The 230,686-nt window shown below is 34.8% G+C and carries 229 protein-coding genes, 2 other RNA genes, 8 pseudogenes and 1 other annotated feature (2 of these 240 only partly in view); of the genes and pseudogenes, 156 read left to right on the top strand and 83 right to left on the bottom strand.

From position 1 onward, the window contains the following. The 4 genes in view from rph to BHY08_RS06060 are tightly spaced (at most 31 nt apart) and all read left to right on the top strand, a layout consistent with a single transcriptional unit that may run on beyond the window. A protein-coding gene (gene rph / locus BHY08_RS06075; protein WP_071457027.1) for a ribonuclease PH crosses the window boundary here: on the top strand, nt 1–886 show its 3' portion. The gene continues 473 nt to the left of window position 1, outside the view; 886 of the gene's 1,359 nt are visible here — the last part of the coding sequence; its start codon lies off the left edge, out of view; the stop codon is at nt 884–886. Further along, nucleotides 886–1,404, top strand: coding sequence for a metallophosphoesterase (locus BHY08_RS06070; RefSeq protein ID WP_071457026.1), 519 nt, complete (start codon nt 886–888; stop codon nt 1,402–1,404). The genes rph and BHY08_RS06070 overlap by 1 nt, the downstream gene beginning before the upstream one ends. A gap of 31 nt (nt 1,405–1,435) precedes the next feature. After that, entirely contained in the window at nt 1,436–1,909 is a 474-nt protein-coding gene (gene cbpB, locus BHY08_RS06065) for a cyclic-di-AMP-binding protein CbpB (protein WP_071457025.1), read from the top strand. A 17-nt stretch (nt 1,910–1,926) separates the two neighbouring features. After that, on the top strand, nt 1,927–3,054 hold the full coding sequence (locus tag BHY08_RS06060; protein WP_071457845.1) for an N-acetyldiaminopimelate deacetylase: 1,128 nt from the start codon (nt 1,927–1,929) through the stop codon (nt 3,052–3,054). 46 nt (nt 3,055–3,100) lie between these two features. On the opposite strand, the gene BHY08_RS06055 is transcribed toward BHY08_RS06060, so the two are convergent. Beyond that, entirely contained in the window at nt 3,101–3,994 is an 894-nt protein-coding gene (locus BHY08_RS06055) for a mechanosensitive ion channel family protein (protein WP_157093639.1), read from the bottom strand. Between the two features lie 119 nt (nt 3,995–4,113). On the opposite strand from BHY08_RS06055, the gene BHY08_RS06050 reads away from it, so the two are divergent. Both BHY08_RS06050 and BHY08_RS06045 read left to right on the top strand, forming a co-directional pair. Then, entirely contained in the window at nt 4,114–4,542 is a 429-nt protein-coding gene (locus tag BHY08_RS06050; RefSeq protein ID WP_071457024.1) for a DUF948 domain-containing protein, read from the top strand. 37 nt (nt 4,543–4,579) lie between these two features. Continuing rightward, nucleotides 4,580–5,017, top strand: a complete 438-nt coding sequence (locus BHY08_RS06045) for a YtxH domain-containing protein (RefSeq protein ID WP_071457023.1) — start codon at nt 4,580–4,582, stop codon at nt 5,015–5,017. Nucleotides 5,018–5,046: 29 nt separating this feature from the next. Here BHY08_RS06045 and BHY08_RS06040 read toward each other — a convergent pair whose 3' ends face one another. Further along, nucleotides 5,047–5,481 (bottom strand): GNAT family N-acetyltransferase, encoded by a 435-nt coding sequence (locus BHY08_RS06040; protein WP_187363562.1) that lies wholly within the window; start codon nt 5,479–5,481, stop codon nt 5,047–5,049. A 68-nt stretch (nt 5,482–5,549) separates the two neighbouring features. Here BHY08_RS06040 and BHY08_RS06035 point away from each other — a divergent pair, with 68 nt between their 5' ends. The 34 genes and pseudogenes from BHY08_RS06035 to BHY08_RS05885 all read left to right on the top strand — a co-directional run bounded on the left by BHY08_RS06035 (nt 5,550) and on the right by BHY08_RS05885 (nt 32,479). Continuing rightward, nucleotides 5,550–6,470, top strand: coding sequence for an alpha/beta hydrolase (locus BHY08_RS06035; protein WP_071457022.1), 921 nt, complete (start codon nt 5,550–5,552; stop codon nt 6,468–6,470). Nucleotides 6,471–6,751: 281 nt separating this feature from the next. Beyond that, complete coding sequence (gene alaS, locus BHY08_RS06030) at nt 6,752–9,397, top strand: alanine--tRNA ligase (RefSeq protein WP_071457021.1); 2,646 nt, start codon at nt 6,752–6,754, stop codon at nt 9,395–9,397. A gap of 105 nt (nt 9,398–9,502) precedes the next feature. Further along, nucleotides 9,503–9,869: a transfer-messenger RNA gene (ssrA, locus tag BHY08_RS06025) on the top strand. 274 nt (nt 9,870–10,143) lie between these two features. Beyond that, nucleotides 10,144–10,617 carry an IS200/IS605 family transposase gene (gene tnpA / locus BHY08_RS06020; RefSeq protein ID WP_071457020.1) on the top strand — a complete coding sequence of 158 codons (474 nt, stop codon included), beginning with the start codon at nt 10,144–10,146 and terminating at the stop codon, nt 10,615–10,617. Between the two features lie 642 nt (nt 10,618–11,259). Beyond that, entirely contained in the window at nt 11,260–11,595 is a 336-nt protein-coding gene (locus BHY08_RS06015) for an ArsR/SmtB family transcription factor (protein ID WP_071457019.1), read from the top strand. Further along, the gene (gene arsD / locus BHY08_RS06010) at nt 11,592–11,951 is read left to right on the top strand and encodes an arsenite efflux transporter metallochaperone ArsD (protein WP_420855302.1); all 360 of its coding nucleotides are present in this window, start codon (nt 11,592–11,594) and stop codon (nt 11,949–11,951) included. The genes BHY08_RS06015 and arsD overlap by 4 nt, the downstream gene beginning before the upstream one ends. Next, a pseudogene (gene arsA / locus BHY08_RS06005) lies at nt 11,945–13,666 on the top strand (arsenical pump-driving ATPase). The gene arsD and the pseudogene arsA overlap by 7 nt, the downstream one beginning before the upstream one ends. 65 nt (nt 13,667–13,731) lie before the next feature. Continuing rightward, the gene (gene arsB / locus BHY08_RS06000; protein ID WP_071457017.1) at nt 13,732–14,787 is read left to right on the top strand and encodes an ACR3 family arsenite efflux transporter; all 1,056 of its coding nucleotides are present in this window, start codon (nt 13,732–13,734) and stop codon (nt 14,785–14,787) included. A 2-nt stretch (nt 14,788–14,789) separates the two neighbouring features. Next, nucleotides 14,790–15,197, top strand: coding sequence for an arsenate reductase (thioredoxin) (gene arsC / locus BHY08_RS05995; protein ID WP_071457016.1), 408 nt, complete (start codon nt 14,790–14,792; stop codon nt 15,195–15,197). Nucleotides 15,198–15,418: 221 nt separating this feature from the next. Next, nucleotides 15,419–15,755, top strand: a transfer-messenger RNA (tmRNA) gene (gene ssrA / locus BHY08_RS11505). A 285-nt stretch (nt 15,756–16,040) separates the two neighbouring features. After that, complete coding sequence (locus BHY08_RS05990; protein WP_071457015.1) at nt 16,041–16,787, top strand: NADPH-dependent oxidoreductase; 747 nt, start codon at nt 16,041–16,043, stop codon at nt 16,785–16,787. A 30-nt stretch (nt 16,788–16,817) separates the two neighbouring features. Beyond that, nucleotides 16,818–17,726 (top strand): YitT family protein, encoded by a 909-nt coding sequence (locus tag BHY08_RS05985; protein ID WP_071457014.1) that lies wholly within the window; start codon nt 16,818–16,820, stop codon nt 17,724–17,726. A gap of 218 nt (nt 17,727–17,944) precedes the next feature. Next, a complete protein-coding gene (gene fabT, locus BHY08_RS05980) occupies nt 17,945–18,385 on the top strand; it encodes a fatty acid biosynthesis transcriptional regulator FabT (RefSeq protein WP_071457013.1) in 441 nt (146 codons plus the stop codon). Between the two features lie 18 nt (nt 18,386–18,403). Further along, nucleotides 18,404–19,375, top strand: a complete 972-nt coding sequence (locus BHY08_RS05975) for a beta-ketoacyl-ACP synthase III (RefSeq protein ID WP_071457012.1) — start codon at nt 18,404–18,406, stop codon at nt 19,373–19,375. Nucleotides 19,376–19,395: 20 nt separating this feature from the next. Continuing rightward, the gene (locus BHY08_RS05970) at nt 19,396–19,641 is read left to right on the top strand and encodes an acyl carrier protein (protein WP_071457011.1); all 246 of its coding nucleotides are present in this window, start codon (nt 19,396–19,398) and stop codon (nt 19,639–19,641) included. Between the two features lie 65 nt (nt 19,642–19,706). After that, nucleotides 19,707–20,681, top strand: a complete 975-nt coding sequence (gene fabK / locus BHY08_RS05965; protein ID WP_071457010.1) for an enoyl-[acyl-carrier-protein] reductase FabK — start codon at nt 19,707–19,709, stop codon at nt 20,679–20,681. A gap of 3 nt (nt 20,682–20,684) precedes the next feature. Further along, nucleotides 20,685–21,629: an ACP S-malonyltransferase gene (gene fabD, locus BHY08_RS05960; RefSeq protein WP_071457009.1), complete on the top strand. Its 945-nt coding sequence runs from the start codon at nt 20,685–20,687 to the stop codon at nt 21,627–21,629. Further along, nucleotides 21,630–22,364, top strand: a complete 735-nt coding sequence (gene fabG, locus BHY08_RS05955; RefSeq protein WP_071457008.1) for a 3-oxoacyl-[acyl-carrier-protein] reductase — start codon at nt 21,630–21,632, stop codon at nt 22,362–22,364. Nucleotides 22,365–22,374: 10 nt separating this feature from the next. Continuing rightward, the gene (fabF, locus tag BHY08_RS05950; protein WP_071457007.1) at nt 22,375–23,613 is read left to right on the top strand and encodes a beta-ketoacyl-ACP synthase II; all 1,239 of its coding nucleotides are present in this window, start codon (nt 22,375–22,377) and stop codon (nt 23,611–23,613) included. A gap of 1 nt (nt 23,614) precedes the next feature. Further along, nucleotides 23,615–24,067 carry an acetyl-CoA carboxylase biotin carboxyl carrier protein gene (gene accB / locus BHY08_RS05945; protein WP_071457006.1) on the top strand — a complete coding sequence of 151 codons (453 nt, stop codon included), beginning with the start codon at nt 23,615–23,617 and terminating at the stop codon, nt 24,065–24,067. An 11-nt stretch (nt 24,068–24,078) separates the two neighbouring features. Next, nucleotides 24,079–24,507: a 3-hydroxyacyl-ACP dehydratase FabZ gene (gene fabZ / locus BHY08_RS05940; protein WP_071457005.1), complete on the top strand. Its 429-nt coding sequence runs from the start codon at nt 24,079–24,081 to the stop codon at nt 24,505–24,507. Nucleotides 24,508–24,511: 4 nt separating this feature from the next. Further along, nucleotides 24,512–25,873, top strand: a complete 1,362-nt coding sequence (gene accC / locus BHY08_RS05935) for an acetyl-CoA carboxylase biotin carboxylase subunit (RefSeq protein ID WP_071457004.1) — start codon at nt 24,512–24,514, stop codon at nt 25,871–25,873. 21 nt (nt 25,874–25,894) lie between these two features. Further along, entirely contained in the window at nt 25,895–26,761 is an 867-nt protein-coding gene (accD, locus tag BHY08_RS05930; protein WP_071457003.1) for an acetyl-CoA carboxylase, carboxyltransferase subunit beta, read from the top strand. After that, nucleotides 26,754–27,542 carry an acetyl-CoA carboxylase carboxyltransferase subunit alpha gene (locus BHY08_RS05925; protein ID WP_071457002.1) on the top strand — a complete coding sequence of 263 codons (789 nt, stop codon included), beginning with the start codon at nt 26,754–26,756 and terminating at the stop codon, nt 27,540–27,542. Before accD ends, BHY08_RS05925 begins: the two co-directional genes overlap by 8 nt. Before the next feature lie 82 nt (nt 27,543–27,624). Continuing rightward, nucleotides 27,625–27,966, top strand: a complete 342-nt coding sequence (locus BHY08_RS05920) for a metal-sulfur cluster assembly factor (RefSeq protein WP_071457001.1) — start codon at nt 27,625–27,627, stop codon at nt 27,964–27,966. 291 nt (nt 27,967–28,257) lie between these two features. Further along, the gene (locus BHY08_RS05915) at nt 28,258–28,566 is read left to right on the top strand and encodes a hypothetical protein (RefSeq protein ID WP_071457000.1); all 309 of its coding nucleotides are present in this window, start codon (nt 28,258–28,260) and stop codon (nt 28,564–28,566) included. Nucleotides 28,567–28,633: 67 nt separating this feature from the next. Next, nucleotides 28,634–28,702, top strand: a pseudogene (locus BHY08_RS11460) (hypothetical protein); the annotation flags it as partial. A gap of 72 nt (nt 28,703–28,774) precedes the next feature. Beyond that, nucleotides 28,775–29,599, top strand: a pseudogene (locus BHY08_RS05910) (transposase); the annotation flags it as partial. A 259-nt stretch (nt 29,600–29,858) separates the two neighbouring features. Then, nucleotides 29,859–30,266 (top strand): MarR family winged helix-turn-helix transcriptional regulator, encoded by a 408-nt coding sequence (locus tag BHY08_RS05905; protein ID WP_071456999.1) that lies wholly within the window; start codon nt 29,859–29,861, stop codon nt 30,264–30,266. A 288-nt stretch (nt 30,267–30,554) separates the two neighbouring features. Next, nucleotides 30,555–30,761, top strand: coding sequence for an MDR/zinc-dependent alcohol dehydrogenase-like family protein (locus BHY08_RS05900; RefSeq protein ID WP_157093638.1), 207 nt, complete (start codon nt 30,555–30,557; stop codon nt 30,759–30,761). 162 nt (nt 30,762–30,923) lie between these two features. Then, on the top strand, nt 30,924–31,097 hold the full coding sequence (locus BHY08_RS10965) for a hypothetical protein (RefSeq protein ID WP_157093637.1): 174 nt from the start codon (nt 30,924–30,926) through the stop codon (nt 31,095–31,097). 79 nt (nt 31,098–31,176) lie between these two features. Continuing rightward, on the top strand, nt 31,177–31,815 hold the full coding sequence (locus BHY08_RS05895) for a nitroreductase family protein (RefSeq protein WP_071456997.1): 639 nt from the start codon (nt 31,177–31,179) through the stop codon (nt 31,813–31,815). A 14-nt stretch (nt 31,816–31,829) separates the two neighbouring features. After that, nucleotides 31,830–32,117 (top strand): putative quinol monooxygenase, encoded by a 288-nt coding sequence (locus BHY08_RS05890; protein WP_071456996.1) that lies wholly within the window; start codon nt 31,830–31,832, stop codon nt 32,115–32,117. Nucleotides 32,118–32,119: 2 nt separating this feature from the next. Then, entirely contained in the window at nt 32,120–32,479 is a 360-nt protein-coding gene (locus BHY08_RS05885; protein ID WP_071456995.1) for a DUF1304 domain-containing protein, read from the top strand. 138 nt (nt 32,480–32,617) lie between these two features. Here the strand turns inward: BHY08_RS05885 and BHY08_RS11355 are convergent, their stop codons facing one another. The 4 genes from BHY08_RS11355 to BHY08_RS05865 form a co-directional block, all read right to left on the bottom strand. After that, complete coding sequence (locus BHY08_RS11355) at nt 32,618–32,842, bottom strand: transposase (RefSeq protein WP_276325595.1); 225 nt, start codon at nt 32,840–32,842, stop codon at nt 32,618–32,620. Nucleotides 32,843–33,650: 808 nt separating this feature from the next. Then, complete coding sequence (locus BHY08_RS05875; RefSeq protein WP_071456993.1) at nt 33,651–34,664, bottom strand: aspartate-semialdehyde dehydrogenase; 1,014 nt, start codon at nt 34,662–34,664, stop codon at nt 33,651–33,653. Next, on the bottom strand, nt 34,661–35,983 hold the full coding sequence (locus BHY08_RS05870; RefSeq protein WP_071456992.1) for an aspartate kinase: 1,323 nt from the start codon (nt 35,981–35,983) through the stop codon (nt 34,661–34,663). Before BHY08_RS05870 ends, BHY08_RS05875 begins: the two co-directional genes overlap by 4 nt. Beyond that, complete coding sequence (locus BHY08_RS05865) at nt 35,976–37,115, bottom strand: homoserine dehydrogenase (protein WP_071456991.1); 1,140 nt, start codon at nt 37,113–37,115, stop codon at nt 35,976–35,978. Before BHY08_RS05865 ends, BHY08_RS05870 begins: the two co-directional genes overlap by 8 nt. Before the next feature lie 83 nt (nt 37,116–37,198). On the opposite strand from BHY08_RS05865, the gene thrC reads away from it, so the two are divergent. Genes thrC through BHY08_RS05845 form a run of 4 tightly spaced genes read left to right on the top strand, consistent with a single transcriptional unit; the run spans nt 37,199 to nt 40,231 of the window. Next, nucleotides 37,199–38,689, top strand: a complete 1,491-nt coding sequence (gene thrC / locus BHY08_RS05860) for a threonine synthase (protein ID WP_071456990.1) — start codon at nt 37,199–37,201, stop codon at nt 38,687–38,689. Further along, entirely contained in the window at nt 38,689–39,573 is an 885-nt protein-coding gene (gene thrB, locus BHY08_RS05855) for a homoserine kinase (protein WP_071456989.1), read from the top strand. The genes thrC and thrB overlap by 1 nt, the downstream gene beginning before the upstream one ends. After that, a complete protein-coding gene (locus BHY08_RS05850; RefSeq protein ID WP_071456988.1) occupies nt 39,555–39,899 on the top strand; it encodes an ACT domain-containing protein in 345 nt (114 codons plus the stop codon). Before thrB ends, BHY08_RS05850 begins: the two co-directional genes overlap by 19 nt. Then, complete coding sequence (locus BHY08_RS05845; RefSeq protein WP_071456987.1) at nt 39,893–40,231, top strand: ACT domain-containing protein; 339 nt, start codon at nt 39,893–39,895, stop codon at nt 40,229–40,231. The genes BHY08_RS05850 and BHY08_RS05845 overlap by 7 nt, the downstream gene beginning before the upstream one ends. Nucleotides 40,232–40,278: 47 nt before the next feature. On the opposite strand, the gene BHY08_RS05840 is transcribed toward BHY08_RS05845, so the two are convergent. After that, a complete protein-coding gene (locus BHY08_RS05840; RefSeq protein WP_169817671.1) occupies nt 40,279–41,673 on the bottom strand; it encodes a pyridoxal phosphate-dependent decarboxylase family protein in 1,395 nt (464 codons plus the stop codon). 314 nt (nt 41,674–41,987) lie between these two features. On the opposite strand from BHY08_RS05840, the gene BHY08_RS05835 reads away from it, so the two are divergent. The 4 genes from BHY08_RS05835 (at nt 41,988) to rlmN (ending at nt 46,187) form a co-directional block, all read left to right on the top strand. Continuing rightward, nucleotides 41,988–43,310, top strand: a complete 1,323-nt coding sequence (locus tag BHY08_RS05835) for a polysaccharide deacetylase family protein (RefSeq protein ID WP_071456985.1) — start codon at nt 41,988–41,990, stop codon at nt 43,308–43,310. 144 nt (nt 43,311–43,454) lie between these two features. Continuing rightward, complete coding sequence (locus BHY08_RS05830; RefSeq protein ID WP_071456984.1) at nt 43,455–44,645, top strand: coenzyme F420-0:L-glutamate ligase; 1,191 nt, start codon at nt 43,455–43,457, stop codon at nt 44,643–44,645. Between the two features lie 28 nt (nt 44,646–44,673). Continuing rightward, the gene (locus BHY08_RS05825; RefSeq protein WP_071456983.1) at nt 44,674–44,994 is read left to right on the top strand and encodes a hypothetical protein; all 321 of its coding nucleotides are present in this window, start codon (nt 44,674–44,676) and stop codon (nt 44,992–44,994) included. Between the two features lie 125 nt (nt 44,995–45,119). Next, nucleotides 45,120–46,187 carry a dual-specificity RNA methyltransferase RlmN gene (gene rlmN / locus BHY08_RS05820; RefSeq protein ID WP_071456982.1) on the top strand — a complete coding sequence of 356 codons (1,068 nt, stop codon included), beginning with the start codon at nt 45,120–45,122 and terminating at the stop codon, nt 46,185–46,187. Between the two features lie 41 nt (nt 46,188–46,228). Here rlmN and BHY08_RS05815 read toward each other — a convergent pair whose 3' ends face one another. Further along, nucleotides 46,229–47,050 (bottom strand): FUSC family protein, encoded by an 822-nt coding sequence (locus BHY08_RS05815; RefSeq protein WP_169817670.1) that lies wholly within the window; start codon nt 47,048–47,050, stop codon nt 46,229–46,231. A gap of 240 nt (nt 47,051–47,290) precedes the next feature. Between BHY08_RS05815 and BHY08_RS05810 the strand changes: the two genes are divergently transcribed. From BHY08_RS05810 to BHY08_RS05785, 6 genes are all read left to right on the top strand, one after another. Continuing rightward, the gene (locus BHY08_RS05810; protein ID WP_071456980.1) at nt 47,291–47,713 is read left to right on the top strand and encodes a MarR family winged helix-turn-helix transcriptional regulator; all 423 of its coding nucleotides are present in this window, start codon (nt 47,291–47,293) and stop codon (nt 47,711–47,713) included. A 99-nt stretch (nt 47,714–47,812) separates the two neighbouring features. Next, nucleotides 47,813–48,376: a 5-formyltetrahydrofolate cyclo-ligase gene (locus BHY08_RS05805; protein WP_169817669.1), complete on the top strand. Its 564-nt coding sequence runs from the start codon at nt 47,813–47,815 to the stop codon at nt 48,374–48,376. Next, nucleotides 48,363–49,091, top strand: a complete 729-nt coding sequence (locus tag BHY08_RS05800; RefSeq protein ID WP_169817668.1) for a rhomboid family intramembrane serine protease — start codon at nt 48,363–48,365, stop codon at nt 49,089–49,091. Before BHY08_RS05805 ends, BHY08_RS05800 begins: the two co-directional genes overlap by 14 nt. Before the next feature lie 70 nt (nt 49,092–49,161). Continuing rightward, complete coding sequence (locus BHY08_RS05795) at nt 49,162–49,371, top strand: YqgQ family protein (RefSeq protein WP_071456978.1); 210 nt, start codon at nt 49,162–49,164, stop codon at nt 49,369–49,371. Further along, nucleotides 49,371–50,342: an ROK family glucokinase gene (locus tag BHY08_RS05790; RefSeq protein WP_071456977.1), complete on the top strand. Its 972-nt coding sequence runs from the start codon at nt 49,371–49,373 to the stop codon at nt 50,340–50,342. Before BHY08_RS05795 ends, BHY08_RS05790 begins: the two co-directional genes overlap by 1 nt. Nucleotides 50,343–50,364: 22 nt before the next feature. Continuing rightward, nucleotides 50,365–50,757, top strand: coding sequence for a rhodanese-like domain-containing protein (locus BHY08_RS05785; RefSeq protein WP_071456976.1), 393 nt, complete (start codon nt 50,365–50,367; stop codon nt 50,755–50,757). A gap of 33 nt (nt 50,758–50,790) precedes the next feature. On the opposite strand, the gene bsh is transcribed toward BHY08_RS05785, so the two are convergent. From bsh to BHY08_RS05770, 3 genes are all read right to left on the bottom strand, one after another. After that, complete coding sequence (bsh, locus tag BHY08_RS05780) at nt 50,791–51,765, bottom strand: choloylglycine hydrolase (protein WP_071456975.1); 975 nt, start codon at nt 51,763–51,765, stop codon at nt 50,791–50,793. An 84-nt stretch (nt 51,766–51,849) separates the two neighbouring features. Continuing rightward, nucleotides 51,850–52,437, bottom strand: coding sequence for a uracil-DNA glycosylase family protein (locus BHY08_RS05775; protein ID WP_071456974.1), 588 nt, complete (start codon nt 52,435–52,437; stop codon nt 51,850–51,852). A gap of 61 nt (nt 52,438–52,498) precedes the next feature. After that, complete coding sequence (locus tag BHY08_RS05770; protein ID WP_071456973.1) at nt 52,499–52,666, bottom strand: DUF3042 family protein; 168 nt, start codon at nt 52,664–52,666, stop codon at nt 52,499–52,501. 131 nt (nt 52,667–52,797) lie between these two features. Here BHY08_RS05770 and BHY08_RS05765 point away from each other — a divergent pair, with 131 nt between their 5' ends. The 6 genes and pseudogenes from BHY08_RS05765 (at nt 52,798) to BHY08_RS05740 (ending at nt 58,817) form a co-directional block, all read left to right on the top strand. Further along, nucleotides 52,798–53,523, top strand: coding sequence for a glycerophosphodiester phosphodiesterase (locus BHY08_RS05765; RefSeq protein WP_084657188.1), 726 nt, complete (start codon nt 52,798–52,800; stop codon nt 53,521–53,523). Then, nucleotides 53,516–54,454 carry a tRNA (adenosine(37)-N6)-dimethylallyltransferase MiaA gene (miaA, locus tag BHY08_RS05760; protein ID WP_071456971.1) on the top strand — a complete coding sequence of 313 codons (939 nt, stop codon included), beginning with the start codon at nt 53,516–53,518 and terminating at the stop codon, nt 54,452–54,454. Before BHY08_RS05765 ends, miaA begins: the two co-directional genes overlap by 8 nt. A 15-nt stretch (nt 54,455–54,469) precedes the next feature. Continuing rightward, entirely contained in the window at nt 54,470–55,714 is a 1,245-nt protein-coding gene (gene hflX, locus BHY08_RS05755; protein ID WP_071456970.1) for a GTPase HflX, read from the top strand. After that, on the top strand, nt 55,698–56,948 hold the full coding sequence (locus tag BHY08_RS05750; RefSeq protein ID WP_071456969.1) for a methionine gamma-lyase family protein: 1,251 nt from the start codon (nt 55,698–55,700) through the stop codon (nt 56,946–56,948). The genes hflX and BHY08_RS05750 overlap by 17 nt, the downstream gene beginning before the upstream one ends. A gap of 109 nt (nt 56,949–57,057) precedes the next feature. After that, nucleotides 57,058–57,390: a MerR family transcriptional regulator gene (locus tag BHY08_RS05745; protein ID WP_071456968.1), complete on the top strand. Its 333-nt coding sequence runs from the start codon at nt 57,058–57,060 to the stop codon at nt 57,388–57,390. A 32-nt stretch (nt 57,391–57,422) separates the two neighbouring features. Further along, nucleotides 57,423–58,817 (top strand): annotated as a pseudogene (locus tag BHY08_RS05740) (glutamine synthetase family protein). 49 nt (nt 58,818–58,866) lie between these two features. On the opposite strand, the gene BHY08_RS05735 reads toward BHY08_RS05740, so the two are convergent. Continuing rightward, nucleotides 58,867–59,193 (bottom strand): heavy metal-binding domain-containing protein, encoded by a 327-nt coding sequence (locus BHY08_RS05735; RefSeq protein ID WP_071456967.1) that lies wholly within the window; start codon nt 59,191–59,193, stop codon nt 58,867–58,869. 166 nt (nt 59,194–59,359) lie between these two features. Between BHY08_RS05735 and BHY08_RS05730 the strand changes: the two genes are divergently transcribed. The 15 genes from BHY08_RS05730 (at nt 59,360) to BHY08_RS05660 (ending at nt 73,873) form a co-directional block, all read left to right on the top strand. Then, complete coding sequence (locus BHY08_RS05730) at nt 59,360–59,872, top strand: GNAT family N-acetyltransferase (protein WP_071456966.1); 513 nt, start codon at nt 59,360–59,362, stop codon at nt 59,870–59,872. A gap of 140 nt (nt 59,873–60,012) precedes the next feature. Beyond that, entirely contained in the window at nt 60,013–60,573 is a 561-nt protein-coding gene (efp, locus tag BHY08_RS05725; protein ID WP_071456965.1) for an elongation factor P, read from the top strand. A gap of 82 nt (nt 60,574–60,655) precedes the next feature. Further along, nucleotides 60,656–60,910: a hypothetical protein gene (locus tag BHY08_RS05720; protein ID WP_071456964.1), complete on the top strand. Its 255-nt coding sequence runs from the start codon at nt 60,656–60,658 to the stop codon at nt 60,908–60,910. 101 nt (nt 60,911–61,011) lie between these two features. Then, nucleotides 61,012–62,058 carry an LCP family protein gene (locus BHY08_RS05715; RefSeq protein ID WP_245729973.1) on the top strand — a complete coding sequence of 349 codons (1,047 nt, stop codon included), beginning with the start codon at nt 61,012–61,014 and terminating at the stop codon, nt 62,056–62,058. An 87-nt stretch (nt 62,059–62,145) separates the two neighbouring features. Further along, the gene (locus BHY08_RS05710) at nt 62,146–63,000 is read left to right on the top strand and encodes a DegV family protein (protein WP_071456963.1); all 855 of its coding nucleotides are present in this window, start codon (nt 62,146–62,148) and stop codon (nt 62,998–63,000) included. A gap of 70 nt (nt 63,001–63,070) precedes the next feature. After that, nucleotides 63,071–64,210, top strand: a complete 1,140-nt coding sequence (gene alr / locus BHY08_RS05705) for an alanine racemase (RefSeq protein WP_071456962.1) — start codon at nt 63,071–63,073, stop codon at nt 64,208–64,210. Beyond that, on the top strand, nt 64,211–65,152 hold the full coding sequence (locus BHY08_RS05700) for an AEC family transporter (RefSeq protein ID WP_071456961.1): 942 nt from the start codon (nt 64,211–64,213) through the stop codon (nt 65,150–65,152). A gap of 48 nt (nt 65,153–65,200) precedes the next feature. Continuing rightward, nucleotides 65,201–66,547 carry a DEAD/DEAH box helicase gene (locus tag BHY08_RS05695; RefSeq protein WP_071456960.1) on the top strand — a complete coding sequence of 449 codons (1,347 nt, stop codon included), beginning with the start codon at nt 65,201–65,203 and terminating at the stop codon, nt 66,545–66,547. 82 nt (nt 66,548–66,629) lie between these two features. After that, complete coding sequence (locus tag BHY08_RS05690; RefSeq protein ID WP_071456959.1) at nt 66,630–69,401, top strand: sigma 54-interacting transcriptional regulator; 2,772 nt, start codon at nt 66,630–66,632, stop codon at nt 69,399–69,401. A 69-nt stretch (nt 69,402–69,470) separates the two neighbouring features. Then, a complete protein-coding gene (locus tag BHY08_RS05685; protein WP_071456958.1) occupies nt 69,471–69,896 on the top strand; it encodes a PTS sugar transporter subunit IIA in 426 nt (141 codons plus the stop codon). Between the two features lie 11 nt (nt 69,897–69,907). Further along, a complete protein-coding gene (locus BHY08_RS05680) occupies nt 69,908–70,378 on the top strand; it encodes a PTS sugar transporter subunit IIB (RefSeq protein ID WP_071456957.1) in 471 nt (156 codons plus the stop codon). A gap of 1 nt (nt 70,379) precedes the next feature. Further along, the gene (locus BHY08_RS05675) at nt 70,380–71,219 is read left to right on the top strand and encodes a sugar phosphate isomerase/epimerase family protein (protein WP_169817667.1); all 840 of its coding nucleotides are present in this window, start codon (nt 70,380–70,382) and stop codon (nt 71,217–71,219) included. A gap of 13 nt (nt 71,220–71,232) precedes the next feature. Further along, nucleotides 71,233–72,021: a PTS mannose/fructose/sorbose/N-acetylgalactosamine transporter subunit IIC gene (locus BHY08_RS05670; protein WP_211267898.1), complete on the top strand. Its 789-nt coding sequence runs from the start codon at nt 71,233–71,235 to the stop codon at nt 72,019–72,021. Next, nucleotides 72,005–72,829 (top strand): PTS system mannose/fructose/sorbose family transporter subunit IID, encoded by an 825-nt coding sequence (locus tag BHY08_RS05665; protein WP_071456955.1) that lies wholly within the window; start codon nt 72,005–72,007, stop codon nt 72,827–72,829. The genes BHY08_RS05670 and BHY08_RS05665 overlap by 17 nt, the downstream gene beginning before the upstream one ends. Nucleotides 72,830–72,868: 39 nt before the next feature. Further along, nucleotides 72,869–73,873: an SIS domain-containing protein gene (locus BHY08_RS05660; RefSeq protein WP_071456954.1), complete on the top strand. Its 1,005-nt coding sequence runs from the start codon at nt 72,869–72,871 to the stop codon at nt 73,871–73,873. 56 nt (nt 73,874–73,929) lie between these two features. Here BHY08_RS05660 and deoC read toward each other — a convergent pair whose 3' ends face one another. Beyond that, nucleotides 73,930–74,577 carry a deoxyribose-phosphate aldolase gene (gene deoC / locus BHY08_RS05655; RefSeq protein WP_071456953.1) on the bottom strand — a complete coding sequence of 216 codons (648 nt, stop codon included), beginning with the start codon at nt 74,575–74,577 and terminating at the stop codon, nt 73,930–73,932. A gap of 168 nt (nt 74,578–74,745) precedes the next feature. Beyond that, nucleotides 74,746–75,000 (top strand) — a binding site (T-box leader). 65 nt (nt 75,001–75,065) lie between these two features. Here deoC and BHY08_RS05650 point away from each other — a divergent pair. From BHY08_RS05650 to sufB, 9 genes are all read left to right on the top strand, one after another. Continuing rightward, on the top strand, nt 75,066–76,094 hold the full coding sequence (locus tag BHY08_RS05650) for a methionine ABC transporter ATP-binding protein (RefSeq protein ID WP_071456952.1): 1,029 nt from the start codon (nt 75,066–75,068) through the stop codon (nt 76,092–76,094). A gap of 1 nt (nt 76,095) precedes the next feature. Next, a complete protein-coding gene (locus tag BHY08_RS05645) occupies nt 76,096–76,785 on the top strand; it encodes a methionine ABC transporter permease (protein WP_071456951.1) in 690 nt (229 codons plus the stop codon). A 19-nt stretch (nt 76,786–76,804) separates the two neighbouring features. Beyond that, the gene (locus tag BHY08_RS05640; RefSeq protein WP_071456950.1) at nt 76,805–77,653 is read left to right on the top strand and encodes a MetQ/NlpA family ABC transporter substrate-binding protein; all 849 of its coding nucleotides are present in this window, start codon (nt 76,805–76,807) and stop codon (nt 77,651–77,653) included. Nucleotides 77,654–77,885: 232 nt separating this feature from the next. Next, nucleotides 77,886–79,067, top strand: a complete 1,182-nt coding sequence (locus BHY08_RS05635) for a cation:proton antiporter (protein ID WP_071456949.1) — start codon at nt 77,886–77,888, stop codon at nt 79,065–79,067. A 192-nt stretch (nt 79,068–79,259) separates the two neighbouring features. Continuing rightward, nucleotides 79,260–80,033: a Fe-S cluster assembly ATPase SufC gene (sufC, locus tag BHY08_RS05630; protein WP_071456948.1), complete on the top strand. Its 774-nt coding sequence runs from the start codon at nt 79,260–79,262 to the stop codon at nt 80,031–80,033. Between the two features lie 17 nt (nt 80,034–80,050). Then, nucleotides 80,051–81,340, top strand: a complete 1,290-nt coding sequence (sufD, locus tag BHY08_RS05625) for a Fe-S cluster assembly protein SufD (protein ID WP_071456947.1) — start codon at nt 80,051–80,053, stop codon at nt 81,338–81,340. Continuing rightward, nucleotides 81,341–82,573, top strand: a complete 1,233-nt coding sequence (locus BHY08_RS05620) for a cysteine desulfurase (RefSeq protein ID WP_071456946.1) — start codon at nt 81,341–81,343, stop codon at nt 82,571–82,573. After that, on the top strand, nt 82,560–83,033 hold the full coding sequence (gene sufU / locus BHY08_RS05615; RefSeq protein WP_071456945.1) for a Fe-S cluster assembly sulfur transfer protein SufU: 474 nt from the start codon (nt 82,560–82,562) through the stop codon (nt 83,031–83,033). Before BHY08_RS05620 ends, sufU begins: the two co-directional genes overlap by 14 nt. A 14-nt stretch (nt 83,034–83,047) precedes the next feature. Beyond that, nucleotides 83,048–84,442: a Fe-S cluster assembly protein SufB gene (gene sufB, locus BHY08_RS05610; protein ID WP_157093636.1), complete on the top strand. Its 1,395-nt coding sequence runs from the start codon at nt 83,048–83,050 to the stop codon at nt 84,440–84,442. Nucleotides 84,443–84,534: 92 nt separating this feature from the next. Here the strand turns inward: sufB and BHY08_RS05605 are convergent, their stop codons facing one another. From BHY08_RS05605 to BHY08_RS05595, 3 genes are all read right to left on the bottom strand, one after another. Continuing rightward, complete coding sequence (locus BHY08_RS05605) at nt 84,535–86,061, bottom strand: class I adenylate-forming enzyme family protein (RefSeq protein ID WP_071456943.1); 1,527 nt, start codon at nt 86,059–86,061, stop codon at nt 84,535–84,537. 98 nt (nt 86,062–86,159) lie between these two features. Further along, nucleotides 86,160–86,645, bottom strand: coding sequence for a DNA-deoxyinosine glycosylase (locus BHY08_RS05600; RefSeq protein WP_071456942.1), 486 nt, complete (start codon nt 86,643–86,645; stop codon nt 86,160–86,162). An 85-nt stretch (nt 86,646–86,730) separates the two neighbouring features. Further along, nucleotides 86,731–87,252 carry a hypothetical protein gene (locus BHY08_RS05595; RefSeq protein WP_071456941.1) on the bottom strand — a complete coding sequence of 174 codons (522 nt, stop codon included), beginning with the start codon at nt 87,250–87,252 and terminating at the stop codon, nt 86,731–86,733. 152 nt (nt 87,253–87,404) lie between these two features. Between BHY08_RS05595 and BHY08_RS05590 the strand changes: the two genes are divergently transcribed. The 9 genes from BHY08_RS05590 to glyS all read left to right on the top strand — a co-directional run bounded on the left by BHY08_RS05590 (nt 87,405) and on the right by glyS (nt 97,780). Beyond that, the gene (locus BHY08_RS05590) at nt 87,405–88,217 is read left to right on the top strand and encodes a helix-turn-helix domain-containing protein (protein ID WP_071456940.1); all 813 of its coding nucleotides are present in this window, start codon (nt 87,405–87,407) and stop codon (nt 88,215–88,217) included. 561 nt (nt 88,218–88,778) lie between these two features. Next, nucleotides 88,779–89,732 carry a PhoH family protein gene (locus BHY08_RS05585; RefSeq protein ID WP_071456939.1) on the top strand — a complete coding sequence of 318 codons (954 nt, stop codon included), beginning with the start codon at nt 88,779–88,781 and terminating at the stop codon, nt 89,730–89,732. Nucleotides 89,733–89,760: 28 nt separating this feature from the next. Next, a complete protein-coding gene (locus BHY08_RS05580) occupies nt 89,761–91,932 on the top strand; it encodes an HD family phosphohydrolase (RefSeq protein ID WP_071456938.1) in 2,172 nt (723 codons plus the stop codon). A 2-nt stretch (nt 91,933–91,934) separates the two neighbouring features. After that, a complete protein-coding gene (gene ybeY / locus BHY08_RS05575; protein ID WP_071456937.1) occupies nt 91,935–92,411 on the top strand; it encodes an rRNA maturation RNase YbeY in 477 nt (158 codons plus the stop codon). Further along, nucleotides 92,395–92,793, top strand: a complete 399-nt coding sequence (locus BHY08_RS05570) for a diacylglycerol kinase family protein (RefSeq protein WP_169817685.1) — start codon at nt 92,395–92,397, stop codon at nt 92,791–92,793. The genes ybeY and BHY08_RS05570 overlap by 17 nt, the downstream gene beginning before the upstream one ends. Nucleotides 92,794–92,808: 15 nt before the next feature. Continuing rightward, the gene (gene era, locus BHY08_RS05565) at nt 92,809–93,714 is read left to right on the top strand and encodes a GTPase Era (RefSeq protein WP_071456935.1); all 906 of its coding nucleotides are present in this window, start codon (nt 92,809–92,811) and stop codon (nt 93,712–93,714) included. Between the two features lie 45 nt (nt 93,715–93,759). Then, a complete protein-coding gene (gene recO / locus BHY08_RS05560) occupies nt 93,760–94,563 on the top strand; it encodes a DNA repair protein RecO (protein ID WP_071456934.1) in 804 nt (267 codons plus the stop codon). Between the two features lie 243 nt (nt 94,564–94,806). Then, nucleotides 94,807–95,712 carry a glycine--tRNA ligase subunit alpha gene (gene glyQ / locus BHY08_RS05555; RefSeq protein WP_071456933.1) on the top strand — a complete coding sequence of 302 codons (906 nt, stop codon included), beginning with the start codon at nt 94,807–94,809 and terminating at the stop codon, nt 95,710–95,712. Next, entirely contained in the window at nt 95,705–97,780 is a 2,076-nt protein-coding gene (glyS, locus tag BHY08_RS05550) for a glycine--tRNA ligase subunit beta (RefSeq protein WP_071456932.1), read from the top strand. Before glyQ ends, glyS begins: the two co-directional genes overlap by 8 nt. Nucleotides 97,781–97,829: 49 nt before the next feature. Here the strand turns inward: glyS and BHY08_RS05545 are convergent, their stop codons facing one another. Further along, nucleotides 97,830–100,199 carry a transglycosylase domain-containing protein gene (locus BHY08_RS05545; protein ID WP_420855299.1) on the bottom strand — a complete coding sequence of 790 codons (2,370 nt, stop codon included), beginning with the start codon at nt 100,197–100,199 and terminating at the stop codon, nt 97,830–97,832. Between the two features lie 168 nt (nt 100,200–100,367). Between BHY08_RS05545 and tyrS the strand changes: the two genes are divergently transcribed. From tyrS to glmS, 28 genes and pseudogenes are all read left to right on the top strand, one after another. Beyond that, on the top strand, nt 100,368–101,630 hold the full coding sequence (tyrS, locus tag BHY08_RS05540) for a tyrosine--tRNA ligase (protein WP_071456931.1): 1,263 nt from the start codon (nt 100,368–100,370) through the stop codon (nt 101,628–101,630). Nucleotides 101,631–101,930: 300 nt separating this feature from the next. Then, the gene (locus BHY08_RS05535; RefSeq protein ID WP_071456930.1) at nt 101,931–102,662 is read left to right on the top strand and encodes an amino acid ABC transporter ATP-binding protein; all 732 of its coding nucleotides are present in this window, start codon (nt 101,931–101,933) and stop codon (nt 102,660–102,662) included. Nucleotides 102,663–102,799: 137 nt separating this feature from the next. Next, entirely contained in the window at nt 102,800–103,468 is a 669-nt protein-coding gene (locus tag BHY08_RS05530) for a transporter substrate-binding domain-containing protein (RefSeq protein WP_420855336.1), read from the top strand. A 20-nt stretch (nt 103,469–103,488) separates the two neighbouring features. Then, nucleotides 103,489–104,133, top strand: coding sequence for an amino acid ABC transporter permease (locus BHY08_RS05525; protein ID WP_071456928.1), 645 nt, complete (start codon nt 103,489–103,491; stop codon nt 104,131–104,133). Between the two features lie 16 nt (nt 104,134–104,149). Next, entirely contained in the window at nt 104,150–104,803 is a 654-nt protein-coding gene (locus BHY08_RS05520; RefSeq protein WP_071456927.1) for an amino acid ABC transporter permease, read from the top strand. Between the two features lie 104 nt (nt 104,804–104,907). Next, a complete protein-coding gene (locus BHY08_RS05515; RefSeq protein ID WP_071456926.1) occupies nt 104,908–105,807 on the top strand; it encodes a deoxyribonuclease IV in 900 nt (299 codons plus the stop codon). Between the two features lie 90 nt (nt 105,808–105,897). Continuing rightward, complete coding sequence (locus BHY08_RS05510) at nt 105,898–106,128, top strand: YneF family protein (protein ID WP_071456925.1); 231 nt, start codon at nt 105,898–105,900, stop codon at nt 106,126–106,128. A gap of 86 nt (nt 106,129–106,214) precedes the next feature. Further along, a complete protein-coding gene (locus tag BHY08_RS05505; RefSeq protein WP_071456924.1) occupies nt 106,215–107,966 on the top strand; it encodes an ABC transporter ATP-binding protein in 1,752 nt (583 codons plus the stop codon). Continuing rightward, nucleotides 107,966–109,747 (top strand): ABC transporter ATP-binding protein, encoded by a 1,782-nt coding sequence (locus tag BHY08_RS05500; RefSeq protein WP_071456923.1) that lies wholly within the window; start codon nt 107,966–107,968, stop codon nt 109,745–109,747. Before BHY08_RS05505 ends, BHY08_RS05500 begins: the two co-directional genes overlap by 1 nt. Nucleotides 109,748–109,924: 177 nt before the next feature. Next, the gene (locus tag BHY08_RS10730) at nt 109,925–110,125 is read left to right on the top strand and encodes a hypothetical protein (protein ID WP_084657186.1); all 201 of its coding nucleotides are present in this window, start codon (nt 109,925–109,927) and stop codon (nt 110,123–110,125) included. 3 nt (nt 110,126–110,128) lie between these two features. After that, entirely contained in the window at nt 110,129–111,199 is a 1,071-nt protein-coding gene (locus tag BHY08_RS05495; RefSeq protein WP_084657185.1) for an ABC transporter permease family protein, read from the top strand. After that, nucleotides 111,144–111,458, top strand: coding sequence for a hypothetical protein (locus tag BHY08_RS10725; protein WP_338062359.1), 315 nt, complete (start codon nt 111,144–111,146; stop codon nt 111,456–111,458). Before BHY08_RS05495 ends, BHY08_RS10725 begins: the two co-directional genes overlap by 56 nt. A gap of 13 nt (nt 111,459–111,471) precedes the next feature. Continuing rightward, nucleotides 111,472–112,146 carry an ABC transporter ATP-binding protein gene (locus BHY08_RS05490; RefSeq protein WP_071456922.1) on the top strand — a complete coding sequence of 225 codons (675 nt, stop codon included), beginning with the start codon at nt 111,472–111,474 and terminating at the stop codon, nt 112,144–112,146. Nucleotides 112,147–112,311: 165 nt separating this feature from the next. Further along, nucleotides 112,312–112,719, top strand: a pseudogene (locus tag BHY08_RS11455) (PASTA domain-containing protein); the annotation flags it as partial. 449 nt (nt 112,720–113,168) lie between these two features. Beyond that, a pseudogene (locus BHY08_RS11450) lies at nt 113,169–113,294 on the top strand (PASTA domain-containing protein); the annotation flags it as partial. A gap of 42 nt (nt 113,295–113,336) precedes the next feature. Beyond that, nucleotides 113,337–113,804 carry a PASTA domain-containing protein gene (locus tag BHY08_RS05480; RefSeq protein ID WP_071456920.1) on the top strand — a complete coding sequence of 156 codons (468 nt, stop codon included), beginning with the start codon at nt 113,337–113,339 and terminating at the stop codon, nt 113,802–113,804. Nucleotides 113,805–113,933: 129 nt separating this feature from the next. Then, complete coding sequence (locus tag BHY08_RS05475) at nt 113,934–116,255, top strand: cation-translocating P-type ATPase (protein WP_071456919.1); 2,322 nt, start codon at nt 113,934–113,936, stop codon at nt 116,253–116,255. 119 nt (nt 116,256–116,374) lie between these two features. Further along, nucleotides 116,375–118,210, top strand: coding sequence for a DNA primase (gene dnaG, locus BHY08_RS05470; RefSeq protein ID WP_071456918.1), 1,836 nt, complete (start codon nt 116,375–116,377; stop codon nt 118,208–118,210). Nucleotides 118,211–118,240: 30 nt separating this feature from the next. Continuing rightward, on the top strand, nt 118,241–119,359 hold the full coding sequence (gene rpoD, locus BHY08_RS05465) for an RNA polymerase sigma factor RpoD (protein WP_071457838.1): 1,119 nt from the start codon (nt 118,241–118,243) through the stop codon (nt 119,357–119,359). A 162-nt stretch (nt 119,360–119,521) separates the two neighbouring features. After that, nucleotides 119,522–120,532: a DUF1002 domain-containing protein gene (locus tag BHY08_RS05460; RefSeq protein WP_071456917.1), complete on the top strand. Its 1,011-nt coding sequence runs from the start codon at nt 119,522–119,524 to the stop codon at nt 120,530–120,532. 285 nt (nt 120,533–120,817) lie between these two features. Next, on the top strand, nt 120,818–121,975 hold the full coding sequence (locus BHY08_RS05455; RefSeq protein ID WP_071456916.1) for an efflux RND transporter periplasmic adaptor subunit: 1,158 nt from the start codon (nt 120,818–120,820) through the stop codon (nt 121,973–121,975). Next, nucleotides 121,975–122,682 (top strand): ABC transporter ATP-binding protein, encoded by a 708-nt coding sequence (locus BHY08_RS05450; protein ID WP_071456915.1) that lies wholly within the window; start codon nt 121,975–121,977, stop codon nt 122,680–122,682. Before BHY08_RS05455 ends, BHY08_RS05450 begins: the two co-directional genes overlap by 1 nt. Then, a complete protein-coding gene (locus BHY08_RS05445) occupies nt 122,675–123,895 on the top strand; it encodes an ABC transporter permease (RefSeq protein ID WP_071456914.1) in 1,221 nt (406 codons plus the stop codon). Before BHY08_RS05450 ends, BHY08_RS05445 begins: the two co-directional genes overlap by 8 nt. Before the next feature lie 194 nt (nt 123,896–124,089). Beyond that, nucleotides 124,090–125,526, top strand: coding sequence for an NCS2 family permease (locus BHY08_RS05440; protein WP_071456913.1), 1,437 nt, complete (start codon nt 124,090–124,092; stop codon nt 125,524–125,526). A 189-nt stretch (nt 125,527–125,715) separates the two neighbouring features. Then, nucleotides 125,716–126,615 carry a diadenylate cyclase CdaA gene (cdaA, locus tag BHY08_RS05435; RefSeq protein ID WP_071456912.1) on the top strand — a complete coding sequence of 300 codons (900 nt, stop codon included), beginning with the start codon at nt 125,716–125,718 and terminating at the stop codon, nt 126,613–126,615. Continuing rightward, nucleotides 126,605–127,576, top strand: a complete 972-nt coding sequence (locus tag BHY08_RS05430) for a CdaR family protein (RefSeq protein WP_071456911.1) — start codon at nt 126,605–126,607, stop codon at nt 127,574–127,576. Before cdaA ends, BHY08_RS05430 begins: the two co-directional genes overlap by 11 nt. A gap of 42 nt (nt 127,577–127,618) precedes the next feature. After that, nucleotides 127,619–128,974, top strand: coding sequence for a phosphoglucosamine mutase (gene glmM, locus BHY08_RS05425; RefSeq protein WP_071456910.1), 1,356 nt, complete (start codon nt 127,619–127,621; stop codon nt 128,972–128,974). Nucleotides 128,975–129,552: 578 nt separating this feature from the next. Further along, entirely contained in the window at nt 129,553–131,361 is a 1,809-nt protein-coding gene (glmS, locus tag BHY08_RS05420; RefSeq protein ID WP_071456909.1) for a glutamine--fructose-6-phosphate transaminase (isomerizing), read from the top strand. A 392-nt stretch (nt 131,362–131,753) separates the two neighbouring features. Here the strand turns inward: glmS and BHY08_RS05415 are convergent, their stop codons facing one another. Beyond that, entirely contained in the window at nt 131,754–133,853 is a 2,100-nt protein-coding gene (locus BHY08_RS05415) for a Na+/H+ antiporter (RefSeq protein WP_071456908.1), read from the bottom strand. Nucleotides 133,854–134,042: 189 nt separating this feature from the next. Between BHY08_RS05415 and BHY08_RS05410 the strand changes: the two genes are divergently transcribed. Together BHY08_RS05410 and BHY08_RS05405 are read left to right on the top strand one after the other, a co-directional pair. Continuing rightward, entirely contained in the window at nt 134,043–134,795 is a 753-nt protein-coding gene (locus BHY08_RS05410) for an ABC transporter ATP-binding protein (RefSeq protein WP_071456907.1), read from the top strand. Then, nucleotides 134,785–136,659: an ABC transporter permease gene (locus tag BHY08_RS05405; RefSeq protein ID WP_071456906.1), complete on the top strand. Its 1,875-nt coding sequence runs from the start codon at nt 134,785–134,787 to the stop codon at nt 136,657–136,659. The genes BHY08_RS05410 and BHY08_RS05405 overlap by 11 nt, the downstream gene beginning before the upstream one ends. A 41-nt stretch (nt 136,660–136,700) precedes the next feature. Here the strand turns inward: BHY08_RS05405 and proC are convergent, their stop codons facing one another. Further along, entirely contained in the window at nt 136,701–137,486 is a 786-nt protein-coding gene (gene proC / locus BHY08_RS05400; RefSeq protein WP_071456905.1) for a pyrroline-5-carboxylate reductase, read from the bottom strand. Nucleotides 137,487–137,612: 126 nt separating this feature from the next. On the opposite strand from proC, the gene BHY08_RS05395 reads away from it, so the two are divergent. From BHY08_RS05395 to thrS, 3 genes are all read left to right on the top strand, one after another. Then, the gene (locus BHY08_RS05395; RefSeq protein WP_071456904.1) at nt 137,613–138,365 is read left to right on the top strand and encodes an ABC transporter ATP-binding protein; all 753 of its coding nucleotides are present in this window, start codon (nt 137,613–137,615) and stop codon (nt 138,363–138,365) included. Next, the gene (locus BHY08_RS05390) at nt 138,358–139,986 is read left to right on the top strand and encodes a hypothetical protein (protein ID WP_071456903.1); all 1,629 of its coding nucleotides are present in this window, start codon (nt 138,358–138,360) and stop codon (nt 139,984–139,986) included. The genes BHY08_RS05395 and BHY08_RS05390 overlap by 8 nt, the downstream gene beginning before the upstream one ends. 320 nt (nt 139,987–140,306) lie before the next feature. Next, complete coding sequence (thrS, locus tag BHY08_RS05385; RefSeq protein ID WP_071456902.1) at nt 140,307–142,241, top strand: threonine--tRNA ligase; 1,935 nt, start codon at nt 140,307–140,309, stop codon at nt 142,239–142,241. A 40-nt stretch (nt 142,242–142,281) separates the two neighbouring features. Here thrS and BHY08_RS05380 read toward each other — a convergent pair whose 3' ends face one another. After that, nucleotides 142,282–143,415: a trans-sulfuration enzyme family protein gene (locus tag BHY08_RS05380; protein WP_071456901.1), complete on the bottom strand. Its 1,134-nt coding sequence runs from the start codon at nt 143,413–143,415 to the stop codon at nt 142,282–142,284. Nucleotides 143,416–143,638: 223 nt separating this feature from the next. On the opposite strand from BHY08_RS05380, the gene BHY08_RS05375 reads away from it, so the two are divergent. The 16 genes from BHY08_RS05375 to BHY08_RS05300 all read left to right on the top strand — a co-directional run bounded on the left by BHY08_RS05375 (nt 143,639) and on the right by BHY08_RS05300 (nt 159,801). After that, nucleotides 143,639–143,998 (top strand): Rid family detoxifying hydrolase, encoded by a 360-nt coding sequence (locus BHY08_RS05375; protein ID WP_071456900.1) that lies wholly within the window; start codon nt 143,639–143,641, stop codon nt 143,996–143,998. Between the two features lie 76 nt (nt 143,999–144,074). Beyond that, on the top strand, nt 144,075–145,496 hold the full coding sequence (locus tag BHY08_RS05370) for a cation:dicarboxylate symporter family transporter (protein WP_071456899.1): 1,422 nt from the start codon (nt 144,075–144,077) through the stop codon (nt 145,494–145,496). A 117-nt stretch (nt 145,497–145,613) separates the two neighbouring features. Beyond that, nucleotides 145,614–146,519 (top strand): RluA family pseudouridine synthase, encoded by a 906-nt coding sequence (locus tag BHY08_RS05365; RefSeq protein ID WP_071456898.1) that lies wholly within the window; start codon nt 145,614–145,616, stop codon nt 146,517–146,519. 199 nt (nt 146,520–146,718) lie between these two features. After that, complete coding sequence (gene pyrR / locus BHY08_RS05360; RefSeq protein WP_071456897.1) at nt 146,719–147,258, top strand: bifunctional pyr operon transcriptional regulator/uracil phosphoribosyltransferase PyrR; 540 nt, start codon at nt 146,719–146,721, stop codon at nt 147,256–147,258. Nucleotides 147,259–147,395: 137 nt separating this feature from the next. After that, complete coding sequence (locus BHY08_RS05355) at nt 147,396–148,688, top strand: solute carrier family 23 protein (RefSeq protein ID WP_071456896.1); 1,293 nt, start codon at nt 147,396–147,398, stop codon at nt 148,686–148,688. Nucleotides 148,689–148,703: 15 nt separating this feature from the next. Beyond that, nucleotides 148,704–149,630, top strand: coding sequence for an aspartate carbamoyltransferase catalytic subunit (locus tag BHY08_RS05350; RefSeq protein WP_071456895.1), 927 nt, complete (start codon nt 148,704–148,706; stop codon nt 149,628–149,630). 10 nt (nt 149,631–149,640) lie between these two features. After that, the gene (locus BHY08_RS05345) at nt 149,641–150,924 is read left to right on the top strand and encodes a dihydroorotase (protein ID WP_071456894.1); all 1,284 of its coding nucleotides are present in this window, start codon (nt 149,641–149,643) and stop codon (nt 150,922–150,924) included. 4 nt (nt 150,925–150,928) lie between these two features. Further along, on the top strand, nt 150,929–152,011 hold the full coding sequence (locus tag BHY08_RS05340) for a carbamoyl phosphate synthase small subunit (protein ID WP_071456893.1): 1,083 nt from the start codon (nt 150,929–150,931) through the stop codon (nt 152,009–152,011). Beyond that, the gene (gene carB, locus BHY08_RS05335) at nt 152,004–155,183 is read left to right on the top strand and encodes a carbamoyl-phosphate synthase large subunit (protein WP_071456892.1); all 3,180 of its coding nucleotides are present in this window, start codon (nt 152,004–152,006) and stop codon (nt 155,181–155,183) included. Before BHY08_RS05340 ends, carB begins: the two co-directional genes overlap by 8 nt. 15 nt (nt 155,184–155,198) lie before the next feature. Then, nucleotides 155,199–155,978, top strand: coding sequence for a dihydroorotate dehydrogenase electron transfer subunit (locus BHY08_RS05330; protein WP_071456891.1), 780 nt, complete (start codon nt 155,199–155,201; stop codon nt 155,976–155,978). Further along, entirely contained in the window at nt 155,975–156,895 is a 921-nt protein-coding gene (locus BHY08_RS05325) for a dihydroorotate dehydrogenase (protein ID WP_071456890.1), read from the top strand. Before BHY08_RS05330 ends, BHY08_RS05325 begins: the two co-directional genes overlap by 4 nt. Continuing rightward, on the top strand, nt 156,892–157,614 hold the full coding sequence (gene pyrF / locus BHY08_RS05320; protein WP_071456889.1) for an orotidine-5'-phosphate decarboxylase: 723 nt from the start codon (nt 156,892–156,894) through the stop codon (nt 157,612–157,614). Before BHY08_RS05325 ends, pyrF begins: the two co-directional genes overlap by 4 nt. Then, complete coding sequence (gene pyrE / locus BHY08_RS05315; RefSeq protein WP_071456888.1) at nt 157,614–158,234, top strand: orotate phosphoribosyltransferase; 621 nt, start codon at nt 157,614–157,616, stop codon at nt 158,232–158,234. The genes pyrF and pyrE overlap by 1 nt, the downstream gene beginning before the upstream one ends. Before the next feature lie 107 nt (nt 158,235–158,341). Further along, the gene (locus BHY08_RS05310) at nt 158,342–158,749 is read left to right on the top strand and encodes a phosphate-starvation-inducible PsiE family protein (protein ID WP_071456887.1); all 408 of its coding nucleotides are present in this window, start codon (nt 158,342–158,344) and stop codon (nt 158,747–158,749) included. Nucleotides 158,750–158,769: 20 nt separating this feature from the next. After that, on the top strand, nt 158,770–159,396 hold the full coding sequence (locus BHY08_RS05305; protein ID WP_071456886.1) for a YfbR-like 5'-deoxynucleotidase: 627 nt from the start codon (nt 158,770–158,772) through the stop codon (nt 159,394–159,396). Nucleotides 159,397–159,504: 108 nt separating this feature from the next. Next, a complete protein-coding gene (locus BHY08_RS05300) occupies nt 159,505–159,801 on the top strand; it encodes a type III secretion system protein PrgN (protein WP_071456885.1) in 297 nt (98 codons plus the stop codon). Nucleotides 159,802–159,806: 5 nt separating this feature from the next. On the opposite strand, the gene BHY08_RS05295 is transcribed toward BHY08_RS05300, so the two are convergent. From BHY08_RS05295 to BHY08_RS05280, 4 genes are all read right to left on the bottom strand, one after another. Next, nucleotides 159,807–160,400: a hypothetical protein gene (locus BHY08_RS05295; RefSeq protein ID WP_071456884.1), complete on the bottom strand. Its 594-nt coding sequence runs from the start codon at nt 160,398–160,400 to the stop codon at nt 159,807–159,809. Nucleotides 160,401–160,462: 62 nt separating this feature from the next. Continuing rightward, on the bottom strand, nt 160,463–161,026 hold the full coding sequence (locus tag BHY08_RS05290; protein ID WP_071456883.1) for a hypothetical protein: 564 nt from the start codon (nt 161,024–161,026) through the stop codon (nt 160,463–160,465). Nucleotides 161,027–161,029: 3 nt separating this feature from the next. Continuing rightward, the gene (locus BHY08_RS05285) at nt 161,030–162,730 is read right to left on the bottom strand and encodes an NFACT RNA binding domain-containing protein (RefSeq protein ID WP_071456882.1); all 1,701 of its coding nucleotides are present in this window, start codon (nt 162,728–162,730) and stop codon (nt 161,030–161,032) included. A gap of 71 nt (nt 162,731–162,801) precedes the next feature. Beyond that, on the bottom strand, nt 162,802–164,322 hold the full coding sequence (locus BHY08_RS05280; protein WP_071456881.1) for a cell division site-positioning protein MapZ family protein: 1,521 nt from the start codon (nt 164,320–164,322) through the stop codon (nt 162,802–162,804). 174 nt (nt 164,323–164,496) lie between these two features. On the opposite strand from BHY08_RS05280, the gene BHY08_RS05275 reads away from it, so the two are divergent. From BHY08_RS05275 to BHY08_RS05255, 5 genes are all read left to right on the top strand, one after another. After that, entirely contained in the window at nt 164,497–165,162 is a 666-nt protein-coding gene (locus tag BHY08_RS05275) for a hypothetical protein (protein WP_071456880.1), read from the top strand. Nucleotides 165,163–165,496: 334 nt separating this feature from the next. Next, complete coding sequence (gene trpX / locus BHY08_RS05270) at nt 165,497–166,495, top strand: tryptophan ABC transporter substrate-binding protein (protein WP_071456879.1); 999 nt, start codon at nt 165,497–165,499, stop codon at nt 166,493–166,495. Beyond that, on the top strand, nt 166,492–167,373 hold the full coding sequence (locus tag BHY08_RS05265; RefSeq protein ID WP_071456878.1) for an ABC transporter permease: 882 nt from the start codon (nt 166,492–166,494) through the stop codon (nt 167,371–167,373). The genes trpX and BHY08_RS05265 overlap by 4 nt, the downstream gene beginning before the upstream one ends. Continuing rightward, nucleotides 167,366–168,115 (top strand): ABC transporter ATP-binding protein, encoded by a 750-nt coding sequence (locus BHY08_RS05260; protein WP_071456877.1) that lies wholly within the window; start codon nt 167,366–167,368, stop codon nt 168,113–168,115. Before BHY08_RS05265 ends, BHY08_RS05260 begins: the two co-directional genes overlap by 8 nt. A 251-nt stretch (nt 168,116–168,366) precedes the next feature. Continuing rightward, entirely contained in the window at nt 168,367–168,900 is a 534-nt protein-coding gene (locus tag BHY08_RS05255) for a 3'-5' exonuclease (protein WP_071456876.1), read from the top strand. Nucleotides 168,901–168,923: 23 nt separating this feature from the next. On the opposite strand, the gene BHY08_RS05250 is transcribed toward BHY08_RS05255, so the two are convergent. Beyond that, the gene (locus BHY08_RS05250; protein ID WP_071456875.1) at nt 168,924–169,361 is read right to left on the bottom strand and encodes a hypothetical protein; all 438 of its coding nucleotides are present in this window, start codon (nt 169,359–169,361) and stop codon (nt 168,924–168,926) included. Nucleotides 169,362–169,585: 224 nt separating this feature from the next. Here BHY08_RS05250 and BHY08_RS05245 point away from each other — a divergent pair, with 224 nt between their 5' ends. Together BHY08_RS05245 and BHY08_RS05240 are read left to right on the top strand one after the other, a co-directional pair. Next, on the top strand, nt 169,586–171,094 hold the full coding sequence (locus BHY08_RS05245) for a UDP-N-acetylmuramoyl-L-alanyl-D-glutamate--L-lysine ligase (RefSeq protein WP_071456874.1): 1,509 nt from the start codon (nt 169,586–169,588) through the stop codon (nt 171,092–171,094). Between the two features lie 203 nt (nt 171,095–171,297). Then, a complete protein-coding gene (locus BHY08_RS05240) occupies nt 171,298–172,890 on the top strand; it encodes a bifunctional aspartate transaminase/aspartate 4-decarboxylase (protein WP_071456873.1) in 1,593 nt (530 codons plus the stop codon). Between the two features lie 15 nt (nt 172,891–172,905). Here BHY08_RS05240 and BHY08_RS05235 read toward each other — a convergent pair whose 3' ends face one another. The 4 genes and pseudogenes from BHY08_RS05235 to BHY08_RS10715 all read right to left on the bottom strand — a co-directional run bounded on the left by BHY08_RS05235 (nt 172,906) and on the right by BHY08_RS10715 (nt 177,309). Continuing rightward, entirely contained in the window at nt 172,906–174,093 is a 1,188-nt protein-coding gene (locus BHY08_RS05235) for a DUF998 domain-containing protein (RefSeq protein WP_071456872.1), read from the bottom strand. A gap of 121 nt (nt 174,094–174,214) precedes the next feature. Continuing rightward, on the bottom strand, nt 174,215–175,294 hold the full coding sequence (gene xerS, locus BHY08_RS05230; RefSeq protein WP_071456871.1) for a tyrosine recombinase XerS: 1,080 nt from the start codon (nt 175,292–175,294) through the stop codon (nt 174,215–174,217). 592 nt (nt 175,295–175,886) lie between these two features. Next, nucleotides 175,887–176,846, bottom strand: a pseudogene (locus BHY08_RS05225) (IS30 family transposase). A gap of 301 nt (nt 176,847–177,147) precedes the next feature. Beyond that, nucleotides 177,148–177,309, bottom strand: a complete 162-nt coding sequence (locus tag BHY08_RS10715) for an NAD(P)H-dependent oxidoreductase (protein WP_276325593.1) — start codon at nt 177,307–177,309, stop codon at nt 177,148–177,150. Nucleotides 177,310–177,573: 264 nt separating this feature from the next. Here BHY08_RS10715 and BHY08_RS05220 point away from each other — a divergent pair, with 264 nt between their 5' ends. Then, nucleotides 177,574–178,863, top strand: coding sequence for an ISL3 family transposase (locus tag BHY08_RS05220; RefSeq protein ID WP_071456870.1), 1,290 nt, complete (start codon nt 177,574–177,576; stop codon nt 178,861–178,863). 306 nt (nt 178,864–179,169) lie between these two features. Here BHY08_RS05220 and BHY08_RS05215 read toward each other — a convergent pair whose 3' ends face one another. From BHY08_RS05215 to BHY08_RS05150, 14 genes are all read right to left on the bottom strand, one after another. After that, nucleotides 179,170–179,415 carry a GlsB/YeaQ/YmgE family stress response membrane protein gene (locus BHY08_RS05215; RefSeq protein ID WP_071456869.1) on the bottom strand — a complete coding sequence of 82 codons (246 nt, stop codon included), beginning with the start codon at nt 179,413–179,415 and terminating at the stop codon, nt 179,170–179,172. A 28-nt stretch (nt 179,416–179,443) separates the two neighbouring features. Then, nucleotides 179,444–179,974, bottom strand: a complete 531-nt coding sequence (locus tag BHY08_RS05210; protein ID WP_071456868.1) for an Asp23/Gls24 family envelope stress response protein — start codon at nt 179,972–179,974, stop codon at nt 179,444–179,446. Between the two features lie 34 nt (nt 179,975–180,008). Then, nucleotides 180,009–180,185: a DUF2273 domain-containing protein gene (locus BHY08_RS05205; protein WP_071456867.1), complete on the bottom strand. Its 177-nt coding sequence runs from the start codon at nt 180,183–180,185 to the stop codon at nt 180,009–180,011. Between the two features lie 13 nt (nt 180,186–180,198). Beyond that, the gene (amaP, locus tag BHY08_RS05200) at nt 180,199–180,759 is read right to left on the bottom strand and encodes an alkaline shock response membrane anchor protein AmaP (protein ID WP_071456866.1); all 561 of its coding nucleotides are present in this window, start codon (nt 180,757–180,759) and stop codon (nt 180,199–180,201) included. A 279-nt stretch (nt 180,760–181,038) separates the two neighbouring features. After that, nucleotides 181,039–181,824 (bottom strand): ABC transporter ATP-binding protein, encoded by a 786-nt coding sequence (locus tag BHY08_RS05195; RefSeq protein ID WP_071456865.1) that lies wholly within the window; start codon nt 181,822–181,824, stop codon nt 181,039–181,041. 5 nt (nt 181,825–181,829) lie between these two features. Beyond that, complete coding sequence (pheA, locus tag BHY08_RS05190; RefSeq protein ID WP_071456864.1) at nt 181,830–182,657, bottom strand: prephenate dehydratase; 828 nt, start codon at nt 182,655–182,657, stop codon at nt 181,830–181,832. Next, complete coding sequence (locus BHY08_RS05185; protein ID WP_071456863.1) at nt 182,658–183,161, bottom strand: shikimate kinase; 504 nt, start codon at nt 183,159–183,161, stop codon at nt 182,658–182,660. A gap of 1 nt (nt 183,162) precedes the next feature. After that, nucleotides 183,163–184,446: a 3-phosphoshikimate 1-carboxyvinyltransferase gene (aroA, locus tag BHY08_RS05180; RefSeq protein WP_071456862.1), complete on the bottom strand. Its 1,284-nt coding sequence runs from the start codon at nt 184,444–184,446 to the stop codon at nt 183,163–183,165. A 14-nt stretch (nt 184,447–184,460) separates the two neighbouring features. Further along, nucleotides 184,461–185,552 (bottom strand): prephenate dehydrogenase, encoded by a 1,092-nt coding sequence (locus tag BHY08_RS05175; protein WP_071456861.1) that lies wholly within the window; start codon nt 185,550–185,552, stop codon nt 184,461–184,463. A gap of 17 nt (nt 185,553–185,569) precedes the next feature. Then, nucleotides 185,570–186,736: a chorismate synthase gene (gene aroC, locus BHY08_RS05170; protein ID WP_071456860.1), complete on the bottom strand. Its 1,167-nt coding sequence runs from the start codon at nt 186,734–186,736 to the stop codon at nt 185,570–185,572. A gap of 11 nt (nt 186,737–186,747) precedes the next feature. Continuing rightward, nucleotides 186,748–187,803: a 3-dehydroquinate synthase gene (aroB, locus tag BHY08_RS05165; protein WP_071456859.1), complete on the bottom strand. Its 1,056-nt coding sequence runs from the start codon at nt 187,801–187,803 to the stop codon at nt 186,748–186,750. An 18-nt stretch (nt 187,804–187,821) separates the two neighbouring features. Then, nucleotides 187,822–188,841 (bottom strand): 3-deoxy-7-phosphoheptulonate synthase, encoded by a 1,020-nt coding sequence (gene aroF / locus BHY08_RS05160; protein WP_071456858.1) that lies wholly within the window; start codon nt 188,839–188,841, stop codon nt 187,822–187,824. Between the two features lie 17 nt (nt 188,842–188,858). Continuing rightward, on the bottom strand, nt 188,859–189,725 hold the full coding sequence (gene aroE / locus BHY08_RS05155; protein WP_071456857.1) for a shikimate dehydrogenase: 867 nt from the start codon (nt 189,723–189,725) through the stop codon (nt 188,859–188,861). 403 nt (nt 189,726–190,128) lie between these two features. Continuing rightward, on the bottom strand, nt 190,129–190,653 hold the full coding sequence (locus tag BHY08_RS05150) for a GNAT family N-acetyltransferase (protein WP_071456856.1): 525 nt from the start codon (nt 190,651–190,653) through the stop codon (nt 190,129–190,131). A 264-nt stretch (nt 190,654–190,917) separates the two neighbouring features. On the opposite strand from BHY08_RS05150, the gene BHY08_RS05145 reads away from it, so the two are divergent. Continuing rightward, entirely contained in the window at nt 190,918–191,472 is a 555-nt protein-coding gene (locus BHY08_RS05145; RefSeq protein WP_071456855.1) for a tyrosine-type recombinase/integrase, read from the top strand. 164 nt (nt 191,473–191,636) lie between these two features. Here BHY08_RS05145 and BHY08_RS11445 read toward each other — a convergent pair whose 3' ends face one another. From BHY08_RS11445 to BHY08_RS05120, 6 genes are all read right to left on the bottom strand, one after another. After that, nucleotides 191,637–191,801, bottom strand: coding sequence for a VOC family protein (locus BHY08_RS11445; protein ID WP_420855332.1), 165 nt, complete (start codon nt 191,799–191,801; stop codon nt 191,637–191,639). A 70-nt stretch (nt 191,802–191,871) separates the two neighbouring features. Beyond that, entirely contained in the window at nt 191,872–192,858 is a 987-nt protein-coding gene (locus BHY08_RS05135) for a choloylglycine hydrolase family protein (RefSeq protein WP_071456854.1), read from the bottom strand. Nucleotides 192,859–193,281: 423 nt separating this feature from the next. After that, a complete protein-coding gene (locus BHY08_RS10960) occupies nt 193,282–193,434 on the bottom strand; it encodes a hypothetical protein (protein ID WP_157093635.1) in 153 nt (50 codons plus the stop codon). A 164-nt stretch (nt 193,435–193,598) separates the two neighbouring features. After that, nucleotides 193,599–195,695: a heavy metal translocating P-type ATPase gene (locus BHY08_RS05130; protein ID WP_084657180.1), complete on the bottom strand. Its 2,097-nt coding sequence runs from the start codon at nt 195,693–195,695 to the stop codon at nt 193,599–193,601. 301 nt (nt 195,696–195,996) lie between these two features. Next, entirely contained in the window at nt 195,997–196,416 is a 420-nt protein-coding gene (locus BHY08_RS05125) for a hypothetical protein (protein ID WP_071456853.1), read from the bottom strand. A gap of 169 nt (nt 196,417–196,585) precedes the next feature. Beyond that, nucleotides 196,586–196,921, bottom strand: a complete 336-nt coding sequence (locus tag BHY08_RS05120) for an FAD-dependent oxidoreductase (RefSeq protein WP_071456852.1) — start codon at nt 196,919–196,921, stop codon at nt 196,586–196,588. Nucleotides 196,922–197,050: 129 nt separating this feature from the next. On the opposite strand from BHY08_RS05120, the gene BHY08_RS05115 reads away from it, so the two are divergent. Then, nucleotides 197,051–197,572, top strand: a complete 522-nt coding sequence (locus BHY08_RS05115) for a hypothetical protein (RefSeq protein WP_071456851.1) — start codon at nt 197,051–197,053, stop codon at nt 197,570–197,572. Between the two features lie 58 nt (nt 197,573–197,630). Here BHY08_RS05115 and BHY08_RS05110 read toward each other — a convergent pair whose 3' ends face one another. Both BHY08_RS05110 and BHY08_RS05105 read right to left on the bottom strand, forming a co-directional pair. Then, nucleotides 197,631–197,834 (bottom strand): helix-turn-helix transcriptional regulator, encoded by a 204-nt coding sequence (locus tag BHY08_RS05110; RefSeq protein WP_071456850.1) that lies wholly within the window; start codon nt 197,832–197,834, stop codon nt 197,631–197,633. Nucleotides 197,835–197,836: 2 nt separating this feature from the next. Continuing rightward, nucleotides 197,837–198,202, bottom strand: a complete 366-nt coding sequence (locus BHY08_RS05105; protein ID WP_071456849.1) for a DUF2178 domain-containing protein — start codon at nt 198,200–198,202, stop codon at nt 197,837–197,839. Between the two features lie 234 nt (nt 198,203–198,436). On the opposite strand from BHY08_RS05105, the pseudogene BHY08_RS05100 reads away from it, so the two are divergent. Continuing rightward, nucleotides 198,437–199,984, top strand: a pseudogene (locus BHY08_RS05100) (IS1182 family transposase); the annotation flags it as partial. 126 nt (nt 199,985–200,110) lie between these two features. On the opposite strand, the gene lepA reads toward BHY08_RS05100, so the two are convergent. Then, a complete protein-coding gene (lepA, locus tag BHY08_RS05095) occupies nt 200,111–201,949 on the bottom strand; it encodes a translation elongation factor 4 (RefSeq protein ID WP_071456847.1) in 1,839 nt (612 codons plus the stop codon). Between the two features lie 119 nt (nt 201,950–202,068). Between lepA and BHY08_RS05090 the strand changes: the two genes are divergently transcribed. After that, nucleotides 202,069–203,292, top strand: a complete 1,224-nt coding sequence (locus BHY08_RS05090) for a GNAT family N-acetyltransferase (RefSeq protein ID WP_071456846.1) — start codon at nt 202,069–202,071, stop codon at nt 203,290–203,292. A 62-nt stretch (nt 203,293–203,354) separates the two neighbouring features. Here BHY08_RS05090 and BHY08_RS05085 read toward each other — a convergent pair whose 3' ends face one another. The 12 genes from BHY08_RS05085 to BHY08_RS05035 all read right to left on the bottom strand — a co-directional run bounded on the left by BHY08_RS05085 (nt 203,355) and on the right by BHY08_RS05035 (nt 211,910). Continuing rightward, nucleotides 203,355–203,750, bottom strand: coding sequence for a DUF805 domain-containing protein (locus tag BHY08_RS05085; RefSeq protein ID WP_071456845.1), 396 nt, complete (start codon nt 203,748–203,750; stop codon nt 203,355–203,357). A 57-nt stretch (nt 203,751–203,807) separates the two neighbouring features. After that, nucleotides 203,808–204,932: a GTPase gene (locus tag BHY08_RS05080; protein ID WP_071456844.1), complete on the bottom strand. Its 1,125-nt coding sequence runs from the start codon at nt 204,930–204,932 to the stop codon at nt 203,808–203,810. A gap of 44 nt (nt 204,933–204,976) precedes the next feature. Continuing rightward, nucleotides 204,977–205,207: a hypothetical protein gene (locus BHY08_RS05075; protein ID WP_071456843.1), complete on the bottom strand. Its 231-nt coding sequence runs from the start codon at nt 205,205–205,207 to the stop codon at nt 204,977–204,979. Nucleotides 205,208–205,361: 154 nt separating this feature from the next. After that, a complete protein-coding gene (locus BHY08_RS10710; protein WP_276325592.1) occupies nt 205,362–205,508 on the bottom strand; it encodes a VanZ family protein in 147 nt (48 codons plus the stop codon). A 25-nt stretch (nt 205,509–205,533) separates the two neighbouring features. Further along, entirely contained in the window at nt 205,534–205,860 is a 327-nt protein-coding gene (locus tag BHY08_RS05070) for a type II toxin-antitoxin system PemK/MazF family toxin (protein ID WP_071456842.1), read from the bottom strand. Then, entirely contained in the window at nt 205,861–206,094 is a 234-nt protein-coding gene (locus BHY08_RS05065; RefSeq protein ID WP_071456841.1) for an AbrB/MazE/SpoVT family DNA-binding domain-containing protein, read from the bottom strand. It lies immediately after the preceding gene. A 148-nt stretch (nt 206,095–206,242) separates the two neighbouring features. Beyond that, nucleotides 206,243–207,787 (bottom strand): bifunctional metallophosphatase/5'-nucleotidase, encoded by a 1,545-nt coding sequence (locus tag BHY08_RS05060; RefSeq protein WP_071456840.1) that lies wholly within the window; start codon nt 207,785–207,787, stop codon nt 206,243–206,245. Further along, entirely contained in the window at nt 207,780–208,589 is an 810-nt protein-coding gene (gene phnE, locus BHY08_RS05055) for a phosphonate ABC transporter, permease protein PhnE (protein WP_071456839.1), read from the bottom strand. Before phnE (BHY08_RS05055) ends, BHY08_RS05060 begins: the two co-directional genes overlap by 8 nt. A gap of 15 nt (nt 208,590–208,604) precedes the next feature. Then, nucleotides 208,605–209,405, bottom strand: coding sequence for a phosphonate ABC transporter, permease protein PhnE (gene phnE / locus BHY08_RS05050; RefSeq protein WP_071456838.1), 801 nt, complete (start codon nt 209,403–209,405; stop codon nt 208,605–208,607). Nucleotides 209,406–209,407: 2 nt separating this feature from the next. Then, nucleotides 209,408–210,157, bottom strand: coding sequence for a phosphonate ABC transporter ATP-binding protein (gene phnC / locus BHY08_RS05045; protein ID WP_071456837.1), 750 nt, complete (start codon nt 210,155–210,157; stop codon nt 209,408–209,410). A 93-nt stretch (nt 210,158–210,250) separates the two neighbouring features. After that, complete coding sequence (locus tag BHY08_RS05040; protein ID WP_071456836.1) at nt 210,251–211,306, bottom strand: phosphate/phosphite/phosphonate ABC transporter substrate-binding protein; 1,056 nt, start codon at nt 211,304–211,306, stop codon at nt 210,251–210,253. Nucleotides 211,307–211,493: 187 nt separating this feature from the next. Then, nucleotides 211,494–211,910, bottom strand: coding sequence for a CoA-binding protein (locus BHY08_RS05035; RefSeq protein ID WP_071456835.1), 417 nt, complete (start codon nt 211,908–211,910; stop codon nt 211,494–211,496). A gap of 131 nt (nt 211,911–212,041) precedes the next feature. On the opposite strand from BHY08_RS05035, the gene plsY reads away from it, so the two are divergent. Continuing rightward, a complete protein-coding gene (gene plsY, locus BHY08_RS05030) occupies nt 212,042–212,674 on the top strand; it encodes a glycerol-3-phosphate 1-O-acyltransferase PlsY (protein ID WP_071456834.1) in 633 nt (210 codons plus the stop codon). 48 nt (nt 212,675–212,722) lie between these two features. On the opposite strand, the gene rpmF is transcribed toward plsY, so the two are convergent. The 5 genes from rpmF to nrdR form a co-directional block, all read right to left on the bottom strand. Further along, entirely contained in the window at nt 212,723–212,902 is a 180-nt protein-coding gene (gene rpmF / locus BHY08_RS05025) for a 50S ribosomal protein L32 (RefSeq protein WP_071456833.1), read from the bottom strand. Nucleotides 212,903–212,957: 55 nt separating this feature from the next. Next, entirely contained in the window at nt 212,958–213,518 is a 561-nt protein-coding gene (locus BHY08_RS05020) for a YceD family protein (RefSeq protein ID WP_071456832.1), read from the bottom strand. Between the two features lie 80 nt (nt 213,519–213,598). Beyond that, nucleotides 213,599–214,537: a primosomal protein DnaI gene (gene dnaI, locus BHY08_RS05015; protein WP_071456831.1), complete on the bottom strand. Its 939-nt coding sequence runs from the start codon at nt 214,535–214,537 to the stop codon at nt 213,599–213,601. Beyond that, complete coding sequence (locus tag BHY08_RS05010) at nt 214,534–215,937, bottom strand: replication initiation and membrane attachment family protein (RefSeq protein ID WP_157093634.1); 1,404 nt, start codon at nt 215,935–215,937, stop codon at nt 214,534–214,536. Before BHY08_RS05010 ends, dnaI begins: the two co-directional genes overlap by 4 nt. Before the next feature lie 27 nt (nt 215,938–215,964). Further along, on the bottom strand, nt 215,965–216,429 hold the full coding sequence (nrdR, locus tag BHY08_RS05005) for a transcriptional regulator NrdR (RefSeq protein WP_071456829.1): 465 nt from the start codon (nt 216,427–216,429) through the stop codon (nt 215,965–215,967). A gap of 298 nt (nt 216,430–216,727) precedes the next feature. On the opposite strand from nrdR, the gene BHY08_RS05000 reads away from it, so the two are divergent. Continuing rightward, complete coding sequence (locus tag BHY08_RS05000) at nt 216,728–218,344, top strand: MFS transporter (protein WP_071456828.1); 1,617 nt, start codon at nt 216,728–216,730, stop codon at nt 218,342–218,344. Between the two features lie 22 nt (nt 218,345–218,366). Here the strand turns inward: BHY08_RS05000 and coaE are convergent, their stop codons facing one another. The 14 genes from coaE to clpB all read right to left on the bottom strand — a co-directional run. Then, nucleotides 218,367–218,978, bottom strand: coding sequence for a dephospho-CoA kinase (gene coaE, locus BHY08_RS04995; RefSeq protein ID WP_071456827.1), 612 nt, complete (start codon nt 218,976–218,978; stop codon nt 218,367–218,369). 10 nt (nt 218,979–218,988) lie between these two features. Further along, complete coding sequence (gene mutM / locus BHY08_RS04990; RefSeq protein WP_071456826.1) at nt 218,989–219,819, bottom strand: DNA-formamidopyrimidine glycosylase; 831 nt, start codon at nt 219,817–219,819, stop codon at nt 218,989–218,991. 18 nt (nt 219,820–219,837) lie between these two features. Then, the gene (polA, locus tag BHY08_RS04985; RefSeq protein ID WP_071456825.1) at nt 219,838–222,489 is read right to left on the bottom strand and encodes a DNA polymerase I; all 2,652 of its coding nucleotides are present in this window, start codon (nt 222,487–222,489) and stop codon (nt 219,838–219,840) included. Nucleotides 222,490–222,635: 146 nt separating this feature from the next. Continuing rightward, entirely contained in the window at nt 222,636–222,791 is a 156-nt protein-coding gene (locus tag BHY08_RS10955) for a hypothetical protein (protein WP_157093633.1), read from the bottom strand. A 397-nt stretch (nt 222,792–223,188) separates the two neighbouring features. Beyond that, nucleotides 223,189–224,265: a DUF1648 domain-containing protein gene (locus BHY08_RS04980; RefSeq protein WP_071456824.1), complete on the bottom strand. Its 1,077-nt coding sequence runs from the start codon at nt 224,263–224,265 to the stop codon at nt 223,189–223,191. Then, a complete protein-coding gene (locus tag BHY08_RS04975) occupies nt 224,249–224,638 on the bottom strand; it encodes a GntR family transcriptional regulator (protein WP_071456823.1) in 390 nt (129 codons plus the stop codon). The genes BHY08_RS04980 and BHY08_RS04975 overlap by 17 nt, the downstream gene beginning before the upstream one ends. Nucleotides 224,639–224,750: 112 nt before the next feature. Then, a complete protein-coding gene (locus BHY08_RS04970) occupies nt 224,751–225,440 on the bottom strand; it encodes a Bax inhibitor-1/YccA family protein (protein ID WP_071457836.1) in 690 nt (229 codons plus the stop codon). After that, nucleotides 225,415–225,897 (bottom strand): MaoC family dehydratase, encoded by a 483-nt coding sequence (locus tag BHY08_RS04965; protein ID WP_071456822.1) that lies wholly within the window; start codon nt 225,895–225,897, stop codon nt 225,415–225,417. The genes BHY08_RS04970 and BHY08_RS04965 overlap by 26 nt, the downstream gene beginning before the upstream one ends. Before the next feature lie 46 nt (nt 225,898–225,943). Continuing rightward, nucleotides 225,944–227,281 carry a UDP-N-acetylmuramate--L-alanine ligase gene (murC, locus tag BHY08_RS04960; protein ID WP_071456821.1) on the bottom strand — a complete coding sequence of 446 codons (1,338 nt, stop codon included), beginning with the start codon at nt 227,279–227,281 and terminating at the stop codon, nt 225,944–225,946. Nucleotides 227,282–227,392: 111 nt separating this feature from the next. Further along, nucleotides 227,393–228,187, bottom strand: coding sequence for a hypothetical protein (locus BHY08_RS04955; protein ID WP_157093632.1), 795 nt, complete (start codon nt 228,185–228,187; stop codon nt 227,393–227,395). 117 nt (nt 228,188–228,304) lie between these two features. Next, entirely contained in the window at nt 228,305–228,628 is a 324-nt protein-coding gene (locus BHY08_RS04950; protein WP_071456819.1) for a hypothetical protein, read from the bottom strand. 122 nt (nt 228,629–228,750) lie between these two features. After that, nucleotides 228,751–229,065 carry an OsmC family protein gene (locus BHY08_RS04945; protein WP_157093678.1) on the bottom strand — a complete coding sequence of 105 codons (315 nt, stop codon included), beginning with the start codon at nt 229,063–229,065 and terminating at the stop codon, nt 228,751–228,753. A 392-nt stretch (nt 229,066–229,457) separates the two neighbouring features. Then, complete coding sequence (locus BHY08_RS04940) at nt 229,458–230,060, bottom strand: DUF5052 family protein (protein ID WP_071456818.1); 603 nt, start codon at nt 230,058–230,060, stop codon at nt 229,458–229,460. 62 nt (nt 230,061–230,122) lie between these two features. Continuing rightward, nucleotides 230,123–230,686, bottom strand: the end of a protein-coding gene (gene clpB, locus BHY08_RS04935) for an ATP-dependent chaperone ClpB (RefSeq protein WP_071456817.1). 2,034 nt of this gene lie beyond the right edge of the window; 564 of the gene's 2,598 nt are visible here — the last part of the coding sequence; its start codon lies beyond the right edge, outside the window; it ends in the stop codon at nt 230,123–230,125.

The following is a 230,686-nucleotide window of genomic DNA, read 5'->3' as shown; positions in this document are numbered from 1 at the left end:
CTTGGCCGCTATTAGCGTGGGGTTAAACTCATATGGTGAAGTAATTACTGATCTAGACTACCAAGAAGATTCCACTGCACAAGTTGATTGCAATGTTGTTATGACAGAAAAACTTGAATTAATCGAAATTCAAGGGACAGGTGAAGAAGCAACCTTTACACGAGGTGAGTTAAATGAGTTACTTGATTATGCTGAAACAAGTATCAACGAATTGATTCGTCTACAAAAAAATGCGCTAGCTTTACGAAATGTTGCGAAGAAACATGAAGAACCAGTATTACAACATCAATTATTGATTGCGACAAAAAATGAAGGAAAAGCAAAAGAATTTGTCGAGTTATTTAAGTCAAGAGGTTATCAAATCAAAACATTGTTAGATTTTCCAGAGATAGAAGACATTGAAGAAACTGGCAAGACGTTTGAAGAAAACGCACGATTAAAAGCTGAAGGAATAGCGAATCAATTGAATTGTTTGGTCTTAGCTGATGATTCAGGATTGAAAGTGGATGCGCTTGGCGGTCAGCCAGGGGTGTACTCAGCAAGATATGCTGGTGAAAGAAAAAGTGATGCAGCGAATAATGCTAAATTACTTCATGAATTAACGGACGTTCCAATGGAAGAAAGAACAGCACAATTCCACTGTACACTTGTTTTAAGTGAACCAGGGAAAGAAAGTTTAGTCGTATCAGGAGAGCTACCTGGAGTAATTGGACGCATTCCACGTGGAGATAATGGGTTTGGTTATGATCCATTATTTATTATTCCAGAAACGGATAAAACAATGGCAGAAATGACATCTGAAGAAAAAAATCAGATTAGCCATCGTGCAAAAGCTCTGAAAGAATTGGATAAAAAAATTGATACTTGGTTGGGAGAGAAAAACTAATGAAATATTTAGTAGTGAGCGATAATCATGGAGTGGAATCTTATTTAGAAGACATAAAAGCAAAATGGCTAAATGACGTGGACTACTTTTTCCATTGTGGTGATTCAGAATTATCACCAGAGAGCGATATTTGGTCAACTTATCATGTTGTTCGAGGAAATTGTGATTACTATAATGAATATGACAATGTAAAATTAATCGATACCACACAAGACAAGGTGCTGTTAACACATGGGCATTTGTTTAATGTCAATATGACGTTTGATAAGTTACTTTATCAAGCCGAAGAGATGCAAGCAAATATCGTCTTATATGGGCACACGCATCAATTATTTGCGACAATGGTAGATGATATCTTGCTACTAAATCCAGGCAGTATTTCTCAGCCACGTGGTAAATATAGCTATTTAAAAACATATGCCATTATCACACACCAGGAAGATGGGTATTTAGTAGATTATTATAATGAACGACATGAATTACAAAAAGAACTGACTCACTTTTTTTCAATGAACTAAAATTTTTAGCTTGTATGGAGGAAATGACAATATGATTGGAACGACTGTAAGAAAGATGTTACTGGAAAATGAAGACGACTTTTTAATCTCTTCTGATAACGTGGCAACCTTAAGTGAATCAAATTCGCTTGAACATGCAATTTTAGTATTAACTAAAATTGGGTACTCTCGCGTTCCTGTGTTAAATAAAGAGGAACAACTAGTTGGCTTAGTTTCTTTATCTCAAGTAGTTGACCAGATGTTTGGAATAGAAGATTTAGAACCTGAAAATTTAGCAAATAAAAAAGTGGTAGATGTCATGGATACAGACATTCCAATGATTTCGTTACCACTAGATTTAGAAAAAACACTTCATTTGTTAGTTAATGATAGTTTTATTCCTGTTGTAAATGAATCAAAAGAATTCACAGGAATTATCACAAGAAAAGAGATACTAAAAGCCGTGAACCATTTGGCTCATGAACTTGAAATAGAATATGATGTAATTGAAAAAGTGAATATTTAGGTGAAAATATGAAAAAAATGACAGAAGAAGAACTAATCGCGATTAGGCGAGAACTACATCAGATTCCAGAGATTGGAATGGAAGAATATCAAACAGCAGAGTATTTGTTAAACAAAATAGCAGAATTACCACAAGAAAAACTTGATATAAAGGTACAAGACACAGCGATTATTGTGGTCGTAAAAGGAAGTGAACCGACTAAAGTAATCGGGTGGCGTACTGATATGGATGCTTTGCCGATTACTGAACAGACAGGTTTACCTTTTTCTTCGCAACATGAAGGAGTGATGCATGCTTGTGGTCACGATATTCATATGACGATTGCATTAGGCTTACTAGATAAGGTGATTGATCAACCGTTAAAAGAAGATATCCTGTTCTTTTTTCAACCAGCTGAAGAAAATAAAAGTGGTGCCAAAATATATACGGATAATGGATTTTTAGATGTTTCTAAGATTGATGAGATGTATGGTTTACATGTCAATCCTGATTTACCAGTTGGCGTGATAGCAACAGCAGCAGGAACCATGTTTGCTGGAGACAGTAGTTTTAAAGTGACGTTTACTGGAAAAGAAAGTCATGCAGCCCTTCCGCATGAAGGTAATGATATGATAGTCGCCGCTGCTTCATTCATTCAACAAGCACAGACCATAATTAGCCGCAATGTGAATCCGATGCAGTCAGCTGTTATAACGTTTGGTGAATTGAATGCAGGTTTTGCTAGTAATATTTTAGCCGGTACAGCTTATTTAAGCGGCACAATTAGAACGTTGACTCATGACATGACACACTTAGTCATGTCAAGAATCAAAGAAATAGCAAACGGAATAGCTGTAAGTTTTCAGTGTGATGTGTCTATCGAGTTTGATAACTTAGGTTATGTTCCTGTGGTTAATGATGATACGACTACCACACGATTAATCGACTTTTTATCATTACATCCAGACATTGAACTAGTAGCGTCTGAACCGCTAATGACGGCAGAAGACTTTGGCTATATACTGAAGCAAATTCCGGGTACAATGGTATGGTTAGGTGTCGCTAGTGAGTATGGTCTGCATCATCCGAAATTTAATCCAAATGAACAATCTATTCAAAAAGCTGTTTCTGTTATGGGAGATTACCTAGTGGCGTTGGCTAAGTAAAAAACCACGAGATATCTAAATAATAAAGGATATCTCGTGGTTTGATTTATATTTTTAAATTAATCGGTGTAGTCGGTAACTTAATTCCTGCTTTTGTCAAAGCTTCTATATACGCCGTCATCATTTGAGTTTTAACACCAAATTGAGAGCCACTAATAGCATAAACATTCGAACGAATCGCAAAATTGCCGCTTCCTAAATCAACTAATCCTACGATTGTTGGTTCAGAACGAATATCTGTAATATTGATGATTTGTTTTTTATTGATGGATTTCATAATATCCATAATACGATCAATATCGTCTGTTGGGTCAACCCGAATATCAACAACAACTAACTGATTACCTCGCGATAAATTACTTACAATAAGTATCTGCCGATTTGGGATGTAGTTCATCGTTCCGTTAAAACTTTTAATTTGTGTTGTTCGTAAGCCAATATCGTTAACGATACCTTCAATATTATCAATAACAACATGATCCCCAACATCTAACTGTCGTTCGTAAATAATAAAGAAACCAGTTAATACATCATTTATAAAGCCTTGAGCACCAAGACCAATGGCAACCCCAGCAATCCCGGCCCCGGCAATTAACGATCCAACGGGAACACCTAAAATCGTTAAAATAGAATAAATTCCTATAAAAAACAGTGTGTACTGGACTGCGTTTTTTGTTAGTGTTCTTAATGTGTGCATTCTATTTTCACTATAGTTGTCTTTCTTCTTATTTGTAAAAGACTTATCAATTAACTTTAATAAGATTTTTCGGGTAATCGTTAATAAAATGATGACAACAAAGATTAGGATAGCTTGATTAATAACCGATGCAATAATCTTATTCCAGTCTAACTGGTTAAAAAAGCGATTAATACCTCGCACGTTTTTTGCTGCTTCGGTAATTACTTCAGGTGTTGTGGAAGTAGTGGTAGTTTCTTGCAAAATGAACACTCCTTTCTTATTTCTTCTTACTATATCATAATGTATAAATTGTTGTTAAATCAAGTAGATAATGGTATTCTAATGGTAGTAAATTACAGGAAAGGTAGGAGATGTTTTATATGACAGGTATAGAAATAGCTGCGATAATTGCTGCTGTTGCGTTTGCCGTACTAGTCGTGGTGCTAGTTATTTTTTTATTACAATTAAACAAGAATATAACGAAGTCAATGGAAAAAGTCAATGGCATTTTAGATGAAACAGATAAAACAGTCGCTATATTAACACAAGATGTTGATATCTTACTGAAACAAAGTGAAGACTTATTGGTTATTGGTAATGACTTATTGGCAGATGTCACTCAAAAAGTTGAAACGATTGATCCGCTGTTTCATGCGGTGGCAGATTTAAGTGAGAGTGTTTCCGAGTTGAATGACTCAAGTAAAGCGATGCTTGCTAAAGTAGGTGAGGCAGGAAAAACAGTTGCCACAGCTACAGTTGTTGGCAAAACCGCTCAAACTGCGTCACATTTATTTAAAAAACATAAATAGTAATATATTTAAATAAAAATCATTGGGAGGAATAGTTATGTCGAAAAAATCAAGTGGCTTTTTAGCAGGAGCGGTAATTGGAGGTGCCGCAGCTGCAGCCGCAGCATTGCTCCTTGCACCGACAAGTGGTAAAAAATTGAGAAAAGATTTAATGGAACAATTAGATGATATTTCTGACGGTAAAGCAAGTGAGTTTGTTGATTTAGCACAAGAAAAAACATCAGAATTTAGTGAATTAGCGAAAGAAAAATCAGCCGATTACCCTTGGGTGGGTGAGCAATTATCACAAGTAAAAGATAATTCAGCTGAACTATTTGATTACCTAAAAGATAAAACTCAAACTATTAGCCAAGATTTTCAAGCTAATTCCGAAAAATTAAAGTCAGCTGTAAAACCTGTTGTTGAAGATGATATCGTTTTAAGTACTGATGATATTTCAAATGATCTTTATGATGTAATCGAAGAAGGTAAATAAAAAAAGTGAGTGGGTATCTGCTCACTTTTTTAATACAGTTCTTTTTCTAGTAGGACACAAATAATGCCATCTTCTATAAATTCATCAGAAACAACTTTATAACCTAACCTTTGATAGAATCCTACTGCTTGTTTTTCACCATGTATACGAGATAAGGTGCAATGTTGTTTTCGCCCTATCTGTTCTAATTCTAATAGTAAACGTCGTCCTAGCCCTTGTTTTCGCCAATTTTTATGAACGCATAATCTGTCAGGGCGAAGTGTTTTCTCATCGTCTTGTTGGTATCTAGCAGTAGCAACAGGCGTATTATCATAATAAATGACGATGTAAAACGTCCTATCAATATCTAATGCATCAAATTCAGCTTTTAAAGAAATACCTTGTTCTTGGACAAATACCAGAGTTCTTAGAAAAAAAGATGCAGCCCTATTCCAAGGTGCGTTGTTAAAGACAATTTGAATCATGTGACGATCTCCTTTTCAAATAGAGAGTTTCAGTGTATCATACAACTATCTTTATTTTGGAGGTAAGTATGAAAAAAATCTTGATTTATGGAATCGTTATAGGCGTTATTGTCATCGTGATAGGTCTTGGTGCAGGAGTCAATTATCTATTTAATTATGCCATTGTTGCTGGGAAGAAAGATTTTATCAATGATGTTAAACAAGAACAAATAGAAAAAGATTGGCACTTTGCTCAAAATCATTTGAGTGAAGAATCGATTAAAAGTGACGATGGATTGAACTTAGTCGCTAAAAAAGTAACGCACGACAACCCAAGTAAAAAAGTTGCTATCGTAGCTCATGGCTATATGGGGAAAAGTGATTATATGGGGCAATATGCACAGCTTTTTTATGATGAAGGGTTTGATGTGTTAGTACCTGACAACCGGGCACACGGCAAGAGTGAAGGCAAGTACGTTGGTTTTGGTTGGCTAGATAGAAAAGATTATGTTAGATGGATAGATGAAGTGGTGAAAGAGTATGGCACTGATGTTAACATTGTGCTTTACGGATTAAGCATGGGTGCTGCTACTGTGATGATGACAAGTGGTGAAGATTTACCACAACAAGTTAAAGTTATTATTGAGGATTGTGGCTATGATTCAGTGAGAAATGAATTAGCATTTCAATTAAATGATATGTTTAATTTACCGTCTTTTCCAATGATTCCATTAGCTTCATCTTATACAAAACTACGTGCAGGTTACTCATTTGGTGAAGCTAGTGCTGTTAAACAATTAGAGAAAAATAAGTTGCCATTATTATTTATACATGGTGATAAAGATGATTTTGTTCCTACCGATATGGTGTATCAAGTTTATCGTGCAACAAAGGGACCTAAGGAATTAGTTATTTTTGAAGGAGCTAAACATGCGGAGTCCTTAAAAAAACATCCCGAAGAATATAAGAAAACAGTCAAAAACTTTTTATCTAAGTATTTTCCCAAATAGCTAAGAAGCATTGACAGGTAGAGCTTTTTTCTTTATAATTTATTTGCTACTTAAGGATATATTTTTAAATGACAAAACAATCAGAGAGTACTTATATGGTGGAAAAGTACAATTAATTTAAAAATGCTCCCTTTTGACTTTGATAAAAGCTATCACGTGTTTTCGCGTTAAGAAACAAAAGAGGTAATGACTGTTAAGAGCATCATTGCAATCAAGGTGGTACCGCGGTAAACGTCCTTGGCTGCAAGGGGTGCTTTTTTATTATTTTAGGAGGAATATGAATGAAACAATTATCAAGTAGTCAAGTTAGACAATTATTTTTAGATTTTTTTGAAACAAAAGGACATAAAATTGAACCTAGTGCCTCTCTTATCCCGATTGACGACCCAACCTTATTATGGATTAATTCAGGAGTGGCAACATTAAAAAAATATTTTGATGGATCTGTTGTACCTGAAAACCCAAGAATTACCAATGCTCAAAAGAGTATTCGTACTAATGACATTGAAAACGTTGGGAAAACAGCACGTCACCATACAATGTTTGAAATGTTAGGAAACTTCTCTGTTGGTGATTATTTTAAAAAAGACGCGATTCATTGGGCCTGGGAATTATTAACGAGTGACGAGTGGTATGGTCTTGATAAAGACAAATTATACGTGACGATTCATCCAGATGATGAAGAAGCTTTTAGAATTTGGCATGAAGAAGTCGGTTTACCAAAAGAGTCAATCATTAAACTAGAAGAAAACTTTTGGGATATTGGAGCTGGTCCATGTGGTCCAAACTCTGAGATTTTCTTTGATAGAGGACAAGAATACAATGATGTCGCAGAAGACGATCCTGAAAACTTCCCTGGTGGCGAAAATGAACGTTACTTAGAAATTTGGAACTTAGTATTCTCAGAATTTAACCATACTGAAAACAATGAGTATTTACCATTGCCACATAAAAACATTGATACGGGGATGGGATTAGAACGTATGGTGTCTATTTTCCAAGATGCTCCGACAAACTTTGAAACAGATTTATTTATTCCAATTATTGAGGCAACACAAAAAATGTCTGATGGTAAAGAATATGGAAAAGATAGTACAACAGATACGTCTTTCAAAGTCATTGCTGATCATATTCGTGCTGTATCATTTGCAATTGGCGATGGGGCGTTGCCATCAAATGAAGGTCGTGGCTATGTGTTACGTCGTTTAATTCGTCGTGCGGTGATGCATGGTAAAAAACTCGGAATTGATAAAGCCTTTTTAGTTGATTTAGTACCTGTTGTTGGACAAATTATGGAAAGTTATTACCCAGAAATTGTCGAAAAACAAGACTTTATTCAAAAAGTCATCAAAACAGAGGAAGAAAGATTCCACGAAACAATTAATGATGGTTTATCCATTATCAGCGAGTTAATCAAAGATATGAAAGCAGCTAATCAAACTGTTTTATCCGGTAAAGATATCTTTAAATTATATGATACCTATGGCTTCCCAGTAGAATTGACCGAAGAGATGGCTCAAGACGAAGGATTAAGTGTGGATCACGAAGGATTTGAAGTCGAAATGACGGCTCAAAGAGATCGTGCTCGTGCGGCTCGTTCGAAAGAAGAGTCAATGTCTGTTCAATCTTCTTTATTAACTGATATTAAAGTAGTGAGTGAATTTGTGGGATATACAGAAGACACAGTCGATGCTAAATTAATGGTAATCATCCAAGATGATGAGATTAAAGAGGCGACAACTGAAGGCAATGCACAATTAATTTTTGGTCAAACACCATTCTACGCCGAAATGGGTGGACAAGTGGCTGACAAAGGAACAATTTATAATGCAACAGGTGATTTAGTGGCTAATGTTGTCAACGTCAAAAAAGCACCTAATGGCCAATCGTTACATCAAGTAGAAGTGTTTGGTGAATTAAAAACAGACGACACATACCAATTAGTGATTGATAAAGAGTTACGCCAACGTATCACAAAAAATCATACAGCGACTCATTTACTACATCGCGCGTTAAAAGATGTATTAGGAGAGCATGCTAATCAGGCAGGATCACTTGTAGCACCAGGTTATTTACGATTTGACTTTACTCATTTTGAGCAAGTGACTCCTGACGAGTTAAAACAAATGGAAGAAATCGTGAATGAAAAGATTTGGGCACACCTACCAGTTGTCACAGTTGAAACAGATATTGATTCAGCAAAAGAAATGGGTGCAATGGCCCTGTTTGGTGAAAAATATGGTAAAAATGTTCGTGTGGTAAATGTTGATGGTTACTCTATCGAATTATGTGGTGGGGTTCATGTAAGCAACACTTCTGATATTGGGGTTTTCAAAATTGTTTCTGAATCTGGAATTGGAGCAGGTGTTCGACGTATCGAAGCTGTGACAAGTAAAGAAGCGTATGAAGCCTTTAGAGAAGAAGAAGGATTACTCCGTCAAGTATCTAAATTTGTTAAAGCACCTCAACTAAAAGATACTGTTCAACGTGTGGAACAATTACAAGAACAATTAAAACAAGCACAAAAAGAAGTGGAACAATTAAGTGCAAAATTAGCTAACGCTGAAGCAGAAGATGTATTTAAGGACATTAAAGAAGTGGATGGCGTGACTTATATTGCATCTAAAGTAGCGGTTAAAGACATGAATCAATTACGTCAATTAGCTGATCAATGGAAACAAAAATCACTATCTGATATTTTAGTCTTAGGATTAGTACAAGGTGAGAAAGTTAACTTACTTGTAAGTATGACAAAAGAGATGAATGATCAAGGATTAAAATCAGGTGATTTAATCAAAGCAATTGTGCCACTTGTTGGTGGTGGCGGTGGTGGTCGCCCTGACATGGCTCAAGCCGGTGGTAAAAATCCAGAAGGGTTACAATCAGCGCTTGATGCAGTAGAACCTTGGGTTAAAGAACATAAATAATTATTTAACTGGTTGTTACTTTTGACGTGACAACCAGTTTTTTCATATGTTGTAAGAATTGAAAGGTATAAAAATTTATGATATAATAACTTAGTTAATAAATAAGGGGGCGTTACGGATTCGACAGGCATAGTTTGAGCTTGAATTGCGCTTCGTAGGTTACGTCTACGTTAAAACGTTACAGTTAAATATAACTGCTAAAAACGAAAACAATACTTTTGCCTTAGCTGCCTAAAAACAGCGGGTAAAGATCCTCTTGGCATCGCCCATGTGCTCAAGTAAGGGTCTCAAATTAAGTGGGATACGCTAAATTTTTCCGTCTGTAAAATTTAGAAGAGATTATCAGACTAGCGAAAGTTACGGCCTGTTATTCGGCAGAGACTTGAGCGAATTTCAAATAGGATAACTATGAGCGTAGATGTTTAGGTGGCAATATGTTTGGACGCGGGTTCGACTCCCGCCGCCTCCATTGTTTAGAACTTGTTGGAAGTCTGTTAAAACAGCCTTTGTGCAGGTTTTTTTGAGCTCTTTGTCAACTACTGTTGGTAAGAGTTAAAACGTTAGAATTTAGGATCTAGAAAACAACATGTTTTCTAGATCTTTTTTTATATGTTTTGAAAACCACCTGCTATGCGGGTGGTTCTAGAGAGCTTTCAGCGTGGCATTAAAAAATCCTCCTAAAATGATAAGATAAATTAGGTTTCCCGACCACAACATATCAATCATATAGGAGTAGGAGGTTTCTTATAAAAAAGGATAATCAAAGTTTATCACACACAACATGGAAATGTAAGTATCATATAGTTTTCGCACCTAAATACAGACGACAAATTATTTATGGAAAATATAAACAGAGTATCGGAGAAATTCTGAGATTATTATGTGAGAGAAAAGGTGTTGAAATAATAGAAGCTAACGCATGTAAAGATTATGTTCATATGTTAGTGAGTATTCCGCCAAAATTAAGTGTTTCAGGATTTATAGGCTACTTAAAAGGAAAAAGTAGCCTCATGATCTTCGATAGACATGCTAATTTGAAATATAGATATGGTAATAGAAAATTTTGGTGTCAAGGTTATTATGTTGACACAGTAGGACGAAATAAGAAACAAATAGAGGAATACATAAGAAATCAAATTCAAGAAGATTATTTAGCAGATCAATTAACATTATTTGAGGATTATGATCCGTTCACAGGAGAGAAAAATAAAAAGAAATAAGTAATCCTTTTAGGATTCGTGGGTAAATGTGGTGCATAAGGGAAACCGATTCAGTGAGCCTTTCAGGCTCAGTCCGGTAACAGAGGCTTTCAGCCGAAGAACAAACCTTCAGTTCACTCTGGAAAGAGGTTAAAATACCTCCTCTTTTTTTTTACTTTATGACTACCTGTGTTATCGTAAAAAGTGATGACTATTCTTTCAGAGATAATACGGACTTTTTTAGAAAAGGTCTTTTTTTTTGAAGCGAGTGAAGAAACTCACTTTGAACAAAAATATAGAGTTATGAGGACTTAAAAAATTATTATGATGACTGTGTACTTTCAGGGATTCTATCGGAAAAGGAATCAACTACTTAACCTTATTCAAAATAAATATTAAGAGAAAAAAGATAATATCTGTTGACAACGTATAGATGTTCGTCTATATTAGTTTTATAAATAGATGTCCGTCTATATGTACTTTGTAATAAGGAAGTGACCTAGTGCCACCCTTACAAAGATTAACAGCTCGAGTACTTGGAGTTCTTTTGTCAGTTGTTATTGCTTATCTCCTTAAGATAAGCTTACCTATAGGCTTGATAATCAATATTCTTATCGTTATATTTGTCCTATACATAGTAGAAAAAAAGAAAGAAGTGAAGAAATGAATTACGAAGCTTATTCAGCCAAATTAAAAATAATAACTGACCCAAAGAGAATGAAAATTATTGACCTATTGTCTTGTGGTGAAATGTGTGCCTGTGATATTTTAGAACATTTTGATTTTACACAACCTACATTATCTCATCACATGAAAACTTTAGAAAATGCTGGTTTTGTAAATGTGAGTAAAAGAGGTAAATGGAACTACTATAGCTTAAATCAAGAAACTCTCACTAACTTTATGAGAGAATTTAATCAATTATTTTTTAATTCAGATAATTGTATCTGCCAAGAAGAACATAATAAAGAAACTAATGAGGAGCGTTTATTATCATGAAACTAGAACTATTTGAAGAAGCTTTATGTTGCTCAACAGGTGTCTGTGGACCATCAGTAGACGAAAATTTACTACGAATCACAGGGGTTTTTGAATCATTAAATAAAATCAACCAAGTGACAGCAAGTCGCTATAATCTATCATCAAATCCTGCTGACTTTACTAAAAATGAAACAGTTTTAAAAGAGTTACAGGAAAAAGGTAATAACATTCTTCCTATTACATTAGTTAATGACAAAATTGTAAAAACAGGAAGTTATCCAACAAATGAAGAAATTCAAGAATTTACAGGAATTACCTTTGTCACTCAAAACTCACAAAATAGTTCTTGTTGTGAAGGTAATGGAACATGCTAAACGACGTTGAATTATTTAATCCTTTGGAGATTGATTTGACTAAATACATGTTCTTTACTGGTAAAGGTGGCGTTGGTAAAACAACGACAGCTTGTGCTACTGCTGTAAAATTTGCTAAAGAAGGAAAAAAAGTTCTTTTAGTCAGCACTGATCCAGCATCAAATTTACAAGATGTTTTTAATACTGAATTATCTAATAAATATAAACCAATAGAAGGAATAGACAATCTTTCTGTAGCAAATTTTGATCCCATAACAGCCGCTGACGAATACATGGAGTCAGTTGTAGGACCTTATCGTGGCGTTTTACCTGATTCAGCTGTGGCTAATATGGAAGAACAATTATCTGGTTCTTGTACGATTGAGATTGCTGCCTTTAATGAATTTGCTAATTTATTAACGGATAAAACAGTCAATGCTGAGTTCGATTATGTATTATTTGATACAGCACCAACAGGTCATACGTTAAGAATGCTACAATTACCAGCTGCATGGGATAATTATTTAGATGAAAACACAACAGGTACGTCTTGTTTAGGGCAATTATCTGGTTTAGGTGACCAACAAGAAACCTATAAACAAGCTGTTGAAACGTTAAGTGATGATTCAAAAACAACCTTGATTTTAATTTCAAGGCCACAAAGAGCGTCCTTTATTGAAGCAAGTAGAGCTTCTCAAGAGCTGCAAGAACTTGGTATTAATAATCAAATTCTTGTCATTAATGGCATTTTACCTGGACACGATGATGAAGTCTCAACTATTATTTATAATCAACAACTTCAAGATATTGAAGAACGTCCAGACCATCTAAAATAATTTAAAACATATCAAATTCCATTAAGAACGTATAATGTAACTGGTTTAGATAAATTAAGTGTTTTACTTGATAATGAACAACCTAAAGGAACTTCTAATGTTGAAATTAAAGAAGATTATCCTGAAATGACTTCTTTAATTAATGAATTAGATAAGAAAAATACAAAAATCATTTTTACTATGGGAAAAGGTGGTGTTGGTAAAACAAGTATTGCTATTGAGATTGCTAACAAGTTATCTCAACGAGGTAAGAAAGTTCGCTTAGCGACAACAGACCCTGCTGACCATCTACACTTATTTACTCAAGATAATAATATTTCGATTAGTCATATTGATGAAGATAAAGAACTCGAAGATTATACAAATGAAGTTTTGAAAAAAGCTCGTCAAAACCTAAGTGAAGATGAAGTGGCTTATGTAGAAGAAGATTTAAAATCTCCATGTACACAAGAAATTGCAGTCTTTAGACGATTTGCTGAAATTGTAGATTATGCGGAGCAAGATGATGTAGTTGTTATTGATACAGCACCAACAGGTCACACACTTTTACTATTAGAATCATCACAAAACTATGCAAAAGAAGTTGAAAAAACATCTGGAGAAGTTCCTGAATCAATTATAAAATTACTTCCTAGATTGCAAAATCACGATGAAACTGAAGTTATTATGGTAACTTTACCTGAAACAACTCCAGTCTATGAATCCATGCGACTAGATAAAGATTTAGATCGTGCGAAAATCGCTCATAACTGGTGGATTGTCAATCAAAGCATGTTTGCGACACACACAACTAATGAACTCTTAAAGACAAGAGCCATGAATGAGGTTGAATGGATTGATAAAGTCTCAGAATTATCAAATGGTAAATTTGTTGTAAAACAATGGGAAGCAGAAAAATAATTTTTTTTATCAATATATAGGTTAGTGTCTATATATTGGTAAATATTATTGGAGGAATTATTACCATGAATAGTGTATCAAAAAAAATGTCCATATTAGATAGGTATTTAACCTTATGGATTTTCTTAGCAATGGCTGTTGGTATAGGAATCGGTTATCTATTTCCTGGAGTACCAAAAGCAATGGACAATATGTCTTATGGAACAACTAATATTCCTTTAGCAATCGGATTAATATTAATGATGTACCCACCTTTAGCCAAGGTGAAATACAAAGAAATCGGTCGCGTGTTTAAAGACTGGAAAGTGCTATTATTATCTCTATTTCAAAATTGGGTGATTGGTCCTGTTCTAATGTTTATTTTAGCAGTCGTGTTCCTAAAAGATTACCCTGAATATATGGCTGGTTTAATTATGATCGGTTTAGCTCGTTGTATTGCAATGGTTATTGTTTGGAGTGAACTGGCCCAAGGTGATAACGAATATACTGCTGGACTGGTTGCTTTTAACTCAATTTTTCAAATATTTTTCTATCCAATCTTTGCTTATATTTTCTTAACAGTTCTACCTAAAGCGATAGGTTTAGAAGCTCATACGTTAAACATTACAATGGGTGAGATTGCCAAAAGTGTTTTCTTCTATTTAGGTATTCCTTTTATTGCTGGTTTCCTATCTCACCTTGTTCTCACTAAAGTAAAAGGTGAAGAATGGTATGAAACAGTCTTTATCCCTAAAATTAGCCCTATAACTTTAGTAGCTTTACTATTTACAATTGTGACAATGTTCTCTGTAAAAGGAGACAAAATAATTGAATTACCAATGGATGCTATTAGAATAGCCATACCATTGCTTATATATTTTGTTTTTATGTTTTTTGTTTCATTTTTCTTATCTAAGAAAATGGGAACTAGTTATCCAGTAGCCACATCACTTTCATTTACAGCAGCAAGTAATAACTTTGAGTTAGCAATCGCTGTAGCCGTAGGAGTGTTTGGTATCAATTCAGGAGAAGCTTTCGCAGCAGTTATTGGGCCTTTAGTAGAAGTCCCAGTGTTAATAGCATTAGTTAACTTAGCTTTAAAATGGAAAAATAAATATTTTAATCAAAAGGAGTCTATATAATAATGAAAAAAATCTATTTCTTGTGTACAGGTAATTCATGTCGTAGTCAAATTGCAGACGGACTGGCAAAAGCAATCCTAGCGTCTGATGAATGGGAAGTTAAAAGTGCAGGTATAGAAGCACATGGAATTAATCCAAGAGCAGTGAAGATTATGAGTGAAATTGGTATTGATATTAGTCAAAACAAATCTGAAATTATAGACATTGATTATTTAAATGAATCTGATTTAGTGATTACTTTATGTGGAGATGCGTTAGATAATTGTCCAGTAATTCCTAAAACAGTAGAACATCAACATTGGGGGTTAGAAGACCCTGCGAAAGCAACTGGAACAGAAGAAGAAATTATGAATATGTTTAGAGAAACAAGAAATGAAATAAAAAATAGAATCGAAAAACTAGTAATTTAAACCATTGGTTACTGTAGTCAAAATGATGATTTCATAAGTAAAACAACTTGAAAAGATTGAAGTATTAGAAAATTCTGGAAATCAAACAATATATTATCCTAAGAATATTTCTGAAAAATTTCTAAATCATACTTTTATAAATTAAAACCAGAACAATAATTGAATGGTGTAATTCACTATTGTCGAATCAAGGAGATAGAATTTTCTTGAAAAAATTATATACTGTTATATTGGTATCAAGGGCAGTCCGTCAAATGTTCTAATCCCTAAAACAATAAAAATAACAAGTTCTTAAAAATAAAAGTAACAATTTTATGTGGTTTTATCATAAAAAAATGACTTTAAATTCCTCTCGGCATCGCCCATATGCTCAAGTAAGGGTCTCAAATTAAGTGGGATACGCTAAATTTTTCCGTCTGTAAAATTTAGAAGAGATTATCAGACTAGCGAAAGTTATGGCCTGTTATTCGGTAGAGACTTGAGCGAATTTCAAATAGGATAACTATGAGCGTAGATGTTTAGGTGACAATATGTTTGGACGCGGGTTTGACTCCCGCCGCCTCCATTCCTTTAAAATGATAAGACTGTTTAAACCTTGATATATCGATGATATGTCAGAGTTTAGCAGTCTTATTTTTTGTTTTGAATGATGAAAAAACGAACGTACGAAAGATACTTAACTAAATCTTTATAATACAAATTAAATGAACAGATGAATTAAGCAGGATAAGAAGTTCTATTGCTTTTATTTTGCATATTTTAACCCGTTCATCATGATTTTTAAACCATCCAATGTTATACTACGAATAGTTACATGAAATTTTATAGAAAAGGGGTTTTATTATGAATGACGTGATTAAGTTACAATTAAACCATAAAAGTATTAGAAAATTTAAAGATGAACAACTACCTAAAGAGGTCATTGAGACATTAGTTAATGTTGCGCGACATACGGCAACTAGTAATTTTATGCAATCATATAGTATTGTTTGTTTATCATCACAAGAAAAGAAACAAAAGTTGGCTGAAATTTGTAACCAACCATACGTAGCTGAGGCAAGCCACGTTTTTATTTTTGTTGCCGATCAATATCGAAATCGACAAATTGCTGTAGAAAATAGTCAAGAAACTAGTGTGTTACATAACATGGACCGTTTCATGGTAGCAATGACAGATGCTGTTTTAGCAGCACAAAATGTTAACTTGGCCGCTGAAAGTTTAGGACTTGGTACGGTCTTTCTAGGTAGTATTTTAAACGATAATAACAAAACATCAGAATTATTGGAGTTACCAGAGTTAACATTTGCTGTTCTTGGATTGGCAATAGGTTATAAAGACCAAGAGCCACAACTTAAACCACGCTTACCACAAGATATCATGTTTTTTGAAGAATCTTACCAAACGTTTGATAATTATGTTGAGGCGTTAAAAGACTATGATGACGTTGTGACAACTTATTATGATTTGCGTGATGCTAATAAACGGATTGAGTCGTTTACTAATCAGATTACTGCGGCAATGAATCGCAAACCAGAAAAGCGGTTAAAAATTAAATCAGATCTTGAAAAACAAGGGTTTATCATTGATTAAATAAAAGGTGAGTAGAGGGAGGCAGTTGGTTTGGGAAACATAACTGAAGCATATCGTAAAAATGAAGCAATTAAAAAAGGTGTCATCATTATTTTAGCTGGTTTGGCCATTGCTGTTGGACTCAATATGTTCTTAATTCCAGCAGATGTTTTTTCTGTTGGTGTTACTGGTATTTCACAATTAATTTCAGGCGTTTTAACAAATCTATTTAATATAAATATTGGAACAGGTGTTTGGATTTTTATTTTAAATATTCCGATTGCTATATTAGGTTGGATTAAGTTGGGACGCTCAGCAACAATTTTAAGTTTATTAACGGTCGTAGCTGTATCAGTCATGACGATTTTAATTCCGGTTGTGGAAGTGACAGATAATCCATTAATGAATGCTATTGTCGGTGGTGTTTTGAGCGGGTTAGCGATTGGATTAACCATGAAATATGGATTTAGTACTGGTGGTATGGATATAGTCTCACTTGTTCTATCAAAAACAACTGGTAGAACTGTGGGGTCACTAATGTTTATTATTAATTTATTCATCATTAGTGCAGCGGGCTTCTTATTTAGTTGGGAGTCGGCTTTGTATACGATCATTTCTATTTTCTGTACGACACAAGTAGTGGATAAGATTCATACAAGTCATCAAAAAGTGACGGCATTTATTATGACAAACAAACCAGAAGAAGTGATTTCTTCAGTTCAACAATCGATTGTTCGTGGGATGACATTGCTTCCAGGAACAGGTGTTTTTAGTCGTAAAGAAGTAGCTGTTATTATGATGGTTGTTACTCGCTATGAATTATATGATTTAGAGATGGCAGTATACAACGCAGATGATAAATCATTTATCAATATCATTCCAACACAAACTGTTTATGGTCAGTTTTGGAGTGAAGATGATCAAAAGAAAATCAGAGCATCAAGGTTAGAGGGATTATAATCTCTCTTTTTTTATATCCATAATCATTGTTATATCAACATTTATCTGTATTTAATGAGTATATTCGAAAAAAAAAATAAAAAATGCTTGCTTTTTATAAAACTATTCCATATACTTTGATTATCAAATCATTTGATTATCAAACTATTTCGCATTGCTTTTTCTTTTTTTTACCCATATACTTTGATTATCAAACAATTTAAGGAAGAGGCAAGTATATGGATGAGAAAATAACGATTGTCAATTCTCAGTTGGTTAAAGTATTTAATGATATTTTGACAATTGAAGAAACAGAGCTTAAAAAAAGTGATTTTTCTGATTTGTCAATTAAAGAGATGCACACGATTGAAGCGATTGGTATGAGTGGAAAGAAAACAACGGGTGAAGTAGCAAAAGAATTGTCAATAACCGTTGGGACGTTGACTGTGGCAATCAATAATTTGGTGAAAAAGGGTTATGTTGACCGTGTGAGAAGTGAAAGTGATCGTCGTATTGTGAGATTGAAATTAACCAATCGAGGACGTCTGTTTTATCGATTACATCAGCATTTCCATAAAAAAATGGTCGAAGCTGTTTTAGAAGACATGTCTGAAGAAGAAAAGAAAGCTTTAGTCAAAGGACTCAGTAGCTTGCATCATTTTTTAAAAAAATACTATTAAGTAGTGAGGGAGTCAGGGATGCTATACCCTAAGATAACAAAAACTGCTAAGGCACTACCTAAAAAAAGAGTAACAAACCATGATTTAGCTCAGTTTTTAGAAACAAGTGATGAATGGATTACACAACGAACAGGAATTAAAGAACGACGTATTTCTGTTACAGAAAGTGTGGCTTCACTTAGTGTGGAAGTAGCTAAAAAATTAAGTCAAGATATAGATGTTACAACGATTGATTTAATCATTGTGGCAACAATGTCGGCTGACTATTCGACACCATCTGTTGCGTGTGTTGTTCAAGAATCTGTTGGTGCTGTAAATGCCATGTGCTTTGATGTGAATGCAGCGTGTTCTGGATTCGTTTATGCATTATCTATTGCAGAAAAATACTTGAGCCATCCATCATATCAGACGGCTTTAGTGATCGGAACTGATGTGATGAGTCATCTTGTAGATTGGAGTGATCGACAAACTGCGGTATTGTTTGGTGATGGTTCTGGTGGTGTGTTGATTGAGAAAACATCTTCACAACAATCTTTTCTTGCAGAATCTATTCATTCTGATGGTAAAAGACATCAAGCATTGTTTGGTCATGTGATTGCTAGAGATAATCGATTTAGGCAAATAGGTGATACCCATCCTTTTCTAGTAATGAATGGCAAACAAATTTTTGATTTTGCTATGAGAGATGTATCCAAAAATATGCTGGAACTCTTACTAAGTCATTCTATCGCTACTGAAGACATCGACTATGTGTTGGCACATCAAGCAAATTTTCGTATTTTAGAGGCATTGGCAAAAAAAACAAACATATCAAGTGATAAATTTCTATCAAATGTTGATAGATTTGGTAACACATCTGCTGCATCTATTCCATTGTTATTGGATGATGCAGTTAAAACGGGCGTTATACCATTATCAGGAGAGTCTTTGTGCATGTTAACAGGATATGGTGCAGGACTTACCTGGGGAAGTTTACTAATTAAATTATAAAATCATTGGAGGAATTCATTATGACAACTTTTGAAAAAATACAGGAAATTATTGTGGATCAATTAGGAAAAGATGAAGAAGAAGTACAGTTAACGACCAATTTTAGAGAAGAATTAGAAGCAGATAGTTTAGATTTATTCCAAATTTTAAACGATATTGAGGATGCTTTTGAAGAGTACGACGTAAAAATTGAGACAGATGAAGGTCTTGTAACCGTACAAGATTTAGTGGCATTTGTCGATAAGCAAATTGCACAAGCAAAATAAATGATAATAGCATCAGCGATATACAGCTGATAGCTATTTTTTTAAACCAAAAATGAGGTGGATCGATGGAAAAATCAACAATTTGTCAACTTTTAGATATAAAATACCCGATTATTCAAGGTGCGATGGCTTGGGTTGCTGAGGAACAATTAGCCAGTGCAGTGTCAAATGCTGGTGGTTTAGGACTGATAGCATCCGGACACGCACCAAAAGAAGTCATTCATGAAAAAATACACGCGGCAAGAAAATTAACGGATAAAACATTTGGTGTCAATATTATGCTAATGTCCCCTTTCGTTGAAGACATTGTTGATTTAGTGATTGAAGAAAGAGTTAAAGTTATTACAACAGGAGCAGGTTCTCCAGGGAAATACATGAAACGATTTAAAGAGGCTGGAATTATTGTGATACCAGTGGTGGCTTCTGTCGCACAAGCGAAGCGAATGGAAAAAGAAGGCGCTGACGCTGTCGTTGTTGAAGGGATGGAAGGTGGCGGCCACATTGGAAAATCTACCACGATGACATTAGTTCCACAAGTAGTGGATGCGGTTAGTATTCCAGTTATTGCTGCTGGTGGTATTGGTGATGGCCGCGGGGTAGCTGCAGCTTTAATGCTTGGAGCTAAAGCAGTTCAACTAGGAACACGGTTTTTAGTGTCGAAAGAATCGATTGCACATGATAATTTTAAAACGAAGGTTGTTAAGGCAAAAGATATTGATACGGTTGTAACAGGTATGTTAACAGGACATCCTGTCAGAGGACTTCGAAATAAATTAACACAAACCTTTGAAAAAGCAGAGCGATTTGAAGGTGGAAAAGAAAACCCTGATTTTGATCGATTAGAAGATTTGGGTAAAGGTGCACTTAAACGTGCAGTGATAGATGGCGATATAAAAAATAGTTCTATGATGGCTGGACAAATTGCTGGCATGATTAAAACTGATCAACAAACCTGTGAAGAAATAATTTTAGAATTAATGGCTGAAACGTCTGAATGTCTAACAAGTCGTTACAATGAGTGGGTCATAGAAAAGAGGTAGTAAATGACATTAGGATTTATCTTTAGCGGTCAAGGTAGTCAATATAATGGAATGGGACAAGAATTGTACGAAGAATTCCCAACTTTTAAAGAGTATCTTGACTGTGCGAGTGATGTGTTAGGACTAGATATGAAGAATATGATGTTTGAAGACAATTCATTATTACACGAAACCAAATACACACAACCTGCTATTTTAACAATGAGTTGTGCGACGTCTGCGGTGATTAAGCAAGAGTACGATTTATCACCCACAATGGTAGCCGGCTTAAGTTTAGGAGAATATAGTGCATTAGTAGAAAGTGGCGTACTTTCCTTTTCTGACGCGGTATCTTTGGTACACAAACGTGGAGAACTGATGGAGACAGCTGTCCCACAAGGAAAAGGTGCGATGAGTGCTGTAATAGGATTAGATAGAGATATCGTGGAAACGGTGTGTCAGGAAATAAGTTCTGAGAATGCTCTTGTCATCCCGGTGAATTATAATATGCCACAACAAATTGCAATTGCTGGACATAAAGAGGCGGTTTTAATTGCACAAGAAAAGCTAGTAGAAGCTGGAGCAAAAAAAGTGGTGCCGCTAAACGTGAGTGGACCGTTTCATACACCATTACTAAAACAAGCAGCAGAGATATTTTATCAAGAACTACTGAACACAATGTTCTCTCAAAGTAAGCTGCCACTCGTGACAAATGTCACTGGAGACGTATTGAAAGAGACAGATGATATTAGATTAAACTTAAAAAATCAAATGATGTCTCCCGTTTATTGGGAAGAAACAATCCATGCATTTAAAAGAGCATCAATTGATACTTTAATTGAATTAGGACCAGGAAAAACATTGTCCCACTTTGTTCGTGCTACTGATAGTACGATAAACGTACAAAATATAGAGAATATCAAAACGCTTCGTCAACTAGAAAAAAAGTTAATAAAATGGGGGAAGTAAATGTTTAAAGATAAAACAGTCGTTATTACAGGAAGTTCACGCGGTATTGGGAGGCGACTTGCGATTCGTTTTGCTAATGAAGGAGCCAATATTGTCTTAAATGCTAGAAAAGTGATAGATAGTGATTTAATAAGTGAAATCGAGTCATATGGTGTTAAAACACATTGTGTGATTGGTGATGTACAAGAGTTTGAATCAGCCAACCAATTAATCACGGAAGCTAAAGAAGTATTTGGTTCAGTCGATGTCTTGATAAATAATGCGGGAATTACAAAAGATATGCTATTAATGCGTATGTCTGAAGAAATGTTTGATGATGTGATTTCAGTCAACTTGAAAGGGACGTTTAATACCATTCATCATGCTTCTAAAGTGATGTTAAAACAGCGTTCAGGGACTATTATCAATATGTCGAGTGTGATTGGGGAAATTGGGAACATTGGACAAGCAAATTATGCAGCCAGTAAAGCAGGTGTGATTGGTCTAACTAAATCAGCCGCAAAAGAGTTGGCAGCTAGAGGAATCACATGCAACGCTATTGCACCAGGATTTATTGAAACAGATATGACAGATAGTTTGTCTGAAAAAGTCAAAGAGGCGACTTTAGCACATATTCCATTAAAAAAACTAGGCAACACAGACGATATTGCAAATACTGCCATTTTTCTGGCAAGTCAAACATATATTACAGGTCAAGTCATCAATGTAGATGGTGGAATGGTGATGAACGCTTAGGAGGAAAAACATGAAACGAGTGGTAATTACAGGTGTTGGAGCAGTGACACCAATTGGAAATACAGCAGAAGAATTTATCGAAAATGTGTTAAATGGAACAAATGGGATTGCCCCAATTCAAAAGTTTGATGCAACAGAAACAGGAATTCATGTAGCAGCTGAAGTGAAAGAATTTGATCCAACCATATATATGGAAAAAAAGGAAACAAAACGAATGGATATGTTTTCTGTATATGGCATCTCTGCAGCCAAACAAGCAGTGGCAGACAGTCAGATTAATATCGACGAGATAAATGTGGATCGTTTTGGTGTCATGGTCAGCTCTGGTATTGGTGGGATGAAGACGATTGAAGATCAAGTCATTCGTATGCACACAAAAGGGCCAAAACGTGTCGCACCATTTTTCGTCCCGATGGCCATTAGTAACATGGCAGCTGGAAACATTGCAATCAAGGTCGGAGCAAAAGGTATTTGTACGTCTGTTGTAACAGCATGTGCCTCATCTACCAATGCAATTGGTGAAGCGTTTCGAAATATCAAACATGGGTATTCAGATATTATTTTAGCTGGTGGAGCGGAAGCAACGATTTGTGAAATTGGTATTTCTGGTTTTGCTGCTTTGACAGCTTTGAGTGATTCTGATAATCCGGAAAAAGCGTCAATTCCATTTGATAAAGATAGAAATGGTTTTGTCATGGGTGAAGGTAGTGCCATTTTAGTTCTTGAAGAATTGGAACATGCGAAAAAAAGAGGTGCTAAAATTTACGGTGAAATCGTCGGTTACGGCTCCAATTGTGATGCTAATCATATAACTAGCCCAAGTAGTGATGGCTCTGGTGCTGGAAAATGTATGATGTTAGCAATGGAAGAAGCAGGTATTACACCTGAAGAAGTTAGCTATATTAATGCACATGGAACAAGTACACCGACAAATGATAGTGCGGAGACAATGGCCATAAAATATGCTATGAAAGAAGAAGCCTACAATACACCGGTATCAAGTACCAAAAGTATGGTAGGTCATTTATTAGGTGCAGCTGGAGCCGTTGAAGCGTTAGCGTGTTTAGGCGCTTTAATGACTGATACGATTCCACCAACTATTGGTTTAGAAAATCCTGATGAAGCTTGTGACTTAGATTATGTGGCGAAAGAAAAAAGAGAGGCGACTGTCAATTATACATTAAGTAATTCATTAGGATTTGGTGGTCATAATGCCGTCATTGCGATGAAAAAATGGCGAGGTGAGTAAAATGAGTTATGAGTCTATCAAAGAGTTAGTTGATCGATTTGAACATAGCGACATACGTGAAATGAACGTGTCCATTGAAGGGTTATCTCTTTATTTAAGTAAAAATGATAGTAAACAATCTCATGATATTGTTGTCAAAGAACACGATAATCAGGTTAAAGAAGTTAGTGTAAGTGATGTTGAAACAACAGAAGTTTCACCAAAAGTAGAAGATATTTCAGGACAAACGATTAAGTCACCAATTGTTGGAGTTGTTTATACTGCCAGTGAACCTGGTAAGCCAAATTTTGTGTCAGTTGGCGATAGTGTACAGGTGGGAGATACGTTATGTATTATTGAAGCCATGAAAATTATGAATGATGTTGTCAGTGATGTTTCTGGTGTTGTAACGGAAGTTTTCATCACCAATGAAGAGGTTGTTGAGTTTGGACAGCCACTATTTAAGATTTCGTAGGAGGAAGAAAAATGCAATTAAATGTACAAGAAATTATGGAAATTATTCCAAATCGTTACCCGATTATGATGGTTGATAAAGTAGTAGAATTAACACCAGGAAGTTATGTTAAAGCAATAAAAAATGTTACGTACAATGAGCATTTTTTTCCTGGACATTTTCCAGGAGAACCTGTTATGCCAGGAGTATTAATATTAGAAGCTCTTGCTCAAACTGGCTCTATACCTCTATTAAAAAGTGAAGAATTCAAAGGGAAAACTGGTTATTTAGGTGGTATTGATAAAGTAAAGTTCCGCCAAAAAGTTGTACCAGGTGACGTGCTAGTGATGGAGATGGAAATTATTAAACAAAAAGGAAATATTGGCGTTGGAAAAGCAACAGCTAAAGTGGAAGACAAAGTCGTTTGTCAAGCACTCATGACATTTATTATTGGGGCATAATGATATGTTTGATAAAATACTAATAGCTAATCGAGGCGAGATAGCAACTAGAATTATTCGAGCATGTCAAGAACTAGAAATTAAAACCGTTGCTATTTACTCAGAAGCTGATAAAAACGCGTTGCACGTTGCATTAGCTGATGAAGCAATATGTATTGGTTCGTCAAAAGCGAGTGAGTCATACTTAAATATGCATAATGTGTTAAGTGCTGCTATCGTGACAGGTGCGCAAGCTATTCATCCTGGATTTGGTTTTTTAGCGGAAAATAGTTTGTTTGCTGAAATGTGCGAAGAATGTCAGATCACGTTTATTGGGCCAAAATCTAAAACGATTGAAGAGATGGGAAATAAAATCAATGCCCGAAAGATAATGTTAGATGCCAAAGTTCCTGTTATACCAGGTAGTGATGGTGCGGTAGACTCAATCGAAGATGCAATGAAGATAGCAAAAAAAATTGGTTACCCTTTAATGTTAAAAGCAGCTGCTGGTGGTGGTGGAAAAGGGATTAGAAAAGTACTACATGCTAAAGAGTTGCCACATCACTTTTCTTCTGCTCAACAAGAATCCCTTGCTGCATTTGGTAGTGGTGAAATGTATATTGAAAAAATTATTTACCCAGCTAAACATATTGAGGTGCAAATATTAGGTGATCAGTTTGGACATGCCATTCATTTAGGTGAAAGAGATTGCTCACTGCAACGAAATAATCAAAAAGTATTAGAAGAAGCACCAGGTTTTTCTTTATCGGATGATTTACGAACTCGTATTGGCGATACAGCGATTAAGGCGGCAAAGGCTGTGTCTTATGAAAATGCCGGAACCATTGAATTTTTAGTGGATGAAGAAAATAATTTTTATTTTATGGAAATGAACACACGAATTCAAGTCGAACACCCGGTAACTGAAATGATTACGGGAATTGACATCGTAAAATGGCAAATAAAAATAGCGGCCCATCAAAAACTAACATTAACCCAATCAGACGTGTCATTTTCTGGTCATGCCATTGAATGTCGATTAAATGCTGAAAACCCAGCATTTAACTTTGCGCCCTCTCCAGGTAAGATCACGTCATTAATTTTACCATCAGGAGGGATAGGATTACGCGTGGATAGTGCCATGTATCAAGATTATACTATCCCACCGTTTTATGATTCGATGATTGCTAAAATTATTACGCACGGTCAAACGCGAGAAGAGGCCTTACTAAAAATGAAACGAGCGTTACTTGAGTTAGTCGTCGAAGGAGTGACAACAAATCAAATGTTTCAACTAGATTTACTGACTCATCCATTAGTGATTGAGGGAAGTTATGACACGTCATTTTTACAGAAAGAGTTTTTACCAAACTGGTCACAAGACTAATACGTCAAAAGGAGGATAGATATGGGATTGTTTAAAAAAAGAGACTATATACGTATCACTCCCTTAAATAAATCGGTTCAAGAAAGTGACAAACCTCATGTGCCAGATGGTGTGTGGGAAAAATGTCCGAGTTGTCAAAAGCCTTTGCACCGAAAAGAATTAGGTCAAGAAAGAACTTGTCAGCATTGTGGTTACTGTTTTAGATTAGGTGCTTATAATCGTCTTGATATGATGATGGATGAAGGAACATTTCAAGAGATGTTTACCGATATACCCTTTAAGAATCAAATTAATTTTCCAGATTATGATGAAAAAATAAAAGACGTCCGAGAAAAGACTGGATTAGATGAGGCTGTAGTAACAGGGATTGGCTATATGAACAATCATAAAGTTGCGATTGGTGTGATGGATAGTCAATTTATTATGGGGAGCATGAGCCATATAGTTGGTGAAAAAATTACGCGACTCGTTGAACTAGCCACTGAAAAAAAACTCCCTGTTATTTTGTTTACAGCATCAGGTGGTGCTAGAATGCAGGAAGGGATTATTTCTTTAATGCAAATGGCTAAAATATCTGGAGCTATAAAAAGACATAGTGAAAGTGGTTTATTATATATCACAGTTTTGACCGATCCCACAACAGGAGGTGTCACGGCAAGTTTTGCTATGCAAGGAGATATTATTTTAGCTGAACCACAAGCATTGATAGGGTTTGCCGGACGTCGTGTGATTGAGCAAACCATACGTCAAACGTTACCAGATGATTTTCAGCGAGCAGAATTTTTATTAGAGCATGGGTTTATTGATAAGATTGTGACACGTAAAGAAATGAAATCTACGTTGTCTACCCTTCTGTTACTTCATAATGGAGGTGAAGGAGATGACTAAATATACGGCAAATGACATTGTGCAACTAGCTAGAGATAGCAAACGACTTACGACGAAAGAAATAATCGATGGTGTCACGGAAGAGTTTATTGAGCTTCATGGCGATCGTTATTATGGAGATGATAAAGCTGTAGTTGGTGGGATTGGACTAATTAACTCGATACCTGTAACGATTATTGGTATTCAAAAGGGACAAACGTTAGAAGAAAATGTTAAAACGAGATTTGGCTCTCCAACACCAGAAGGATATCGAAAAGCGTTGAGATTGATGAAACAGGCAGAGAAGTTTCATCGACCGATTATTACTTTAGTCAATACACCAGGAGCATTTTGTGGTGTAGAAGCCGAAGAACGTGGCGAAGGTGAGGCGATTGCAAAAAATTTGTATGAGATGAGCCAACTCTCTGTCCCAATTCTTTCTATTTTGACAGGTGAAGGGGGAAGTGGTGGTGCACTTGCATTAGCTGTAGCAAATGATGTTTGGATATTGGAACATAGTATTTACTCAATTCTCTCACCTGAAGGATTTGCTTCAATTTTATGGAAAGATAGTTCTAGAAGTTCAGAGGCAGCAGAAATTATGAAGTTGACAGCTTTTGAATTAAAGGAATTACATGTTGTTGATAAGGTAATATCTGAGACATGTGGCAATGATACGTTATCTAAAAAAGACATTATCAAGAATCTTAAAAAGACTATTATTGATCAGTTGAATGATTATCAGACAATGTCGGTAGATGAGTTGAAAAATCAACGATATAATCGGTTTAGAAAATATTAAATTTTTGTGAGCATTAGCTAAGTCGTTTACAAACACTCATTTCTCAGTTAATATAAAAGTGAGTTTATATTGAGGGGGTAGAATGAAAATGAGTGAGTCAAAATGGACTGAAGAAGAACTAAATGAAGTAAAAGAAGATATTCTTGCTGCACTAGAGACGGTCATTGACCCTGAATTGGGAATCGATATTGTTAATTTAGGATTGGTCTACGAAGTGAATTTGGATGAAGAAGGTTATTGCGAAGTTAAAATGACGTTGACTACGATGGGATGCCCATTAGCAGACGTTATCACAGAACAAATTCACGATGCATTAAGTGATATAGATGAAATCAAAAAATTAGAAGTAAAACTCGTTTGGTATCCAGCGTGGACGACTGATCGTATGAGCAGATATGCCAGAATATCTTTAGGGATTAGATAAGGCTGATATAGCAAGGGTTTTGAAGGTGTTTCAATTAGGATTTGATGAGTGAAATGCTCACTTAGTATGGTATCCAAGATGAATTTCTCATAGTTTGGATTACTGACTAAAAGAGTCAAATTTTGAATGATTCCCAAATTAAAGTGACAAGAATTAATAAGCTCTTTCGTTAATTAATATGTTAGCGAAGGAGTTTTTTTGTTATGGAAAGATTGTTATTAAAGGATTTAGTAGAGGAGTTGGTATTTAGTGATAGGACAAGAGGATTGTCTCCAAAGACGATAAAAAAACATGGGAAACTTTGAGTTTATTTCTGAAATTTTTAGGGGAAAAAATATTGACTCACTAGGTATGGTTACCATATCTCATGTACGCGATTTTTTGATTAAAAATATTGAAGAAGGAAAAGCAGAATCTTACGTAAATAGCCATTTACGTAACATTAGAACATTTTTTAGGTATTGTGTAGATGAGAATTACATGAGAGAAAAAGAAATTGCATGTTGGTATGTAAAGTGGGTAAAAGAAAGACAAGTTGTTATCAATAGATTCTCTGATGATGAGGTAAAACAGATGTTAAAACTCAAAAACCTTCACTAATGTAAAACGTAAGGATAAGTTCCATCTAGGGCTTCAGACGAAGTTTACAAATGAAAGAAATTACTTACTGTTACTGATATTAGTTGATACTGGTCTCAGAATAAGTGAGATTATGAATCTTAAACAGTATCATATTGAAGAATATCAAATTAAGGTGGAGAATGGTAAAGGAAAGAAAGGTAGAGTGGTTCATTGTTATCTAACAGTTCTTCTAAGAGATATTGATAAATACGTCGATTTTAGTTTTATTTATCAACTTGTTGAGGATAAATATGATCAGTCTAATGGACGACCTAGTTTAGATCCAGTTATGTTAATCAAACTTCCCTTGATACAATACTTATACGGAATTAAGAGCATGAGACAAAGGATTAAAGAAGTCGAAGTAAATATGGCTTACAGATAGTTTTTAGGTTTAGATATCCAAGACTCAGTCCCTCACTTTTCAACTTTTGGTAAAAATTACTCAAGAAGATTTAAAGGAACAGATATCTTTGAACAAATTTTTTATGGTATTTTAGCGTAGTGTATAGAAGTTCATTTAGTTGATACGTCTGAGATATTTATTGATGGGACTCGTATCAAAGCACATGCAAATAATAAAAAGTATGAAAGCAAAGAATTAACTGAAGACACATTATTTTATGTAAAATCACTTTAAAAAGAAGTTGAAATCGATAGAGAAAAACAATTAAAAAAGTCCTTAAAAAGAAAAGAAAAAAGTGAGACAAATACAAAGGTTAAAAAAATTAGTAAAAATGATGCTGACAGTGGCTGGTTTCATAAAGGAGAACATAAACAAGTCTTTGCCTATGCCACACAAGTGGCATGTGATAAAAACGGATGGGTTTTAGGATATACAACGCATCCAGGTAATCAACATGATAGTCGTACTTTTATCTCTATTTACAATAAATTAAAAAGTTATTTCACTCTGAATAAATTAGTGATGGATGCAGGCTACAAGACACCAGGTATTGCTCATTTGTTATTTCAAGATAACTTAACACCTATTTTTCCATATAAGAGACCTAGAGGGCTCTATTTTTTTGTCTATTTTTAATTATTTACCTAAATTAATCATAGGATATAAAAAAGACAACCCAATTACTCTTAATGAGTAATTAGTTTGTCTTCATTCTGAGCACAATTTTATTAGATTGTGCTTTTTTATTTTATAATAACGAATAAATTTTTAGAGTTAATTTAAGCAAACTACTTTTCAAAGTGTTGAAAATGAGTTATATTTGACTGGTCAACTATTGATTAATCATATATGAAAGGAGTAATAGATGAATTTAAGAAAACTTAGCAAACTATTTTATCAACTTAAACTTGCCAATCAAGAAATGACTACTAAATTTGAAAAAGAAACAGGATTTAGTATTACACGTTATGAATTAATGTTATTTCTGAAAGAGAATGGACAGTGTTCGCAAACAAATTTGCAACATGAGTTGAAAATAGATAGTGCTGCGGTCACTAGACATTTAAAGATTTTAGAAGAAAAAAATTATGTTATACGTGAAAGAAACAAAAATAATAATCGAGAAGTTGTTGTTAGAATTACAGAGAATGCAACAAAAGAACTGGAACATTGTGAAAGAGAATTTGGTCATCCAAATAAAACGATGATGTCGCCATTGAATGAGGAAGAAGAAAATACTCTACTAAATTTATTAACAAAATTAGTGAAATAAATATAGGGAATTGGCTTGGCGAATGAAGGAGAGGACAGAACGGAAAGCAAGAACAACTTTTTTGAATGAAATACAAAAACCTGTACTGTCTGAGAATAGTATAATAATCAAAGTTCATTCAGCAAGTTTGAATCCAATTGATTACAGAATTCGCAATGGTGATGCAAAATTTGTTTTGCGTTATTCAATACGCTTGATACTAGGGCATGATTTTCAGGCGTTATAGAAGCCGTGGGTTCAAAAATCACAAAATTTAGAGTAGATGATTCTGTATACGGAAGAACACCGATGACAGGGGCTTTCCAAGAATACGTTGTTGTTGGTGAAAATGATATAGCAAAAGCACCAAAAAATCGTTCTCTTGTTGAATCAGCTTCAGTTCCGCTTGCGGGATTAACTGCCTATCAAGGATTGTTTGACTGGCTTCAACTAAAGGAAAAACAATCTATTTTAATTCTTGGTGGATCAGGTGGAGTAGGTCACATAGTCACATAGCTATTCAATTTGCTCTTTTAACCGATACAAAGGTTTATAAGACGGCAAGTAAGGAATGAAAAGCTTTTTTACAACAATTTGGAAGTATTGAATTTATTGACTATCATAAAGAAAATTTTTATGAAGTGCTGCCTCCAGTAGATGTTGTTTTTGACATGAGAGGTGAAGAATGAACTAACGCATTCATTTGATGTTGTGAAAATCGGAGGAAAAATTGCCTCTATCACGAGTATTCATACGCCATCTTATACCAAATCAGCTATGAAAGAAATAAGCAGCGGACGTGTGAAAGGGAAAATTGTAGTTGATTTTACGAATAAAAAGATAAATGAGTAGAATGAAGACTCATAAAAAGCGTAATAGCATAAATTGGTTTTTAAAAAAATTGTAAAAATGAAATGGAAGAGGAAAGAATATGTCAAAAAATTTGGTAAACAATGATTTTTCAGAAATTATATTTGGAAGAAAATCTGTTCGTGGATATGATGAAACAGTAAAAATATCTCATGAAGAAATGCTTGAAATGATTCAAGAAGCAACGACTGCACCATCATCAGTTAATATGCAACCTTGGCGTTTTGTCGTTGTTGAGAGTGATGAACAAAAATCTAAACTAAAACCATTAATTCGTTTCAATACAAAGCAAAATGATACTTCCTCAGCAATGGTTTTGATTTTTGGTGACATGCAATGCTATGAATTAGGGGAAGATATTTACAACCAAGCAGTTGAAGAAGGTAAAATGCCAGCTGAAGTAAGAGACCAACAATTGGCTGCAATTATTCCATATTACAAAAATTTTACTAAAGAACAAATGAATGATGTAGTAAAAATTGATTCAAGTTTAGTTGCGATGCAATTCATGCTCATTGCTCGGGCACATGGATATGAAACGAATCCAATTGGAGGATTCGAGTCTGATCAGTTAGCAGAAGCTTTTGGGTTAGATAAAGAGAGATATGTACCAGTAATGATTTTATCTATCGGAAAAGAGAAAGAAGCTGGATATACTTCTGTTCGATTGGCTGCTGAAAAAATCACTGAATTTAAATGAGAGGAGGGAGAAAAATGAAAATTATACAAGCAAATTTTTATGTAAAAAATGATAAAAGAGAGGATTTTTTAGCGGATATAGTACCTTTAATTGCTTCTACACGATTGGAAGAAGGTTGCTTGCTATATGATTTATATGAATCAGTGGAAAAGAAAAATCAATTTGTGATGATTGAACATTGGAAAAACCAAGAATCAATTGATAAACATAACCAAAATCCACTATTAATAAACTTATTTGGAAAAATGTCAGAATATGCTGAGAAGAAAACAGAATTAATTATCACAGAAAATGAGGAATAGAGATGTCTATAATTTCAACTGTTTTAATCGTATTTGTTGCTTTGGAATTTTTCTATATCATGTATCTAGAGACTTTTGCAACTACATCAGGTGTAACGAGTAGAGTTTTTAATATGACAAAAGAAGAATTGAAAAGAAATTCTGTAAGTACCTTATTTAAAAATCAAGGGGTATATAATGGTCTAATTGGTGTAGGATTGTTGTATAGTGTATTTTTATCAAAGACTTCACTTGAAATTAGTCGGGTATTATTAGTTTATATAATTTTAGTTGCTTTATATGGTAGTTTAACAAGTGATAAAAAGATTATTTTAACACAAGGTGGTTTAGCCATTCTAGCACTTGTTTCAACCTTCTTTTAAAGAGAAAACGACAATCAATTAAGGTTGAGGTTTTTGCGGCTCTATGTCAAATCGTGTTGATGGACAATAATATTGATGAAAAAGTCTCAAAAATGAAATAGAATTAATTGAAGTGAGGGAAGACATTCTCTCGCTTTTTTATTTAACCTGAAAAACTTGATTTTGAATCAAAAAGATACGTCGTTTGAATAGTAAAAAGTTTCGATAGCCATAGGCCACACGTTTAATCACTTTAATTTTATTATTAATGCCTTCTAAGAAACCATTTGAATAGGAGTATTTAAAGACATTCATGACTCCTTGGGAGAACTTACCAAATATCTTGAATTTGTCTTTAACATACTTTGGTAATTCAACAGGTATCTTTGAACATCACTCTAAAAATAAGACATAATCGTTGGTTCTATAAGCATACTTCAATTCTTGGATAAAATGATACGCTTTTGTTAATAGAGAACTATAAGAAAGTAACTCATCTACACAAAGAGCCGTGGGCAAGAAATTAAAATTCGGTTGCTGATGATTCGTAAATGATACTAACACACGTTTAACAGTATTTTCAGAGACACTGTGGCATGCTGCGATTTTTTTACGTGATCGATTCTCTTTTAAGTCAAACGCAATTTAGTATTTAAGTTGTTTAGAAATGTGACAATAGTCATCTACTAGAGAAGTAGAAGCACTGAAAGTTGATCCACAGTTTCTACAAAGGTAACGTTCTCTGTGAAGTTTCAGATAAGTTTGGCGACGTTCAACTGCAGGCAATTGACTATTTGATGCGTTCCGTTTTTAACGGATTGATAACATCCACATTTCTGGCATTGCTTATCTTTATTCACTAATCGACCTGTCATCATGTTAAATGAGCGGTTGTTTCTCGCTTCACGAGACAACCAATTCTCATTCAAAATAAGAGAATCATCTGTTGAATTGAGTAGTTTTCTTGTATTATTATCTATAGGGTCATTCTCCTTTGGAATGTTAGTTATAGACGACTTAATTTTACCAATAAGAATACCCCTTTTTCTATGCCCAAAATAAAAAAACGCATTGATAGAATTTAATCTATCAATACGATTTAGTGTACAGCCTCTTTTATTATGATAGTACAAACTCGGCAAAATAAAATCATGAACTAGTCAAATCTCTTCATCTTTACAAGCCAGCATGTTTAGTTAGAATGCTTTATGTAGTGTTCTAAAATTTGTACGGCATTTGTTGCAGCACCTTTTCTTACTTGGTCGCCACAACACCACAGAGTTAAGACTGATTGATTACCGACTTTACTTTTTCTGATACGCCCAACATAAACTAAATCTTGGTTAGATGTATCAAGTGGCATTGGGTAACCTTGGTTGTCTAAATTATCGACTAACTTCACGCCGTCAGTTTCGCTGATGATTTGACGTGCTTCTTCAACGCTCAAATCATTATCTAAGAAAAGAGTGATCGCTTCGGAGTGCGAACGAACGACAGGAACACGCACACATGTACATGTTACATCAAGTGTTGGATGATGGAGGATTTTACGTCCTTCATTTTGTAATTTCATTTCTTCGCTTGAATGCCCTTCAGCATTAAATCCACCAATTTGCGGAATTAAATTATAGGCAATCTGATAAGGGAAGACATGAGGAGTCACACTTTTTCCTTCAGAAATATCAACGACTTGAGTTTCAAGTTCTTCAATCCCTTGTTTACCAGCACCTGAAACAGCTTGGTAAGTTGACACAATCATTGAATTGATAGTTGCTTTTTTGTGTAGTTGGGCAATGGCAACAAGTGCAATAATTGTTGAACAGTTAGGGTTTGCAATGATCCCTTGATTGGTATAAATATCATCAGGATTCACTTCTGGTACAACTAAAGGTACGTCTTCATCTAGTCGATAAATACTTGAATTATCAATAATTAAACAACCTTGTTTTTTGGCTTCAGGCAGGTAGATACGAGCAATATCGTCATCTAACGCACATAAGACAACATCAATTCCTTCAAAACAGTCTGTTGTTAATGTTTCGATTACTAATTCTTTGTCACCAAACGCAACTTTTTGTCCAGTACTTCGTTTAGAGGCAAATAATCTTAATTCTTTAATGGGAATCTGGCGTTCTAACAGAGAATTTAACATCTCTTTTCCAACTTCGCCAGTGGCTCCTAAAATTGCTACAGTTAACTCGCTCATAAACTATCGTCTCCTTCAAATTCATAATAGATTGTTTGAATCGTGGTATTATAATCTTCGTTTTTAACACCAATAATAATGGTTAATTCATCACTTGTTTGGGAAATAAGTGAGATATTAATCTGTTGCTCTCCAAGAGCGCTAAACAAACGCCCACTCATGCCTGTTTTGTTTTTCATAAAACGAGACACAATCGCAATAAGGGCGAAATCGTGAATGACACTGACTTTATCAGCTTGTGTACTCGCTTTTAAATCAGAGATAACTTCATAATAAAATGGTTTTAATTTTGCTGTTTCAACCACTAAAGAAAATGAATCCACACCAGTTGGGATATGCTCGACAATAATACGGTATTTTTCCATACATTCGAGTGCTTTTCGAATGGTTCCAAAGTCATTTGACATGTGGGATTTAACAACCGTAATAATCGAGAAATCTTTCTTCCCTGTAATCCCAGTAATCGCTTGACGTTTTTCTTGCTCGTCTTCAGCTGTGATAACTGTTCCACGATTTTGTGGGTCATTCGTATTTAATATGTGAATAGGAATCCCTTTTTGTCTAACAGGGTTAACTGCTTCCTCATGGATAACATTAGCTCCCATATAAGCTAATTCACGTAATTCTTCATAGGTAATGGTTTCAATTTGTTTTGGATTGTTCACGATTCTTGGATCGGCTTTTAAAATACCAGAAACATCTGTCCAGTTTTCATAACACACAGCGTCCATGACATTTGCTAGGAAACTTCCCGTAATATCACTTCCGCCACGAGACATCAAGTGAATAGATTTATCAGGATACGCCCCGTAAAAACCAGGTACGACGATTTTATCAGATTCTTTAATAAGATTTTGAATGGCTTTGCATGAGCGTTTTTCATCAATTTGGCCATTTGGTTTAAAGATGATAATGTCCTTTGCATCAACAAACTTAAATCCCAAATAATTGCTTAATAATTTAGCTGTTAAGTATTCCCCACGACTGACAAGATAGTCAATGTCAATTGAATCAGAAAGTTTTTGATACAAAAAATCTAAGTCTTCAGAAATCGTTGACTCAAGATCTAATTCATCTTCAATACGAGTTAATTTGTCGCGAATCATTTGAAATAAATCATCAAATGGCATTCCGTAACGTTTATGCTCATAGCATAGGTAAAGTAAATCGGTCATTTTGTGGTCGTCAGATTGTTCTTTCCCACTGGCACTTGTGACCACAACAGTACGGGTTGGGTCACTATCAATAATATTTTTAACTTTTTTAAATTGAGTGGCATTCGCAACACTGCTTCCGCCAAATTTTGTTACTTTAATCATGCCAATCCTCCTGAGTAATCACTCTTACAATCAGAGAATCATTTAATTGTGTTTGTTTTTTGATGTCAGCTAATGTAATAGGATGAGTAATGAAATAATCACCATCTTTTTCTTTAATTAGCGCATCATCAATTGTTTCGTTTGTTCGAATAAAGAATGTATAGCGATTTATTTTTTTTTCAATTATATCATTATTTTCAACGTTGTCAGTATCAATATAAGAAATATTTTTTGAAATATCTAAAATATCTTGTACAACGGCATTAGCGGTTGGTAATTTACCTGCACCTTGTCCGTAGAATTTTAATGTTCCAATTGTTTTTCCTTCAAGACTAGCGATATTATTGTTACTTGGAATCGTCGCTTCTGTAAATGTTTCTGGTACAGCATGTAACGAGATAACCCCTTCGTCATGCGTAATTTCACCGATGTATTTTACAATATGGCCTTTTTGTTTGAAGTAATGAATATCGCCTTTTGTGATTTGTCTCATTGAGTGAACAAAGAAATCATCTGGATCGAGTTTTTTATTGAATGCTTTTCTAGCTGAAATAATTAATTTATTTAACACATCAAAGCCATCAATATCTGCACTTGGGTCAGATTCTGCGTAACCTAAATCTTGGGCTTCTTTTAATACATCATCAAAATCTTGGTCTTCTTTTAACATGGTATCTAAGATAAAGTTTGATGTGCCATTTAAAACACCATAGCATTTTGAAATAGCATCGATTCTTGAAGCTAATTCCACGTTTTTAATCCATGGAATCCCACCACCAACACTTGCTTCAAAGTTAAGTGACACACCATTTTCTTTTGCTAAATCAGTTAATGCGTCATAATGTCTTGCGATAACGGCTTTATTTGCAGTGACCACATGTTTTTTACTTTTTAACATGCGAGAGATTAAATCAAACGGCACATCAATGCCACCTAATACCTCGACAACCAGTTCAATGTCTTTATCGTTTATAATGTCTTCAATATTAGAACAAAATTTTGGAATGTCAATTGTGTCATTTGGACGACACCATACTTTTTCCACGCTAAATTTTTTTGCTAAATTTTTTTGCTGTAAAATTTCATAAACACCTGAACCAACTGTTCCAAAACCAAGGATTGCAATTTTCATAATAAGTCCTCCTGTAAAATACACTTGTTTTTGTATGGTGAACATTGTATCATAGACTAAAATGAAAGACAAGGAGTGTTACGATGGAAAAAAAATATCAAAGTACAAGAAACGAAACAATTAACTATTCCGCTAGTCAAGCGATTTTAGCAGGGTTAAGTCCTGATGGAGGATTGTTTGTCTTGCCTAACTTAGATGATGTGAATTTAGATGTATCGACTGTTTTAGATAAGGACTATCAAGAGATTGCTTCACTGGTTATCAATCAGTTTTTCAATGAGTTTTCAGAAAATAACATCAAAAAATGTGTGAAAGAGGCTTATACAAACACATTTAGCGATGAAAAAATCACGCCATTAAAAAAAGTAGGCGATGATTATGTTTTAGAATTATTCCACGGGCCAACTTGTTCATTTAAGGATGTTGCCTTATCACTGTTACCAAAACTAGTAAACTTATCAGCAAAAACACAAAATAATACGAACAAACGATTAATTTTAACCGCCACAAGTGGTGACACTGGTAAAGCTGCTTTGGAAGGATTTAAAAATGATCCGTTAGTTGATATGATTGTGTATTACCCAAATAATGGGGTATCAACTATTCAAGAAAAACAAATGCAAACACAAGATGGAGGAAACGTGGCGGTTGTGTCAATTAACGGAAACTTTGATGATGCGCAAAGTAATGTGAAACGTTTATTCCATGATGAAGAATTAGTGGCATTACTAAAAGAGCATCACATTGAATTCTCAAGTGCCAACTCAGTTAACATTGGTCGTTTAATTCCTCAAGTTGTTTACTATTTTGCATCATACGCAGAACTTGTTAATACGGGGGAAATTAAATTAGGTGAAAAAGTTGACTACATTGTGCCAACAGGAAACTTTGGTAATATTTTAGCCGGATATTACGCGCAACAAATGGGGCTACCAATCAATAAACTCATTTGTGCTTCAAACGAAAACAACGTATTATATGATTTCTTAAAAACAGGAGAATATGACACAAATCGTGAGTTTAAAAAGACGAGCTCACCAAGTATGGATATTTTAATTTCATCAAACTTAGAAAGAATGCTGTTCCATTTAAGTGGAGGAGATGCTCATTATGTGGCTGATTTGATGAATCAGTTAAAAACGACAGGGAAATTCAAAATTTCTGACGAGTTATTACACACTATTCAAGAAACATTTGGAACAGGTTATGCAACAGATAAACAAGTAGCTGAACAAATCGATAAAGTATACAAAGAAAAAGGCTACCTACTTGATCCACATACAGCAGTGGCTTCTTATGTATTGGAAAATAGTCCTGAGAAGAAAGAAAAGACGGTTATTTTATCAACAGCTTCTCCTTATAAGTTTGTACAAGAAGTGAGCAAAGACATTCCAGAACTTGCGATTGATAGCTCACAAGACGAGTTTAAATTAATTGATGAGTTAGAAGAAAAAACAAACGTCTATGCACCAAGTCAGTTGAAAGACTTGAAACATGCGCCAATTTTACATAATCAAGTGATTGATATTGATGAGATGAAGGCTATTATTATTAAACAGGTAGGTGAGTCATAATGGTGTGTATTAAAGTTCCGGCAACATCTGCCAATGTCGGTGTCGGGTTTGACACATTAGGTTTAGCTGTGACGTTTTATGGTGAGTGTGAGGTTGAATTATCAGACAAGTTGGAGATTACAGGGTGTCCTGTGGCATTTCAGACAGAAGATAATTTAATTTATCAGTCATACAAATACGTGCTAGATGACTTAAAACGACCTGTGACACCAATTAAATTACAGATAGATAGTGATATTCCGTTTGCACGTGGTTTGGGTAGTAGTGCAGTGTGTATCGTGTCAGGTGTACTAGCAGCCAATGAGTTGCATCAGCTTCATTTAAGCCAAGATGAGTTGGTGAAGTATTGTACTCAAATTGAAGGGCACCCTGATAATGTGGTACCTGCTTTATTAGGGGGATTAAGTGCCTCTTATCAAATGAATGACGATATTTTTTTCCAGCATTACCCAGTTGATGAGTCGTATCAATTTGTGGCTTTTGTTCCCGATTTTACGTTGGAAACATCAGTCGCACGAGGAGTGTTACCTGAAAGCTATCCGCTAAAAACGGTCGTAGCCAATCAAGCAAAATTATTATTTTTATTAGACGCATTAAAAACAGGAGATGCGGCTAATTTAGATAAATTTTTAGATGATGGCATTCATCAGCCATACCGCAAAAAATTAATTGACGAATATGATATAGTAGAACATATCGCAAAAGAATCAGGAGCAAAAGGGTTTTATATTTCTGGTAGTGGCTCAACATTGATGGGAATTTTCACGTCACAAGTTGACATGAAAGGATTAAACACCTCACTTAGTACGTTGAAACATAAATGGAAGGCTCTTGATTTATTGGTAGATTATAAAGGAGCAGAAGTATGTCACAGAACTATCTAATCGTCAATCAAGAAGTATTACCAGACGTTTTCTCAAAGGTAATCGAAGCAAAAAAATTATTAAACTCAGGAGATTTTAAAAATGTGAGTGAGGTTGTTAATGAAGTTGGCCTATCTCGAAGTGCGTTTTATAAGTACAAAGACCATGTGTTTGTCGCTGATAAAACGGCACAAATTAGAAAAACACTTATCTCTTTTAACTTAACCGATAAAAAAGGATTGTTGTCGTCTGTGTTAAACCGCTTGTCAGAACTTGGGGGAAATGTTTTGACGATTAATCAAAACATTCCATCCAAGACACTGCAACAGTCGCTACTCAGATGTTGAGTGAGGTTGTTAATGAAGTTGGCCTATCTCGAAGTGCGTTTTATAAGTACAAAGACCATGTGTTTGTCGCTGATAAAACGGCACAAATTAGAAAAACACTTATCTCTTTTAACTTAACCGATAAAAAAGGATTGTTGTCGTCTGTGTTAAACCGCTTGTCAGAACTTGGGGGAAATGTTTTGACGATTAATCAAAACATTCCCATCCAAGACACTGCAACAGTCGTCATGGGGATTGATATCAAAGAACTATCAGTGTCAGTGAATGAACTCTTAGTGGAATTAGAAAAATTAACAGGAGTCAATCATCTTCAACTATTATCAATTGAATGATAAAAGCCGAATACGACGTTTTTAAGATATCGTGTTCGGTTTATTTTTTAGTTAGTTTCTAATTTTTCTACACATGTAGAAATGTGTTCGATTGTTTTATCGATGTCTTCTTGTGTCGTTTCAGGCGAGATGGTACACATACGTAATACTGTTTTTCCTTGAAGTTTTGTTGTCAAAATTTGAGCAAACCCTTGATTAGAAATCATATTTGATAAAGCTGTATTGAACGAATTTAATTCTTCTTCGCTTAAACCTTCACGGTAATACCTAAAGTTAAGAATCGCTGTTTGAGCAGGTGTGACAATGTCTAGTTTTGGTGTATTTCGCACGACAGACTCAGTGTATTCAGCTAGTTTGATTCCATAATCGATGGTATCACCTAATTTCTTCGTTCCAAGCGCTTGCATGGATAACCATAACTTCACACCACGAGCTGGACGAGATAAATCAAGTCCTAAATCCCATGTGTTGATGTGCTCGTTTTCAGAAGCATCTTCTAAATACTCAGGTGTTTCACTAAAACTTCGCAATAAATCGGCTTTATCTTTTACTAGTAACATCGCACAAGAGTAGCTTTGGAAGAGCCATTTATGTGCATCCCACGTGATACTGTCAGCCTGTTCAATTCCTTTAAGTAGGTGAGTGTGGCTTGATGATAATAACACCGATGCGCCAAACGCTCCGTCCACGTGCAGCCACATGTCTTCTTCTTTACAAATCTTAGCCAATTCAGTTAATGGATCAATCACCCCCGCATTTGTTGTCCCGGCTGTCGCAATGACGATAAATGGACGTAATGCATTCTTTTTATCAGCTTTGATTATTTCTTGAAGTGCTGTTGGGTCAATTTTTAATTGGTCATCTGTCTTTACACGACGAATTCTTTCATCTGGAATACCAATCACGTGAAGTGCTTTATGGACACTATGATGTGCCTGATCAGAAATATAAACCACACCTCTTGTGATGTCATCTAACGATAAATATTTATCTCTGGCAGCTATAGTGGCATTTAGATTGGCCATTGAACCACCTGATAAAAATGTGCCACTTGCTTTTTTGGGATTATATCCAGCTTTTTCACATAAATAAGCCATCATTTCTTCTTCGACGACAGCTGTTCCAGAGCTAGAATAAAATCCTGCAGCGTTTGGGTTATAAAATGATTCAAATAAGTCACCTAATTTTGAAATATCAACAACGGGTGCAGGAATAAAAGCAAAATTTCGTTTATGTTCACTAACATTTCTAAAAGGATAGACACTTTCTTCTAACATTTTCAGTAGACTATCTAAATCACGTCCATTTTCGGTGATGGTCGTATTTTTTAGTGCGTTGATGGTGTCGTTAGGAATCAGCTCAATTGGCTTTCCTTGTTGAATGTCTTGTTTATTTTCGTAAAAAGTATCAATAAATGCTTTCATGTAGTCTTGAATGTCCATTATATATTCCCTCCAATGTATATTCAGCATAGCAAGATTATTTTAACATAGTCATGTGAGTCATTGCGGTTTATGATTATAAAATGAGGATTTTTCAGGTTGTTTTAATTAAAATCTAAACGGGTGATTAAGGTACAGCTAACATAAGGTAATTCTGCGTAAAATGAACATATAAAATATAAATGTATTGTAAATGAATAAAATAAAGGAAACGTACCTATTTTACTATAGAAAAAATTTAAAAATAATAAACATTTTTAATAATTACTGTTAGAATGGAACTGTTATATTTTAGAAAGGTGTAGATTGGAAAATTGATTAAAGAAAAAAGAAAGCAATTTATATTAATTTTTTTATTACTTATTCTTATTGTAGAGGTTATCTTTTTAGTTCGTCGAATGACTCTTGATAAAAAAGCGAGTCAAACACTAAGAAGTGTGACAAGTGAAAAGAAAGTGATTGATCAGTCAATTCAAGAATTAAGTCAACAAAATTTAGAAAACTTTGTGATAAATCAAGACTTGCTTAAAACCGCGAATCAAACGAAGGATAGCGTTCATCAAAGTATTAAAACGGTTGATGATATTTCAAATATTTCTGGAAAAGTGAAGAATCAAAAGAAACAATTGATGCTTGGTTTAAACAAAGATGCTGAAGCCATTGATGCCATCCAGAAAAGAATTAAAGCATCACAGCAAATGTCTACTATTTTTGGCACAAAACCTTTTAATAAAAATAGTTTAGTCAAAGATTTAGCCATCTCACAATCAATTACTCAATCTATGAAAGATGAATTGGATTCAAATGTGACGTCGTTACCTAAAGATGAACAAAAAGCCTCTTTAGAAGCTGGGTTAAAACAAATCACCGAACAAAATAATGCACTTGTATCTTTAGACAAAGAGATGAAAACGTATATTCAAGATAAAAAAATTAAGACAGTTCCAACTTCTGACCAGTATAAAAAGCTGAATAAAGAAGTGAGTAGTCTTAAAAATGATAAGCTAAGACAAGTTTATGCGAGTCAATTATCCGTGTTACAAAAAGAAGTAGTAAAAAATGATCCAACGATTTTAAACGATGATAAGAAAGTGGCCTTAACATTTGATGATGGACCAAACAACACCAGTTCCTTACAAATATTAAATACGTTAAAAAAATACAACATTAAAGCCACATTCTTTATGTTAGGGACAATGGTTGATAATTACCCAGATGTTGTGAAGAAAATTCATGAAGCAGGACATGACATTGGGAATCATACGTATGACCACAAAGACTTGACAAAATTAGATGAAGCAAGTATCAAGCAAGAAATTGATTCAACCAATCAAAAAATAGAAAAACTAACAGGTGAAAAACCAACGCTTCTTCGTCCGCCATATGGTGCGTATAATGATCGTGTGACAAAAGTTGAACCAAATATGACGATTGCGTTATGGAATATCGACACACTCGATTGGAAAACACATAATCCCACAGCTATTCTAGGGGAAGTCAAAAAAGAATTGCAACCTCACAGTATTGTGCTGATGCATGATATTCACCAAGATTCAGCAGATAGTTTAGAAAATGTCATTAAGTTTTTAAAAAGCCAAGATTATACTTTTGTATTGGCTAAAGACTTAATCAATTAAAAGTAAAAAAGATGATTAAATACCCGTTTAATCATCTTTTCTTATTTTTTCTAGCGTCTAAATTTTACTTGTAAGCTAAAACACTGTATAGTACTTATGGAACTAAATTAAAAAAATGAGTTGTACGATAAGGGAGAGTAAACTATGTCAAGAATTATTGGAACTGTATCAAGGGGATTACGTTGTCCAATTATTAATGAAGGAGACGACTTGGAATCTATCGTGATTGATAGCGTGATGGAAGCTTCTAGAGAAGGGAATTTCTCAATTCAAGACAAAGATATCGTTGCAGTGACTGAGTCAATCGTTGCTAGAGCGCAAGGAAACTATGCATCAATTGATCAAATCGCAGAAGATATTCGTCACAAATTTAATGAAGATACAGTTGGGGTTATCTTCCCAATTTTTAGTCGTAATCGTTTTTCAAACTGTTTGAGAGGAATTGCTAGAGGAAGCAAAAAAATTGTCTTAATGTTAAGTTATCCATCAGATGAAGTGGGAAATCACTTGATTTCACTTGACGCATTAGATGAAAAAGGAGTTAATCCTTGGACAGATACGTTAACTGAAACAGAATTTAGAGAGTTATTTGGTTATCAAAAACATACCTTTACAGGTGTTGACTATATTGACTATTATAAAGAATTAATCGCAGCTGAAGGTGCTGAGTGCGAAGTAATCTTTTCTCAAAAACCTAAAACGATTTTATCTTATACAAAAAATATCTTAACATGTGACATTCACACACGTTACCGTACAAAACGCATATTAGAACAAAATGGTGCGGAAAAAGTGTACACTTTGGATGATGTTTTATCTGAATCGGTTGATGGAAGTGGCTTTAACGAGCAATATGGATTACTTGGTTCAAATAAATCAACAGACGATGGCGTGAAATTATTCCCAAGAAACTCGCAAGAAACAGTGGATAATATCCAACGTAAACTAAAAGAGTTAACTGGTAAACAAGTGGAAGTCATGGTTTATGGAGATGGTGCGTTTAAAGATCCAGTTGGAAAAATTTGGGAACTTGCTGACCCAGTTGTATCTCCTGCATACACATCAGGTTTAGAAGGAACACCTAATGAAGTGAAGTTAAAATATCTTGCTGATAACAATTTCTCTGACTTACGTGGAGCTGAACTTGAAGAAGCAATCAAAAAACACATTGATTCAAAAGCAGATGATTTAACAGGATTAATGGAAGCTCAAGGAACAACACCTAGAAAATTAACTGACTTAATCGGTTCATTATCAGATTTAACGTCAGGTAGTGGAGATAAAGGAACACCGATTGTCTTTATTCAAGGCTACTTCGATAACTTTACTAACTAATCAAAGCTAATAAAGGAGGCGTGTGGATATGACACAAGAAGAAATGGATGTGTTGACAAAACATTTATCAGCAGACAAACAGTTTATTCATGATGGGTATTATCGTTTAAGAGAACTAGACGAAAGGACTTATGAGTTTGCATTTTTAGTGGCTGATGCGTGCGGGGCAACGAGTGTGCACCCACAAATCACGATTGAAAAACAAGGTGATACATGGCAAGCTGTAAAATTGCTTGATTTTGTCTCAACACCAGTTGAAACGATTGTGTATTCACAAGAAACGGCTCAAGAATTATCAGAGAGATTAGAACAATTATGTAAACAAACATTACATGCGATAAATCAATAAAGCACAAGCAAGAGAGCAACTCGTTCTTTTGCTTTTTTTGTATGAACGGATAGTGAGTTTGTCATTGCAAATTAGACATAAATCCTATATAGTGATTAAGTGTACAAAGTAGAAATGAGGAATAAATAATGAAACCATCTATCTATGATTTAACACAGACTCAACTTGTTGACTGGTTTGTGAAAAATGGTGAAAAGAAATTTAGAGCAGCCCAAGTGTGGCAATGGTTATATGAAAAACGTGTGACAGATTTTTCTGAAATGAGCAATCTCTCTAAACAAACAATTGAATTATTAAATGAACACTTCGTGTTAGACCCTTTGAATGAAGTCGTTGTCCAAGAAGGTCAAGATGGGACGGTAAAATATTTATTTGAGTTGCCGGATCATCATATGATTGAAACAGTGTTGATGCGACAAGCGTATGGATTATCAGTTTGTGTGACGACACAAATTGGTTGTAACATAGGCTGTACCTTTTGTGCGAGTGGCTTATTGAAAAAACAACGTAACTTAACAACAGGAGAAATTGTCGCCCAAATTATGAAAGTGCAGCACTACCTAGACAAACAAGGGCAAGACGAGAGAGTGAGTCATATTGTGGTCATGGGAATTGGTGAACCGTTTGATAATTATAATAACGTGATGGACTTTTTATCTATCATGAATGATCCAAAAGGGCTACAAATAGGGGCAAGACATATGACTGTATCAACAAGTGGATTGGTACCAAAAATCAAGCAATTTGCGACAAATGGCTTGCAAGTTAACTTAGCAATTTCGCTTCATGCACCAAACAACGAAACACGCACATCTATCATGCAAATTAATCGAGCGTATCCATTAGAGCGTTTGATGGATGCAGTGGATTATTATTTAAAAGAAACCAATCGCCGTATTACGTTTGAATATATCATGCTTCGAGGGGTGAATGACACACCAGAGCATGCCCAACAATTGGCAGATTTATTGAAAGATAAGAAAAAACTAACGTATGTCAACTTGATTCCTTACAATACAGTGGAAGAACATGACTTGTATCAACGAAGCACAAAAAAAGACACGCTAGCTTTTTATGATGTTTTAAAAAGAAATGGCATCAACTGTGTGGTCAGACAAGAATTTGGGTCTGATATTGATGCAGCGTGTGGGCAGTTAAGAAGTAAACAAATGAAAAAAGAGAAGAGTAAATAAACTAAAAAAGCTACGCCATTTTGATAATGACTGTAGCTTTTTTATCGTACAATTGCTTTTTGAATGAGGTGGCACATCATCGCCACGACAATCGCAATGACAATCCCAATGAATAAACCAATAAATCGATTCGCAATTGACACGCCACTTGGAAATATTACCAGTGCAGCATTCATGGCTGCAATAGAGTTGACAATGGTTTTATGTTTGTAATCGACTAAAAAGTAACTGATAAATCCAACACTTAGTATAAAGGCGATCGCATAAGGTGTTGGAATTAGTTTGACTAAAAATAAATAAAAGACAATCACGCCAAATGCTGTGCCAATAATGCGTTCGCGTGTTTTTTTGACAGTCTCACTAAAGTGAATTTCTGTTAAAGACATCGCCACAATACTAATCCAAAGAGGTTTTGGTGCATGAATCAAAATAGCAACTGTCATAGCAATCGACACACTTAACGTCATTTTTAGTAGATAGATTGGATTAGAAACGGAGCGTTTGATTTGTTCGTCTAGATTTAATTTTGTTACAGTTAAAGGCTGCCTTTTCTTTGATTTGACGGCTAAAATACTTAACACAACGCTCCCTATGACTAGACATATTATCCGGTTTAGCGCGTGAGTAGACTCGACAGGAGTTGCCTGGCAAAATAAAAAATTAATCATATATGGAATAGAATATTGAAACGCAATTGGTTCAGCAGTTAAGATTAAAATTAATAGAGTGAACGCAGCATAGACAAAAAATAATAAAAACGGCTGGCTATGTGGCAGTTGGGAGATGATACCTCCAAGTGGAAATAGTAAGTTTGTCATGATAAGAACCTTGTCTGTTACGCCGAAATTAATTTTAGGAAACATTAGAAACCCAACGCTTAATGCGACAATAGGGAGTAAATTTTCTTCACCAAAAATTAAAGTGAAAATTAAGATAAACAATAGATTTGTGGTGAAATCTACTAGATTTTTACTGAAGTTTTGTTTTATGTGGGTGGATAGTTTTGTTAGCATAAATAAATCAACTCATTTCTTTTAGTACACAAATATGTACTAATAAGGTATCATGAAGAAGATAAAAAAGTCAATTTAGGAGTGTGTAAAATGGAAAAAATCGCAAATAAATTATTAAAACTATTACCCTATTGGCATTTCAATGTGGAAAGACGCATCAAACAAAAAAATGATTTAAACATCACATATGAAGGGTATTATTGTTTACTAGGCTTAACACAAGTGCCGTCCATGACTATGACAGACATCGCCACAGATTTTTATTTTGGTAAACAACAGACAACACGGATTATCTCACAACTGGTATCACATGGTTTAGTAGAAAAAACAGTTAGTCCATTAGACAAACGAATTACTAACGTGTCCATTAGTGAAAAAGGGATGAGTTATTTAAAGAGAAACCCATTTGATACAACAGATTTGGGTGAAGATTTAAATGAAAAACTGACTAAAGAAGAGATGGAAGAATTAAATCATGCATTAGATGTTCTACTTAAAATATTTCAAAAATGATAAAATTTTTATTAACAACCCCTTTATATAACTTTTAGATAAAGGTCACAAACAAGTTATGTTATAATACTTTAGTATACTGTTTAAGGAGGTGGCATGATGAAAAAGACGATTAGACAAGAGATAATTTCACGGTTAAATCATCTTGCAACACAAGAAAATAAAAAAAATAACATAGAAGATGAGATGTTGTCGCGGTTATTTGAAACGAGTCAATGGCAGCAAGCGACAGTCATAGCTACGACCTATCCAATGACACATGAGTTTGATACAAAAAAATTGATGAAACGAGCCTTTAACGAAGGGAAAACGATTGTGATTCCAAAGACGCAAAAGTTGGGGTTAATGGATTTTTATCTGTATGATGACTCGGTTGAACTTGAATTAACACGATTTGGTGTGTACGAGCCGATTGACAGCCAGCTTTATGACAAAACAGACATTGATTTGATGATTGTGCCTGGTGTTGGATTTACCACAGAAGGTAAACGAATTGGGTACGGTGGTGGATTTTATGACCGTTACTTGACTGATTTTAAAGGGCACACAATAAGTTTGGTCTTCCAAGAACAGTTATTAGAGGAACTAGAAACTGAACCACATGATAAAATCGTGGACACATTGATTTGTGCACGTAAGGGGGAACTGAATGAGAGGATATAATACGACACGTTGGATGCGTTTCAAACGTGGACCGTACTTTACTTATTTATTTTTAGCGATTCAAATCGTCGTATTTATTTTGATGGAGTTAGTTGGATTAACGCAAGGGATTTATTCAGGCTCAGAGAATGTTGGGATTTTGTATCAATTCGGTGCCATGACTCATGCAGCAATTAACATTGATGGTGAGATTTGGCGACTGGTTACGCCAATTTTTGTTCATATTGGCTTTTTCCATTTATTGTTAAACTCTTTAGGATTGTATTTTGTCGGTCGTATTTTAGAGCCGTTGATTGGACACGCTCGATTTTTCCTTGTTTATATGTTAAGCGGGATTTTTGGTAATTTATGGAGTTTTGCATTTGGTTCAGACAATGCGATTTCTGCCGGAGCAAGTACCTCGTTGTTTGGTATTTTTGCGGCCTTTATTATTTTAGGACAAATTTACAAATACCATCCAGCAATCAAATATATGTCGCGTAACATGACACTACTTATTTTAATGAATTTAGTGATGAATTTATTTGATTCAGGTGTTGATATTATGGGACACTTTGGTGGAGCGCTTGGTGGGTTACTGATTATGATCATTGTAGGTGTGCCAGCAAATAAACTTGGTTTCAATGAAAACATTGATAAAACAAAACGATTGTTATCTTTAGTGGTCTTTGTTCTGTTATCAGTGGGATGTTTATATAAAGGTTTTTATGGATAAAATGAAAATAAATGCAGACGGTACTAGGAATACCAAGGATATATCTGTATAATAAGGTCGGTAATGAAAATTGAAAACAATGTATGATGTGCAACAGTTATTTAAACGATTTGGTATTTTTATTTATGTCGGAAATCGGCTATGGGATATTGAATTAATGATGATTGAATTAAAGCAACTGGAAGAAGCAGGATTGATAGACAAACAGGAATACATAAAAGCCATGCTAGTTTTAAAACGGGAGCATCATCTTGAAGAAGATTATCAGGAGGGTCAATAATGACAAATAAATTAATAGGTATTGATTTAGGTGGTACAACAGCAAAATTAGCGATTTTAACTGAAGATGGTGAGATTCAACAACGATGGAGTGTTGAAACAAATATTGAAGACAACGGCTCACACATCGTCCCAGATATTATTGAATCAATCAAACACAGATTAGATTTATATGGCATGAAGCCATCTGATTTTATTGGGATTGGTATGGGGACACCAGGAACAGTCGATAAAGAAAATGGAACGGTGATTGGTGCTTACAACTTAAACTGGTCAACTCTTCAAGAAATAAAAAAACCAATGGAAGAAACGTTTGGTATTCCATTTGATTTAGATAATGATGCCAACGTGGCAGCACTTGGTGAGAGATGGAAAGGTGCTGGAAATAATGCCCCTGATGTTACGTTTATCACGCTAGGAACGGGTGTTGGCGGAGGTATTATCGCTGAAGGTCATTTACTTCATGGAGTCGCTGGAGCAGCTGGTGAAATTGGTCATATTACCGTTGATCCGGAAGGCTTTGATTGTACATGTGGTAAAAAAGGTTGTCTTGAAACAGTCGCATCAGCAACAGGTGTCGTTCGTTTGGCTAGAGAGATGAGCGAAGAGTTCTCTGGCACATCAAGATTAAAAGATATGATTGATGACGGACAAGAAGTGTCAAGTAAAGATGTTTTTGACTTAGCAAAAGACAACGATCACTTTGCGTTATTAGTTGTCGATAAAGTGTGTTTTTATTTAGGTTTAGCATGTGGGAATATCGGAAATATGTTAAATCCTAATGACATTGTCATCGGTGGTGGCGTGTCAGCAGCGGGAGAGTTTTTATTGGAAAAAGTGCAAGTGTACTTTGACCGATTTACCTTCCCACAAGTAAAAAATAGTACGACCATTAAATTAGCAGAATTAGGAAATTCGGCTGGTGTGATTGGTGCAGCATCATTAGCATTAAAGTTTAAAAAAGATAAATAATAGATAGAAAGGTAAATGTCCCGTGAATTTGTTAACAACTATATTAATTATTATTATTGCGAGTTATGGATTGTATAAGCTATTCTTTTTTATCAAGAGAAAGCGTGCAGCTGAGTGGATTGAACAAGATAAATTCCAAGAAACGATGAGAACAGCTCAAGTTATTGATGTGAGAGAAAAAGAGGACTACAATCGTGGTCATATTTTAGGAGCAAGAAGTGTGCCGTATACTATTTCAAGAGCGCACAAAGAATATTTACTTGCTATTCGTAAAGATGCACCAATCTATTTGTATGATAACCGTACAAGTATGGCAATTTATATGGCTGGTTTGCTTAAAAAAGAAGGATACAAAGATATCTACATCTTAAAGGGTGGTTATATGAACTGGACAGGAAAAACGAAACAAAAATAAAAAAGAGATGCCGGATTTTTTCCGACATCTTTTTTAATTGATTGAATGAATACTTGTTTTGGTTACTAGTGGATAATGGATTAAGTCTGAGGCGTCAAGGTTTTCATGATGTAGAGAAACGGCACTGATTTGGCTATTGTTATATGTTTTGTAGTAATAAATGCCTGTATCCGTATCACAACAAGAAGAATAGATAGTGTATTCATAGTGTTCCTCGCCAACGTCACATAACCCTTTTGTTTGCCACACAGAAGATAAAATATGGAAAAACTGATTGATATCTTCTTCCACAGTTTGAAACTTTAGACTGTGTTCTTTAGTGAAGGTTGCACGAACAAAACGTGACATAGAGGATAAATCTCCTGGCAAACCAATTGCTCCCATACCATTACTGTAGGCATCTAAGTCTAGTTGTGGTGCAAAGAAGTTCGCACTTGTTTTAGCAGACAAATGTCTGTAGTTGTTTAAATTAAATAATTGAGTAGGAAATGGTGGATTGTTTGTCAAAACACCGACAGGATTATCATAGACATGTAAACCATCTCTATCAGACTCAACTGTGATAGCAGCATGTTTATCAGCAATGATCCAATGCAGTGGAGAGCTTGGAAATTCAGGACTGAAAGCCACATCAGTGATAATGAGATCATCTAAAAGTGATTTAACCTCATCAATGGTGGTACATTGAGACAACACATAAGGAATCAACTCAAAAGACGCGATACTGTTTTCTGTCTTTTCGTCTGGTTGATAAAAAGCATTTTTAGGATAGTTCAATCCAGCGATACTCAAGCCTTTTTCATTGGTCGCATCAAAATAAAGTGGGTAGTTATCTGAAATTACAGCCATGCCAATCATCGCAAAATGAGAGGATAAAGTTTGCCCGTTTCTTAATTCAAACACGACATTTCTAGGTGTAATGACGACTTCTTGATTAAATGTATAATCTAAATCAAGGTTTCGTCCAAAATAATGATGGTTTCCATTAAAACTAACTGATGTACACATATTGTCATCTCCTAAATAAAATCTACCATGAGTATAATGCTAAAAAATATTTATAACAATGAATTTTTTATGAAGAATAATTAACTATTTTATTAATTTTTGGACGTGTGCTTTAAAAACGGGAACAATAGCTGATTCAAATTCTGGATGTTTGGCAAACCAACGAAAATTTAGTGGGGAGGAATGCACTATCGGAAAATAAGTTGGTAAGTATTCTTCATAAGCAAAAACTGTTTCGGTTAGTGTTTTTTTCGCTTTATCTTTTAAATAATACTTTTGAGCATATGTCCCCATAAGAATAGTTAACTCAATGTTTGGCATACATTCAATCAAAGATGGGTGCCATTTTTCAGTAAAATTCTTTCTAGGTGGTAAGTCACCATGAGCTGCTTTTCCTGGAAAATAAAAATCAAGTGGCAACACGGCAATTTGTTTTGAATCATAAAATATGTCGTCTGTTACACCCATCCATTCACGTAGTTTTTCCCCACTTTTATCACGGAATACTTGTTCTTTTTCTTGTGTTTTAATTCCAGGTGCTTGTCCGATAATGAGTATTTTTGCTTCAGGATAGGCCATAAAAACAGGTTGCCATCCTTTTTCAGTGAAAGAGGCATTGTCAGGGTCATGAATGATTTGTTGTCTAATTTCTTCTATCGTCAATCTGCTCACTCCTTTTTAGGTAAATAAAAAACCAAAACATAACACCGGGTTATCTTTTGGTTTCATTATGTTATCTCGCTCTACTTTTACGCATTGCTTTTTTACGATTGTCGTCAATCATTTCTTCTTTTTCCTCGATTGGTTCGATTAATACTTTTTTCACGCCAAAAGCAACACCTGTTAAGGCTGCTAAAGTTGTTGCAGTACCGACTAAAAATCCTTTTGAAAATTTCTTCATAGCACTCACGTCCTTATCTGAATTTATACCTTTATTATACGCATTTTATAATAAAAATCTAGTGATAAGGGATACAACGACTATTAATTTTACATAAAAATGGTAGAATGAAACAGAATGGAAGTGATAAAATGACAAAAGTAATTGCCCATAGAGGAAGTAAGGGGACACATCCGGAAAACACACTACCGGCGTTTCAAGAAGCCATTGATGTAAAGGCAGATGGAATCGAATTAGATGTTCAGTTAACATGTGATGGTAAGTTGGTTGTGATTCATGATGAAAAATTAAACCGAACCACGAATGCAAAAGGGTGGGTAAAAGATTTAACCTTAGCAGAAATTAAACAGCTAGATGCTGGTTCTTGGTTTGATGAAAGATTTAAGGATACGAAAATTCCGACATTAGAAGAAGTTTTGGCACTACTGAAAATTAATCAGTTTAGAGGTTTATTAAATATTGAATTAAAGACAGATCGCATAGAGTATTTAGGTATTGAACAAAAAGTATTACGAGCCATCGAGGAAGCGGATGTGTCATTTACCATCGTTTTATCCAGTTTTAATCGTGATACGCTCAGACGATTGAAGGCCCTTGATAAAACGTATGAAATTGCGTTTATCGCATTTGGCAATAAGTATGATATCGCGTGGTTAGATAAACATCGAGATGTGAATAGTTTTCATCCAGATATTCGATGGTTGAAACGACACATCGATCAGACGACACATATTGAAAACGTCCGTCCATGGACCGTAAATAAAGAAGCTGATATGGTATTTTGTATTGAACAGAAATTAGCAGGGATGTTTACAGATTTCCCTAAAAAAGCACTTGAGGTAAGAGATAATGGATAAGCAAAAAGTCTTAGTGATTGTGGGTCCGACAGCGGTTGGAAAAACGGCTCTAGGGGTCAAACTAAGTCAACGATTTAACGGTGAGGTCATCAGTGGTGACTCGCTACAAGTTTACAAACAATTAGATATTGGAACAGCAAAAGCAACAATTAACGAAAGGAAAAATGTGCCACATCATTTAATTGATATAAAAGAGCCGACTGACACTTATTCGGCTCATGAATTTAAACGTCAAGCAATAGAATGTATCAACGAATTGGCGACTCAAAATAAGTTGCCTATCATCGTAGGTGGTACAGGACTTTACATTCAATCGCTGCTTTATGATTTTCATTTGGGCTCATCAGAGTTAAGTGATGATGAAAAGAAAAGTCGTAAAAAGTGGGAAGAGTTTGCTAAAAAACTGTCCAATGAAGCATTATGGCACGAACTAGAAATAATCGATCCAAAAGGGGCCAATACGATTCACCCGAATAACCGCAAACGTGTGATACGTGCACTAGAAGTGTTTGATTTAACGGGAAAAAGTATCAGCGAGCAACAACAGATTGATTTAATGGATCTGTCAAAAAGTTCGTTTGATGTGAAACTGATTGGATTAACCACGGATAGAGAGGTTCTGTATAAGAGAATCAATCAACGAGTAGATGTCATGATGGCTGAAGGTTTGTTAGATGAAGCCAAGATGGTTTATGAGTTAGATTGCCCGCAAGCAAGTCAAGGTATTGGCTACAAAGAGTTTTTCCCTTATTTTGAGGGGAAGTGTTCACTGGAAAAATCAGTGGAAGAAGTGAAACAACATTCAAGACAATATGCCAAACGCCAATTAACGTGGTTTAGAAATCGAATGCCAGTTGAGTGGTGGGATATTGTGTCTGATGAGGCCAATGTGAGCTTACTAGAGAGTTCGGTAGCTGGTTGGCTGGGTTGAGAAAGAAGGAATGACATGATAGAACGCGTTGTAACCGTGGGGGTTGAAACCCAAGAAAATTTTTATTATTTTGATGAATCAATGAAAGAATTAGAAAATCTAACACAAACGGCTCAAGGTGAAGTCGTTGGGACAATGACACAAAAAAGACCAACAATTGACCGCAGAACCATTGTTGGTAAAGGAAAATTAGTTGAACTTGAAGCACTTGTGTCCTCAACTGATGCGGACATGGTGATATTTAACCATGAACTAACAGCTAGGCAAACAGCTGTGATTGAAGAAGCCGTGAACGTAAAAGTGATTGACCGTGTGCAATTAATTTTAGATATTTTTGCCCTAAGAGCTAAATCAAAAGAAGGACAATTACAAGTTGAACTGGCACAGCTATCTTACTTGTTACCAAGATTAAGCGGACAAGGAGCTAGCATGTCCCGTCTTGGTGGTGGTATTGGAACACGTGGACCAGGGGAAACAAAACTTGAAACAGATCGACGTCATATCCGATTTAAAATGACGCAAATCAAACAAGAATTAAAAGAAATCGAAAAACATCGTGAAAGAAGTCGTAAAAAACGTCAAGAGTCTGACACGATGCAAGTGGGCTTGATTGGTTACACTAATGCTGGAAAATCAACCATCATGAATTTGTTGACTAAAGCAAATACCTATTCAGAAGATCAATTATTTGCGACACTTGACCCATTAACCAAAAAGTGGGAATTGCCAACAGGGACACAAGTGACATTAACTGATACAGTTGGGTTTATTCAAGATTTGCCAACCCAATTAATCGAAGCGTTTCAATCGACATTAGAAGAAAGCAAGGCCATGGACTTTTTACTTCATGTCGTGGATGTTACCTCCACCAATCGAGACCAACAAGAAAAAACGGTGCTAGAGTTATTGCATGAGTTGGACATGGATCACATTCCTGTGTTGACTGTATATAATAAAGCAGATTTGTTGGAAGGAGATTTTGTGCCAACACTCTTTCCAAATTGTTTGGTTTCAGCAAAACGTATCGAGGATAAAGAGAAGTTGACGCAAGATATTATGGATTTCCTAAAAGAGAATTTAACCAAATATCATTTGTTATATACACCAGCTGAAATGAAAGATTTTAACCAACTAAAAGAAGCCACGCTTTTAGAAACTTATGAATATGATGAATCATTGAACGAATATGAATTAATCGGGTATGCAAAAAATGTGGCACGTTGGAAAAAAGGGGATAGTGAAGATGAGTTGGAGTGGTAAATTACACCCAGAATTGGTAGAAACCATCAAAGAGGTTGATAAAGATATATTAGAAGAACGTCAAAAAATGCAAGATGTGGCATTGGTTAATCAAGCAAAAGTATTAGAAGCATTTAGAGAACATCATGTATCAGAAAGTCATTTTGCCCCATCGACTGGGTATGGCTATGATGATATTGGAAGAGATGCATTAGAATCTGTCTATGCCTCTGTTTTCCGTGCAGAAAAAGCGTTAGTTAGACCACATATCGTCTCAGGAACGCACGCAATTTCGACGACTCTATTTGGGTTACTTCGTCCTGATGATGAATTGATTTACATTACTGGCACACCTTATGACACATTACTTGAAGTCATTGGCGTAGCAGGTGATGGCATTGGGTCATTAAAAGAGTACAACATAGGGTACAAAGAAGTGGCACTAAAAGAAAATGGCTCAGTTGATTTTGATGGCATAAAAAAAGCACTAACTGATAAAACAAAAGTCATCGCCATTCAACGTTCACGTGGTTATGATTCACGTCCGTCTTTTACAGTAGAACAAATTGGTGAGATGATTCGATTTGTTAAAGAGATAGATGACAATCTAGTCGTGTTTGTCGATAATTGTTACGGTGAATTTGCCGAAGAAATGGAACCGACTGATGTTGGCGCAGATATTATGGCTGGCTCTTTAATCAAAAATCCTGGTGGCGGTATTGCTAAAACGGGTGGATACATTGTCGGAAGAGAAGAATTAGTTGAAAAAGTATCGTATCGTTTAACCACGCCTGGAGTTGGTGGTGAGGGTGGCGCGATGATTTATAGCACACACGAGATGCTACAAGGATTTTTCTTAGCACCTCATGCTGTTAGTCAAGCCATACAAGGTGCGATATTTACCGCACGCTTATTAGAAAAGTTTGGTGTGGAATCAACACCGAAATGGAACGATAAACGCACGGATTTAATTCAAATGATTGAATTAAATGACAAAGAAAAAATGATTGCGTTTTGTCAGTCAGTACAAAAGTTCTCGCCAATTGATGCACATGTTTTACCAATTCCATCTTATATGCCAGGTTACGAGGATGATGTAATCATGGCAGCTGGGACGTTTGTTCAAGGTGGTAGCTTAGAATTAACGGCAGATGGACCAATAAGAGAACCATACCAATTATATGTCCAAGGTGGATTAACCTATGAGCATGTCAAAATTGCCGTCAGTGAATCGGTAAATAGTATCTATTTTTAATGAGTGAAAAAAGTTGATTAGTCGTGTTAGATTATCTCACATGATTAATTGACTTTCTTTTTTTTTACTGTTATTCTGTTTTTAACCTTTTATGAAAGGAGAAGAAAAAATGAATAAAAGAGACTTAAAACGTAGTAAATCTGTGTTTCCGATTGGCTCAGTGATGTTACTAACAGAACTTACTGCAAGGCAAATTCGTTACTATGAAGAACAGCAGTTAATTCATCCTAAAAGAAATGAAGGAAATAATCGGTTATTTTCTCTTAATGACATTGATCTTCTACTGGACATAAAAGATATGTTAGACGATGGGTATACCATTAAAGACATTAAAGCATCTTTTGATAAGGAAAAAAGAAAACAGGAAAAATTATCAGAAGAAAAGATTCGCATTGCTTTGTACAATGATTTAATGAATGAAAGTCGCTTTAACAGATACTAGTAATAAAACTTTAATTAAAAGGGTGGAAATCAATGGCAAATTATTCAACAAGAGAAGAAATCAAAGCACTTGCAGAAAAAGAAAATGTTCGATTCTTAAGACTAATGTTTACTGATATTTTAGGTAGAATTAAAAACGTAGAAGTTCCAATTAGCCAATTAGATAAAGTTTTAGACAACAAAATGATGTTTGATGGTTCTTCCATCGAAGGATTTGTGCGTATCGAAGAAAGTGACATGTACTTGTATCCTGACCTTTCAACATGGATGATTTTCCCATGGGAAAGTGAAAAAGGAAAAGTGGCACGTTTGATTTGTGATGTACACGGAACAGACGGCAAGCCATTTGCAGGTGACCCACGTAGTAATTTAAAACGTATCATGAAAGAAATGGAAGACTTAGGTTTTACAGGATTCAACATTGGACCTGAACCTGAATTTTTCTTATTTAAATTAGATGAAAATGGTAATGCGACGAAAAAGTTGAATGATCAAGGAGGCTATTTTGATTATGCCCCAGTTGATTTAGGTGAAAATTGCCGTCGTGATATTGTGTTAGAATTAGAAAGCCTTGGATTTGAAGTAGAAGCGTCTCACCATGAGTGTGCACCAGGACAGCATGAGATTGATTTCAAATATGCAGATGCGATTGAAGCGTGTGACAATATTCAAACATTTGAATTAGTTGTTCGTACGATTGCTAGAAAGCATGGTTTACATGCAACATTTATGCCAAAACCATTACACGGTATTGCTGGTAGTGGTATGCATATCAACATGTCTTTATTTAACGATAAAGGAAATGCATTCTTTGACGAAAATGGTGAAGATCAATTAAGTCAAACAGCGTATCATTTCTTAGGTGGTTTGTTAGAATGTAGAGGATATCTGCAATAATGAAGTAAATATCATTTCTTAGGTGGTTTGTTAGAACATGCTAGAGGATATACAGCTGTATGTAACCCAATTGTTAACTCATACAAACGTTTAGTACCTGGTTATGAAGCACCTGTTTATGTGGCTTGGAGTGGTAAAAACCGTTCACCACTAGTGCGTGTACCAAGTTCACGTGGTTTATCAACTCGTTTAGAATTACGTTCAGTTGACCCAACAGCTAATCCGTATTTAGCAATGGCAGTGCTATTACAAGCTGGACTAGACGGTATCAAACGTAAAATCGAACCACCAAAAGCAGTGGACCGCAACATTTACGTGATGACAGAAGAAGAACGTGAAGCAGCTCATATCACGGACTTACCATCAACATTACACAATGCTGTAAAAGCAATGCGTGAAGACGACATCGTCAAAGAAGCATTAGGAAGTCATATCTTCAACAACTTCATCGAAGCAAAACGTATGGAGTGGGATGCGTATCGCCAATCAGTATCTGAGTGGGAACGTGAGCAATATTTAGAAATGTATTAAAAAAAGAAAACTTGCAGCCAAACAGGTTGCAAGTTTTTTTTGTTTATTTTTATAGGGGGGAATTGTTTATAAATTTTACCGCTGTACCATAAGCTGCAACTGATTGCATGTCAGTTCCGATAGAGCCTGAATCAAAACGCATCATCACAATCGCATCAGCTCCCATATTTTTTGCATTCTCTTTTAATCGTTGAATCGCTAATTCACGAGATTCTTCTTGCATTTCAGTATAAGCTTTAATTTCTCCACCGACAATATTTTTAAGGCCAGCACCGATATTGCGAACCACGTTTTTAGAATTTGTTGTTAAACCAAATACTTCGCCAATAATTTCGTAATTTTTTCCAGGGATATTTTCTGTTGTTGTAATAAGCATGTGATCAAACTCCTTTGTTGATATTGTTTTTATATTGTCTATTTTATACCTAAATTTATGTGAGGATATCCAACTAAAGTTGTATCTTTAAGGTTAAATTCGTCAGCAAATAAAATGAATGGTATCATTTCAAAAAAGATTTATTTTAAAATAAGGAGTTAAACCAATGAAGTTAAGAACAATCCGAAATGAAGATTATAAGGACGTTAAAGAAGTGATTACTAAGGCTTTCGAGCGAAGTAATCATGGTTATAATGGTGAAGCAACATTAGTTGAAACAATTAGAGAACTACCAACTTACAATCAAGAGTTGGAAGTGGTGGCTTTTGTAGATAATGATATCGTGGGACATGGTTTGTTAAGTGAGGCAGTGGTAAAAAATGATACAAATGACTTGAAAGGTTTGGTATTAGCACCTCTTTCAGTAGTAACTGATTATCAAAATCAAGGAATTGGTAGCCACGTCATGTTAGAGTTAGAAAAACGAGCAAAAGAAACGAAACATGCCTTTATTACGATTTTAGGTGACCCATCTTTTTATAGTCGATTTGGTTATGTGCCGGCGAAGAATGCTCATGTGAGTTGCCCATTTGATGTACCAAGTGAGTACTTACTAATGAAAAAATTAAAGCTAGAGATGATAGAAGGCATCCTGTTTTATAATCGTGCATTTGGTTAAAGAATAATCTAAAATTGGTTTATTTTATGGATATAAACGTGTCTAGGACGTGTTTTTTAGTCGTTTTTACCACAAGAATATTTTATTATGGTTCATTTTATGCTATGATACGGTTAGTAACTATTAAGGGAGATTGAAAAATGATATCAGCAGTTGATTTAAGAGCAGGAAACACATTTGAAAAAGATGGTAAATTAATCAAAGTTTTAGAAGCAAGCCATCATAAACCTGGTAAAGGTAATACGGTTATGCGTATGAAACTAAAAGATTTACGTTCAGGTTCAACCGTTGAAACAACGATGCGTCCTGATGAAAAAGTAAAAAAAGCACATATTGATACAAAAGCTGTACAATACTTATATATCCAAGATGATATGGCAGTATTTATGGACTTAGAAACATATGAACAATATGAAATTCCAGTATCAGTGATTGAACATGAATTAAACTACTTGTTAGACAACATGGAAGTATCAATCCAATTTTACGATACAGAAGTAGTTGGCGTATCTTTACCAACATCTGTTGTGTTAACAGTAGCAGAAACTCAACCTTCAATTAAAGGGGCAACTGTTTCAGGTTCTGGTAAACCAGCGACAATGGAAACAGGCTTAGTAGTCAACGTTCCTGATTTTATCGAAGTAGGCGATAAATTAGAAATTAATACGTCTGAAGGAAGCTACATGAAACGTGCGAAATAATCAATGAATCAGCAGACTGTAATCTAACAGACTGTTGATTTTTTTTGTGCTATAATAGATGAAAAAGTGGAGGTAATTTAGTATGACATGGCACACAATGCATGATTGGAAGATTGTATTTGATAATAAGTATGCAGATCATTTTACCTTAATGACAAATGATGAATATGTTTCAATTATTTGTTTGAAGACACAGTTTGGTGATTTTTCACCTATTATTTTTAAGTTAACCGACGCCACAGCAAAATTAATGAATCAACCTCATTTTGTCGAATCGATCACGATTAGTTTAGACAAAGTGATTACAATTGAATTTAATGATTTCTTTGGTTTTTAAAATTTAGAATAAAATCAAATAGAAGTATAAGAAAGAAACTTGAAAGATATCCTACCAACTAGATAGAGGGTATCTTTTCTTTATGATAAGGAGAGAATATTATGCCTGGCATGTCTCGGATGGATAAAAGAAGACAAGAAGAAGCAAAAAAACATGAAACAAAAGATAAAAAAAGTGACAGACGACAACCTAGTGACGCACAACCACCAACAAGTAAAGGCGTTCCACCGAAAAAGAAACCAAAGAAGAAAAAATCTTGGGGCTTTTGGGTGTTAATCGTACTCGTTGCGTTAATTGGTTTATCTGGTGTTGGATATGCTAAAGGGTATTTCACAGCGAAAATGGATAAAGACAACAAAGAATTTGAAATGACAGCATTTAAGGGTCAAAAGAGTCAAAATGATAGTGTCAATATTTTATTATTGGGTAGTGATTCTCGTGGCGAAGATCAAGGACGTTCGGATTCGATTATGATTGCACATTACAATAAAAAAACCAAACAACCACAAATTGTGTCAATCATGCGCGATACGTTTGTTGGAATACCGACGCAAGATGGGCTTGAATACAATAAAATTAATGCAGCATATTCGTATGGTGGACCAGAGATGGTGAGACAAACGATTGAAAATAATTTTGGTATTCCGATTCAATATTATGCGGTCGTTAATTTTGATTCGTTTCCTAAAATTATTGACGTGTTAGCACCACGTGGCTTGCCAATTACAGCTGAAAAAGATTTAGAAGTTGAAGGAACAGTGATTAAAAAAGGGCAGACTAATTTAAGTGGTCATGAAGCCTTGCAATATGCTCGTTTTAGAAAAGATGCTGAAGGAGACTTTGGTCGCGTGAGACGTCAGCAACAAGTCATGAGTGCTATCACCAAACAAGCAACAAGTCCACTTCATGCTTGGAAGTTACCAGAGATGCTTGGGGCAGTTGTTGGGTACACACAAACCGACGTTCCATTGTCTACTTATCTGTCGGTTGGAAGTAGTTATTTATTCAGTTCACATAAATCTCTCGAAATTCTAACAGTCCCAGTCGAAGGTTCGTGGGAAAATGGTTACTATGACTACGCCGGAAGTGTCTTGGAAATCAATGAAGAAATGAATAAGCAAGCCATACAGAAATTTTTCAGTAAATAAAATAGTGTTCAGACTTTACTTTAAACTCTAAGAAACCTATAATGTAAGTTGTGAACTTAGCGTAGTAAATAGAATTGAGGAAATACAATGAAGATTGCAATAGTGACGGATAGCACCGCTTATATACAAGAGCAGTACCTAGATCATGAAAATTTATTTGTTTTATCTGTTCCATTAATTATTGATGATGTCGTTTATCAAGAAGGAATTGATATTACAGACGAAGCATTTTATGAAAAATTAAAAGTAGCCAAAGAATTTCCTAAAACTAGCCAACCTGCACTGGGTGAAGTTTATGAACTTTACGAAACATTAGCTAAGTCAGGATATGATGCAGTAATTAGTATTCATTTATCAACTGGGATATCTGGATTTATTACGACATTAAATGGTATTTCAAAAGATTTTTCTGACATCGATATTTATCCATTTGATTCTTATATCACAAGTGGTCCAATGGGTCGAATGGTTGAAGTCGCTTTGGAGATGACTGAACATAAGGAAGCAAACCCTAAAGAGATTATTCAACATTTAGAAGAAATGAGACGATTTGCAGAAGGGTATATTGTCGTGGATGATTTAAATCACTTAGTTCGTGGTGGACGGTTAAAAAATGGGGCAGCAATTATTGGAACCTTATTAAAAATCAAACCTATTTTACGTTTCCAAGACGGTGACATTATTTTATCAGAAAAAATTCGTTCTCAGAAAAAAGCCTTGTCTCGCGTGATTGATATTGTGCTTGAGGAAGTGCCAAGTAAACCACATGATAGTCTGTTTTATGTGATCCATTGCAATAACATAGAGGTAGCAGAACACGTAAAAGAAGACATGCTAAAAAGAGATAGCCAATTAAAAGTCATTTTATGTGATTTCGGTCCAGTTATTGGAACACATCTTGGTGAAAAATCAATCGGGATAGGTGTTATTCCTAAAAAATAGTGACATGGTAGGAGGATAATTTAAATTATCCTTCTTTTTTAATAAATTTCAGAGAAAAGAGTGACGTAACATGATAGAAAGTACACATAGACCAAGTAAAGTTGTGGTGGATTTATCTGCCATTGAATACAATGTTAAACAAGAATTAGCTCGATTGAATGATGAGCAAGTCTTATTTGCAGTCGTTAAAGCCAATGCATACGGTCATGGTGCAATCAAAGTCGCGCAAGCAGCCGAAAAAGCCGGTGCAACAGGTTTTTGTGTGTCTAATTTAGATGAAGCACTGGAATTAAGAGAAGCCGGCATCACGTTACCAATTTTAGTATTGAGTTATGTGTCGCCGAACTATATCGATTTAGCTATCTCACAAAGCATTTCTTTAACTGCACCTTCACTTGAATGGCTAAAACAAGTTGAAGAGACTCTAGCAGAAAAGCCTATGATGAATCCATTAAGTGTGCATTTAAAAATTGATACAGGGATGGGACGCATTGGATTAAGAGATGAAGATGAAATGGTTCAATCAAAAGAATTATTTGTTTTATCCAATTACATGACGTTAGATGGTATTTTCACGCATTTTTCTAGTGCAGATACAAAAGACACCACGTATTTTGAATTGCAACAACAACGATTTACTCGTGCAATGGATATTTTCTCTGATCTAGAGATTCGCTACATTCACACATCAAACTCGGCGACAGCTTTATGGCATGATGCGTGGAATAGTAATTTGATTCGTTTTGGTGATGCATTATATGGCTTAAATCCTTCAGGGAAAGCCCTTGATCTGCCTTATGAGTTAAAACCAGCGTTGTCTCTTACAACCGAGCTAATCCATGTTAAACAAGTGTCTGCCGGAGAAAAAATTGGGTATGGTGCGACTTATACTGCTGAAAAGGAAGAATGGATTGGCACACTTCCCATTGGTTATGCGGATGGATTGATTCGACAATTCCAAGGTTATAAGGTGATTATTGATGGAGAATATGCTGAAATAGTGGGACGAGTGTGTATGGATCAATGCATGATTCGTCTGCCTAAACGTTATGATGTTGGCACACCGGTGACGATTTTTGGCAAAAATGGCACACTAGAAAATACGTTAGATGATGCCGCAGAATTTATTGGCACGATTAATTATGAAATCGTGTGTGGCTTAACGGATCGATTGCCACGTTATTATCTAAATGAAAGGATAAACAATTAGATGATTACGGCGTATTTAAATATTTTAGTGGTATTTGCGATTATCTTTTTAGGCTATATGCTGACTAAAAAACAATGGTTTGATAATCATATCGCTAATGTATTTTCAAAATTAGTGTTAAATATCACGTTGCCTTTAAGTATGTTTTTAAATATGACACAAAAATTTACTCGAGCAGAATTTTTAGAGCTATTCACAGGATTAGCATTACCATTTGTCTCGATTATTGTGACGTTTTTGATTAGTATGGTGTATTCTCGTTTTACACGTGTACCAGATACGCGTAAGGGATCGTTTCGCACCATGTTTACGGCGGCTAATACTATTTTTATGGGATTACCTGTCAATATGGCTATTTTTGGTGAAAAAGCGATTCCCTATGCGTTGCTTTACTATATTTGTAATACCACGTTTTTCTTTACAGTTGGTATTATGTTGATTAGTCGAGATAACCCAAATAACCGTTTAGAAAAAGCCAATTTTAGTTTTGAAAAATTATTGAAGCAATTATTGTCACCCGCTATTTTAGGGTTTTTTGTTGGAATTTTATGGATGTTGACAGATATGGCTGTACCAAAACCGATGATTGATTTTTCTTCTTATGTTGGTGGGATGACAACCGCTCTGTCTCTTTTTGTGATTGGCATTATCATTTATCAAACAGGATTTAAAAATTTAAAAATGGATAAAGATGTCGCAGGTGTGATGCTTGGTCGCTATATTATTTCACCGCTTGTGGTATATGGATTATCTTTTATTATTCCTGTGCCTAGTTTGATGTTAAAAGTCTTTATTTTACAATCTGCCATGCCAGTTCAAAATGCGTTGCCCATTTTAGCAAAAGGTTACGGAGCAGACGCGGAATTTGCGACAACATCATTAACTTATTCCATTATTTTATATACTGCCTTTATATTCGTCATTTTAACATTATTTTTTTAGTTGAAACTGTGCTATAATGCCAAAGGAACGTAAAGGAAGGTGAATACAATGACAAAATTTAACCAATTCGGATTAAACGATAACTTAATCCAAGCATTAGACGAAATAGGATTTAAAGAAGCAACAGAAGTGCAAGAGACATTGATTCCAGTGATAAATAAAGGAAAAAGTGTTGTTGGACAATCACAGACAGGTTCAGGAAAGACACACACGTTTTTATTACCACTGATGAATAAAATAGATACCAAAAAAGAAGAAGTTCAAGTCATTATCACAGCACCAAGTCGTGAGTTAGCAGAACAAATCTATCAAGCAGCCAATCAATTGGCTGGCCACTATGATGATGAGTTACGTGTGAGCAACTATGTTGGTGGAACAGATAAAAAACGTCAAATGGACAAGTTAGCAAACCAACAACCACATTTAGTGATTGGAACGCCTGGTCGTATTTTAGATTTAATCGAAAGTGGTGCACTAAAAACACATACAGCATTTGCTTTTGTCGTGGATGAAGCGGATATGACACTTGACATGGGATTTTTAGAAGATGTCGATAAAATTGCCGCAACATTACCTGGTAATTTACAAATGTTAGTCTTCTCAGCGACAATTCCAGTGAAATTAAAACCATTTTTGAAAAAATACATGGACAATCCTGTTGTTAAACATATCAAACCCACGTCTGTTATTTCTGATACGATTGACAACTGGGTTATCTCGACAAAAAGTAAAGACGTGGAGCAAGTCGTGTATGATTTATTAACGATTGGCCACCCGTTTTTAGCGATGGTATTTGCGAACACGAAACAAAAAGTCGATGAAATCACAGATTTCTTAAAAGAAAAAGGCTTGAAAGTAGCGAAGATTCATGGGGATATTCCACCACGTGAACGTAAACGTGTGATGAAAAGCATTCAAAACTTAGATTATCAATTTGTCGTGGCGACAGATTTAGCTGCTAGAGGGATTGATATTGAAGGCGTTTCTCATGTGATTAATGCGGAAATTCCAAAAGATCTAGAATTCTTTATTCACCGCGTGGGCCGTACTGGTCGTAATGGACTTCCAGGTATTGCGATCACATTATATGAGCCAAAAGATGAAGCGGCACTTGCTGAATTAGAAAAACTTGGCATTCGATTTGAACCAAAAACCATCAAAAAAGGGGAAATTGTGGATCATTATGATCGAAATCGTCGTGAGCAACGTTCACGTACGCAAAAACAATTAGACCCAACGATGATTGGTATGGTGAAAAAACAGAAGAAAAAAGTCAAACCAGGTTACAAGAAAAAAATTCGTTACGCAATTGCCGATGATCAAAAACAAAAACGTAAAATCGAGCAACGTCAATCAAATAGAAGCAAACGTAAAGCAAGAAAACAAGATTTTTAATGTAGGTTTAGTATAGAGATTAGTTATTTTAAACTGATTTCTATACTTTTTTATTGTATGATTATTCTTGGGAGGTAAGCTGATGAAAAAAAAAATAATAGCTTATTTAGATAATCAAACCTCATTTTTTAGTTTTGATTATGTAAGTGATGTATTCACTGCATCAAAAATTGCTGAAATATTTAATGTGAAAAGAAATACAATCAGTCACTATCTAAATCAATTAACTTCAGAGGGAAAACTTATCAAAGTTAACTCTAGACCAGTTTTTTATTTGAGTAAAAAAACATTTGAAGAAGAAAATTTTAAGCTGAAGAAGAATGTTTATTCTTCTTTTCAAGAGATATTAAATGAGAAGCCTTATTTTAAAAAAGAGAGAGATTTCTTTTCATTAATGATTGGACATAATCAAAGCCTAAATAGAGCGATAGACCAAATAAAAATGTCATTAGCTTATCCTAATAATGGCTTACCTGTTCTTATTACAGGAGAGAGTGGTACTGGGAAAAGTTATCTGGTCAAATTGGTTTATGAATATTGTATTGAAAATGATATTCTTAAAGAAGATGCACCGTTTATTACATTGAATTGTGCTCAATATGCGAATAATCCAGAACTTCTAACAAGTAATTTATTTGGCTATGTTAAAGGGGCATTTACAGGAGCTAATGAAACGCAACAAGGAATATTTGAATCAGCAAACGAGGGAATATTATTTTTGGATGAGGTTCATCGATTAAATGCTGAAGCGCAAGAAAAACTATTCACATATTTAGATCAGCATATTATATATAGAGTAGGTGATAATAGCCACCCGCTCCATATAAATACACGATTATTTTTTGCTACTACAGAAGATCTTGAAAGTAATTTTTTAACAACCTTTATACGACGAATTCCTATTCAAATAACTTTACCATCCATTAAAGAAAGAAGCCGAAATGAACGAATCGAATTAATCTATTCTTTTTTTATCTCAGAAAGACATATTATTCAAAAAGATATTAGTATTTCGTCTCAAGTAATAAATCTTTTAGCTGGAAATCACTTTAAAGGGAATATAGGTGAGTTGAAAAATTGCGTTAAAGTAACAGTTGCAAAAGCATTTATGGAACAAAAATCAGAGCAAGTTGTTAATATTTCTATACATTACTTACCAAGTTATTTGTTAAGGGATACAGAGCAATTAGTTTATAATATTGATGAAAACAAGATATTAATTAAGTCAGATACTACTTTGCAACAAATGATAAAAATAAATCAATTAACTCAAAAAGGTGTTATTGAGACGTTTGAAAAAGTACTTTTAATTTATCGTGAAAATCATCAAGATTTATCAATTTGTGAAGAAGAGATAAAGAAACATATAAATAAATTGTTTGATGAATTGTTTTTTTCAAAACAACGTTATTCACAGTATGAGTTACTAGTATATGTTACACAATATATTAGAGAAACATTTCGTCAAATGAGAACAGCTTATGGCATCCAATTTAACGGCAACAGTGTATACGCTTTAAGTTACTATTTATTACAACGAGGTTCAACAAAATGGTATCCAGAAAATGATGAATTATCGAAAAGTATTGCTCATCTTAATCAAGAAATTAAATCTTTATACCCTGACAGTTATCATTATGTTAGTCGCATTCTAAATATTTGTCAGCCTCTTATCGATTTAGATATTGCTTTAATGGATTATATTATTTTAACACTATATTTTAAAAAAATTGATTGGAAAAAAGAACAAGGAATACCTAAAGCGATTATAGTTGCTCACGGTTATGCAACAGCAAGTAGTATTTCAAATGTTGTGAATCGTTTGTTGGAGAAAGAAATTTTTGAAGCATTTGACATGCCTCTTGAAACTACTACGAAACAAATTTCAGAAGAAATTATAAACTATTGCACGCAAAATGAGTTATCAAACGGATTGATTATTCTTGTTGACATGGGATCATTAAGGGAACTATATCAGTTTTTCCCCAAGCAAATTGAGACACCTATTATTGTGGTCAATAATGTTAGTACACCATTAGCGTTGTCTATAGGAGAAAATATACAGAAAAAATTACCTTTTGAGGAAATGATTGAACAATCTGTTGATTCAGCAAAATTAGATTGGGAAATTATCTATCCTCAAGAAAATAGAAAAAAAGTACTTTTAACTGTATGTCAAACGGGTATAGGTACAGCTAGACAAATTAATCAACTATTAGAAAAGAGCTTACCAGTATCATGCGACTTGAAGATTATGCCTTATTCCTATGAATCCTTACATGTAAACAAAAAAGACGACACTATTTTTTCAGTCTACGATGTCTTAGGTATTGTAGGAACAGAAAATCCAAACATAGAAAATTTAATGTATGTCTCACTTGAGGAATTGATCTCAGGTCAAGATACAAATCGATTGATGGATGGTTTATCCTCTGTTATGACGAAAGAAGAAAAAGACTTGTTCAATAAACGAATTATTCGCTCATTTTCTTTAGAGAAGGTGATTCAGTCTGTAACAATTTTAGATACGGATAAAGTGATTCATGAAATAGAAGATTTCTTTAGAGAAATAGAGTTTCTTTTTAATCTATTATTAGGTAATAATGTAAAAATAGCATTGTATGTTCATATTAGTTGTTTGATTGAAAGGTTAATTAGAAATATTCCTATAGAAACATATAGTCAATATGATGAATTAGCTCAGTGTCATCAAAGAGAGTTATCTTTGATTAAAAAAGCCTTTAGTGTCATAGAAAGTGATTATAGTGTCAATGTACCAAATTCAGAAGTAGCCTACGTTTATGATATTATTTTCAAAAAATCTGATATATCAATGATTGAATCTGATTTTTAAAAAGCAAATAGTTTGCCGATTATTTTTGGCATGCTATTTGCTTTTATTTTTATGTAAGGAGGTGGAACATTGGAAAGAAGAATTATTCTAGCATCTCATGGGTCCTTTGCTTCAGGTATTTTATCATCTTTAGAACTGATTTGTGGTAAACAAACAAATATTGAAGCATTAGATTGTTATACAGAAGAGTCATTTGATTTAGCTAGTGAAGTAAGTGAGATAATAAATAATAATCAAGAAAAAGAAATTATTGTAGTTACAGATATCTTTGGCGGTAGTGTGAATAATGAATTTTTGCAATATATCCGTAATTCAAATTTCTTTTTAGTGGCAGGGATGAATCTCCCTTTTCTTGTTGAATTGGTCACACAAATTGAATTTGTTCACTCATTAGAAGACTGCATAAATGAAGCATTATCAAATAGTAAAGTATCCATTCAATTTTGTAATAACATTTTAAAAAATGAATTACAAGTTAAAGAAGAAGAATTTTAGGAGGGATTTACATGATATTACTGACAAGAGTTGATCACCGTTTATTACACGGACAAGTGGCTTTTACGTGGACACAAGATTTAGGAACAGATTGTATTTTAATAGCTAATGATGATGTCCCTAATAACGATTTAAGAAAAACGACAATAAAGTTAGCTAAACCACAAGGAGTTAAGTTAGTTATAAAAAATATAGAGGACTCAATTAAAGCACTGAAAAGTGGGGTAACTGATAAGTATAAATTGTTCATTGTTGTTGAATCGATAGAAGATGCTTATAAATTAGCTAAAGCTTATCCAGATATTAAGCAAATTAATTTAGGAGGAACTAAGGCCAGCACAGATAAGGAAAATATTTCTAAAGCAGTAAATGTTACATCGCATGAGAAAGATTTAATACATGAGTTATTAGCTAACAATGTTGAAGTAGAAATAAGACAAGTTCCATCTGATAAAAAAATAATGGCAAGTGATGTTATTTAAAATGAGTGAATTTGATTGGTTTTCAAGGATAGCAGGGATGAATTATTATTATCGTTATTACCCTATAGAATATTTTTACGAGTCGCTTAATAAAAATGGCATTACACAATTAGAATTATGGACATGTACTCAGCATTTTGATATTAATCAATTTACTTACCAAGATACCAAACGATTTTTAAAAAAACAGAAAAAATATGGTTTAAAAACTATATGTGTGACGCCAGAACAGAGTAACCCAAAGCCGTACAATCTTGCAGCGAAAGATGAATTACTACAAAAAAAAGCCATTAGTTACTTTGAAAATACGATTCGGGTAGCTTCTGAATTGGAAAGTCCTTACATATCAATGAATTCAGGATGGAATTTTTATAATGAAAACATAGATGAGGCTTTTAAAAGATCTATGTCGAACATGAGTTATCTAGCACATTTTGCTAAAAAGTTTGATGTAGCAATTGTTTTTGAAGCTCTTCAGCCAGAAGAATCAAACATAGTTAATTCGTTGTCTGATTTACAACGATACATACAAGGAATGGGTAGTGATAATGTATTTATTAATATAGATTTTGGAGCGATGTCTCGAGCTAACGAAACAATTGACGATTATTACCGAATATTTCCAAATAGTATTAGACATTGCCATTTTGTTGATGGTAATCCCACTGGTCATCTTTCTTGGGGAGAAGGTACAAGAGATGTTCTAGAGGATATATCAAGATTACATGATAACGGTTATGCAGGAAATTTAACATTTGAGTTTGCGCAAAGTAGATATTTTGCTCATCCTTTTGATGTGGATAAACGAGCAATTGATTTTTTGAAGAAAACGTTAAACTAAGGAGGAATTAAATATGGGAGATATAGTGCCTGCACTGTTAATCGGATTAATTGGATTTTTAGGACCTATGGATTTTGCTATTGGATCAAATTTATTAAATCGTCCAATTATTATGGGGCCATTAGTAGGATTAGTTTTAGGTGATTTGACACAAGGGATTATAATTGGTGCTTCATTAGAATTAATTTTTATGGGAGCAATATCCGTTGGAGCTTATTTACCACCTGATGTGATTGTTGGTGGCGTATTAGGAACTGCTTTTGCTATTAGTTTAGGGCAAGGAGTTGGAGCAGCAATAACTATAGCCATGCCAATAGCAATGTTGTCTTTAGCTATTGGGAACTTATTAAGTATTATATTTCCAATGATTGCCCATTCAGGAGATCGTGCAGCTTCAGAAGGGAATGCTAGAGGTATCACCAAATCTATGTGGACGATTGGTTTATTAGAATGTACTAGACGCGGTGTACTATGCTTCCTTGGGTTTTATCTAGGTAGCTCACAAATCGAGCATGTCCTTTCCATGATACCAGATAAAATTATTAACGGTTTAGAAGTTTCTGCAAACTTATTACCCGCAATTGGATTCGCAATTTTATTACAAATGATTTTGAATAAATCAATTATTCCATACTTCTTTTTAGGATTTTTATTGTCATCGTATCTCCATGTTCCAGTATTAGGGGTTGCTATGTTTGGATTGGTTCTGATTTTTATAACAATGAAATTTAATAATACAGGTTCACATTCAATGACAAATACGATAACAGGTCAAGGGGTGGAAGATGATGATGACTTCTAATGAAAAAAAAGTAACGAAGAAAGATTTAATGCGTATATTTTGGCGCTCACTGCCAATGGAATTTGGTTGGAATTATGAGAGGCAAATGCATTTAGCTTTTGCTCATATGATGTCGCCACTTATGAAAAAATTGTATGGAGAAGATGATGCGCAGTATGCTAATTCTCTAGAACGACATATGGAATTTTTTAATTGTACACCACAAATTGTACCTTTTATAGGTGGAGTTGTTGCTTCAATGGAGGAAACAAATGCTAACAGTGATGACTTTGATCTTTCTTCAATTAGTTCGATTAAAACAGCATTAATGGGTCCCCTTTCCGGAATTGGTGATTCTATTTTCATGGGAACCATTCGTGTAATAGCAACAGGACTAGCTGTTTCTCTTGCAGAAAAAGGAAATATCCTGGGCCCAATATTGTTCCTGTTACTCTACAATATTCCAGCTTACTTACTAAGATACTATGGTGTGATGTCAGGTTATAAATTAGGAGTAGGATATCTAACTAAGATTCAAGAGTCTGGGTTAATGGAAACCTTTAAAAAAGCTGCATCTATTTTAGGAGTAATGGTGATTGGAGCCATGACAAATGAAATGGTTGCGATTAACTTTACTTTGAAGTTAGGTAGTGGAGATGAAGCACAAACATTACAAAATATATTAGATGGCATGATGCCAGGATTAATGAGTTTAGTAGTTTTATATATATTCTATAAACTCAATAAACGAAAAGTTAATGTATTATGGCAAATTTTAGGAGCAGCAATTATCGGTGTCTTACTGACTTGGTATGGCATTTTAGGATAATAAATTTTAATAAAACAAGATTATTAGGAGGATAAAAATATGCTAAAATTTAATGAACAACAACAAATTGATACAATACAGGGTGCTTTAGAATTAAGACCTACTGTTGAAGAAATCATCGATAAAGTGTGGGATGAAGGTTTTGATAATGTGTTTTACTTAGGAATTGGTGGAACATATGCTTCGGGTATGCAAGCAGTAACATATATGAATGGGAGAAGTGATTTACCAGTTTATGTCCAACATGCAGCAGAGTATTATACAACGGGAAATAGACGATTAACTGAAAAATCTTTAGTCATTCTATCTTCAGTTACTGGTACGACACAAGAGGTTGTTCGTGCAGTGAAAGAAATGAAAGAAGTCGGTGCAACACTACTTGGGTTTATTGATAAAGCAGGGAGTATTTTAGCTGAATTATGTGATTACGTTGTTTGTTACGAACCATTAGGAACAGAACAAATTAAATATTTTATGGTAGCTGATCGTTTAATGAATAGAAATGGCGACTTTGATGACTATGAAGAGTACTATGCGGAATTAGATAACTATTTAGCGAAAGGTTTAGTTGAGGCTGAAAAGAAAGCAGATAGTTTTGGTTTGGAATTTGCACAAAAACATCGTCATGATGCAATGCATTATTTTATAGGGGCAGGTAACCAGTGGGGGGCAGTATACTCATATGCAATGTGTTATTGGGAAGAACAAAGTTGGTTACGTTCTAAATCAATTCATTCTGCTGAATTTTTACATGGCACTTTAGAAGTTATTGATGAAACTACTCCTGTGACATTATTTTTAGGAGAAGATGAGCAGCGTATGTTATCAGAACGTGTAAAAAATCTTTTACCTCGAATTTGTGCTAATTATACTTTTATTGACACAAAAGATTATCCAGTGGATGGTATAAGTGAGAAAAATAGAGGACGTGTCTTATCATATTTACTAATGCACTGTGTGACACAACGTATAGACGCTTATGTTGAAAAACTAAATTGTCATCCATTAGACATCCGCCGTTACTATCGACAATTTGATTACTAAAATAAAAAGTCGATCAAATCTTGTTATTAGCAAGAATTGATCGACTTTTTTATGTTCTAGTCTTCTTTTATTAAAAGGATTCCAGAACTTGTTCCAAGTCTGTCAGCACCCATTTCAATCATCGTGAAGGCATCTTCTTTAGAGCGAACGCCACCTGATGCTTTAACAAATGCATTGTCTTTAACCGTGTCTTTCATTAGTTTCACATCTTTAGGTGTTGCACCACCAGTTGAGAATCCTGTTGATGTTTTAACAAAGTCAGCATTTGCTGCAACAGATAATTCACATGCTTTAACGATTTCTTCGTCAGTTAAAAGACATGTTTCGATAATTACTTTTACAATCGCTTTTGGATGACTTGCTTTAACAACTGCTGCAATATCTTGTTCTACGATATCGTATTCTTTATTTTTTAGTGCACCGATATTAATCACCATATCAATTTCTTCTGCACCATTTTCAATAGCATTTGTTGTTTCAAATACTTTGGTTTCTGTTGTGTTTGCTCCTAGAGGGAACCCAATAACTGTACACACTTTTGCTTTTGCATTAGCTAAAATTTCTGCTGCATAGCTTACCCAGAAAGGATTGACACAAACTGAGGCGAAATCATATTCTGCGGCTTCCTCGCACAATGTTTTGATTTGCTCTCTTGTGGCATCTGGTTTTAATAACGTGTGATCGACATATTTTGCTAAATCCATAAAATTAGCTCCTTCAAATAATATTTGTAAACGCTACTGTATTACTACTACTATATTTTACAATGATTATGGTAGAATAGCAACGTAAACTAAGTAGTCATAATTATAAAAAATGACGAATAAAATTGTTGACAGGCATTTTTTCATTTGTTATTATATGCCTTATAAATCATTGCTTTGAAAAGAAGAGTATATTTTTGGATTGTATAAAGAGACCTCGGATGGTGAGAAAGAGGAACAAGAAGGAAATAGAAGATGGTCTTTGAGCATAAAAGTATGAGCGTCTACCGCTAGTATTTTTCGGGAGTTCCCGTTACCGGACAACAGTATTTAAAGCGACTCGCTTGCGTACTGGGTAAGATTATTATCGTGAGGTAATAATGAAAAAAGGTGGTAACACGAAACAACGCTTTCGTCCTTTGTTTACTTATGTAAAGTAGATAAAGGACGGAAGCTTTTTTTGTTATCAAGATATAGGAGGCAACATCATGAGTAATATAGAGTTAATTGATGTATGTAAAACTTATAAGACCAAAAAACAAACGGTCGAAGCAGTCAAACATGTTGATTTATCCATAAAAAGTGGCGACATTTTTGGGGTAATCGGTTTTTCAGGAGCAGGTAAGAGTACATTAATTCGTTTATTGAATTTATTAGAACAACCAACAAGTGGCATCATCGAAGTGGATGGTGAAGATATCACGAAATTAAAAGGAAAAAGTTTACGAGATTACCGAAAAAAAGTTGGGATGATTTTCCAACATTTTAACCTGTTATGGTCGAGAACGGTTTTAGACAATGTGTTACTACCTTTAGAATTTAGTCATGTGTCAAAAGCTGAAAGAGAAGCAAGAGCACGCGAGTTGATTAAACTAGTTGGTCTTGAAGGCCGTGAAAATGCTTATCCAAGTCAACTTTCAGGTGGACAAAAACAGCGTGTCGGCATCGCTAGAGCACTAACAAATGACCCAGAGATTTTATTATGTGATGAGGCAACAAGTGCTCTTGACCCACAAACAACCGAAGAAGTACTCGATTTATTGTTAGACATCAACAAACAACTTGGCTTAACCATCGTGTTAATCACGCATGAGATGAATGTGATTCGCAAGATTTGTAACAAAGTCGCTGTCATGGAAACAGGCAGTGTGATTGAAACAGGAGATACTTTATCAGTCTTTAGACACCCAGAGCATGAAGTGACCGCAAGATTTATCAAACAAGACATTCAAGAAGACAGCGAAGAAAACGAAGAAGCAATTCAATACTTGGTGAAACATTATCCTGAGGGGCTATTAGTTCGCTTGATTTTTGAGGGAGATAAAGCAAAAGAAACGGTTATATCGCAAGTCATTCATGAATACAACATCAACGTCAATATTTTACAAGCCAGTCTTAGACAAGCAAATCATTCATCTTTTGGAACAATGCTTGTGCAATTGACAGGTGACGAGGCAACGGTGTCTGAGAGTTTAATTTATTTTGAACAACATGGCGTAGGAGTTGAGGTGATTTAACATGGAAAAAGGATTAATAGAAACGTATTTTAATTTTAGTGAAATTAATGTCGATGATTTTATCAAAGCCACAAAAGAAACATTGTATATGACGTTTGTCTCAACATTTTTTGTGGTAATTATCGGCCTTATCATTGGTCTAATGCTTTACTATTTCGGGAAAAGCAACAAACCACTTGGTAAGACACTTTACGGAATTGTCTCAATCATCAGTAACACATTCCGTTCGATACCATTTATTATTTTGATTATCTTATTGTTCCCTATCACAAAAGCATTGATAGGAACAATGTTAGGGCCAACAGCGGCATTACCAGCTTTAGTCATTTCAGCCGCACCATTTTATGCAAGGTTGGTCGATATTGCGTTTCGTGAGGTAGATCCAGGCGTACTTGAAGCTAGTGAAGCAATGGGTGCCACACAATTGCAAATTATTTTTAAAGTCTTAATTCCTGAAAGTGTGCCAGCATTAATCTCTGGTATCACAGTGACCACCATTACGATGATTGGCTTTACGGCTATGGCAGGGGCAATCGGGGCAGGGGGACTGGGTTCTCTTGCTTATCAAGGTGGATTCATGGGAAACAAACACACCATTATCATGGTCGCAACGGTATTAATTCTAGTCATTGTGTTTATTTTACAATGGTTAGGTGATTTATTAGTAAAATTAACAGATAAACGAAATTAACATTTAGGGGGAAAAGTAAATGAAAAAAACATGGATTAAATTAGGCGTGGCAGCATTAGCTGTTTTAACGTTGGTTGGATGTGGCAATAGTGGAAGCACAAAAGATAGTGCGTCAGGCAGCGGAAGTAAAGATGACAAGGTGATTAAAGTCGGTGCGTCTCCAACACCACACGCGGAAATTTTAGAAGAAGCAAAACCATTATTAAAAGAAAAAGGGTACGACTTAGAAATCGTGACATTCCAAGATTATATCTTGCCGAACAAAGCATTGGCTGAAAAAGAAATTGATGCCAACTATTTCCAACATATCCCATACTTCACAAAAGAAGTTAAAGAAAAAGGGTATGATTTTACTAATGCAGGAGCAATCCATTTAGAAAAAATGGCACTATACTCACAAAAAATTAAAGACATCAAAGACTTAGAAGATGGTGCGACCATTTTAGTTAGCAACTCTCAAACTGACTGGGGTCGTGTGATTGGGATGCTTCAAGAAGCAGGACTTGTGAAAGTAAAAGAGGGTGTTGATTTAACAACTGCCACATTTGATGATATTTCAGAAAATCCGAAAAAATTAGTTTTCAAATATGACATCGATCCAGCGATGATGGCAACAACATACCAAAACAAAGAGGGCGATTTAGTGGCTATTAATGCTAATTTTGCTGAAGGGATTGGGTTGAACCCAGAAAAAGATGGTATTTTAGTGGAAGATAACAACTCACCATATGCCAATATTATTGCGGTTCGTACAGAAGACAAAGATTCAGAAAAAACAAAAGCATTGGTTGACGTATTACATGATCAAAAAATTGTTGATTTTGTTAATGAGAAGTGGAAAGGCACTATTACAGTGGTAACTCAATAATAGTTATAAGGATAAGTAGCAAGTGGTTATTGCTACTTATTTTTTATGCGTGAAACCACGTCTTATTAATCAGTAAGAGTTCAAACTTGAAACCCATCCTATTTTATTATACGATTAAAATACAATATAGTGTTTGATTAAGAAAAATAAAGCGAGGTGTAACTAAAACATGTCAATGATAACATTATGGAATCGTTCGTATAACGAAATAAAAAATGAAAAGAGGTAGATTATGGATATTTTGTTAACTTTAGGGTTAATTATTTTATTTACAAAAATAGCAGATAGCATTGCAATGAAATTTGGGCTTCCATCAGTCGTCGGGAGTTTGATTGTTGGGATATTAGTAGGACCATCTGTTTTTAACATCATACAAAACAATGCATCAATTGAGTTGTTATCCCACTTGGGAGTTATTCTTCTAATGTTTATTGCTGGTGTGGAAAGTGATTTAAAGATATTAAAAAAGTATTTTAAACCTTCTCTCATCACAGGTCTTCTAGGGGTATTAATCCCATTCGCCGTATTTTTCTTTGCTTCAAGGTCGTTTAATTATTCGCAAGACACTTCACTGTTTATTGGCCTAATCTTCGGAGCAACTTCTCTAAGTATCGCCATTCAGGTACTCAAAGAGTTAAATTTCATACAAACTAAGGAAGGATCCATTATTATCGGATCATCTATTTTAGACGATATTATCGTCGTTATCTTGTTGAACTTAGTCTTAAATCTAGTCAACCCCAATACAACTACTGCAGATGTATTACCATTTCTTTTTAAAAATGTGTTGTTCTTCCTATTTATTTATATCTTCGGAAAATATATTTTACCAATTATCCTTAAAGGGTTGTCATACTTTATCGTTCCAGAACGAGACGTTGCCTTTTCTTTAATCATGGTGTTCCTACTCAGTTTCTTAGCTGATTGGATTGGTATGTCAGATATTATCGGTGCTTTCTTTGCTGGTATTTTAATCTCACAAACACCATTTGCCGAATATGTTGAAAGAAAAGTAACCAGTATTACTTCTGCATTATTTGCACCAGTATTCTTTGTAAGCATTGGATTAAAACTTGTTTTAGATGGTTTAGGTGAAAATATGTTATTAATCATTGTCTTTAGCGTACTAGCTATCTTTACTAAATTTATCGGTGGGTTCCTTGGAGGAAAAATCGAGAAATTTGATAACAATAGTTGTGCCATTATTGGTGCGAGTCTGATTTCACGTGGCGAGATGGCGTTAATCTTGATTGCGTTAGGACTTGAAAAAGGCTTTATCGATCAAGGAATGTATGCGTCTTTAGTTTTAGTCATTATCTTTACCACAGTGATTGCCCCAATATTGTTGAAATGGGCGATTGCGCTGGGAGATAAATCAAAAGCAGAATTAGACGACCCAGTGCATGAATCTTAAAAAAAGAAATGTAGACAATATTGTCTGCATTTTTTTGTTATTTGATAGAAATATTAAATAAGAGTAATTATTATCTGCCTTTTTTCAAGATAAGACGTAATTTAAACACTTTTAAATTGAAGTCCATTCTCAATTAGGTTAAAATTAATAAAGAGTATATTTTTAATAAAGTAATAATTTGGAGGGAAAAACATGTCCGTTTTAGAAATAAAGGATTTGCATGTATCAATAGAAGAAAAAGAAATACTAAAAGGTGTTAACTTAACCATGAAAACGGGTGAAATTCACGCGATCATGGGCCCAAACGGAACAGGTAAATCAACTTTATCTGCAGCAATTATGGGAAATCCAAATTATACTGTCACTAAAGGAGAAATTCTTTTAGATGGTGAAGACGTATTAGAAATGGAAGTTGACGAACGAGCTCGTGCTGGTCTATTTTTAGCCGTTCAATATCCTAGTGAAATTCCAGGAATTACAAACGCTGAATTTATGCGTGCGGCAATGAACGCAAAACGTGCTGATGATGACAAAATCTCAGTCATGGACTTTTTAGATAAATTAGATGACAAAATGGCGTTATTAGATATGCCAGAAGAGATGGCTGAACGTTACTTAAACGAAGGATTCTCAGGTGGAGAGAAAAAACGTAATGAAATTCTTCAATTATTAATGTTAGAACCAACCTTTGCGATTTTAGATGAAATCGATTCAGGTCTTGATATTGATGCCTTACAAGTTGTATCAAAAGGAATCAATGAAATGCGTGGGGATAACTTTGGGTCACTTATCATCACTCACTACCAACGTCTATTAAACTATATCGTGCCAGATGTGGTTCATATTATGATGGATGGCCGTGTGGTTATGACTGGTGGCGCTGATTTAGCGAAACGTCTTGAAGAAGAAGGATACAAAGGAATCAGTGAAGAATTAGGAATTGATTACGAAGAAAACGAAGAATAATGAAGGAGGCAAGATAAATGAAATCTACAAATGTAACTGATTATCTTGACGACGTGACATTATTTTCAGCTAGTCAGGAAGAACCACAATGGATGTTAGAACGTCGTAAAGAGGCGTTAAATAAAATCGATGACTTAGAATTACCAGCGATTGAGAGAGTAAAATACCATCGTTGGCCTTTAATGAATGTCGGTGAATTAAACAATGAAGTGATTAATGAGGAAATCTTGCCTTCTTTTACAGAACTAGAAGATAACCCATTAATCATTCAAGGTCGCACAACGACTTATTTTGAACAAATGCCAGTCGAATTAGCTGAACAAGGCGTGATTTTTACTGATATTTTTACGGCAATGAAAGAGCACAGCGACTTAGTTGAGAAATATTTCATGACAAAAGCTGTGCCAAGTGACGAAGATAAATTAACTGCGTTCCATACAGCCTTTTTAAACGGTGGGGTATTTTTATACGTGCCAAAAAATGTGGTTGTAAAAGACGCATTTGAATCACTATTTTATCACCAATTAAACGACAGCAGTGCCATGGTAAAACATGTCTTAATCGTGGCTGATGATAACAGTGAGTTAACTTACTTGGAAAGATTCCAATCAGTTGGTGAAACGGCTGAAAAATTAGCAGCAAATATCGTGGTTGAAGTGATTGCTAGACCAGGAGCAAAAGTAAAATTTGCCGCTATTGACCGTCTAGGTAAAGAAGTTAACACATACTTAAATCGTCGTGGCTACATTATGCGTGATGCGAGTGTGGACTGGGCGTTAGGGTTAATGAGTGACGGAAATGTTGTCGCTGATTTTGATTCTGAACTGGTGGGCGAAGGCTCTCATGCGGAAGTGAAAGTGGTCGCAATTGCAACAGGTCGCCAAATACAAGGAATCGACACACGTGTGACAAATAGAGCGTCACATTCAATTGGTCACATCTTACAACATGGTGTGATTCGTGAGAAAAGTACGTTAACCTTTAACGGAATTGGTCACATCATCAAAGGAGCAAAAGGCGCAGACGCACAACAAGAAAGTCGTGTGTTAATGTTATCTGATAAAGCGCGTGGTGACGCGAACCCGATTTTATTAATTGATGAATTTGAAGTAACGGCAGGACACGCAGCAAGTGCTGGTCGTCTTGACCCAGAAGAATTATATTATTTAATGAGTAGAGGACTTCCTCAAAAAGAAGCAGAAAGATTGGTAACACGTGGATTCTTAGGGTCTGTGATTACGTCAATCCCTGTTAAATCTGTTCAAGAGGAGTTTGTTCAAGTAATTGATAGAAAGCTGGCTGATTAAATGACTGTATCTAAACGCAAACAAGATTTTCCAATTCTTTTTCAACAAGTAAATGATGAGCCACTTGTCTATTTAGACAACGCTGCGTCAACACATGTGCCAACACCTGTGATCAATGATTTGGTGACGTATACGCAAACCAGTCATGCAAATGTACATCGTGGTGTGCATACATTGGCAGAACGTGCGACAAGTCAATATGAAGCAGCACGAGAAACCGTGCGAGCATTTATTGATGCGAGTAGTGTGAAAGAAGTGTTGTTTACACGAGGGACGACAACTGGATTAAACTGGGTGGCACGTTCACTAGGTGAGTTAGTTGTTGAGCCTGGTGACAAAATTGTGATTAGTCGCATGGAACATCACTCAAATATTGTGCCGTGGCAAGAGCTAGCTAAACGCAAACAAGCTGAACTCATCTACATTGATTTGACTGAAGACGGTGAGTTGGATATGGCTGATGCGAAAGAAAAAATCGTATCCGGTGTGAAAATTGTGTCGATTGCCCATGCATCGAATGTCTTAGGTGTGGTGAATCCTGTCAAAGACTTAGCGAAACTGGCTCATGAAGTCGGTGCTGTGATGGTTGTTGACGGTGCGCAATCAACCCCTCATATGACAGTGTCTGTGCAAGAGTTGGATTGCGATTTTTATGCCTTTAGTGGTCATAAAATGTGTGCGCCAACTGGTATTGGCGTGTTGTATGGCAAACAAACTTGGCTTGAAAACATGTCACCCATCGAATTTGGTGGTGAGATGATTGATTTTGTCTATGATGATTACAGCACATGGGCAGAGTTGCCGTATAAGTTTGAAGCCGGCACACCGAATATTTCTGGGGCGATTGGATTAGCAAGTGCAATCAAGTATTTGGAAGAAATTGGTTTAGATACGATTACAAAACATGAACAGGAACTAGTCGAGTATGTGTTGCCAAAATTACTAGCGATTGATGGGTTTGAGTTATATGGGCCAAGAGATGCGAGTAAACATACTGGTGTGATTGCCTTTAACATTAAAGGCGTGCACCCGCATGATTTGGCAACCGCACTAGACATGCAAGGCGTGGCGATTCGAGCGGGACATCATTGTGCTCAGCCATTGCTTCGCTATTTGGCTGTTCATTCAACAGCAAGAGCAAGTTTTTATTTTTACAATACAAAAGAAGATGCTGATTCATTAGTTGAATCAATCATCGCTGCAAAGGAGTTTTTCTCAGATGGCTTTATCTAGATTAGACAATCTTTATCGACAAGTTATTTTAGATCATACCAATCACCCACACAACAAAGGGGTATTGGATGAAGCGACTAGCCAAATTGAATTGAATAACCCAACGTGTGGGGATGTGATTCAATTACAACTTGCGATGAAAGATGGGGTAATTGATGAGATTGCCTTTGACGGTCATGGCTGTTCAATCAGTATGGCAAGTGCCAGTATGATGACTGACGCGGTAAAAGGAAAAACCGAAAAAGAAGCCATTGAAATCATTGCCGACTTTTTAGAGTTGGTGCAAGGTGAGAACATTGGTGAGAAGAAAAAAGTCTTGAAAGATGCTCAAATGCTAGGGGGCGTGGCAAAATTTCCTGCGAGGATAAAATGTGCAACGTTAGCGTGGAAAGCATTAGAGCGTGGGATTATTGAAGAAAATCAAACGGTTGTAACCGAAGAATTACATAGTGAAGAATAAGGAGTGTGACCCAAGTGAGTGAGGTACCACAATTAGAAGAGTATAAATTTGGTTTTCACGACGATGTGCAACCGATCTATACAACAGGTGAAGGATTAACAGAAGAGATTGTTCGTGCGATTTCGGCTAAAAAAGAAGAACCAGAATGGATGCTTGAGTTTCGTTTGAAATCACTGGAAGCATTCCACAAAATGCCAATGCAAACATGGGGACCAGATTTATCAGATATGGACTTTGATAAGATTAACTATTACCAAAAACCAAGTGATAAACCAGCCCGTGATTGGGATGATGTGCCAGATAAAATCAAAGAAACCTTTGAACGTATCGGGATTCCAGAAGCAGAACGAAAATACTTAGCTGGAGCAAGTGCGCAGTATGAATCAGAAGTGGTGTATCACAATATGAAAGAAGAATTCCAAAAATTGGGAATCGTCTTTACTGATACAGACACCGCGTTAAAAGAGTACCCAGATTTATTTAAACAATATTTCGCGTCTTTAGTGCCACCAACTGATAATAAATTAGCAGCATTAAACTCAGCAGTATGGTCTGGTGGAACATTTATCTATGTACCAAAAGGCGTGCGAGTAGATGTGCCCTTACAAACTTACTTCCGTATTAACGCTGAAAATACTGGACAGTTTGAGCGTACGTTGATTATTGTTGATGAAGGCGCAAGCGTGCATTACGTTGAAGGATGTACTGCACCAACCTATTCAAGCAATAGTTTGCATGCGGCGATTGTGGAGATCTTTACCTTAAAAGATGCGTATTGCCGTTACACAACCATCCAAAACTGGTCTGATAACGTGTATAACTTAGTAACAAAACGTGCTCGTGCAGATCAAGGGGCAACAGTGGAATGGATTGATGGAAACTTAGGAGCTAAAACAACTATGAAATACCCAAGTGTTTATCTTGAAGGAGAAGGCGCTCGTGGAACCATGTTATCTGTTGCGTTTGCTGGAGCGAATCAAATTCAAGATACTGGGGCAAAAATGATTCACAACGCACCAAATACATCAAGCTCAATTGTTTCTAAATCAATCGCTAAAGATGGTGGTGAAGTGAACTACCGTGGACAAGTCACTTTCTCAAAACAAAGTGAAGGATCAATCTCACATATTGAGTGTGACACGATTATTATGGATGAATTATCGAAGAGTGATACGATTCCATTTAACGAAATCCACAATAGTCATGTGGCGTTGGAACATGAAGCCAAAGTATCAAAAATCTCTGAAGAACAACTTTACTACTTGATGAGCCGTGGTTTGTCAGAAGAAGAAGCGACAGAGATGATTGTCATGGGATTTGTGGAACCATTTACGAAAGAATTGCCAATGGAATATGCCGTTGAATTAAATAGACTGATTTCATATGAGATGGAAGGGTCTGTGGGATAATAAATTTAGGCTCTACGTCAAATGATGAGGATGACTAAAGTCATTAATATTGAAAAACGTTAGACATGTTTTCACATCTCTAACGTTTTTTCCTATCCTTCCTTCAGCCATCTCTCCAACTGTAATCGTTGAACTTTCATTGTGGCGGTATGAGGTATTTCGTCAAATGTTTTGATAATGGGCTCATTTAAATGAGGGAGGTCGGCTACTTGCATCCACCACGCGTCCCAATCCATTTCTTTTCCAGGAACAACAGCTAAAACAGGTTGAGGAGAGTTATCTTTTCCACGCACAATCACGACTTCTTCCAAGAAATCCAAGGCATCTAATAAATAATCTTCCAGTGCAAGCGTGCTATCAATGTTTTCAATCAAATCGACTTGGCGATCTTTTAAGTATAAGTGACCACGCTCGTCCATCATGCCATAATCGCCACTATCCCACCATTTACCATAAACATTTTCTTCAAAACGAGCATCTTCTTTATAATAAGTTAATGCACGGCCTTTTGATAAAAACTGAATGTGTCCATCTGTCATGACAGGTAGCAGTGTGCCATTTTCATCGGTGATTCTGGCTTTTGTTAAACCTTCAAGTCCAACGCCCATATCACGAGCATCAGAGTCTTTTAGTGAATCAATGGTGTGTGAACGTAAAATCATTGGACCGCATTCACTTTGACCGTAAACTTGTAAAAAGATAGGGTCATTTTCTTTTGACGCGTTTAAAAAGGCTAACATAGTAGCATTGTTTATTGCATCAAATGTCGAATGATAAAATTTAATGCTAGTAAACACTTGAGGTTTTTCTTTTGCCAATCTTGCCCATTGGACGAAATTATTTGGATGTGTCTCTAAAGCAATAGGTTGGTGTGTTGTTAGCATGTCTTCCACTCGTTGAGGTGTCGCATTTGCTAGCGGCATCATAGGAAATCCCATACTCATCAATGAAGAAACCCCAATATTAAAACGAGAATGAACAGGAGAGATGTGAAACGCGACCAATTCTTTTTTAGAAATATGAGTAAATATTTCTCGTTGCCATTTAGTTCGCCATCCCATTGAGTGATAAGAATGACAAATTAGTTTTGGGATACCTGTTGTGCCAGACGTGTGAGTCATGTATGCTATGTCATCTTTGCCCAACTCTTCTTGCGATACAGGCTGTGCTGAGGCGTTTAATAATGTCTCTAATGAAATTTTTTTATCATGTGAACTATTTTGCACGGCTCTTACATTATCTTCAGTCATATCATCAAATAAAATAAATGGATTTTCTAAACGCTCAACAAACACGCCAATGGTTTCAGGTGATAAATGATAAGACACCATGACAGGTATCGCACCAAGGAAAGATGCTGCGACAGCAAGTAAATACGTATCAAATTTAGGACTTTTATATAGGATGATTTTATCGCCTTTTTTAACACCTAAATGGGCTAACTGATAGGCTCTTTTTAATATTTTGTCATGGCTGTCTTTATACGTTGTTTCTAAGCCAAGTGAGGCAAAAGCTGGTAGTGTTTCATCGAAAATAATCGGAATCATCGGTGTTTTTTCGGCCGCCTCTTTGTAGTTGGTATAAAGATTTAATGGTTGGTAGTCAAGTATATTTTTCAAATAAAAAACCCTCTCAAAGTAAATTGTGCAATTTTGAACAATCGCTGAGTTATTTTATCATAAAAATATGATTGATTCTACATTGAAAAGTAGGGTTACTAAAATTCTTTATCCACCATCTCCAACGCTTCTTCCCACTGCATTTTCCGTTTTTCCATCTGTCCATTTGCAGCACCACTAGTTGAGATACAAGGGACGATTTTTATTTCTGGAAATAACTGATTGTTAATGACTTCATCATAGGCTTTTTTACCGTTTGTGATAATCAATTTGATATCTGCTTGAGTTAGAATTTGGCTAAAATCATTTAACTCAACTGTTTTAAACGACGTATCTAAACTGCCTTCACGCTCAAATAAATGATAAACATCCCATAAACCAATGTGGTGATCTAAAAGGAAATTCACGCGTTTGTTATAGTCCGTTTCAAATGGCACATTGTAATAGTTAAATAACATTTTCCAAAACTGATTGCCATTATTTCCGTAATATTGTTGCTTTTTTAAGGATTGTTCACTGGGTGCACTTCCTAAAACTAGTATGTTAGTGTCTTGGTTAAAAATCGGGTCCAATCCTTTTTTCATGACCATTCTCCTTTTTAACACGTATTTTTTAAAATAAAAACGCACTGATAATATAAGTGTATCAGCACGTTTAAAAAATATCTATTTATTGTTTAGTTGATGTTGGTTTTTTTTTAATGTCTTTAATTTTTTCTTTTTTGATGTAGCGGATAGTTAGTGGGCTATAGCTATCGTAAATTTTTTGATGATTCATTTGTAATTCTTGCTCTGTCACGCCATATTCTAACGCAAAAAGTCTTGTTGCATTATCTAGCACAACATCAGTTTGGCGAATGATATCATCAGATATTTTATCATGGTATTCATCAAATTCGATTGCCAATGTTAGTAAATTAATTAAATCGACTTGATCAGGATTATTGTTTGAACAGTTTAGTTTTATTTCAAACAACAAATTTTTCAACTCGTTCTTATCGTTTGTTCCGTTGTATTCAAGTAAGAATTGCGTCATTAATTCTCTAAATTCTGCAACCCAAACAAACACATTTTTTGACACAATTTTTTTATAGTCATTTTTTTTATTCTGTTGTAATTGGATTCCGGTAAAAATCACGCTTGCAATAATACCAATACCAATAATCCAAGTCATAAATAAGTTTAAATCCATCGTTATTCTCTCCTTAGTCAGTCTGTTTTATAGTTATATCATAACATAGTTAAATAATAGTTGGTTAAAATAAATTAAAAAAATGGGTGACAAAATTGATTTGGCAATCGTTTATATAAGTGTAGAGAAAAAATGTCATGGAGGACAAGTTAATGACACAACAACCGAATTATTATTGTATTATTCCAGCAAAAGTGAGATACGCTAAAACGATCAGTCCGAATGCCAAATTATTGTACGGAGAAATTACAGCACTTTGCAACCAAGAAGGCTATTGTTGGGCAAGCAATGATTATTTTGCGACACTTTATGGCGTGAGTAAGACTTCCGTTTCAAAATGGGTCAATCAACTGAAAGAACAGGGATTTATCACAGTGGAGTTGCGGTACAAAAAAGATAGCAAAGAAATCGCTCAGAGGCGTATAAGAATAGTTGAAGAGCCTATTAAAGAAAAAGAGTCAACCTCCCCAACAAAAGTTGATGGCCGTATGAAAGAAAAGTTTAAAGAGAATACTATAACTAATACTAAAAATAATAATACAAAGAATAAAAAGAGTGCGTGTCGATATACGGAAAGCCAGTTGCAATTAGCCAAAAGATTTCAAAGTAATCTAGCAAAAGATTTTCCAAAAGAGATGAGCCGTGTAAATGTGTCACGTTGGGCCAATGATTTAAAACGGATTCATGAGGAGGAAAACATCGAGATGAGTGAGATTGAAGAGATGATTACGTGGTTAGCGACACATGATTTTTGGTCGCGACATGTCAGAAATCCAAACGTTTTACAAGAGAAATTTGAAAGACTTCTTGTAGAAAAGAAAGCACAACAATCAAAAAAATTAAAACAAAAGACGGAATCATTACCTGAATGGGTTAATAAAAGAATAAGTGAACATAGGGTTAGTCCAGAAGAAGAGCGGGAGTTACAACAAAAAATACAAGCCTTTAACCAAATGAACGTATAAAAACAGACTAGCTATAGTAGCCAGTCTGTTTATTGAGTGCAGTCCGTTGGTGTTTTTTTAACACAAGGACACGTGTAGTAATGGCAGTTGCAAGGGTTACTAAGAGAATCGTTTTTTTCTTCATATGACTCATCCTTTCAAGATAAATGGTGGTGCTAAGTGGACGGTAGGATTCGAACCTACACCTCGGTAAATAGAGAACAAACACACGCTTAGACCCTTAGAGTGAAAACACCACGTTCGCCCACATTATATAAAGGAGGTAGAGACAAATGAGCCTCTAACACTCAAAAGAATCAGGCAATTTGTTGCGACATCATCTTCTTTCTTTGAACTGTCTTAATCATAGTCTTCAAACCTTAAATGAACCGTAAGAATATACGAAGGTTTTATGAATTTGATAAAGAAAATGTTAAAGTGACGTCAAAAGTTAAGGCAAATTTGATAAAGAAGTTAATCGTTGTGTTAATAGTTGGATTCATAAAATAATGAGTCCTGATTTTTTTTATTGACATAATATGGTATTATTTAGGTTATAAGATGATGAAGGAGCTGTAGTGATTGACGTCAGAAACAACATTAGTTTTTATGTTAGATAAAAACATTGAAAGCAACGATATATTTGGAACTCACGATAAACATATCAAAATGCTTGAAGATTATACACATGTATCAATTTCTTCTAGGGGAGAGGTTGTTCATTTATCAGGAAATGCTGAAGATGTTTCGATGGTTCAAGACATCTTAACAGTCATACAACAACTAATATTAAGAGGACATAAAATTAATAGTAGTGATGTCTTAACCGCTATCCAGTTAGCTAAAAAAGGCCAATTGGAGACATTTTTTAGTCTTTATGAACATGCTTTATTAAAAGACAATAAAGGCAATCCAATTCGTGTAAAAAATGACGGGCAAAAAAAATACATTCATGCCATTAAAAAAAATGACGTCACGTTTGGTATTGGACCGGCAGGAACGGGTAAAACGTTTTTAGCGGTTGTTATGGCCGTGAGTGCGCTAAAAAAAGGTGAGGTAGAAAAAATCATTCTCACACGTCCGGCTGTTGAAGCAGGAGAAAATTTAGGGTTTTTACCTGGTGATTTACAAGAGAAGGTTAATCCATACTTACGTCCAGTTTATGACGCATTATATCAAATACTTGGTATGGAACATACGACGCGTTTGATGGATAGAGGTGTGATTGAAATTGCACCTTTAGCTTATATGAGAGGGCGTACGTTAGAAGAAGCATTTGTTATTTTAGATGAAGCACAAAATACAACCAATGCTCAAATGAAGATGTTTTTGACCCGTTTAGGAAATCGATCAAAAATGATTATCAATGGTGATAAAACCCAAATCGATTTGCCACGCGGTGTTGAAAGTGGTTTGATTCATGCGGAAAAAATTCTAAAAGGAATCAAAAATATTACATTTATCGAATTTTCTACTCAAGATGTGGTAAGACATCCAGTAGTGGCTGATATCATTAAGGCATATGCAGACAACTAAAAGGAGCAAAAAGGAGTGAGTGAGGTAAATGAAAACAATACAACAAGTGCCTAAAGCACTTGGAAAATATTATACACCTCTAATTCTATTTTTAATGTCTTTAATCATGTTTGGTTTGATGTTTGGTAGTGTTAGACAAAAGCAAGTGACTTATAAAGTCGGGCAATTATCTAGTGAGACCATTCGTGCTAATAAAACAATTGAAAATAAGGATGAAACAAAAGAAAAACAACGGTTGGCGATGGAAAGTATCACGCCAGAATATACGTTTAATCCAGATGTTGAAGCAAAACAAGTAGAGTCTGTCCAAACGATTTTTAAATTGGTTAAGCAAGTCAATGAGGCAGCAGAAAAACAGTATAATGACAAAAAAAGTTCGTCTAAACCTACAGTAGAAGATAAATTGCCGATGCTAAAATCGAATTTTGAAAAATTTAACCAAACAGATATTGCTTTCTTTCAATCTTTTCCAGATACGTTTTATGAAGAATTACTGGAGCTATCTTCAAGTGATCTTGATAATCTAGAACAAGCAGCAGAAAGTACGTTAAAAACAATTTTATCGAAACATATTCGAAACTCAACATTACAGAGTGAAAAACAAGCAGCCAAAGAATTGGTTCAGTACAAAGAGCTAACATCTCAAGAATTGAATCTCTTGGTTATGATTTTTGATAAAGCGATTGTTGTCAATGAAGTAGTCAACGACAAAGCGACAGAAGCAATGAAAGAAAATGCCAAAAATAATGTGCTTCCTGTGATGATTTATCAAGGTGAAATCATTGTTCGAGAAGGGGAACAAATTGATTCAAAAGCAATGGAAAAAATTAAGTTGCTTGGCTTAACGAATCAATCAACCTCGACATCACCGCTTTTATCGATGATATTAGCGATTGTATTACAAATTGTATTGATTATTTATATTTTATGCCATTCAGATAAAGAGATTCGCGTTAAAAGTGTGACATTGTACACAATTGCTATTACGGTAAGTGTCCTGTTTATGAAATTACTTTATCTGTTACAAAAAGATAGCTTAAGTAACGTCTCTTTATTATTCCCCGCGGCATTTGGCTCGGTTATTTTGTATATGTTTTTAGATAAACGATGGGGACTACTGATGGGGATGTTCCAAGCAATTTTCTCAATCTTTATCTTTTATAACCTTGCCGGTACGACGTCACTTTTAGTTATCTCGCTATTTTACATGTTCTCTGCGTTTGTTGCGACATTTTTAGTAAACAAACGGATTGGGGCACAGTTGAAAGAGTCCTTCTTTTTATTAATCATTATGCCCATTTTATTTATGGCAGTATTAGTGATTTATCAAGGCTTTAATATTGGAGATAGTCGTTCTATTACAACGTTATTTATTTCAACAGGTAGTGGTCTATTTTCATTTATTTTATCTATTGGGCTATATCCGTACATCGAACTATTGTTAACAGATGATAGTGTGATTGTATTAAATGAATTAAGTAACCCAAATCAACCTTTATTGAAACAATTGTTAGAAGAAGCTCCTGGAACGTACCATCATAGTATGATGGTGGCTAGTTTAAGTGCAAACGCCGTCGCTCAAATTGGAGGAAACTCGTTATTAACACGCGTGGCAAGTTACTATCATGACGTGGGTAAAATCAAACACGCAAACTTTTTCGTGGAAAATTTACCAGATGGGGCGGAAAATCCTCACAATTTCTTGTTACCATCAGATAGTAAAGAAATTATATTTAGTCACGTGACAGATGGTGTGAAGATTCTAGAAGAAGCTAATATGCCACAATTTGTCATTGATGTGTGTCAACAACATCATGGGACAACCTTGATGAAGTATTTCTTCATTAAAGAACAAGAACGAAATCCAGAGACAACTGAAGAGGCATTTAGATATCCTGGACCAAAACCTCAATCTCGTGAAGCTGGTGTGATTAATATTGCTGATAGTGCTGAAGCAGCTGTTCGTGCGATGGATCACCCAACGAATGAAAAAATCAAAGAATTTGTCCATAACTTAATTCAATCAAGATTAGAAGATGGGCAGTTAAATGAATCAGGTTTAACATTGGATGAGATTGCTATAATTGAAAAATCCTTAGTGGACGGGTTATGTTCAACATTCCATTCACGAATTAAATACCCGAAAATGAAATCAGAAGCAGAAAAAATGAAACAAGAACAAGAAGAAAGAAGGATTTAACAATGGATTTGGTACTCCTCGATAAAACGAACACACTTACAGACGAACAATTAAACTTGGTTTCAACGATTATAGATTTTGCAGCGAAACAAGAAGTCATTAATCTACCAGAAAATACGGAAATGTCAGTGACGTTTGTTGATGATGAAGAAATTCATCAAATCAACAAAGAGCATCGTCAAAAAGATCGTCCGACTGATGTAATCAGTTTTGCATTAGAAGAAGATGATTTATCAGGTTTTGAATTTGATTTAGAAGAACTTGGTTTACCAAGAAATATTGGGGACTTATTCATTTCTGTTGATCGAACGAAAGAACAAGCAGAAGAATATGACCATTCATTTGATAGAGAACTTGGTTTTTTAACGATTCATGGATTTTTGCATCTTAATGGATATGACCATATGACACCAGAAGATGAGAAAGAGATGTTTGATCTACAGAGAAAGATTTTAGATGCGTATGGCTTGGAACGATAAACAAACTGAGAAAAATCGACGTTTTATCCAGTCTTTAACTCATGCATTATATGGATTAAAGACTGTGATAAAAGAAGAAAGAAACATGAAGTACCATTTATTGTTAGGACTCAGTGCGGTTATACTGGGTGTTTTCTGTCACATTTCAATCGCTGAATGGTTATGGTTAATTTGTGCGATTGTGTTAGTATTGATGGCTGAAATGACCAATACAGCATTTGAAGTATTAGTTGATTTAGTAACAAATAAAACATATCATCCTTTAGCGAAAAAAGTAAAAGACATGGCTGCCGGTATGGTGTTACTCAGTGCCTTTTTTGCTATATTTGTGGGGATGATCATCTTCCTACCTAAAATAATATCATTTTTAGTAGGTCGTTAAGAAAGGATAAATTGAATGTCAGAACAAAATTTTAAATCAGGATTTGTCGCAATTGTCGGAAGACCAAACGTCGGGAAATCAACCTTATTAAATCGTATTGTGGCTCAAAAAATTGCGATTATGAGTAATAAAGCTCAAACAACACGAAATAAAATTCAAGGAATTTATACAACAAAAGAAGCACAAATTGTGTTTATTGATACGCCAGGAATTCATAAACCAAAAAATAAATTAGGCGACTTTATGGTTGAAACAGCCTATAGTGCGTTACGTGAAGTCGATGCCGTTATCTTTATGGTGAGTGCGGACATGCCAAGAGGTCGTGGTGATGACTTTATCATCGAACGATTGAAGAAAGCGGATGCTCCTGTATATCTAGTCATTAATAAAATTGATACCGTTCATCCAGATGAATTGTTACCGATTATTGATGATTACCGTCAAGAGCTTGATTTTAAAGAAATTGTCCCAATCTCTGCCACGGAAGGAAATAATGTGGAACATTTATTAGAAACCTTGGTAAATGATATGCCAGAAGGGCCACAGTTTTTCCCAGATGATCAAGTCACTGACCATCCGGAGTATTTTATCGTGTCCGAACTTATTCGTGAGAAAGTCTTACAATTAACGGAACAAGAAGTTCCTCATTCTGTAGCGGTCGTAACAGAAAGCATGAAACGTGATGATCATGATAAAATTCATATTCAAGCCACAATCATAGTGGAACGCGATAGCCAAAAAGGCATTATTATTGGTAAAGGTGGTAAAATGCTTAAAAATATCGGAACGAAAAGTCGTAAAGATATTGAGAACCTTTTAGGTGATAAAGTCTTCTTAGAATTGTGGGTAAAAGTACAAAAAAATTGGCGTGATAAACGTCGTGATTTACAAAATTACGGATACAGAGAAACAGATTATTAAACATGGATTTTTCCATGTTTTTTATTCATTTAAGGAGGTGAGAAATTGAGAGGACCACAAGAGGTTAATGGGATTGTTCTTTTTTCAAGAAATTATCGTGAGAGTGATAAACTTGTTAAGATTTTTACTGAATCAAGTGGCAAACGCATGTTTTTTGTGCGTCACGCGAATAAAAAGAACAGTCAAATCAATTCAGCCATCCAACCCTTTACTCAAGCCAATTACATTGGTGATTTAAAAGAAGAAGGTCTCTCTTTTTTAAACTCTGCCAAAGACATTCATCCTTTTTTTGCGATTCAACAGGATATTTTTTTATCAGCCTATGCTACTTATATCCTTAATTTAAGTGATGCTGCCATTGACGATAATGTTTATGATCCGTTTTTATTTGGTTTTATCAAAGACTCACTAACCCTGATAGATGAGGGCTATGATGCCGAAATAATCACCAATATTTTTGAAATACAACTGCTTCAACGTTTTGGCATCCAACTTAATTTTTCATCGTGTGCCATTTGTGGCAGTCAAGAGGAACCATTTGATTTTTCTGATAAATATCACGGTGTGTTGTGCCAAAAACATTGGTCAATGGATGATCGAAGGTTTCACTACTCACCAAGAGCATTGCATTTTATTCGATTATTTAATCACATTAGTTTTGAACAGATTAAAAGTATTAACTTATCTGACGAGACGAAACAATACATTAGACAAGTGATTGATTCCATCTATGAAGAATACGTTGGGTTGCAGTTAAAAAGTAAAAAATTTATTGATGATATGCAAAATTGGAAGGAAATGATTCCAAAAAGAGAAAACAAAATTGACAAACAAGACAATACCAATTAAAATAAAGACAACTTAGATAGACACGTTGAAAGAACTAAGTAAAGTTGAGTGAGCTAATGAAAGCGAGTTTGGGAGAGTGTAAGCCAAATATTAGACCTCATCTTGAAGGCATTCTGGAGTGTTTTAAAATGAAGCTGCCGTGAAAACGGAAGTAGGGTGGAACCGCGAATAGTCGTCCCTATGTTTGATATGTTTATCAAGCATAGGGACTTTTTATTATGTTAAAAAATAGGAGGAGAAACAATGAGTCAAAAATTAACCATACAAGAAATGATTTTAGCTCTACAAAATTATTGGTCAAATCAAGGCTGTATGTTAATGCAAGCATACGACACGGAAAAAGGGGCCGGAACAATGAGTCCATATACTTTTTTACGTGCGATTGGTCCAGAACCTTGGAACGCAGCATACGTTGAACCATCACGTCGTCCTGCAGACGGAAGATATGGAGATAACCCAAACCGTTTGTATCAACATCATCAATTCCAAGTCGTGATGAAACCTTCACCAGAAAATATTCAAGAATTATATTTAGATAGTTTGAAAGTATTAGGCATTGACCCATTACAACATGACATTCGTTTTGTTGAAGATAACTGGGAAAATCCTTCTATGGGTTGTGCTGGATTAGGTTGGGAAGTTTGGTTAGATGGAATGGAAATCACTCAGTTTACTTATTTCCAACAAGTGGGTGGATTAGAGTGTAAACCAGTCACATCAGAAATTACATATGGATTAGAACGTTTGGCTTCTTACATTCAAGAAGTTGAGAGTGTCTATGATTTAGAATGGACGAAAGGCGTTAAATACGGTGAGATTTTTGTGCAACCTGAATATGAGCATTCAGTGTATTCATTTGAACAAAGTGACCAAGAATTATTATTAAACTTATTTAATAGCTATGAAAACGAAGCAAAACGTGCCATTGAATTAGGATTAATTCATCCTGCGTATGACTATGTATTAAAATGTAGTCACATGTTTAACTTACTTGATGCTAGAGGAGCCGTATCTGTTACAGAACGTGCGGGTTATTTAGCAAGAATTCGTAATATGGCTAGAGCGTTAGCTAAAGGGTTTGTTGAAGAACGTGAGAAATTAGGTTTCCCATTATTAAAAGAATCAGTGGAGGAGGATATTCATGAGTAAACAATTTTTATTAGAAGTCGGGTTGGAAGAAGTACCAGCTCATTTAGTCACTCCAACATCAAAACAATTTGCTAAAAAAGCAGCAGATTACTTGAATGAACACCGTGTGTCATTTGATAATATCGAAGTGTTTTCTACACCAAGACGTTTTGCTATTCGTGTAAATGGATTAGCTGATAAACAAGAAAACATAGAAGAAAAAGCAAAAGGACCGGCAAAAAAAATCGCACAAGATGCGGACGGTCATTGGACAAAAGCAGCGATTGGTTTTGCTAAAGGTCAAGGGGCAACAACTGATGATTTATATTTTGAAACAATTAAAGATGTTGAGTATGTCTTTGTTGATAAATTTATTGAAGGCCAACCTGTTGAAACGGTTTTACCAGGCTTAACAGATGTCGTAGCTCATTTAACGTTTCCAATCAGCATGACATGGGGAGAAGGAAACTACCGCTTTATCCGTCCAGTACATTGGTTAGTGGCGTTACTTGAAGATAAAATTATCCCTATGTCATTATTTGGTATCAATAGTTCAAACACATCTCGTGGACATCGTTTCTTAGGAAAAGTTGCGACAATTAATCACTCATCTGATTACGAAACAGCTTTGGAAGAACAGTTTGTGATTGTTAATCCAGTGATTCGCCAAGACAAAATTAGTAAACAAATCAATGATATAGAAGAAGCCAATCAATGGACAATTCCTCAAGATGCCGATTTATTAGAAGAAGTCGTTAACCTTGTTGAATACCCAACTGTTTTTGTTGGAAACTTTGAGAAAAACTACTTATCATTACCTTCAGAAGTTTTAATAACGTCGATGAAAGAACACCAACGTTATTTTGAAGTCCTAGATTCAGAAGGAAACTTACTAAATCATTTTGTCTCTGTACGAAATGGTAACTCTGACTATCTTGATAACGTTAGAAAAGGAAATGAAAAAGTTCTTCAAGCTCGTTTGGAAGATGCAGAATTTTTCTATGAAGAAGATTTGAAATCATCTATTGCTGATTATGTCGAAAAACTAAAATCAGTCACATTCCATGAAAAAATTGGGTCAATGTATGAAAAAATGCAACGTGTTTCTGTGATTTCAAGATTAATCGGAACATCAGTTGGTCTATCTGACACAGAGATGAAAGAGTTAGAACGTGCTGCCCAAATTTATAAGTTTGATTTGGTAACATTAATGGTAGATGAGTTCCCAGAGTTACAAGGATTAATCGGGGAAAAATATGCCACAATTAAAGGTGAAAGTAAAGGTGTAGCTCAAGCAATTCGCGAGCATTATTTACCTAAATCAAGTGATGGCGAGTTACCCGAAAGTAATATAGGGGCTGTTTTAGCTATTGCAGACAAGTCTGATACGTTATTATCATTTTTTGCTGTAGGACTTATGCCTAAAGGATCAAATGACCCATATGCGTTACGAAGACAAGCTTATGGTATTATCCGTATTATCGAATCGAAAGGATGGGACTTCCCAATCGTTCGTTTACAACAACAAATGAAAGAGTTAATCAATGAAGACATTGAACGTTTTGGTTTAAGTATTGACTCAGATGAAGAAGTGCTAACAGAATTCATTAAAGGTCGTATGAAACAATGGTTTAGTGGTAAAAACATTCGCCATGATATCATCGAAGCAGTTTTAGAAAGTCGCCAAGAAAACTTGCATACCATGTTTGAAACGGCTGATATTCTAGAAAGTCATGCAGCGGAATCGGACTTTAGACCAACGATTGAATCGTTGACACGTGTGATCAATTTATCAAATAAAGTGGAAGATAACGAAATAGGTGCAGTCAATCCTGATTTATTTGAAAATGAATCAGAGAAAAAACTTTATGAAGCAATTATGTCGGTTTCAGAACAAGTGGGTGATTTGACACTTAATGAATTGTATGAAGAACTGCGTCATTTAAACCCATTGATTGAAGCTTATTTTGAAGACACAATGGTGATGGTTGATAATGACGAAGTTCGAACAAATCGTTTAAATCAATTACGTACTATTGCAAATATTGCATTATCTTTTGCTAGTTTAGATCGTCTGATTGTTAAATAATAAAAAAGAGTGAGGCTTAAAAATAAGCTATCACTCTTTTTTTGTGTATTTATTTACGTTTGTTTGTTGCAGGTTTACTAAATGTTTTCCAAGCATCATTATAATTAGCATCGGTTCCACCAATACCAAACTTAAAGACGCTATCTTTTGGTCCATCAGTTGCATAAAGGCTATCAATTTCTTTAGCGCCTTTTAGGTTAATTTGTTGATTATCAACTTTAACGACCCCAACTTTTTCACCGGTAAATTCAACCACTTTTTCTTTTTTTACTGAAGGATCTAGGGTGAATTTATCAGATGCTTTGAAGACATCTGGATTTCTTTGGTAAACATAATTAGTCATATAAGCCCAGTAAACCATGTTTTGTTTGTTCCAAGTAGAGTTCATTTTGGTGTTATCATCATAGCCAATCCAACTACTCATTGTCACGCCAGGTGTTGAAGCTGTAAACCAATAATCTTGTTCGTTTTCAGAAGTACCAGTTTTTCCAACCCAGTCTGCTTTAGCTAGTGTTGGATTAACAGATTTGAGTGCATCTTGAGCAGGTTGACCGGTACCACTTTTTAATACGTCTCTCATCATGTCATTCATGATTGAGGCAGTGGCAGGTTTAAAGACTTGATTAGGCTCTTGTTTATGCTCATAAATCACGTCACCTTTTTCATTGGTAATTTTTTCAATAGAATAGCCTTTATTATATACCCCTTTATTTGCCAAAGTGGCATAGGCTTCAGTTTCTTCTAATACAGTCAGACCATGATCCGTTCCTCCAAGAGGGATTGATTCTCGGTAATATTCATCTGGATTAAGTCCAATATTCATTTGGTCAAAATACTGTTTAGGATCAATGCTTTGAAGCATATCGTTGTAAAGATTCACAACAGGAATATTCAACGACCACTTTAACGCTTCTCTGACTGATTTGAACGAATTACTACCCTTATCAGAATAATTTTTTACTTCTTGCCCATTTTTATATTTCAATGGGTAGTCAGAAAGTTTTGATTCTGAACCGATAATCCCATTATCAATAGCAGGAGCATAAGCTAAAATAGGTTTCATCGTAGAGCCAGGTGAGCGTCTTGTTTGGAAGGCGTGGTTATTCTGATTTTGATTGTAATCTCGTCCGCCAATAAATCCATAGATTCGTCCAGTTTGATTATCCATCAAGACACTACCAGTTTCGAGTAATTTTCCGCTGCCGTCATCAAGTAAGTATCCAAAATTATTAACTGCTTCTTGCATGGCATTATGTGTTGTCTTATCAATAGTAGAATGAATCGTATAACCAGAACGAGCAATATCTTTTTTCACGCGTTCAAAGTATTGATCGAATAATTGTTTTGACTCATTAATGTCGGCTTCAGTATACCCGTCTGCTTCATAGTAGCTAGGCATTAACACACGCGTGGCTTCGTCATAAATATAGTTGTATAAAAAGCCATTATCATTTTGTGCTTTTGGTTCTGGTTTGAGAAAATCTTGCTTCAAATCATAATCTTTAGCTGCTTCGTATTCATCTTTTGTGATAATTTTTTCACGATACATATTGAATAATACGTCATTTTTTCGATTCAATCCAGCACTTAAGTCTTCTTTTAGTTGTGCGTCATTGGTGTAAGGTGAGTACTCAATAGGGCTTTGCGGTAATCCTGCTAAAAAGGCAGCTTGTGGAAGTGTCACATCACTGGCATGAACACCAAATATACCTAAAGCAGCTTCCTCGATACCAGCAATGTTTTCACCATGATTGTTTCGCCCAAATGGGGATACATTCAAGTAGGAACTTAAAATTTCATCTTTTGACATTACTTTCTCTGTTTTTAAGGCTAGTACAATCTCGGATGCTTTTCTACGATAAGATGTTTCATTAGTTAACACTTGCTGTTTGACAAGCTGTTGAGTAATTGTTGAGCCACCAGATTTATTACCAATACCTATGACATCAGAAATAGTTGCACGAGCAATGGCTTTTGGAACGATCCCTTTATGTTTAAAAAAGTTCTCATCCTCAGTTGATATCAAGGCTTCTTTTATAAAGTCCGAAATGCTATCAGAAGAGACGTTTGTTCTGATTAAATCGGATTGAATAACAGCAATCTGTGATCCGTCTGCATAAGTCATATTTGATTGTTGATCCAAATTAGAGATTTTTTTTATAAGGTCATCTGGTTTTGGAACATCTACCGTTTTGACTAGTGAGGCAAAGTATCCTATACCAGTTCCAACACCTAACGTTGCAACAGCTATTACAACAACTATAAGTAATAACATTAGTGAGCGAATGACTCGATATGTCACATTTAGGACAAATGGCCAATCGTGTTTGCTATTGGGTTCAGGTGTTTGAGTGTCCAATTGTTCGGGAACTTGACTGTTCAATTCGTTAGAGGGGTCAAACTGATTATCCTCATTCAATGTATCACCTCATCTTATATTAATATGCTCAATTATATTATTTTACAATTAATCATTATACTTAGTCAAATTGTTTTGATTTTAGAAGATAAAAATGACGTTTTCATCTTTCTTTTATGATTTGAATAGGTTAAGATTAAAGATGAATAAAATTAAGGAGGAACTAATATGACAACGAATTTTTTATCAGAATTAAAGGATCGTGGTCTCGTCTATCAAATGACGGACGAACAAGCATTAGAAGAATTATTGAATGAAGAGTCTGTTAAGTTGTATATTGGTTTTGATCCGACAGCAGATAGTTTACACATCGGTCATTTATTACCAGTATTAACCTTAAAACGATTTCAAGAACAAGGCCACGTGCCGGTTGCACTAGTTGGTGGGGGAACGGGTATGATTGGTGACCCCTCATTTAAAGATGCAGAACGTAGTTTAAATTCTACTGAAATTGTTGAATCATGGGCCAACAGTCTTAAAAATCAATTGTCTCGTTTTATTGATTTTGATGATAAAACAAATCCTGCAATTTTAGCTAATAATGCTGATTGGTTAACTAGTATGACATTGATTGACTTTTTAAGAGATGTGGGTAAAAACTTTACAATTAACTATATGATGAGTAAAGAAAGTGTGAAGCGTCGTATTGAAACAGGTATTTCATATACTGAATTTGCCTACCAATTACTGCAAGCTTATGACTTTCTAAAATTATATGAGACTGAAGGAGTAAAACTTCAATTAGGTGGAAGTGATCAGTGGGGAAATATCACTTCAGGTATTGAGTTATTACGTCGTGAGAAAGAAGTTCAAGGATATGGGCTAACGATGCCACTAATTAAAAAGGCAGATGGTACAAAATTTGGTAAAACAGAAGGAAATGCGGTTTGGTTAGATGCAGATAAAACATCTCCTTACGAATTTTATCAATTTTGGTTAAATACAGATGACCGTGATGCAGTCCAATTCTTAAAATACTTTACATTTTTATCACTAGATGAAATTGCTGAGATTGAAAAAGAATTTAATGAGGCACCTCATGAAAGAGCGGCTCAAAAAGCGTTGGCTAAAGAAGTGACAACACTTGTTCATGGTGAAAAATCTTACGAACAAGCTGTTAAAATTTCTAAAGCATTGTTTAGTGGTGACATCAAGGAATTAACAGCTGAAGAAATTAAACAAGGATTTAAAGATGTTCCTAGTTATGAAGTATCAGCTAATGATGATTTAAACCTTGTTGAATTGCTAGTCAACTCTGGTATTGAATCTTCAAAACGTCAAGCACGTGAAGATGTCCAAAATGGTGCCATTTACATTAACGGAGATAGAATTCAAGACCTAGACTATGTTTTGTCAGATAAAGATAAAATCGAGAACTCATTTATTGTGGTTCGTCGTGGTAAGAAAAAATATTTCCTTTTAACATTTTAATGGTTTTGAATTAGCTAAAAAAGTGATGCATAACATCATTTTTTTAGCTTTTTTATCTGTCCATAATGAAGTGGATAATCTGCAACATAACTTGTAAATTTTATTATTTATTGTTCTTAATAGGATAAATTGTTTCTCTAAATACAACGTTTTTAAGAATTTTTTCAGAAATTTCCATTTAAGAAACCTTTACAACTATTAAGTTTTGAGTATATAATTAGTTCTTAACAGAATAATATTAGGTTTTAATGAGAGAATGATATCGTTTATCATGTTTTTATAAGAAAGGGGTTTTTAACAATGATTACATTTAAAAATGTAGAAAAGTATTATGGTGAGTTTCATGCGTTGAAAAATATTAATTTAAGCATTGAGACAGGTGAGGTTGTTGTTGTGCTAGGCCCTTCTGGTTCAGGCAAAAGTACCATGTTACGTTGTATCAATGCACTGGAAGATATCACAACGGGAGAATTAATAGTAGATGGAACTAATATTTTTGATCCAAAAACGAATTTAAATGATGTAAGAAAAAATCTAGGGATGGTATTCCAACAATTTAACTTATATGCCAATATGAGCGTGTTAGAAAATGTTACGTTAGCACCAATAAAAGTATTGGGTCTAGATAAGCAAGCAGCAAATGAACGTGCTGAGCGTTTATTAGAAAGAGTTGGTATGTTAGATAAAAAAGAGTCTTATCCTTCACAGTTGTCAGGAGGTCAACAACAACGTGTGGCTATTGCGAGAAGTTTAGCTATGACACCTGATTATATGTTATTTGATGAGCCAACGTCAGCACTTGACCCAGAGATGGTTGGAGAAGTATTGGACGTTATGAAGTCTCTAGCAAAAGAGTCTGGTATGACGATGGTTGTGGTAACTCATGAGATGGGGTTTGCTAGAGAAGTAGCGGATAGAGTCATTTTTATGGCTGATGGAGAAGTGCTAGAAGATCGCGAATCAGAAGCCTTTTTTGATGATCCACAAGATGAAAGAGCGAAACAATTTTTAAGTAAAATTATTAGTCACTAGGAGGGAGCAATATGAAAAAAGTTTATCGTGGTTTATTGATGTTAATGATGCTTTCTTTCGTTTTTTTACTTGGAGCTTGTGGGGCAAAAAGTATTTCTGAATCAAATGTGTTAGATATAATCAAAGAGAAAGATAAAATGATTTGGGGAGTCAAGTACGACACCAAGTTATTCGGTTTGATGAATATAGAAAAAAGAGAAGTAGAAGGATTTGATATTGATATCGCAAAAGAAATCACTAAACGTCTGTTAGGTGATGAAAAGAAAGCAGAATTTGTTGAGGTTACATCAAAAACAAGAATACCTCTTTTAAAAAATGGAAACATTGATGCGATTATTGCCACTATGACCATTAGTGACGAGCGTAAAAAACAAGTGGATTTTTCAGATGTTTATTTTGATGCGGGGCAGTCACTATTAGTTAAAAAAGGTAGTGACATAAAAAGTATTGATGATTTAAAAGCAGGAAAAATAGTTTTAGCAGTAAAAGGATCTACTTCAGCTGTAAACGTGAGGAAAAAAGCCCCTGATGTGACAGTCTTAGAATTAGAAAACTATGCTGAAGCGTTTACGGCTCTTCAATCCGGACAAGGTGATGCGATGACAACAGATAATAGCATCCTTTTAGGGATGGCATCTGAAAACCCTGATTACGAATTAGTTGGTGGTAATTTTACTGAGGAACCATATGGTATTGCGTTTAATAAAGGGCAAACGGACTTAGTAAATGAAGTCAATCGATTGTTATCAGACATGAAAAAAGATGGCACCTATGACAAGATATATAAAAAATGGATTAAAGACTAAAAGATAAAGGAGTTGAGACTATGTTAGAAATTTGGAATACTTATCATCAAGATATTTTATCTGGACTAAAAGTGACATTGACAGCCAGTTTGATTGCGTTAATTGGTAGTTTGATTATTGGAACAATAACAGCCATGATGCAAGTAGCCACAAAAAAATGGATTCGACGAATTGGCAATATCTACGTTAATTTTTTCCGTAATATTCCTTTATTAATTGTGGTAATGTTTTTCTTTGTTGTATTACCATTGTATGGATTTAAATTTAATGGAATCACATCAGGTACCATCGGCTTAACACTATATACATCAGCTTTTATTGCGGATACGGTTCGATCAGGTATTGAAGCTGTATCAACGGGTCAAAAAGAAGCAGGAATGTCTTCAGGCTTAAATTATTTCCAAATTATGTACTATATCGTGTTACCTCAGGCATTTAAAGTGGCGTTGCCTTCATTAGGAAATCAATTTATCAATTTAGTTAAAAATTCTTCTATTTTAGCTATGGTTACAGGAGCAGATCTGATGTATACCGGCGACTTGATTGCCAGTGAAACGTTTAATACGTTAGGAACGTATACATTAATTGGCCTCATTTATCTACTGATGACGATGCCGTTGTCGTATTTGATGCGATATATTGAAACACGCGTTGCCACAAATTAAGAAAGGAGTGAAAGAAATGAATTTTGCTCAAGCTTTGACATTACCTAATTTACGTTTTATTTTTGATGGGTTATTAGTAACTCTCGAAGTAGCGGTTATTTCGATTGTTTTTAGTTTTATCATTGGTGGGATTTTAGGTGTTATCCGATTTTTACGCATACCATATTTGTCCAAAATAGTTGGACTGATCATTGATATCATCAGAAATTTACCATTACTTTTAATTATATTCTTTACTTATTTTGCGTTGCCTCAAATTGGTATACAGTTTAGTATTTTTTGGTCAGCGGTTGTGGCATTGACGATTTTTGAATCAGCAATGCTATCTGAAATTATTCGAGGTGGGATTGAAGCTGTACCTAAAGGACAAATGGAAGCGGGTCGTTCAACCGGTCTTAATATTGCTCAAACAATGTATTATATTGTATTGCCACAGGGGATTAAATTGATGGTTCCTCCACTTGTTAGCCAGTTTGTTTCGTTAATTCGTGATACATCGTTAGCAGTTGTGATTTCGCTACCAGAGTTGACACACAATTCTAAAATTATTTATGCCCAATACCCTAGTACCGTATTGGTGATGTTCATCATCATGACTGTGTGTTATTTTGCCATTTGCTACTCACTATCGCTTTTTGCGAAACGATTTGAATTAAATTATCAAAAATAATCGAACGAATTTGTTCGGTTATTTTTTTAGGCAATAATCTTGTAGTCAATTCGATAAAACGCTACAATCTATTAAGTAAGTTAATAGAAATGAGGAATTATTTTATGTTATTAGGGTCTCATGTTAGTATGAGTGGAAAAGATATGCTGTTAGGATCAGCAAAACAATCAGCAGAATATGGTGCATCAACTTTTATGATTTATACAGGTGCACCACAAAATACACGAAGAAAACCAATTGAAGAGTTAAATATTGAAGCAGGCCGAGAATTTATGCGTCAACATGATTTAGACATTAATAAAATAGTGGTTCACGCTCCTTATATCATCAATCTTGGTAACACAACGAAACCTCAAAACTTTGGGTTTGCCATTAATTTTTTACGTCAAGAAATTGAACGTGTGTCAGCTATTGGTGCAACACAAATAACAATGCATCCTGGTGCTCATGTTGGAGCGGGAGTGGACGCGGGGATTAACCAAATTATTAAAGGATTAAATGAAGTGTTAACAAGTGATCAAACACCACAAATTGCGCTAGAAACGATGGCGGGAAAAGGAACAGAAATCGGTCGTTCATTTGAGGAAATCGCACGAATTATTGACGGGGTCACACATAACGATAAATTATCTGTGACGTTAGATACATGCCACATTAACGATGCGGGTTATAATGTACGTGAAGATTTTGATGGTGTGTTAGAAGAGTTTGACAAAATCATTGGCTTGGACAGATTAAAAGTCATTCATGTCAATGATTCTAAAAACGATCAAGGCTCACATAAAGACCGTCATGCTAATATTGGCTTTGGGACAATTGGGTTTGATGCATTAAATTATGTGGTTTATCACGACCAATTAAAAGAGTTACCGAAAATTTTAGAAACACCTTTTGTAGGTGAAGATAAAAAAACAGCCAAAGCACCATACTATCATGAGATTAAAATGTTGAAAAAAGGAGAATTTAATCCTAATTTGTTAATAGATATTGAAAATAATGCTTAAATTTGTTAAAAGAGTCTTTTCATTGACGTTATTTTCTAGTACAATTGATTATTGTGGAGTAGATTAATTGGAGGAAGGAGCGTCGAAAAGATGAATACTGGATTAGCTATTTTATTCATTATTATTGCCCTAATTTTAGGAGCAGTCGGTGGATTCTTTTTAGCAAAGAAAACATTTGAAGATCAATTACAGAAAAATCCTCCCGTTAATGAGGATATGTTGCGTATGATGATGTCACAGATGGGTCAAAAACCGTCAGAGAAGAAAATACGTCAAATGATGCAAAACATGACAGCTCAAAACAACAAGAAGAAAAAATAGTTGTTTTGTTTTGGAATGAATAAAAAACATAAAAAACGGGTGCTTTTTTCGCACCTGTTTTTTTATGGTCAAAAGGAGTGAACAACTTGAGCGTTTTTAAAAAATTAGCTTGGTTTTTCAAAGAAGAAAAGAAAAACTATATTATCGGTGTAGGAGCATTAATCTTAGTTGCTATTATTCAGTTATTACCGCCGAGAGTGATTGGGATTGTCGTGGACTCTATTGCTGATAAAACATTAACCGTTCAAAAATTAATGTTTTGGGTTGGATTATTAGTATTAGCGGCTATCGTGGTGTATTTATTGCGTTATGTGTGGCGAACACACATCTGGGGTGGCGCGGCTAGATTAGAAAAACGTATGAGAAAAAGATTGTTCCATCATTTTACTCAGATGGACCAAACGTTTTATCAACGGTATCGTACAGGAGATTTAATGGCACATGCCACAAATGACTTAAACGCCATCCAAAACGTGGCTGGTGGAGGGATTTTAACCTTTGCTGATGCGTTTATTACAGGAGCTATAACGGTGATTGCGATGATTATTTTCATTGATTGGCGTTTAACATTACTAGCGTTACTACCGTTTCCACTGCTTGCTGTGTTATCTAGTAAACTTGGAGACAAGTTACACGCAGCGTTTAAAGAGTCACAAGATGCGTTTTCAAGATTAAATGATAAAACGCAAGAAACAATTACTGGGATAAAAGTGATTAAAACTTTTGGACAAGAAAAAGAAGAAATAGAAGATTTTAAAGAAAAAGTGGACTACTCTGTTAGAAAAAATAATCGCGTCAACTTTTTAGATGCATTATTTGATCCACTGATTACAATTATTATTGGATTAAGTTACATTATTTCGATTTCACTAGGTGGCTACTTAGTTAAAACTGGAAGTATTTCAATTGGACAATTAATCTCATTTTTTAACTATATTGGGATGTTGGTTTGGCCAATGTTCGCAATCGGGCGTTTCTTCAACATTTTACAACGAGGGAATGCAAGTTATGACCGTGTTAATGAATTATTAAGTGAAAAGTCAGCGATTATAGAAATGAAAACAGGTGTATCTCAGCCAGCAAAAGGAGATATCCATTATCACGTAGACAAATTTAATTACCCAGGTGATGAGGTAACAGCATTAGAACATATAGATTTTACCTTACATGAGGGAGATACTCTTGGAATAGTTGGTAAAACTGGATCAGGGAAAACAACATTACTAAAACTGTTAATGCGTGAATACGATGATTATGATGGTGAAATAGTATTTGGTGGTAACAAGTTACAACATTATACATTGGATGCACTACTTCATTCGATTGGTTATGTGCCACAAGATCATTTTCTGTTTTCGATGACAGTAAGAGATAATATTCGATTTGGTCGCCCAAAAGCATCGCAAGAATTAGTCGAAACGATTGCTAAACAAGCAGCAGTACATGATGATATTATGGGATTTAGTCATGGTTATGACACAATGGTTGGAGAACGTGGTGTCTCTCTTTCAGGTGGTCAAAAACAACGTATCTCGATTGCAAGAGCCCTATTAACAGAACCAGAATTATTAATTCTAGATGATGCGTTATCTGCTGTTGATGCTAAAACAGAGGAATTAATATTATCTAGTTTGAAAGAAACAAGACAAAATAAAACAACGATTATCACGACTCATAGATTAAGTAGTGTAAAACATGCAAAAGAAATCATTGTGATCGATGAAGGAAAAATCATCGAACGAGGCACCCATAACGAGTTGATTGCGTTAAATGGTTGGTATAAGAAAATGTATGACCATCAACAACTTGAACAAAAAATTGAAGGGGGGCTAAACTAATGGAAGAACAACAATCAGCATGGTCGAAGTCGTTTACGATGAAGGAGCAAAAAGAAATCGTTAAGCGTTTGATAACTTTTGCTAAACCGTTTAGAAAATACTTTGTCGGATCATTAGTATTTGCCGTGTTACTTGCGGTCGTTAATATTATTTTGCCGAAAATTTTGCAAGTGTTTATGGATAATCATCTAACAGATACTAGCGTGACGACACAGACGATTTTATATTTTGCTGCCCTTTATGGTTTAGGAACGTTATTTAAAGCTATTGTATGGTTTGGGCAATGGATTTTATATTACAAAGGGTCATTGCAAACATACCAATCTATCCGTGTTAAATTATTCTCCAAACTACAAATGATGGGCATGAGATACTTTGACCAGACACCTGCGGGATCAATTGTTTCTCGTGTGACGAACGACACTGAAACGTTATTTGATTTTTGGTTAGTTTTCTTGATGGTTTTATCTGCGTTATTTGGTATCGTGGCGTCATTTATTGCCATGGCAATGATTAATGTGCAATTAATGTTTGCTTGTTTGATCTTTTTCCCGATATTACTGGTGATTATCTGGTATTATCAAAAATTTAGTTCAAAGATTTACCGCAACATGCGTGAGCGATTAAGTCAATTAAACACAAAATTAAATGAATCCATCTCAGGTATGCAAATTGTGCAATACTTTAGACAAGAAGAACGTCTTGAAGAAGAATTTGAAGAAAATAATAATGAATACTTAAAAACAAAATATGCCATGATTCGAACTAATTCATTACTTCTTGCACCAATTATCAACTTACTTTTTGCTTTAGCAACCGCGATGATTTTAGGGTTTTTTGGGTTTAAATCATTGAATTCATTAGTTGAAGTTGGGATGATTTATGCGTTTATTTCATACGTACAACAGTTTTTTAATCCAATGACACAGATGATGGATTTTTTAAGTACATTTCAAGATGGTCTTGTCGCTGGAAGTCGAATTATGCGTATTTTAGATCATGAAGAATTAGTGCCACAACAAAATGAAGGAGCTAATGCAACCATCACAAACGCTAAAATCGAGTTCAGAGATGTTAGTTTTTCTTATGATGGAAAACATAATGTATTGAATAACATTAGCTTTGTCGCCAATCCAGGTGAAACAGTGGCGTTAGTTGGTCATACTGGAAGTGGTAAAAGTTCCATTATCAATGTGTTGATGCGATTTTATGAGTTTTATGATGGTGACATTTTAATTGATGATGTGAATATCAAAGATTATCCAATGGAAGAATTACGTGAGAAAATGGGATTAGTCTTACAAGATGCGTTTATGTTTTATGGTGACATTTCAAGCAATATTAGATTGTTAAATAACGCTATTACAGATGAGCAGATTGTTAATGCGGCAAAATTTGTTCAAGCGGATAAATTTATTGAAACATTACCTAAAAAGTATCATGCACCTGTTTTGGAAGGTGGATCAAGTTTTTCAAGTGGCCAACGTCAGTTGATTTCATTTGCCAGAACAATCGTCACTGATCCGAAGATTTTAGTATTAGATGAGGCAACTGCTAATATTGATACCGAAACAGAAACACTGATTCAAGAAGGATTAGAGAAAATGCGTAAAGGTCGTACGACGATTGCCATTGCACATAGATTATCTACTATTAAAGATGCCAACCTTATTTTAGTTCTTGAGAAAGGTCATATTGTTGAAAAAGGAACTCATGATGAGTTAATTGATGAAGAAGGGTTATACTACGATATGTATCGTTTGCAAAATAACCAAATATAAATTTTTTGAAGATGGTAAGGCGTTTCAGCACGTTTTGCCATCTTTTTTTCAGCCAAAAGGAGAGAGTAGTTATAAGAGTTTGAATTATTTTTTATAAAAAAATTAAATTTTAATGGATTTTATAATAAAGGATGATAAAATGAATGATAAGGCAGTTATTAAAAAGGAAGTGAAAAAATGAACTTTTTAAAAAGAGCCTTATTAAGTATTCAGCGGAGAAAAGGTAAATCGATCATTTTATTTTTAGTGATATTTATTTTAGGAAACTTAATGGCAGGTGCGATTGCGATTCAACAAGCAACTCGTGGTGTTGAGACTGATATTAAAACACAACTAGGTGCCAATGCAACGGTATCTTTTAATGAAGATAGAATTTAAGAAATGGAAGAGTCTGGAAAAGATTTGGACATCAAAGAGCCAGATACAAATGTCTATAAAGAAATTGGTCAGTTAAACCAAGTGAAATTTTATGACTACTCAGTTACGGATATGATGCAAACCAAAAAGATTAAAAACGTGCAGCCTTCAGATGATAGTTATGTGCGTGAATTTGAAGGCATCTCTTATTTTAATATAAAGGGAGCGAGTCGACCAGAACTCGTTGATGAGCGATCTAAAAAAATTAGCTTAATAGAAGGGCGAACTTTCAATGCTGATGAAATTAAAAAGGGATCGGCTGTTGCTATCATTTCGGATAAAGTGGCAAAAGAAAATAACATTCATGTAGGAGATAAAGTGGTGTTTGACCGACTAGTTGCTCATATTAGTCAAGGAGGGTCTGGTGACACAGAGACTGAAACCAAAGCAAAAGAGTATCCGATTGAAATTATTGGTTTGTTTGATGTAAAAGAAGTAAAAGAAAAAAAATCACCAGGAAATACTCAAAAAGACACGGATCAAAAAATGAATCAAACCATTGATTTATATGACAAGTTAAATGTTATATACTTACCAAATGCTTACATCGAAAAAACACAAAAGGAAATGTTGGCATTTTCATATAATAGTTTCCCTGATAATTTTTTAGATGAAAATGAAAAAGTAATGGACAAAGACACAGTGTTAAAAGAGTTTTCTTATACATCTATTCAAGTAACGTATGTATTAAACAAACCTGAAGACATTGAAGACTTTCGAATGCTTGGAAACCAAATTCTAAAGGATAAGGGGTTAGGATACTATAAAATAGAAGCAAGTTCTGATCAGTTTGATTCAATTGCTGGTCCTATTAAAGGAATGGCAAAAATCTCTCATATCGTGCTTATTGTGTCTGTGATTGCGTCTATTTTTATTATTACGTTAGTAACGATACTGTTCTTAAGAGATCGAAAACACGAATTAGGGGATATACTTGTCTCTTGGAGAGAAGCGATTCAACGTTGTAGGACAAATTGTCGTGGAAGTAATGTTAGTAGCATTGGTAGCGATGACGTTATCCGTATTTTCTGGTAATTTGCTAGCAAAAGGATTTTCTGACTCATTGATGACCATACAAAGCGATCATGCTACAGAGGATAATACCATAATTTATGGTAGCCCGATAAACGACATCAATCTAACTGAAGATGATGTTGTTAGTGCATATGAAATTAGATTAACTCCTTCCTACATTGTTCTATTTTATCTCGTTGGATTAATAGTTGTGTTACTATCTACGATTGTTCCTCTAGTTTACATTATGAGGCTCAATCCGAAGAAAATAATGATGTAAAGGAGTCTAAGTCGTGTCTATATTAAAAGCAAGTAAGTTAAACTACTATTACCAAGATGGTGATACGCGTCGGTTCATTTTGAAAAACACGAACGTCGCATTTGAAAAAGGTAAATTTTATACCATCGTTGGGCAATCTGGATCTGGTAAAACAACTTTACTATCGTTATTAGCGGGACTTGATACACCGCAGGAAGGTCGAGTTTTTTACGAGAAGAAAAACATTGAAAAAATTGGCTATGATACTTATCGTAGAGATTACATTAGCATAATATTTCAACATTATAATTTAATTCCGTATTTAACAGCCGTTGAGAATGTGATGGTCCCAATGGCCATTACTGATAATAAACTACCTGATGAGCAAGGAATTGTCGCCATTAATTTACTAGATTATATGGGAATACCAAATGAAAAATCAAAACGCTTGGTGACGCAATTATCAGGAGGAGAACAACAACGGGTGGCAATCGCAAGAGCTTTGTCAACTAATGTAGATGTGATGTTGGCTGATGAACCAACCGGTAATCTGGATGAAGAGATGGAACAAGAGATTGTGGAAATATTTAAAATGTTAGCTCATAAACACAACAAATGTGTAGTGGTTGTCACACACTCACCTGAGATAGCGTTACAATCTGATTACTCCTACCTTCTAAGAAAAGGAGCTTTAAAAGAGAATGTCTGATTTTTTGTCAAATTTTGATAGTGATAATTATAAAAATATGTTGAATGAAAAAAAAATAATAAAGACGTGTCGTCAGATGCAAACGAAAATCTCGCATTAGAAACCAATGATTTGCAATCATCAGCTTCCGACTATGATAAGCAAGAGTTTGACGATGTAGATGTTATGTTTCAAGAAGAAACAAAACATGTCAATGACACCAAAATAAAAGTTAAAAGAAAACGAAAAAAATCTGATAAGGGGTTAGATGAAGACCATTCGACAGGTAATGGGATAGAGCATGATGTTGAAATAGACCCTGATTATAAGAAAAAACAACAAACAAAACGAATCCTGATAGGTGGGATAGTTGGTATCTGTTTACTGTTGTTGTATATGGTATATTATCAAATGACCCATGTATCAGTACCAGATTTTTCAGGTAAAACCGTTGTTGAGGCAAAAAACTGGGCAACTGAAAATAAAATGAAACCTGAAATAAAACAAGAATATTCCTTGAAAATAGATTCAAACGGCATTATAAGTCAATCAATTGCACCAAATAAAAAGATTAAAAAAGGCTCTAACATAACATTTAAGGTAAGTGAAGGAGCAGATCCAAAAGGGAAAATTGAGTTACCTGATTTTGAAACGATGTCTAAAGAAGAAGTGGAACAATGGATTAAAAAAAATAAAGCCGAAAATGTCACAATCATTGATGAATACAATGATAAAATCGAAACAGGTAAATTTATTAGGTTGGAATTTACTGATAAAGAAGTCAATAAAGATCATTATTTGCGTCAAGATATTGCCAATGTTTACTTCTCTAAAGGAAAAGAAGTTTTTGAAAAAAATATTTCTGTTCCTGATTTTAGAAAAAAAGCAAAAGGGAAGAGGGAGAGAGAGAAGAAGAGAGAGAGGAGAAAGAGTCGGGAAAGAGAGGAAGAGAGAGATGAGAGAGCAGAGAGAGGGAAAGGAGAGGGGGGGGGGGGGGGGGGGGGGGGGGAGGGGGGGGAGGGAGAGAGAGAGGGAAAAAAAATATTTCTGTTCCTGATTTTAGAAAAAAAGCAAAATCAGAGGTTGAAGATTGGGCAAAGAAAAATGAGATCAATGTCGAGTTCAAAGAATCTGATTCAGATAAGATTGAACCAGATTTTGTCATATCGCAAACAGTTTCTCCAGAAACAAAATTAGCCAAGCATGATAAAATGAGTGTCTCAATATCTGTTGGAAAAGCCGTGGTTGTTCCTAATTTTGCGAATTATTCTGCCGAAGAAGCAACGAACGTCTCGCCGGATTTACAGGTTGTCACGAAACAAAGTTTTTCTGATAATGTTCCATTTGGTCAATTAATTGATCAATCTATTGAAGCAGGTAAAAAATTGACAGGTAATGATAATAAAACTGTGAATGTCACCTATTCTGTTGGACGACCATATATTAAGTCATTTTTTGGTCAACTTGAAGGAGACATCCCTAAACTAATTTATGAAAACTTTAATTCAAAAGGTGCTTCAGTTACTTATGAAGTGTATTATGTTGATTCATATAAAGAAAAAGGACAAATTGTTAATACTAATGCCTATAATCAATATATTCCGACAAATGCACATTTAGTATTTGCTATAAGTAATGGTCGATATGCCTCATTACCTGATGAAAAAACGACCAGTTAAGATGAGTAGAACGCTTAAACTCCTAAGCTTTTTTAGTTAGGAGTTTAATTATTTGTTAAAAGACTTTAAACTTATTATAAATATCTATATAATAATGAAAGAATAAATGAAAAAGAGAGAGTAGATAAAATGAAAATGAATGAAACAGGATTAACCAAAGAGGAAGTTAATCAGCGAATAGCCAAAGGACAAGTGAATGATTATGTTTCAGATACTTCAAAAAGTAATAAAGATATCATTTTTGATAATGTCTTCACCCTATTTAACCTACTAAACGTGATTATTGCGATTTGTTTAGCTTTAGTCGGTGCATATAGTAATATGTTTTTTATGGCAATCATTATTTTAAATGTTGTGATTGGTGTGTCTCAAGAAATTCGTGCGAAAAATTTAGTAGCACAACTTTCCATTGTGAACGAAGAAAATGTGGATGTCTATCGTGATAATCAAAAAATTGGCATTCCTACGACTGAGTTAGTAATGGATGATATTGTGATTTTATCAGCTGGACAACAAGTACCATCTGATACAATTATTGTTTCAGGTAATGTGGAAGTCAATGAGTCACTTTTAACCGGTGAAGCAGATTTAATTAAAAAAGGTGTCGATAGCCAGCTAATGTCAGGGAGTTACGTGACAAGTGGTCAATGTGTGGCGAAAGTTATTCATGTTGGAAAAGACAATTATGCCATTAAGATTGCCGAAGAAGCTAAAATACATAAACCTGTGACGTCTGAATTAGTTCAATCAATTAGAAAAGTGGCTAAATTTACAAGTTACATTATTATTCCATTAGGGGTCATTTTATTTTTAGAAGCTTATTTTTTAAGAAACAGCGATATCAAGCTATCCGTTGTTTCTTCAGCTGCAGCACTACTTGGAATGTTACCAAAAGGAATGGTGCTTTTAATCAGTATTGCGCTTGCAACAGGTGTTGTGAAATTAACGAAGAAAAAAGTATTAGTACAAGATATGCATTCTATTGAAACGTTAGCTCATGTTGACGTGTTATGTTTGGATAAAACAGGAACCATTACTCAAGGTAACATGATTGTCTCAGAAGTGATTGATTTGGCAAGTAAAAATAGCCAAATTGATACGAATAAGTTAATGGGTAATTATATCAATGCAACAGATGATAATAACCTTACAATGCAAGCCTTACGTTCATATTTCAAGACATCAAATGACTTAAACGTATTAGATGTATTACCATTTTCTTCTGATAGAAAATGGGGTGCTGTGTTATTTGAAGGCATTGGTTGTGTGTATTTAGGTGCACCAGAAAGATTAGTATCAGAAAGTTCCATACCTACAGAAGTGATGCAAGCTCAAGAACAGGGAAGTCGTGTCTTATTAATAGGTATTGATGCACAGGCGACACAAATTAACGACACAGTTGGTTCTGTTGACGCTCAATCAGTTTTAATTATTGAAGATGCCATTCGTGAAAACGCGGAAGAAACGTTAGCTTATTTGGATAGTGAAGGGGTTGCGTTAAAAGTTATTTCAGGTGACAACCCAATTACCGTATCAAATGTTGCTAGACGTGCGGGATTAAAAAATTATGAGCAATATATCGATTTATCAACTATCAAAACTGAAGAAGCAGTCAAACAAATAGTTGATGATTACACTGTATTTGGGCGAGTGAGTCCACAACAGAAAAAATGGTTAGTGGAAGCTTTGCGTCAAAAAGACCATATTGTTGCTATGACAGGTGATGGTGTCAATGATATTTTAGCAATGAAAGAAGCAGATTGTAGTATCGCCATGGCAGAAGGAGATAACGCCACACGTCAAATGGCGAATCTTGTCTTGCTTAACTCAGATTTTACTACGTTGCCAGACGTATTATTTGAAGGTCGACGCGTAGTAAACAACGTGACAAAAGTGGCAAGTATTTTCTTTATTAAAACAATCTATTCATTCATTTTGTCAATCATTTGTATGGTAGCAGCGATTGGATTTCCATTTATTCCAATTCAAATTACACTGCTTGATTTGGCAATTGAAGGTTACCCAACATTCTTTTTATCATTTGAATCAGATAAACGCAAGATTACAACAAAATTCTTACCAACTGCGTTAAGACGAGCGTTACCAAATGCGTTACTGGTGGTAATAAACATCCTTGTGATTTACTTTATTTCACCGAAGTTTGGCATTAGTGGAGTCGATCAAACGACGTTAATGTATTATATGTTAATTGCAGTGAGCTCAATGGCAGTGATTAAAGCTTGTCTTCCGTTTAATCCATTAAGATTATTCTTAGCTGTGACAACAACTGTGGGAACATTTGTTGCAGCTATGCTATTCAAGTCATTACTTGAAATTACGTGGCTCAATGCGACAACACTCCCTATTTTTATCGTGCTTGTTATCTGTTCAATTTTAGGTAAGTTAATTTTAGATAAATTGATTACTGGAAAAATGGGTTCTTTTAACTAAGCACAAATTGTTGCAAACATGTCGAATTATGTTATAATTTATTATGAAAAGTTATGTCATGGTCGCGCTGGGTTCAGTGCGACTTTTCTGACTTAATTATGTAAAAGGGGATGATTACGTTGTCACAATTAATCCCTCAAGAATTAATTGATACAGTTAGACAAGAAACAAATATTGTTGAGGTTGTTGAAAACTATGTTCAATTAAAAAAATCTGGTAAAAACTACCTTGGTTTATGTCCCTTTCACAACGAAAAAACGCCTTCGTTTACTGTAGCAGAGGACAAACAAATCTTTCATTGTTTTGGGTGTGGCAAGGGTGGTAATGTGTTTACGTTTATTCAAGAGATAGAAGGATTGTCGTTTCCTGAATCTGTTGAGAAGTTGGCAGTACCTTTAAATGTCTCATTACCAACTTCAGTTTATAGTGAACAACGTAGCACTGAAAAAAATCAAACGCACCAGACGTTAATCACAATGCATGAGCATGCAAAAAAGTTTTTTCATCATATACTAGTGAATACAGAGGCTGGAAAAGAGGCGATGGCTTATTTAGAGTCGCGAGATATTCCTAAAGACGTAATAGAAGAATTTGAGATAGGATTTGCTCCGGACAATCGGCAAATTTTATTAAAAGTTATGGAAAAAGAGTTTGATGAAACGTTTTATGGACAGTCAGGTTTGTTTATCGAAAGAGATGATGGATCATATACCGATCGCTTTGTTAACCGGATTATGTTTCCAATAAAAGATGCTCAAGGTAAAACAATTGGATTTTCAGGTCGCATGATGCCTTCTGAACAGGCACAACAAGACGTCAAACAACCAAAGTATTTAAACAGTCCTGAAACGGAAATTTTTAATAAACGAGATGTCATTTATAATTTTCATTTGGCAAGACCCCATATTAGAAAGTCGAATGATGTATTTTTATTTGAAGGATTTATGGATGTGATATCATCTCATATGTCAGGGGTAAAAAATGCGGTCGCTACAATGGGAACGAGTTTGACTGAACAGCAGATTAATCGACTCGAGAGAGTTTGTCAAGATGTGACGATTGTCTATGACGGTGATGCTGCTGGGATAAATGCGACAAATCGTGCGGTAGAGTTATTAACTGATAATACAACGCTAGGTGTTCAAGTAGTGATGTTACCCAATCGGTTAGATCCAGATGAGTATAGAAAAACATATGGTCTTGAAGCATTGGAAAATGAATTAAAGCACCATCAGTTAACCGTGTTTCAGTTTAAGAAACAATTTTTATCACAAGAGTTTAATCTAGACAATGAGTCAGATGTGTTAACTTATTTAGATCTTGTCTTACAGGAATTAGCGAAAATCCCATCAGTTATTGAAAAAGATTTTGCGTTAACTCAATTATCTGAAGAGTATCACGTTTCAAAAGATACCTTGCAAATCCAGTTAAATTCGTTTATTCAGTCAAACAAAGCGCATCAGTTTAAAAAAGTCATACCAAAACAACCAGAAGTTGTGATACCACAAATTCAACAAGTACGAAAACAAACGGTGGTTGAAAAAGCTGAAAGATTACTAATTTATCGTATATTAAAAGAGAAGGCAATATTTACTCAATTAGTAAATAAAAAGGATTTTTCGTTTGTTCATGATGAATACCAAGAGTTATTTCAGCATATAGCAAGTTTTTATGAACTATATGGTCAAATTGAACTAGCAGATTTTATTAATTATTTAAAAGAAGAAAATTTAAGACAATTATTAGTCACAATTACCATGCAGGACATTAGTCAACAAAGTAATGAGACAGAGATTAGTGATTGTTTACATGTGATAAAAAAAGCGAGCATTCAATCTAAAATTGACGATTTAATGACTCGACAACAAACAGCTAAGCAGACAGGGAATGCTGTTGAAGAAATGGAAGTAACATTAGAGATTATCCAATTACAAAAAAAATTAAGTAATTGGTGATAATATAAGGGGGAGTCCATCGTGTCAAAAATGGTAAAAGATGAAGCATACAAAAAAGAAGTAACCAAATTCATCAAGTTGAACAAGGTAAAAGGTTCGGTGTTTTATGATGAGTTAACAAACAAATTAGCTACTCCTTATGAATTAGATGCTGATGATATGGATGAATTGATTGAAAAAGTTGAGGACGCAGGAATTAGCGTTGTTGATGAAAAAGGCGAGCCAAGTGAACATAGTTTGCGTGTCGCTAAAAAAAATCAAGAATCTAAGAAGACAAAAGAAAAAGAAGAAGAAGAAGATTTAATTGCACCAGCTGGGGTAAAAATTAATGATCCTGTTCGTATGTATCTTAAAGAAATTGGTCGTGTATCCCTTCTTACAGCTGACGAAGAAGTGGCTCTAGCGTTACGTATTAAAGAAGGTGACCCTGAAGCAAAGCAAGAACTAGCAGAAGCTAACTTGCGTTTAGTGGTTAGTATTGCCAAACGTTATGTTGGTCGTGGGATGCAATTCCTTGATTTAATCCAAGAAGGTAACATGGGATTGATGAAAGCTGTAGAAAAATTTGACCATGAAAAAGGATTTAAGTTTTCTACTTATGCGACTTGGTGGATTCGTCAAGCGATTACTCGTGCGATTGCCGACCAAGCCAGAACGATTCGTATTCCGGTTCATATGGTTGAAACAATCAACAAATTAATTCGTATCCAACGTCAATTACTACAAGACTTAGGGCGCGAACCAACACCTGAAGAAATTGGAGCGGAGATGGATTTATCACCTGAAAAAGTACGTGAAATCCTTAAAATCGCACAAGAGCCTGTGTCTCTTGAAACACCAATTGGGGAAGAAGATGACTCACACTTAGGAGATTTTATTGAAGATCAAGAAGCGACAAGTCCTGCTGAACATGCAGCCTATGAATTATTAAAAGAACAATTAGAAAGTGTATTAGATACACTGACCGATCGCGAAGAAAATGTTTTGCGTTTACGTTTTGGCTTAGATGATGGCCGTACGCGTACTCTTGAAGAAGTAGGAAAAGTATTTGGTGTCACACGTGAGAGAATCCGTCAAATAGAAGCAAAAGCGTTAAGAAAATTACGCCACCCATCTCGTTCAAAACAATTAAAAGACTTTTTAGAATAAAAATAATATCGCACTAGTTAAAGCTAGTGCGTTTGTTTTTAATTGATTTTTTTTAAAGAATGTTAAATAATCAATAAAAAGACTTAATTCATTCTAAAGATGGATGGAAATAAGGAATAGATGTGTTACATTTAGTAGGAAATAAGATGAAAAGGTGATGTTATGAATAAATTTAAAAAGATTTTACTAGGTCTTACACTACTTTCAACAGTTGGATTAAGTACGCAAGTTTCGGCTGCAGAAAAAGCGAAAGATGAAGGATGGGATATTCCAAATATCGCATTAGGTAATGGCTTAACAGATGCTGAAAAGCAACAAACACGTGATATTTTAACAAAAGACTTGAGTAAAGTATCCATGTTAAGTGGAACAAACACTCAGAATATAAATGAATACATTGTTGATGGCAATGATTTAGTGAAGTATGTGACCGACGTTCCAGAATTTACCAGTTCGTCAAAAGCTTATTCAAGTGCGTTGATTGCTCGTACAAAAAGTGGGTCGGGTGTGACAGTTGATATTGTGACACCAGATAAAATTACTGCAAGAACAGAAGCAATGTACCGCTCAGCAGCTATTACAAGTGGTGTATATGATGCATACATTCGTATTGCAAGCGTTCGACCAATGGATGGTAGTGGTGCATTAGCTGGTATTTATAAGATTTATGATGAAGTAGATCCTGCCTCTAATCAAACAGAACAAAAAGAGCGTGATGAAAAGCGTGAAGTAGCACAAGATCAAATGCAAGTGGTCTCTGCCATTGATCAACAAAACCAAGATAATAAAGATTATTCTTCAGAAAACATCTTAGTCATGTTAGCTGATATTCAAATGGAATTACAAAAAATTAATAAGAAATTAAGTGACATGTCTGATGAGAAAAAGAAACAAGAAGTAACCAATGTGGTTGACGAACAAATTGAGAAAAACGGCCTGCAAGAAGCCATTACACCAGAACTAAAAACGCAAGTCGTCAATAACATGGTGAACTTTACTAATACAAGTGCCATCACAGATAAAGAATTAACCAGTCAATTATCTGGGTTTAAAGATGACATTGTGAAAAATGGTAAAGAATTTAAAGATAATTTATTGTCAGAAGAAAATGTCGAAAAAGCAAAAGGAATTTGGCAAAAGATTAAAGATTTCTTCTCAAACTTATTTAAATAACGTTGAAACTATCTAGTGAAAACTAGGTAGTTTTTTTAATAGACTAGGGGATTATAAGTTCAGCCGTCAATGTCTAGCTCCCAAGTCCTGACCTAGTGAAAAAAAGATAAATTTGCCCCATTGCGCGCTTCGCTGCTCATTCAGGGTCAAATTTCCTATTTTTTCATAGGTCAAGGCGGACTTATCCGCTTTTCTTATACTCATTCACAATAGGACCATCGACTGATTTTTCCAATGCTTTTTTTAGGTATACTTAAATTATTAATGAAAAAGGAGTTATTGGGGATGTCGAAAAAGAAAAAAGTGGTTATTGGGAGTATTATTGGGTTGGTAGTGATTGCTGCAATCGGTGGGAAAATGGTGTTATCGAAAAAAGAGCCAGTAAACACAAAGGAAGAAGAAAAAATTGAGTTTTATACCGTTGAAAATGTTGATCAAGTGTTTATTAATGGTGTGGTAACACCTGTTATGTCAAAAGAATTTACCAAAGATACAACTCTAGGTAAATTGGGTGATTTAAACGTAAAAAATGGTGAAAATGTCACAAAAGATACAGTGCTTTATCAATACTTAGATGAGACAACAGACTCTCAAATTAGAGATTTGAAATTTCAAATTGAATCAACACAAGCCGAAAAAGAAAAAGCTGCAAGACAAATGCAACTTGAAATAAATGAAATGAATAATGCGCCAACCTCAGAATCAGGAGAAGCTACCAGTAGCCCTGTATCGAAAGAAAGCATAGACTTAAAATATGATTTAGGTAGTTATGATATTAAAATGAGTCAATTACAAACACAAATTAATGAATTAAGCGAAAAACAGGTTAATAAAGTCATTGCACCTTTTGACGGTCAGGTTATTATTCCACAAGACCAAAACAGAGATAGTGCCATTTTAACTTTATCATCAACTGATTTTTATGTTGAAGGTAGTGTCAATGAGAAAGACTTAGAAAAAGTTAAAGAAAAACAAATAGCGGACGTTAGAACCATTGCGGATAATAAACTATACAAAGGTGAAGTCACTTATGTGTCTAATATTCCAAATACCCAGCAAGCAACAGAAGGTGGTGCATCAAATAGTGGGAATTCTTTATCAACTTACACAGTAAAATTAAGTTTAAAAGATGCAAAAGAAATTCGTAAAGGATTCCACGTACAAGCTTCAATTAAGCTAGAAGATAAAAAAATAGAAATACCAAAAGAAGCCGTAAAAGTAGATGATAAAACGAAGGAAGTTTATGTACTCGTTGATGATTTTGGCACAATTGCAAAACGGGTAGTTGAAACGACCGATCAAGGGGCATCAAAAGATAAAATTATCGTAACAAGTGGTTTAGAAGGCTTAGATCGTGTCATTATTTCATCCGAAGTACCTTTAACAGTAGGTGAACCAACTCCTGGGGGTGAAGTTACCGAAAATGAAGGAGGAGAAAAATAATGAGTCACGACAACCCAGTATTAGTTGAGTTAAACGATATAAATAAATACTATCCAGTCGGCAAATCAACACTGCATGTCTTAAAAAATCTCAACCTTACTATTGAGCAAGGCGAATTTATCATGATTATGGGGAAATCCGGTAGTGGAAAAACGACGCTCATGAATATTATTGGATTTTTAGATCAACTATCAGATGGTGAGTATATTTTTGATAATAAAGACGCGTCAGAATTAACTGAAAATCAAAAATCGACTTTAAGAAACGAATATATCGGATTTATTTTTCAACAATTTTTTTTAATACAATCGTTAAATGTGATTCAAAATGTTGAATTACCAATGGTGTATGGTGGAAAGAAAAAAGAAAAAGAACGTCGTCAAATCGCCTCAGACTATTTAGCTATGGTTGGTTTAGAAGGAAAAGAGTTTTCTAAAACGACTGAGTTATCAGGAGGACAACAGCAACGTGTCGCTATAGCTAGAGCCTTAGTTAATGATCCACTATTAATTATGGCAGATGAACCGACAGGAGCCCTTGATAGTGAAACGAGTGAAGATATTATGACTATCTTGTCGAATTTAAATAAAGAAGGAAAAACAATTGTCATGGTCACTCATGATCCTGATATGAGAAAGTATGCCACACGAGTGGTTTATATGAAAGATGGTTTATTCCTTACCGAGGAGGAATTTATCAATGCTTAAAAATCTATTATTAAGTACTTTCTTAAGTTTAAGGGCACATAAACTACGTGTTTTTTTAACGATGGTTGGAATTATTATTGGAATCACAGCTGTCGTGACAGTATCAGCAATCGGTGAAGGGATGAAGCAAAGTAGCTTAAAAGTAATGGAATCTACCGATGCTAACGTGATTCGTCTAATCTATAAAGTCGATCAGAGTGATGATAGTATTGGCTTTCAAGACGAAGAGCCGTTTGAGTTTGACAAACTTGATTTAAAACTGTTAAGAGGACTCGATGGCGTTGATACCATTAGTGCTGATTATGGGTTTGGATTCGGTGCTAAAGAGATGGTGACGAGTACACTAAACTATTTTGACACTTCAGGTAGTGGTCAAATTGTGGCAACAAGTAAAACGAATACACCAGTTGGTTTTGGAAATAGTTTTACTACTGAGCAATTAGAATCAAATAGTATTATTATCACGTATGATACCATGCAATCAACGTTAGGCATCCGAAAACCTAAAGATATTATTGGAAGAGCGATTGATGTTGATGGTATAAAATTTTTGGTAGTCGGTGTAAAGGCTAAAATTGATGATGACGCCATGATAATGGATGATTCCGCCTTTTTTGACGAAGTGCCTAAAAAAGCGTTTAATGACCTTGCAAAGAATAAACCAATCAATGCAATTAAATTAAAAACGACAGACCACAGTGACAGACAAGCCATTATTGATCAAGCAAATACGTTACTTAAAGAACAACACCCCAATCTAGTTGGAACATTTGAAGAAGATCGTTCAAATGAACAAGCACGTCAACAAATTGAATCGATGCTTCAAGCTGTCGTGACAGGTTTGTTATTCATTACGGCTATTTCTTTATTAGTTGGAGGAATTGGGGTGATGAATATTATGTATGTGTCTGTTTCTGAGCGAAAACGTGAAATCGGGATTCGCCGTGCAATCGGTGCGAAACCAATCACCATTTTATTACAATTTTTATTAGAAGCTGCTTTTATTACGCTAATTGGCGGGGTCGTCGGTATCTTCTTTGGATGGGGACTTGCAACACTGATTTCCACTTTTGCAGATGGTATTACAGCAATTGTTAGTCCAAGTATGGCAATACTCTCAGCGTCTATTTCAGCAGGAATTGGGTTAATATTTGGTGTTATACCAGCTATTAATGCCGCCAAATTAGATCCTATAAAAGCAATTTATCAATAAATCAAACACTTAATTTGTTCAAATCGAGCAAATTAGGTGTTTTTTGTTATTAAATAAGTAAAAGTCGAACAATGCGAAGAAAAATTTAGATAAATATAAATAAATGGTTGCCATTTCTCCTTATTAATTCTATAATCAATTTTGTTAGAGTTATTAACGAACTAATTATATTATGGAAGGTGCAATGTTAAGAAATGGAAAAGTTTTTTAGATTAAAAGAGAATAACACAACGGTTTCTACGGAAATCATGGCGGGGTTAACGACATTTTTTGCAATGAGTTATATTTTATTTGTGAATCCGACCATTTTATCTTTATCAGGAATGCCGTTTCAAGCAGTCTTTCTAGCTACTATTATCGCATCAGCAATTGGAACGCTCGTCATGGGATTGTTTGCTAATGTACCATATGCACAAGCACCAGGTATGGGCTTAAATGCGTTTTTCACTTTTACTGTTGTCATGGGATTAGGTTATTCATGGGAACAGGGGTTAGCGATGGTCTTTTTATGTGGTATTATCAATATTATTATTACCATCACAAACTTGAGAAAATTAATTATTCAATCAATTCCCGAAAGTTTGCAACATGCTATTGGTGGTGGAATAGGGATTTTTATTGCATATGTTGGAATTAAAAATGCTGGATTACTTCAATTTACATCAGATGAGGCGTCAATTGTTTCTTCAGTAGTTGATGGGGATAAAGCAACGAACGTTGTATCAAATGGTGGGATTGTCCCAGCATTGGCGAATTTTAATAACCCAGCTATTATTTTGGCACTGATTGGGCTAGTTATTACTACAGTGTTGGTGATTAAAAACGTCAAAGGAGCTATTCTAATAGGGATAGTAGCGACTACAATTATTGCTATTCCAATGGGGGTTGTTGATTTTAGTTCGATTAATTTTCAAGAGAATTCATTAGGAAACTCAATCAAAGACTTAGGAACGACATTTGGTGCAGCTTTTGGTCCAAATGGCATGCCTTCACTATTTTCTGATGTAGCCAAAATACCTCAAGTTTTATTAACGGTTTTAGCATTTAGTTTATCTGATATTTTTGATACGATTGGAACATTTATTGGGACAGGTCGTCGCACTGGTATTTTCTCAAAAGAAGAAGAAGAATCCGTTATGACAAGTAAAGGGATTAAATCAAAAATGGACAAAGCATTGTTTGCTGATGCTATTGCAACAACAGCTGGATCAGTAGTTGGGACAAGTAACGTCACAACTTATGTAGAAAGTGCAGCTGGTATTGGTGCGGGTGGACGTACTGGTTTAACATCAGTGGTTGTCGCCATTATGTTCTTGTTAAGTAGTTTCTTATCACCTGTTGTTGGGGCAGTGCCTTCTCAAGCAACGGCTCCGGCATTAATTTTAGTTGGTATCATGATGATGGCGTCATTTAAAGAAATTGCCTGGACTAATCTTGAAGATGCTGTGCCAGCCTTCTTTACTTCAATATTTATGGGTCTAGCATATAGTATTTCTTATGGTATAGCTGCAGGATTTATTTTCTATGTGTTAATCAAAGTGGTTAAAGGAAAAGTAAAAGAAGTCTCACCTGTTTTATGGGTAGTGACGGCTCTATTTGTTATTAACTTCATTGTATTAGCGACGTTATAGTTTATTGACATACTCGACAAATGTTGGGTGTGTTTTTTTATTGAAAGTAATTAAATTATTAAAAAAAGTCATTGAAAGTTTTCCGATAACCATGCTATGTTATAATAGTAAAAGTATGAGAAAGTAACCATAATGCTAGGGGGGAGCAAGATAGAGTAAACTACTTAATTGTAAAGGGGGAGGAGCAAGATGATGTTAACTCAAGCGAGCTTGTTCAGACCTGAGATATGGCAAAATTTATTAGATAAATATTTTACGCTTAGTGTACTGGTACATATCATTGATATATTAGTCGTGTGGTATGTCGTATATAAGTTTTTGATGCTACTTAATGACACAAAAGCGATTCAAGTATTTAAAGGGATTGCTGTAATTATCATTGTAAGGATTGTCAGTGATTTTATTGGCTTAAATACAGTTTCTTGGCTAATGAATCAAGTGATTACTTATGGTGTAGTTGCTGCAATCGTCATTTTTCAACCTGAAGTTCGGCGTGGATTAGAACATCTTGGTAGAGGTGCGGCACTAACGCACTCTAACAAACAAAAAAATATGCAACAATCATTTATTACTGCGTTAGATGAATCGTTGCAATATATGTCTAAGAGAAAAATAGGGGCATTGATTACGATTGAGCGAAATGATAGTTTAATTGATATTATTGAAACTGGTATTCCGCTCGATGCGGATATATCGAGTCAATTACTAATTAATATCTTTATACCCAATACACCATTGCATGATGGGGCTGTCATTATTAAAGATAATAAAATTGCATCAGCATCGAGTTATCTGCCTTTATCAGAAAGTAATAAAATACCAAAAGAATTTGGGACACGTCACCGTGCGGCAATTGGTATGAGTGAATCATCGGATGCGTTGACACTTGTTGTATCAGAAGAAACAGGTGATGTGAGTATTACGCATAACAAGACATTTTTACCAGGTCTTCAGCGTGAAGCTTATTTAGAAGTATTAAAACAAGAATTAGCTGATGATCAAGAAGATGTATCCCAATCAAATTTGGCAATGTTTATCGAAGATATTAAAAAAAGTTTTACTAAGGGAGGAAAAAACGATGAAAAATGATCGTAAATCACCTTGGTTTATTAGAATATTATCTTTGTTTTTTGCCATTCTTTTATACTATAATGCCAACTCATTTGTCATATCACATAAGACAAATAACACAGTAACTAATTTGGAAGCAACAGCTGAAAATGTACCAGTTAATGTTACTTATAACCAAGATAAGTATTTTATTTCCGGTTATAAAGAAAGTGTTTCTGTTGAATTGACAAGTAATAATAAAATTTTGTTAGACAAGGAGTCTAATGCTGAAACACGTGGCTTTTCAGTGGTAATGGACTTAACGAAATATAGTGTTGGGACACATGAAGTACCATTGCAAATTGTTGGGTTACCAAATTCGGTTAAAGGAACTGTTAAACCGAATAAATTATCTGTTACCATAGAAAATAAAGATAGCAATTCATTCAAAGTTGAACCAGCGATTGATAATAAAATTTACCAAGACGGATACTCAACAAAAGAAGTGACGATTGATCCAATGAATGTAAAAGTAAGTGGCTCTGAATCGTCCATTCAAGAAATTGATCGAGTCATTGCTGGTGTCAGTGAACGAACAAACGTTACAGGGAATTTTTCAGAGAAAGTGCAGCCATATGCTGTCAATAAAGCTGGAGAACCACTGAATGTTCGAATTGAACCTGATACAGTGACTGTTAATGTAAAAGTCAATGTCCCAAGTAAACGAGTTAAAATTACTCCAATCCAATCAGGGACCATTCCAAAAGGGATTAAAGATTTTACGTTTACACTAAAAGATGACATGGTGGATATAGAAGGACCAAAAGAAGTACTGGATGAAATAAATGGCATAGAGCTTAAGGTTGATACAACAAACATTCGTGAAACGACAACAAGTTCTTATTCTGTGGTTGTACCAAATGGTGTGAAAGCTATACCGGAAATGGTGTCCATAACAGTTAAACCAAATGAAGCAAAAACGACCAGTGATAGTAAATAATACATTATAAAAATTGTAAAATGAGTGAGGAGAATAATTAAAATGGGTAAATATTTTGGCACTGATGGTGTGAGAGGTGTTGCAAATAAAGAACTAACACCAGAACTAGCATTCAAAATTGGGCGTTGTGGAGGGCATGTCTTATGTCAACATAGCCACTTAACTGAAGGAAAACCACAAGTACTTGTTGGAAGAGACACACGTATTTCTGGACAATTATTAGAACAAGCACTTATTTCAGGACTCCTTTCAGTTGGAATAGAAGTTTTACAGCTAGGTGTGATTTCTACACCAGGCGTGGCGTATTTAACAAGAACGCAAAAAGCAGCAGCAGGTGTGATGATTTCAGCGTCACATAACCCAGCTGAAGATAATGGTATCAAGTTCTTTGGGCCAGATGGATTCAAATTATCTGATGAAGAAGAAGAAGAAATTGAAGCATTATTAGATGCTGAAACCGACGTTTTACCTCGACCATCAGCATTAGGACTTGGAACTTTGAATGTTTATCGTGAAGGTGCGCAAAAATACATTGAATTCTTGAAGAAAACAGTGGATGAAGAATTCACTGGTTTGAGTGTCTGCCTAGATGGAGCAAATGGAGCAACTACTCCGTTAATCAATCAACTTTTTGCAGATTTAGATACAGATTTCTATACAATGGGCGTTAGACCAGATGGGTTAAACATCAATGATGGTGTTGGTTCAACACATCCTGAAAAACTAGCAGAAATGGTTGTTGAAAAAGAAGCTGATTTAGGTTTAGCCTTTGATGGTGATGGTGATCGTGTGATTGCTGTTGATGAAAAAGGACAAATCGTTGATGGAGATAAGATTTTATATATTTGTGGTAAATATCTTGCAGCCAATGATGAGTTAAACAAAGATACAATTGTTGCCACTGTTATGAGTAACTTAGGGTTCCATAAAGCCGTTGAAGAAGCAGGTATGACGGCTGTTACAACTCAAGTTGGTGATAGATATGTGGTTGAAGAGATGCGCAAATCTGGTTACAATCTTGGTGGAGAACAATCAGGACACATCGTCTTCTTACAACACAACACAACAGGTGATGGGTTACTTTCAGGCATTCAATTGATGCAAGTAATGAAAGCTTCTGGTAAAAAATTATCCGAATTAGTAGCCGACATTGAAGAATACCCACAAAAATTAGTGAACATTAAAGTGTCAGATAAATATGGTGCGATGGATGTTCCGGCTATAAAAGCGATTATTGAAGAAGTTGAAGGAGAAATGAATGGGGATGGTCGAATCCTTGTAAGACCTTCAGGAACTGAGCCATTACTTCGTGTGATGGCAGAAGCACCAACAGAAGAAAAAGTTAATTATTATGTTGATAAAATTGCTGATGTTGTCGTAAAAGAAATCGGAATTTAAACTGATAAACAGTGAGTGGAGGATTTCACTCACTGTTTATGTGTATTATATTATCAGTTTTGTTGTAATTATCCGATTAGTAAAGGGGAGTGATGTTCTTTCCATCTGTCATGTTTATTATCTCTATCTATCAACTTGATCTATGGAATAACATTAGAAATTTATTCTCTTCTTGTTCAGTTTTGTTCTTTAAATGTACTTATGAAAGAATTTATAAAGTGTTATCAGATGCCATAAAAAATATTAGTGATGACAAACTCATTTAGTTAGTCTCGCTTTTTGTCTATACCAATAGTTACTTATTTTCAATATTAAGTCATTTAAATGTTGACTGAGACTTTATTAAAGGTTATTATGTTCTTGTTTCTATTTTATATGACTATTTAGGTTATCTATACCAATTAGCGCCAGACCTTTTTAAAAGGTGACGAGGAATGAGTTTATCGAAAATTCGGCGGGTGGCTCATAGGGGATTGCACTCTGAAGATAAAGACAAAAAAACAGGGAAACATGTTTGACAAAACTTTATCTATGCAATAAGTAGAAACAACTATTTTAAAGAAAGTTGGAAAATATTAATGTGTGGAATAGTTGGAGTAATCGGAAATAACCGAGCAAAAGATATTTTATTAACAGGATTAGAAAAATTAGAATATAGAGGCTATGATTCAGCTGGTATTATGGTTGCGGATGACAGTCAAGCATACCTTGTAAAGACACCAGGTCGTGTGAGTGAGTTAAGAGCTTTAGCAAATGACGTTCCTGAAGGCCATACTGGAATCGGTCATACGCGTTGGGCAACTCATGGTGTGCCAAATACAGAAAATGCACACCCACATCAATCAACAAGTGGGAAATTCTGTTTAGTACATAACGGTGTGATTGAAAACTATTTAGAGTTAAAGAATGATTATTTAACTGATATCGCCTTAAAAGGGGATACAGATAGTGAGATTGTCGTTGAATTGGTTGATTATTTTTATCGTCAAGGTAAAACACCTTTTGAAGCGTTTAAAGCTGCTTTAGACAAAGTAGAAGGTTCTTATGCGATTGCATTAATGGATGTAAAAGATAGCAACACGCTATATCTTGCGAAAAATAAAAGCCCGTTACTAATCGGACTTGGCGACAATTGCCATTATGTTGGTAGTGATGCAATGGCAATGATTAATGAAACAAATGAATTCGTTGAAATTAAAGATGGCGAACGCATTATTTTAACACCAAGTGAGTTGACTATTTTTGATAGAGAGTCAAATAAATTAACACGTGAGTCATTTGTAGCAGACATTGATGCAACAGACACTGAAAAAGGTTTATACCCTCATTACATGTTAAAAGAAATTGATGAGCAACCAAGTGTGATGAGAAAATTAATCTCTGAATATTTAACAGAGGATGGTAAGACAACAATTGATGAAAACATTATCTCTCATATGGCATCAAGTGATCGTATCTATATCGTTGGATGTGGTACCAGTTGGCATGCAGGTTTAGTTGGTAAAAAAATCATTGAAGAGTTAACTAATATTCCAGTTGAAGTGCATTTAGCTAGTGAGATGGGCTATGATATGCCAATTCTATCAGAAAAACCTTTCTTCATTTTCTTAACGCAAAGTGGTGAAACAGCCGATAGTCGTCAAGTATTGGTTAAAGTTAATGAATTGAACTTGCCATCACTGACTATTACGAATGTAAAAGGTTCTACATTATCACGTGAAGCGACCTACACATTATTATTACATGCCGGTCCAGAAATTGCTGTAGCATCAACAAAAGCTTATACATCTCAAATTGCAGTTATGGCTTATTTAGCACAATCTATTGGATTAAAAAAAGGATTAGAAAAAGCGTCATCAATTGATTTAGCTCATGAAATGGCGATTATTGCCTCTATAATGGATTCAATGATTAGTGAAAAAGAATTAATAGCTGATCTTAGCGAGTCATTCTTAGGAACAACACGCAATGCCTTCTTTATTGGTCGTGGACTAGATTATGCCGTATCAATGGAAGCAGCGCTTAAATTAAAAGAAATTTCTTATATTCAAGCAGAAGGATTTGCTGCGGGGGAATTAAAACATGGAACCATTGCCTTGATTGAAGAAGGCACACCAGTTATTTCGATTATTACAGATGAAAAAACAGCTAGTCATACACGCGGAAACGCAAAAGAAGTGGAAAGTCGTGGGGCAAATGTTTTAACAATCTCACTTGAAAATGTCGCACAAGAAGGCGACCAACTCGTGTTGTTGCCAGTACATGAACTACTAACACCACTAGTTAGTGTGGTGCCTTTACAATTATTAGCATACTATGCAAGTTTACAAAGAGGGTTAGATGTTGATAAACCACGTAACTTAGCAAAAAGTGTGACAGTAGAATAAATAATTAAAACCAACTTTCTTAAGTGAAGGTTGGTTTTTTTATAGTCTAATATTTAAAAAGCAAGGAAACTATAAAAAATCTAAACAAAGAGTTTCCAAATGACATTTGAGAGATGATTAATCGGTCGTTTAGTAATGAGTATGAATTAACGTATAGTGAGCTAGTGAGAAGATTAAGAAAATCAAGTACTGATAAAGTTTTTTTCTGGAGTCTGTGGGGATTGGATGATGTCTGTGGAATTTCTGCTACGTATTTAGGTTGATTCTCTTTTTAACGGGGACACTAATTCCTTATATTGTACTGGCGATTTTTCTTCCAGATTATTAAATTTGTATGTTATCTAACATATATATAAAAATCATCCTAAGAGTTTTTCTCTTAGGATGATTTTTTAATCTTCAACGTTTGTTTGTAAGAAAGATGTTTCACTATAGTTAATCCCTTGTCGTAACTGATTTGCCATAGTATTTGAGATAAGCCCTTTTTCAAGTAATGTTTGAATCATTCCACGTTCCTCGTCTAGTGCACGTAAAAAATAATCTTGATACAGTTCTTGATAACTTGCTTCTTGTACTAGGTGATAATGCTGAAGTCGATGTACTTTACTTTGGTATTCCATCATTAATTGATTCAAAATATTATATCGCACAGTAAAATACCTATCTGATTGATCGAGATGATGTTGACACGTTTGAAGCATATTGACAGTTGCTTCTGAACTGTTCACTTCTAATGTTGTAATTTTTTTGATTGTATCCAATTGATAGGAATCTGATTGTTTTTTTAAGATAGATTGATAAATTAATCGTTTGGTTTTCTTTTGTATTTTATATAAATATTGATGAGCCATCATGTTGATATTACTTGAATGAGCACGTTGTTTATAATATAACATGTTTAAATAGTTTTTTTCAGTTTTCTTTGGTAAGTTGAGCATTGGTAACAGCTCACACACTTTTTTTGTTTCATAATCTGCAGCAAGGTGACGGTATTCAAGTTCTAATTTATAATATATCTCATTTGATGTTCGATCGTCATCTAAGTAAAGAAACCTTAATTGTTTATCTAAATCTTGTAAAATGTCGTTGATAATCAATTCGTTTTCAGGAGTCAAATCTTGTTTCAAGGATTTAATTGCTTGTTTTGTAATTAATTTTCGTGCTTCAATTTCTGGCAATTGAGTGTCATCTGAAAGATCATCAATTGGTTCTGGATTTGCTTCATCGCCTGTCAGAACTAATCGTTTCTTTTGCTTGGTAAAAATCGGTAATGTAATCACGGCGACTAATAAACTCACTAAAATAACCCCACTAGCTAAAAAGATAATCAAATATCTTTCTTGGAAGACATTTCCATCCGGTAAAAAGAAAGGAATTGATAAGACCATTGCCATTGTAACAGCCCCTCTAACACCTGTTAATCCAGTTAATACAGCAACAGAAAATTTTGGCTTAAGTGACATGGTCTTTTGGGATTTAAGGTAGTCGTACCACATATACGTGTAAGACCAAAGTGTGCGAATACTCATTAAGATAACCCAGACAATGAGTACATATAAAATCAATAGCCCATTGCTAATTGATGGATCAATAATAGCAGCGCGCATCGCATATGGGAGCGTTGTTCCTAAAATAACAAACACAATACCATTTAATAAATAGATAATGATATCCCATAATTTATTTGTCACAATTTTGATTTCTGAAAATCGTCCACGAAATAGTGGTTCTTGTTGAATCGCCATCACACCAGCTACCACAACGGCAATCACTCCAGAAGCATGTACCAGTTCAGCAGCTATAAAAATCACAAAAGGAGTCATAACTTGTAATGATGAGTGTAAAATCACATCTTGAATGCCCTGTCTGAGTAATGTTCGTTGAATCATGTAAATTAATTTATTAATCACATATCCAATGACAATCCCGATAATCGTCATATAAATAAAATCTCCTGTTGCCTGTTTGAGAGAAAAGTAACCGGTTAAAAAGGCTGCGAGTGCATATTTAAACGCAATTAACCCACTAGCATCATTAATTAAACTCTCGCCACTAATCAACGTTAGAATTTTTTTAGGCAATTTTACTTGCTCGGCAATACCTTGAACGGCAACTGGATCAGTTGGAGACAAGACAGCAGCCAACGCAAAAGCTAGCGGTAAACTAACTTGAGGGATAAACACATTAATCAATAATCCGCCTGCTATTGTCGTCAAAAAAACTAATAAAATAGCATTGGCAAAGATAGGGGTCCGTAACTCCCATAATTCTTTCTTTGGAAAATGTTTGGCATCACTATAAAGGAGTGGTGCAACAAATAATAACATGAACCAATCTGTTTGTAATTCAATATCTATATGTAAGAATAACGCCACAATCACGCCCACACTAATTTCTATTAAGGCAGTTGGAATTGCTACGAGATAATGACTAATAATATTGGATATTATAACAAGTATAATAAATAAAATCGTCGCTTCTAAAACGGCCATTTTGTCACCTCCAAGGTTTTATACTTAATAAGTATAGCAAAAATATGTATAAATAACAGTCTTTTTTAATAAAATTGTGTTAATATTAAATGTTTGTTAACAAACTTACACTATTGTTCGTTTAAATATAGGCTCTTACATGTTACTCTATAATTAGGGGAATTCTGGAAGAGAAAGTAGGTAAATAACATGTTAGAATTAAAAAATGTCACAAAGTCTTATGGCTCACGTGACTTGCTTTTTCAAGCATTAAAAGGTGTATCATTAACGGTCGATAAGGGGGAGTTTGTTGGGATTATGGGCCCTTCTGGTAGCGGTAAATCAACGTTATTAAATTTAATCGGGACGATTGATAAACCTACAACCGGTCAAGTCTTACTTGATGGGGAAAACCCTTCTGAATTGAATCAAGATGACCTAGCAAAATTTAGACGTAATGAATTAGGATTTGTGTTTCAGGGGTTTAACTTAATGCCTACATTGACAGTCGGAGAAAATATTGTTTTGCCACTGACGTTGGATGGTGAAAATGTTGAATTGATGACAAATGCTCTAAATGATATGGCACAAATTTTAGGGATAGAACAATTGCTCGATAAAAGAATTAGCCAAATATCAGGAGGTCAAGCTCAACGCGTGGCTATTGCAAGAGCGATGATTCATGAACCAAAGTTGTTGCTAGCCGATGAACCTACTGGAAATCTAGATACCAAGGCGTCTAAGGAGGTCATGAGGTTACTCTCCAACTTAAACCAACGATTACATTCTACTATTTTAATGGTGACACATGACGCGTTTGCAGCTAGCTATTGTCAAAAAATTATGTTTATTAAAGATGGTGAACTTATACAAGAAATTCAACGACATGCTTCTCAGAGTGAATTTTATGATGATATTTTAGTGTGTTTGAAACAGTTAGACGGTGAAGCAGATGACTTTTAATGAATTTATATTCAAGCATACTATACGTAATAAATCATTGTATTTAGCTTATCTTCTTAGCACGCTGACGACAGTGATGACCTTTTTCACCTTTTCAACTTTTGCACATCATCCTATGTTAAGTCATGAGAATATGAGTCAGGTTGTAATAGTAGGAATGAATGTTTCATCTTTGATTATTTTTGTGTTTTCCTTTTTTTATGTTTTGTATTCGATGGATATATTTTTGCAATCGAGAAAAAAAGAATTTGGTTTGTTACTAATTCAGGGTATGTCGCCGAAGCAACTAAGAAAAATGGTATTTGGCGAAAATACGCTTGTTGGGTTTGTAGCGACAATAGGTGGGATATTATTAGGATTAATTTTTTCTCAATTACTCCTTTTTTTAAGTAAATCGATATTAGGTATTGAGTTACCATTTTATTTTCCTATGTATTCGATTATCATCACCTTTATTGCCTTTACTTTGTTGTTTTTTTCTATTTCTTTATTTATTCAATTAAAAATACCAAAAATGGATATTCAAGCACTTCTACAAAGTGATGAGAATGGTAAAGGTGAGCTAAAAGTGTCACCATTCAAGTCATTATTAGCTGTCTTGTTAATTGGTGGTGGGTATACAATTGCTCTTATTGTTAAAGGAATACAAGTATTTTTTTCGATGATACCAGTTATTTTAGTTGTTATAGTCGGAACGCATTTTTTATTTAATCAACTTAGTATCCTAGTGATTTCGCGATTGAAAAAAAATAAACACCGGTTTTGGAATAAAACCAATATGCTGGTCTACTCTGATTTAGGATTTCGGATGAAAGATAACGCACGTTCCTTTTTCTTGGTGTCAGTTATTACCACTGTAGCATTTGCCGCGATTGGTTCTTTGACAGGGTTTAAAGAGATGACTTATTCCTCAGTTGACGCGATGACCTATGATTTTTATCTGACTGATATTGATGGTAAAAAACAAGAATTAGCCAAAAATCTGGATGTGATGCAACGTGAGATTGATAATGAAAATTTAGACATGATGGAATTACGGATGAAGCTAGTAAACGTCCCATCTAATGAACACCATAACGGATATCGAGTTATTAGTCACCACACATATCAAGAATTGGCACAATTTATTGGCAATAAAGCATTGCCAGATGACAGTAAAACATATCGTGTTGAAACCAAACATGAAGATATGAGTAGTAATTATCAAAAGGGATACTTAAAACAATTACCCGTCCCTAACCAAGCTAGTCTATCTGTGGAGTCAATACAAGTAAAAAAAGAAGTCATTCCAGGATTTCAAAATGTCTATGTTGTACCGAAAGAAGTATATAGAGCCTTTATTGATCAATACGGTGAGCAACAAGAAATTGGTTGGTTAGCCGATAATAAAACACGCGACAAACAAGTGCATGTGGCAAGTCGGTTAGCGGATATACAAGGGCTAAAAAGTAAGGCACTTATTATGCAATCAATCACAGATATCTATACTCCCGTCTTATTTGTTGGGTTTTTTATAGGTGCTATCTTTTTTGTTTCTGCGGGTAGTTTTTTATATTTTAGATTGTATAGTGATATGTCTGTGGATACGGAAAAATTTCGAATGGTTTATCAGTTAGGGATTAGTCGGAAAGACATGAAACGCATGGTATATCGGCAAGTGGCCATCTTGTTTTTCACACCAATTATTGTTTCATCTATTCATGGAATTGTTGCACTTAAATCAATGTACGCCATGTTTGGACAAGTGCTACAAATTACAGCCTTTTGGGTTATAGGCATATTTTTAATTATCCAAATTAGCTATTATCTAATTGCTAGAGCATTTTATTTTAAAAAATTATATAAAGAAGTCACTGTAGATTAAAACTATCCCAGAAGCCATCATGGTTTTCTGGGATAGTTTTTTTATTTATATGAATCCATAATACTATCAATACTTGAGATAGTCGCATATCTAAAGCCGTTTTTTTCTAATGCGACCACTCCTTTTATTGTAGTACCTCCCGGAGAAGTAACCCCATCCTTTAACTCGCCAGGATGTTTTTTAGACTCTGATAAGAGATTAGCAGCACCGCTCACCATGTTAGCAACCACCTCATAGGCCAGTTCGCGATTCATGCCATGAAGAACAGCTGCATCTCCTAGAGCTTCCATGAAGACATCAACAAATGCAGGCCCACACCCAGCTAATGTACCAAAAATATTGATGTTATCTGCGGTAATTTCTTTCACCATACCTAAAATAGCAAGTGATTGATGAATCATCTCTTTTTGGGCGTCAGTGATTGAGTCAGTATAAACAATACCCGTGATGCCTTGATTGATTTGTACAGGTGTATTCGGAATGGCCTGAGCCACAGGATATTCTTCACCCAAAGCGACTTGCATCTCAGAAACAGGCACGCCTGCAGATACTGACACAATAGGAATACTCGATTTTAAAAAGTTTTTTAACTCATGAATCACCGGCAAAATAATAGGTGTCTTAACGGCTAAAAAAATAATATCTACCTGATTAAAGTCAGCTACACTATCTGTTAATTTAAAGGGAATCGTTTTTTGTAACTTTGCTGCCGTATTACTACGACCACCCTTAACTAAAATATCCTCTGGTTTAATTTCGTTTGATTGAACCCATCCTTTTATCATGGCACTACCCATATGACCAGCACCGAAAATACCTATTTTCATATTATCCCATCTTTCTTTAACATATTTAATTAAGTATAGAACGTAAAATTATTTGTGACAACTAATTTTATAGTATATCACTTTGTGATATACTATAAAGACATTTAAACTAAAGGAGTGGGTTGAGTGGAGTTAATCATACAAGACGTAGCGAAAAAGTTTGATGATAAAGTAATTTTAGATGAAGCGAGTTTTCAATTTGAAAAAGGCAAAATATATGGATTATTAGGTCGAAATGGAGCGGGTAAAACGACACTTTTTAATTGTATATCAAAAGATTTATCCATTGACTCAGGGACGATTCAGTTGAAAGAGGACATGACAGAGCATGATTTTTCTGATCTAGAAGTTGGGTTAGTTCATGCGACTCCAACAGTGCCAGATTTTATGACAGGTTATGAATTTATCAAATTTTTTATCGATATGAATAAGGAAAAAATGTTAAACATTCGAACGCCAGATGAGTACTTGGCAAAAGTCGGCATTAAAAAAGAGGATCGTCATCGTTTATTAAAAGACTATTCACATGGTATGAAAAATAAAGTACAAATGATTGCAACCATGATGGTGCAACCACCTGTCTTGTTACTTGATGAACCATTGACGAGTTTCGATGTGGTTGCAGCTCATGAAATGAAAGAATTGATTTTATCTATAAAAAAAGACTCTGTTGTGATTTTCTCGACTCATATTTTACAGTTAGCTCAAGACTTATGTGATGAGATTGTGGTATTACATAACGGGAAACTAACAGGATTTGATCCTAGTAAAATTCATACAAACAGTTTTGAAGCAGACATTGTTGCTTTATTATCTGATGAGGTCAGTGAAAAGCAAGAAGTAGTAGCTGAAGTATTAGGTGAGTCTAATGATGAATAATGTTAAATCAACTCTCAAGGAATATATGTCCCTTCAGTTATTTAAAGGAACCACCTTTATAAATGGTTTGGTATATTTTATTGGTAGAATTCCTTTCATCGGTAAAATCGTCCCAGTTGGAATGGTCTACGCAGATTATCCATTGAAAAAAGTATTCACATATATCAAATTCGCTATATCCCTAGCAATCAAAGTTATAATAGGAATCATTCCGTTTGTCGTTAGCTCGTTTTTAGCGACTATTGTGTTTGATAAGCAATCGTTAGCAAGTTTTGATATTTGGCTAGTTGTTTTTGGTTTTTATCTGCCAATATTTGCTTCCTTGTTTAGTATTCCTGATAAAAAAGATGTGTTATTTATCACTAATTTTCGGATTAATAAATCTTCTCATTTGAAAAGAATGAATTTACTCGTTATTTGTATGGATGTGTTCATCGCAACAATTGTGTTAATTTTTCTGAGTATGATGAACCATCTACCAGTAGTATTAGCGACATTATTTGGTAGTAGTCTTTATCTATTTAGTCAATTATTATGGTCTTTGATAGATTTACCTTTGACCATTCAAAAGCATCCATGGGTAAAGAAAGTTGCGATTTTAGTAGGAATGCTTGTTTTGGTTAGTGTCCTCATGTTAACAAAGTTAGCATCCTTGATGCATTTTTTATTTTCTAATCCATTGATAATAATAGGACTGATTATGTTTAATTTTCTAGCTAGTTGGTTAATAGTCAAAAGTTATTTGTCTTATCCTCGTTTTACGTTAGTTGCCGAAAAGAAAGTAAGTTCTTCAATGTATGTATTTGAAGCAGATGATAAAGAGTTAAAAAACAAAACCACAAACTTTACCGAAGGCGTTGGCTTAACGAAAAAAATGAGTATTGATGAACAGGCGAATTTCGCTGATTTGTCAGGAAATGCCTACTTAAATGCGTTATTTTTTAGTCGGTTTAAAAAAGGGCTCAGTCGAGGAATGTGGATTAAGGTTATTAGCATCAGCGTGCTAGGGCTCGCTTTAATGATAGTTAGTCTATTTTTTCCATTAATGTCTGATGTGAGCGAATTAGAATCATTTATGTATCGACTTGTTCCTTCGCTTTTCTTCGTTTTATATTTAACATCAGTTGGAAAAAGTGTGGTTCAAAGTTTATTTATGAATTGTGATATGTCAATGTTGAGTTTTCCTTTTTATCGAACCAAAGAAGCCATTATAAGTGGATTTTTTGCTAGATTTAAGAAAATTCTCTTGTATAACAGTCTGGTCAATGGTGTGTTATTATTTTGGTTAATCGTTTTTAATTTAGTCGTTGTAGGGCTTAACTCACTCTATCTGATTGGACTTGTGTTGTTTGTGATGATTAGTCTGACGTTACTTTTTTCGTTTCACGAATTATTTGTTTATTATATCCTTCAACCCTTTACAAGTGATTTTCAAGTAATCAATCCCATTTATAAAGTAGTGAACGGTGTCTTTTATTTATTTGCCTATATGAATTTACAATTAAAAACCACAGGACTTTACTATGCATTAGGCTTGTCTATTGTGTCGTTATTGTATGTTGCTATTGGGCTAATTGTGATAAAAAAAGTCGCACCCAAAACGTTTAAATTAAAAAATTAAATGTTTGTACTTGTTTTATATTTATAAAGGTGTTATAAATATAATTGTAGATAAATAAAAAGATAATTGTTGAGAAAGACACCGATATGTGCGGGCTATCTAACAGGGAGGAAAACATAATTGAGAGTTTTCCAGATAAGTGCACGTGTTGACCACTTTCGAAAGTCGAGTTGAAACTTGACCGGTCGTACCGTTAACACGCTCGAGGAGACATAGATTTATGTCTTAAATATTAGGTGGAACCACGATGATTCGTCCTAGTAGGTCAATATGACTTACTAGGGCTTTTTTTATTTAAAAAATTAAAAGGAGACGATAGTATGATTAAGATTACTTTTCCAGATGGCGCTGTCAAAGAATTTGAGAGTGGCTCATCAACATTAGATATTGCAAAAAGCATCAGCAATTCTCTAGCAAAAAAAGCCTTAGCAGGTAAATTAAATGGCGAGTTGATTGATTTAGAGCGACCAATCGAAGTGGATGGGTCAATTGAAATCGTGACACCAGACCATGAGGACGCGTTAGGAATTTTACGTCACTCAACAGCTCACTTGATGGCAAACGCGATGAAACGTTTATACCCAAATATTCATTTTGGTGTTGGACCAGCAATTGAAAATGGGTTTTACTATGACACTGATAATGGTGAAGAGGTTATCTCTGAAGAAAACTTAGAAGCGATTGAAAAAGAGATGATGGCGATTGTAAAAGAAAATAACCCAATCGTGCGTAAAGAAATTTCTCGTGCCGATGCTTTAGAGTTGTTTAAGGAAGATCCATATAAAGTGGAATTAATTACTGACCTACCAGAAGATGAAGTGATTACTGTTTATGAGCAAGGCGACTTTGTTGACTTATGTCGCGGGGTACATGTGCCATCTACAGGACGTATTCAAGTCTTCAAATTATTATCTGTTGCTGGAGCATACTGGAGAGGGAACTCTGATAACCATATGATGCAACGTGTTTACGGAACAGCTTTCTTTGATAAAAAAGCTTTAAAAGAATACATCAAAATGCGTGAAGAAGCGAAAGAACGTGACCATAGAAAACTTGGGAAAGAATTAGACTTATTTATGTTAAGTCCTGAAGTTGGTTCTGGTTTACCATTCTGGTTACCAAAAGGTGCGACAATTCGCCGTACAATCGAACGCTATATTACTGATAAAGAAATCAGCTTAGGGTACCAACACGTTTACACACCAATTATGGCAAACGTTGAATTTTACAAAACTTCTGGTCATTGGGATCATTACCATGAAGACATGTTTCCACCAATGGACATGGGAGACGGTGAAATGTTAGTATTACGTCCAATGAACTGTCCACATCATATGATGGTTTATAAAAATGATGTTCATAGTTACCGTGAACTACCAATTCGTATCGCTGAACTTGGTATGATGCATCGTTATGAAAAATCAGGTGCGTTATCAGGTTTACAACGTGTGCGTGAAATGACATTAAATGATGGTCATACATTTGTTCGTCCAGATCAAATCAAAGATGAATTCAAACGTACATTAGAATTAATGGTTGCCGTATATGAAGATTTCAATATTACAGATTATCGTTTCCGTTTAAGTTACAGAGACCCAGAAAACACAGAAAAATACTTTAATGATGATGAAATGTGGGAAAAAGCTCAAACAATGCTGAAAGAAGCCATTGATGAATTAGGGTTAGAATACTTTGAAGCAGAAGGCGAAGCAGCATTCTATGGCCCTAAACTTGACGTGCAAGTAAAAACTGCCTTAGGAATGGAAGAAACATTATCTACTATCCAGTTAGACTTCTTATTACCTGAACGTTTTGACTTAACTTATGTTGGACAAGATGGCGAAAATACTCATCGTCCAGTCGTTATCCACCGTGGTATCGTGTCAACAATGGAACGCTTTGTTGCTTACTTAACTGAAGTGTATAAAGGCGCATTCCCAACTTGGTTAGCACCAGTGCAAGGAACAATCATCCCAGTTAACTTAGACTTACATAGTGACTATGCCTTTGAAATCAAAGAGCAATTAAATAGTTTAGGCTTACGTTTTGAAGTGGACGATCGTAATGAAAAAATGGGTTACAAGATTCGTGAATCTCAAACTCAAAAAATTCCATATCAAATTGTTGTGGGAGATAAAGAGTTAGACAACGGTGAAGTCAACGTCCGTAAATACGGAAGCAAAGAAACTGAGACAGTGAAATTACCATTATTTGTTGAATCAGTGGTTGCTGAAGTGAAAAACTACAGTAAATAATACAAAAAAAGACCAAGTCGATTGTGGCTTGGTCTTTTGCTTATTTCAGTGCATTTTCTAAATCATTAATCAAATCGTCACAATCCTCAATACCGCAAGATAGACGAATTAACGTTGAGGTAACACCCATTTTGATGCGTTCTTCTTCAGGCATACAGGCATGTGACATGGTCCAAGGATAAGATAAAATCGACTCAACACCGCCAAGACTGACAGCCACAATAGGGATTTGACATTTATTAAAGAAATCAGCGACTTTATCTTCACAACTTAACTCAAAACTTAAAACAGCACCACCAGATTGTGTTTGTGATTGATGAATGTCTGATTGAGGATGAGTTGCTAGTCCAGGGTAATAGACAGATTTTATTTCATCGTGATTTGATAAAAAGTCTGCGATTTTAGCTGCATTTTTAACGGATTGTTTCATGCGAAGCCCCATTGTTTTAACCCCTCTAAGAAGTAACCACGCATCTTCAACGCTTAAAATACTTCCTAATGCTTTTTGATGTTTTTTGAGCATTGAGTAGAGTTCTTCATCATTTGTCGCAATTAGTCCGGCTAAAATGTCACTATGCCCATTAATAAATTTTGTGGCACTGTGAATGACAATATCGACACCCAAATCGAGTGGTTGTTGATGAATAGGTGTCATAAATGTGTTGTCACAGGCAGTTAAAATGTCGTGTTTTTTTGCCAAATGACAAACAGCTTTTAAGTCTGTAATTGTTAATAAAGGGTTCGATGGTGTCTCCAAATAAAATAACTTGGTATTTGGTTGGATGGCATTTTCCCATGCCGAAACATCGGATTCATCAACGAACGTATGTTTTACGCCAAAACGTGTCAGAAATTCCGTCACAATCTGATAAGTGCCACCATAAATGTTTTTTCCTAAAATTAAGTGATCTCCTTGAGATAACATAAATAAAACAGAATTAATAGCTGCCATACCCGAAGAAAAGGCTAAACCGAATTTGGCACACTCAAGAGATGCGATGCATTCTTCAACAGCTGTGATGGTTGGGTTACCGAACCGAGTGTAGTTGTATCCAGTATGATGGAAGACATCATCTTGATGGAACGTGGATGTTTGGTATTTTGGAATAGAGGCTGCTCCAGTTTCTTTGTCGATCACGGAATAACCATGTAATAGTGTTGTATTATTGTTCATAAAATCCCCTCCAATTTTATATAAGTTAAGTCTATTGTGTTAATACCTTGAACGTAACATCTTAATGTATGCGCTGTCAATTAAATCTTAAGTAAAATTTCGTATTAAAAAACGTTCATATGAATAAAATTTCAAATAAATCGTCATTTTTGAGAGTAAATTTTTTAAAATGATAGATAATTTGTGTATAATGACAACTATAAATTAGGAATGGAGGATGATTATGTCAAAATTGCCAAAGCCAATTGGCCCTTATTCAGTGTTTCGTGAAGCAGGAGATTTAGTTTTTGTTTCCGGGCAAATCCCAATTGATATTGAGACAGGAGATATTGTATCAGATACAATTGAAGGTCAGGCAAAACAAGTGATGGAAAACATCAAATTGATATTAGATGAAGTTGGAGTGGACTTTAACGCGATTGTAAAAACAACTTGTTTCTTACAAGACTTAGAGCATTTCAATACATTTAATGATATTTATGGGAGTTATTTTACAGACAAAACACCTGCAAGGTCAGCTTTTCAAGTTGCAAAATTACCAAAAGGTGCCTTACTAGAAGTAGAGTTTATTATTCATAAGTAAAGAGCAGAAGCACTTATTTGCATTGTTTATTAAAAAGACGAAATCAGTGTAGACTGATAAAAAGGAGATGATATTTATGATAGATGTTCCATTTTTTTCACAGTTTTTAAAAGTGAGTAATTTTTATACGTTGATTGCTATTGTATTGTTAGGTGCGGCAATCATGTGCTTAAGAATACTCAAGGACAAGAAAGTTAGTTTTTCAAAACGCATGATTATCGCTTTGATCATCGGTCTTGTATTAGGAATTGGGTTTGATGCAGTAAGTAGTAAAAATGGGATTTATATTGATCATGCTAGGGGAGAAATCTCAGTATGGTATGGGTTAATAGGATCTGGATTTTTAAAACTAGTTCAATTACTTGCCGTTCCTGTTGTATTTTTGTCTATTATTAAAGTAGTAGTGGACGTGCAAGGAGACCGGATTAAAAGTTTGACTACTAGAACGTTTATTACATTATTAAGTACTACTGCTATTTCTGCTATTGTGGGGATTTTAGTGGTTAAGTTGTTCAATCTTAATGCTATTAGTTTTGCCGGAGATTTAACTAAACAAAAATCTGAATTTATTAATAATATTGCCGCACAAAGCTTTCCAGAATTTTTCTTAAATTTAATTCCAAATAATATCACAAGTGTTATGGGAGATAACGGAAGTATTGTATCAGTCGTGATTATTGCGGCGATGTTTGCCACAGCTATTCGCTTTTTGAAGGTTAAAAAACCGACTGAAGTGGCACCGTTTATTACATTTTTAGATTCATTACGTGTGACAGTAAATTCTGTTTTAACTAATGTGATTAAGTTAATGCCATATGGTGTTGTGGCTCTTGTAAGTAACACAATCATTACAAATGGTGTGCAATCTGTTATTAGCATGTTAGGATTTATCGCCGCTCTTTATACAGGTGTTATTATTATGTTACTAGTTTATGTTGTGATCCTCATATTCATGGGTGTTAATCCAGTAACATTTTATAAAAAAGCATTTACAACGTTATTATTTGCCTTTTCATCTCGTTCAAGTGTAGGGACGCTACCTTATACCTTACAAACACTTGAAAAAGATATGGGTGTATCAGGTGAAACATCTAACTTTGTTGCCACACTTGGAACAACAATTGGGATGAACGGTTGTGCGGGTGTATTCCCTGCGATGTTAGGAACACTTGTAGCTGCTGCAGCGGGTGCGACAATGGACTTTTCATTCTTTGTCTTAGTAGTTGTTGTCGTAACAGTTGGGTCTATCGGGATTGCCGGTGTACCAGGAACGGCTACTGTTGCCGCAACGGTCACATTAAATGGATTAGGATACGGCTCAGCTATTTCTAGTATCGGTGCAGTATTTGGAATTGATCCAATAATTGATATGGGTCGTACCATGTTAAATGTATGTGGTAGTATGGTTTCAGCGGTAGTCGTAGATAAATGGGAAGGCACGTTTGATAAAGATAAATTCAACACACCAGGAACAACAACTGAAATTAATGAAGAATAAAAAGAAGAGGCGAATGTCGTCTCTTTTTTTGTTTTACCTAAATTCGTCATGGAATTAGTGAATCACTTAAAGTTTTATGATAAACTAAGTGAGCAAGTTGAATGAAGGAGATAATAAATGACACAATTACATTATGTAGTAGAAGATAAAAAGGGGAGAATCGATAAAGTCTTGGCAGACATCTATCCAGACTATTCTCGTTCGCAAATCCAAAGCTGGTTAAAAGAAGAAGCAGTCAGTGTAAATGGTGAAATCGTCAAAGCAAATTATAAAGTGAAAAACCAAGATAATATTGATATTCAAGTACCTGAACCTAAAGAATTAACGTTAGAAGCACAAGATATTCCGCTTGAGATTGTATATGAAGATGACGATGTGATAGTCGTGAATAAACCTCAAGGCATGGTCGTGCATCCATCTATGGGGCATCCAAGTGGAACGCTTGTTAATGCGTTATTATTTCATGCTGACTCACTCTCAAGTATAAACGACGTGATTCGTCCAGGGATTGTACACCGTATTGATAAAGATACATCTGGGTTATTAATGGTCGCAAAAAATGATGCAGCTCATGTTGCCTTACAAGATGAACTAAGAGAAAGAAAAACATTGAGAAAATATGTGGCGTTAGTTCATGGTGTCATTCCACATGAAAAAGGAAAAATAGATGCACCGATTGGACGAAGTAAAGATAATCGTCAAAAACAAGCGATTATTTCTGATGGTAAAGAAGCCGTGACGCATTTTACTGTGTTAGAAAGATTTTTAGATTATACGTTGATTGAGTGTGTACTTGAAACAGGACGAACACATCAAATTCGTGTTCACATGGATTACATTGGCTACCCAATCGTAGGAGATCCATTATATGGACCGAAGAAAACGATAAAAGGAAACGGGCAGTTCTTACACGCTAAAACATTAGCCTTTACTCATCCGACAACAGGAGAGCTCATGACCTTTGATTCTGAGTTACCAGAAATATTTAAACAAACATTAAAGGAAATCGAAAATAATGATTGATATTTACTTATGAGTGCGTTATACTCAGTACAACAAAACAGAACAGTCCTTTAAGAGTAGTCCAGAGAGGCTAAGAAGGAGCGTGTAATATGTATTGATAAGGGTCATTGTATCCTTATATCACTATGACTAAACACAACCCTCTTATTCTTTGATGGATGAGAGGGTTTTTTGTTTAAAAAATTTAGGGGGAACTTTAATGACTGAAAAAGTAGTAGTGGATGACATGACAATGAAACGAGCATTGACACGTATTACTTATGAAATTATTGAACGACACAAAGGCATTGATGATATCGTGTTGATTGGGATCAAAACACGCGGCATTTATCTAGCTAATCGAATTGCTGAGAGATTAAAACAATTAGAAGGAAAAGACATTCCTGTTGGTGAGCTAGATATTACATTATACAGAGATGATAATCATGTCAATGAACACGACACACCTGAAGTACATGCATCAAATATTCCCTTTTCAATAGAAGATAAAGAAGTCATTTTAGTCGATGACGTTATTTTTACAGGTAGAACGATTCGTGCAGCACTAGATGCTATCATGGATATTGGTCGTCCTGAAAAGATTTCATTAGCCGTATTAGTTGATAGAGGACATAGAGAATTACCAATTCGAGCTGATTACGTTGGCAAAAATATTCCAACATCAAAAACAGAACAAATTATTGTATCTGTGGAAGAATATGATGGTAAAGATGAGATCAAAATTAAACAACTTAATTAAATAAGCTTTTTAATCGAGTACAGAGAGACTAGGAAAAGCAATAACAATTGGTGGAAAAAGTCAAACACCAACTTGTTTTCGCGCGCCTCGTTTCTAAAACTGAAACGAGGATTTTTTATTATAAAGGAGACTGTCAAATGAAAGAAAACTATAGAAACCCAGATGTTGTATTGGACATACATGATAAGCCGAAAGGAATTAAATGGTTAGGACTTAGCTTACAACATTTATTTACGATGTTTGGTGCCACAGTACTAGTGCCAATATTAGTCGGTATTAATCCAGGAATTGCCCTATTTAGTTCAGGACTTGGAACGATTGTGTATCTTATCGTAACAAAAGGAAAAATACCAGCTTACTTAGGAAGTAGTTTTGCGTTTATCGCAGCGATGCAAATGTTAATGAAGGATGATGGTTACCCGGCAGTTGCCTTGGGAGCTATCACAACGGGGATTGTCTACTTAATTGTTTCAGCAATTGTGAAACGAGCAGGATCAGCTTGGTTAGATAAATTGCTTCCAGCGATTGTGGTTGGACCAGTTGTCATGGTAATCGGACTTGGATTAGCTGGAAATGCAGCAAATCAAGCGATGTATGCAGTAGGAGCAAAAGGCGAACAAGTTTACAGTGTGAAATACATTGCAGTTGCCTTGATTACGATGTCACTAACAATTTTCTTTAACATGTATCTTAAAGGCTTTATGGGACTTATTCCAATATTACTAGGAATTGTGTGTGGTTACTTTATCGCACTTGCAGTTGGGATTGTCGATGTTGAGCCAATTAGACAAGCAGCATGGTTTGCTTTACCTGACTTTCAAGCACCGTTTGTGACTTACACACCTAAATTTTACTTAACCGCGATTGTGACGATGGCACCTATCGCATTTGTGACGATGACAGAACACATTGGACACTTAATGGTATTAAACAAATTAACGAAACGAGATTTCTTTAAAGAGCCGGGATTAGATAAAACACTTAAGGGTGACGGATTAGCTCAAATCGTCGCTGGTTTAGTTGGCGGTCCTCCTGTTACAAGTTACGGAGAGAATATTGGCGTACTAGCGATTACTCGCGTCCATAGTATGTTTGTCATCGGTGGAGCAGCAGCTCTAGCAATGGGATTAAGTTTTGTCGGAAAATTAACCGCGATTATTCAAAGTATTCCCAACCCTGTTATTGCGGGAATTAGTTTTATCCTATTCGGAGTGATTGCTTCAAGCGGATTGAAAATCTTGATTGATAATAAAATTGATTTTAACTTAAAACGCAACTTGTTGATTGCCTCAGTTATCTTAGTAGTGGGAATCGGCGGATTAACATTCCAAGTTGGAGCAGTAGCAGTTTCTGGTATGGCTCTAGCAACATTGTTTGGAATTATACTGAACTTGATTTTACCTGAAAAAGCGAAAAGCGAATTAGAATAAAAAGGAGAGGCTCAAATGATTATTACATCGGAGAGAATTAGTTTAAAACATTTACTAACTGCAGAATCATTAAGTGATCAAGAAGTGATGGGATTAATTAAACGTGCACAGCAGTTTAAACACGGAGAAAAATCTCAATTACCAAATCAACAATATTTTGTTGCTAATCTATTCTTTGAAAACAGCACAAGAACACATAAGAGTTTTGAAGTCGCAGAGAAAAAAATGGGCATCGATGTAATAGAATTTGATGCAAAAACAAGTTCAGTATCAAAAGGTGAATCGTTATATGACACTGTGTTGACGATGTCAGCAATCGGTGTGCATGCGTGTGTGATTCGTCACTGGGAAGAAGATTATTACAATGAGTTAATTCAAAGTAAAACAATCACGACATCCATCATCAACGGAGGAGACGGTAGTGGTAATCACCCAACACAGTGTCTACTTGACTTATTGACTATATATGAAGAGTTCGGACATTTTGACAATTTAAATATTGCAATCTGTGGCGATTTAACGCATTCTCGTGTGGCCAACTCAAACATGAAGATGTTAAAACGTCTGGGAGCCAATCTTTATTTCTGTGGACCAGAAGAATGGTACAACAAGAAATATGAAGCATACGGGACTTACTTACCAATAGATGACGTATTAGATAAAGTAGACGTGATGATGATGTTACGTGTGCAACATGAGCGTCACGATGAAGGGGATAGTTTTTCAAAAGAAGAGTATCACCAACAACATGGTTTAACAAATGAACGTGCAACCAAAATGAAAGAAAAAGCGATTATCATGCACCCCGCTCCGGTCAATCGTGATGTCGAGCTAGCTGATGAGTTAGTCGAAGGGTATCAATCACGCATCACGCAACAGATGACCAATGGTGTATTTATGAGAATGGCAATATTAGAAGCCATTTTACAAGGAAAATCTTAGGAGGATGAACATGAAAACATTAATTAAAAATGGCCGAGTGGTTACAAGTAGAAATCAATTGATTCCTGTCGATGTATGGATTGAAGAAGGGAAAATCAAAGGGCTTGGTCAATTTACTGAAACAGCAGAGAGTTTTGAACAAGTTATTGATGCAAAAAACGGATTGATAACACCAGGATTAGTTGATGTTCATGTGCATTTTAGAGAGCCTGGATTTGAATACAAAGAAACAATCGAAACAGGTAGTCGTTCAGCGGCTAAAGGTGGGTTTACCACAGTGTGCGCCATGCCAAACCTTAACCCAGTGCCAGATACACCAGAGCGTTTGACGGACATGTATCAACGAATCGAAAAAGATAGCGTGGTAAACATCTTACAATATGCACCTATTACAAAAGAATTAAACACAGAAAAGTTAGTTGACTTTGCTGGATTAAAAAAAGCTGGTGCATTTGCTTTTACAAATGATGGTGTGGGTGTGCAAACTGCTGGAGTCATGTACGAAGCAATGAAAGAAGCAGCAGCACTTGATATGGCGATTGTGGCCCACACTGAAGATGAGAGTTTATTATTTGGTGGCGTGATGCATTTAGGTGAGAAATCAAAAGAGTTAGGCTTACCTGGTATTATGAGTGCGACTGAATCATCACAAATTGCTAGGGACGTGTTATTAGCAAAAGAAACAGGCGTTCATTATCATGTCTGTCATGTTTCAACCAAAGAAAGTGTTGAAGTCATCAGACAAGCGAAAAAACATGGTATTCATGTGACGTGTGAAGTGTGTCCGCATCATTTAATCATGACAGATTGTGATATCACACATGATCATGGTTACTTTAAAATGAATCCGCCACTAAGAGCGACTGATGATCAACAAGCATTAATCGATGGATTACTGGATGGAACGATTGATTGTATCGCTACAGACCATGCACCACATGGACACGAAGAAAAAAATCAAAGCATGATTGATTCACCATTTGGAATCGTGGGAAGTGAAACAGCCTTTGCTTTAATGTACACGCACTTTGTTAAAACAAATCGTTTTACACTAAAGCAAGTTGTGTATTGGATGACAGAAGCACCATCAAAACTATTTAATTTAGAAACAGGCTCATTAAACATTGGGGCAGATGCAGATATTGCCATCTTTGACTTAGATGAAGAAGTGGTCATACCTGAAGAGTTTGTTTCAAAATCACATAATACGCCATTTAGTGGAGAAAAAGTTGTTGGAGACACATTATATACCTTTGTAAAAGGGAAATTGGTTTGGAATAAAAAGGAGGCGTAAGTAAATGAAGCGATTGTTAATCTTAGAAGATGGAACGTGTTATGAAGGAGAAGGATTTGGTGCGCCAAATTCTGCTACTGGTGAGTTAGTATTTACAACAGGAATGAGTGGGTACCAAGAGATGATGACGGATCCAAGTTTTAAAGGGCAAATATTATTATTCACTTATCCAACAATTGGAAATTATGGAATAAATCGTGATGATTTTGAATCTATGTCTCCAGCTTGTTCTGCTGTTGTGGTCAGAGATGTCGCTAGAGTGGCATCAAACTGGCGCTCACAAGCAACATTAGATGAATTCTTGAAACGAAAAGGTGTTCCAGGAATCAGCGGGATTGACACTCGTGCGTTAACGAAAAAAATTCGTGAAAAAGGGGCAATGAAGGCAAGCATTATAGATGTTGTGTCTGACATAAACCATGCTTACGACCAATTAAGAGCGACTGTTTTACCGTCAACACAAGTCCAGGCTGTTTCAACTACTAAACCTTATAGCATTCCAGGAACGGGTGCAAACGTGGTGATTATTGATTTTGGCATGAAGCAAAGTATATTAAGAGAATTAATCAAACGCGATTGTCATATTACAGTTGTTCCTTATGACACAACTGCAAAAGAGATTTTATCTTATCGACCTGATGGCGTGATGCTATCAAATGGACCAGGAAATCCAAAAGATTTACCACTCGCGTTAAAAACGATTTTAAAAATTCAAGGGGTTGTCCCAATTTTTGGTATTTGTCTAGGACATCAGTTATTAAGTTTAGCTAATGGAGCAGATACTTATAAAATGCGTTTTGGACATCGTGGCGGAAATCATGCTGTCAGAGAGATTGCCTCTGACTCAGTGTACTTCACCTCTCAAAATCACGGGTATGCCGTGTCACTTGATAGTTTAGATACAACAGAATTAATGTTAACTCACGTTGATATTAATGACGGATCAGTTGAAGGGGTTAAACATAAAAATCATCCAGCCTTTTCAGTGCAATTTCATCCAGATGCTGCACCTGGGCCACATGATGCTGAATCGATTTTTGACGAGTTTATTGAATTAATGGAAAACTGGGGGAATAAACATGCCTAAAAGAGACGATATAAAAAAAATATTAGTGATTGGTTCAGGACCAATTATCATCGGACAAGCAGCTGAATTTGACTATGCCGGTACACAAGCATGTTTAGCCTTAAAAGAAGAAGGTTATGAGGTAGTATTAATCAACTCAAACCCCGCGACAATTATGACAGACAAAGACATTGCTGATAAAGTTTATATCGAGCCTATCACATTAGAATTTGTCACAAAGGTATTAAGAAAAGAACGCCCAGATGCTATCCTTCCAACACTTGGCGGTCAAACAGGATTAAACATGGCGATTGAGTTAAATGACAAAGGGATTTTAGCAGAATTAGGGATTGAACTCTTAGGAACTAAAATCAGCGCAATCGACCAAGCAGAAGATAGAGATTTATTTAAACAATTAATGGAAGAGTTAAACGAGCCAATCCCAGAAAGTGTGATTGTTCATACGGTAGAAGAAGCGGTAGAATTTGGTAAGAAAATAGGCTATCCTCTTATTGTTCGTCCAGCGTTTACGTTAGGTGGAACAGGTGGGGGAATGTGTGATGATGAAGAGTCATTAATTGCGATTACAAAAAATGGTATCAGCCTTTCTCCTGTTGACCAATGTTTAATCGAAAAAAGTATTGCTGGCTACAAAGAAATCGAATTTGAAGTGATGCGAGATAAAAATAATCAAGCGATTGTGGTGTGTCACATGGAAAACTTTGACCCAGTGGGAATTCATACGGGAGACTCAATCGTATTTGCCCCTTGCCAAACATTATCTGATGTTGAAGTTCAGCTATTAAGAGATGCGTCACTAAAAATTATTAAAGCCCTTGAAATTGAAGGGGGATGTAATGTTCAGTTAGCCTTAAACCCAGATAGTTATGACTATTATGTCATTGAGGTAAATCCTCGAGTGAGTCGCTCATCAGCGTTAGCAAGTAAAGCAACAGGATTCCCGATTGCAAAAATTGCCGCGAAAATAGCGGTCGGTTTAACACTTGATGAAATGAAAAATCCAGTGACGCAAACAACGTATGCGATGTTTGAACCAGCATTAGATTACGTCGTATCAAAAATTCCACGTTGGGCATTTGATAAGTTTGAACATGGAGATAGATTATTAAGTACCCAAATGAAAGCAACTGGAGAAGTTATGGCGCTAGGTCGTACGATTGAAGAATCATTATTAAAAGCGGTGAGATCTTTAGAGATTGGGTTACATCATATCGACTCAGAAGAATCAAAAGACCTGTCAGATGATGAGTTAATCAAACAAATGGTTGAAGCAAAAGATGACCGTTTATTCAGAGTCGCAGAAGGTATTAGACGAGGCATGATGATTCAAGATATTGCTCAGTTTACAAAAATTGACATTTTCTTCTTAGATAAAATCAAACGAATCATTGAATTAGAAGATGCATTGTCAAACAACCCAAACGATATCGGGGTATTAAAAGAAGCAAAACGTTATGGTATTGCAGATGTTGTGATAGCCAGATTATGGAATATGACAGCAGAAGACGTAAAAAATATCAGAACTGAGAATAAGATTTTACCAGTTTATAAAATGGTGGACACATGTGCTGGAGAATTTGCTTCAGAAACCCCATATTTCTATAGTACATATGAAGAAGAAAACGAAAGCGAAAGAACAGATAAAGAATCAGTGATTGTACTTGGATCTGGTCCAATTCGTATCGGTCAAGGGGTAGAATTTGATTATGCGACAGTTCACTCGGTTAAAGCCATTCAAGAACAAGGCTATGAAGCGATTATTATCAATAGTAATCCAGAAACTGTATCAACTGACTTCTCAATTTCAGATAAACTATACTTTGAGCCATTAACATTAGAAGATGTGCTTAACATCGTAGAGTTAGAACAACCTAAAGGCGTTATCGTTCAGTTTGGTGGTCAAACAGCGATTAACTTAGCAGAAGGATTAACGAAACACGGTATTCCAATTATTGGAACAACCTTAGAAGATTTAGATAGAGCAGAAAATCGTGATAAGTTTGAACAAGCGTTACAAGAGTTAGGCATTCCACAACCTGAAGGAGCAACGGCGACTAATGAAGCTGACGCGATAAAAATTGCGGAAAGAATTGGCTATCCTGTATTAGTTAGACCAAGTTATGTTTTAGGAGGTCGTGCGATGGAGATTGTCTGGAGCACAAAAGACTTAAAACGTTACATGGTTGAAGCCGTAAAAGCATCACCAGAGCATCCAATTTTAATCGACCGATATGTTGTTGGAACAGAGTGTGAAGTTGATGCAATTTGTGATGGAGAAGATGTATTAATACCTGGTATAATGGAACATATAGAGCGTGCGGGTGTCCATTCAGGAGATTCGATGGCAGTCTATCCACCTCAAACAATAAGCCAACCAGTGATTGATAAAATTGTTGATTACACACAAAAATTAGCTAAAGGGTTGAACTGTAAAGGCATCATGAATATCCAGTTTATCGCACAAGGAGAAGACGTCTTCGTGATCGAAGTCAATCCCCGTGCTAGCCGAACAGTTCCTTTCTTAAGTAAAGTAACAGATATCCCAATGGCCAAACTTGCGACACAATTAATTTTAGGTCATACATTGAAAGAGTTTGGTTATGAACCAGGATTATATAAAGAAAGCCCAATGGTTCATGTGAAAGCACCAGTATTCTCATTTGCAAAACTTCATGAAGTGGATACACAATTAGGGCCAGAAATGAAATCAACTGGTGAAGTCATGGGAACAGATCGTACAATGGAAAAAGCTCTTTACAAAGCATTTGAAGCAAGTGGTATGCATTTACCTGATTATGGTAATGTCTTGTTTACTATCTCGGATGATTGCAAAGAAGAAGCTCTAGCGTTAGCCAAACGATTCTCAGATATTGGGTATGGCATGTTAGCAACTGAAGGAACAAGTAAGTACTTAACAGATCATGGATTAATTGTCGAAACAGTCGCAAAAATAGCAGATACTAAAAATTATAACGTGATTGACTGCATTAAAACAGGACGAGTAAATTTAGTTATTAATACGACAGGTAATAGTGAGAAAGAAGCATCAGATGGCTTTAGAATAAGACGTTTTTCTGTTGAAAATGGTGTGCCGCTTATGACGTCCCTTGATACGGCAGAAGCGATACTTAAAGTATTAGAAGCTAGAAGCTTTACAGCATTATCATTATAAAAAAGGAGATTGAATATGAAACAAGAGATGATGGAGATTGTCAATCAAGTTGAATTAGCACCACGTATATTCGAAATGACGTTAAGAGGAGACTTAACGCAAGAGATGGTAACACCAGGTCAATTTATTCATATTCGTGTTCCGAGAGAAGATTTACTCTTAAGACGCCCAATAAGTTTGGCAGAAGTAAATCATGACGATAAAACGTGCAAAGTCATTTACCGTGTTGAAGGCGATGGGACAAAAGCGTTTAGTGAGTCTCAAGTTGGCGATAAACTAGATTGTTTAGGACCTTTAGGTAATGGATTTGATATAGAAATGGTAGAAAAAGATGATGTTGTTTATGTAATAGGTGGAGGAATTGGTGTTCCTCCTCTTTATGAGTTAGGACGTAGACTAAAAGAAAAAGGTGCAACTATCTATTTCTTAAATGGTTTTGCATCAAAAGATGTGATGTATTATGAAGAAGAATTTAGTGCATTAGGTCAGTTACACATTGCAACAGATGATGGCTCATATGGTGTAAAGGGTCATGTTGGGATGTTGATTGATGAAGTTAAACCTGTAACGGGAGAACCTAAAGCAATTTTTGCTTGTGGTGCACCAGGATTACTAAGAGCTGTTGAAACGACTTTTATAGATCACCCTCATGTGTATCTATCTATGGAAGAGAGAATGGCTTGTGGTGTGGGAGCATGTTACGCCTGCGTCTGTCAGTCTAAGAAAGATCCTAAGGTTAATAAAAAAGTCTGTGATGAAGGGCCAATATTTAAAGCAGGAGAAGTGATAATATGAGTCGTTTAAGTGTGAGTATCCCAGGATTAGAATTAAAAAATCCAATTATGCCAGCAAGTGGGTGTTTTGGTTTTGGTGATGAATATGCTAAGTATTATGATTTAAGTAAACTTGGTGCCATTATGGTAAAAGCCACAACAGCTGACATGCGTTATGGTAATCCAACTCCGCGTGTGGCTGAAACACCTAGTGGGATGTTAAATGCTATTGGATTGCAAAATCCGGGATTAGAAACCGTTATGGCAAATCAATTGCCTTCTCTTGAAAAATATGATGTTCCAATTATCGCAAACGTCGCTGGATCAACGGTAGATGATTACAAACGAGTATGCGAAAGAATTGGGGACGCGCCAAACGTTAAAGCGATCGAGCTTAACATTTCATGTCCTAATGTAAAAGACGGTGGGATCGCGTTTGGAACAAGTGCAGAAGTAGCCGCAGAATTAACGGCAGCAGCAAAATCAGTAGCAAATGTACCTGTTTACATCAAGCTATCACCAAACGTGACAAGTATTGTGCCCATTGCAAAAGCAGTAGAAGAGGCTGGAGCAGATGGAATTACGATGATTAATACATTAGTTGGTATGCGTATAGACTTAAAAACAAGAAAGTCTGTATTAGCTAATGGGACTGGTGGATTATCAGGCCCAGGTATCAAACCAGTGGCAATTCGCATGATTCATGAAGTATCTCACGCAGTCGACATTCCGATTATTGGAATGGGTGGTGTGTCCACAGTAGACGATGTGATTGAAATGTACTTAGCTGGAGCAAGTGCTGTCGCTGTTGGAACTATGAATTTCACTGACCCATATATTTGTCCGAAGTTAATTGATGAATTACCAAGCAAAATGGATGAATTAGGGATTGAGTCCATCGAACAATTAATAAGAGAAGTGAAAGGGGCTAGACAATGAGAGAAAAACGACCAGTAATTGCACTAGATTTACCGAGCAAAAAAGATATGGAACTATTTTTAAGTCATTTTCCAAAAGAAGAATCACTTTATCTGAAAGTAGGAATGGAAATATTTTATCAAGAAGGGCCAAGTATTGTAACGTGGTTGATCGATAATGGACATGATGTATTTTTGGATTTAAAGTTACATGATATTCCAAATACTGTTTATTCTGCTATGAAAGGTATCGCTAAGCTTGGTGTGGCATTAACCAATGTCCATGCTGCTGGTGGTAAAGAGATGATGGAGGCAGCCTATAGAGGATTGAAAGAAGGAACCCCTACTGGTCAGCCAGTTCCAAAATTAATTGCTGTGACTCAATTAACCTCTACTAGTGATGAACAAGTGAAAGAAGAACAACTTATTTCTGTTGGTTTGAATGACAGTGTGCGTCATTATGCTACACTAACTCAAGAAGCAGGACTAGATGGTGTGGTGTGTTCGGCCCATGAAGCAAGAGATATCAAAGAACACACAAGTGAAGACTTTGTGTGTTTAACACCAGGCATTCGTTTAGCAAGCAATGACGTTGGTGATCAAAAACGTGTGATGACACCAAGTAAAGCAAGAGAAAATGGTTCGACATATATCGTCGTGGGAAGACCAATTACACAAGCAGAGAACCCTTATGCTGCTTATGTAGAAATCAAAAACGAATGGAATGGAGAGAATGATTAATGAAACAAATTGCAAAAGAATTATTATCAATCAAAGCAGTATCTTTAAGTCCAAATGAGCCGTTTACATGGGCGAGTGGGATTAAAAGTCCAATCTATTGTGATAATCGTTTAACGATGAGCTATCCTGATGTGCGTAGATTGGTCGCTAAAGGATTAGCGAACTTAATTAAAGAAAACTACCCAAGTGTTGAAGTGATCGCTGGAACAGCCACTGCAGGGATTCCGCATGCTGCATGGGTTGCCGAAGAACTTGGCTTACCAATGGTTTATATCCGTGGAAAATCTAAAGATCACGGCAAGAAAAATCAAATCGAAGGACGTATTGATAATGGTGCTAAAATGGTTATTATTGAGGATTTGATTTCAACAGGTGGTAGCGTGATTGATGCTGCTCAAGCAGCTAAACGTGAAGGGGCAGCTGTATTGGGTGTTGCTGCCATTTTTACGTATCAATTACCAAGTGGTGTAGAAAATCTCAAAGCAGCAGGCATTCCATTTGATACATTAACGAACTATGATGAATTAATCGACGTTGCGATAGAAAATGATTATATCTCACAAGATGATCGTCTATTATTACAAGAATGGAAAAAAGACCCAGTTTCTTGGTTGAAATAATGAGATGAACCTGCGATTCAAATCGTAGGTTTTTTTATAAAGTTTAATAGTTGCAATATTAGAAACTTTATTATTTAATAGATATACTATTTGATTTAGGAGGGTTTATGGAAGAAAAATTAAAAATGCTTCTTAGTATTGTGATGAATGTCTTTCTTTCTATTTTAGCTATACTCATTTTAATATATATGGGACTAGATTTAGTTAATATCTTTAAATTAATTTTTATCCAAAACAAGATGGGGTCTATAGACACAATTGCTGATTATATCCTTGGTTTCTTTATGTTATTTGAGTTTATTATCATGACGCTTAAATACATTGAAGACGCACACAATGTTCCGATAAAATACCTTGTTTTAATTAGTATTACTGCGATTCTAAGACAATTACTTGTGGTTCATAATAATGGAGGGCAAACGTTATTATTAACGATTGCTATTTTAACATTGACTTTAACGCTTTACTTGCTTGAATTAATTAAAGCAAAAGAAAAAATCAGAAAAAATAAATAATATTGAGAGTAGGTGACATGATGGGGTTAAATGATTTTATTTTAGGTCTTAATAATTTGGAAACTATTACGCGTGCACCTGGTTTTTTTAAATTTACAGAGCATACAGTAGCGGCTCATTCATATCGTGTTACGTCTATTGCACAAGTTTTAGGAGATATTGAAGAGCATCATGGAGTAGAGATTGATTGGAAAAGTCTTTATGAAAAAGCATTAAATCATGACTATACTGAGCGATTTATCGGTGATATTAAGACACCTGTAAAATATGCCAATAAAGAGTTAAGAGGCATGTTGCAAACTGTTGAAGAGAAAATGACGGATGAGTTCATCTCACAAGAAATTCCAGAAGAGTTTCAAGACATTTATCGCAGGCGATTATTTGAAGGCAAAGACGACACTGTCGAAGGTGAGATTTTATCCATTGCTGACAAAGTTGACTTACTGTATGAGTCATTTGAAGAGATTGTGAAAAATAATCCTGAAATGGTTTATAAAGAAATGTTTTTAGAAGCCGTTCAAACGATACAAGAATATAAACATCGCCCGTCTGTGACTTACTTTTTTGAAGAAATCTTTCCAGAGCTTTTGGATAAGTCATTTTATGGTAAAGAAGAATTTATTTTGCAGATAAATCAATATTTATAGAGCAAACGACTAATTATTATTAGGATAATTAGTCGTTTTTTATTATAATATAACAAAGAGATAACTATTATCGCAAATGAGATTAAAATAAAAAGGAGTTTTCCCACCATGACTACCAATACTTTTGTTTATCCTCACCCTATCAATATATTTATTATTAAGCATTTAAACTATACTGTACTAGAATTTTGCGAACAATTTCAATACCCACAATCAACTATTGCCACATGGGTGAGTAGAGAACGACGTATCGAATCGCTCCCTGTATCATTTATTTATTCGTTATCACTTGCTACAAGCAAATCAATGGACTGGGTTTATTCTGAATTGTTAAGTTTACAAATTGAGTATGATGGACATAAAGAAAAGTACAAGCGGACGAAAAAGCGTATTAAAACCGAGTAGAAAAACTACTCGGTTTTGTTATCTAATTTAATTTTTCCTTGGTAATCAGATAGATTTAATCCTTTCAAGTGATTGATATCTGTTCCAGTTGATACACCGACACCACGAGTATCATCATACCCAATGCCACTATAAAAGATATAATAATCTTTTCCTTCTTTCAACATAGCGCTACGATATAACCCTTTTCCATCAAATCCAACTCGTTTACCAGAAGGGAAGATAATGGGTTTAAGAGTGTCCCACTTTTTATTATCTTCTGATTTTGAATAATACACATTCATTACATGTCGATCAGATAATTTGTATTCACCATTTGATTTAAACCCAACAACCACCATCTCATAGCCTAAATCAGTTTTTTGGACATCTAAATGCCAATGATGCATATTTTTTTCTTCGTAGGGAACCTTGACTTCTATAGGATTGCTCCATTTCTTTCCATCTTGGCTATCTCTAGTCCAAATTTTGTATCCATGGGCAACATACCATACTTTATACCCCTTATCATTTTTAATAAATACAGGTGATACCCAGTCTTCACCTGGTTTTGTTCCATCAAAGACTATGTCTTTAGGTGTCCAATTTTTTCCATCCACCGATGTTCGTTTGTAAATGATTGATTTCTTATTGATATCATCAACATAGCGCCAAAATACCTCTAATTGATTCTTTTTTTATTATAAATAATATGCGTATCAGAATCATACTGCATCGGTGTATTATTATCGTTAAATTTTTCGCTTTTTGGTTCATCTAGTGGGTTTGCTTCATTTGGAATCCATGAAACTAAATCGTTTGACTTAAATACATGTGGATTTTCGTAAATGGCTTTTCCTTTTGGATAAGGTGTTACAGCCATCCAGTATTTGTATCCATCTAACGGTTTATCAAGTGCTACAACAGAAGGGTGTGTAGCTTCAATACTTCCATAAACAGAAGGTAAAGTAAGACGTTCAGTCGCATTGGCTTCTGTTCTTATCTTTTGTCCATTATATGTCACGACATTACTATGGTCGATGGTTCCTTTTTTTAATTGAATATATTGCTTAGCAGGACTATAAAAAAGAGTGCCGCCAATAACAGCTAGTAGTATCATCAAGATGTTTATTTTCATATTTTTAAGATCTTTTTTAAAGATAAATCGATAAACAAAATATGAGAGAGCAAACACTAATAGCCCAATTCCAACAATCCCAAGTAAAACAGTTCTAAAACGTAACATATATCAACACTCCTTTATCTTTTTAATTTCACTTAGTTCGGGCGTGACAAACAATGTTTTTTGATTCTCATAAATGACAAAGCCAGGTTTGGCACCATTTGGTTTTTTAACGTGTTTCACTGCAACATAATCAACAGGGACTGATGCTGATAAACGGTATGTTGAATAATACGCTGCAAGCAAGGCAGCTTCTAAAAGCGTTTGATCACTAGGATTACTATTTTTAATAATGACATGAGAACCAGGGATATCTTTAGTATGTAACCAAATATCATTTTTATTAGCGGTTTTTAAAGTGAGTTGGTCATTTTGGATATTATTTTTTCCAACAAAAATGGTGTCCCCATCACTAGAAACAAATTGAAGAGGTTTCGATGGTTTGTTTTTTTGTTTTTTCTTATCTTTGTTTTTTACTTTGATGTATTTCTCAGCAATTAATTCTTCCCTAATCAGTTGCACATCGCTCGGTGATGCGATATCTAATTGGGCTAATACTGATTCTAAATAGAGTAGTTCATATTTTGTAATATTTAGTTGCTCTTTAACTACAGCCACACCATTTTTCAGTTTTTGATAACGTTGGAAATATTTTTGTGCATTTTGGTTTGGTGTAAGGGCTTCATTTAAACTAATTTTAATTGGTTCATCATTATCATAGTAATTTGGTAGCTCAACACTTGTAGCGCCACGTTTTACTTCATGTAAGAATGTCGTGAGAAGCTCTCCTTTAACACGATAAATCTCTGCATTATCAGCATCCACAAGTTGTTTTTCTAGAATTTTGGTTTTCTTTTTTAATTTATTAATATCGTTTGTCACTTTTTTGATTAGTTCACCAGCTTGTTGTTTTACCCGATCTTTCTCGGCTTTGCCTTCATAAAAAGCATCTAGCATGTCACTAAGTGTATCAAACTGTGATAATTCTTCATCAAAGGTTTGATAGGGGATAGGAGTAAAGCGTTCTTTCTCCTTAATCAATCCAATAGTTGGATGTAACTGATTGGTCATTTCATTGAAGAAGTTAGTCCAAGTCGCTACTTTATCTGTATCTTCATGTTTTAGGCGGTAAACTAATTCATTTGCTGTATCTTTAGAAAATCCTTCAAATTGCTGTTGAATGGCTTGTGGTGATAGCTCGGCTAAACTGTTTAATTCTTTAAACAAAGCCTCCTTGTCAACTGTCCAAGGGTTTTGTGTGTCTTTTAGTGGTGGTGTGATGTAATCAGCACCTGGTAAAAGAAGACGATAGCTATTTTGGCTCATTCCTACATGTTTGATTGTATCAATGATTTTGTGTGTGTCTTTATTTAATAAAATGATGTTACTATGTCGGCCCATTAATTCAACAATTAACACAATACTTTCTAAGTCACCTAAATCATTGCGACTTTCAAAAGAAAACGAAATGATACGGTCATTATTAGTTTGTTTGATTTCTTGTAAAAGACTTCCCTCAAGATACTTTCTAAGCGTCATACAGAAGTTGGGCGGGGTAGCAGGATTTTTATACTTGATATTCGTTAGTTGAATACGAGCATAATTTGGATTAGCAGATAATAAAAGCGTGTGATTTTTTGAGTTGTTTCTAAAAACTAACATCAATTCATTATCATATGGTTGATGGACCTTTGACAAACGTCCATTGGTTAATGTATTTGATAATTCGTTTACCATCAAGTGGGTGAAAATACCGTCAAATGACATGGTAAAACCTCCTTTTTAAAGTAGAAATAAATAAGGAGAAACAACAATCAATCTGTTATTTCTCCTTGTTTTTAATTTGGTCCGTTTCCTTTAAACCAACCTGTTTTATCGTTAATTGTGACAACGTAAATTGGAAATTCTTCAGGTTTACTATTTGGGAATAGTTTCGAATTTTTTGTGGCATAAAGATCATAGAAACCAACACCGTTTTCGATAAATTTCGGAACAAGTGTATAACCACCGTCTACAACATAACCACGTTTAATGACTTCTGAAATGACTTTTTCTTGAACACCAGGATTCCATGCCCATGCAGGATCTGATAAGTCAATTGTAGCGTCTTGTCTAGTACCCCAACGTCCACCATTAGTAGAAGGAGTGAATGAGCTACCATTCTGTGCTGTGTTGGTGTTGTTATTATTTTGTGATTGTTGTGTATTTTTTTCAGCTGCTGCTTGTTTTTCTTCTTCCTCTTTACGTGCTGCTTCAGCTTTTTTCTCTTGCTCATCAATGACTTTACTTACATCATCAAGAATTTTTTGGAATTCAGCTTTTAATTCAGGGTCTTTAATATCTGCAAGTTGTTTCACTGCATCATTATAAACTTGTTTACTTGGTTCACTCACAACTTTATCGTCACGATAGAGTTTTTCAAGTGTTGTTTTAAAGGTTTTAATCGCTGCTTTTTGCTCTGTTGCATCTTTGATGGCTTCATTGTAAAGTTTGTCAAAACCATTTTCTTCAGGATCAATGGCCTCTAAAGTTAATTTAGTATCATCTTTGACATACGCATCATTGATTAATTGATTGCCTTCAATCACAGGTTTTTTAAATGCTTCATTGATCGCTGTTAAACGAGTAAATGTTTTAACTACCTGTTGCATACGCTCGTTTAATTTATCATATTGTTCTGTGCCTTTTAGTTCTTTTACTTTATCTTCAGCTGAGGTGATGTCTGATTGAGAAATTCCCTTTTTCAAAAATACCTCACCTTGATTTTTCATATACAAGTTCTGAATGGCATCTTCGGCACTCGTTGTTAATTTTAATGTGGTTTCTAATTCATTTTGTTTCTTTTGTGAGTTATAAACATAGCCACCACCAAATACAATCAATAGAACAATGATACCAACTAAAATTTTACTTTTGTTATTCTTTTTAGGTGATTCATTACTCGGTGGAGTAGATGAGTCAGTCACTCTTGTTTGTGGTTGTTCTTCAACAGGCTCATCAATTTCCTCGAAAGTTTCGACTTCTACAGGGGAAATAGTTTCTATTTCGCTATGCTCCTCAATGATTGGCTTTTCAGTTGCCTCTTCCATTTCACTTTGCTTTTCAACTATTTCTTCTTCAGTCGCAGGTGTCTCTTCTACACTAGTACGGTTACGATGCTTAAAGGTTGGAATAGAAGGACTTGGCTCAGAAGGTGTGTCATTTTTATAGCTAGCTGGTTCGTTTGAATTAGTAATTGTATCATTTGATAGATTTTTTTGCTCATCAAATGGAACAAACAAATCACAGTTTGGACAATAAGTTTCTCCTGGTTTAAAGATATGACCACAATTTGGACATTTTTTTTCATTACTGGTCAAAAGAAATCGCTCCTTATTATTTTAAATAATGATATTAACCTATATATTATAAACCATCGCAGGTAAAATTAGTAGTCAAAAACTGTAATCAATTTGTTTAATATGGTGATGTGGTATTCTCAAAGACATAGTTTTACGTTATAATGTGTCTAGCATACATAAGGTGGGGAGTAAATGACGGAACTTAAAGAGCGATTAAAGCAACTTTTTCATTCCCTAAAAAAAGTGAATTGGTTAGATATGATCAAAACAAACAAACACTTTGTCATCATCATATGCTCGGTGACGATAGTCTTTTTAGTAATGTCTGTGTTTGTGTCAGCTGTTAGGCCATCCATTAGAGAGAAGCAGTTACATGCTATTTCAGAATTGAAATCGAATAATAAGCAGGTAAAACCAATTCAAGAAACAGATATCAGCAGCGTATTTTCCGATAAAGAGCCTCATATTGTGGCAGTAATAGATACAAAACAAAATCCTAGTTTGAATCAGGTTGAAACTTTATTAGATAAACATGAACCACTTGAAACTGTTAATTGGAAAATTGATTATATCCAACCTATCTATAATTTTTCTGATATTGAAGCAAAATATAAACTAACTGCAAAAAATACGTTTATCGTGATGGAAAACGGCAAAGAAAAAGGACGATATTCGTTTAATGACCTAAAGGGTGGGTTACAAACGTTGGATGAGAAATTAGTTGCTATCATTCAGCCAAGCATAGCACGCAAAGAACCTAAACGCATTAAAGTTGCAAAAAAAATTGATGAAACCTTATCAAGTTCATCATCAAGTGATAAAAAGAAAAAAAAGACCAAAGAAATTATTTTTGAATAAATGATTGACATGAAATGAGTAACGAGTTATTATTATAACAAATTAAAAACGAAATGAGGAAATTGCCATGAAACGACAAATAAACAGACAATCACATCATTTAATTATTTCGACATGGCAAACTTGGCGTAGATAGTTGTATGTATACATTTTTTGGTATAGATACAACTTTTAGAAATTTTTCTAAAGAAGTATCTATGCTTAGGGATAACAGATATTCTACCGCATAGACACCCTATCTATGCGGTTTTTTTGTGACTAAACAAAGACGATAAACCGTTGTTTTAATAGACAAAACGGTTTATCGTCTTTTTATTTTTAGGAGGATATGACGATGACAAACAAACGATTAAAGTATGCAGTAGCAATCATTTCAGGAATACTATTCATCTCTTTTATAACAGGGTTTGATAAAAGTAAAACAGGATTAACGAAACAACCTCAAAAAGTACCAACTATTGGTGTATTACAATTTGTCAGCCACCCATCTCTTGATTTGATATATAAAGGATTTGTCGAAGAATTAGAAAGAGAAGGGTATAAAGATAAGGAAACAATCCATATTGATTTTCAAAATGGACAAGCAGATCAAAGTAAACTCTCTAGTATGAGCCAACAATTAATTAGTAAAAAGCCCGATGCTCTTGTTGGCATTGCTACTCCTGCAGCACAAGCATTAGCAAACCAAACAACAGATATTCCAATCATTCTGGGAGCCATTAGTGATCCCAAAGCTGCTGGATTAGTGAAAGATAATAATCATCCTGGAGGAAATATCACTGGAGTCAGTGATCAGTCGCCAGTTGAAGCTCAAGTTAAATTGATGAAAGAATTATTGCCAACACTGAAAACTATTGGGGTGATTTACTCATCAGCAGAAGATAATTCACAATCGCAAGTGGATCGTTTTAAAACAGTCGCCCAAAAAGAGGGACTTACGGTTAAAACGTATGCTGTTCCTTCGACAAATGAAATCTCTCAAATGACTCACGTTATGACAGGAGAAGTAGATGCCATCTACACACCAACTGACAATACCATTGCAAATGGCTTCCAAACAATTGTCTCTATAGCAGATGAAGCAAATATTCCAATATTTCCATCGGTCGATACGATGGTTGAAGAAGGAGGTATTGCCACAATCGGCATCAATCAATACGATTTAGGTGTTCAGACAGCCAAAATGGTGGTAGACGTTATTACTAAGAAAAAATCTCCAAGTGATACACCGATATATACATTTCAAACAGGAGATTTGGTAATCAATGAAGAAAAAGCACAGAAATTGGGTATCACCATACCTAAGACAATAAAAGAGGAGGCAAAAAAATGATTGTATCAACTATAGGACAAGGCATATTATGGTCAGTATTAGGATTAGGCATTTATTTAACTTATCGAATTTTAGACTTTCCGGATTTAACAACAGAAGGAAGTTTTCCTCTAGGTGGGGCAATTTGTGTGACTGCCATTACGAATGGTGTGTCACCAATTGTCGCAACACTTTTAGGAATGATTGGTGGCATGTTAGCTGGACTTACGACAGGGTTACTTTATACAAAAGGAAAAATTCCAGTGATTTTATCGGGAATACTAGTCATGAGTGCATTGAACTCTGTGATGTTGTTTGTTATGAAATCACCTAATCTATCTTTACTAAATCAACCAAAACTGTTTTCTCTATTAAGTTTTGCTAATTTACCTGCAAACTTTGATGTGGTTTTAATCGGTCTGATTATTATTGCGATTGTCATTGCCTGTTTACTTGGTTTCTTGAATACTGACTTAGGACAAGCATATATCGCCACAGGAGATAATGAAGTGATGGCAAAGTCCCTTGGTATTCACACCGATAAAATGAAAATTTTAGGTTTAGTCGTGTCTAATGGACTGATTGGTCTATCCGGTGCTCTGATTGCACAAAGTGATGGCTATGCTGATATTAATAAAGGGATTGGTGTGATTGTCATAGGATTAGCATCAATTATTTTAGGAGAATTACTATTTGGTGAATTGACCATGATAGAGCGTTTCATCGCAATTGTTGTTGGGAGTATCATTTATCAGTTACTCATACTAGCTGTTATCAAACTAAGTTTTGATACCACATACTTGAAATTCTATTCTTCTGTGATTCTTGGAATTTGTTTAATCATTCCAGAGTTAAGTCGAAAATTTGGTAATAAAAAAGGAGGGGCGACAAATGACTAAAGCACTTGAAATAAAAAATGGCGTCAAAACGATTTCTAGTGGACGACATATTATGGACAATCTTAATTTTAGCGTGTCTCCTAGAGATTTTGTTACGATTTTAGGTGGAAATGGCGCAGGAAAATCGACTTTGTTTAATGCAATATCAGGACAATTGACGTTAACAAGTGGAAGTGTTCTGCTAAATGAAGAAGACGTGACAACGAAAAGTGAAGAATACCGAGCGAAATATATCGCACGTGTTTTTCAAGACCCAAAACTTGGCACAGCACCAAGAATGACGGTTGCTGAAAATCTATTATTAGCAGAATTACGTGGCAAGAAGAGAGGGTTAAAAAAGAGACAGCTTAATCAACAAAAAGAGTTTTTCTTTGAGCAATGCCAAAAAATTGGTAATGGACTAGAAAATCATCTCGACACCCCAACTGGTAACCTATCAGGAGGACAAAGACAGGCATTGAGTTTACTTATGGCAACGATTCAAAAGCCTGACTTGTTACTACTGGATGAACATACTGCTGCACTTGATCCTAAAACGAGTAAACAACTAATGGCATTAACCGAGAAAACGATTGAAGAAAATGAATTAACTTGTTTAATGATTACCCATCGTATGGAGGACGCGTTGAACTTTGGAAATCGACTTATCGTCCTTGATTCTGGTCAAATAAAAAAAGACTTTAATAAAGAAGAAAAAAGTCAACTTGATTTACCGGATTTATTAACGTTCTTTAATCTATGAAAAAAGCGAACAACTTGTTCGCTTTTTTATGTCTCTAATTTAGTGTGCCATCAACGATTTGAAATAGTGTATTTCTTGGAGGTATAAAGAATAATTGCCCGAATAAAATAACTGAAAAACTAAGTAAATAATCCGATCTTTTTAACATAAAAAATAATCGTTTCTTATATTAGCGTAATCAGTACGAAAAAATACTAAATACTGTATAATATATCTTATATTTATTCTAACTGATAAGGAGTCTTTTATATATGAATTTTATTGCGTTTGACTTTGAAACAGCGAATTTTCAAAAACATAGTGCCTGCTCCATTGCTCTTGTTATGGTGAAAAATGATGAAATCGTAGGGAGTTATTACTCGCTTATTCAACCTGAGACAAATTTTCATTGGAAGAACATTCAAGTACATGGCATCCATCCTGAAGATGTGATGAATGCACCAAAATTTCCAGAAGTTTGGGAGCGGATTAAGCCATATTTTAAAGAAAATCGTTTGATTGTGGCACATAATGCTAGTTTTGATTGTGCTATTTTAAAAGGTTGTCTTGATTATTACGGATTGGAGCAACCTCATTATTTGTCATTATGTACGGTAAGAACAAGTCGAAAACTTTTTCCAGAATTTGACAATCATAAATTAAATACTGTCAGTGACAAATTAGGTATTACGTTAGATAACCATCATAATGCTTTGGATGATAGTTTAGCTTGTGCCGAGATTTTACTTTATCAAGCCAAACATTTCGGCGTAGAACCACTAAAAAAGTTAGTTAAAGTCATCTAAGACCTTAACTAACTTTTTTTAAATTATTTTTTTGGGGTTAGTTTGATAATCACATCTGTATTATCAACACTGTCGATTGGGGTTAAAATAATATCTTTTCCATCTCGTTCCATTTTAAAAATCCCACTAATATCAAGTTGATCTGTTTTTAACGTGATTTCGTCATCTTCAATTGAATAACGTGAAACTTGTTCTGTATTGTTTGATAATTGTTTAGCAAATTTATTATACAATTCATCGCCAACATAGTCTTTGTCTTTTTTATTAAAGGCCTTTGTATCAATTGTTGAGATTAATTTATCATGATCAAATCTCACATTCAAAGGAGGCAGTTGCTCTTCAGACTCCGTAATCAATACCCAATCGTGTTTGGTCAACTCTTGTTGAAAAGAATGAGGCATGCAGGCAACTAAGGCAACACTCGCAAAAAGAAGCACAACAAATAATTTAATAGATTTCATAATGATTCCTCCAAATAACTGTTTTTATCATTAAAAAACAACTTACTTATACTAACTATACCATATAGTCCATAGAAACGGATATAAGTAAGTGTTCCCTTTGAACAAAGTTATAAAAACATACCATAAAAAAATGATTGTTTAATTTAAATAGGCTTAGTAACTTGATTCTTGACATTTTATGATATAATAGCACTAAATTATATTAGTAAGGCGTGGTTTTTTTGACAATATCATTGCAACAGATTGAACAATTATTAAAAGAAAATAAATTATTAAAAGAATTTACACATGAAAACAGCTGGCATTATGATTTGCCTATAGAAAATAAAACATTAACCCATTTATCCTATGACTCACGAAACGTGACAAGTGAGACGTTATTTTTTTGTAAAGGGGCAAGCTTTAAAGAAGAATACCTTATGTCTGCTTTAACTGAAGGATTGCAGATATATGTATCCGAAATACCATTTGACGTTGACGCACATTTAGGAATTATTGTAACCGATATTCGTAAAGCAATGGCCATTTTAAGTATGGCATTCTATGATTACCCACAAAGTAAACTCAAACTTGTCGCCTTCACCGGAACAAAAGGTAAAACAACGTCTGCTTACTTTTTAAAATACATGTTAGATGAATACAATAATCAAAAGACAGCCATGTTTTCTACGATGAACTCAACATTAGACGGTAAAACGTATTTCAAATCCCACTTAACGACTCCTGAGTCATTAGATTTGTATCGTATGATGAATGAAGCAGTGACTAACGGTATGACACACTTAGTAATGGAAGTCTCATCTCAAGCATATAAATTGAATAGAGTGTACCAACTTACGTTTGATATTGGGATTTTTCTAAATATTTCACCTGATCATATTAGTCCAATCGAACACCCAACATTTGACGATTATTACTATTGTAAACGTCAGTTGATTCATCATTCAAAACAATTTATCGTGAATTTAGATACGAGAAATGTCCAACTAATTTTGGAAGAAGCACAGAATAGTCAAATTCCAACAGTGACGTACAGTGCTACTAATAAGCAAGCTAATTATCATTGGGAAAAAGGTAGTACATCAACAAGTTTTGAGGTAAAAAGTAATCAAGATTCATTGAACCTGTGTGCTACTTATGAACTTGGTTTAATGGGAGATTTCAATAAAGACAATGCTTTGGCAAGTATTATAGCTGCAAGATTATTAGATGTTCCAATTGAAACGTGCCAAAAAGGACTAAAAAAAGCGACGGTACCTGGAAGAATGGAACAATTAATACAGAAAAATGGATCAAAAGTCTATATTGACTATGCTCATAATAAGGTGAGCTTAACTAATTTACTTAGCTTTGCAAAACAAGAGCATCACGATGGACGAATTATTACGGTGATAGGGAGTACGGGAGATAAGGCTATTTCACGAAGAAAGGACTTTGGCGAAGTGTTAAATGATTACACTGATGTTGCCATTTTAACGTCTGATGACCCGGGAAATGAACACCCACATGACATTGCAAAAGAAATTAGTCGCTATATTGTAAACGACTCAGTTGAGCAACACATCGAACTTGACCGTGAAACAGCTATAAAAAAAGCCCTAAGTATGGCGACAAGTCAAGATACTGTTATTATCGCAGGTAAAGGTAGAGATCTTTATCAAAAAATTGCAGGAGAAGATGTTGCTTATGCGGGAGATTTCACCATTGCAGAACGTACAATAAACGAATAACGATAATTTTATTATGTTAACCAATAAGACTAGTTAGAATTTATTTTCTAATTAGTCTTATTTTATTGCTATTTATCTGTGATGATTTTATGAATGAATTGACCTTTTATCGAATCATTTGGATAGTAACTAGTTTTAACTATTGATAGTGATATAATAACAAACATTAATAAATGAATGAGTTAATCACTGGAGGAGATAACATGATAAACAAAACAGACGAAAAGAAAATAGAAAAAATTGGTGCGTTTGAAATTAGTGAAAAAATGGTAGAACTCGCAAAAGAAAATACTAAAGGCAATCCTTATTTAAATGCAGGACGAGGAAACCCAAATTGGATAAATAGAAAAGCACGTTTAGCCTTTTCTAGACTGTTAGAATTCGGGATAGAAGAATCAGAAAGAACGATTTCTGATGGCGATCTAGTTGGTTACACCGAGCTTGATGGTATTTCTAATCGTTTTATCTCTTTCTTAAATCCTAATAATAACGAAACCGATGCCTTTTTGATGACGTGTTTAGACTATCTGAAGAATGATTTATCATTAACCCTTGATGAGGTAGTGAAAGAATTTGTAGATGGTGTACTTGGCAATCTCTATCCTTCGCCAAATCGCGTTTTAAACAATACAGAAGTTATTTTAAATCACTATCTACAAAGTGTTTTGTACAATGGGGTTGATTTAGCTAATGATACAACTCTTTTTCCAACTGAAGGAGGAAGTGCCGCGATTGTTTACACATTTCAATCATTAAGAGAAAATAAATTAATTCGTCCTGGAGATAAAATTGCGATTAACACACCCATTTTTACGCCGTATCTTCAAATCCCTGTTTTAAATGACTATGAACTAGTAGAAGTGGATTTATCTTCAAAAGAAGAGAATAACTGGGAAATAGATGCCGACACGATCCAAAAGTTAAATGATCCTGAATTAAAAGCATTCTTCTTAGTCAATCCAAGTAATCCAGGTTCCAAAGCACTAAATGATACCAGTTTAGCAGAGATTAAAAAAGCAGTTGAGAATAATCCAGACTTGATGATTATTACAGATGATGTGTATGGTACTTTTGTAGATGACTTTCAAACGGTGTATTCTGTTTGCCCGTTTAACACATTGCTGGTTTACTCTTATTCTAAACTATTTGGGGCAACTGGGTGGAGATTAGGTGTGATTGCATTAAACAAAGAAAACGTATTTGATAAACTAATTGCTAATTTATCTGATGAAGAACACGACCAACTAAATAAACGCTATAATTTAGTAGTGATGGATACTCAAGAAATGAGTTTTATCAATCGCATGGTGGCTGATAGTCGTTCAATCGGGCTATATCATATTGCTGGTTTGTCTACACCATCTCAAATAATGGAAGCCTTATTTAGTTTAACTCATTTGGTTGTGAAAAATGAGGAAGATTCATATATAGAAGCATCAAAAAAACTCGTGAATGAACGCTATGAAAACCTTCATGCTGCACTAAACTATCAAAAAGATGAGAGCGAAAAAAATGCGAAGTATTATTCAATGATTAACATCTATCACTTAGCTGAGGAAAGATATGGCACAGATTTTAAAAACTATTTGATGGAACACTATGAACAAATTGATTTCCTTGTCAATCTCGCTCAAAAAAATGGGATTGTATTGATGGATGGGGTTGGATTTGGTGCTGATCCTGGTGATTTGAGAGTATCTGAAGCCAACTTACCAACAAAAGATTACCAACAAATTGGTCTACAAATACTTGATTTGTTGAATGACTATTATCAAACATTTAAAAAAAATCAATAAAAAAGAAGTGAGGATTTATTTCTCCACTTCTTTTTGTGTTATATCTTTTAAATTAATCAAAATAACATCATCATCGTAGGACGTTAGACGATTGATTTGTTGTAGTAGTAAAAGTATCCAACTAAACGCTAAACCAAACGCAATAATCTCAAATACGGTGAGTGATAGATAACCAATTGTCTCAAATAAAAAATTTGAGAGAACTAAACAAATTGCTATTGCATAGGAAACAATTAAAAACTCTTTGGTTACTTTTGGCAGCAACCATTTAATCCCAATAATCAAAATAATAATAATTAGGACCATCAAGTTAGCGGCTCTATTGTGCATCTCGTGCCACATACCTTTATTGTTAGGGAAGAACCCAACTCCACCAAGCGAAATCGATAGAAGCGTCATTAGAATACGTAAAGTTGTGATACCTTTTCCTTTGTAGCCATGATTGTTGAGGCTAACAAACAAATAATCGACTAAAGCAATCATGAGAAGTGAAGCGAGTATTAGCGTTAGGTTAAACGGCCAACTACGGACGACATCATGTGTTCCAAGATAGCTAAAATTGTATTGCCACCACTTACTCTGACTGTTAGTTAGCATTGCAAAGAATACACCACCCATAATAACAGAGATAAGTAGGGAGACAATCATTGATGAAGTAAAAATATTAGCTGAATAAATCATGTAATAGTTAATCACACAGGAAAAAAAGAAAAACACGGCACCTGCTGTTAACACATCAAAACTTGCCCCGACAAACAACTTACTAATCATCCAAAAGAACGCTGATAATAATAACGCAAGTGTGACGGTAAAGGAAAAGATAATGGTCGGTACATTACGCCAGTAAATATCTTGTGTTGATTTATTTTTAGGATTTTTTTTGCCTTTTATGAAAAAATAAGTAAATGAGCACATGCCACTAATCAATCCAAGATAAATCAAGTGACTGGCTATCGAAAAATTGCCTGTAAGTGGAACTTGTGACATTTTTCTCGTCATAACGGATAAGAAAAAAATGGCTGTCATAACAATCGACGGGTAAATAAAGTACCGTAATGACAAAGATTCGTTATTCTTATAGTTAGTTGGTTTTTCAATAATTATTTTATTCGATTCGCGTCTAATTTGAATTACATCATCTGCTCCCTTTATAGAATCGAGTAAAGAGGCAGGTACTTCAATTTCATATTTTTTGTTGGACATATTAAAACTCCTTTATACTAATAACTTCATAAAACTAAGTATAGCAAACATATATAATAAATAGACGAATTTTTTATAAATAAAAAATAAAAGCCATTCATTTAGATTGAATGGCTTAGGATTAGTTCATCCATAAATCATTGATGGCTTCACGTTTTTCCTCATCAACGATATGCGTATAAATAGCTGTGGCACTTGTTCCTGTTTGTCCTAGCTGATGGGAAACAGTTAGTAAACTATTGGTTTTTTTGTAGAGTTGTGTGCCGACAGTGTGTCTTAGTTTATGTGGTGTCACACGGGTTTTAAAGACACTACTGTATTTTCCAACCAGTTTTTCTACCGTAGATTGATCAATTCGTTGAGCTGCTCCTCGGTAAAACGATAAAAACAGACTTTTTTCACTGCTTTCAGGATGATATAATTTTTCTCTATTATCTAAGTATTGTGTGATATACGGCATAAAAATAGATGAAATCATAGTTGTATCTTTGAAACCACCTTTTCGAATCACGGTGGCTTCCATATTTAAAACATCTAAATCAGATACTTTCATATTCACTAATTCAGAAAGACGCATACCAGTTCCTAGGAATAAGGCGATAATCGCAATATCACGGTCTTTATTACGATAAAACGCACTTTTAGCTTGATGACTTTGTAGCGTTTTTTCATAGGTAGAATCAATAAATTCGATAAAATCTAGCGACTCATCACCAATAAACAGTTTATTTTCAATCGATCGTGACCGATCTTGAAGGGTTCGACCAGTTTTAACATTATCAACTTTATCCATAATATTATGAGATAAGTAAGTCGCACCATTTTCATCAGCAGTCTGTGTTGCTAAAAAATGAAATAGTGACTTTAATGCGGTAATCGAACGTTGAATACTGACGTGACTTCTTAATTGGCCGTCAGCCGTCGTACCTAAACGAGGAGAGGCTAACAAAAATCCTTTATATAATTCAACGTCACGATCTGTTAAATTCCGTAAATCTTGTAACGAGATAGAAGAGAGATCGTTTGAAATAATAGCTTCTTGTTTTAACCATTCAAAGAAACGTCGGTATTCTTTTGCGTATTCATATAAAGTAGTGACAGAATAGGGCACAATCCGCTTTTTTTCAATATATTCTTGAATAAAAAAGGGGAGAGAGTTCAATTCATATTCCAATCGTGTAATATTTTTTTCTTGTGACATAACTAAACCTCCAAACATATGTTTGTATTTATAATATACTTTTTACGAAAAAATGTCAATAAAATATAATTTATTTTGTTATTTTATTGATTAGGTCTAGTTTTCCGGAAAGATAATACTTTCAAGAAAGGTAAAAAGAAAGTCTTAGTATATTCAAGTAATGATGTTATCAAGCCAGTTCATAAAATAATTAAACTGAACTGGTAAATTTATTTATAAATATGCATTGTCTAAACTTAAATTATTAGTTGATTAATGATTTGTCTAAGTTTGAATAAATTAAAACTTTTGTAGCGAATATTTTAGTTATGATAGTCTATATATGTAACTGGGTTAAAGAATTTAGATTGGTCATAGAAACACATATCAATGAATCAATAATAAGTTATAACTAAATTCATGTGTGTCAAATGATTTAAAGTAAGTTTCATTGATACGTTAATCACTTTTAAGTATTTAAATCTCTTAAAAACAACTTCGTTTAATATATATTATGTAAACCAAATTGAAAAATAATTATTCATGAAAATTTAGTACCTAGTCTATTTTCATGTTGTTATGTTTATAATGAATTCTTTTATTATATTAATTGTCAAATTAAGTTAGACAAGTCCTCTTTGCATATGTGACTCAAGAATACTTTTATTGGGGTTTTATAGTTTAATGATTTTCGAGTGATATTATTTCTTTTCGATGCAATAGATTGAATAAAAGATTCATCAACTTCGTTGAAATCCATTTGCTTTGGTAAACCATCTTTACGTAATAAACCATTAGAGTTTTCATTTAACCCTCTTTGTGATGGTGTACCAGGATCTGCAAAATAGATATCAATATCATTGATATTACTGATTGATTTCCAATTTGAAAATTCCTTTCCACAATCAAAAGTCATTGATTTGAATAGATGCTTAGGTACAGATTGCATCCATTGGTTCAAACGATTTTCAATATCTATAGCTCGTCTGCCTTCTGACTGAAGAGTGATGATTACTTTAGATAATCGTTCAACTAAGGTAATAACGGCACTTTTATGTTTTTGTCCTACGATAGTGTCACCTTCAAGGTGACCAAACTCTTCTTCAAAAGAAGTATAGTCATTCGAACGTTCATGAATGGAGCGTCTAAATGCGTGTTTACCGCGCTTTTCTTGATGTCCATTGGGTTTTCGCTTCCCTTTCATCGGTAAATCAGAACAATCAAATATACCCATTTTAAACATTCTATAAAGGGTACGGACAGAACACCCAATAGGAAACTCCCCTCAACCAATAATCACATCCGGAGTCCACCCTTGAACAACTTTTTTTCGAATGTATCCTACCTGTTCTGCTGGTAAAACGATGGAACGCCTCCCACATTTTGCCTTGTTTTTCTTGTAATTTTGGTAGTATTCCAATGCAGTATGTCCATCCTTCAAATAAGCGTAAACAGTATAGATTGTTTGTCTTGAACGTTTCAACATCTGAGCTGTTTTCGTAACTGATTGATGGGCTTTCGCATAAGCCTCTATCATAACAAGTTCATCTGGTGTAAGATTGGTGTAGGTCATTTGTACTCACTCCTTATAATTCTTTAGGCTGAACTATCTTGAGTGTAGCACAGATGACTTTTTTATTTGTCTAACTTAATTTTACAATCGGCGTTAAATAAAGAATAGAGTATTTTTTATATATTTTTTCATAATCAAATGCTTTTTTTATTAGATTATCAAAGTAAGTAGTTTGTGATTCATTTTCAATATATTCACCTAAACTGTTCCAAATGTAATCAACTTCAGAGTCATTGACACCTACATAATCTGCTATTCCTATATTAAGTTGATGTTCAATCTTTAGGTCATATCCTCTTTTTTAATACTTCTTGCGAGTATTTCCAGCTATAGGAACCCATCTAATTTTATTGATCGGTAATTTATTACCGTTTCCATATGAAAAACCATAATTGAATACTCTATCTATATATCCTTTTAACATGGCTAGTAAACTGTGCCAATAAATCGAAAATACAAATATTATGGTATCAAGTTTTTAATGAACTCCATTTCTTCTAAAACTTTTTCAAAATATCCTGTCTTTACATCAAATAATTTGATAAATTTTATGCTAATGAGAGAGAAATATAAGAATAATTAAGATATGTGCTTATGTGTATACAAAAAAATGGGCTCTATAATTTCTACTGTTGGTAACGAAAGTTACCAGCAGTTTTTAGTACACAAAAACATGTGTTATCCGTTAGAATGAAATTGCGAAACAACAATCTAAGGAGGATACCACATGTCATACTCACAGACTATCAAAGATATCTTAAATATACTAGACCTAAATATTATTTTTAATGAAAATTGTTTGTCTACTAGGAAAATAAAGGGAGTTTTCTCTAGAGTATTTGAAGGTTTTTTAGATGAAACACCCGAATGTTGTCCTCATTGCGAAGAAAAGGATACACACATTATTAAGTGGGGATATACTGCTAGTTTAATTAAAGTTCCTGCTATTTCTGAATACGTTACATATGTTCAATTAAAGAAACGTCGTTTCTTGTGCAAAGATTGTAAATCGACATTTGTTTTAGATACGCCTTTTGTTTCTAGAAACAATTCTATTTCTAACAATTTAAAACGTCTTGTTGCTAAAAAACTAACTTCTAAACAATCTATGAGTGACATTTCAAAACAAGCAAACGTTTCTACTTCAACTGTTTATCGGGTACTTAAAGAATGGTATCAACCCATTCAGAAATATAGTTATTCCTTACCTGCTGTTCTTTGTTTTGATGAGTTTAAATCTGTCAAAAAAGTAGCTGGATCTATGAGTTTTATTATGATAGATGGTGACACTAAGGAGTTAATTGATATTTTACCTGATCGAAGATTACCTAAGATCGAGAAATACTTTAACGGATTCTCTTTATCTAACAGAGAACAAGTGAAGTATGTTGTTTCTGATATTTATCAACCCTACATCATCTTAACTAAGAGACTTTTTCCTAATGCTAAAGTCGTTTTAGATAAATTTCATCTAGTTCAACACATTGGTAGAGCTTTTCAAAAAATACGAATTAGAATAATGAATCAATTAAAGCATAAAGATAATGGAATTATTTATAGACGAATAAAAAAATATTGGAAATTACTTCAAAAAAGTTATGGCAAACTAGACTTTATTCAACAACAATGGCACTCTTCATTTAAAACGTATCTTTCTGAAAAAGAATTACTTGAACGCCTACTTACTTACAATGCTGAACTTACAGATGCTTATAATATTTATCAACAGATTTTAAGAGCTTTTCAAACAAAAGATTATTCTCTATTTGTAGATTTAATCAATCAAAAAACTCTTTTTCAAGAGTATATACCTGTTTTTAAAACATTTAGAAAGTATCAAGAAGAAATAAAAAATACTTTTGAAACATCGTATTCAAACGGTCCTTTAGAATGTATGAACAATCATATTAAAGTCATTAAGCGTAATGCCTATGGCATGAGAAGTTTTTATAATTTCAAATTACGAATAGCAATTTGTTTAAAAAAATCTGTATTCAAGACACCAAAAAAGATCTAGAAAACTAAAAAGCTTTCTAGATCCTAAATTCTAACGTTTTAACTCTTACCAACAGTAGTTGACAAAGAGCCAAAAAATGTTCTCTTAAGCTAAATTTTACTTAAGAGAACATTTTTTATTTATGTAGTATAAAAATTGTAGGGTATTTTAATTAGTTTTATTATTTATTTAATTTATCTTTTGCTTCATCAGTAAAATCTTCGGTTTTTTCTTTAATATATGAAGTCACTTCTTTTGTTTTACCTTTTATTTTGTCCGTATATCCTTTATCTGTCATAAAGATTCTCATTCTTTGTATTTATTTTGTTAGCTATTTTTACCAGTAAATAATGACACGACAGCCACAACAATAACTGCTCCAATGATGGATGGAATAATAGCCATTCCGGCTAAAGATGGTCCAAATGAACCAAATAAAGATTGGCCAACTGAAGAACCAATTAAACCAGCAATAATATTAGCAATCCATCCCATAGATTTTCCTTTACTTGTTATAGCACCTGCTATAGCTCCGATAACTCCACCGACTATTAATGACCAAATGAATCCCATATATATCACTCCTCATCTAAAAATATTATTATTCTACTCTGGGCTCAGTTGCTTCTTTTACTTTTGTTGCTCCTTTAGATGACACTTTTTTGACTTTGTTAGTTTGATCAGAAACAAAGTCTGAAACTTCACTTGTAGCGTCACTCAACTTATCCTGAACAGTAACGCTATCTTCTTCGTATTGTTCTTTTGTTTTAATATCTACGACATTAACATTTACTTCTATAACTTCTAGACTCGTCATATGCTTTACTTCTTTTTCAATCACTCGTTTGATGTCTTCGTATATTTTTGAAATATCTACACCATATTCTGCAACGATATCTAAATCAACAGCAACTTCTTTTTTTCCTACTTCAACATCAATTCCTGAAGTTACATCATTATTACTAACAATCTTATCTGCTAAATTTGAAAAAAATCCACCATTAATTGTTAACAAACCAGGAATAGTTTCCAATGAAATACCAACAATTTTTTGAATAACTTTGTCTTCAAATGTTAATTCACCTTTTAACTCTGATTTTTTTACTTCTACTTGTGTTCCTTTGTTTTCCATGATTGATTCCTCCAATTTATTTATTGTTATTTTTTTATTTCTTCAAAAAATTATTTCTTTGAAGGTAATAACCGATACAAGCACCTAGTAACGTTAAAATAATAAGGATAATTGTTTTAAAAAATCCTAAACTAAAAAATGATATAGCTAAACCTAGGCCAATGAGAGCTCCCAAAATAGGAAACCTATATTTTTTTATAAAATCTTCCATTTTCTTATCCTCCTTAAATAACACGTGGATTACTAGCTTTTTTATTTGAAACTTGTTTTATTTCAACTGATACTTGTTTAGGATCATCAATCCCTAGAAAGGTTGAAAATTCCTGTCTTATACGATGAGATAATTCACTTGTTTTATCAACTAGATTAGAGTTGATATTAGAACAGTTACATGATATAAAAATTTTAATCTTCTTCTTTTTCATTGTGACAGACACTTTTGGATTTTTTAACCAAGGCTCTTGAGTCAAAATAGTAGATACAAATTGTTCAACAGCATTTTTCTTAATAGAAAGACTGCCTTTAGATTTAGAAAAATAGACTTCTGTTTTATTCCTAGGATATAAGAGAATAAAACAGAATAAAATGATTAAGAATATGATCACTAGAATGCTTCCCCAAAATAGATAAAATGGAATATAAGAACCCACAAAAGGATAATTTTCCATTTGAATAAGCTTAAAAGAAAGATTTGCTAAGTATTGATTTTGTATAACATTAGTAAATAAAAGTGGAATTAATAATAATATACTTATCAAAATAAACACTTTTTTGTAAATGTTCATATCATAACTCCTTTCTAACTATTTATAGTAATATTGTATTTTATATACAATCTAAAGTCAAAAATAAAGCGTTATTGTAACTAAAAAATACATAAAAAGAATATTAAATGTATCTGTGAACGTATAATTTTTGATATATGATATATATTTGTTTTATTTTAAATATATATCATAGTTTAGTTTAATATATCTTATGTAAACCAAATCAAAATAATTTTTTATCGACAAGATAATACACCACTCTTCCTAATGACAACAAAATAAAAAGCTCTAAAGTAATTACTTAGAACTTTTTGGTGTAATGGTTAGTCGATTATCTGGTAATTTAATAACTTCAATAGAATTGTCATAAAATCGTGTTAACAAATCAGGCGTTAAGACGTCTGATTTTAATCCTTTTGCAAATATTTTTCCATCTTTAATTAATAATATATGATCAAAACTTGCTGGGATTTCTTCTATATAATGAGTAACAAAGATTAATCCTTTCGGTTGTTTTTCTTGTGCGATGTGATCAATTTTTTCTAACATGAATTGTCTTGCAAACAAATCTAATCCATTACAAGGTTCATCAAATATCAGGAGTTCAGGTTTAGCCATCAAAGCTCTTGCAATCAAAACAATCTGTTGCTGTCCTTGAGACATTACACCGTATTTTTTGCCAATCAACGCTTTACCACCACAACGAATCAGACTCTCTATTGCCTGTTTTTCATCCTTTTCGGTTGTTTTTTCCCAAATTACAATACTTGCAAACTTGCCACTTAAGACAATGTTTTCTGCTACATCATATGGTTTAATTCGTTGTTTTAAATCTGAGCTGACCCACCCTATTTTTTTCTTTAAATCAGGTATGGAAGTCTTTCCAAATGTTTCACCCAGAACGGTTAACTTTCCACTTGAAGGCCAATCATATCCTGTAATTAGTTTGAGTAGTGTTGTTTTACCTGAACCGTTTAACCCTAAAATTGCCCAATTTTCATGGTCATTCATTTGCCAGTTTATATGTTGTAATATTGGTTGCTTATCTCTTATAAATGATACGTTCTCACAGTTAATTAACACTCACTTCACTCCTTTATGACGATGGGATAATAACCTAACTGCTGATATTTAGCACCCAACAAGGTGATTTCTTCAAGTGCGTATTCGACTAGCTTGATGTTGTCATGAATTAGTACATCTATAATAAAGTAGTACTCACCTAACTCAGTTTTTAGTGGTCTAGATTCTATTTTACTTAAGTCAATTTCACGCCAAGCGAAGGCTGAAAGTACCTTGTGTAAGATTCCTGGTGCATTTTTAGGTAATGTTATAAATAACGTCATCTTTTCAGGTAGACGATTGTCATGATTCAATAGCTCTTTACCTAGTAACCAAAACCGTGTTTGATTAAAGCGATTGTCCTGAATACCTGCTGACAAGATTTCTAAACCATATTCACTTGCTGCTTCTTTTGAGGCTATTGCTGCAACTGATTCAGACGGGTGTTCAGCCACGTATTCTGCAGCAAATGTGGTTGATGGAACCTGTTCTATCAACACATCTGGGTAATAGGTTTCTAAAAATTGTTGTGATTGTGCGAGAGCTTGTGGGTGTGACAAGATTTTTTTAGGAATGATTGTCAAATCATTCACTAATAAGTTTTGTTGGATTGGTAAAATGATTTCGCGACAAACAGTGATATCTTTTTCTTGAAAAAGCCCATCCATACTTGTGTGAACAGACCCTTCCAAGGAATTTTCAATCGGTACAACAGCGTAATCAACTTGATTCTTCTTCAAGGCACTTAAGCAATTCGCAATGCTTGCATAAGGCTGTAGTAATGAATCATCAAAATAATAAGAAGCTGCTTTGTATGTAAACGAGTTTTTTGGTCCTAAATAACCAACTTCCATTTAATCACCTACTAATTCTAAAATAACATCAGCAATTTCTTCCGGCGTTTTATTTGTGGTATCGATAATATGATCTGCAATCTCTTCATAAATAGGAATTCGAGGTAAAAAGATATCTTTCACCTCTTCTATTGTTTTATTATGCAACAACGGACGATAATTTGTCGTATCTTGATCAATTCGACGTAATAATTCATCTAAATCTGTTTGTAAATAAACGACTGTAGCCTGTTCTTTTAATAACGCTTGATTTTCTTCTTTTAAAATTACCCCGCCACCTGGCGATAAAATACCAGATGTATTTAAAAAGTTCTTTAACATAGTAGTTTCAAGTTCTCTAAAGGCTTCTTCTCCATGCTCATCAAAATATTCAGATATCGGCATCCCAATTTTATCGACAATACACTGATCTAAATCAATTTGCTTGGTTGCTGTTTTATTTGCTAATACATTACCAACTGTGGTTTTGCCTGCTCCCATGAAGCCTATTAAAACGAGCGTCATTTTAATAATCACCTCTTGAAAGTCGTGTGACATCTTCAAAAAAGGTTGGATAAGATACTGAAACAGCTTCTGATTTTTCCATCACAACGTCTTCATCAGTTAGTAACGCAGCGATTTGAAGCATCATCCCGATACGATGATCTCCTCGACTTGATACGTTTCCACCGTGCAATTGACATGGGCCATTGATGATTAACCCATCTTCTGTTGGCGTAATATCTGCACCAAGTTTTCTTAATTCTTCAGCTGTTGCATCAATACGATTGGTTTCTTTTACTTTTAGTTCTTCAGCATTTTTAATGACTGTTTGACCATTTGCTTGTGTTGCAAGCAAAGCAATAATTGGAATTTCATCAATCAAACGAGGAATAATATCCCCACTAATTGTAGTAGAGGTTAAACTACTTGTTTTAACAGTGAGGGTGGCTGATTGATTCGCATGATCTTTTTCACTAATCACCACATCGGCATTCATCTCTTTTAAAACATCTAGAATCCCTGTTCTCGTTGGATTAATCCCCACGTTTTTAAGCACGATTTCACTATTTGGCACAATAGCTCCGGCAACTAAAAAGAACGCTGCAGATGAAATATCACCAGGCACAGTAATGTTTTGTCCAACCAGTCGTTGTGGACCTGTCATACGAATGTCTTTTCCATCTGTTGTGATAGTCCCACCGAATTGACGAATCATCTCTTCAGTATGATTTCTAGTGGGTTCTTTTTCGATAATGGTTGTCTCACCATCAGCTTGCAAAGCTGCAAACAAGATAGCAGATTTCACTTGAGCACTTGCTACTGGCATGTAATAAGTGATGGGTGTTAATTGATTATTAGCTGAAATATGAATAGGAGGATATTCACTATTATCATGCCCAGATAGATTAGCATTCATTTGATTAAGTGGTAACATGACGCGATTCATTGGGCGTTTGTTTAAGTACTCATCACCAAATAAAACCGTGTCGAATGACTGTTTCGCCAAAATCCCCATCATTAAACGAATTGTGGTACCAGAATTACCTAAATCAAGTGCTGTAGCTGGTTTTTTTAGACCATCAAAGCCTACACCTGTTACACGAATGGTTTCACCATCATCTGTGATTGGCACACCTAAACTTTTAAACGCGTTAAGTGTACTTAAACAATCTTCTCCTCGTAAGAAGTTTTTAATGGTTGTGGTACCTTCTGAAATCGCACCAAACATAATGCTTCGATGTGAAATAGATTTATCAGCAGGAACGTGAATGGTTCCATTTAATGGATTAGCTGAGATTAATTTCATAGTGTCATTTCCTCCTATTGTATTCGACAGACATAATCTGTGTGTGATTCAATGCATTCTTTTGCTTGCAATAAATCATGGTCATTTTTAAAACTAACCTGAAGCACACCGATAATGTCTTCTCGTGTTTCTAATATTTTTAAGTTGATGATTGAGATATTGGCTTCTCCCAAAAGTCCCGTTACTTCGGCAATAATCCCGGGTTTGTCTGGCACGTCTACAAATAAATCATAAAATGCCGGGATTGACCCTTTTTGGTGGATTGGAAGCTGATCACGGGTTTCTTTTGCCCGTTCAAAAAAATCATAAATGGCATCAGAGTCTTTACTTAATAACCACTGTTTAACTTGACTCATTTGCTTTTGCCAATCATCAAGCTCTTGTACAAGTGTGGTGCGATTACTCATTAAGATATCCGTCCACATTTTCGGGTCAGATGAGGCAATCCTAGTAATATCACGAAATCCTCCAGCGGCTAATTGTTTGGCTCTTGGGTGTTCTTGATTAAAGGCATCGGCTTGATTGACTAAACCTGATGCGATAATATGTGGCAAATGAGATAGCATTGCTGTAACCTCATCGTGCTCATCAGATGTTAGTTCCACGTATTTGGCATGAGTTCCGCTGTATAGTTGTGTTAACTCCTCCACACGGTTTATGTGTCGATCATTCGTTATAATAAAATAAGCATTTTCAAATAAGTTCTCATCAGCGGCTGTGACACCAGACTTGTGTGAACCCGCCATTGGGTGAGCACCGATAAAGTCAAATGGCATCTCTTTGGCTTGTTGCATAATGTCTTTTTTGGTACTACCTGTGTCACTCACTAAGAGGTTTTCTTTTAATGAAAGTGAGGATAGTTGATTTAAATAGTCGATTGAAATTGACACAGGTGTGGCTAAAATAATGACATCTGACATTTTGGCACCCTCCTCAAATGAATGAGGAATCTCGTCGACAATGCCAATTTTTTTAGCAATTCGTTTTGTGCTATCAGAATAATCCCAACCGATAACCTGAGTATCAGGATGGTCAATTTTTATACATTTAGCCAAGGAAGCACCGATTAATCCTAGACCAACAATCATGATTGTTTTTCCAGTCATACACATCCTCCTAGCGACTAAAAGTTTTTAGTGTACTCTCTGTATTCTTTTACTGATTGAACAAGTTCTTCAAATGAATCACTCTCAAATTTTTCAAGAATGTCATTGGCTACAACAGTGGCTACGACATTTTCAGCTACCACACTTGCAGCCGGAACTGCTGTACTATCAGAGCGTTCGATACTTGCTTTGTATGGCTCTTTTGTATCGATATCAACACTTTGCAGAGGTTTGTATAAAGTCGGAATAGGTTTCATAACCCCACGGACAATAATCGGCTCGCCGTTTGTCATACCGCCTTCAAAACCACCTAAGTTATTGCTTCGTCTTGTGTAACCATTTTTTTCATCCCAAAGAATTTCATCCATTACTTGAGAACCAGGTAAGACACCTGCTTCAAAGCCAACACCAAATTCAGCGCCTTTAAAGGCATTGATACTCACAACAGCTTGAGCGATTTTCGCATCTAGTTTTCGATCCCATTGGACATAACTTCCTAATCCTGCAGGAACTCCACCAACTAATACTTCAACGACACCACCAATTGTGTCACCTTTTTTCTTTGTTTCATCAATTAAATCACGAATGTCTTGTTCAACCGTGGCATCTACCACACGTACATCTGATTGTTCTGACATTTCACGAATCTCTGAGACAGTTAAGCCATCAGGCACTGTTGCTTTAATCCCACCAAGCATGGTGACGTGACCAGCAACGTCAATGTCTAATTCTGAAAGGATTTTTTTTGCGATTGCACCGATTGCCACTCGCATTGTTGTTTCACGTGCCGACGAGCGCTCTAACACGTTTCTTAAATCATCGAAGTGGTATTTCATGCCACCAACTAAGTCAGCATGTCCTGGTCTAGGTCTAGCGACACGACGGATTTTCTTTTGTTTTTCAGGCACGTCTTCAATCCCCATAACTTTTGTCCAGTTCTTCCAGTCTTTGTTTTCAACGACTAGTGTAATAGGAGAACCTAATGTTTTTCCGTGACGTAAACCTGATGTGATTCTAACACGGTCTGTTTCAATAAGCATACGCCCACCACGACCGTATCCTGTTTGACGTCTAATTAATTCTTTGTTTATGTCATCTGCAGTTAAAGGTAATCCTGCAGGAAGTCCTTCAATAATCGCTGTGAGTTCAGGACCATGTGATTCACCGGCTGTAATATATCTCACTATACTTCCTCCTAAATAATGTAATCTTTCATTTGTTCAATCGGTATATCTACGATTTTGGCTTGGCCAATTTGTTTTAATAATATTATTTTTAGTGTGTTCCCACGTGCTTTTTTATCATGCGTAATGGCTTCAAAAATTGTCTCACGATTTAACGCGATACTTGTTGGCAAATTAAATTTCGTCAACATGGTAATTAATTCTTCGGTAATGCCTCTAGGTGATTGGTTGAACGCTTCGGCAGGAGTCGAAATCATGACCATACCTAAGCTAACCCCTTCACCATGACTAATCACACCATAACCAGATGTTTTTTCAATCGCATGACCAATTGTATGACCAAAGTTAAGTGTTAGTCGACTACCATGATCAAATTCATCTTCTTCCACAACATGACGTTTTACTTCTAAAGACGCATGAATGACTTCTTCTGCATGATTGAGTAAATCTTCTTCATTTTTTAGTGTTCCTAAGTAATCCCAAAGCTGTTTATCTGCAATGGCAGCTGATTTGATGATTTCGGCGATACCTTCTCTGACACGTCTCATCTCCAATGTCTTTAACACATTTGGGTCAATTAAGACGCCATCAGGTTGAGCGAACGTTCCAACAAGGTTTTTCGCTTTTTTGGTATTAACAGCAGTCTTTCCACCAATACTAGAATCAACTTGGGCTAAAAGAGTGGTTGGAATTTGTAGAAAGTGCAGTCCTCTCATATAAGTTGAGGCCACAAATCCTGCTAAATCCCCAATGACACCTCCACCTAAGGCAATAACTCCATCACTCCGTGTAAAGCCATTATCAGCTAGCGCATCATATAAATATGTGGCTTTTTCTAGTGATTTGCTTTCTTCCCCTGGTGGGACAACAAGCATGGTAATGTCAAAGCCGTGGTCAACTAAATTATCAGCCACATCATCACCATAGAGTTCTGCGACAGTTTCATCTGTGATAATCGCTACTCGTTGTGGTCGCCAAATATTTGCCACCCATTGCCCACAAGACTTTAAAAGACCTCGTTGAACCTCAATTTTATAATGGTGATTTGGTAAATTTACTTCAATCATGCAAAAGACTCCTTTAGTTTATAGTGATTTAATTTCTTCCATTGCTTTAACTAACACATTGACTTCGTCCATCATTCGTAAGTAATTTTTTTCATTTAATGATTGTTGTCCGTCTGACCAAGCGTTTGCTGGATCTGGATGAATTTCAACAATCATGCCATCAGCTCCTGCAGCGACACTAGCTCTTGCCATTGGTGTCACTAAATCCCATACACCAGTACCATGACTAGGGTCAGCAATAATAGGGAAGTGGCTTAATTTTTTTATAAGAGGAATGGCACTTAAATCAAATGTGTTTCTTGTTGCTGTTTCGTAAGTACGGATACCACGCTCGATAAAGATAACATCACTTTTCCCAGAAACAGCGATGTACTCCGCAGCATTTAACCACTCATCAATCGTTCCAGCAATCCCACGTTTTAAGCCAATTGGTTTACCAGTTTGTCCCACAGCGCTAAGTAATTTGTAGTTTTGCATGTTTCTAGCACCAATTTGTAAAATGTCAGAGTATTCAACAACCATATCAATATGAGCTTCATCCATCACTTCTGTAATAACTTTCATATCAAACTCATCAGCTGCTTGTCTAATGTATTTTAATCCTTCTTCTTCCAAGCCTTGGAAAGCGTATGGAGAAGTACGAGGTTTGAACGCGCCACCACGTAAGATAGATGCACCACCAGCTTTTGCGATACGAGCAGTTTCACGAATTTGGTCTAATCCTTCTATTGAACATGGACCAGCCATTGTAACGAAACTTCCATCACCAATTTTTAACCCATCAACATCAACTACTGTGTTATCTGGATGAAATTCACGAGAAGTTAGTTTATATGTGTTGGTAATACGAACAGTTTTATCTACCCCATCATAACTGTTGAACGCAATATCTTGAATATTTCGTGTATCACCTTTAATTCCTAAAACGACTTGTTCTTCACCAGTGTTTACTTGAACTTCTAAATTACTTTCTTCAATTCTTTTTACAACTTGATTAATTTGCTCACTTGTTGCACCTAATTTCATAATAACGATCATGAGATTTCCTTCTTTCTTTATGCTTTTTCTATTATGTGTTTTACTTTTTCAATAGGCATATCTTGGTTTGTCCATAGATTAAACGCCTTTGCTCCTTGATACAATAACATATCAAGCCCATTAATGGTTTGGCAGCCTTTTTTCTCTGCTTGTTTTAATAGTTTGGTTTTTCTTGGGTTATAAATCACGTCATAGACAACCAAGTCTTTTCGTAATAGTGACTCATCCTCAATTAAAGACTCATCATTAATCATGCCAACACTGGTTGAGTTAACGAGTATATGCGATCTAGTAATTGCTTCTTTTAAAGCATCTGTATGATACAAATCAGTTAAAGTTATCTTACAAGAAACACTATCAGATAGTTTCTCAATCTTTTTTTCCATCTCGTCATACCGTTTACCACGACGACTGAATACATGAATGGTACTAAATCCATCAAGTGCTGCTTGGACTAAAATAGCTGTTGCCGCTCCACCTGCACCTAGTATGGTCATCGTCTGATTCTTTATTGGCAAATTATTTACACGTAAACTTTCCATGAAACCAAATCCATCTGTGTTGTGTCCAATCAACTTGTCATTTGTATGAACAATTGTATTAATCGCCCCAATCAGTTGAGCTGATTTAGATAACTCATCCATATAACACAACGCGTTTACCTTATGTGGCATGGATAAGTTAACACCCATCATGTTAAACGTTCGAATAGATGTGATGGCATCTTTTAGTTTATCTGGTGCTATATCAAACGCAAGATAAACGGCGTTGATTCCAGCTGCTTCAAATGAAGACGTGTGTAAAGTTGGCGATAAACTATGTTTTGCTGGACTGGCAAAAAATCCGGCAAGTCTTGTACGTCCATTTACTTCAATACATGTCATGTTTTTCACATTCCTCCTAAATAAAAAAGATGCTCACGTAGACTTAAAAATCTCTACAGTGAACATCCTTATACTTAATATACAGTATATGTAAAACACCACTATAGATTTTCTTAAGATCTATGTGGGTTTTGAAATCAATCTAAATTTCCTTAGCCATCATAGATACAAACTTGGGTTGTTTGTATCCATACCTTGATGAACACAAACCTATCTAAAATAGCTAAAGTAGTAATTATTCAGTTGTGGGTTTTTAATAATATGTTTTATGTTCATAAGATTTTTCGCTCCAAACTGATGTAAGATTGAATTAAGTATAGTCGCTAAATGAGAATATGTCAATAAAATAATTAAAATATCGTGGGATTATTTTTATAGTATCAACTCTTATACGATATAAAGTTTACATAATATTATTATTGTAATCTATATTGATTTGATAATGCCACACATTATAGTGGTTCACTTTTATTTCTCTTATCTTTCTTCCGTTATTTTTTTCAATAATCTTTTGAGAAGCCTCATTTGTTTCTTTGACTGTTAGATGAATGGAGGTTAGTCCAATTTTTTGAGCCTCTTTTAATGTTTCCTTTAAAAGAGCTGTGCCAAATCCCTGTCCTTGGTAATTGGGTGAAATTGTGTAGCTAATATGTCCTCCCTCTTTTTGAAGGTAAGATGTTAAATGATGTTTGACATCAGATATGCCAATCATTACATTATCATCTGTGATTAAGGCAAAGTGACTAGTTTGAACTGCTTGCTGATAATTTTTTTCTTTTAAGCGAATGATTTCCTTCATCCACTTATGCAAATCATTCGCTTGTTGAAGTTGATGTGATCCATGAATGGTTTCTTTTTCATATTTAAAAGAATCTTTAAATGATTTGATTGTTTCAATAGTAACATCCTCTAAATTGATTAATCTCATAGTCGTATCCCCTATTTTTCTAAAAGTGATTTAAAGGCGCTTAATGGATAATTACCTTCTTAAATAATTTTAAAGTGCTTAAAATCGTCCTAAGAAAAATTATCTTTTTCTTTTTAACAATATTGAGTTCACTATATTATGTAAAATCATGAACTTAAGTATTGATTTATCAAGTGTTTAAAATTCTATATTATTAAGTTCATTATTATGTTATTATATAATAAAAATAGTGAACTGTAAATTTTAGAGAAAAGAGTGGTAAAAATGTCGTACAATGTCCAACCGCTACGCAGTCAAACTGAGATAGATGATTTTTTATTTTGGCTTAGAAGAACAAACTATCCAGAACGCGATACCTTTCTATTTATTTTTGGGATTAACAATGGACTGAGGATGTCGGATATTGTGAAACTAAAAGTCCGAGATATCAAATATGAAAAACGACCGATTATCATTGAGCGTAAAACCGGCAAACGAAAAGTCTTGTATTTGGATAATTTGCAAGATGTTATTGCCGAATACATCGAGGGAAAAGAGGATGATGAGTGGTTATTCCCTAGTCGCCAGCAAGGTGGACATATAAAAGTTAATACAGTCTATAAGCAATACCAAAAAATTGCCGATAATTTAGGAAGAAAAGATATTGGCACTCACTCTCTTAGAAAAACATTTGGTTATCATTATTACCGAAAAACACGAGATATTGCAACATTAATGGAAATATTTAATCATAGTTCTGAAAAAGTGACGAAACGATATATTGGCATAACAACAGATGAAATTGGCAATACGTTAGCAGATTTCAGATTAGGAATATAAAAAAAGCCAACATGTTTTATTGGCTTTTAGCATGTGATTTCAATTTGATTGTCTTCTGGATCTAAAATGACAGCCGTCCCCTGTTATTAGCGTACCGCTTAATACCTTGTATCCATTTGTGACGTTAAGATGTCTACTTTATCAGATCTTGTCGTTACTTCTAATCATGCACCTGTTTCAAATAAGAGAAAATAAGTTGCTAATCCTGTCTTTGGGTTATGATATTTTTCGTTTGCTGTGGCATTAACATAGCTTTCGTAGAACGCTTTCATTGATTCTACATCATTAACATACCTTGCCGCACCGCATGCCCTAAATACATGGTTCATCCTCCTCCTCTTTCTTAATTGATTTCGTTGCATTATAAAAAGAGCGTTATTTTTAAACGCTCTTTCGTTTTTAGTTTAATTTTGTGATAGAAAAATCTTGTGATACTGAAAATACAGTAGCATCATCTTTTGAGCACAAATCTTCCGTCAGTTCTACTGAAAATACTTCCTGTGTATAATATGGATTAAAGTAATAAGTGGCACTATTTAAGTTAAATGCCGCACGATATTGCGTATAATCATAGTGACCATCGTCTTCAATGTTTACTCCTTTAGGAATGGTCACAGTGTTTAAAATGTGAAAGATGCTATTTAGAGCTTGGGATTCATTTTTTCCTTTTTCTGCGTATGTTTTCATATAAGTTGCACGCACAAATCGCTCTGGTGATGTTAAGCCACCTGGTAAACCATATGTTCCTGATCCTTGTCCAAAAGGTTTAATGGTATAGTCTTCAAATTTTTTTGGTTGATAATTTGTTGGTTTGATAAATAAATAATTATTTAAATTCGTTAAATGCCATTCAAGTGTTGGACTATTTGTCATGACTCCAACTGGATTATCTTTGATGGTTAGCGTCTCATTATTTGTTTCTATCACAACGCATTTTCCGGTTTTATCTGACACGATAAAATGTAGTGGTGACATAACAGATAATAAGGGGTTGCTTACTCCAATCATCTCTACTTGCTTTATGACTTCTTTTAATTCATCAATGCTTGCAACATGTCCAAGTACCCATGTTAAAAATTCGTCTTGAGTTAAATTAATTTTCCCTTCAACAGGACTGGTTTGATAAGATGCCTCATTAAGATAATAAAGTTCTGCAATAGCAAGTCCTTTTTCATTCACCCCATCAGCAAACATGTAATCACGACCGATTTTTTGCCCTGTCCCAACAAAAGCATAGGTTGTTTTTGAAGTACCTTCAAAATGAAAGGTTGATGCATAATTTCTTGGTATAACGATCGGTAATCCATTTAATTCAAATCCAAAATCCATGGTACGAGCCAAAAAGTTTATTTTATCTTCTGATTGTAATGTTATACTTGTGCACATTCTGTATTCCTCCTAGTATATTTCAATTCGTTTATAATAACTTAAAACATTTAATAATTTATGGTAATTATATGATGATTTTATTGATTAAACGTCATTTTTAAATGATAATTACGATAAATTTAATGGGTAATGCAAGCGAATGAGTCATAACTAAGTACAACAATTTAATAAATGACGTTTATCTTTGGTAATTCAGGCTATTTGGTGCAGATATGGACTTAAAAATATGGATTTCTTAGGGTTAAGCTAGCTAAATCATTGTGACAGTATCAGCTAAATTCAACAAACTTTGGGGCTAGTAATATGTAATATTGTAAAAATAAAACGTATGAGATTGTAAGTTTCTTCTTTTAAGGATAAATAATGAAGAAAGTGTAGCAGTAAGGATACCAAATTTTCCACCACTAGGTCCAATGTCGATTACCCAATCACTTGTAAGTTGTGTTCAATCACAATCACAGTGTGACCATCTCTTACTAGTGATTTCAGTAAATCTATCAAAAAATCAACATCTGACATGTGAAGTCCATTAATTGGTTCATCTAAAACAATTAGATTATTTGATTTATTCAAAGTTGTTACTAGTTTTAATAATTTATCTAAAATAGCTGATGTTTCAAAAATTGGTTTACTAAAATTGTGAGATTTAATTGGTCAGACGTCGATGACTTGTGACTTCTGATACTATAATAAAAAAGATTGGATTTCTGTTATTGAATACCCAACCTTTTTCTTAATTATTCTTTTCCAATCCGTAACGTTAAAGCATTGATAGCGACAATAACCGTACTCAATGACATCAAAATAGCACCGACAGCTGGGTTTAGTAAAATGCCCATTGGAGCAAGGACTCCAGCAGCTAATGGAATAGCCGCAATATTATAACCTGCTCCCCACCATAAATTTTGAATCATTTTACGTCGAGTGTGCTTAGCCAAGTTAAGTAATTTTAATACGTCTTCAGGATTACTATTAGTTAAAACAATATCGGCTGAATCAATAGCCACGTCAGTTCCAGCACCAATAGCCACACCAACTGTTGCACTAATCAAACTAGGAGCATCATTCACTCCGTCGCCTACCATCATCACGTTGTCACCTTTATTAACGTATTCTTTCACAATTTTTTCTTTATCACCTGGCAATAAATCACTATAATAATGATCAAGTCCAAGATATTTAGCAACTGCTTCAGCTGCTTGTTGGTTATCACCAGTTAACATAACAGGCGTGATACCTTGCTCTTTTAATTTAGCAATAAACTCTTTAGATTCAGGCTTAATGGTATCGCCAAGAGCCATCATGGCAATAAGTGAGCCATCATATATTAGGAAACTCAATGTATTTCCTTGTTCTTGGTACTCTTTTTTTATTGAAGGATTAAATTGAGTAGACACATCCGTTAATCCTTTTTCATTTACTATTTTTGCTGTTTTTCCATTGACTAAAGCAGTAACTCCAACACCAGAAATAGCTTGAGTATCTGATGAATCATAAGGCGTCAATTGTTTTTGATTAATATAATCCATGATACCTGTAGCGATAGGGTGGTTAGCATTTTTTTCTAGCGCCCCTATAATTTTTAATGCCTCGTTTTCAGATAGCTGATCAGAAATCATGTTAAAACCAGTTACAGCAAACTGCCCTTGAGTTAAGGTGCCTGTTTTATCTAAGAAAACATAGTCAATATGGTTAGTTGCTTCAAGTGCTTTTTTATTTTTTAATAATAAACCATTTTGAGCAGCAAGAGAAGTTGAACGAGCAATAACCAAAGGAATGGCTAAACCAAGTGCATGTGGGCAGGCAATAACTAAAACTGTTACCATACGCTCAAATGCTATCCCAACATCTTTACTAATGATAAGCCAAATGATAAAACTAATGATTCCACTACCTAATGCCACATAAAACAACCATTTAGCTACCTTATCTGATAAAGATTCTAGTGGAATTTTTTCGTTTTGAGCTTGTTGTACCATGTCCATCACTTTTGAAATATAGCCGGATTTTCCAGTGCCAGTCACTTTTATTTCAATTGTTCCATTTCCATTAATGGTCCCGCCGATTACTTTGTCATCGATGTTTTTTACAATACCTTGTGATTCACCTGTAATCATAAATTCGTTGACCATGGTATTCCCCTTAATAACCGTTCCATCTGCTGGAATTTTATCCCCACTGCGTACAATCAATTGGTCATTAATATGAACATCAGATAAAGAGACTTGTTCTTCTTTTCCTGATTGTGTGATTCTTGTGACATTATCTGGTAATAATGCCGCAATTTTTTTTAATGAGTTGCTGGCGTTACTTACTGCATTCATTTCAATCCAATGACCGAGTAGCATAACGACAATTAACGTCGCAAGCTCCCAGAAAAAGTTCATGACATGAGTAGTTGGATTAACAAGATTCATGATAAACCCATATAAACTATAAAAATAAGAAACCGATATCCCCATGGCGATGAGTGTCATCATTGCTGGTTGCTTTTGACTTAATTCCATACGTGCTCCACTTAAAAATGGTTGGCCACCGTAGAAAAATAAGATAGTTGATAAAACCATGACAATCCACTCAGAACCAGTAAAGCTAATTTGAATTGGAAGTGTCATTCCCATCATAGGTGATAATAATATAATAGGGATAGCTAAAATAAGAGAAACAAAAAATTTCTTTTTAAAATTTCCCATATGCATGGAGTGATCCATACCTGCCATTTGATGATTACTCATATCCATCTTAGAATGATCCATTGACATATGTGACATATCGTGATCAGTATGCTTCATAGAATCATGTCGCATATCATGCATATTTTGATTGTTAGACATGACAAAACCTCCTTTTGGTACTAGGATACCACTAAATGGTATTTTATGTTAATTAAAAAGGATTGATATGACTAAACTATTTTTTATGTTAATTTATATTAAACTAGTTAAAAATTAATTGAAACGATTTTTTACAATGAATGATAAATGGTTTTCGCATCATAGTCACCATAATAACCCAATACAATTGCTATCAATCCCATTAAGGTGATTAGATATTTTCTAAATGTCAATGAATCATGTAGCTCATAACAGTCTATCTTGTTAGAGGATGACTTTCTATGGGACGAAGTGATAAACTTTAATGTTTTGTTTGTCTATTTTTATAGAGTGAAAACAACTCATTAATCAGTAATACCAGTGCCCATGCTAAAGTAGCTAAGCTAAAAAGAAACAACAGAAAATAAGGATCAATTAAGAAATGCAGTAATGCCACTTGCATGAGTCCATTGTAAGTGGCAAAAAAAGTAGCGCCTCCAAGTACAAAATAAGTGAGAGACTGATAAAAAGGAAAGGTTGTTTTTCGTGATAAATACCTAATTAATTCTTTTGCCCCTAAAAGTAGTCCTTCCATAATGAAGACCATTCCTAGTAGATAAAGCCACAGATACCAATTAGGTTGACCATCAACTGGTTTGACATGTAATGATTTTTCGAAAAAATTAGTAGACAAGATGGCTCCTGTAATCAACATCACAATTACTCTTATTATTTTTTTCATTCTAACACCTCTTTTTTAGTTTGATTAAACGTATCATAACTTTATAAAATGAACAATAAAAATAGGTAATCACTCATGATGGAATTGCCAAAAAATAAAGTTATTTTAATTTTTTAATGCTTGCCATTTTTTTGATGTATAAGCATTTGAATCTACTAGAATCCCTGCTTTATCTAATTGAAGAGTATGATGATATCCGTTCAATTTCATCATTAAAGAAAAAAGACACACCACGTTTTTTATTTATTTCAATCAATACACTGACGAATTCCTGATCAAAATTTTTCAAAACTAATTCATCATGCTGCAACACGGTGACGTCGCATCCAAATGCTTTAGCAATTGTCGTAAAAGCAAAAGAGATAATCCCAGCACCAATAAATAACGCTTTTTTAGGTAACTCTTTCTGTATTAAAAAATCTGAACTATCAGATAAATATTCATGTCCCTTCACAAAGAAAGAGTTTAAATCGATGATTATAGAAAAAAATAAAACGATTCTCATTAATGTTTACTTATAATTATTTAACATAATAAAATAGTTAATCTAATAAAAAACAGATAATGTAAACATTGACATCATACTTAATGATATAATGATAATCTAACTAGTCATGTCATATTGGAGGATAACATGAAAGATAAACGAGATATTGTGATTGTCATTTTAGTGGTGATTATTTTTGCTGGTGGTGGGTATTTTTTAGGAACACAAAATAGAGAAAAAAGTGACACAACAAAGGAAAGGTCTCCTTTTTCGTCAACATTAAACAGTAGTATCCTTTCATCGATAAAGGAAACAGCTGTTAGTACCAACGTTTCTTCTATTACCTATGAGTCACAACACTCCGAGGACTCAATGAGTCAAAAAGATATTGCCTTAAACAAAATGATTTCTTTACAAGGTAAATGGGCAGTACCAGCAACAGATAGTTTTCTAATGATTCATGAAGATAGTTCTTGGTCAGCAACAACCGCGGGGCTAAGTGAGCCAAGACAATTAGATGTGAAAATTGATTCCTATAATGCGATGAGTGATACTTTATATATCACAATCGGGGGTGAAGCTGCTCAGATACATGTCATCACAAATGAAAAAATGATAATTGACTATAATGATGGCACATCACCCAGAGAGTACCACTTAGTTAACTAAAAACACCTTCCCTTTTGATATAAGACCAAAAGGAAAGGTGTTTTTTTGATAAAACTTTTTATCTGTCAAATTCAAATAATGTTTCGATTGGAACATCTAAGACTCTTGAAATATTAACAGCGAGTTCAAGAGATGGGTTGTACTTTGCTTGCTCTAGCCTTCCTATCGTTTCCCGGCGTATGCCAACAGCTGTTGCTAATTCATCTTGTGTCATGTCTTTTAATAGGCGGTATTTTTTCACATGTGACTCAAAAGATGCCATCATTAGTCCTCCTTATCATACTTATAAGTGAGATAAGCCCAACTATTTAGACCAATAGCAAAGGTAAATGAAAAGATTCCAAGAGTCCATCTATATAGAATTTCGTAATCAGTAAATAAAAAACTGATTGCTAAATTCGAAATTAATCCAAATATTAAAGCTATTTTTAGAGCAATCCCTGCTGCTTTGTTTTTATTTGCGATCAGTCTTTCATCATACATTGTCCCTAATTTGTATAGCCAAATATATTGAAACCCTGAAAAAAATGAAAAGAACAGTAAGAAGTTTGGTTCTCCCTTAACCCCTAATACACCTATACAGCCTAAAAAACCAATTAACCAACTTTTATTTGTTAGTTCTTTCTTCATTTCTTTCTCCTCCTAATGTGATATATTTATATCTTTACGATACAAATATATCACATTAGATGATTTCTATCAATAAGAAAGCATTTGAATATAAAAAAGAGGCTGACCCAAATGTCTCTAGAATAAACTAAAAGGAAGAAAATCTTTTTTCGATTTTCTTCCTTTTTTGACGTAAAAAATAGCACTATCCTATATAATTAAAGTGACGAAACCAACTAAAAAGGAGTGCTATTTATGTATAAGAATTATAACACGAAACAGGTTACTTTATCACTGAATTTAGATATTTATTTAGAAGAAAATGATATCGCTTTTGCGATTGATGAGTTAGTAGAAAGCATCCCTGTGGATGTGTTCTCAGTTTTTGAGCATCGAATGGGAACTTCGTCTTATCATCCAAAAATGATGTTGAAGCTTATTCTGTGTGGCTACACTCAATCTATTTTTTCAGGCAGAAAGATAGAAGCTATGTCTAAAGATAGCATTCGTGCCATGTGGTTAACGCAATCACAGACACCTAACTTCAGAACAATTAATCGATTCAGAGTGAACCCACTGGTTCAACCGATACTTCAAGAATGTTTTATTCAATTTAGAAATCAGCTTGTTTCTCAACAATTAATTGATGAAGAAGCTATTTTTATTGATGGAACAAAGTTAGAAGCCAACGCAAATAAATATACCTTCGTTTGGAAAAAGAGTACACAACGTTATGAAGAATCTTTGAGAGAAAAGTCAAAGTCCTATTATCAACAACTTGTAGAAGAGCAAATTATTCCATCTATTTGTTCAGAAGATGATGAGTTAAACACAGGAAATTTAAAACAAATCATTGATGAGTTGGAAATGAAAGTAAGTGATTTAAGCACTAAAATTGAAAATACTTCAGATGTTCAAGAGAGAAAAGAACTTCGTTCTGAGCGTAAAGAGCCTAAAAAAGCATTGAAAGCTTTTTCTGACTTTATCTATAGAAAGCAAAAATATAAAGAACAACATGATATTTATAACGGTAGAAATAGCTACTCTAAAACAGATCATGATGCCACTTTTATGAGAATGAAAGATGACCACATGATGAATGGTCAGTTAAAACCTGGATATAACGTTCAAATTGCAACCAATCATCAATACGTTTTAGCATATGAAACATTTTCAAATCCAACGGATTTTAAAACAATGATTTCCTTCTTAGATACTATCAAGAAATCTTATTTTGACTTACCTAAATACATTGTGGCTGACGCAGGTTATGGTAGTGAAGAAAACTATCAAGCAATTTTAGATGATTTTGAAAGAACTCCATTAATTACTTATACAATGTATCAGAAAGAACACACTAAAAAATATAAACAAAATCCATTCATTCCAGATAACTGGATTTATAATGAATTGGCAGATACTTATATTTGCCCGAATAATCGAGAAGTCAAATTTAGAAATTACTCTACTCGAACGGATAAATCTGGATTCAAAAGACAACTTAAAATATATGAATGTGAGTCTTGTTTAAATTGCCCAGTTAGAGCATTATGTACTCGTGCGAAGAGTAGTAAAAATCGAGTGATTCAAAGAAATGGGAATTGGGAATATTTTAAAGCTCACGTAAGAGAGCTTTTGAAAGAGGATGTCACAGGAGAAATATATCGTCAAAGAAAAATAGATGTTGAACCAGCCTTTGGAAATCTGAAGGCTAATTTGGCATTCAATCGATTCTCTGTAAGAGGAAAAGATAAGATTTCACAGGAGCTGGGATTTGCGTTAATGGCACTAAATTTAAGAAAACTGAGAAAAAATAGGAAGGATATTAGTAAGAAATCACGAAAAAACAAGCATTCTGAAATGAGAGGTTTCATTTTGGAATGCTTGTTTTCTGTAAAGAGACTTTTGGGTCAGCCTCGTTTGAAGTTATTATTTCTTCTTCGGCTCGTCATCGTCCATTTTAAGAACGGCCATGAAGGCTTCTTGTGGGACTTCAACTGATCCGATTTGTTTCATCCGTTTTTTACCTTCTTTTTGTTTTTCCAGTAATTTACGTTTACGAGAGACGTCCCCACCATAACATTTCGCCAATACATTTTTACGTAAGGCTTTAATATCGGTACGAGAAACAATCTTTGCACCAATGGCAGCTTGGATAGGCACCTCAAATTGTTGTCTTGGAATTAACTTGCGTAGTTTTTCAACGATGGCTTTCCCACGTTCATATGCAAAGTCTTTGTGCACGATAAAGCTCAAGGCATCAACTTTTTCAGCATTTAGTAAAATGTCCATCTTAACTAAGTTACTTGTTCGATAACCAATCAATTCATAATCAAGTGAGGCATAGCCTTTTGTCCCTGATTTTAATTTGTCAAAGAAGTCAAAGACAATCTCAGATAATGGAATATTGTAGACGATATTTACACGGTAATCATCTAAATAATCCATCGTCACAAACTCACCACGTTTACGTTGAGAAATGTCCATGACAGCCCCAACATAATCATTTGGTACCATTATTTGTGCTTTAACATAAGGCTCTTCCACACTATCAATCACGCCCGGCTCTGGGAATTCTGCCGGGTTGTCGACAATAATTTGTGAACCATCAGTTAGATTCACATGATAAATAACTGACGGTGCCGTTGTAATCAAGTCTAAATTAAATTCACGTTCTAAACGCTCTTGGATAACGTCCATATGTAGTAGTCCTAAGAACCCACAACGGAAGCCAAATCCTAATGCTTGAGACGTTTCTGGCTCAAAATCAAGAGCAGAGTCATTTAATTGCAGACGTTCAAGTGCTTCGCGTAAGTCATTGTATTTTGATGTATCAATTGGATACAACCCACAATAAACCATTGGATTCATTTTACGGTAGCCATCTAATGGCTCGCTCGCTGGATTATCCGCTAATGTAATCGTATCCCCAACTTGTGTATCTTGAATATTTTTAATACTTGCAGTTAAGTAACCAACGTCCCCTACCATCAAGAAATCTCTTGGAACAGCTTTTGGCGAGAAGATTCCAACTTCACTTACTTCGTATTGTACGCCGTTATTCATTAATTGAATCGTATCTCCTGGTTTTACGACCCCATCAAAGACACGAATATTTAATACAACCCCACGATATGAATCATAAACTGAGTCAAAAATCAGTGCTTTTAGTGGCGCGTTCAAGTCACCATCGGGCGCTGGAACATATTCAACGATTTGTTCTAGAATATCTTCAATCCCAATTCCAGCTTTTGCACTTGCTAAAACTGCTTCACTTGCATCAATCCCAATCACGTCTTCGATTTCTTTTCTCACACGCTCTGGATCGGCTGCTGGTAAATCTATTTTATTAATAACTGGTAAAATTTCTAAATCATTATCAACCGCTAAATACACGTTTGCTAACGTTTGAGCTTCAATACCTTGCGCAGCATCCACCACAAGTACAGCCCCCTCACAAGCGGCTAAACTACGTGACACTTCATAAGTAAAATCGACGTGTCCTGGTGTATCAATTAGGTGAAAAATATATTCTTTTCCATCTTTCGCATTATAAGTTAACTCAACGGCATTTAGTTTAATGGTAATACCGCGTTCTCTTTCCAAGTCCATTGAATCAAGTAACTGCTCTTGCATTTCACGATCAGAAACTGTTTCTGTCTGTTGTAAAATACGGTCAGCCAGTGTTGATTTTCCATGGTCAATATGTGCTATGATGGAGAAATTCCGAATAGATTCTTGTCTCTTTTTCATTTCATCAAAATTCATCGTTATCTCCCACTTTCTATTAATCAGCATTTTCAATTATACCAATCTTTTGAGTGTTTTTAAAGTATTTTCAAAATATGTTTGATATAAAAAATTATTAAACATTAGGAGAAAGATATATGGAACCAAAAGATGCACATAAGAATTTAACATTAAAGAAAGTGGAACTAAAATACCTGAAACAATTTAATGAACTTCTTCGCTATGTGTTTCAAGTCACTGACTCGGATATTGAGGAAAGTGGTTACGAAGACGAGTCAGAAATCATTCGTGCCAAACGTCCTGTTTTAAGGGAAGCTGACGTTTATGGTTGGTTTACAGATGATGATGAACTGATCAGCCAACTTGCCATCTATCCGTGTGAAGTTAACATACATGATACTGTTTATGAAATGGCTGGTTTGACTGGTGTTGGAACGTACCCAGAATACACAAACATGGGATTAATGAGTGAGTTGATTAAATTAGGTTTAGATAAAATGCGTGATAATAAACAATGGATTTCTTATCTCTACCCTTATAATATCCCTTACTACCGTCGCAAGGGCTGGGAAATTATGTCCGATAAAATATCATTTGAAATTAAGGACACGCAACTTCCAAAAACAGTTGACGTGCCTGGTTATGTTGAGCGTGAAGATATTGACCATGAAGATGTTTACAAAGTCTATGATGCATTTGCTGAACAAAACCATGGTGCAATGATTCGTTCTGATTTAAACTGGGAAGAATATTGGCGTTGGGAAAATGAAGAAGAAAGGACAGCCGCTATTTATTATAGCGCAGATGGCGAGCCTTGTGGGGTTTGTTTTTACTGGATAGCAGAAGAAGTGTTTCATATCAAAGAGATGTTTTATTTAAACCAAGAAGCTAGAAAAGGGCTTTGGAATTTTGTGTCTGCCCATTTTTCAATGATTGACCGTGTTGTTGGTGCTACCTATAAAAATGAGCCAATTGCCTTTTTATTTGAAGACAGTGAGATCAAAGAATTGATTGAACCGTATTTTATGGCACGCATTGTGGACGTCGAACAATTTATCAAACAGTATCCGTTTATCACCACGGGAAAACCTTTCCATTTTGTCGTGACAGATCCGATTGCCGAATGGAACAATAATACGTTCAGTTTGATGTGGGATGAAGACAATGAATTGACCGTAACCAACGAAGCCATTGGAAATCCAGTCTATATTGATATTCAAACATTAACCGCTCTTCTGATGAGTTATAAACGTCCCTCTTATCTGTACCGTATTGAGCGATTAAAAACAGATAAAGAAACACTTAGAACGCTTGAGAGAATCATTCCTGATCAAGAAGCATACTTTAGTGATTATTTTTGATAGCGTGTTGGATTTCATAAGAAAGGACTTAGCAAGAATCATGTCTTGTTAAGTCCTTTTTCCTATACATCGGATTGATTTATTGGCCATCTAGTTTGTTGTTTGCTTGGTAAAATCAATGTTATCAAAATAATGAAACTACCAATAAAAGGTAAAAGATAAAACAAAATCCACCAATTGCTATGATCTCTGTCATGCAACCTTCTTGCTCTGACAGTAAAGTTAGCTAACCAAATTAGAAAAGTTAGCACAACAAAAACAATCGTTACCGAATTCCATTCTTTTATCACTCTTGATCCGTCAGACATAAAATCAATGTACTTGTAGGCCCTTGTCAGAACAGTGTAAAGAGCTAAAACAAAGTAATTAATCACTTGTGGCCACCAATATTGAGCTCTTGTAGATGAAGCATTCATGACTGTCATATTACTCCAATATTCTTTATAGGCTTTTATCATATAATCACCTCCCATTTTTCCATTGTAAAACAACTTAACAATTAGTCAAATATTATATTATTTCGGTAAATAATTTGGTAACAGCTTTAATAATAAGTCTGTTAAAGCATCAGGTGTCATAGTACTTAAATCAACCTGTCCTTTAATAACAAGTTCCATTAATTCTATGTAGGCATATCCCAACGCACCAGTAATAACCATTCCGACACCACCAGATATAAGGCCTCCACCAAGTGTTCCAACACCTGGTACTAGTTTAGCAATATTACCAGCTAATGATTTTCCTGATATCATTGCAGCATAGACCCCTAACATACTAGTTAAAGCTGTTTCTATTTTTTGCTTATCAAGCTCAATACCATAAATTGAGGTAATTTTAGTCATCATCGCTGTTTGCGATGTCATCATTATCGGAGCATCTGCCCCAGGGATGGGAGCAAATCCCGTTCCAAAATTAGCGGCCATAGTAGCGGTCACAACTTTAACAGCTTCATTATGTTTGACTTTGATAGAAGCTTCTTGTGAATGGATAAACGACGCTTGTAACCCTTCAGGTAACAGTTCAACAGTAGCATCGATTAATTCTTCAACCCCAAAGATATCTTGATATTCCGTTTGCTTAGCTAGCACTAATATAATATCAAAAGAAGAGTCGATTAATTTTTCTATTTCATTTTTTAAAAGAGTGGCTTCTTTTAGGTCAAAGCATTTTGTCAATACAATAATAACAGGTAACTTTTGATCAACTAACCACTTGATAAATGATATTTCAGCCTCTTCAATTCTAGCACCTGATCCAGAAATGACATACCACACAACATGGACATCATCGTCTGTTGTTTCAGTTGCTTGAACTTTTTTTATTAGTTGTTGGATAGGATTTCGTTTGAGTGATTTGACCACGCTTTTTATATCAAATCCCATCTTACTAATTTCAAATCCTACAGTATCATAAATTCTAACAGGAAAATTTTTCTTTTCAATCAAATGAATATCCTCTGTAACAGGTTTACCAACGCCCGTTTTTACTAAATCTTCACCAAATACCGTATTAATCAGTGTGGATTTTCCAACGCCACTTTTTCCAGCAATCAAAAGATTCACCTTTTTTAGCTCTTTATTTTCTTTCTTAACATTATTAAATGTTTCTTCAACATATTTTTTATAATTCGCTTGATCCATGTTTTTTACCTCCTGCTATAAAAATAATCTCATCTCTTTTATTATTATAGATTTTTCTTTTCATTTTCACTAGCTATCTCTTTTTGCAAGCCCTTAATGAAATCCTTTGTATCCATCATACTTGCTCTATTTTCAACTGAAGCTCCTTTATTAATACCACCTAATCCAGTATCAACCATCTTGCCCCACCCTTTTAACGGATCTTTACCTTTTGCACGCAATTTATCATTTTTTAATCGTATTTTTTCTGATTTTAAGAGCTTTTTATCTGTCATAATCAAACCCTCATTTTTTTTAATTATTATACCATATTTAATCTAATCAAAATATAAATGCACAACACACAGAAATCAGCAAGTAAACAATCCAGTCAACATTTTTTCCATCATTTCTTTGGATACGCCATTTTAAAATATATTTCCCAATCACCTAGCCTATCATCACTCCTAATGTATTCATCAATAAGTCATTCACATCTGTTTGACGATACATCGTAAAAATCTGCCCTATTTCGATTAATAACGAAAATGATAATCCAACGAGAAATGTTGGCATAATAAAAACTCTTAGCGCCAGTCTAAGAGTTGTATCTATCTATTAGTTATATAAACATATCAATGACTTCAGTTACTTCGATCCACGTTAACATGTCACACTGCTCAATAATTTCTAGATTTCTGGTTGTGTAATCAATCGAGCGCAATTGATGTGCGACCACTTCACCTTCAATTTTTTGTGGGTGTTTGATACTGATATAAGTCGAATATTCCCGGTTTGTTGATGTAATGGGACACACCAAACAAAAACCCGTATGCTGATTAAATTCATCGCGACTCACAACTAACGCTGGACGACGTTTTTTGATTTCTTTTCCTTTTGACGGATCAAAATCCATCCAGACAATATCTTTTTGTTTCGGTGCTTCCATCTAATGCTCGTCTCCTTGAGAAGACATGATGTCCCATTCAGTGTCCTCATCTGTCACTGATTCTCTAAATCCTACCCAATCATCTGCATGTTTAAAAATGTCTTCTTTTTTTGGTTTCAAAATATAGGCATCTCCTACTTTTGAAATGGTAAATGTTTCGCCAACTTCAGGCGAAATATCTTTAGGAAAGATGGCGCCAACAGAATTACCTATTTTCCTTGCAACTGTTTCCATGATTCTCATCTCCTAATGGTTTGTTAAATTAAGTATAACTAAATTTAACAATCGTGTCAAAATAAGTGATTAACACAAAAATACCGACTAGTGTTAGCTAGCCGGTAAAGAAGTATTATTAAAGTTTTAAGAATGATAAGGTTTAGTTTTATTTTTCGACTTTGAAATCAAATGTCGTTTTTGCTTGATAAGTTGGGTGTGTTTGTAAAAAGTTTGAAATAAGTTCAGTCATATCAACTGTCACTTCTTTAATAATTTTTGACGCATCAAACATCGCGTAATTTCCGCCCCCAACTGCGCGGTATTGATTAATCACGATGTCAAGTTCGTCTGTCATATCAACTGGCTTACCTTTATAAGTCAACTCAACAACACGTTGGCCTACAGGATTTGATACGATAACTTTATAGCCAACACCACTATACATATCATAGTTGTAATGTTCTGTTTTAGGGTATAAAAATTTGTCACTCACGACAATTTCGTCATCCTCATTAAGAATAAAATACTCCGCACTTTGTTCAAGGGCATCTTTCAAATCTTGCCCTGAAACAGTGAGAACAGCTAAAGTATTCGGATAAATATAATTTGTCACGATATCACGCATGGTTACATCAGACTGGAATCCTTTACTGTCATTATCAAACAATGCTGTTCCAGAAATATCAACGCCTGTCGCATCCATCTGTACGTCTTGAATGAATTCAATATAGGCATGTCCATTGATTCGCACACTCATCGGATCAGTAATCGTCATGTCGCCTTCAATGTGTCCAAGTGGTTGATCCAGCCAATTTTCGACAGTATCTAAAACTGGTTTAAATGTGTCTACAATCTCTTTATCCGCCTCATAGTCAGTCATAGATAATAACTCAGCTGTTGAGTCTGTCACTTGTTTATAATCATCTAATATCAACGTCATTTTTCCAACGTATTTGGCTTTGTCCCCTGGTTGAGTCACAGGTGTGTCGTTGACTTTTTCTGCAATCACTCGGTGTTGATGACCAGTAACAAACGCGTCAATTCCCTCAACTTGGGTCACGATATCATAACCTTCGTTTTCCCCTGTTAAGTTTTCAGTTGCTTCACCAGTCTGCAAATCTTTTTCAAATCCACCATGATAACTCACAATGACAATATCTGCTTCCTCTTTAAGTTTCGGCACATATTGTTTTGCTGTATCAAGAGCAGATAAAAATGTCAGACCTTTTATGGTTTCAGGTTGCTCCCAATTTGGAATATAGGGTGTTGTCAGTCCTAACACCGCAATTTTCAACCCATCTTTTTCAAGAATCACGTAGGCCTGCCCTGTTAGTGGCTCATTTTTATCATTTAAAATATTCGCACAAACGATTGGGTAGTTCAGTTGACTCACTGTATCAAGTAAGTACTCAACCCCATAATTAAATTCGTGGTTACCAAGAACACCCACATCATAGCCAACTGAATTCATGATATCAGCGACTTGTTTACTATTCTTTTGTTTCGACAGATAGTAACTCATCGGTGAGCCTTGTAAAAAGTCGCCATTGTCGATTAATACAACAGTCCCATCTTGTTTAGCCTGTTCATCTTTAATGGCTGTGACAGCTTTTGATAACCCAAATGACAAATCTTGATTGACTGCTCTAAAATCTGTCGGGTATAAATAACCATGTGTATCACTGGTAGAAAGAATTGTTATCTTATCCATTGACTAATTTTCCTCTCAAATAATTTGATACGACTTCAACAATTAAGATTAACACGATTAATCCAATTAAAATTGAGCCAACTTGATTCCAACGATATGAGTTCATCGCAAAAATAAGCGGCGCTCCAATACCTCCAGCTCCTACTAAACCAAGAATAGTTGCATCACGTAAGTTCATATCGAAACGATAGATAGTAATTGAGGTAAAGTTAGCAATTAATTGTGGGATAATTCCAAAACGAATTTTTTCAAACGTTGTACACCCAAAAGAATCCATTGATTCTAAAATACCTGTATCAATTTCTTCAATAACATCTACATATAATTTTGATACCATTCCAATCGAGGTAAGAGACATAGTCATCACACCGGCAAATGGACCAGGTCCAGTCACACGGATAAACATTAACCCATACACTAGTGCTGGAATTGTTCTAAGCACGACAACAAAAGCTCTCATGAATAGATAAACTGGTTTTGGCATAATACTTGGTGCCATTAAAAAGGCAATCGGGATTGATAAAATCGCCCCGAAGATCGTTCCTAAAAAGGCAATACAGATGGTTTCAAATAATAAGTAAGTCACACCTTGTTTCGTGCCGTTAAATAGTAAATTGGTGTCTGGTTGGACAATTCCTTTAAGAATGTTTGCAGCGATTTTGCCGCCACCTTCGTCCATCGCATTAAAATTTAACGCTGACAACGACCAGATAAACGCCCCAAGCAAGACAGCTACTAAAATAACGTATTGCTTTGTCTTATTTGGTTCTTTGTTTAATTCAGTTAAAATACGTTGGTTCATATATGTCTTCCTTTTCTATTGTAATTTTTTGCGGAAATATTCACTGATTGTTTCGATGATACCAACAGTGATAACTAAGACCACTAAAATCGTCCCAACATTTCCATAGTCACGCCAACCCAACTGTTCATTCAGTAAGATACCTAAACCACCGGCTCCAACATACCCTAAAATTGAGGCATATCGTAAGTTTCCTTCGAAGTTAAACAAAGAAGTCGATAGATAAGATGGTAAAATAGCTGGAATCACACTATAACGAAAGGCTTGTAAACGAGTTAGTCCCATCGATTCAAGTGCTTCAAATGTCGACATATCCAATGCTTCGATTTGTTCGTAAGTTAGTTTTCCTACATATGAAATCGTAAAGATGAAAATAGCAACGGTACCGGCCATTGTTCCAAGACCAAATACGAAAGTTGCGATTAACGCGATAACGATTGTTGGTAGAGTTCTTAAAAAACTTAAAATCAGTTTGAATAAAGAAGAAACAAAGCGATTTTTTACAATATTATTAGAAGCCAATATAGCAAATGGAACAGCTAATAATGCCCCAATAAGTGACCCTAAGAGTGACATTTTAATCGTGTCAAACAGTGGTGTCCAAACTTTACTTAAAAAGTCCATTTTAGGTGGAAACATAGCTTTTAGCATCACAAAAAACTGATCGCCACGAGTTAGTAATTGCGTGAAGTTAAATTGTGTTACTTGTATAGAGATGTACATGAAAATAAGAACCAATAACACAATGAGCGGAGTGTAAGATGCTTTTTGAACGACTTGTTTTCCATTCGGCAAAGTGATCGTTTTTTTACGCATGGTTACTCTCCTTTCTTATCCCCATCATAAATGGTTGATAACACATCTTCTGTCACGTCTTTTGATGGACCATCATACACGATTTGTCCTTGTCTAATCCCAATCACTCGATCAGCATATTCTAATGCCAAATCAACATGGTGAATATTAATTAATACGGAAATATTTAAATCTTTGTTAATGCGTTTAAAATCACCCATGACCGTTTTTGCTGTGACAGGGTCAAGAGCGGCAACTGGCTCATCGGCTAATATCACTTCAGGATGACTGGCGAGTGTTCTAGCTAAGGCCACACGTTGTTGTTGCCCACCAGATAGTTGATCCACTCTGACAAATGCTTTATCTAAAATGCCAACGTTATCAAGAGACTCTAAAGCTGTCACTTTGACGTCTTCTGGAAAAATACCAAACACACGTCTCCACCAAGGAAGTTCTGGAACAGACGAAATCATCACATTTTTTAATACAGTTGCACGGGTAATCAAATTAAATGATTGGAAAATCATTCCAATTTGACGACGAAACGCTCTAATTTCTTTTCCTTTAATTTTGCCAACGTTTGTATCATTCACCATCAGAGTCCCACTTGAAATGTCATGCATACGGTTGACACAACGAATCAAGGTCGATTTACCCGCTCCTGATAGTCCGATGATTGCAACAAACTCACCTTGCTCAATTTCTAAATTAATATCTTTTAACCCTACATAACCATTTGGATAAACCATTTGGACATTGTCAAACTTTATCATCTTAAAATCCTTTCTAAAAACAAACTGCCATCATCAAAAGAGATGATCGCAGTTTGACGTGTCGTTTTTCTTAAATTTATTTATTTCTTAAATTTATTTAGCGTCTTGAACTAATTTTTGTGCTTTTCGTTCATTATCATAGTCTTTAGGATTTGCTTCTACATAACCTTCGTGGCTGTAAATTCCAATAACTTTTTTACCTTCATCTGTTTTAGCGATGTTGATAAATGATTTTTGTAACGCTTTTTTCAAATCATCTGTCATTGTTTTTGAGTTTTTACTTACTGAGATAGTATCGTTATAAATAGCTGGTGTTACGCCAATAACGTTTGTTTCATCCCAGATAGATTTATCGCGGCCAAACTCTTTTTTCCAGTTTTCTTCATTGTCACGACGAGCATCGGCATAAGTTAATACCACATCAACTTGACCTGAAGCTAAACGAGCAAAGGCACTACCGTAAGAATCTGATTGAACGATATTTTTTAAATCAGTGATTTTTTTGTCGTAGTTTTCGTTTAACCATAGACTTGGGTAAATATATCCAGCTGGAGAAGATGAACTCATCACACTCCATGAAAGATTATTTAAATCATCCCATGATACTTTTTCACCTTTATTTACTTTATCTGCAACTGCTTGACCTTTTGAAGATGGTCCAGCAATCATTAATGCACGGTAAGAATCAACTTGTTTGTCAGTTGGCTCAGTTGGTTTGTTTTCATTCCAAACTTTTGCTTCGTCTGAGTCGATTGATAATCCAGCACGTGTTGCAGTTAAGATAGGTTCTGCCCCTTCATCATATAATACATATGTACCACCTGGAATAAATCCAATGTCAAGTGTACCTGAATCTAGTGACTCACCAACAGCTTCAAAGTTAGTTCCAACAGTGATATCGATTTTTTTAACATCGTATCCTTGTTCTTTTAACTCTTTTTGCATTAGTTCTTTCAGAGGTTCAGTTGCAGAAACAATTTCCTCTGGATCTCTTGATGGGACAAAACCAACTGATAATGTTTCAATGGTTTTATCATCTTTACCTTTACTTGATTCGCTTCCTTTATCTTTAGCAGAATCGCTACCACATGCACCTAGAGTTGCTACCAACGCAACTAGACCTGTATACTTCAATACTTTTTTAAACAATGACTGCTCCTCCTTTTAATCGTCTGTATTCACATACTTGAACACTCTTAAATTATAGCATTTAACAATATAAAAGCAATTACATTTATTAAAATTCGTCTTAAAAACGAACGTTTTACCTATTTTTTATACTAATTTTACGTTTAAAGGAAGATTAAAAAAACAAGTGCAATTTTGCACTTGTTGATTACTTTTGTAATTCGATTTTAATACAGCGATTCATGATAACATCTGTTATACCATGATCATATAAAAGGTCAGCTGCTTCATCATTTTCGATCCCTAATTGTGCCCAAAAAACAGGTGCTTCTGATTTTAAAAAATCTTTCGCCACATCTACTAAAGCTGCACTTGGTCTAAAGACATCGACAATATCAATTGGTTGATCAACTGATTCAATAGAAGGATAGACTTTTTCACTTAAAATTGTTTTGCCCTCTTTCATTGGGTTAACTGGAATAATCTTATATCCAGCATTTTGCATGACTTCTGCTACACGGTAACTTGTTTTTTCAGGATTATCACTTAGACCAACAACTGCGATAGTCTTTGCATTAGTTAAAATCTCTTTTACTTTTTGGTCGCCTAAATCTTTATATGCCATATTAATGACCTCCCTATTTTATACGTCAATTATAACAAAATTTGCTATTTACTTCCCATAATGTGCCTATCTCAATTGTTCACTCGTTTATTTCATGGTAAAATAATGACTGACCTTAAGGAGGATACAACGTGAAAACTATTTCGTTATTTATATTAGCCTACTTGTTAGGCTCGATACAATCAGGGGTTTGGATTGGCAAGATCTTTTACCATAAAGATATTAGAGAATTTGGTAGTGGTAACACTGGAACGACTAATACTTTCCGTGTACTGGGAAAGCGTGCCGGAACAGCCGTTTTATTTATGGACATACTAAAAGGAACGGTAGCAACGAGTTTACCGATGTGGTTTGGTTTATCAATTGACCCATTGTGGTTTGGTGTTGCAGCTATTCTTGGACATACGTTCCCAATATTTGGCCATTTCAAAGGTGGCAAAGCCGTTGCGACAAGTGCAGGGATGTTATTAGCCTATTCACCAACATTTTTTATCTATTCAGGTAGTCTGTTTGTCTTATTCTTGTTTTTAACGAGTACAGTGAGTTTAGCTAGTATGATTAGTGCCATTATTATTACCATTTCTACTATAATATTACCAATTTATGCACCATTTGTTTTAGCAGAACAGAACTGGTTATTAACCACACTGGCTGTGGCGATTACGTTATTTATTATTGTACGTCATAAAGATAATATCAAACGAATTAAATCAGGTACAGAAAGCAAAATAAATTTTGGTTTAAGAAAAACAAAAAACCGTTAGACTCCATGGTTAGTCTAACGGTTTTACATTTTCTATTAAAAATGTAAATTATGCTTCTTTAGTCATAACGTCTTTTCCATCATAATGACCACATGAAGGGCACACATGATGAGATTTTCTCATTTCACCACAGTTGCTACAAGCTGTTAAACCTGGTGCAGACAATTTGTAATGAGTACGACGTCTATTTTTACGAGCTTTTGACGTTTTTCTTTTTGGTACTGCCATTTAGATACACCTCCCTACTAACTTAAATACGTGACAAGTCACATATATTCCAATCCTACTGCTCATCTTCCTTGAAAAAGTCAGATAATTTAGCAAGACGAGGATCAATGGTTGATTGTGTTTCAGATTCTAACTCTTCGATAATATCATCTTCTGAAACAACTTGCCAAAAGTCTCCTTTTGGTAATTCTGTTGATTGCTTTTCTTCTTCTGTTAAGACTTGTAATGGTAAATTTAGTAGGATAAAGTCTTCAATTGCTTCTGTTAAATCAATCAAATCTTTTTCCAATACAATTATCAAGTTTTTATCATCTTCTGGTACATCTTTCAATGCATCATACTGCCTTGGTGTCATATATTCTTCATCAATGATGAGGTCTAGTGGCAACTCAACAGGTTCAAGTGAACGAGATGATGGTACAGTAAGAATGGTTTCAACCGTCATATGAGCGTAATAACCCAACTCATCAACTTTTAAAAACCCATTTACTTTAATCGGAGAAATATCAATAATAGATGGTTCTCTTTGCTCTAAAGAGGCGTTTAAATCAATCGTTTCTTCAAAATCAACTTGACTTCCACGAAACTTATTTAGTTCTGATAAAGCCCACTTCATTCTATCACTCCTTAAGCAACAAAAATAATTATACTAGTCTGTAATCCCTTTGTCAATCAGTTTTTGATAACAGACTGACGTTAAAACTCGTTATCTAAACGACGGTTCTCACCAATCATGGTGATTTGTTTTGAGAGGTACTTGATTCGCTCCATAATCCTCTTAGCTTTAAGCGGCTCATCGTCTCCTTTTTGTGAGAAGCGTAGATGCTCTTCTTCGAGTTGTTTCATGTCTAGATTAGATGAGAAAAACGTTGGTAATTTTTCTTGCATACGGTACTGTAAGATAACACCCAGTATATCGTCTCTTATCCATGTACTCATCGAATCTGCTCCAATATCATCTAACATTAGGATAGGTGTTTTTTTTACACTATCTAGTTTAGAAGCCACACTGTCATCTTTGATTGATTGTTTCATTTCCACACAAAACGTTGGGAAATGTAAAATTGTACTCTTCACGCCTTTGATTGCTAAACTATTTGCAATTGCACCTAATAAATACGTTTTTCCGACGCCAAAAGTTCCATACAAATATAAACCTTGATGAAATTCTTTAGGATTGTCTAGATAATCATTCATAAATGTAATAGACGCACTTAATGCTTCTTTTCGCTCAGAGGTAATATTGAACGAATCCAAGGAAGCATCTTTAATGTCTTTAGGCATGGAAATGGCATTTACCCTATTACGAACTGTTTCGTATTCTTTTTTGCGAATCAATTCCTCTGTCGGTACATACGTTACATCAATAAAGTGATGATTTAAAAACAATTTTGGTTCATAGCCAGGAGCAATCATAGAAGCATCATTGGCTAAAAATTTTTCTTTTTCTTTTACATATTCATAAAGCTTTGCTGAGCTTTTTAAAATATCTTCATCAGATAAATACTCTCTATTTGATGCGATAAATTCTTGTACATCTTTATCTTTTTGTACAACTTCCATCAGTTGAATTAATCGATCGTTAATATTTTGATTATTCACCGTTCGATTTAAATGCTGGTTTATGTGTTTCATGATGATCCACCACCTTGATTAAATTGTTTGAGTTGCGCCTCTAGTTGCTTCAACTCATCTCCTGCTAAAGGTGTTTCTTTTCTCACAGTAGCACTACTTGCCCATTCTGGTAAGGTTTCTTTTCTAGCAGGTTGTTTTGTGTAGTTTCGATTATATGTTTTCTTCACTTTTTTATTTTCAGACTCTTTTTTAAAGTTCTTTACTTGAATGAGTGCTGCAGATGCCGTTGTAATCTTATGCTGTGACCAGTCATTGGCTATAGTATTTACCATATTTTGGTTTAAAGATGAATTACCCAAAACAACTAAACAATAGTGTATCAACATGTTAATAACCTCAACAGGTAAGTTTGACTGTTTCTTCAAGTTTTCTATCGTCCACCGTTCATTCTGTGAGACAAACCCGTTTTTCTGATCTTTAATTGATTTCAAAAATACAAGTGGGGGAATCTTCTCACAAGAGACGATAACATCAATCTCTTGTTGAGTGAACCCTTGATGTTTTAAATCATTTTTATGTCGGCTAAGTTGTTCGTCACTATATATCGTTGGTTGAGCTTGTACCGTATTTTGTCCAGTTGGCTTTTTAGCTTGATGATACGTCTTATAGATACGTCTCTTAAACTCTTTGACATCAACTTGATTAGTCACATAGTCCAAACAATACTTAACATGATTAATCATATCAAGTTCATTAATGCCATATAACCCATGAACCGTTAAAATAATTGGTTTAAACTCATTAACTAAGAACGATTCATCAATATTTAATCCAGCCAAACTATCAAAGAAAAAATCCCAATCAAATGTTTTTGGCTCTATTTCAGGTTTTTTACCCACAGGCGCTTCTTTCATTTGTTGCATCGTGTCTGATAAAAGTTCGTTGGCTTGTACCAAACGTTCTGATGCAATATGAAATACCTCAACATAACTACTTGTTACATCTGTGTATTCAGATAAATCAAGTTTTTCCGGTTTAAATAATTCCACTAAGTAATTAAATCGATCTTCACCTACTCTATCTAATAACAACAAACATAGTGTCTCATCAGATAAAAAAACTTGTGGAGATAATATATTGTCAAGAGAGTAGATATAATGATACCCCTCATCTTTTTTTCGGACATATGTTTTTAATAACCCAATTGCTTCAAGTCTAGTTCTTGCTTGATACAATTCTTGAAGCCCGTTATTCATCATATCTTGTAAAATAAAATGCCTGGTTGGTTTTTTAAAACTGTCTTTGTTAATGATTAAATTATGATACAACACTAACGCATTACCACCAACAATTGGTTGATACAGTAGGTTTAAAACACGTGTATCTTCTCCATTTAACAAGCTACAGTAATGTACCTCAAATGTATCTTTAGGCTTTAAATGGGGCTGTGTTTTAGTCACCTATTCTCACATCACTTTCTCTATCTATTAATCTACTTGCTCTTTATCAATAATTTCTTGTAACTCTTTCAAAAAGACACTCATATCTTTAAACTGACGGTAAACACTGGCAAACCTAATATAAGCTATCTCATCAAGGTTAACTAATTCTTCCATTACAAACTCACCAATTAAATTCGTTGAGACTTCGTTTTCTCCGATACTTCGAATCCTATTTTCAACTTTCTCAACAACTTGTTCCATTTGATCCATTGACACTGGACGTTTTTCCGCTGATCGGACTAAGCCTCTTAATATTTTTTCACGATTAAACTCTTCTCTTGCACCATTCTTCTTTACTACAAGCAATGGCGACACTTCTATGCGTTCAAACGTTGTAAAACGAAAGCCACAATCTTCACATTCTCTCCTACGTCTAATAGCACGATTGTCATCTGCTGGACGACTATCTACCACTCGCGATCCACTATAGTGACATCTTGGACATTGCATTTCTTTTCACCTCTTCTTTAAAGACGTCTTGATAGACTAAATAGTAGGACTATTATAACATGTAATACTGCTGTTGGTATAGATAAACAATTTTCTAGAAATTCCTTACTCAAATATTCATCACACTTTTTCGACTCTTTTCAGGATATTTTATGACTATTCATGAATTTTTTCACCAAAAAAAAGCAATTTTGAAGTCACTTGTAAAAAAAGTTTGATTTTCTCGCAAATCGTGTGACAGATTGTCACTTTAGGTGTAAGATACAGTCGTAATAAAAATTTAAGTGAGGTGTTTTAAGTGACAAACACAACAGCAGCACAACCAAAAACAGTGAAACACAAATGGTGGGCATTAGCGATTTTAGCCTTATCTGTTTCATTAGTTGTTATTGACGGAACAATCGTCAATGTATCTATTCCAGTTATTATGAAAGATTTAAAATTATCCTTTACCGATGCTGAGTGGATTATCACGCTATATTCTTTAATTTTTTCTTCCCTTTTGATTACAATGGGACGCATCGCCGATAATTTCGGACGAAAAAAAATGTTGATTATAGGGATTGCCATCTTTTTAGTAGGATCTATTATGGCAAGTTTCTCTAAAGATATCACCTTTATGTTAGCAGCCCGTTCAATTCAAGGTTTAGGTGGGGCAACAGTTCTTCCAACCACATTATCCGCTGTTAATTCGCTCTTTTTCGGTAAAGATCGGATTGTCGCTTTTGCCGTATGGGGTTCTGTGATTTCTGGTATGGCAGCGATTGGACCATTACTTGGTGGTTATTTCACCACTTACATGACATGGCATTGGATTTTCTGGATTAATTTACCTATTGGGTTATTTATTATTTTAGCGTCATTAAAATATTTACCAGAAACATATGGCGAAAAAATGACAAGTGGGTTTGACTTTTTTGGATTTATTTTATCAACTATCGGCTTAATTTTATTGGTATTCGGTATTATTGAAGGCCGTAATTATGGTTGGTGGCATGTAAAAGGCGATCACCCAACACTCTTTAACTTATCCATTATCCCAACGTTACTTGTTGTAGGAGCTCTTTTCTTTGCATTATTCTTAGTTTGGGAAGCTCATTTGATTAAAAATAAAAAATCTCATTTACTTGATTTATCTTTATTCAAATTCATAAGTTTTTCATTGGGAAATACGATTGCTGGGATTGTGGCAATTGGTGAATCAGGATTACTATTCCTATTGCCTTTATTCTTACAAAACATCTTAACATTAAGTCCAATTAAATCAGGTGCAATTTTAGCAATGATGGGACTTGGTGCATTCTTAGCTGGTGGGATGGCGTCATTTATCGTTGAGAAAACATCGGCATCATTTGTTGTGTCACTTGGTTTATTCTTAGAAACACTTGGCTTTTTTGGATTCTTTAAAACGGTTGATCCAAATAATGGCTTAACATGGATTATTGTCTGGTTAGTAGTTTATGGTATTGGGTTAGGTTTTGCTTCTGCTCAATTAACCTCTATCGTCTTAAAAGACGTGCCACCTGCTCAATCTGGTCAAGGATCAAGTATCCAATCAACTGTTCGTCAAATTGGTTCTGCTTTAGGGATTGCGATTATCGGAACAATTTTTGGCTTACAATTACAACATGATATCCCACATACTTTAGATAATGTTGGCCTACCAACACAAGTCCAAAAATCACTTGAATCAAGTGTTATTGGTAGTGCCGGTTCTTCTATTAGAGTATTAAAACAATCTAATCCAGAAGAGTTGCACTTAACAAAAGATATTCAAAATGATATCGTTAAAAAATTAGACAATAACTTTACTAATAGTGTGGTCAAAACAATTGGTATTGCATCAATCATTATGTTAATTAGTTTTGTTTTAACGTTTGGTTTATATAAACGAAAAGACAACGCAACAAAATAAAAAAAGAAATCACCTGAAAAGATTATTCAGGTGATTTTTCTTTTATAATTGTATCAAACCAAGTTTGTACTTGTTTCAGTGTTTCATCTATTCGTCCACTATTATCAATCACCACATCAGCCCGTGATTTCTTTTCTTCTAGGCTCATTTGGCTGTCAATTCGTTTAATCGCACCATTTTCTTTGAGATGATCACGAGCCATCAAACGTTTTAACTGAATGTCTCTTGGTACATAGCAAACCATAACATCATCCACTATTTCGTCATAACCACCTTCATATAAAAGTGGAATATCAAGAACGATGAGTGACGGATCAGATTTTTTACAAAGTTCAATCATTTCCAAAATACGCGTACGAATTTCATCAGACAAAATATGATTGAGTAATGCTCGTTTGGCATCATCATTAAAAATAATCGTTCCTAATTTTTTTCGATCTAACGTGCCGTCTTCTAACAACACATCTTTACCAAAGTGTGACACAATCTTTTCTAGTCCTGGTTTTCCTGGTTTAACGACTTCTCTTGCGATAATATCTGCGTCAATAACTGGAATATTTTTTGATCTAAACATTTGCGTAACGGTTGATTTTCCGGAAGCAATGCCTCCTGTTAAGCCTAATAAATACGTCATGCTCATCCTCCTAATCGTGTGTGACTTGACAAACTGGACAAAAATGCGTACCTCGTTGGGCAACTTTTATTTTTTCGATTGAATGGCCACATCGCTTACAAGGTTCTCCTTGCTTGCCGTATGCCGATAAATACACTTGGAAATGCCCAGCATCTCCTAAGGCATTTTTATATGTTCGAATCGTCGTACCACCAGCCTTAACAGCTGTAGCAAGTACGTCGATAATCGCTGAATGTAGTGCATCAACTTCCGTTTTGGTTAATTTAGAAGCGACTTGTTCTGGGTGAATACATGACTGATATAATGCTTCGTCTACATAAATATTTCCTAACCCTGTCACAAGCGTTTGATCGAGTAATAAAGGCTTAATTGCACGATGTTTTTTCTTCAGTTCTTCTCTAAATACTTCTAAATCAAAATCTGGTATCACTGGCTCAGGTCCAAGTTTTTTAATTCCTTTATACTCTTCACCAAGACCTTTTGGCTCAAGTGATAAACGACCAAATTTTCTGACATCTAAATAGCGCAACTCTGTCCCATCAGTAAACTGAAAACGGACATGCGTGTGTTTTTGAATGTCGTCTGTTTGATTATGATATTCAAACTTTCCTTCCATTCGCAAATGGCTAATCATATCATTTTGACTTAGTTTAAATATTAGAAATTTTCCTCGTCGGTCAACGTCTAATATTTTTTGACCAACAAGTGTATGGATAAAATCATCTACTTCAGGAGACTCGACAATTTTTCCCCAGTCAACAATAACATTGTTTATTTCTTTATCTTTAACAAGTTGGACAAGACCTTTTCTGACCGTCTCAACTTCTGGTAATTCAGGCATTGGTTCTACCCCTTTAAGTTATTTTGCATCATACCATGTATCACCATAGCTACTATCTGCTCTTAGCGGCACGGATAAGTCAACAGCATGGTTCATTGTGTCTTCGACTAATTTTTGTAAAGCTGGAATTTCTTCTTCTGGTGCTTCAAATACCAACTCATCGTGTACTTGTAACAGCATGGTTGCTTGCATGTTTTCTTCTTTCAAGCGTTTGTTGATTTTAATCATTGCAATCTTCAAGATATCAGCAGCACTTCCTTGAATCGGTGTGTTTATCGCTGTTCTTTCAGCAAATGAACGCAAATTAAAGTTTCTAGCGTTAATATCTGGTAAGTAACGACGGCGATGGTACAACGTTTCAACGTACCCTTTATCTTTTGCCTCACGCACAATGTCTTCCATGTACGTCTTAACGCCTGGATACATAGTAAAGTAGCGGTCGATAAATTCTTGTGCTTCTTTTCGTGTAATTCCTAAGTTTTGCGATAAGCCGTAATCACTAATACCATACACAATACCAAAGTTTACAGCTTTGGCTTGACGTCGCATGTTGCTGTCAACATCCTCAGCCTTTTCTATGCCAAAGACACGCATTGCTGTACTAGAGTGGATATCTAACCCTTCAATGAAAGCTTCTTTTAAATGCTCATCATCTGAAATAGCGGCTAAAACTCGTAACTCAATTTGAGAGTAATCTGAAGCGAATAATTTCCATCCTTTTTCACGTGGGACAAATGCTTGACGAATTTTTCGTCCTTCTTCCAATCGGATTGGAATATTTTGTAAGTTCGGATCAACTGAACTTAGTCGACCTGTTTGTGTCAATGTTTGAATATAACGTGTGTGAATTTTATTATCCTCAAAAATCACTTTTAGTAACCCTTCAACATAAGTTGATTGAATTTTAGCAAGTTGACGATATGATAAGATACTCTCAATAATCGGCGACTCACCTTTTAATTTTTCTAACACATCGACTGCTGTTGAGTAACCTGTTTTAGTTTTCTTAATCACTGGCAAGCCCATCTTTTCAAATAAAATGACGCCTAATTGTTTCGGTGAGTTAATATTAAACTCTTCTCCTGCAATCTCATAAATTGTTTGCTCGATTTCACCTAATCTCTCAGCAAACTCGCCCTTCATTTCTTGCAGACGACTGGCATTAACTGTGATGCCCTCGATTTCCATATCAGCTAAAATCAGCGCAATTGGTAACTCAATATCATAAAACAGGTCTGACTGATTTTTATCATCTAAGTCTGTCATGATTGTTTCATAAAGCACATCAATTGCCACAACTTTACGAGCTAAATGCTGATACAATGTATCAACTGATTCAGGTAACCCTTTTTTTGCTCCTTTTCCGTAAACCACTTCATCACGGTCCACATCATAATAATCATAGAAATGAGCAATTTGGGCCAAGTCTTCACTATTGTTTGTCGAATCAGCCAAGTAAGCAGCTAATAACATATCAAACTTGATATCATTGAGTTTAATACCATAACGATTTAGTGCCACGTATTGTCGTTTTGCATCGAATACTTTTTTAGTTTTTTCATTATCTTCCAACCACTGAATCATCAATGGATGTGACAATAACTCAATGTCATCTGACACATATACTTTTTCTTTGTTACCAAACGCAACACCCACAATTGGTGAAGTATGATAGTTTTCACCCAACATCTCAACATATAAGGACATATCTGATTCAAACATGTCTTCAGTTATTTCAGAAATCACTTCGTAATGAATGGCAACTTTCTCTACTAAATCACTTTCAACATTGCTTGTATCAAGTTTTGCTAAAAAGGAATTAAAATCCATTTCTTTATAAAATGGTATCAATTTTTCTAAATTTTTTCCATCATAAGCTAAATCATCTAATGTCATATCAAGTGGTACATTGGTGTCGATAGTGGCTAATTTTTTACTTAAGAAGGCAATATCTTTTTCATTGATAAGATTTTCTTTCATCTTACTTTTCTTCATCTCATCGACATATTCATAGACACCTTCGACTGTGCCGTATTCTTTTAATAACTTAATCGCTGTTTTTTCACCGATTTTAGTCACACCTGGAATATTATCCGACTGATCTCCAGCTAGACCTTTCATGTCAACAATCTGTGGTGGTGTTAAGCCATATTTTTCCATAATATGTTCTGGTGTGTAGCTTTCAATTTCACTGACACCTTTTACTGTAACATCAACCGTCGTATACTCACTTGCTAATTGGGTCAAATCTTTATCACCAGATAAAACAACGACGTCTACGTCTTGTGAGCCATATTTTGTCGCAAGAGTTCCAATGATATCATCTGCTTCATAATTATCTAATTCAAAATGCTTCATCCCAAGACCTTCAATTAAGTCTCTTAAATAAGGCATTTGTTCTTTAAATTCACTGGGTGTTTTCGCTCGTCCAGCTTTATAATCGTCGTAAAATGCGTGTCTAAAAGTCGTTTTCCCCGCATCAAATGCCACTAACACGTGTGTTGGTTCTTCTTTTGCTAAAATATTTTCTAGCATATTATTCACCGCATATAATGCGTTTGTATGTAAGCCATTGTTGTTTTTGAAACGTTCCAATGATTGATAGAGTGCATAGAATCCTCTAAATGCAATACTATTTCCATCGACTAATAATAATTTTTTCTTCGCCATTATGACACTCCATTTCTGTTCTTCTTTTAATATTCTACCAAATTTTGAGTGCTATTGCGAAATTAAAAAATCGTTGATGGCTTTATTTTTGTCTAGTTGCTAAATTTTTAATTAATTATCTTGTTTGCGATAATAGTTGCTAAATATTACGCCCTATAATAACTCGCAAAGTAAAATAGGCCACCTTGTTTCACTTTCCAAGCATTGGTTGGGCCAGTTTGATTGCTAACTTGTGTTGGTTCTAAAACATAATATGTTGTATTCTCGTCATGTTTAAAAACAGACTCAATATCTGATGTCATTGCTTCTTTTGGAAATCCATATATAAGTACTGTGAATCGTAGTGATTTATCTTAATTGGTATAAATAAATCGAAAACGCCTAAAACGATCATGCTGGATTTAAAATAATTTTTGGTACGTGTACGCTCTTATATGTCACACGTTTCTTTCTATTATCAGCCTATCTGCTCTACTCCGCATTTTGGCGTACTCGGATTAACATACATTGTCGTGACGTTTACTATTTTTGGTCTGTATACCTTACTTTTAAATCATATTAGACATGTTTTTTAAAAAGACACCACACAAAATATCATCAATAAATCAGCTGGTGCTATTTTAGTATTTTTCGGCATAAAACTAATTCTTTCAGATTAAACAAAAAGACGCAAATTTCGATTGAAATTGCGTCTTTTTACTATCCTATAAAAAAAGTAATGCCTAGTATAACTACAATAGGAGCCACAACAAACACAACTGCTTTCCAGTTTGCTAGATTAATCGTCATACCAATTCCCATTCTTTTTTCTACCCAAAAGGATGGATCTTCCCGATTAAAATAAAACATGCCCCCTTTCCAATATTTATCATCATCGTAACTTGCAGGTGTAGCACTTTCTTGATTTATTCTTGCCCCACTTTGTCCATATATAACCATCAGTCCTATAATAGCTAGAAGCATCAATCCAATGGTAATCATTAATATTTTTGTCATTGTTTTTTCAGTTAGAAATGGAACCACACTTGTCATTTGGATGACAAACATCATAATTTGGACTAACACGGCAATCACTGCTCCCATGTAAGATGACATCTTTCTAAAAGACTGACTCCATTTCACTGACTGCTTGTCCATCACACGTTGTTTCCCACGTTTGTAGGATTCATTGGTAAAACTTAATATAAATACTAATACTAGCTGAATAATAGGTGCAGAATAAATATTTAACCATGTTTTATCAACAATTCGTGTTGGATTGCCTTGAAAATCCCATTGCATGATAATTTTATTCGGGATAATTGTTTGGTTTTTAATGGTAATAACTATTTCAAATGCGATAATAATCACTTGAATTGCAATTAAAATCCACGTTGGGAATATCGACATATTTTCACGGAACGATAAATCAAGTGTTATTTTTTTATTAGGTTGGTAACCTTCAGCAATCATTTTTTCTTTGTAGCGAAGCATACGACGATTGCACACAAAGTAACTCATAATACCATAGACAATTTGACACGAAATAAAAACAGTCATTAAAATACTCAGTACCTCGTCTGTTACTTTAACCCCTCTATCAAACACGACAGACAAAATAATAAATATTACAGTTACAGTCATATTTTGTAAAAAATAGTGTTTCTTTAACTTTGCTATCTCATCATTTTCTTCTGGCATTGTTACACCAAAAACAATCCCACGTTGCGCGATATATGGTGTCATTGCCATAGAAAAACCTAAAAACAAAAGCAATAAACTAATCATCCAAATCATCTGTGTCACATCCTTTCATGACATGTAATCTTGTTTCCATGAGCGCATCAAGATCAATACCAAATATTAAACTATCAATTAATATCTCATCAATTTTTTGCTGAATTTGTTGACAGTTTTCAACACTTGTTTGAATCACTTCTTTTTCACTTACTTTAAATCCTTTTTTCTCCTGTACCAACACACCTTCATCAACTAAAAGTTTATACGCCTTATTGATGGTGTGCATATTCACCCCAATATCACCAGCTAACGCACGAACGCTTGGCATAGATTGCCCATGAGCTAAATCACCTAAGACAATAGCTCGTTTTATTTGAAATATTAACTGGCTATATATTGGAACCAAACTCTTTGTATCTATTTCTATCATGTTCCATCACCTCTTTGTTATAGTTATAGTATAACAATTTTCGTTCTATGTCAACTATAACAAAAATAAACAGATAAAAAAAGAAGCCCTATAAAGGACTTCTTAAATACGCTTAATCTCTTCCAAAAATTCTTACTAATGCTAAGAATAAATTTACGATATCAAGATATAAACTTAATGCACAGTACACAGCTAAACCTGATGCTGTTTTCGCACCGTTTTCTTGATAGATTAATTTTATTTTTTGATTGTCATACGCAATTAAACCAGAAAAAATCACGACCATTGAGTATGAAATAAAGTAATCAACTGGTGCACTCTTCAAGAAGAAGGTGTTAATCAACGTCGCAATAATAACTCCAATGACTAAACTATATAAAGCATGACCAATCGCACTTAAATCTTTTTTGATAAATACACCAAGTAATGACATACCCACAAACATAATCGCAGTCGTAACAAACGCACGAACGATAGCTTGTTGGTTGTACATAGCAAGGGTAACAGAAATAGTGACACCAGTTAAAGCAGAGTAGGCAATAAACCCAATTAATGATTTTGCAGAGTCATTAAACGCATTTTTCCCAAGATAGACAACCAACACAAGTTGTGCTATCCACATACCCCAAAATAGTAATGGGTTGCCAAAAATGACTGGTAAAACAGATTCCGCAAATACATTCAGTACTAGATAAGAAATCAAGGCACTAATTCCTAACCCTACTCCTAAATAGCCGTAAACTTTACTATAAAACTTCGCTAAACCTGTTGTATTTTCAATTGTCTGATGTTGTTGATCCATTGACATCTCTCACTTTCTCTTTTGTATTAAGTTCGACAATAACCACTGAATTTAAAATTCGCTCATCGTCATAATCGTAAGCTTTAACAGAAAGAGTCATCGTACGTTTTAATTCATCGATATTAATGATTTCAAAATGGAACGTCAGTGTTTCACCGTGATACACATTTCGAAGTAAATTAAACGTCACGTTCACGATATTCCAGCCAGGACCTGGTAAATGCTTTGAGATATTACTTGATATAATTCCCATCAGCATAATACTAGGGACGATTGGTGCATCATTGATCGTTTCTTCGGCAAATTCTGTTTGGATAAACAATGGGTTAGCATCTTTTGTAAGCCCTAGATAGAGTAATATCTGACTATCTTCAAGCGTTTCTGTGATGCTTAAAATCTCACCTTCATGAAATTCCGTAATAGCTTTAATTTTATTTTTTGATGAGTCGATGGTTATCTCTCCCTTCGTTTGTTATCTTACCATATTTAAAAAACATCACCAACTACATTGTGTTTGGACGTGTACTTCCTAATAAACTTTCATACGCCACTTCAAATTTCTGTACGTCTCCTGCTCCCATAAAAATGACAACAGCATCTTGGTAGTCAAGCAATGGTGACATATTTTCTAATGTAATTAAATCGCCACCTTTAGAAATTTTAACGCCTAAGTCTTCTATTTTAACAGAGCCAACTTCTTCTCTAGCTGATCCAAAGATATCACATAAATAAACATAGTCTGCATGATCAAGAGATTCAGCAAACTCATCTAGTAACGCAATGGTCCTAGTAAAAGTGTGCGGTTGAAATACTGCAATAATTTCTTTATCAGGGTATTTTTGTCTTGCTGCATCAATCGTCACTTTGATTTCAGCTGGATGATGCGCATAGTCATCAACAATGATCATGTCAGACACACATTTTTCACTAAAACGACGTTTCACGCCACCAAATGTCAACATCTCTTGTGCCACTAATGTCATATCGAATCCTTCAAGATGTGAAATTGCAATGACACTTAACGCATTTAAAATATTATGAACACCATAAGTAGGGACTTTGAATGAACCGATATTACTACCTTTATGTAACACATCAAAAGAAGATCCTTCTGTTGTTCTTTTGATATTCACTGCTTGGAAATCATCTGTATCATTTAAACCATAATAATAAATTGGTGCCTTAGTTTTCAAACGACGTAAGTTTTTATCATCTCCAAACGCAATAATACCTTTTTTGACTTGATTAGCAAATGATTGAAACGCATCAAATACGTCTTCAATGCCATGATAATAATCCGGGTGATCAAAATCGATATTTGTCATGATGGCGTAATCTGGTGAGTATGCTAAGAAATGGCGACGGTACTCACATGCTTCAAAACAGAAAAAATTTGCATTTGGTTCTCCGTGTCCAGTTCCATCTCCGATTAAGTAACTTGTCGGTTCAATACCAGAGAATACATGAGATAGTAAACCTGTTGTGGTTGTTTTTCCATGTGAACCTGTTACAGCAATACTTGTAAAATGTTTAATAAATTCACCTAAAAATTTGTGGTAACGAATCACTGGCAAGCCTTTTTTTAGAGCTGCTTTTATTTCGACATGACTATCAGGAAACGCATTTCCTGCAATAACAACCATATCTTCTTGAATATTTACTTCTTGGAATGGCTCGATAGTAATATTCGCTAACTCAAGTTCTCTCTGAGTAAAAATATATTTTGCTATATCAGAACCTTGTACTTTATAACCTTTTTGATGCAAGATTAAAGCTAAAGCACTCATCCCTGTTCCTTTAATTCCGACAAAATGGTATATTTTGTTTTGTTGCAGTTCCATAAAAAAACTCCTCTATTCATTAATTATCACTAACATGTATTATCTTACAATTAAGAAAACAATTCAATAAAAAATACTTACTTGAATCATTAGATTCTTGTAAGTATTCCCTTAGTCAAAATAATAATTGTCTAAGTGTTGACTTGATTCATCTTTCATAATACCTGACAACGATTTTTCTAGTCGATTATTTTTCTTAGATGAACTAGCCAATGTTTCATCAACCATTTCAACTGGATCTATTTCATCCATCAATAGCAGATTTTCTTCTGAGGCTTTTCTCAAGTCTTGAATCAATTGGGAAGAATCGACTTCATTCTTTTTTTCTATCTTATCTTCTATTAGAGAGGCAGGAATATATTTTGGTTTAAAAAGCTCTTGTGAATTCTCACCTGGCAAATGATACGATGATTCAAATGGTTTGCGGCTATTGTATTTTTTACGATACTTTGCTTGGCCATTTCGGTCTGTTTCATATAATTTATTTGAAAAAGATGATTGTGGTGCTTTATATTCTTGTTCAACCGGTTCTGCGTAGACTTGGTTATTCATTTTTTTAATCGCCACATCTTCGCTATTTAAACTTACATTTTTGTCTACTGACTTTTTAGGAATAGCTTGGGTTGGCGTTACGACTTGTTTTGGTTTTTTGATTTCAACTTTTTGTTGCACCAAACGAGTTGGTTCAGCACGTTCAATTTCAATCTCAGGTAATCCATCCTCACCGAAATACTTTGGTTCTGATACCATCTCAACTGGATCTAAAATCACTTTATCAGCTTGTGAGCTTTCAGAGGTACGATTAGGATTATCTATTGAATGTTGTTGTCTATTTAATTTGACTCCTGTCTCATCATCATAAGCAGGAAATCGAAAATGTTTACGTTTATCTGAAAAATTCATCATTCATCATTCCTTTAAATTCACTTTATTTATTCTAACATACCTCTAGTGATAAAACACTAATTTAACGTTAAATAAATAAAAAGCACAAAGTCTTCACTTTGTACTTTCATTGTTTATTTAGTGGAATAAATGCCATAGAAATGGTATATACACATCTAACAGTGGGGCAAGAATACCAAAAAGAATTAAACTAACACCAAAAATAGATAACACAATACCGCTAACTTTATGCGATTTTTTCAACATATAAAAGATTAATACAACAATAAGAGCAACTACCAATAAAATAGCTAGCTCAACTGAGCCCATATTTAAAGTATTTCCATTCATTAGTGGTTTAATAATTTGAGAATATAAAAACCAAATTAATTCAATCACATAAACAACCAAAAACCCTTTTAATAATAAGCGATATTTATTGTTTGACTGATTATTTGCCATTAATTCACTCCTCCCTTCTACATAGCACAATACGCATTATACCAAACTAAATGGCTTTTGTTAATCTTATTTAACTACCAAACAACAAAAAACTAGCCCTAAGGACTAGTTTAGTGAAAACATTATTTAATAATATACGATTCCATTTCAGGAGTGTTTTCAATTGTATCGGATACTGGACATGTTTCGTTGATAAAACGCACATAATCAGCAATTTCTTCGTCTGTGTTGTCTGCATTAATGTAGAAGGTTGATACAATTTTTGAAAAACCAACTTTAGCATTTGGATTTTTACCAGAAAATCCGTCAGTATCTAGCTCCCCTTCTACTTCAACTCGAATAGATTTAAGATTAATTTTATGAAAAGCGGCAAAGCTTTTAGCTACAATGACCTTACAAGCCCCTAATGCACCTAATAATGCTTCCACTGGATTCATTCCAGTATCATTTCCGCCTAGATTTTTAGGTTCGTCTAATACAAATTCAAAACCTAAATTCAAAACCTCTTGATTTTACAGAAACTTGTACTCCTTGAATATTCTCTGCTACTGTTTTAAATGTTCGAACTGTCATACTAACTTCCTCCTAATCTATACCTCTTACGCTATCACAAAATAAGTATTTTTTAACTCAAATGACGTTATTTTACTAAAATCCTATGATTTAAAAACGCTCTCAATCCTATTATATCACTCATCATTTCTAATAAAGAAGCTAATTTGACAATAACATAATAAACAGCAATATGATTGCTTTATATATACAATGAAACCTATCAGATTAACTAAAAAAAGAAGCCATAATAATCGCTTCTTTTCAATATTAAAGATTAATCAACTAATGCTTTATCATAAATCGTGTAATCACATCGGTAAATAAACAAATATTTTCCATCAATTAAAATCCCCGTACTTTTTGGCACATCTGTTGAATACATTGATACTTTATTCCCAGCATAAGTTGCTAGCGGGGTTCCATTTTGACTTCTTATCAAAATCACTTTGTCTTTTCCTTTAAACGAATTACTAAAATCATTCACCATTGAGTTAATCATTGGCACACTTCTTTTAGTATTGTTGATATCTACTTTGTCAGCATATTCATCAAAAACATTAGTCAACCCTTTTTCCTCAATAATCATTGATGAGCCAACATGATGCATTTCATTTTTACCGACAGTAATTTGAATGACACTAGAGTCTTTACTGTCTTCATCTGTGTCGAAGGTATTATCCCGTTCAATTTTGACAGATTTTCCTTGAACTTTATCCATCACTTGGCTTTGTTCATCATACGTTCTAACAGTCATCTCTAAGCCTTTAAAACTTTGTTCAAACTGCTTAAAAGAATTCATAATATCTTGGCAACCTGATAACATAATCACTGTTATACTTAATAATCCCACTACTAATAATTGTTTTTTATGTTTCATGATTAGCTCCTCTCCTTACTAAAAAAAGCAAAGATGATGTAACATCTTTGCTTTTTATTATACTACTCTTCGGTTTGTAATGCAGTAAATGATAATTTACCATCTACTACTTCAATCATGACGTCTGTTTTAGGACCGATTTTTCCAGCCACAATTTCTTTAGCAAGAGGTGTTTCCACTTCTTTCGTTAAGAAACGTTTGATTGGACGAGCACCGTAAATTGGATCGTATGCTTGTTCAGCAATCCAAGTTTTCGCATCCTCAGAGATTGTTAATTTGATATCTTGATGAGCTAAACGTCTTGTTAAGCTTTCAGTCATTTTCACGATGATATCTTTCACATTGTCTAGAGTAAGCGGACTAAACAAGATAGTATCATCAATACGGTTTAAGAATTCTGGTTTGAAGTGACCACGTAACATGTCAAGAACCCCTTCTCTAGCACTCTCAGATACGTTTCCATCTTCATCTACGCCATCAAGCAATAGTTGAGACCCAATATTACTTGTCATGATTAACACAGTGTTTTTAAAGTCAACGACACGACCTTTAGAGTCAGTCAAACGGCCATCATCTAACACTTGAAGTAAAATGTTAAACACATCTGGATGAGCTTTTTCAATTTC

The organism is Vagococcus teuberi, from assembly GCF_001870205.1.
Taxonomy (GTDB): Bacteria; Bacillota; Bacilli; order Lactobacillales; family Vagococcaceae; genus Vagococcus; species Vagococcus teuberi.
Note: the sequence above shows the minus strand (reverse complement) of the source record. Positions and strands in the feature narration are given on the sequence as shown.

Excerpts from the sequence above, each read along its gene's own strand:
- BHY08_RS06070 (WP_071457026.1), top strand. The coding sequence starts at position 886 with ATGAAATATTTAGTAGTGAGCGATAATCATGGAGTGGAATCTTATTTA.
- cbpB (WP_071457025.1), top strand. The coding sequence starts at position 1,436 with ATGATTGGAACGACTGTAAGAAAGATGTTACTGGAAAATGAAGACGAC.
- BHY08_RS06060 (WP_071457845.1), top strand. The coding sequence starts at position 1,927 with ATGACAGAAGAAGAACTAATCGCGATTAGGCGAGAACTACATCAGATT.
- BHY08_RS06050 (WP_071457024.1), top strand. The coding sequence starts at position 4,114 with ATGACAGGTATAGAAATAGCTGCGATAATTGCTGCTGTTGCGTTTGCC.
- BHY08_RS06045 (WP_071457023.1), top strand. The coding sequence starts at position 4,580 with ATGTCGAAAAAATCAAGTGGCTTTTTAGCAGGAGCGGTAATTGGAGGT.
- BHY08_RS06040 (WP_187363562.1), bottom strand. The coding sequence starts at position 5,481 with ATGATTCAAATTGTCTTTAACAACGCACCTTGGAATAGGGCTGCATCT.
- BHY08_RS06035 (WP_071457022.1), top strand. The coding sequence starts at position 5,550 with ATGAAAAAAATCTTGATTTATGGAATCGTTATAGGCGTTATTGTCATC.
- alaS (WP_071457021.1), top strand. The coding sequence starts at position 6,752 with ATGAAACAATTATCAAGTAGTCAAGTTAGACAATTATTTTTAGATTTT.
- BHY08_RS06015 (WP_071457019.1), top strand. The coding sequence starts at position 11,260 with ATGAATTACGAAGCTTATTCAGCCAAATTAAAAATAATAACTGACCCA.
- arsD (WP_420855302.1), top strand. The coding sequence starts at position 11,592 with ATGAAACTAGAACTATTTGAAGAAGCTTTATGTTGCTCAACAGGTGTC.
- arsB (WP_071457017.1), top strand. The coding sequence starts at position 13,732 with ATGAATAGTGTATCAAAAAAAATGTCCATATTAGATAGGTATTTAACC.
- arsC (WP_071457016.1), top strand. The coding sequence starts at position 14,790 with ATGAAAAAAATCTATTTCTTGTGTACAGGTAATTCATGTCGTAGTCAA.
- BHY08_RS05990 (WP_071457015.1), top strand. The coding sequence starts at position 16,041 with ATGAATGACGTGATTAAGTTACAATTAAACCATAAAAGTATTAGAAAA.
- fabT (WP_071457013.1), top strand. The coding sequence starts at position 17,945 with ATGGATGAGAAAATAACGATTGTCAATTCTCAGTTGGTTAAAGTATTT.
- BHY08_RS05975 (WP_071457012.1), top strand. The coding sequence starts at position 18,404 with ATGCTATACCCTAAGATAACAAAAACTGCTAAGGCACTACCTAAAAAA.
- BHY08_RS05970 (WP_071457011.1), top strand. The coding sequence starts at position 19,396 with ATGACAACTTTTGAAAAAATACAGGAAATTATTGTGGATCAATTAGGA.
- fabK (WP_071457010.1), top strand. The coding sequence starts at position 19,707 with ATGGAAAAATCAACAATTTGTCAACTTTTAGATATAAAATACCCGATT.
- fabD (WP_071457009.1), top strand. The coding sequence starts at position 20,685 with ATGACATTAGGATTTATCTTTAGCGGTCAAGGTAGTCAATATAATGGA.
- fabG (WP_071457008.1), top strand. The coding sequence starts at position 21,630 with ATGTTTAAAGATAAAACAGTCGTTATTACAGGAAGTTCACGCGGTATT.
- fabF (WP_071457007.1), top strand. The coding sequence starts at position 22,375 with ATGAAACGAGTGGTAATTACAGGTGTTGGAGCAGTGACACCAATTGGA.
- accB (WP_071457006.1), top strand. The coding sequence starts at position 23,615 with ATGAGTTATGAGTCTATCAAAGAGTTAGTTGATCGATTTGAACATAGC.
- fabZ (WP_071457005.1), top strand. The coding sequence starts at position 24,079 with ATGCAATTAAATGTACAAGAAATTATGGAAATTATTCCAAATCGTTAC.
- accC (WP_071457004.1), top strand. The coding sequence starts at position 24,512 with ATGTTTGATAAAATACTAATAGCTAATCGAGGCGAGATAGCAACTAGA.
- accD (WP_071457003.1), top strand. The coding sequence starts at position 25,895 with ATGGGATTGTTTAAAAAAAGAGACTATATACGTATCACTCCCTTAAAT.
- BHY08_RS05925 (WP_071457002.1), top strand. The coding sequence starts at position 26,754 with ATGACTAAATATACGGCAAATGACATTGTGCAACTAGCTAGAGATAGC.
- BHY08_RS05920 (WP_071457001.1), top strand. The coding sequence starts at position 27,625 with ATGAAAATGAGTGAGTCAAAATGGACTGAAGAAGAACTAAATGAAGTA.
- BHY08_RS05915 (WP_071457000.1), top strand. The coding sequence starts at position 28,258 with ATGGGAAACTTTGAGTTTATTTCTGAAATTTTTAGGGGAAAAAATATT.
- BHY08_RS05905 (WP_071456999.1), top strand. The coding sequence starts at position 29,859 with ATGAATTTAAGAAAACTTAGCAAACTATTTTATCAACTTAAACTTGCC.
- BHY08_RS05900 (WP_157093638.1), top strand. The coding sequence starts at position 30,555 with ATGACAGGGGCTTTCCAAGAATACGTTGTTGTTGGTGAAAATGATATA.
- BHY08_RS05895 (WP_071456997.1), top strand. The coding sequence starts at position 31,177 with ATGTCAAAAAATTTGGTAAACAATGATTTTTCAGAAATTATATTTGGA.
- BHY08_RS05890 (WP_071456996.1), top strand. The coding sequence starts at position 31,830 with ATGAAAATTATACAAGCAAATTTTTATGTAAAAAATGATAAAAGAGAG.
- BHY08_RS05885 (WP_071456995.1), top strand. The coding sequence starts at position 32,120 with ATGTCTATAATTTCAACTGTTTTAATCGTATTTGTTGCTTTGGAATTT.
- BHY08_RS05875 (WP_071456993.1), bottom strand. The coding sequence starts at position 34,664 with ATGAGCGAGTTAACTGTAGCAATTTTAGGAGCCACTGGCGAAGTTGGA.
- BHY08_RS05870 (WP_071456992.1), bottom strand. The coding sequence starts at position 35,983 with ATGATTAAAGTAACAAAATTTGGCGGAAGCAGTGTTGCGAATGCCACT.
- BHY08_RS05865 (WP_071456991.1), bottom strand. The coding sequence starts at position 37,115 with ATGAAAATTGCAATCCTTGGTTTTGGAACAGTTGGTTCAGGTGTTTAT.
- thrC (WP_071456990.1), top strand. The coding sequence starts at position 37,199 with ATGGAAAAAAAATATCAAAGTACAAGAAACGAAACAATTAACTATTCC.
- thrB (WP_071456989.1), top strand. The coding sequence starts at position 38,689 with ATGGTGTGTATTAAAGTTCCGGCAACATCTGCCAATGTCGGTGTCGGG.
- BHY08_RS05850 (WP_071456988.1), top strand. The coding sequence starts at position 39,555 with ATGTCACAGAACTATCTAATCGTCAATCAAGAAGTATTACCAGACGTT.
- BHY08_RS05845 (WP_071456987.1), top strand. The coding sequence starts at position 39,893 with ATGTTGAGTGAGGTTGTTAATGAAGTTGGCCTATCTCGAAGTGCGTTT.
- BHY08_RS05840 (WP_169817671.1), bottom strand. The coding sequence starts at position 41,673 with ATGGACATTCAAGACTACATGAAAGCATTTATTGATACTTTTTACGAA.
- BHY08_RS05830 (WP_071456984.1), top strand. The coding sequence starts at position 43,455 with ATGTCAAGAATTATTGGAACTGTATCAAGGGGATTACGTTGTCCAATT.
- BHY08_RS05825 (WP_071456983.1), top strand. The coding sequence starts at position 44,674 with ATGACACAAGAAGAAATGGATGTGTTGACAAAACATTTATCAGCAGAC.
- BHY08_RS05815 (WP_169817670.1), bottom strand. The coding sequence starts at position 47,050 with ATGTTTCCTAAAATTAATTTCGGCGTAACAGACAAGGTTCTTATCATG.
- BHY08_RS05810 (WP_071456980.1), top strand. The coding sequence starts at position 47,291 with ATGGAAAAAATCGCAAATAAATTATTAAAACTATTACCCTATTGGCAT.
- BHY08_RS05805 (WP_169817669.1), top strand. The coding sequence starts at position 47,813 with ATGAAAAAGACGATTAGACAAGAGATAATTTCACGGTTAAATCATCTT.
- BHY08_RS05800 (WP_169817668.1), top strand. The coding sequence starts at position 48,363 with ATGAGAGGATATAATACGACACGTTGGATGCGTTTCAAACGTGGACCG.
- BHY08_RS05790 (WP_071456977.1), top strand. The coding sequence starts at position 49,371 with ATGACAAATAAATTAATAGGTATTGATTTAGGTGGTACAACAGCAAAA.
- bsh (WP_071456975.1), bottom strand. The coding sequence starts at position 51,765 with ATGTGTACATCAGTTAGTTTTAATGGAAACCATCATTATTTTGGACGA.
- BHY08_RS05770 (WP_071456973.1), bottom strand. The coding sequence starts at position 52,666 with ATGAAGAAATTTTCAAAAGGATTTTTAGTCGGTACTGCAACAACTTTA.
- BHY08_RS05765 (WP_084657188.1), top strand. The coding sequence starts at position 52,798 with ATGACAAAAGTAATTGCCCATAGAGGAAGTAAGGGGACACATCCGGAA.
- miaA (WP_071456971.1), top strand. The coding sequence starts at position 53,516 with ATGGATAAGCAAAAAGTCTTAGTGATTGTGGGTCCGACAGCGGTTGGA.
- hflX (WP_071456970.1), top strand. The coding sequence starts at position 54,470 with ATGATAGAACGCGTTGTAACCGTGGGGGTTGAAACCCAAGAAAATTTT.
- BHY08_RS05750 (WP_071456969.1), top strand. The coding sequence starts at position 55,698 with ATGAGTTGGAGTGGTAAATTACACCCAGAATTGGTAGAAACCATCAAA.
- BHY08_RS05745 (WP_071456968.1), top strand. The coding sequence starts at position 57,058 with ATGAATAAAAGAGACTTAAAACGTAGTAAATCTGTGTTTCCGATTGGC.
- BHY08_RS05735 (WP_071456967.1), bottom strand. The coding sequence starts at position 59,193 with ATGCTTATTACAACAACAGAAAATATCCCTGGAAAAAATTACGAAATT.
- BHY08_RS05730 (WP_071456966.1), top strand. The coding sequence starts at position 59,360 with ATGAAGTTAAGAACAATCCGAAATGAAGATTATAAGGACGTTAAAGAA.
- efp (WP_071456965.1), top strand. The coding sequence starts at position 60,013 with ATGATATCAGCAGTTGATTTAAGAGCAGGAAACACATTTGAAAAAGAT.
- BHY08_RS05720 (WP_071456964.1), top strand. The coding sequence starts at position 60,656 with ATGACATGGCACACAATGCATGATTGGAAGATTGTATTTGATAATAAG.
- BHY08_RS05715 (WP_245729973.1), top strand. The coding sequence starts at position 61,012 with ATGCCTGGCATGTCTCGGATGGATAAAAGAAGACAAGAAGAAGCAAAA.
- BHY08_RS05710 (WP_071456963.1), top strand. The coding sequence starts at position 62,146 with ATGAAGATTGCAATAGTGACGGATAGCACCGCTTATATACAAGAGCAG.
- alr (WP_071456962.1), top strand. The coding sequence starts at position 63,071 with ATGATAGAAAGTACACATAGACCAAGTAAAGTTGTGGTGGATTTATCT.
- BHY08_RS05700 (WP_071456961.1), top strand. The coding sequence starts at position 64,211 with ATGATTACGGCGTATTTAAATATTTTAGTGGTATTTGCGATTATCTTT.
- BHY08_RS05695 (WP_071456960.1), top strand. The coding sequence starts at position 65,201 with ATGACAAAATTTAACCAATTCGGATTAAACGATAACTTAATCCAAGCA.
- BHY08_RS05690 (WP_071456959.1), top strand. The coding sequence starts at position 66,630 with ATGAAAAAAAAAATAATAGCTTATTTAGATAATCAAACCTCATTTTTT.
- BHY08_RS05680 (WP_071456957.1), top strand. The coding sequence starts at position 69,908 with ATGATATTACTGACAAGAGTTGATCACCGTTTATTACACGGACAAGTG.
- BHY08_RS05675 (WP_169817667.1), top strand. The coding sequence starts at position 70,380 with ATGAGTGAATTTGATTGGTTTTCAAGGATAGCAGGGATGAATTATTAT.
- BHY08_RS05670 (WP_211267898.1), top strand. The coding sequence starts at position 71,233 with ATGGGAGATATAGTGCCTGCACTGTTAATCGGATTAATTGGATTTTTA.
- BHY08_RS05665 (WP_071456955.1), top strand. The coding sequence starts at position 72,005 with ATGATGATGACTTCTAATGAAAAAAAAGTAACGAAGAAAGATTTAATG.
- BHY08_RS05660 (WP_071456954.1), top strand. The coding sequence starts at position 72,869 with ATGCTAAAATTTAATGAACAACAACAAATTGATACAATACAGGGTGCT.
- deoC (WP_071456953.1), bottom strand. The coding sequence starts at position 74,577 with ATGGATTTAGCAAAATATGTCGATCACACGTTATTAAAACCAGATGCC.
- BHY08_RS05650 (WP_071456952.1), top strand. The coding sequence starts at position 75,066 with ATGAGTAATATAGAGTTAATTGATGTATGTAAAACTTATAAGACCAAA.
- BHY08_RS05645 (WP_071456951.1), top strand. The coding sequence starts at position 76,096 with ATGGAAAAAGGATTAATAGAAACGTATTTTAATTTTAGTGAAATTAAT.
- BHY08_RS05640 (WP_071456950.1), top strand. The coding sequence starts at position 76,805 with ATGAAAAAAACATGGATTAAATTAGGCGTGGCAGCATTAGCTGTTTTA.
- BHY08_RS05635 (WP_071456949.1), top strand. The coding sequence starts at position 77,886 with ATGGATATTTTGTTAACTTTAGGGTTAATTATTTTATTTACAAAAATA.
- sufC (WP_071456948.1), top strand. The coding sequence starts at position 79,260 with ATGTCCGTTTTAGAAATAAAGGATTTGCATGTATCAATAGAAGAAAAA.
- sufD (WP_071456947.1), top strand. The coding sequence starts at position 80,051 with ATGAAATCTACAAATGTAACTGATTATCTTGACGACGTGACATTATTT.
- BHY08_RS05620 (WP_071456946.1), top strand. The coding sequence starts at position 81,341 with ATGACTGTATCTAAACGCAAACAAGATTTTCCAATTCTTTTTCAACAA.
- sufU (WP_071456945.1), top strand. The coding sequence starts at position 82,560 with ATGGCTTTATCTAGATTAGACAATCTTTATCGACAAGTTATTTTAGAT.
- BHY08_RS05600 (WP_071456942.1), bottom strand. The coding sequence starts at position 86,645 with ATGAAAAAAGGATTGGACCCGATTTTTAACCAAGACACTAACATACTA.
- BHY08_RS05595 (WP_071456941.1), bottom strand. The coding sequence starts at position 87,252 with ATGGATTTAAACTTATTTATGACTTGGATTATTGGTATTGGTATTATT.
- BHY08_RS05590 (WP_071456940.1), top strand. The coding sequence starts at position 87,405 with ATGACACAACAACCGAATTATTATTGTATTATTCCAGCAAAAGTGAGA.
- BHY08_RS05580 (WP_071456938.1), top strand. The coding sequence starts at position 89,761 with ATGAAAACAATACAACAAGTGCCTAAAGCACTTGGAAAATATTATACA.
- ybeY (WP_071456937.1), top strand. The coding sequence starts at position 91,935 with ATGGATTTGGTACTCCTCGATAAAACGAACACACTTACAGACGAACAA.
- BHY08_RS05570 (WP_169817685.1), top strand. The coding sequence starts at position 92,395 with ATGGCTTGGAACGATAAACAAACTGAGAAAAATCGACGTTTTATCCAG.
- era (WP_071456935.1), top strand. The coding sequence starts at position 92,809 with ATGTCAGAACAAAATTTTAAATCAGGATTTGTCGCAATTGTCGGAAGA.
- glyQ (WP_071456933.1), top strand. The coding sequence starts at position 94,807 with ATGAGTCAAAAATTAACCATACAAGAAATGATTTTAGCTCTACAAAAT.
- glyS (WP_071456932.1), top strand. The coding sequence starts at position 95,705 with ATGAGTAAACAATTTTTATTAGAAGTCGGGTTGGAAGAAGTACCAGCT.
- tyrS (WP_071456931.1), top strand. The coding sequence starts at position 100,368 with ATGACAACGAATTTTTTATCAGAATTAAAGGATCGTGGTCTCGTCTAT.
- BHY08_RS05535 (WP_071456930.1), top strand. The coding sequence starts at position 101,931 with ATGATTACATTTAAAAATGTAGAAAAGTATTATGGTGAGTTTCATGCG.
- BHY08_RS05530 (WP_420855336.1), top strand. The coding sequence starts at position 102,800 with ATGATTTGGGGAGTCAAGTACGACACCAAGTTATTCGGTTTGATGAAT.
- BHY08_RS05525 (WP_071456928.1), top strand. The coding sequence starts at position 103,489 with ATGTTAGAAATTTGGAATACTTATCATCAAGATATTTTATCTGGACTA.
- BHY08_RS05520 (WP_071456927.1), top strand. The coding sequence starts at position 104,150 with ATGAATTTTGCTCAAGCTTTGACATTACCTAATTTACGTTTTATTTTT.
- BHY08_RS05515 (WP_071456926.1), top strand. The coding sequence starts at position 104,908 with ATGTTATTAGGGTCTCATGTTAGTATGAGTGGAAAAGATATGCTGTTA.
- BHY08_RS05510 (WP_071456925.1), top strand. The coding sequence starts at position 105,898 with ATGAATACTGGATTAGCTATTTTATTCATTATTATTGCCCTAATTTTA.
- BHY08_RS05500 (WP_071456923.1), top strand. The coding sequence starts at position 107,966 with ATGGAAGAACAACAATCAGCATGGTCGAAGTCGTTTACGATGAAGGAG.
- BHY08_RS10730 (WP_084657186.1), top strand. The coding sequence starts at position 109,925 with ATGAACTTTTTAAAAAGAGCCTTATTAAGTATTCAGCGGAGAAAAGGT.
- BHY08_RS05495 (WP_084657185.1), top strand. The coding sequence starts at position 110,129 with ATGGAAGAGTCTGGAAAAGATTTGGACATCAAAGAGCCAGATACAAAT.
- BHY08_RS05480 (WP_071456920.1), top strand. The coding sequence starts at position 113,337 with ATGAGTGTCTCAATATCTGTTGGAAAAGCCGTGGTTGTTCCTAATTTT.
- BHY08_RS05475 (WP_071456919.1), top strand. The coding sequence starts at position 113,934 with ATGAAAATGAATGAAACAGGATTAACCAAAGAGGAAGTTAATCAGCGA.
- rpoD (WP_071457838.1), top strand. The coding sequence starts at position 118,241 with ATGGTAAAAGATGAAGCATACAAAAAAGAAGTAACCAAATTCATCAAG.
- BHY08_RS05460 (WP_071456917.1), top strand. The coding sequence starts at position 119,522 with ATGAATAAATTTAAAAAGATTTTACTAGGTCTTACACTACTTTCAACA.
- BHY08_RS05455 (WP_071456916.1), top strand. The coding sequence starts at position 120,818 with ATGTCGAAAAAGAAAAAAGTGGTTATTGGGAGTATTATTGGGTTGGTA.
- BHY08_RS05450 (WP_071456915.1), top strand. The coding sequence starts at position 121,975 with ATGAGTCACGACAACCCAGTATTAGTTGAGTTAAACGATATAAATAAA.
- BHY08_RS05445 (WP_071456914.1), top strand. The coding sequence starts at position 122,675 with ATGCTTAAAAATCTATTATTAAGTACTTTCTTAAGTTTAAGGGCACAT.
- BHY08_RS05440 (WP_071456913.1), top strand. The coding sequence starts at position 124,090 with ATGGAAAAGTTTTTTAGATTAAAAGAGAATAACACAACGGTTTCTACG.
- cdaA (WP_071456912.1), top strand. The coding sequence starts at position 125,716 with ATGATGTTAACTCAAGCGAGCTTGTTCAGACCTGAGATATGGCAAAAT.
- BHY08_RS05430 (WP_071456911.1), top strand. The coding sequence starts at position 126,605 with ATGAAAAATGATCGTAAATCACCTTGGTTTATTAGAATATTATCTTTG.
- glmM (WP_071456910.1), top strand. The coding sequence starts at position 127,619 with ATGGGTAAATATTTTGGCACTGATGGTGTGAGAGGTGTTGCAAATAAA.
- glmS (WP_071456909.1), top strand. The coding sequence starts at position 129,553 with ATGTGTGGAATAGTTGGAGTAATCGGAAATAACCGAGCAAAAGATATT.
- BHY08_RS05415 (WP_071456908.1), bottom strand. The coding sequence starts at position 133,853 with ATGGCCGTTTTAGAAGCGACGATTTTATTTATTATACTTGTTATAATA.
- BHY08_RS05410 (WP_071456907.1), top strand. The coding sequence starts at position 134,043 with ATGTTAGAATTAAAAAATGTCACAAAGTCTTATGGCTCACGTGACTTG.
- BHY08_RS05405 (WP_071456906.1), top strand. The coding sequence starts at position 134,785 with ATGACTTTTAATGAATTTATATTCAAGCATACTATACGTAATAAATCA.
- proC (WP_071456905.1), bottom strand. The coding sequence starts at position 137,486 with ATGAAAATAGGTATTTTCGGTGCTGGTCATATGGGTAGTGCCATGATA.
- BHY08_RS05390 (WP_071456903.1), top strand. The coding sequence starts at position 138,358 with ATGAATAATGTTAAATCAACTCTCAAGGAATATATGTCCCTTCAGTTA.
- thrS (WP_071456902.1), top strand. The coding sequence starts at position 140,307 with ATGATTAAGATTACTTTTCCAGATGGCGCTGTCAAAGAATTTGAGAGT.
- BHY08_RS05380 (WP_071456901.1), bottom strand. The coding sequence starts at position 143,415 with ATGAACAATAATACAACACTATTACATGGTTATTCCGTGATCGACAAA.
- BHY08_RS05375 (WP_071456900.1), top strand. The coding sequence starts at position 143,639 with ATGTCAAAATTGCCAAAGCCAATTGGCCCTTATTCAGTGTTTCGTGAA.
- BHY08_RS05370 (WP_071456899.1), top strand. The coding sequence starts at position 144,075 with ATGATAGATGTTCCATTTTTTTCACAGTTTTTAAAAGTGAGTAATTTT.
- BHY08_RS05365 (WP_071456898.1), top strand. The coding sequence starts at position 145,614 with ATGACACAATTACATTATGTAGTAGAAGATAAAAAGGGGAGAATCGAT.
- pyrR (WP_071456897.1), top strand. The coding sequence starts at position 146,719 with ATGACTGAAAAAGTAGTAGTGGATGACATGACAATGAAACGAGCATTG.
- BHY08_RS05355 (WP_071456896.1), top strand. The coding sequence starts at position 147,396 with ATGAAAGAAAACTATAGAAACCCAGATGTTGTATTGGACATACATGAT.
- BHY08_RS05350 (WP_071456895.1), top strand. The coding sequence starts at position 148,704 with ATGATTATTACATCGGAGAGAATTAGTTTAAAACATTTACTAACTGCA.
- BHY08_RS05345 (WP_071456894.1), top strand. The coding sequence starts at position 149,641 with ATGAAAACATTAATTAAAAATGGCCGAGTGGTTACAAGTAGAAATCAA.
- BHY08_RS05340 (WP_071456893.1), top strand. The coding sequence starts at position 150,929 with ATGAAGCGATTGTTAATCTTAGAAGATGGAACGTGTTATGAAGGAGAA.
- carB (WP_071456892.1), top strand. The coding sequence starts at position 152,004 with ATGCCTAAAAGAGACGATATAAAAAAAATATTAGTGATTGGTTCAGGA.
- BHY08_RS05330 (WP_071456891.1), top strand. The coding sequence starts at position 155,199 with ATGAAACAAGAGATGATGGAGATTGTCAATCAAGTTGAATTAGCACCA.
- BHY08_RS05325 (WP_071456890.1), top strand. The coding sequence starts at position 155,975 with ATGAGTCGTTTAAGTGTGAGTATCCCAGGATTAGAATTAAAAAATCCA.
- pyrF (WP_071456889.1), top strand. The coding sequence starts at position 156,892 with ATGAGAGAAAAACGACCAGTAATTGCACTAGATTTACCGAGCAAAAAA.
- pyrE (WP_071456888.1), top strand. The coding sequence starts at position 157,614 with ATGAAACAAATTGCAAAAGAATTATTATCAATCAAAGCAGTATCTTTA.
- BHY08_RS05310 (WP_071456887.1), top strand. The coding sequence starts at position 158,342 with ATGGAAGAAAAATTAAAAATGCTTCTTAGTATTGTGATGAATGTCTTT.
- BHY08_RS05305 (WP_071456886.1), top strand. The coding sequence starts at position 158,770 with ATGGGGTTAAATGATTTTATTTTAGGTCTTAATAATTTGGAAACTATT.
- BHY08_RS05300 (WP_071456885.1), top strand. The coding sequence starts at position 159,505 with ATGACTACCAATACTTTTGTTTATCCTCACCCTATCAATATATTTATT.
- BHY08_RS05290 (WP_071456883.1), bottom strand. The coding sequence starts at position 161,026 with ATGTTACGTTTTAGAACTGTTTTACTTGGGATTGTTGGAATTGGGCTA.
- BHY08_RS05285 (WP_071456882.1), bottom strand. The coding sequence starts at position 162,730 with ATGTCATTTGACGGTATTTTCACCCACTTGATGGTAAACGAATTATCA.
- BHY08_RS05275 (WP_071456880.1), top strand. The coding sequence starts at position 164,497 with ATGACGGAACTTAAAGAGCGATTAAAGCAACTTTTTCATTCCCTAAAA.
- trpX (WP_071456879.1), top strand. The coding sequence starts at position 165,497 with ATGACAAACAAACGATTAAAGTATGCAGTAGCAATCATTTCAGGAATA.
- BHY08_RS05265 (WP_071456878.1), top strand. The coding sequence starts at position 166,492 with ATGATTGTATCAACTATAGGACAAGGCATATTATGGTCAGTATTAGGA.
- BHY08_RS05260 (WP_071456877.1), top strand. The coding sequence starts at position 167,366 with ATGACTAAAGCACTTGAAATAAAAAATGGCGTCAAAACGATTTCTAGT.
- BHY08_RS05255 (WP_071456876.1), top strand. The coding sequence starts at position 168,367 with ATGAATTTTATTGCGTTTGACTTTGAAACAGCGAATTTTCAAAAACAT.
- BHY08_RS05250 (WP_071456875.1), bottom strand. The coding sequence starts at position 169,361 with ATGAAATCTATTAAATTATTTGTTGTGCTTCTTTTTGCGAGTGTTGCC.
- BHY08_RS05240 (WP_071456873.1), top strand. The coding sequence starts at position 171,298 with ATGATAAACAAAACAGACGAAAAGAAAATAGAAAAAATTGGTGCGTTT.
- BHY08_RS05235 (WP_071456872.1), bottom strand. The coding sequence starts at position 174,093 with ATGTCCAACAAAAAATATGAAATTGAAGTACCTGCCTCTTTACTCGAT.
- xerS (WP_071456871.1), bottom strand. The coding sequence starts at position 175,294 with ATGTCACAAGAAAAAAATATTACACGATTGGAATATGAATTGAACTCT.
- BHY08_RS05220 (WP_071456870.1), top strand. The coding sequence starts at position 177,574 with ATGTCATACTCACAGACTATCAAAGATATCTTAAATATACTAGACCTA.
- BHY08_RS05215 (WP_071456869.1), bottom strand. The coding sequence starts at position 179,415 with ATGGGATTCATTTGGTCATTAATAGTCGGTGGAGTTATCGGAGCTATA.
- BHY08_RS05210 (WP_071456868.1), bottom strand. The coding sequence starts at position 179,974 with ATGGAAAACAAAGGAACACAAGTAGAAGTAAAAAAATCAGAGTTAAAA.
- BHY08_RS05205 (WP_071456867.1), bottom strand. The coding sequence starts at position 180,185 with ATGGAAGATTTTATAAAAAAATATAGGTTTCCTATTTTGGGAGCTCTC.
- amaP (WP_071456866.1), bottom strand. The coding sequence starts at position 180,759 with ATGAACATTTACAAAAAAGTGTTTATTTTGATAAGTATATTATTATTA.
- pheA (WP_071456864.1), bottom strand. The coding sequence starts at position 182,657 with ATGGAAGTTGGTTATTTAGGACCAAAAAACTCGTTTACATACAAAGCA.
- BHY08_RS05185 (WP_071456863.1), bottom strand. The coding sequence starts at position 183,161 with ATGACGCTCGTTTTAATAGGCTTCATGGGAGCAGGCAAAACCACAGTT.
- aroA (WP_071456862.1), bottom strand. The coding sequence starts at position 184,446 with ATGAAATTAATCTCAGCTAATCCATTAAATGGAACCATTCACGTTCCT.
- BHY08_RS05175 (WP_071456861.1), bottom strand. The coding sequence starts at position 185,552 with ATGACTGGAAAAACAATCATGATTGTTGGTCTAGGATTAATCGGTGCT.
- aroB (WP_071456859.1), bottom strand. The coding sequence starts at position 187,803 with ATGATTGAAGTAAATTTACCAAATCACCATTATAAAATTGAGGTTCAA.
- aroF (WP_071456858.1), bottom strand. The coding sequence starts at position 188,841 with ATGATCGTTATTATGAAATTAGGTGCAACAAGTGAGCAAATTAATCAA.
- aroE (WP_071456857.1), bottom strand. The coding sequence starts at position 189,725 with ATGACATGTATTGAAGTAAATGGACGTACAAGACTTGCCGGATTTTTT.
- BHY08_RS05150 (WP_071456856.1), bottom strand. The coding sequence starts at position 190,653 with ATGAGATTAATCAATTTAGAGGATGTTACTATTGAAACAATCAAATCA.
- BHY08_RS05145 (WP_071456855.1), top strand. The coding sequence starts at position 190,918 with ATGTCGTACAATGTCCAACCGCTACGCAGTCAAACTGAGATAGATGAT.
- BHY08_RS11445 (WP_420855332.1), bottom strand. The coding sequence starts at position 191,801 with ATGAACCATGTATTTAGGGCATGCGGTGCGGCAAGGTATGTTAATGAT.
- BHY08_RS05135 (WP_071456854.1), bottom strand. The coding sequence starts at position 192,858 with ATGTGCACAAGTATAACATTACAATCAGAAGATAAAATAAACTTTTTG.
- BHY08_RS05130 (WP_084657180.1), bottom strand. The coding sequence starts at position 195,695 with ATGTCTAACAATCAAAATATGCATGATATGCGACATGATTCTATGAAG.
- BHY08_RS05125 (WP_071456853.1), bottom strand. The coding sequence starts at position 196,416 with ATGAAAAAAATAATAAGAGTAATTGTGATGTTGATTACAGGAGCCATC.
- BHY08_RS05120 (WP_071456852.1), bottom strand. The coding sequence starts at position 196,921 with ATGAGAATCGTTTTATTTTTTTCTATAATCATCGATTTAAACTCTTTC.
- BHY08_RS05115 (WP_071456851.1), top strand. The coding sequence starts at position 197,051 with ATGAAAGATAAACGAGATATTGTGATTGTCATTTTAGTGGTGATTATT.
- BHY08_RS05110 (WP_071456850.1), bottom strand. The coding sequence starts at position 197,834 with ATGGCATCTTTTGAGTCACATGTGAAAAAATACCGCCTATTAAAAGAC.
- BHY08_RS05105 (WP_071456849.1), bottom strand. The coding sequence starts at position 198,202 with ATGAAGAAAGAACTAACAAATAAAAGTTGGTTAATTGGTTTTTTAGGC.
- lepA (WP_071456847.1), bottom strand. The coding sequence starts at position 201,949 with ATGAATTTTGATGAAATGAAAAAGAGACAAGAATCTATTCGGAATTTC.
- BHY08_RS05090 (WP_071456846.1), top strand. The coding sequence starts at position 202,069 with ATGGAACCAAAAGATGCACATAAGAATTTAACATTAAAGAAAGTGGAA.
- BHY08_RS05085 (WP_071456845.1), bottom strand. The coding sequence starts at position 203,750 with ATGATAAAAGCCTATAAAGAATATTGGAGTAATATGACAGTCATGAAT.
- BHY08_RS05080 (WP_071456844.1), bottom strand. The coding sequence starts at position 204,932 with ATGGATCAAGCGAATTATAAAAAATATGTTGAAGAAACATTTAATAAT.
- BHY08_RS05075 (WP_071456843.1), bottom strand. The coding sequence starts at position 205,207 with ATGACAGATAAAAAGCTCTTAAAATCAGAAAAAATACGATTAAAAAAT.
- BHY08_RS05070 (WP_071456842.1), bottom strand. The coding sequence starts at position 205,860 with ATGGAAGCACCGAAACAAAAAGATATTGTCTGGATGGATTTTGATCCG.
- BHY08_RS05065 (WP_071456841.1), bottom strand. The coding sequence starts at position 206,094 with ATGGAAACAGTTGCAAGGAAAATAGGTAATTCTGTTGGCGCCATCTTT.
- BHY08_RS05060 (WP_071456840.1), bottom strand. The coding sequence starts at position 207,787 with ATGGATAAGATAACAATTCTTTCTACCAGTGATACACATGGTTATTTA.
- phnE (WP_071456839.1), bottom strand. The coding sequence starts at position 208,589 with ATGAACCAACGTATTTTAACTGAATTAAACAAAGAACCAAATAAGACA.
- phnE (WP_071456838.1), bottom strand. The coding sequence starts at position 209,405 with ATGCGTAAAAAAACGATCACTTTGCCGAATGGAAAACAAGTCGTTCAA.
- phnC (WP_071456837.1), bottom strand. The coding sequence starts at position 210,157 with ATGATAAAGTTTGACAATGTCCAAATGGTTTATCCAAATGGTTATGTA.
- BHY08_RS05035 (WP_071456835.1), bottom strand. The coding sequence starts at position 211,910 with ATGGCATATAAAGATTTAGGCGACCAAAAAGTAAAAGAGATTTTAACT.
- rpmF (WP_071456833.1), bottom strand. The coding sequence starts at position 212,902 with ATGGCAGTACCAAAAAGAAAAACGTCAAAAGCTCGTAAAAATAGACGT.
- BHY08_RS05020 (WP_071456832.1), bottom strand. The coding sequence starts at position 213,518 with ATGAAGTGGGCTTTATCAGAACTAAATAAGTTTCGTGGAAGTCAAGTT.
- dnaI (WP_071456831.1), bottom strand. The coding sequence starts at position 214,537 with ATGAAACACATAAACCAGCATTTAAATCGAACGGTGAATAATCAAAAT.
- nrdR (WP_071456829.1), bottom strand. The coding sequence starts at position 216,429 with ATGCAATGTCCAAGATGTCACTATAGTGGATCGCGAGTGGTAGATAGT.
- coaE (WP_071456827.1), bottom strand. The coding sequence starts at position 218,978 with ATGACGTATTTATTAGGCTTAACAGGAGGCATTGCTTCCGGAAAATCA.
- mutM (WP_071456826.1), bottom strand. The coding sequence starts at position 219,819 with ATGCCTGAATTACCAGAAGTTGAGACGGTCAGAAAAGGTCTTGTCCAA.
- polA (WP_071456825.1), bottom strand. The coding sequence starts at position 222,489 with ATGGCGAAGAAAAAATTATTATTAGTCGATGGAAATAGTATTGCATTT.
- BHY08_RS10955 (WP_157093633.1), bottom strand. The coding sequence starts at position 222,791 with ATGACATCAGATATTGAGTCTGTTTTTAAACATGACGAGAATACAACA.
- BHY08_RS04980 (WP_071456824.1), bottom strand. The coding sequence starts at position 224,265 with ATGATTTGGATGATTAGTTTATTGCTTTTGTTTTTAGGTTTTTCTATG.
- BHY08_RS04975 (WP_071456823.1), bottom strand. The coding sequence starts at position 224,638 with ATGATAGAAATAGATACAAAGAGTTTGGTTCCAATATATAGCCAGTTA.
- BHY08_RS04970 (WP_071457836.1), bottom strand. The coding sequence starts at position 225,440 with ATGGATCAACAACATCAGACAATTGAAAATACAACAGGTTTAGCGAAG.
- murC (WP_071456821.1), bottom strand. The coding sequence starts at position 227,281 with ATGGAACTGCAACAAAACAAAATATACCATTTTGTCGGAATTAAAGGA.
- BHY08_RS04955 (WP_157093632.1), bottom strand. The coding sequence starts at position 228,187 with ATGATGAATTTTTCAGATAAACGTAAACATTTTCGATTTCCTGCTTAT.
- BHY08_RS04950 (WP_071456819.1), bottom strand. The coding sequence starts at position 228,628 with ATGGCAAATAATCAGTCAAACAATAAATATCGCTTATTATTAAAAGGG.
- BHY08_RS04945 (WP_157093678.1), bottom strand. The coding sequence starts at position 229,065 with ATGAATCCAGTGGAAGCATTATTAGGTGCATTAGGGGCTTGTAAGGTC.
- BHY08_RS04940 (WP_071456818.1), bottom strand. The coding sequence starts at position 230,060 with ATGAAACATAAAAAACAATTATTAGTAGTGGGATTATTAAGTATAACA.